Annotated in this window: 216 protein-coding genes, 6 pseudogenes and 3 riboswitches (2 of these 225 running past the window's edge); of the genes and pseudogenes, 96 read left to right on the top strand and 126 right to left on the bottom strand. The window is 63.9% G+C overall.

The genetic code is table 11. From position 1 onward, the window contains the following. Together IVB28_RS19175 and IVB28_RS19180 are read left to right on the top strand one after the other, a co-directional pair. A protein-coding gene (locus IVB28_RS19175) for a TRAP transporter large permease subunit (protein WP_247528161.1) crosses the window boundary here: on the top strand, positions 1-1237 show its 3' portion. 419 nt of this gene lie to the left of the window's left edge; 1237 of the gene's 1656 nt are visible here — the last part of the coding sequence; its start codon lies beyond the left edge, outside the window; its stop codon occupies positions 1235-1237. Between the two features lie 119 nt (positions 1238-1356). Continuing rightward, positions 1357-2646, top strand: a complete 1290-nt coding sequence (locus IVB28_RS19180) for a M20/M25/M40 family metallo-hydrolase (RefSeq protein ID WP_247528162.1) — start codon at positions 1357-1359, stop codon at positions 2644-2646. 36 nt (positions 2647-2682) lie between these two features. Here IVB28_RS19180 and IVB28_RS19185 read toward each other — a convergent pair whose 3' ends face one another. Next, positions 2683-4083, bottom strand: a complete 1401-nt coding sequence (locus IVB28_RS19185; RefSeq protein WP_247528163.1) for an ATP-binding protein — start codon at positions 4081-4083, stop codon at positions 2683-2685. Position 4084: 1 nt separating this feature from the next. Then, positions 4085-4759, bottom strand: coding sequence for a response regulator transcription factor (locus IVB28_RS19190; protein WP_247528164.1), 675 nt, complete (start codon positions 4757-4759; stop codon positions 4085-4087). A gap of 163 nt (positions 4760-4922) precedes the next feature. Between IVB28_RS19190 and IVB28_RS19195 the strand changes: the two genes are divergently transcribed. Further along, entirely contained in the window at positions 4923-5162 is a 240-nt protein-coding gene (locus tag IVB28_RS19195) for a hypothetical protein (protein WP_247528165.1), read from the top strand. An 8-nt stretch (positions 5163-5170) separates the two neighbouring features. Further along, entirely contained in the window at positions 5171-5527 is a 357-nt protein-coding gene (locus IVB28_RS19200) for a hypothetical protein (protein ID WP_247528166.1), read from the top strand. Here IVB28_RS19200 and IVB28_RS19205 read toward each other — a convergent pair. From IVB28_RS19205 to IVB28_RS19225, 5 genes are all read right to left on the bottom strand, one after another. Then, a complete protein-coding gene (locus IVB28_RS19205) occupies positions 5502-5849 on the bottom strand; it encodes a hypothetical protein (protein WP_247528167.1) in 348 nt (115 codons plus the stop codon). The genes IVB28_RS19200 and IVB28_RS19205 overlap by 26 nt on opposite strands. Positions 5850-6191: 342 nt before the next feature. Beyond that, positions 6192-7280: a TRAP transporter substrate-binding protein gene (locus IVB28_RS19210; RefSeq protein WP_247528168.1), complete on the bottom strand. Its 1089-nt coding sequence runs from the start codon at positions 7278-7280 to the stop codon at positions 6192-6194. A 167-nt stretch (positions 7281-7447) separates the two neighbouring features. Further along, positions 7448-8536 (bottom strand): TRAP transporter substrate-binding protein, encoded by a 1089-nt coding sequence (locus tag IVB28_RS19215; protein ID WP_247528170.1) that lies wholly within the window; start codon positions 8534-8536, stop codon positions 7448-7450. A 217-nt stretch (positions 8537-8753) separates the two neighbouring features. Next, on the bottom strand, positions 8754-9896 hold the full coding sequence (locus IVB28_RS19220) for an Mrp/NBP35 family ATP-binding protein (RefSeq protein WP_247528172.1): 1143 nt from the start codon (positions 9894-9896) through the stop codon (positions 8754-8756). A 129-nt stretch (positions 9897-10025) separates the two neighbouring features. Next, a complete protein-coding gene (locus tag IVB28_RS19225; RefSeq protein WP_247528174.1) occupies positions 10026-10463 on the bottom strand; it encodes a VOC family protein in 438 nt (145 codons plus the stop codon). Between the two features lie 200 nt (positions 10464-10663). Here IVB28_RS19225 and IVB28_RS19230 point away from each other — a divergent pair, with 200 nt between their 5' ends. The 5 genes from IVB28_RS19230 to IVB28_RS19250 all read left to right on the top strand — a co-directional run bounded on the left by IVB28_RS19230 (position 10664) and on the right by IVB28_RS19250 (position 15500). Next, positions 10664-11536, top strand: coding sequence for an NAD(P)-dependent oxidoreductase (locus IVB28_RS19230; protein WP_247528175.1), 873 nt, complete (start codon positions 10664-10666; stop codon positions 11534-11536). 121 nt (positions 11537-11657) lie between these two features. Beyond that, positions 11658-12938, top strand: coding sequence for a sodium:proton antiporter NhaD (gene nhaD / locus IVB28_RS19235; RefSeq protein ID WP_247528176.1), 1281 nt, complete (start codon positions 11658-11660; stop codon positions 12936-12938). Positions 12939-13073: 135 nt separating this feature from the next. After that, complete coding sequence (locus IVB28_RS19240) at positions 13074-14669, top strand: HAMP domain-containing sensor histidine kinase (protein WP_247528177.1); 1596 nt, start codon at positions 13074-13076, stop codon at positions 14667-14669. Positions 14670-14713: 44 nt separating this feature from the next. Next, positions 14714-14917 (top strand): DUF1289 domain-containing protein, encoded by a 204-nt coding sequence (locus IVB28_RS19245; RefSeq protein WP_247528178.1) that lies wholly within the window; start codon positions 14714-14716, stop codon positions 14915-14917. Between the two features lie 28 nt (positions 14918-14945). Continuing rightward, complete coding sequence (locus IVB28_RS19250) at positions 14946-15500, top strand: TIGR02281 family clan AA aspartic protease (protein ID WP_247528179.1); 555 nt, start codon at positions 14946-14948, stop codon at positions 15498-15500. A 5-nt stretch (positions 15501-15505) separates the two neighbouring features. Here the strand turns inward: IVB28_RS19250 and dusA are convergent, their stop codons facing one another. After that, on the bottom strand, positions 15506-16498 hold the full coding sequence (gene dusA / locus IVB28_RS19255) for a tRNA dihydrouridine(20/20a) synthase DusA (RefSeq protein ID WP_256466995.1): 993 nt from the start codon (positions 16496-16498) through the stop codon (positions 15506-15508). A gap of 127 nt (positions 16499-16625) precedes the next feature. On the opposite strand from dusA, the gene IVB28_RS19260 reads away from it, so the two are divergent. Beyond that, complete coding sequence (locus IVB28_RS19260; protein WP_247528181.1) at positions 16626-16991, top strand: hypothetical protein; 366 nt, start codon at positions 16626-16628, stop codon at positions 16989-16991. Here IVB28_RS19260 and IVB28_RS19265 read toward each other — a convergent pair. The 4 genes and pseudogenes from IVB28_RS19265 to IVB28_RS19280 form a co-directional block, all read right to left on the bottom strand. After that, positions 16959-18830 carry a feruloyl-CoA synthase gene (locus IVB28_RS19265; RefSeq protein ID WP_247528182.1) on the bottom strand — a complete coding sequence of 624 codons (1872 nt, stop codon included), beginning with the start codon at positions 18828-18830 and terminating at the stop codon, positions 16959-16961. The genes IVB28_RS19260 and IVB28_RS19265 overlap by 33 nt on opposite strands. A gap of 608 nt (positions 18831-19438) precedes the next feature. Further along, positions 19439-19586, bottom strand: a pseudogene (locus IVB28_RS19270) (IS3 family transposase); the annotation flags it as partial. 304 nt (positions 19587-19890) lie between these two features. Further along, positions 19891-20805 (bottom strand): hypothetical protein, encoded by a 915-nt coding sequence (locus tag IVB28_RS19275; protein WP_247528183.1) that lies wholly within the window; start codon positions 20803-20805, stop codon positions 19891-19893. A gap of 13 nt (positions 20806-20818) precedes the next feature. Further along, positions 20819-21106, bottom strand: a complete 288-nt coding sequence (locus tag IVB28_RS19280) for a hypothetical protein (RefSeq protein WP_247528605.1) — start codon at positions 21104-21106, stop codon at positions 20819-20821. 325 nt (positions 21107-21431) lie between these two features. On the opposite strand from IVB28_RS19280, the gene IVB28_RS19285 reads away from it, so the two are divergent. The 15 genes from IVB28_RS19285 to IVB28_RS19355 all read left to right on the top strand — a co-directional run bounded on the left by IVB28_RS19285 (position 21432) and on the right by IVB28_RS19355 (position 37132). Next, complete coding sequence (locus IVB28_RS19285) at positions 21432-22532, top strand: inositol-3-phosphate synthase (RefSeq protein WP_247528184.1); 1101 nt, start codon at positions 21432-21434, stop codon at positions 22530-22532. After that, a complete protein-coding gene (locus IVB28_RS19290; RefSeq protein ID WP_247528185.1) occupies positions 22532-23128 on the top strand; it encodes a histidine phosphatase family protein in 597 nt (198 codons plus the stop codon). Before IVB28_RS19285 ends, IVB28_RS19290 begins: the two co-directional genes overlap by 1 nt. Further along, complete coding sequence (locus IVB28_RS19295) at positions 23125-24228, top strand: glycosyltransferase (RefSeq protein WP_247528186.1); 1104 nt, start codon at positions 23125-23127, stop codon at positions 24226-24228. Before IVB28_RS19290 ends, IVB28_RS19295 begins: the two co-directional genes overlap by 4 nt. 2 nt (positions 24229-24230) lie before the next feature. After that, positions 24231-25037 (top strand): nucleotidyltransferase family protein, encoded by an 807-nt coding sequence (locus IVB28_RS19300; protein ID WP_247528187.1) that lies wholly within the window; start codon positions 24231-24233, stop codon positions 25035-25037. Next, positions 25034-25801: a TIGR04290 family methyltransferase gene (locus IVB28_RS19305; protein WP_247528188.1), complete on the top strand. Its 768-nt coding sequence runs from the start codon at positions 25034-25036 to the stop codon at positions 25799-25801. The genes IVB28_RS19300 and IVB28_RS19305 overlap by 4 nt, the downstream gene beginning before the upstream one ends. After that, positions 25798-26751, top strand: a complete 954-nt coding sequence (locus tag IVB28_RS19310; RefSeq protein ID WP_247528190.1) for a beta-xylosidase — start codon at positions 25798-25800, stop codon at positions 26749-26751. The genes IVB28_RS19305 and IVB28_RS19310 overlap by 4 nt, the downstream gene beginning before the upstream one ends. Continuing rightward, positions 26739-27944 carry a phosphopentomutase gene (locus IVB28_RS19315; protein ID WP_247528192.1) on the top strand — a complete coding sequence of 402 codons (1206 nt, stop codon included), beginning with the start codon at positions 26739-26741 and terminating at the stop codon, positions 27942-27944. Before IVB28_RS19310 ends, IVB28_RS19315 begins: the two co-directional genes overlap by 13 nt. Positions 27945-28155: 211 nt before the next feature. Then, positions 28156-29268 carry an NAD-dependent epimerase/dehydratase family protein gene (locus tag IVB28_RS19320; RefSeq protein ID WP_247528194.1) on the top strand — a complete coding sequence of 371 codons (1113 nt, stop codon included), beginning with the start codon at positions 28156-28158 and terminating at the stop codon, positions 29266-29268. Further along, positions 29268-30329, top strand: a complete 1062-nt coding sequence (locus IVB28_RS19325; RefSeq protein ID WP_247528196.1) for an NAD-dependent epimerase/dehydratase family protein — start codon at positions 29268-29270, stop codon at positions 30327-30329. The genes IVB28_RS19320 and IVB28_RS19325 overlap by 1 nt, the downstream gene beginning before the upstream one ends. Beyond that, positions 30326-31612: a TIGR04295 family B12-binding domain-containing radical SAM protein gene (locus IVB28_RS19330; RefSeq protein WP_247528197.1), complete on the top strand. Its 1287-nt coding sequence runs from the start codon at positions 30326-30328 to the stop codon at positions 31610-31612. The genes IVB28_RS19325 and IVB28_RS19330 overlap by 4 nt, the downstream gene beginning before the upstream one ends. After that, on the top strand, positions 31609-32721 hold the full coding sequence (locus IVB28_RS19335) for a glycosyltransferase family 4 protein (protein ID WP_247528198.1): 1113 nt from the start codon (positions 31609-31611) through the stop codon (positions 32719-32721). The genes IVB28_RS19330 and IVB28_RS19335 overlap by 4 nt, the downstream gene beginning before the upstream one ends. Continuing rightward, a complete protein-coding gene (locus IVB28_RS19340) occupies positions 32718-33848 on the top strand; it encodes a glycosyltransferase (RefSeq protein ID WP_247528200.1) in 1131 nt (376 codons plus the stop codon). Before IVB28_RS19335 ends, IVB28_RS19340 begins: the two co-directional genes overlap by 4 nt. Further along, complete coding sequence (locus IVB28_RS19345; protein WP_247528202.1) at positions 33845-34933, top strand: glycosyltransferase; 1089 nt, start codon at positions 33845-33847, stop codon at positions 34931-34933. The genes IVB28_RS19340 and IVB28_RS19345 overlap by 4 nt, the downstream gene beginning before the upstream one ends. After that, on the top strand, positions 34930-36054 hold the full coding sequence (locus IVB28_RS19350; RefSeq protein WP_247528203.1) for a glycosyltransferase: 1125 nt from the start codon (positions 34930-34932) through the stop codon (positions 36052-36054). Before IVB28_RS19345 ends, IVB28_RS19350 begins: the two co-directional genes overlap by 4 nt. Before the next feature lie 13 nt (positions 36055-36067). Continuing rightward, positions 36068-37132, top strand: a complete 1065-nt coding sequence (locus IVB28_RS19355) for a UDP-glucuronic acid decarboxylase family protein (protein WP_247528204.1) — start codon at positions 36068-36070, stop codon at positions 37130-37132. 66 nt (positions 37133-37198) lie between these two features. Here the strand turns inward: IVB28_RS19355 and IVB28_RS19360 are convergent, their stop codons facing one another. Beyond that, on the bottom strand, positions 37199-37495 hold the full coding sequence (locus tag IVB28_RS19360; RefSeq protein WP_247528205.1) for a SemiSWEET family transporter: 297 nt from the start codon (positions 37493-37495) through the stop codon (positions 37199-37201). Between the two features lie 5 nt (positions 37496-37500). Next, on the bottom strand, positions 37501-39378 hold the full coding sequence (treZ, locus tag IVB28_RS19365) for a malto-oligosyltrehalose trehalohydrolase (RefSeq protein ID WP_247528206.1): 1878 nt from the start codon (positions 39376-39378) through the stop codon (positions 37501-37503). A 176-nt stretch (positions 39379-39554) separates the two neighbouring features. On the opposite strand from treZ, the pseudogene IVB28_RS19370 reads away from it, so the two are divergent. The 3 genes and pseudogenes from IVB28_RS19370 to glgX form a co-directional block, all read left to right on the top strand. After that, positions 39555-39820 (top strand): annotated as a pseudogene (locus tag IVB28_RS19370) (starch synthase); the annotation flags it as partial. A 103-nt stretch (positions 39821-39923) separates the two neighbouring features. After that, positions 39924-40202: a DUF3606 domain-containing protein gene (locus IVB28_RS19375; protein ID WP_247528207.1), complete on the top strand. Its 279-nt coding sequence runs from the start codon at positions 39924-39926 to the stop codon at positions 40200-40202. A 24-nt stretch (positions 40203-40226) separates the two neighbouring features. Continuing rightward, entirely contained in the window at positions 40227-42464 is a 2238-nt protein-coding gene (glgX, locus tag IVB28_RS19380; protein ID WP_247528208.1) for a glycogen debranching protein GlgX, read from the top strand. Between the two features lie 107 nt (positions 42465-42571). On the opposite strand, the gene IVB28_RS19385 is transcribed toward glgX, so the two are convergent. Beyond that, a complete protein-coding gene (locus tag IVB28_RS19385) occupies positions 42572-43768 on the bottom strand; it encodes an NADH-quinone oxidoreductase subunit D (RefSeq protein WP_247528209.1) in 1197 nt (398 codons plus the stop codon). 163 nt (positions 43769-43931) lie between these two features. Here IVB28_RS19385 and IVB28_RS19390 point away from each other — a divergent pair, with 163 nt between their 5' ends. Together IVB28_RS19390 and IVB28_RS19395 are read left to right on the top strand one after the other, a co-directional pair. Continuing rightward, complete coding sequence (locus tag IVB28_RS19390; protein ID WP_247528210.1) at positions 43932-44168, top strand: DUF3551 domain-containing protein; 237 nt, start codon at positions 43932-43934, stop codon at positions 44166-44168. Between the two features lie 36 nt (positions 44169-44204). Further along, positions 44205-45212 carry a patatin-like phospholipase family protein gene (locus IVB28_RS19395; RefSeq protein WP_247528211.1) on the top strand — a complete coding sequence of 336 codons (1008 nt, stop codon included), beginning with the start codon at positions 44205-44207 and terminating at the stop codon, positions 45210-45212. A 7-nt stretch (positions 45213-45219) separates the two neighbouring features. Here the strand turns inward: IVB28_RS19395 and IVB28_RS19400 are convergent, their stop codons facing one another. The 5 genes from IVB28_RS19400 to IVB28_RS19420 form a co-directional block, all read right to left on the bottom strand. Then, on the bottom strand, positions 45220-46080 hold the full coding sequence (locus IVB28_RS19400; protein ID WP_247528212.1) for an SIR2 family protein: 861 nt from the start codon (positions 46078-46080) through the stop codon (positions 45220-45222). After that, positions 46081-46566 (bottom strand): NUDIX hydrolase, encoded by a 486-nt coding sequence (locus IVB28_RS19405; protein WP_247528213.1) that lies wholly within the window; start codon positions 46564-46566, stop codon positions 46081-46083. 80 nt (positions 46567-46646) lie between these two features. After that, a complete protein-coding gene (locus IVB28_RS19410) occupies positions 46647-47432 on the bottom strand; it encodes a succinate dehydrogenase iron-sulfur subunit (RefSeq protein ID WP_247528214.1) in 786 nt (261 codons plus the stop codon). Positions 47433-47448: 16 nt separating this feature from the next. Then, positions 47449-47613, bottom strand: a complete 165-nt coding sequence (locus IVB28_RS19415) for a hypothetical protein (RefSeq protein ID WP_247528215.1) — start codon at positions 47611-47613, stop codon at positions 47449-47451. After that, on the bottom strand, positions 47585-48094 hold the full coding sequence (locus tag IVB28_RS19420; RefSeq protein WP_247528216.1) for a DUF2243 domain-containing protein: 510 nt from the start codon (positions 48092-48094) through the stop codon (positions 47585-47587). Before IVB28_RS19420 ends, IVB28_RS19415 begins: the two co-directional genes overlap by 29 nt. 228 nt (positions 48095-48322) lie before the next feature. Between IVB28_RS19420 and IVB28_RS19425 the strand changes: the two genes are divergently transcribed. Beyond that, the gene (locus IVB28_RS19425) at positions 48323-48802 is read left to right on the top strand and encodes a DUF4142 domain-containing protein (RefSeq protein ID WP_247528217.1); all 480 of its coding nucleotides are present in this window, start codon (positions 48323-48325) and stop codon (positions 48800-48802) included. Between the two features lie 198 nt (positions 48803-49000). Beyond that, on the top strand, positions 49001-49216 hold the full coding sequence (locus tag IVB28_RS19430) for a hypothetical protein (RefSeq protein WP_247528218.1): 216 nt from the start codon (positions 49001-49003) through the stop codon (positions 49214-49216). A gap of 559 nt (positions 49217-49775) precedes the next feature. Here the strand turns inward: IVB28_RS19430 and IVB28_RS19435 are convergent. Together IVB28_RS19435 and IVB28_RS19440 are read right to left on the bottom strand one after the other, a co-directional pair. After that, positions 49776-49976 carry a hypothetical protein gene (locus IVB28_RS19435; RefSeq protein ID WP_247528220.1) on the bottom strand — a complete coding sequence of 67 codons (201 nt, stop codon included), beginning with the start codon at positions 49974-49976 and terminating at the stop codon, positions 49776-49778. Beyond that, complete coding sequence (locus IVB28_RS19440; RefSeq protein ID WP_247528222.1) at positions 49977-50150, bottom strand: hypothetical protein; 174 nt, start codon at positions 50148-50150, stop codon at positions 49977-49979. A 150-nt stretch (positions 50151-50300) separates the two neighbouring features. Here IVB28_RS19440 and IVB28_RS19445 point away from each other — a divergent pair, with 150 nt between their 5' ends. Beyond that, on the top strand, positions 50301-50870 hold the full coding sequence (locus IVB28_RS19445) for a DUF1236 domain-containing protein (protein ID WP_247528224.1): 570 nt from the start codon (positions 50301-50303) through the stop codon (positions 50868-50870). Between the two features lie 56 nt (positions 50871-50926). Beyond that, entirely contained in the window at positions 50927-51115 is a 189-nt protein-coding gene (locus IVB28_RS19450; RefSeq protein WP_247528226.1) for a hypothetical protein, read from the top strand. Between the two features lie 122 nt (positions 51116-51237). On the opposite strand, the gene IVB28_RS19455 is transcribed toward IVB28_RS19450, so the two are convergent. Beyond that, the gene (locus IVB28_RS19455; RefSeq protein WP_247528228.1) at positions 51238-51705 is read right to left on the bottom strand and encodes a metallophosphoesterase family protein; all 468 of its coding nucleotides are present in this window, start codon (positions 51703-51705) and stop codon (positions 51238-51240) included. Here IVB28_RS19455 and IVB28_RS19460 point away from each other — a divergent pair. From IVB28_RS19460 to IVB28_RS19520, 13 genes are all read left to right on the top strand, one after another. Continuing rightward, positions 51674-52198 (top strand): hypothetical protein, encoded by a 525-nt coding sequence (locus tag IVB28_RS19460; RefSeq protein ID WP_247528229.1) that lies wholly within the window; start codon positions 51674-51676, stop codon positions 52196-52198. The genes IVB28_RS19455 and IVB28_RS19460 overlap by 32 nt on opposite strands. Before the next feature lie 112 nt (positions 52199-52310). Then, on the top strand, positions 52311-53285 hold the full coding sequence (coxB, locus tag IVB28_RS19465) for a cytochrome c oxidase subunit II (protein WP_247528230.1): 975 nt from the start codon (positions 52311-52313) through the stop codon (positions 53283-53285). 2 nt (positions 53286-53287) lie between these two features. Beyond that, complete coding sequence (gene ctaD, locus IVB28_RS19470; protein ID WP_247528231.1) at positions 53288-55195, top strand: cytochrome c oxidase subunit I; 1908 nt, start codon at positions 53288-53290, stop codon at positions 55193-55195. Further along, positions 55192-55791, top strand: coding sequence for a cytochrome c oxidase subunit 3 (locus IVB28_RS19475; protein ID WP_247528232.1), 600 nt, complete (start codon positions 55192-55194; stop codon positions 55789-55791). The genes ctaD and IVB28_RS19475 overlap by 4 nt, the downstream gene beginning before the upstream one ends. Continuing rightward, the gene (locus IVB28_RS19480; RefSeq protein ID WP_247528233.1) at positions 55788-56138 is read left to right on the top strand and encodes a hypothetical protein; all 351 of its coding nucleotides are present in this window, start codon (positions 55788-55790) and stop codon (positions 56136-56138) included. The genes IVB28_RS19475 and IVB28_RS19480 overlap by 4 nt, the downstream gene beginning before the upstream one ends. Before the next feature lie 11 nt (positions 56139-56149). Further along, positions 56150-57061 (top strand): cytochrome c oxidase assembly protein, encoded by a 912-nt coding sequence (locus IVB28_RS19485; protein WP_247528234.1) that lies wholly within the window; start codon positions 56150-56152, stop codon positions 57059-57061. Positions 57062-57133: 72 nt separating this feature from the next. Further along, positions 57134-57907, top strand: coding sequence for a heme-binding protein (locus IVB28_RS19490; RefSeq protein WP_247528235.1), 774 nt, complete (start codon positions 57134-57136; stop codon positions 57905-57907). A gap of 103 nt (positions 57908-58010) precedes the next feature. Beyond that, the gene (locus tag IVB28_RS19495) at positions 58011-59846 is read left to right on the top strand and encodes a PQQ-dependent dehydrogenase, methanol/ethanol family (RefSeq protein WP_247528236.1); all 1836 of its coding nucleotides are present in this window, start codon (positions 58011-58013) and stop codon (positions 59844-59846) included. 10 nt (positions 59847-59856) lie between these two features. After that, positions 59857-60669, top strand: a complete 813-nt coding sequence (locus tag IVB28_RS19500; RefSeq protein ID WP_247528606.1) for a substrate-binding domain-containing protein — start codon at positions 59857-59859, stop codon at positions 60667-60669. Beyond that, a complete protein-coding gene (locus tag IVB28_RS19505; protein WP_247528237.1) occupies positions 60669-61304 on the top strand; it encodes a cytochrome c in 636 nt (211 codons plus the stop codon). Before IVB28_RS19500 ends, IVB28_RS19505 begins: the two co-directional genes overlap by 1 nt. A 40-nt stretch (positions 61305-61344) precedes the next feature. Continuing rightward, entirely contained in the window at positions 61345-61692 is a 348-nt protein-coding gene (locus IVB28_RS19510; protein ID WP_247528239.1) for a c-type cytochrome, read from the top strand. 25 nt (positions 61693-61717) lie between these two features. Continuing rightward, positions 61718-64096, top strand: a complete 2379-nt coding sequence (locus IVB28_RS19515; protein WP_247528241.1) for a glucose/quinate/shikimate family membrane-bound PQQ-dependent dehydrogenase — start codon at positions 61718-61720, stop codon at positions 64094-64096. A 575-nt stretch (positions 64097-64671) separates the two neighbouring features. Then, positions 64672-65568: a LysR substrate-binding domain-containing protein gene (locus IVB28_RS19520; protein ID WP_247528243.1), complete on the top strand. Its 897-nt coding sequence runs from the start codon at positions 64672-64674 to the stop codon at positions 65566-65568. A gap of 10 nt (positions 65569-65578) precedes the next feature. Here the strand turns inward: IVB28_RS19520 and IVB28_RS19525 are convergent, their stop codons facing one another. The 10 genes and pseudogenes from IVB28_RS19525 to IVB28_RS19570 all read right to left on the bottom strand — a co-directional run bounded on the left by IVB28_RS19525 (position 65579) and on the right by IVB28_RS19570 (position 76944). Beyond that, a complete protein-coding gene (locus IVB28_RS19525; protein WP_247528244.1) occupies positions 65579-67042 on the bottom strand; it encodes an amidase in 1464 nt (487 codons plus the stop codon). Between the two features lie 16 nt (positions 67043-67058). Further along, a complete protein-coding gene (locus IVB28_RS19530) occupies positions 67059-67856 on the bottom strand; it encodes a xanthine dehydrogenase family protein subunit M (protein WP_247528246.1) in 798 nt (265 codons plus the stop codon). A gap of 10 nt (positions 67857-67866) precedes the next feature. After that, entirely contained in the window at positions 67867-70254 is a 2388-nt protein-coding gene (locus IVB28_RS19535; protein ID WP_247528248.1) for a xanthine dehydrogenase family protein molybdopterin-binding subunit, read from the bottom strand. A 2-nt stretch (positions 70255-70256) separates the two neighbouring features. Then, the gene (locus tag IVB28_RS19540; protein ID WP_247528249.1) at positions 70257-70742 is read right to left on the bottom strand and encodes a (2Fe-2S)-binding protein; all 486 of its coding nucleotides are present in this window, start codon (positions 70740-70742) and stop codon (positions 70257-70259) included. Between the two features lie 28 nt (positions 70743-70770). Continuing rightward, the gene (locus tag IVB28_RS19545) at positions 70771-71877 is read right to left on the bottom strand and encodes an ABC transporter ATP-binding protein (protein ID WP_247528250.1); all 1107 of its coding nucleotides are present in this window, start codon (positions 71875-71877) and stop codon (positions 70771-70773) included. A gap of 8 nt (positions 71878-71885) precedes the next feature. Next, positions 71886-72791: an ABC transporter permease gene (locus tag IVB28_RS19550; protein ID WP_247528251.1), complete on the bottom strand. Its 906-nt coding sequence runs from the start codon at positions 72789-72791 to the stop codon at positions 71886-71888. Beyond that, entirely contained in the window at positions 72788-73672 is an 885-nt protein-coding gene (locus tag IVB28_RS19555) for an ABC transporter permease (RefSeq protein WP_247528252.1), read from the bottom strand. Before IVB28_RS19555 ends, IVB28_RS19550 begins: the two co-directional genes overlap by 4 nt. A gap of 79 nt (positions 73673-73751) precedes the next feature. Further along, positions 73752-75101 (bottom strand): extracellular solute-binding protein, encoded by a 1350-nt coding sequence (locus IVB28_RS19560; RefSeq protein WP_247528253.1) that lies wholly within the window; start codon positions 75099-75101, stop codon positions 73752-73754. A gap of 453 nt (positions 75102-75554) precedes the next feature. Continuing rightward, a pseudogene (locus IVB28_RS19565) lies at positions 75555-75892 on the bottom strand (enolase C-terminal domain-like protein); the annotation flags it as partial. Positions 75893-76161: 269 nt separating this feature from the next. Continuing rightward, on the bottom strand, positions 76162-76944 hold the full coding sequence (locus IVB28_RS19570) for an SDR family NAD(P)-dependent oxidoreductase (protein ID WP_247528254.1): 783 nt from the start codon (positions 76942-76944) through the stop codon (positions 76162-76164). Between the two features lie 162 nt (positions 76945-77106). Here IVB28_RS19570 and IVB28_RS19575 point away from each other — a divergent pair, with 162 nt between their 5' ends. From IVB28_RS19575 to IVB28_RS19605, 7 genes are all read left to right on the top strand, one after another. Next, a complete protein-coding gene (locus tag IVB28_RS19575; RefSeq protein WP_247528255.1) occupies positions 77107-78282 on the top strand; it encodes a zinc-dependent alcohol dehydrogenase in 1176 nt (391 codons plus the stop codon). Between the two features lie 11 nt (positions 78283-78293). After that, complete coding sequence (locus IVB28_RS19580; protein ID WP_247528256.1) at positions 78294-78827, top strand: hypothetical protein; 534 nt, start codon at positions 78294-78296, stop codon at positions 78825-78827. A gap of 17 nt (positions 78828-78844) precedes the next feature. Then, complete coding sequence (locus IVB28_RS19585; protein ID WP_247528257.1) at positions 78845-80443, top strand: alpha-amylase family glycosyl hydrolase; 1599 nt, start codon at positions 78845-78847, stop codon at positions 80441-80443. A 148-nt stretch (positions 80444-80591) separates the two neighbouring features. Further along, complete coding sequence (locus tag IVB28_RS19590) at positions 80592-80780, top strand: CsbD family protein (protein WP_247528259.1); 189 nt, start codon at positions 80592-80594, stop codon at positions 80778-80780. Between the two features lie 32 nt (positions 80781-80812). Further along, positions 80813-81952, top strand: coding sequence for a DUF305 domain-containing protein (locus IVB28_RS19595; protein WP_247528261.1), 1140 nt, complete (start codon positions 80813-80815; stop codon positions 81950-81952). Positions 81953-82131: 179 nt separating this feature from the next. Continuing rightward, on the top strand, positions 82132-82908 hold the full coding sequence (locus tag IVB28_RS19600; RefSeq protein ID WP_247528262.1) for a Crp/Fnr family transcriptional regulator: 777 nt from the start codon (positions 82132-82134) through the stop codon (positions 82906-82908). 126 nt (positions 82909-83034) lie between these two features. Then, the gene (locus tag IVB28_RS19605; RefSeq protein ID WP_247528263.1) at positions 83035-84306 is read left to right on the top strand and encodes a DUF892 family protein; all 1272 of its coding nucleotides are present in this window, start codon (positions 83035-83037) and stop codon (positions 84304-84306) included. Positions 84307-84324: 18 nt separating this feature from the next. Here IVB28_RS19605 and IVB28_RS19610 read toward each other — a convergent pair whose 3' ends face one another. From IVB28_RS19610 to dctA, 3 genes are read right to left on the bottom strand one after another with little or no spacing between them, the layout of a single operon-like run. Beyond that, positions 84325-85164 carry a bifunctional allantoicase/(S)-ureidoglycine aminohydrolase gene (locus IVB28_RS19610; RefSeq protein WP_247528608.1) on the bottom strand — a complete coding sequence of 280 codons (840 nt, stop codon included), beginning with the start codon at positions 85162-85164 and terminating at the stop codon, positions 84325-84327. 18 nt (positions 85165-85182) lie between these two features. Then, positions 85183-85689, bottom strand: a complete 507-nt coding sequence (locus IVB28_RS19615) for an ureidoglycolate lyase (protein WP_247528264.1) — start codon at positions 85687-85689, stop codon at positions 85183-85185. Between the two features lie 24 nt (positions 85690-85713). Continuing rightward, entirely contained in the window at positions 85714-87048 is a 1335-nt protein-coding gene (gene dctA, locus IVB28_RS19620; protein ID WP_247528265.1) for a C4-dicarboxylate transporter DctA, read from the bottom strand. Between the two features lie 204 nt (positions 87049-87252). On the opposite strand from dctA, the gene IVB28_RS19625 reads away from it, so the two are divergent. After that, the gene (locus IVB28_RS19625) at positions 87253-88149 is read left to right on the top strand and encodes a LysR substrate-binding domain-containing protein (protein WP_247528266.1); all 897 of its coding nucleotides are present in this window, start codon (positions 87253-87255) and stop codon (positions 88147-88149) included. 1029 nt (positions 88150-89178) lie between these two features. Here the strand turns inward: IVB28_RS19625 and IVB28_RS19630 are convergent. Further along, positions 89179-91491: a TonB-dependent receptor gene (locus tag IVB28_RS19630; protein WP_247528267.1), complete on the bottom strand. Its 2313-nt coding sequence runs from the start codon at positions 91489-91491 to the stop codon at positions 89179-89181. Beyond that, positions 91472-92551, bottom strand: a complete 1080-nt coding sequence (locus IVB28_RS19635; RefSeq protein WP_247528268.1) for a HoxN/HupN/NixA family nickel/cobalt transporter — start codon at positions 92549-92551, stop codon at positions 91472-91474. The genes IVB28_RS19630 and IVB28_RS19635 overlap by 20 nt, the downstream gene beginning before the upstream one ends. A gap of 603 nt (positions 92552-93154) precedes the next feature. Between IVB28_RS19635 and IVB28_RS19640 the strand changes: the two genes are divergently transcribed. Further along, a complete protein-coding gene (locus IVB28_RS19640; protein ID WP_247528269.1) occupies positions 93155-94291 on the top strand; it encodes a GNAT family N-acetyltransferase in 1137 nt (378 codons plus the stop codon). Between the two features lie 26 nt (positions 94292-94317). Here IVB28_RS19640 and IVB28_RS19645 read toward each other — a convergent pair whose 3' ends face one another. Next, on the bottom strand, positions 94318-95541 hold the full coding sequence (locus tag IVB28_RS19645) for an NAD(P)/FAD-dependent oxidoreductase (protein ID WP_247528270.1): 1224 nt from the start codon (positions 95539-95541) through the stop codon (positions 94318-94320). A 465-nt stretch (positions 95542-96006) separates the two neighbouring features. Between IVB28_RS19645 and IVB28_RS19650 the strand changes: the two genes are divergently transcribed. The 3 genes from IVB28_RS19650 to IVB28_RS19660 all read left to right on the top strand — a co-directional run bounded on the left by IVB28_RS19650 (position 96007) and on the right by IVB28_RS19660 (position 100280). Continuing rightward, positions 96007-97353, top strand: coding sequence for a polysaccharide biosynthesis C-terminal domain-containing protein (locus tag IVB28_RS19650; protein ID WP_247528271.1), 1347 nt, complete (start codon positions 96007-96009; stop codon positions 97351-97353). 186 nt (positions 97354-97539) lie between these two features. Beyond that, on the top strand, positions 97540-98715 hold the full coding sequence (locus tag IVB28_RS19655; protein WP_247528272.1) for a glycosyltransferase family 4 protein: 1176 nt from the start codon (positions 97540-97542) through the stop codon (positions 98713-98715). 29 nt (positions 98716-98744) lie between these two features. Next, a complete protein-coding gene (locus tag IVB28_RS19660; protein WP_247528273.1) occupies positions 98745-100280 on the top strand; it encodes a hypothetical protein in 1536 nt (511 codons plus the stop codon). A 98-nt stretch (positions 100281-100378) separates the two neighbouring features. On the opposite strand, the gene IVB28_RS19665 is transcribed toward IVB28_RS19660, so the two are convergent. The 5 genes from IVB28_RS19665 to IVB28_RS19685 form a co-directional block, all read right to left on the bottom strand. Next, on the bottom strand, positions 100379-101326 hold the full coding sequence (locus IVB28_RS19665) for an ABC transporter substrate-binding protein (protein ID WP_247528274.1): 948 nt from the start codon (positions 101324-101326) through the stop codon (positions 100379-100381). Positions 101327-101414: 88 nt separating this feature from the next. Continuing rightward, the gene (locus IVB28_RS19670; RefSeq protein WP_247528275.1) at positions 101415-102458 is read right to left on the bottom strand and encodes a ribose ABC transporter permease; all 1044 of its coding nucleotides are present in this window, start codon (positions 102456-102458) and stop codon (positions 101415-101417) included. Then, positions 102451-103974, bottom strand: a complete 1524-nt coding sequence (locus IVB28_RS19675; protein WP_247528276.1) for a sugar ABC transporter ATP-binding protein — start codon at positions 103972-103974, stop codon at positions 102451-102453. Before IVB28_RS19675 ends, IVB28_RS19670 begins: the two co-directional genes overlap by 8 nt. A 130-nt stretch (positions 103975-104104) precedes the next feature. After that, on the bottom strand, positions 104105-105550 hold the full coding sequence (xylB, locus tag IVB28_RS19680; RefSeq protein WP_247528277.1) for a xylulokinase: 1446 nt from the start codon (positions 105548-105550) through the stop codon (positions 104105-104107). 16 nt (positions 105551-105566) lie between these two features. Then, positions 105567-106487: a LysR family transcriptional regulator gene (locus IVB28_RS19685; protein WP_247528278.1), complete on the bottom strand. Its 921-nt coding sequence runs from the start codon at positions 106485-106487 to the stop codon at positions 105567-105569. A gap of 107 nt (positions 106488-106594) precedes the next feature. On the opposite strand from IVB28_RS19685, the gene IVB28_RS19690 reads away from it, so the two are divergent. From IVB28_RS19690 to IVB28_RS19740, 11 genes are all read left to right on the top strand, one after another. Beyond that, positions 106595-106918, top strand: a complete 324-nt coding sequence (locus tag IVB28_RS19690; protein ID WP_247528279.1) for a Dabb family protein — start codon at positions 106595-106597, stop codon at positions 106916-106918. Beyond that, a complete protein-coding gene (locus IVB28_RS19695) occupies positions 106915-107994 on the top strand; it encodes a maleylacetate reductase (RefSeq protein WP_247528281.1) in 1080 nt (359 codons plus the stop codon). Before IVB28_RS19690 ends, IVB28_RS19695 begins: the two co-directional genes overlap by 4 nt. Before the next feature lie 4 nt (positions 107995-107998). Next, complete coding sequence (locus IVB28_RS19700; protein ID WP_247528283.1) at positions 107999-109372, top strand: amidohydrolase family protein; 1374 nt, start codon at positions 107999-108001, stop codon at positions 109370-109372. 21 nt (positions 109373-109393) lie between these two features. Continuing rightward, positions 109394-110296, top strand: coding sequence for an NAD(P)-dependent oxidoreductase (locus IVB28_RS19705; protein WP_247528285.1), 903 nt, complete (start codon positions 109394-109396; stop codon positions 110294-110296). A 15-nt stretch (positions 110297-110311) separates the two neighbouring features. Next, positions 110312-111196 carry an intradiol ring-cleavage dioxygenase gene (locus IVB28_RS19710; protein WP_247528288.1) on the top strand — a complete coding sequence of 295 codons (885 nt, stop codon included), beginning with the start codon at positions 110312-110314 and terminating at the stop codon, positions 111194-111196. A 58-nt stretch (positions 111197-111254) separates the two neighbouring features. Further along, a complete protein-coding gene (locus IVB28_RS19715; protein ID WP_247528289.1) occupies positions 111255-112649 on the top strand; it encodes an FAD-linked oxidase C-terminal domain-containing protein in 1395 nt (464 codons plus the stop codon). A 10-nt stretch (positions 112650-112659) separates the two neighbouring features. Further along, positions 112660-114183, top strand: coding sequence for a sugar ABC transporter ATP-binding protein (locus IVB28_RS19720; protein ID WP_247528290.1), 1524 nt, complete (start codon positions 112660-112662; stop codon positions 114181-114183). Further along, complete coding sequence (locus IVB28_RS19725) at positions 114176-115126, top strand: ABC transporter permease (RefSeq protein ID WP_247528291.1); 951 nt, start codon at positions 114176-114178, stop codon at positions 115124-115126. The genes IVB28_RS19720 and IVB28_RS19725 overlap by 8 nt, the downstream gene beginning before the upstream one ends. Beyond that, positions 115123-116100, top strand: coding sequence for an ABC transporter permease (locus tag IVB28_RS19730; RefSeq protein WP_247528292.1), 978 nt, complete (start codon positions 115123-115125; stop codon positions 116098-116100). The genes IVB28_RS19725 and IVB28_RS19730 overlap by 4 nt, the downstream gene beginning before the upstream one ends. 41 nt (positions 116101-116141) lie before the next feature. After that, positions 116142-117116, top strand: coding sequence for a sugar ABC transporter substrate-binding protein (locus tag IVB28_RS19735; protein WP_247528293.1), 975 nt, complete (start codon positions 116142-116144; stop codon positions 117114-117116). Positions 117117-117189: 73 nt separating this feature from the next. Further along, positions 117190-117477 (top strand): YciI family protein, encoded by a 288-nt coding sequence (locus IVB28_RS19740; protein WP_247528294.1) that lies wholly within the window; start codon positions 117190-117192, stop codon positions 117475-117477. Positions 117478-117566: 89 nt separating this feature from the next. On the opposite strand, the gene IVB28_RS19745 is transcribed toward IVB28_RS19740, so the two are convergent. From IVB28_RS19745 to IVB28_RS19775, 7 genes are all read right to left on the bottom strand, one after another. Then, a complete protein-coding gene (locus tag IVB28_RS19745; RefSeq protein ID WP_247528295.1) occupies positions 117567-118559 on the bottom strand; it encodes an oligopeptide/dipeptide ABC transporter ATP-binding protein in 993 nt (330 codons plus the stop codon). Next, the gene (locus IVB28_RS19750) at positions 118556-119545 is read right to left on the bottom strand and encodes an ABC transporter ATP-binding protein (protein ID WP_247528296.1); all 990 of its coding nucleotides are present in this window, start codon (positions 119543-119545) and stop codon (positions 118556-118558) included. Before IVB28_RS19750 ends, IVB28_RS19745 begins: the two co-directional genes overlap by 4 nt. A gap of 20 nt (positions 119546-119565) precedes the next feature. Then, positions 119566-120489, bottom strand: coding sequence for an ABC transporter permease (locus IVB28_RS19755; protein WP_247528297.1), 924 nt, complete (start codon positions 120487-120489; stop codon positions 119566-119568). Then, positions 120486-121427 (bottom strand): ABC transporter permease, encoded by a 942-nt coding sequence (locus tag IVB28_RS19760; RefSeq protein WP_247528298.1) that lies wholly within the window; start codon positions 121425-121427, stop codon positions 120486-120488. The genes IVB28_RS19755 and IVB28_RS19760 overlap by 4 nt, the downstream gene beginning before the upstream one ends. Positions 121428-121444: 17 nt before the next feature. Continuing rightward, entirely contained in the window at positions 121445-123046 is a 1602-nt protein-coding gene (locus tag IVB28_RS19765; RefSeq protein ID WP_247528299.1) for an ABC transporter substrate-binding protein, read from the bottom strand. Positions 123047-123232: 186 nt separating this feature from the next. Continuing rightward, on the bottom strand, positions 123233-124666 hold the full coding sequence (locus IVB28_RS19770; protein WP_247528300.1) for a PepSY domain-containing protein: 1434 nt from the start codon (positions 124664-124666) through the stop codon (positions 123233-123235). A 12-nt stretch (positions 124667-124678) separates the two neighbouring features. Beyond that, complete coding sequence (locus tag IVB28_RS19775) at positions 124679-127036, bottom strand: TonB-dependent receptor (RefSeq protein ID WP_247528301.1); 2358 nt, start codon at positions 127034-127036, stop codon at positions 124679-124681. A 113-nt stretch (positions 127037-127149) separates the two neighbouring features. Beyond that, a riboswitch (cobalamin riboswitch) is annotated at positions 127150-127352 on the bottom strand. Between the two features lie 72 nt (positions 127353-127424). Between IVB28_RS19775 and IVB28_RS19780 the strand changes: the two genes are divergently transcribed. Next, positions 127425-127997 (top strand): histidine phosphatase family protein, encoded by a 573-nt coding sequence (locus tag IVB28_RS19780; protein ID WP_247528302.1) that lies wholly within the window; start codon positions 127425-127427, stop codon positions 127995-127997. Here the strand turns inward: IVB28_RS19780 and cobT are convergent. From cobT to cbiT, 8 genes are all read right to left on the bottom strand, one after another. After that, positions 127990-129042, bottom strand: coding sequence for a nicotinate-nucleotide--dimethylbenzimidazole phosphoribosyltransferase (gene cobT, locus IVB28_RS19785; RefSeq protein WP_247528303.1), 1053 nt, complete (start codon positions 129040-129042; stop codon positions 127990-127992). The genes IVB28_RS19780 and cobT overlap by 8 nt on opposite strands. Positions 129043-129052: 10 nt before the next feature. Then, complete coding sequence (gene cobF, locus IVB28_RS19790; protein ID WP_247528304.1) at positions 129053-129802, bottom strand: precorrin-6A synthase (deacetylating); 750 nt, start codon at positions 129800-129802, stop codon at positions 129053-129055. Positions 129803-129842: 40 nt separating this feature from the next. Next, a complete protein-coding gene (locus IVB28_RS19795; protein ID WP_247528306.1) occupies positions 129843-130520 on the bottom strand; it encodes an energy-coupling factor ABC transporter permease in 678 nt (225 codons plus the stop codon). Between the two features lie 36 nt (positions 130521-130556). After that, positions 130557-130776: riboswitch (cobalamin riboswitch) on the bottom strand. Between the two features lie 45 nt (positions 130777-130821). Beyond that, positions 130822-131553, bottom strand: coding sequence for a uroporphyrinogen-III C-methyltransferase (cobA, locus tag IVB28_RS19800; RefSeq protein ID WP_247528308.1), 732 nt, complete (start codon positions 131551-131553; stop codon positions 130822-130824). Next, positions 131550-132860, bottom strand: a complete 1311-nt coding sequence (locus IVB28_RS19805; RefSeq protein ID WP_247528310.1) for a cobyrinate a,c-diamide synthase — start codon at positions 132858-132860, stop codon at positions 131550-131552. The genes cobA and IVB28_RS19805 overlap by 4 nt, the downstream gene beginning before the upstream one ends. Beyond that, on the bottom strand, positions 132860-133642 hold the full coding sequence (cobM, locus tag IVB28_RS19810) for a precorrin-4 C(11)-methyltransferase (RefSeq protein WP_247528312.1): 783 nt from the start codon (positions 133640-133642) through the stop codon (positions 132860-132862). The genes IVB28_RS19805 and cobM overlap by 1 nt, the downstream gene beginning before the upstream one ends. Then, the gene (locus IVB28_RS19815) at positions 133639-134007 is read right to left on the bottom strand and encodes a cobalamin biosynthesis protein (RefSeq protein ID WP_247528314.1); all 369 of its coding nucleotides are present in this window, start codon (positions 134005-134007) and stop codon (positions 133639-133641) included. The genes cobM and IVB28_RS19815 overlap by 4 nt, the downstream gene beginning before the upstream one ends. Beyond that, positions 134004-135185 carry a precorrin-6Y C5,15-methyltransferase (decarboxylating) subunit CbiT gene (gene cbiT, locus IVB28_RS19820; protein ID WP_247528609.1) on the bottom strand — a complete coding sequence of 394 codons (1182 nt, stop codon included), beginning with the start codon at positions 135183-135185 and terminating at the stop codon, positions 134004-134006. Before cbiT ends, IVB28_RS19815 begins: the two co-directional genes overlap by 4 nt. Before the next feature lie 10 nt (positions 135186-135195). Between cbiT and IVB28_RS19825 the strand changes: the two genes are divergently transcribed. After that, positions 135196-135942: a cobalt-precorrin-6A reductase gene (locus IVB28_RS19825; protein WP_247528316.1), complete on the top strand. Its 747-nt coding sequence runs from the start codon at positions 135196-135198 to the stop codon at positions 135940-135942. Here the strand turns inward: IVB28_RS19825 and cobJ are convergent. The 7 genes from cobJ to IVB28_RS19860 are packed head-to-tail and all read right to left on the bottom strand — an operon-like array spanning position 135918 to position 143825. Then, a complete protein-coding gene (cobJ, locus tag IVB28_RS19830) occupies positions 135918-136652 on the bottom strand; it encodes a precorrin-3B C(17)-methyltransferase (protein ID WP_247528317.1) in 735 nt (244 codons plus the stop codon). The two genes, IVB28_RS19825 and cobJ, sit on opposite strands and share 25 nt — an antisense overlap. Next, a complete protein-coding gene (locus tag IVB28_RS19835) occupies positions 136649-137380 on the bottom strand; it encodes a precorrin-2 C(20)-methyltransferase (protein WP_247528318.1) in 732 nt (243 codons plus the stop codon). The genes cobJ and IVB28_RS19835 overlap by 4 nt, the downstream gene beginning before the upstream one ends. A 2-nt stretch (positions 137381-137382) precedes the next feature. Then, positions 137383-138012: a precorrin-8X methylmutase gene (locus tag IVB28_RS19840; RefSeq protein ID WP_247528319.1), complete on the bottom strand. Its 630-nt coding sequence runs from the start codon at positions 138010-138012 to the stop codon at positions 137383-137385. Continuing rightward, the gene (gene cobG / locus IVB28_RS19845) at positions 138012-139175 is read right to left on the bottom strand and encodes a precorrin-3B synthase (RefSeq protein WP_247528320.1); all 1164 of its coding nucleotides are present in this window, start codon (positions 139173-139175) and stop codon (positions 138012-138014) included. The genes IVB28_RS19840 and cobG overlap by 1 nt, the downstream gene beginning before the upstream one ends. Next, complete coding sequence (gene cobN, locus IVB28_RS19850; protein WP_247528321.1) at positions 139172-142420, bottom strand: cobaltochelatase subunit CobN; 3249 nt, start codon at positions 142418-142420, stop codon at positions 139172-139174. The genes cobG and cobN overlap by 4 nt, the downstream gene beginning before the upstream one ends. After that, the gene (cobW, locus tag IVB28_RS19855) at positions 142420-143454 is read right to left on the bottom strand and encodes a cobalamin biosynthesis protein CobW (protein WP_247528322.1); all 1035 of its coding nucleotides are present in this window, start codon (positions 143452-143454) and stop codon (positions 142420-142422) included. Before cobW ends, cobN begins: the two co-directional genes overlap by 1 nt. Then, complete coding sequence (locus IVB28_RS19860) at positions 143451-143825, bottom strand: DUF1636 domain-containing protein (RefSeq protein ID WP_247528323.1); 375 nt, start codon at positions 143823-143825, stop codon at positions 143451-143453. Before IVB28_RS19860 ends, cobW begins: the two co-directional genes overlap by 4 nt. 91 nt (positions 143826-143916) lie before the next feature. Further along, positions 143917-144136: riboswitch (cobalamin riboswitch) on the bottom strand. Positions 144137-144176: 40 nt separating this feature from the next. Between IVB28_RS19860 and cobO the strand changes: the two genes are divergently transcribed. Both cobO and IVB28_RS19870 read left to right on the top strand, forming a co-directional pair. Next, a complete protein-coding gene (gene cobO, locus IVB28_RS19865) occupies positions 144177-144812 on the top strand; it encodes a cob(I)yrinic acid a,c-diamide adenosyltransferase (RefSeq protein WP_247528325.1) in 636 nt (211 codons plus the stop codon). A gap of 5 nt (positions 144813-144817) precedes the next feature. After that, complete coding sequence (locus IVB28_RS19870; protein ID WP_247528328.1) at positions 144818-146266, top strand: cobyric acid synthase; 1449 nt, start codon at positions 144818-144820, stop codon at positions 146264-146266. Here IVB28_RS19870 and cobD read toward each other — a convergent pair. Together cobD and cbiB are read right to left on the bottom strand one after the other, a co-directional pair. Continuing rightward, positions 146255-147220 carry a threonine-phosphate decarboxylase CobD gene (cobD, locus tag IVB28_RS19875; protein WP_247528611.1) on the bottom strand — a complete coding sequence of 322 codons (966 nt, stop codon included), beginning with the start codon at positions 147218-147220 and terminating at the stop codon, positions 146255-146257. The genes IVB28_RS19870 and cobD overlap by 12 nt on opposite strands. Before the next feature lie 11 nt (positions 147221-147231). Beyond that, positions 147232-148173: an adenosylcobinamide-phosphate synthase CbiB gene (cbiB, locus tag IVB28_RS19880; protein WP_247528330.1), complete on the bottom strand. Its 942-nt coding sequence runs from the start codon at positions 148171-148173 to the stop codon at positions 147232-147234. Between the two features lie 121 nt (positions 148174-148294). Here cbiB and cobU point away from each other — a divergent pair, with 121 nt between their 5' ends. The 4 genes and pseudogenes from cobU to IVB28_RS29510 form a co-directional block, all read left to right on the top strand. Next, positions 148295-148798 carry a bifunctional adenosylcobinamide kinase/adenosylcobinamide-phosphate guanylyltransferase gene (gene cobU / locus IVB28_RS19885; protein ID WP_247528332.1) on the top strand — a complete coding sequence of 168 codons (504 nt, stop codon included), beginning with the start codon at positions 148295-148297 and terminating at the stop codon, positions 148796-148798. Further along, on the top strand, positions 148795-149577 hold the full coding sequence (gene cobS, locus IVB28_RS19890) for an adenosylcobinamide-GDP ribazoletransferase (protein ID WP_247528334.1): 783 nt from the start codon (positions 148795-148797) through the stop codon (positions 149575-149577). The genes cobU and cobS overlap by 4 nt, the downstream gene beginning before the upstream one ends. A 3-nt stretch (positions 149578-149580) precedes the next feature. Continuing rightward, positions 149581-150213 (top strand): 5,6-dimethylbenzimidazole synthase, encoded by a 633-nt coding sequence (bluB, locus tag IVB28_RS19895; protein WP_247528336.1) that lies wholly within the window; start codon positions 149581-149583, stop codon positions 150211-150213. A gap of 51 nt (positions 150214-150264) precedes the next feature. Continuing rightward, positions 150265-150380 (top strand): annotated as a pseudogene (locus tag IVB28_RS29510) (ABC transporter substrate-binding protein); the annotation flags it as partial. A gap of 46 nt (positions 150381-150426) precedes the next feature. Here the strand turns inward: IVB28_RS29510 and IVB28_RS19900 are convergent. From IVB28_RS19900 to IVB28_RS19925, 6 genes are all read right to left on the bottom strand, one after another. Next, positions 150427-151413, bottom strand: coding sequence for a LysR family transcriptional regulator (locus IVB28_RS19900; RefSeq protein ID WP_247528337.1), 987 nt, complete (start codon positions 151411-151413; stop codon positions 150427-150429). A 44-nt stretch (positions 151414-151457) separates the two neighbouring features. Continuing rightward, the gene (locus tag IVB28_RS19905; protein WP_247528338.1) at positions 151458-153131 is read right to left on the bottom strand and encodes a carbon-nitrogen hydrolase family protein; all 1674 of its coding nucleotides are present in this window, start codon (positions 153129-153131) and stop codon (positions 151458-151460) included. Between the two features lie 31 nt (positions 153132-153162). Next, the gene (locus IVB28_RS19910) at positions 153163-153999 is read right to left on the bottom strand and encodes an ABC transporter ATP-binding protein (RefSeq protein WP_247528339.1); all 837 of its coding nucleotides are present in this window, start codon (positions 153997-153999) and stop codon (positions 153163-153165) included. A gap of 12 nt (positions 154000-154011) precedes the next feature. Then, the gene (locus IVB28_RS19915; RefSeq protein WP_247528340.1) at positions 154012-155007 is read right to left on the bottom strand and encodes an ABC transporter substrate-binding protein; all 996 of its coding nucleotides are present in this window, start codon (positions 155005-155007) and stop codon (positions 154012-154014) included. 28 nt (positions 155008-155035) lie between these two features. Further along, positions 155036-155821, bottom strand: a complete 786-nt coding sequence (locus IVB28_RS19920) for an ABC transporter permease subunit (RefSeq protein WP_247528341.1) — start codon at positions 155819-155821, stop codon at positions 155036-155038. A 292-nt stretch (positions 155822-156113) separates the two neighbouring features. Beyond that, positions 156114-157025, bottom strand: a complete 912-nt coding sequence (locus IVB28_RS19925; RefSeq protein WP_247528342.1) for a LysR family transcriptional regulator — start codon at positions 157023-157025, stop codon at positions 156114-156116. Between the two features lie 128 nt (positions 157026-157153). Here IVB28_RS19925 and IVB28_RS19930 point away from each other — a divergent pair, with 128 nt between their 5' ends. Together IVB28_RS19930 and IVB28_RS19935 are read left to right on the top strand one after the other, a co-directional pair. Continuing rightward, complete coding sequence (locus IVB28_RS19930; protein WP_247528343.1) at positions 157154-158092, top strand: ring-cleaving dioxygenase; 939 nt, start codon at positions 157154-157156, stop codon at positions 158090-158092. Continuing rightward, complete coding sequence (locus IVB28_RS19935) at positions 158089-158715, top strand: alpha/beta hydrolase (RefSeq protein ID WP_247528344.1); 627 nt, start codon at positions 158089-158091, stop codon at positions 158713-158715. The genes IVB28_RS19930 and IVB28_RS19935 overlap by 4 nt, the downstream gene beginning before the upstream one ends. Before the next feature lie 40 nt (positions 158716-158755). Here the strand turns inward: IVB28_RS19935 and IVB28_RS19940 are convergent, their stop codons facing one another. The 38 genes and pseudogenes from IVB28_RS19940 to IVB28_RS20125 all read right to left on the bottom strand — a co-directional run bounded on the left by IVB28_RS19940 (position 158756) and on the right by IVB28_RS20125 (position 200555). Beyond that, positions 158756-159730 carry a magnesium transporter CorA family protein gene (locus IVB28_RS19940; RefSeq protein ID WP_247528345.1) on the bottom strand — a complete coding sequence of 325 codons (975 nt, stop codon included), beginning with the start codon at positions 159728-159730 and terminating at the stop codon, positions 158756-158758. A gap of 332 nt (positions 159731-160062) precedes the next feature. After that, on the bottom strand, positions 160063-160548 hold the full coding sequence (locus tag IVB28_RS19945) for a cyclophilin-like fold protein (RefSeq protein ID WP_247528347.1): 486 nt from the start codon (positions 160546-160548) through the stop codon (positions 160063-160065). 58 nt (positions 160549-160606) lie between these two features. Continuing rightward, positions 160607-162816 (bottom strand): annotated as a pseudogene (paoC, locus tag IVB28_RS19950) (aldehyde oxidoreductase molybdenum-binding subunit PaoC). A 267-nt stretch (positions 162817-163083) separates the two neighbouring features. Further along, on the bottom strand, positions 163084-163479 hold the full coding sequence (locus IVB28_RS19955; RefSeq protein WP_247528349.1) for a cupin domain-containing protein: 396 nt from the start codon (positions 163477-163479) through the stop codon (positions 163084-163086). Positions 163480-163542: 63 nt separating this feature from the next. After that, the gene (locus tag IVB28_RS19960; RefSeq protein WP_247528351.1) at positions 163543-164310 is read right to left on the bottom strand and encodes an SDR family oxidoreductase; all 768 of its coding nucleotides are present in this window, start codon (positions 164308-164310) and stop codon (positions 163543-163545) included. A 140-nt stretch (positions 164311-164450) separates the two neighbouring features. After that, positions 164451-166670 carry an aldehyde oxidoreductase molybdenum-binding subunit PaoC gene (paoC, locus tag IVB28_RS19965; protein ID WP_247528353.1) on the bottom strand — a complete coding sequence of 740 codons (2220 nt, stop codon included), beginning with the start codon at positions 166668-166670 and terminating at the stop codon, positions 164451-164453. Further along, complete coding sequence (locus tag IVB28_RS19970) at positions 166667-167620, bottom strand: xanthine dehydrogenase family protein subunit M (protein ID WP_247528354.1); 954 nt, start codon at positions 167618-167620, stop codon at positions 166667-166669. Before IVB28_RS19970 ends, paoC (IVB28_RS19965) begins: the two co-directional genes overlap by 4 nt. Further along, the gene (paoA, locus tag IVB28_RS19975; protein ID WP_247528355.1) at positions 167617-168258 is read right to left on the bottom strand and encodes an aldehyde dehydrogenase iron-sulfur subunit PaoA; all 642 of its coding nucleotides are present in this window, start codon (positions 168256-168258) and stop codon (positions 167617-167619) included. Before paoA ends, IVB28_RS19970 begins: the two co-directional genes overlap by 4 nt. A gap of 379 nt (positions 168259-168637) precedes the next feature. After that, positions 168638-169546, bottom strand: a complete 909-nt coding sequence (locus IVB28_RS19980; protein WP_247528356.1) for a LysR family transcriptional regulator — start codon at positions 169544-169546, stop codon at positions 168638-168640. Between the two features lie 542 nt (positions 169547-170088). Next, a complete protein-coding gene (locus tag IVB28_RS19985; protein ID WP_247528357.1) occupies positions 170089-170877 on the bottom strand; it encodes a hypothetical protein in 789 nt (262 codons plus the stop codon). Beyond that, positions 170772-171197 (bottom strand): serine hydrolase, encoded by a 426-nt coding sequence (locus tag IVB28_RS19990; protein WP_247528358.1) that lies wholly within the window; start codon positions 171195-171197, stop codon positions 170772-170774. The genes IVB28_RS19985 and IVB28_RS19990 overlap by 106 nt, the downstream gene beginning before the upstream one ends. Further along, entirely contained in the window at positions 171178-171501 is a 324-nt protein-coding gene (locus tag IVB28_RS19995; protein ID WP_247528359.1) for a serine hydrolase, read from the bottom strand. Before IVB28_RS19995 ends, IVB28_RS19990 begins: the two co-directional genes overlap by 20 nt. 78 nt (positions 171502-171579) lie before the next feature. Beyond that, positions 171580-173121, bottom strand: a complete 1542-nt coding sequence (locus IVB28_RS20000) for an amidase family protein (RefSeq protein ID WP_247528360.1) — start codon at positions 173119-173121, stop codon at positions 171580-171582. Positions 173122-173417: 296 nt separating this feature from the next. Beyond that, positions 173418-174914, bottom strand: coding sequence for an ABC transporter substrate-binding protein (locus IVB28_RS20005; protein ID WP_247528362.1), 1497 nt, complete (start codon positions 174912-174914; stop codon positions 173418-173420). A 56-nt stretch (positions 174915-174970) separates the two neighbouring features. Continuing rightward, entirely contained in the window at positions 174971-175975 is a 1005-nt protein-coding gene (locus IVB28_RS20010; RefSeq protein WP_247528363.1) for an oligopeptide/dipeptide ABC transporter ATP-binding protein, read from the bottom strand. Beyond that, positions 175972-176985, bottom strand: coding sequence for an ABC transporter ATP-binding protein (locus IVB28_RS20015; protein ID WP_247528365.1), 1014 nt, complete (start codon positions 176983-176985; stop codon positions 175972-175974). Before IVB28_RS20015 ends, IVB28_RS20010 begins: the two co-directional genes overlap by 4 nt. A gap of 2 nt (positions 176986-176987) precedes the next feature. Continuing rightward, the gene (locus IVB28_RS20020) at positions 176988-177872 is read right to left on the bottom strand and encodes an ABC transporter permease (protein WP_247528612.1); all 885 of its coding nucleotides are present in this window, start codon (positions 177870-177872) and stop codon (positions 176988-176990) included. An 8-nt stretch (positions 177873-177880) separates the two neighbouring features. After that, the gene (locus IVB28_RS20025; protein WP_247528366.1) at positions 177881-178831 is read right to left on the bottom strand and encodes an ABC transporter permease; all 951 of its coding nucleotides are present in this window, start codon (positions 178829-178831) and stop codon (positions 177881-177883) included. Between the two features lie 84 nt (positions 178832-178915). Next, the gene (locus IVB28_RS20030) at positions 178916-180337 is read right to left on the bottom strand and encodes an amidase family protein (protein WP_247528613.1); all 1422 of its coding nucleotides are present in this window, start codon (positions 180335-180337) and stop codon (positions 178916-178918) included. 113 nt (positions 180338-180450) lie between these two features. Next, entirely contained in the window at positions 180451-181386 is a 936-nt protein-coding gene (locus tag IVB28_RS20035) for a carbohydrate kinase (protein WP_247528367.1), read from the bottom strand. Positions 181387-181461: 75 nt separating this feature from the next. Next, positions 181462-182235: an SDR family oxidoreductase gene (locus tag IVB28_RS20040; protein ID WP_247528368.1), complete on the bottom strand. Its 774-nt coding sequence runs from the start codon at positions 182233-182235 to the stop codon at positions 181462-181464. Further along, positions 182225-182507, bottom strand: a pseudogene (locus IVB28_RS20045) (hypothetical protein); the annotation flags it as partial. The gene IVB28_RS20040 and the pseudogene IVB28_RS20045, both read right to left, overlap by 11 nt. A 190-nt stretch (positions 182508-182697) precedes the next feature. Beyond that, entirely contained in the window at positions 182698-183888 is a 1191-nt protein-coding gene (gene mmsB, locus IVB28_RS20050) for a multiple monosaccharide ABC transporter permease (RefSeq protein ID WP_247528369.1), read from the bottom strand. Next, positions 183885-185462 (bottom strand): multiple monosaccharide ABC transporter ATP-binding protein, encoded by a 1578-nt coding sequence (gene mmsA, locus IVB28_RS20055; RefSeq protein WP_247528370.1) that lies wholly within the window; start codon positions 185460-185462, stop codon positions 183885-183887. Before mmsA ends, mmsB begins: the two co-directional genes overlap by 4 nt. 147 nt (positions 185463-185609) lie before the next feature. After that, entirely contained in the window at positions 185610-186683 is a 1074-nt protein-coding gene (chvE, locus tag IVB28_RS20060) for a multiple monosaccharide ABC transporter substrate-binding protein (RefSeq protein WP_247528371.1), read from the bottom strand. Positions 186684-186756: 73 nt separating this feature from the next. Continuing rightward, positions 186757-187635 (bottom strand): SMP-30/gluconolactonase/LRE family protein, encoded by an 879-nt coding sequence (locus tag IVB28_RS20065; RefSeq protein WP_247528614.1) that lies wholly within the window; start codon positions 187633-187635, stop codon positions 186757-186759. Further along, positions 187635-188711 carry an aldose epimerase family protein gene (locus tag IVB28_RS20070; RefSeq protein ID WP_247528372.1) on the bottom strand — a complete coding sequence of 359 codons (1077 nt, stop codon included), beginning with the start codon at positions 188709-188711 and terminating at the stop codon, positions 187635-187637. Before IVB28_RS20070 ends, IVB28_RS20065 begins: the two co-directional genes overlap by 1 nt. A gap of 6 nt (positions 188712-188717) precedes the next feature. Next, positions 188718-189644, bottom strand: coding sequence for a Gfo/Idh/MocA family oxidoreductase (locus IVB28_RS20075; protein ID WP_247528373.1), 927 nt, complete (start codon positions 189642-189644; stop codon positions 188718-188720). Continuing rightward, positions 189641-190417: a FadR/GntR family transcriptional regulator gene (locus IVB28_RS20080; RefSeq protein ID WP_247528374.1), complete on the bottom strand. Its 777-nt coding sequence runs from the start codon at positions 190415-190417 to the stop codon at positions 189641-189643. The genes IVB28_RS20075 and IVB28_RS20080 overlap by 4 nt, the downstream gene beginning before the upstream one ends. Next, a complete protein-coding gene (gene yjfF, locus IVB28_RS20085) occupies positions 190414-191394 on the bottom strand; it encodes a galactofuranose ABC transporter, permease protein YjfF (protein WP_247528375.1) in 981 nt (326 codons plus the stop codon). Before yjfF ends, IVB28_RS20080 begins: the two co-directional genes overlap by 4 nt. Beyond that, on the bottom strand, positions 191391-192383 hold the full coding sequence (locus IVB28_RS20090) for an ABC transporter permease (RefSeq protein WP_247528377.1): 993 nt from the start codon (positions 192381-192383) through the stop codon (positions 191391-191393). The genes yjfF and IVB28_RS20090 overlap by 4 nt, the downstream gene beginning before the upstream one ends. Then, complete coding sequence (locus tag IVB28_RS20095; RefSeq protein WP_247528379.1) at positions 192380-193924, bottom strand: sugar ABC transporter ATP-binding protein; 1545 nt, start codon at positions 193922-193924, stop codon at positions 192380-192382. The genes IVB28_RS20090 and IVB28_RS20095 overlap by 4 nt, the downstream gene beginning before the upstream one ends. A 121-nt stretch (positions 193925-194045) precedes the next feature. Continuing rightward, positions 194046-195011, bottom strand: coding sequence for a galactofuranose ABC transporter, galactofuranose-binding protein YtfQ (ytfQ, locus tag IVB28_RS20100; RefSeq protein WP_247528380.1), 966 nt, complete (start codon positions 195009-195011; stop codon positions 194046-194048). Positions 195012-195387: 376 nt separating this feature from the next. Beyond that, positions 195388-196560 carry a fumarylacetoacetate hydrolase family protein gene (locus IVB28_RS20105; RefSeq protein WP_247528381.1) on the bottom strand — a complete coding sequence of 391 codons (1173 nt, stop codon included), beginning with the start codon at positions 196558-196560 and terminating at the stop codon, positions 195388-195390. 134 nt (positions 196561-196694) lie between these two features. Then, positions 196695-197672, bottom strand: coding sequence for a HEAT repeat domain-containing protein (locus IVB28_RS20110; protein WP_247528382.1), 978 nt, complete (start codon positions 197670-197672; stop codon positions 196695-196697). 2 nt (positions 197673-197674) lie between these two features. Further along, positions 197675-197908 carry a ferredoxin family protein gene (locus IVB28_RS20115; protein ID WP_007593252.1) on the bottom strand — a complete coding sequence of 78 codons (234 nt, stop codon included), beginning with the start codon at positions 197906-197908 and terminating at the stop codon, positions 197675-197677. Positions 197909-197935: 27 nt separating this feature from the next. Beyond that, positions 197936-199678 carry a fumarate reductase/succinate dehydrogenase flavoprotein subunit gene (locus IVB28_RS20120; RefSeq protein ID WP_247528383.1) on the bottom strand — a complete coding sequence of 581 codons (1743 nt, stop codon included), beginning with the start codon at positions 199676-199678 and terminating at the stop codon, positions 197936-197938. Between the two features lie 103 nt (positions 199679-199781). Next, positions 199782-200555, bottom strand: a complete 774-nt coding sequence (locus IVB28_RS20125; RefSeq protein WP_247528384.1) for a ferredoxin--NADP reductase — start codon at positions 200553-200555, stop codon at positions 199782-199784. A 214-nt stretch (positions 200556-200769) separates the two neighbouring features. Here IVB28_RS20125 and IVB28_RS20130 point away from each other — a divergent pair, with 214 nt between their 5' ends. From IVB28_RS20130 to IVB28_RS20150, 5 genes are all read left to right on the top strand, one after another. Continuing rightward, positions 200770-201066 carry a gamma-butyrobetaine hydroxylase-like domain-containing protein gene (locus IVB28_RS20130; RefSeq protein WP_247528615.1) on the top strand — a complete coding sequence of 99 codons (297 nt, stop codon included), beginning with the start codon at positions 200770-200772 and terminating at the stop codon, positions 201064-201066. Between the two features lie 125 nt (positions 201067-201191). Beyond that, the gene (locus IVB28_RS20135; RefSeq protein WP_247528385.1) at positions 201192-201968 is read left to right on the top strand and encodes a Crp/Fnr family transcriptional regulator; all 777 of its coding nucleotides are present in this window, start codon (positions 201192-201194) and stop codon (positions 201966-201968) included. A 180-nt stretch (positions 201969-202148) separates the two neighbouring features. Continuing rightward, positions 202149-203570 carry an ABC transporter substrate-binding protein gene (locus IVB28_RS20140; protein ID WP_247528386.1) on the top strand — a complete coding sequence of 474 codons (1422 nt, stop codon included), beginning with the start codon at positions 202149-202151 and terminating at the stop codon, positions 203568-203570. After that, positions 203567-204478, top strand: a complete 912-nt coding sequence (locus tag IVB28_RS20145; protein WP_247528387.1) for an ABC transporter permease — start codon at positions 203567-203569, stop codon at positions 204476-204478. Before IVB28_RS20140 ends, IVB28_RS20145 begins: the two co-directional genes overlap by 4 nt. Next, positions 204475-205347 carry an ABC transporter ATP-binding protein gene (locus IVB28_RS20150; protein ID WP_247528388.1) on the top strand — a complete coding sequence of 291 codons (873 nt, stop codon included), beginning with the start codon at positions 204475-204477 and terminating at the stop codon, positions 205345-205347. Before IVB28_RS20145 ends, IVB28_RS20150 begins: the two co-directional genes overlap by 4 nt. 51 nt (positions 205348-205398) lie before the next feature. Here the strand turns inward: IVB28_RS20150 and IVB28_RS20155 are convergent, their stop codons facing one another. From IVB28_RS20155 to IVB28_RS20185, 7 genes are all read right to left on the bottom strand, one after another. Next, positions 205399-206454 (bottom strand): putative sulfate exporter family transporter, encoded by a 1056-nt coding sequence (locus tag IVB28_RS20155; protein ID WP_247528389.1) that lies wholly within the window; start codon positions 206452-206454, stop codon positions 205399-205401. 120 nt (positions 206455-206574) lie between these two features. Beyond that, positions 206575-206793: a hypothetical protein gene (locus tag IVB28_RS20160; protein ID WP_247528391.1), complete on the bottom strand. Its 219-nt coding sequence runs from the start codon at positions 206791-206793 to the stop codon at positions 206575-206577. 167 nt (positions 206794-206960) lie between these two features. Continuing rightward, positions 206961-207674, bottom strand: coding sequence for an ABC transporter ATP-binding protein (locus tag IVB28_RS20165; protein WP_247528393.1), 714 nt, complete (start codon positions 207672-207674; stop codon positions 206961-206963). Beyond that, positions 207671-208426 carry an ABC transporter ATP-binding protein gene (locus tag IVB28_RS20170; protein ID WP_247528395.1) on the bottom strand — a complete coding sequence of 252 codons (756 nt, stop codon included), beginning with the start codon at positions 208424-208426 and terminating at the stop codon, positions 207671-207673. Before IVB28_RS20170 ends, IVB28_RS20165 begins: the two co-directional genes overlap by 4 nt. Positions 208427-208428: 2 nt before the next feature. Further along, a complete protein-coding gene (locus IVB28_RS20175; RefSeq protein ID WP_247528397.1) occupies positions 208429-209448 on the bottom strand; it encodes a branched-chain amino acid ABC transporter permease in 1020 nt (339 codons plus the stop codon). Next, a complete protein-coding gene (locus IVB28_RS20180; RefSeq protein ID WP_247528399.1) occupies positions 209445-210347 on the bottom strand; it encodes a branched-chain amino acid ABC transporter permease in 903 nt (300 codons plus the stop codon). Before IVB28_RS20180 ends, IVB28_RS20175 begins: the two co-directional genes overlap by 4 nt. Positions 210348-210437: 90 nt before the next feature. After that, on the bottom strand, positions 210438-211697 hold the full coding sequence (locus IVB28_RS20185; protein WP_247528400.1) for an ABC transporter substrate-binding protein: 1260 nt from the start codon (positions 211695-211697) through the stop codon (positions 210438-210440). A 171-nt stretch (positions 211698-211868) separates the two neighbouring features. On the opposite strand from IVB28_RS20185, the gene IVB28_RS20190 reads away from it, so the two are divergent. From IVB28_RS20190 to IVB28_RS20205, 4 genes are read left to right on the top strand one after another with little or no spacing between them, the layout of a single operon-like run. Beyond that, positions 211869-213362: an AMP-binding protein gene (locus IVB28_RS20190; RefSeq protein ID WP_247528401.1), complete on the top strand. Its 1494-nt coding sequence runs from the start codon at positions 211869-211871 to the stop codon at positions 213360-213362. Then, a complete protein-coding gene (locus IVB28_RS20195; RefSeq protein WP_247528402.1) occupies positions 213359-214006 on the top strand; it encodes a TetR/AcrR family transcriptional regulator in 648 nt (215 codons plus the stop codon). The genes IVB28_RS20190 and IVB28_RS20195 overlap by 4 nt, the downstream gene beginning before the upstream one ends. After that, positions 214003-215913 (top strand): NAD(P)/FAD-dependent oxidoreductase, encoded by a 1911-nt coding sequence (locus IVB28_RS20200; protein ID WP_247528404.1) that lies wholly within the window; start codon positions 214003-214005, stop codon positions 215911-215913. The genes IVB28_RS20195 and IVB28_RS20200 overlap by 4 nt, the downstream gene beginning before the upstream one ends. Positions 215914-215930: 17 nt before the next feature. Beyond that, on the top strand, positions 215931-216566 hold the full coding sequence (locus IVB28_RS20205; protein WP_247528406.1) for a DsbA family protein: 636 nt from the start codon (positions 215931-215933) through the stop codon (positions 216564-216566). Between the two features lie 61 nt (positions 216567-216627). On the opposite strand, the gene ald is transcribed toward IVB28_RS20205, so the two are convergent. Continuing rightward, positions 216628-217743: an alanine dehydrogenase gene (gene ald / locus IVB28_RS20210; RefSeq protein ID WP_247528407.1), complete on the bottom strand. Its 1116-nt coding sequence runs from the start codon at positions 217741-217743 to the stop codon at positions 216628-216630. 143 nt (positions 217744-217886) lie between these two features. On the opposite strand from ald, the gene IVB28_RS20215 reads away from it, so the two are divergent. The 4 genes from IVB28_RS20215 to IVB28_RS20230 all read left to right on the top strand — a co-directional run bounded on the left by IVB28_RS20215 (position 217887) and on the right by IVB28_RS20230 (position 222222). Continuing rightward, a complete protein-coding gene (locus IVB28_RS20215; protein WP_247528408.1) occupies positions 217887-218366 on the top strand; it encodes an Lrp/AsnC family transcriptional regulator in 480 nt (159 codons plus the stop codon). Between the two features lie 142 nt (positions 218367-218508). Then, entirely contained in the window at positions 218509-218940 is a 432-nt protein-coding gene (locus IVB28_RS20220) for a (2Fe-2S)-binding protein (protein WP_247528409.1), read from the top strand. 56 nt (positions 218941-218996) lie between these two features. Beyond that, complete coding sequence (locus tag IVB28_RS20225) at positions 218997-220013, top strand: xanthine dehydrogenase family protein subunit M (protein WP_247528410.1); 1017 nt, start codon at positions 218997-218999, stop codon at positions 220011-220013. 7 nt (positions 220014-220020) lie between these two features. Beyond that, positions 220021-222222: a xanthine dehydrogenase family protein molybdopterin-binding subunit gene (locus tag IVB28_RS20230; protein WP_247528411.1), complete on the top strand. Its 2202-nt coding sequence runs from the start codon at positions 220021-220023 to the stop codon at positions 222220-222222. An 88-nt stretch (positions 222223-222310) separates the two neighbouring features. Here IVB28_RS20230 and IVB28_RS20235 read toward each other — a convergent pair whose 3' ends face one another. Both IVB28_RS20235 and IVB28_RS20240 read right to left on the bottom strand, forming a co-directional pair. After that, the gene (locus tag IVB28_RS20235) at positions 222311-222523 is read right to left on the bottom strand and encodes a hypothetical protein (RefSeq protein ID WP_247528412.1); all 213 of its coding nucleotides are present in this window, start codon (positions 222521-222523) and stop codon (positions 222311-222313) included. A 116-nt stretch (positions 222524-222639) separates the two neighbouring features. Continuing rightward, the gene (locus tag IVB28_RS20240; protein ID WP_247528413.1) at positions 222640-223689 is read right to left on the bottom strand and encodes a hydroxyacid dehydrogenase; all 1050 of its coding nucleotides are present in this window, start codon (positions 223687-223689) and stop codon (positions 222640-222642) included. Positions 223690-223936: 247 nt separating this feature from the next. On the opposite strand from IVB28_RS20240, the gene IVB28_RS20245 reads away from it, so the two are divergent. The 3 genes from IVB28_RS20245 (at position 223937) to IVB28_RS20255 (ending at position 225577) form a co-directional block, all read left to right on the top strand. Next, positions 223937-224503: a thiamine pyrophosphate-binding protein gene (locus IVB28_RS20245; RefSeq protein ID WP_247528414.1), complete on the top strand. Its 567-nt coding sequence runs from the start codon at positions 223937-223939 to the stop codon at positions 224501-224503. A gap of 10 nt (positions 224504-224513) precedes the next feature. After that, on the top strand, positions 224514-225122 hold the full coding sequence (locus IVB28_RS20250) for a thiamine pyrophosphate-dependent enzyme (RefSeq protein WP_247528415.1): 609 nt from the start codon (positions 224514-224516) through the stop codon (positions 225120-225122). A gap of 77 nt (positions 225123-225199) precedes the next feature. Beyond that, positions 225200-225577, top strand: a complete 378-nt coding sequence (locus IVB28_RS20255) for a VanZ family protein (protein WP_247528417.1) — start codon at positions 225200-225202, stop codon at positions 225575-225577. A 42-nt stretch (positions 225578-225619) separates the two neighbouring features. On the opposite strand, the gene IVB28_RS20260 is transcribed toward IVB28_RS20255, so the two are convergent. From IVB28_RS20260 to gcl, 4 genes are all read right to left on the bottom strand, one after another. Continuing rightward, entirely contained in the window at positions 225620-226003 is a 384-nt protein-coding gene (locus IVB28_RS20260; RefSeq protein WP_247528418.1) for a DUF1236 domain-containing protein, read from the bottom strand. A gap of 114 nt (positions 226004-226117) precedes the next feature. Further along, positions 226118-227005, bottom strand: coding sequence for a 2-hydroxy-3-oxopropionate reductase (locus IVB28_RS20265; RefSeq protein ID WP_247528419.1), 888 nt, complete (start codon positions 227003-227005; stop codon positions 226118-226120). Between the two features lie 12 nt (positions 227006-227017). Beyond that, complete coding sequence (hyi, locus tag IVB28_RS20270; RefSeq protein WP_247528420.1) at positions 227018-227803, bottom strand: hydroxypyruvate isomerase; 786 nt, start codon at positions 227801-227803, stop codon at positions 227018-227020. A gap of 12 nt (positions 227804-227815) precedes the next feature. Further along, positions 227816-228063, bottom strand: the final stretch of a protein-coding gene (gcl, locus tag IVB28_RS20275) for a glyoxylate carboligase (protein WP_247528421.1). It continues 1537 nt past the right edge of the window; the window shows 248 of its 1785 coding nt (coding positions 1538-1785); its start codon lies off the right edge, out of view; it ends in the stop codon at positions 227816-227818.

The following is a 228063-nucleotide window of genomic DNA, read 5'->3' on the forward strand; positions in this document are numbered from 1 at the left end:
GCGCTATGGCTATGACCGCCGCGTGGCGGCCGGCGTCATCGCCGCGTCCGGCACGCTCGCGCAGATCATTCCGCCTTCGCTCGTCCTGATCGTGATGGCCGACCAGCTCGGCAAGTCGGTCGGCGACATGTATGAGGGCGCCTTCATCCCGGGTCTCGTGCTCGCCGGCCTCTACGCCGGCTACGCCTTCCTCGTCACCTTGATCTTCCCGAAGGCTGCGCCAGGCCTGCCGAAGGAGGCGATCGGCTTCCGCGAGGACGACGGCGACCGCGGCCTCCGCTCGCTCGGTGTGCTCTTCCTCGCGAGCTGCGTCTTCGGCTGGTTCATGATGCGCAACTCCGAGACGCATGGCGCCGATTACGTCGTGCTCAGCATGTTCTATGGCATCGTCTTCGCCTTCGCCGTCGCCGTGGTGAACTGGGGCATCGACAAGCTGACCGGCTTCCGTTTCCTCTCGAAGATGGCGCAGCAAACCACCTTCGTGATGGTGCCGCCGCTGTTCCTGATCTTCCTGGTTCTCGGCACGATCTTCATCGGCATCGCGACCCCGACCGAAGGCGGCGCGATGGGCGCCGCCGGTGCCCTCATCCTCGGTGCTGCGAAGCGGCGGCTGAGCTGGGACCTGATCCGGCAAGCCACCGAATCGACCGCCAAGCTGTCGGCCTTCGTCGTGTTCATTCTGGTCGGCGCCCGCGTGTTCTCCCTCACCTTCTACGGCGTCAACGGGCACGTCTGGGTCGAGCACCTGCTCACCTCCCTGCCGGGCGGGCAGGTCGGCTTCCTGATCTTCGTCAACGTGTTTGTGTTCGTGCTGGCCTTCTTCCTCGACTTCTTCGAGCTGGCATTCATCGTGATCCCGCTGCTCGGACCTGCCGCCGAGCACCTCGGCATCGACCTGATCTGGTTCGGCGTCATTCTCGGCGTCAACATGCAGACCTCGTTCATGCATCCGCCGTTCGGCTTCGCGTTGTTCTATCTCCGGTCGGTCGCGCCGAAGGAGCGATACACCGATCGCCTCACCGGCAAGCGCATGGAACCCGTCACCACGGGCCAAATCTATTGGGGCGCGGTGCCGTTCGTCGTCATCCAGATGATCATGGTTGCGCTGGTGATCACGTTCCCGTCGATGGTGATGCACTACAAGGGCGTCCAGTCGAACATCGACCCCAACACGATCAGGATCGAGGTGCCGCAGATCGAGCTGCCGCCGCTGGATCTCGGGCCGCCGCAGAAGTAGCGGGAGCGACACGCGCCGTCGTGCTCCGCGCAAGCGGTGCACGACGCGTGACGGCGGGCGTGACAAGCACCGGAAACGGAGGCATACCGGGCCATCATCAGTCCCATGGATGGTCTCTCATGCCCCGATCGTACCCTGCTCCATCGCTCGTTGGCCCGTTGATCGCCTCACTGTGGCTGACATGTGCCGCAACGACAGTGCACGCCGACCCGATCGCCGATGTCCATACGCTGGCACAAAAAGAGCAGCAGCCGCTGCTCGATACGCTGCGCGATCTCGTCAACATCGAATCCGGCAGCAAGGACATCGAAGGCCTGAACCAGATCGCTGAGCGCGTTGCCGGTCAGTTGAAGCAGCTCGGCGGCACGGTGGAGATCCTGCAACCCACCGACATCTATCGCCTCGACGACACCCCTGAGAAGGTCGGACCGGCCGTGCACGCCGTGTTCAAGGGCACGGGCAGCAAGAAGATCATGCTGATCGCCCACATGGACACGGTGTACCTGAAGGGCATGCTGAAGGACCAGCCGTTCCGCATCGACGGCGACAAGGACTACGGCCTCGGCATTGCCGACGACAAGCAAGGCGTCGCGCTCATCCTCCATACCGTGGCGTTGCTGCAGAAGCTGAGCTTCCGGGATTACGGCACGCTGACGGTGCTCACGAATGGCGACGAGGAGATCTCCTCCCCCGGCTGGCGTAGCACCATCACCAAATTCGCCTCGGATCAGGACGCGGTATTCTCGTTCGAAGGCGGCGGGACCGACGGCACGCTGCGTCTCGCCACCAGCGGCATCGGCTCGGCCTATCTCACCGTGCAGGGCAAGTCGTCACATGCCGGCTCGAGGCCGGAGGGCGGCGTCAATGCGCTGTACGAGCTCTCGCACCAGGTGCTGCAGTTGAAGGACCTGTCGAAACCCGCGCAAGGCCTCAAGTTGAACTGGACGGTCTCAAAGGCCGGCACGAACCGCAATGTGATCCCCGCCGACGCCACGGCCCAGGCCGATGCGCGTGCACTCAAGGTGTCCGATTTCGACGAGTTGGAGAGGGAGCTGCAGGACAAGATCAAGAATCGCCTGCTGCCCGACTCCAAGGTCGACCTGAAGTTCGAGGTGCGTCGCCCGCCCCTCGAAGCCAACGAGGCCTCGCGCCGCGTGGCGGCCCACGGCAAGACGATCTATCAGGAGCTCGGAATGTCCCTCAAGGTCGACGAGAAAGCGACCGGCGGCGGCACCGACGCCGCGTTTGCCGCGCTCAAGACCGGGGGCGCCGTGGTCGAAGGCATGGGCCTGTCAGCCTTCGGGGCACATTCCAATGATGCCGAATATGTGCAGCTGGGCAGCATCGTGCCGCGGCTTTATCTGGCGACGCGCATGATCATGGACCTGTCCACCGGCAAACTGAAATAGGTCTCGGCCCTCTCCCACACCGGAGAGGCTGCAGCGTCAGTGCCGCGTCGCTCTCTGTTCAGCGTCGTCGGACTTCTCCGCCGGCCGAAACCGCAGCGTGAACTCGGCGCCGCCGCCCGGGAGATTCGCCATCGCGACGGTGGCCGCATGATCATCCGCCACGGCGCGCACGATCGAGAGTCCCAGCCCCGCGCCGTCGCTGCGCCGGCGGTCGGCACGCCAGAAGCGCTGGAAGATCAGCTCGCGCTCGGCTTCCGCGATCCCCGGGCCGCAATCGCGCACGCGAACCGAGCCATCCTCGCCCACCTCGATGTCGACGGTGGTGTCTCTCGCCGTGAACTTGATGGCGTTCTCGGCAAGGTTGAAGATGGCGCGCTGAACCATCTCCGAATTTCCGTGGATCATCACCGGCGCGTCGCTGCCCTTGAGCGCGATGTCCTTGTGCTGCGCAATCGCGAACGGCGCGATCGCGGCGACCACATCGGCGCAGACGGCGCGCAAATCCGCGGTCTCGCCGGGGTCGAGCACCAGGGAGTCGAGCTCGGCGATCTCCAGGAGCTGGGCGACAAGCCGGCTCATGGCCTCGATATCGGCATGCAGCGACTGCCGCGCTGCGCGGTCGTCAAGCGTCTCGATCCGCGTGCGCAGGATCGCGAGCGGCGTGCGCAATTGATGCGCGGCGTCCGCCGTGAACTGCCGTTGCAGCCGAAAGCCGTCTTCGAGGCGGTCGAGCGCCTGGTTGACGGCGGTGACCAGCGGCAGGATCTCGCGGGGGATCTGTTCCGTCGGCAAACGGATATCGGTGCGCGCCGGACCGATATTGCTGGCCTCCTCGGAAGCCTTCCACAGCGGCGCGATCGCGCGGCGGAAAATGATGATGTCGGTGGCAAGCAGCACCAACAAGATAGGGATGGTAATCCACCCCACCCGCCGGAAGAAGTTCGAGACGATGTCGTCGATGATGACGTCGCGGTGCGCGAGGTCCTCGGCGACCTGGATGCGCACCGTCTTGCCGTCGATGTCCCGGGTGACCGCGGCGCCGGAAATGCTCTCCGACGAGCGCGGTGCAGCGGCGGGGGAGCGCGGGTGCGAGGAGAACAGCAGGCGGCCCTCGACATCGCGAATGTCGTACTGATAGCGGCCATAGGCATCCGAATAGAGGCCCTTGAGACTGTCGGGCAGATTGAACGTCAACAGCCCGTCCGGCTGCGCAACGATGCGCTGCGCCAGCACTTCGGCCTGGGCGCGCATGGCATCGCGATGCAGCTGGTCGATTTCGGAATTGAGCAGCCAGAACAGTACCAGCGGCAGGAAGATCGCGACCACCGCCACCGCCAGGATGTGCAGGAACACGATGCGCCAGATCAGCGATTTGAACGTCGGCGACCTGCCATAGGACCCGGCATAGGATCCGACGTTAGATCCGACCCGGGCCACGCTATTTCTCCACATCCATGAGATAGCCGACGCCGCGGACGGTATGGATCATGACCTTGGCGCCGTGTTCAGCGAGCTGCTTGCGCAGCCGCGAGACATAGACCTCGACCGCGTTGGAGGCGACCTCGCCGTCCAGCCCGAAAATGTGGTCCTCGACGTTCTTCTTCGGCACCACCCGCCCTTGCCGGCGCAGCAGGATCTCGAGCACCGAGGTCTCGCGCGCAGAGATGATCCGCGGCTGGTCGTCGACGAATATCTGGCGGCTCTCGGTGTCGTAGACGAGATTGGCCAGAGTGAGCGAACGGCCGAGCAGCTGGCCGGGCCGGCGCAGGATCGCCTCCAGCCGCGCCACCAGTTCCTCCATCGCGAACGGCTTTGCGAGATAGTCGTCGGCGCCGCTGCGCAGGCCGCTGACGCGGTCCCGCAGGCCGCCGCGCGCGGTCAGCACCAGCACGGGAAGCGGTTCCATCTTGAGGCGCAGCTCCCGCAGTACCGACAGACCGTCGCCATCGGGCAGCCCGAGGTCAAGAATCATCGCAGCATAGCTGACGCTGCTCACCGCCTCCCGCGCCTCGGCCGCGCTGCCCACAATGTCGCTTTGGTAGCCGGCCGCCGCCAGCCCGCCCGCGACGAGCCGCGACAGCTCGGCATTATCCTCGACGATCAGAAGGCGCATCGCAGTCCCGCCGGATACTCAGCTCGCCGCACAGTTCGCGCGGCATCTTCGCTCTTTTCAAGCATTCCGGTCGCCTCGGCTAGCGAAAAAGCCCGGGCTGGTCGCCCTGCCCTGTCAGATTCATGTAAGCCGGAGCGGCCTGTCTCCAGTAGGTGGCCGCTGCATGCTTGATCAAACGTCGCCGCGTCCGCCCGTTGCGGATGTCGGATCGCTGCCCCATCATATCGTCATGCATCCATCATCGGTACTCATTGTGTTCGGCGGCCTTCCGGGCACTGGCAAGACGACGATTTCCCGCGAACTGACCATTCGGCTGGCGGCGACATATCTTCGCATCGATTCAATCGAGCAGGCGTTGAAGGACGCCGGCCTTACGGTCGGCGCAGAGGGCTATGCCACATAGCCAACGCGGTGGCGGCCGAAAATCTCAAGCTCGGGCGCATCGTTATCGCCGACTGCGTCAATCCAGTGCCGGCAAGCCGCGCTGCGTGGCGGCAATGTGCCTTGCAGACCTCGGCACGCTTGGTTGAGATCGAATTGGTTTGCAGCGAAGCGGTGCTGCACCGGCAACGCGTGGAGAGCCGCCCCCCCGACATTCATGGCCTCAAACTGCCAAGCTGGAATGATGTCGTGAGCTGGGCGTATGAACCGTGGGATCGAGAGCATCTGGTGCTCGATACGGCGGGTGGTTCGCTCGATGATCTGCTGGAGCGAGCGGAGGCCTATGTTCGCGACAAGATGGCTAGCTGGCAGGATGGCCCCTTCTGAAAGCGTCTCTGAGTTCGGCCAGTTGGTCGCTCGTTGCGCCGAGCTCCGCCTCGGTCCGACTCGCAGGTAAATCCACATACGCGATCGGCTGTTCGAACTGGCGCGCCGTGAAGTCGTACCTCTTGCCATCGATCCGATTGTAAAAATGGTCGCCGGCCGGCAGCGGCGTCTTCAGCAATTCGCCGCCGAACAGTTCATGGATGAGCAACGACGTGACGTTGCATTGTCCTGCCGCCGGATTGCGCTCCGTCCACTGCCTGGCCGTCGACGGCGACCATACCTTTTGCAGCGTTCTCTCAACGTCATCGGGATCGAAGCTCATTGCCGTCTCCAGCTTGGCATCGACGACCTCGATTTCGGATTATTCGATGATTGCTTTCTACTCCTGCTTTGCCCGACGGGTCAAGCTGCACCTGGTTGGCAGGAGCTACGAAACGAAAGCATCCAGCGATCCGCCGGCTTCGGGGGCGAGTTCGCCCGCACACCGCAGCACCGGTCCCGCTTTCGCGAAAGCCGCTTGTACGGTCAGTTTATTTCCTATGACTTATCAAGCCATTGGCTACTGTGCATGGGGTTGTTTTTCGGTTGTTGAGGTCTGGGCCCTCCAAACACGACAATGCCCCGGAGCTTTCGCGCCGGGCATTGCCTGCGAGAGATGACGCGATCAGCTCTGCGAGCGCCGCGCCATGAAGATGTCGTAGCCGACCTCGGCGACCTGGAACCAGGCGTAGCCATCGCTCGTGAACTTGGCGAGGGAGTCGTGCACCTTCTTGAAATTGGCGTTGGTCGCGCCGACTTCGGCGTGCAGCTCCTTGGCAGCCTTGTGGCAGGCATCCATGATCGGGGGCGAGAAGGCATGCAACTTGGTGCCGCCCGCGAGCAGCTTCTTCAGCGCCAGCGGATTGGCAGTGTCGTAGCGCGCCATCATGTAGTTGTTGGCGTAGTGGCCGGCCTGCTCCAGCACGCTCTGGTAATATTTCGGCAGCGCGTTCCACTTGTCGAGGTTGACGAAGGCCAGCAGCATCGGCCCGCCTTCCCACCAACCGGGATAGTAATAGTGCGGCGCGATCTTGTAGAAGCCGAGCTTCTCGTCGTCATAGGGGCCGACCCATTCGGCGGCGTCGATGGTGCCCTTCTCCAGCGCGGGATAGATGTCGCCGCCGGCGAGCTGCTGCGGCACCACGCCGAGCTTCTGGAGCACGCGGCCGGCAAAGCCGCCGACGCGGAATTTCATGCCCTTGAGATCCTCGGGCGTATTGACCTCTTTCCTGAACCAGCCGCCCATCTGGCAACCGGTGTTGCCCGCGAGCAGCGAGACGACGTTGTAGCTCTTGTAGAATTCGTTGAGCACGTCGCGTCCGCCGCCCTGCATGTACCAGGCCTGGTTGATGCGCATGTTGGGACCGAACGGCACGGCCGAGCCGAAGGTGAAGGTCGGATCCTTGCCGAAATAGTAGTAGGAGGCGGTGTGGCCGATTTCGCAGGTGCCGTTCTGCACGGCGTCGAGCACCTGCAGGCCGGGGACGATCTCACCGGCCGCGAAGATCTGGATCTGGAATTTGTTGTCGGTCGCCTCGGCGACCATCTTGCACATCATCTCGGCGCCGCCAAACAGCGTGTCGAGCGACTTCGGCCAGCTCGTCGGCATGCGCCATTTGATTTCCGGCATCGATTGCGCGATCGCGGGCGCAGCGAGCGTGGCGGCGCCGGCCGCGCCAAGTCCTGTGACCTTGATGAAGTCTCTTCTCTTCATGATTTCCTGCCCTGATGGATTGTGATTGTGAGCCTTCTTGTCGAGGCGTGGGGCCAGCATGACGCAAGGTGAGACCGAATGCCATCCCCATCGCACTGCGGCAAACAAAAAGCCCGGCCTCCACAGGAGGCCGGGCTTTCCGGTCTTGCGACTTTAGGCCTAGGCGATCAGCCGCGCGTGCGCGAGCGGATCATGAAGCTGTCGTAGGTATATTCGGCAACCTGCCACCACAGATATTCGTCGGAGCGGTAGGCCTGCATGGCGTCGATCGACTTCTTGAAATCGGCGTTCTTGGCCGAGATCTCGCCCCACAGCTCGTTGGTCGCCTTGAGGCAGGCTTCCAGCACCTCGTTGGTGAAGGGACGAAGCTGGGTGCCGCCGGCAACCAGCCGCTTCAGCGCCGCCGGGTTCTGCATGTCGTAGCGCGCGGCCATCCAGGTGTTGGCGTTGGCCGTCGCGTTGGTGAGGATCGCCTGGTAGCTCTTGGGCAGTGCATTGAACTTTTCCAGGTTGGCAAAGGCGTGGACGGTGGGACCGCCTTCCCAGAAGCCCGGATAATAGTAGTACTTGGCGACCTTGGCGAAGCCGAGCTTCTCGTCATCGTAGGGGCCGACCCACTCGGCCGCATCGATAGTGCCCTTCTCCAGCGCCGGATAGATGTCGCCGCCAGCGAGTTGCTGCGGCACCACGCCGACCTTCTGCAGCACCTGGCCCGCAATGCCGCCGATGCGCATCTTCAGGCCGGAGAGGTCGGCGACGGTCTTGATCTCCTTGCGGAACCAGCCGCCCATCTGGGTGCCGGTGTTGCCGCACGGGAAGCCGACGACGTTCGACTTCTTGAAGAACTCGTTGGCGAGCTCATTGCCGCCGCCCTGATAGAGCCACGAGTTCTGCTGGCGCGCATTGAGGCCGAATGGCACCGAGGCAAAGATCGAGAAGGTCGGGTCCTTGCCGACATAGTAGTAGGACACCGTGTGGCACATCTCGACCGTGCCGCTGGAGGTTGCATCGAGTGCCTGCAGGCCGGGAACGAGCTCGCCGGCGGCGAACACCTGGATCTGGAACTTGTTGTCGGTCATTTCGGCAACGTATTTCGCCACCTGCTCGGCACCGCCATAGATGGTATCGAGCGACTTCGGGAAGCTCGAAGTCAGGCGCCACTTGATCTCAGGCGAGGACTGCGCGATCGCCGGCGAGGCCACTGCGGTCGCCGCCGCGCCTGCTGCCGACACTTTCAGAAAATCACGACGCTTCATCTTCAGGTCTCTCCTTGCTGGGGCGTTTCCCCTTGACTTCTCTTGTGCCGCCGCTGATTCCGGCGACGCGCCGGGGCGCGTCGAACCGATGGGGCTTTGACTGCGGTGGCCTTTAACACGGAAGCCCCGCTTGCGGAACGCGACAATGGCATGACGGGGCTCTACGAAAGTCGCATGTCCCCAAAGGGTGAGGAGGCGTGCGCCGCGGACGGCCGATTCAAGCCGCCTGGATGACGCCCTTGAGCTGGTCCCGGACCTGCCCTGCAATGGCGCGGTAGATCGCCGCATGGGGACCGTCCGGTTCGCTGTCGACAACGGGATTGCCGGCGTCCGAGGTGGCCCGAATCGCCATGTGCAGCGGGATCTCGCCGAGGAACGGGACCTCGAGCTTCTCGGCCTCGTGCCGTGCCCCGCCATGGCCGAAAATGTCCGACTTGGTGCCGCAATGCGGGCACTGGAAGTAGCTCATGTTCTCGACGATGCCGAGCACGGGCACGTTGACCTTCTTGAACATGGCAAGTCCCCGCCGGGCATCGATCAGCGACAGGTCCTGTGGGGTCGAGACGATCACCGCGCCCTTGAGCGGCACGTTCTGCGCCAGCGTGAGCTGGGCATCGCCGGTGCCCGGCGGCATGTCGACCACGAGAACGTCGAGCTTGCCCCATTCGACATCGCGCAGCATCTGCGTCACCGCCGACATCACCATGGGACCGCGCCAGATCATCGCGGTCTCCTCCTCCACCAAAAACCCGATCGACATGATGGCGAGACCGAAGCGCCGAAGCGGAATCATTTTGCGCTCGTCGTTCAGCTCCGGCTTGTCGTGCAGACCCGTCAGGCGCGGCACCGAGGGACCGTAGATGTCGGCATCGAGCAACCCGACCTTGAGGCCGAGGTCGCGCAGGCCCAGCGCCAGATTGAGAGCGGTGGTCGACTTGCCGACGCCGCCCTTGCCGGAGGCGACCGCGATCACGGCGGCAACGCCCGGGATCTCCGACTGGCGTGCCATGGGCGATTGGGCGCCGCCCTGCGGCGGCGGCTTGTGGGCGTGCACCGGCTGCACGCCCGGCGTGCCGCGGCTGGGTTGCGGAGGCGGTGGCGGTGCGGAGCCCGGCTTGCGCTCGGCTGTCAGCGCCACCATGACGGTGGTGACGCTGGGAATGGCGCGGACGGCGGCCTCCGCTTCGGCCCGGATGGATTCCCAGGCCCTGGCCTCGGCGGCGTCGACATTGATCGAGAAGAACACCTTGCCGTCGGACGCGCTGATGGCACTCAGCACATTAGCATTGGTGAGCGCGACCCCGCGGGGCGACTTGATCCTGGCGAGGCTGTCGAGAACTTGTTGCTGCGTCACGCTCAAAGCGCATCTCCTGAACGGAGCCTGATCCGGACCTGGAGGGCCGCGCCAGCGCAAAGCGTGGAGCGGCTTTCCGGCAAGGTCATGCTCGAGACTTTAGGATGCCCCATTAGAGCGGAAACGCCCAAAAGGCTACTGCCTGCCGATATCGTCAGCCATCTCCGCGGGCGCGGCCCCCTGCTCGCTGGCAGCCTCGTAGTTCAGCTCGATCATGACCCCGTTGGGGTCGTAAACGAAGATCTGCCAGAGGTCGCCGCCGGGCACCTGGCGGGAGTCGAATTTCATCCCCTTGGATGCCAGCCGCTGCCTCATGCCGTCAAAGCCGCGGCTGGCGAAAGCGACGTGGTGGACAACGCCGGAATCCGGCTTTTGTGGCTCGGCCGTCGCAGAAATATCGACGAGATGCACCACCGCCTTGCCCTCGCTGTACATCCAGGCGCCGGGGAAGGCGAAGTTCGGCCGCGCGCCTTTTTCAAGGCCCAGCACATCCTCGTAAAAGCGGACGGTCCCGGCCAGATTCCGGGTCCGGATGTTGAAATGATCGAGGACGCCAACGCTCACGCCGCCCATGCTCTCGCTCCCTTTTTTTGAAGTCCTTAGGTGCCGCCATCCTAGCACAGGGGGCCGCCAAACGAAGCCGTTGCCCTCCCGGCTTAACGGTTTATGGTGCGCCTCCGATCCGCCCTCGCAGCGGAACTTCGAGGACGCCGCCTGGCGCGCCCTCGCCCGGATACAACCGTAAAACTCAAGCTACGGACAAGGTACCACAGATGGCTAAAATCGCTTTCCTCGGTCTCGGCGTCATGGGCTTCCCCATGGCCGGACACCTCGTGAAAAAAGGGGGCCATGAGGTCACCGTCTACAACCGCACCGCGGCCAAGGCGAAGGAATGGGCGGACAAGTTCGGCGGCAAGACAGCGGCGACCCCGAAGGCCGCCGCCGAAGGCCAGGATTTCGTGATGTGCTGCGTCGGCAACGACAACGATCTGCGCGCGGTCGCGACCGGCGCCGACGGCGCTTTCGCCGGCATGAGGAAGGGTGCGAGCTTCGTCGATCACACCACCGCCTCCGCCGAGGTCGCACGCGAGCTGGACGCAGCCGCCACCAAGGCCGGCTTCAAATTCGTCGATGCACCGGTCTCCGGCGGCCAGGCCGGCGCCGAGAACGGCGCGCTGACAGTGATGTGCGGCGGCACGCAAGATGCCTATTCCGGCGCCGAGCCCATCATCACAGGCGCCTATGCGCGGATGTGCAAACTGCTCGGGCCCGCCGGAAGCGGCCAACTGACGAAGATGGTCAACCAGATCTGCATCGCCGGTCTGGTGCAGGGTCTCTCCGAAGGTATCCACTTCGCCAAGAAGAGCGGCCTCGACGTCGCCGCGGTGATCGAGACCATCTCCAAGGGCGCGGCGCAGTCCTGGCAGATGGAAAATCGCTACAAGACCATGAACGACGACAAATACGATTTCGGCTTCGCGGTGGAATGGATGCGCAAGGACCTCTCGATCTCGCTGGCTGAAGCCCGCCGCAACGGCGCCACCCTGCCGGTGACCGCACTCGTCGACCAGTTCTACGCCGAGGTCGAGAAGATGGGCGGCAAGCGCTGGGATACGTCGAGCCTGCTTGCACGCCTGCAACGCTGAGGAGCGCGTGACGGTCGCTGCCGGGCAGCTGCGACCGTCACCGGCCTTGACGCTGCGCTGGCGCATCGTCAAGGCCTGACAAGCGCAATAGAGCCGAAGAACGAATTCCGGGGGGACCGATTTGCTGAGCGTGATAGCCGTCGTTTTCATCGTTGCGTATGCAGCCATCGCGCTCGAACACCCGCTCGGCGTCAACAAGAGCGCTTCGGCTCTGCTCGGAGCGGGCCTGCTCTGGACCATCTATGCGATCTCCGTTGGGGACGCTTCGCTCGTCAATCACCAGCTCGACGAATCCGTCGCCTCGACCGCGCAAATCGTCTTCTTCCTGATCGGCGCCATGACGATCGTCGAGGTGATCGACGCCCACAACGGCTTCGAGGTCATCACCTCGGTCATCCGCACCACGAAGCAGACCACGTTGATGTGGATCATCGGCTTCGTGACGTTCTTCCTGAGCGCGATCCTCGACAATCTGACGACCACCATCGTGATGGTCTCGCTGATCCAGAAGCTGATCGGCAACAAGAACGATCGCCTGCTATTCGCCTCCCTCATCGTCATCGCCGCCAATGCGGGCGGTGCCTGGACGGTGATCGGCGACGTCACGACGACGATGCTCTGGATTGGTGGACAGATCACGCCCGTCAGCATCATGAAATCGGTGTTCCTGCCGTCCCTATTCAATCTGCTCATGCCGCTGTTCATCATCGGCTACTCCGTCAGAGGGAAGGACATCGCTCCGCCGCCGCAGCGGGAAGCGCAGGCTCTCAAGGTCGAGGTGTTCGAGCGCAATCTGATGTTCTATCTCGGGCTCGGTACGCTGGTCGCGGTCCCGGTTTTCAAGGCCGTGACGCATCTCGCCCCTTTCATGGGCATCCTGTTCGGGCTGGGCATCCTTTGGCTGGTCGGCGAGATCGTTCACCGCCACAAGGACGAGGATGCGCGTCGGCCCCTCACCCTCGTCCATGCGCTGACCCGCATCGACATGAGCTCCATCGTGTTCTTCGTCGGCATCCTCTTGGCCGTCGCGTGCCTGGAGCACGCCCGGGTCCTTGAGCTGTTGGCGAAATGGCTCGACGCCACCGTCGGCCGCCTCGACATCATCGTCATCCTGCTCGGTCTCTTGAGCGCAATCATCGACAACGTGCCGCTCGTCGCTGCCACAATGGGCATGTACAATCTGGCGCAATATCCGCCCGACAGCTTCATCTGGGAGTTCATCGCCTATTGCGCCGGCACTGGCGGCTCGATCCTGATCATCGGCTCGGCCGCGGGCGTTGCCGCCATGGGACTCGAGAAGATCGAGTTCTTCTGGTACGCCCGCCGCATCGCAGGCCCCGCGCTCGTGGGATATCTGGCGGGAGCGGTGGTATACATCGTGCAGTCCGCGGTGCTGCATTGAATGGCGCAGCCGATCCAAATTAACGCCGGGTTAACGTAATTCTTTAGCTCCTTAAGTCAGCTCTTAACGATTTCTTGCCAGAGATAGACAATGCAGAAGGCCCGCGTCCGGCGTGGGCAGGAATCGTGTTGCTTGATGAGTAACCCCGCTGAAAAGCCCGAGGTTGTGCAGCTTCCGGCCGAGCCGGTGAGCGCTCCATCGGCGAGCAGCCGAAGGGCTGCGGCGCAGCGGGTGCGCGAGGCGCGCGACAAGTTAACATCCACCAGCGGAACCCGGCCGGCATTCGACGCCGAGATGCTGCGCCAATACGTCCAGACGCGGCTATCGGCTTCCTATGTCGTGATGCTGCTGGTGGTCGCGACCGGCGTGCTGTTCGGGCTGTGGATGCAGCCGATCCCGGCCGCAGCCTGGACCGCGGGCATGCTCTGCATCCACAGCGCCATGATCCGCAGTTGCCGCCGGTTCCTGATCGAGCCCAGCTCTCCAACCGCGACGCGGGCATGGCGGACGCGCTTCGTTGTGCTCGACCTGCTCTATGGCCTGTGCTGGATGGCGATCCTGATCCATCCCGTGCTCGACATGGTCACGGAAACGCTGATGATGTTCCTGATGCTGCTGGTGATCGCAGTGTCGAGCATGCTCGCCGCCAATTTGCCGATCGCGGCCCTTGCCGCCACCGCGCCGGTCGCGGTCGCGATGGCGCTGAGCTTCGCGATGACCGGCTCGCTGGACAATTACGTCCTGGCTGCGCTCGCGCTCGGCGCTGAAGGCTACTTCGTGCTGCTGGCGCATCGCCTGCACTCCTCCACCTTCGCTACGCTGGAAGCACGCGCCGAGAAGGACGCGCTGATCGGCGAGCTCGAACAGGCTAAAGCGATCTCGGATGAAGCGCGCCATCGCGCCGAATCCGCCAACGTCGCCAAGTCGCGCTTCCTCGCGCAGATGAGCCACGAGCTGCGCACGCCGCTGAATGCCATCCTCGGTTTCTCCGAGGTGATGAAGAGCGAGATTTTCGGCGCCCATGCGGTGCCGGTCTACAAGGAGTACTCGGCGGACATCCATAATTCCGGCGTGCACCTGCTCAACCTCATCAACGAGATCCTCGACCTGTCGCGGATCGAGGCCGGCCGCTACGAGTTGCACGAGGAAGCGGTGTCACTGGTCGGCATCGTCGCCGACTGCCATCATCTGATGAAGCTGCGTGCCTCGAGCCGCGGCATCACCATCCACGAGGTGTTCGAGCAGGCCATGCCGCGGCTCTGGGCCGACGAGCGCGCGATCCGCCAGGTCGTGCTCAACCTGCTCTCCAACTCGATCAAGTTCACCCCGCAGGGCGGCGAGATCTGGCTCAAGGCCGGGTGGACCGCTTCGGGCGGGCAGTATCTCTCGGTGAAGGATTCCGGTTCCGGCATTCCCGAGGACGAGATCCCGGTCGTGCTCGCCTCGTTCGGCCAGGGCTCCAACTCGATCAAGTCGGCCGAACAGGGCGCCGGTCTCGGCCTGCCAATCGCCAAGAATCTGATCGACCTGCATGGCGGCACGTTCACGCTGAAATCCAAGTTGCGCATCGGCACCGAGGTGATCGTCACCTTCCCGCCGGAGCGCGTCATGAGCGCGCTTGCGCCGCTCTCGGACGATTCTCCACCGCTCCAGCCGGAGAGTTCCGTACTGCCCGACGAGAAGCGCCGGCCGCGCCACAAGCCGATCATGAGCGCAGGCACGGGCTCATAACCAGATGCTTGCAGACATGCCCGACAATCCCCCACTATGTGCGAATGAGCAAAGAAACGCCATGCGTCGCCGTCTGCATGATCGATCCCAGGACCAAACTATGCTTCGGCTGCGGCCGGACCTTGCCCGAGATCGCTCGTTGGCACGCCATGGAAAGTGCGGAACGGCTCGCAGTCATGGCCCTGTTGCCGACACGCATGACGGAAGCTGGATTGGTGCCGATCCCGGTATCTCCGGAACGCACCTGACCGGCCTACGCGCCTCCGGAGGCGCGCAATGATCCGCTTCCTCCTCGTTCTCGTTATGCTTGCCGGCACGGCAGGTGCGGTCGTCGCCTATGGCGATCCCGAGCAGATCGCGCGCGCCAGCCACAAGGTCTCGCACATTTTCCGCGCGCAGACGGCGACGCCCGCCCCCGCCGTGCAGATCCCACGCGGCCAGGGCGGCGAATTTGCGCTGCGTGCGAAGATCAACGGTGTCGCAGCGCCAATGGTGATCGATACCGGCGCGACGTCGGTGGTGCTGACCTGGGAAACCGCGAAAGCAATCGGCCTGCCGCTCGAGATGCTCGAATACGATGTCGATCTCGAAACCGCCGGTGGTCATACCAAGGCAGCCCGCCTCACGCTCGAGCGCCTCTCCGTCGGCCATCTGGTCGAAAAATCGGTGCCGGCCCTCGTCGTCCAGCGCGGACAGATGAAGACCAATCTGCTCGGCATGAGCTTCCTCGACCGCCTGGAAAGCTGGGGCGTCCGCGCCGACAAGCTGATGCTCACGGGCTATCCCGAACTTCAGAGCGGCCACCGCCGCTCGCGCACGGCGATGGACTAGCCGACTTACGCCGCCTCGGCCGCCGCGCGTGCACCGACGCGCGCGATCGCATCGCGCAGCACCTCAAGGCCGGCGCCCGGCTTCACGCCTTGCTCTGCGAGATGGCGACGGAAGGCCCGTGCGCCGGGGACGGCGTGGAATGCACCGACGAAATGCCGCGTGATCGCATGCAGCCGCGTCCCGCGCGCGAGTTGCTGCTCGATGTAGGGCATCATCGCCTCGAGTGCATCCTGCATGGACCCATGCGGGGCCGCCTCGCCGAAGATATCGGAATCGACGGACAGCAGCCGCCACGGCTCCTGATAGGCGGCACGGCCGAGCATCACGCCGTCGACATGTTCGAGATGCGCCTTCGCCTCGTCAATTCCGGGAACGCCGCCATTGATGATCACGGGAACGCCGGGCATTGCGCGCTTGAGGCGATAGACGCGCTCATAGTCGAGCGGCGGGATGTCGCGGTTCTCCTTCGGCGACAAACCGTTGAGCCAAGCCTTGCGGGCATGCACGATCACCGCGTCGCAGCCGGAGGCGACCACCCCGCGCGCAAGCGCATCAAGCGCAATTTCCGGATCCTGGTCGTCAATGCCGATACGGCACTTCACCGTCACGGGAACGGCGACGGCGCGCTTCATTGCTTCGACGCACCTCGCCACCAGCTCCGGCTCCGCCATGAGGCAGGCGCCAAAACGACCATCCTTGACGCGATCGGACGGGCAACCGACGTTGAGATTGATCTCGTCATAGCCGAACGCCTCGCCGATCGCCGCCGCCTGCGCGAGCTCACGCCGGTCCGAGCCACCAAGCTGAAGCGCGACCGGATGCTCCATCGCGTCGAACCCGAGCAGCCGCTCCCGGTCGCCATGAATGATGGCGCCAGTGGTCAGCATCTCGGTATAGAGCAGCGCCCGCCGCGTCAGGTGACGATGGAATACCCGGCAGTGCCGGTCAGTCCAATCCATCATTGGCGCCACGGAAAAGGGATAGTCTTGATGTTTCAATCGTTTACCTATGCTCTTAATGGAATGGAAGAAGAACGTGTGCACTCCAAATTAGCCGAAATTGCACACGTTTGTACCCGTTTTGACCTTGCACACATAGTGCACGCGAAAGCCGAAGTGCACATGCGTGGCGACCTTCACTCAATTGGGATCGGGAAACTGGTGGGTTCAAGTCCGCCGCAAGAACCGTTATGTGGCCGAGACGTTCCGGCGGCGCAAGGACGGCGAGGAATGGGCGCTCGAGATGGAGCGCAACATTGCCTGCAACGGGTCGTCCAAACCACGCGTGGTGCGGGACGTTCGCACATTTGGCGATCTGATTGATCTGCACGACGAAGACATGCGCGAGGTTGGAAAGCTCCCTTGGCGCCTCGGCCAGGCTTGGCGCAGCGCGTCATTGGGAATTGAGCCGGGCCGACGGTGGACCGCTTTATGCGGTCTGTCCGCTAACCGGCAGCTATCACGAGAACGGACATCCGATCCATTTGGCTGAAGCAGCGTCGTTCAATGCCTGAACATCAGCAGCTCGCCGCGTCAGCACCGCCCGTTGATTGATGTAGCCCTTGTCGGTTATTTCACCAAAGTCCACGGACGGCGGTTCGCTCAGCAACAGCGCACGCGTAGCATGGTTTGAGGACCCTCCTCCGCTCTGGGCCTTCAACCTGGAAAGACCAGCCGCAACCGCCTCGCGTACACCTGGATGATTGAGAATATCTTCGCACGTGGCACCATCCGGCAATTGAGCAAGTGCGCGACACGCTGCCAGATTAGGAAAGACAAGGAGCCTGACTTCGTCCTCGCCCTGCCCGCAAACAACGACGTCCTGTGCCACCCCCGCAAAGGCGGCGACTGCGTTGACGCGCAATGTGCCGACGTTCACCCAGGTGCCGGAATTGAGCTTGAAATCTTCTGCCACGCGGCCGTCGAAGTACAGCCCACGGCCTGGACGGCCGGGATCCGCGAGTTTGACGGCATCGCCGATGAGGTAAAAGCCTTCTTCATCGAACGCCTTTGCGGTGAGCTCGGGCGCCTTCCAGTAGCCTGGCGTGATGTTGGGTCCGCGGACGCGGACCTCGAGCTTGTCACCGGAAGGTAGGAGCTTCAGCTCAGTGCCCGGGGTCGGCACGCCGATGTTGCCGGACCGCTCCGCCTGGAAGTGGCAGTCGGTCGCCAGCGGCGACGTTTCCGTGGAGCCCCACGCGGAGACGAGAGGCACGCTTGTTCCGATCGTACTGACCGATAGCTGGCTCAACGCATCCCATAGATGCTGCGGCAGCGCAGCTCCCGCGTAGAAGATAATCTTCACTCCAGCAAAGAACCGGCGCCGCAGCTCCTGATCGCCGCGTAACGCCGTAACGAGCATGTCAAATCCGCGCGGGACGTTGAAGTAGACAGTCGGCACGATGCTGCGCAGGTTGGCCAAGGAGGTGTCGAATAGGCCAGGCATCGGCTTGCCTGCGTCGATGTAAAGTGACCCTCCATTCCGGAGCACCAGATTGAAATTGTGGTTGCCACCAAACGTATGGCTCCAAGGCAGCCAATCCACGATGACGAGCTTGCTGCCGGCATCGTTGACGAAAGGCCAGACCTGCGCCTTTGCTTGCTGACTCGATGTCATCATCCGCTGCGTATTGATGACCGCCTTTGGCGCCCCCGTTGAGCCGGACGTGAACAGAAGCTTGCCGACCGTATCGAGCGATACGGCTCGAAATGCTTCAGCAGCAGCGGCGCTGGAGGGAGCGCTGACGAGATCTTTGAAGGAGATCGCGCTGCCAACATCACGAGAGCCGCTGATCAGCCTGGCATTGTGCAGCGGCTGTATCGCCTGAAGAGCGGCTGCAAACTGCCTGGTGTTTGCAACATAGATGGCGCCAGGCTCAAGCAGCTTGATCATCGCCTTGAGTTTCTCGAAGTCTTTCGACATCAGTGAGTATGCAGGTGAGATGGACGCGACCGGCACCCCCACATGCATCGCGCCCAACGCGAGCAGCGCGTGCTCAATACTGTTGTCCGAAAGAATGGCTAAGGGCGTTTGCGGGGTAAGGCCTTGCGTCAGAAGCCAGCTACCGATCGAACGGACCTGCTCGAGCGCCTGGCCATACGTCACCGTGTTCCAAGCGGTGTCGACTGCCGTCCTTTCCCCGAGGAATATTCCGTCCGGCGCCTTAGAGCCCCAGTGCTCGAGCCAATCCCCCGCGCATCGCGCAAAGGGCTCGAGCGGGCTCAGCGAGCGCAGGACGATCGCGCCATCCGGACGGTATTCGGCCAAGATACTGGGTTCGGCGAAGAGAAGCTCGGACCGGTTCTGGGAGATTACGGAAACAGAGCTCATGGGACCTGCCTCAAGGCTTCACAGCCCACTCCGATGCGACGGAGATCGGCTTGAGCGTACAGAAATCTGTGCGAAAAAACACTTGGCCCCCCGAAGAGGGCCAAGCAGTGGTCGGGAGAAAGTTTAGAAAGCGGCTTTGACGCCCACATTGATCCCATAGAAGTTACCATCGTTGCGGCGAAGGTGGTGTAGGCATTGATCATTCCACTGACATTGCCTCCAAGCTGGGCTGCAAGCCCCGCTAAGACCTTGCCATAGCTCTGGTTGCTAGGACTGACAGGCGTAAGGATGGGCAACAGCAGCGTCGTCGTCTGCGTCGTTGTGATGATCCGGCCGTCACCAAGGAAGTCGTGCTCCGCCGTGAGGTTCACATAGGGCTGTATCTGGCGCCGCCGAATGAGACGGGAAGCCTCACCTGGACGCCGGCACTCCCCGTCAAGCTCTGCAGGTCTTGCCTGCCGACGATTTGAGTCAGCAGGACGTCGCCGGTCTCTATGTAACCTGCGATTGACTCATGAGTGTAGGTCAAAGCGCCGATCGGGCCAACTCTGAAGTGGGCGACGCCGAACAGACAGCCCGCCTTTGCGGCGACCGTGAAAAGCTCGGCACGGCGCGATCGGCAGATCGTAACGACTGTCGGTGGTACGAACCGACGGGTCGCGCCATGATCCGCATCAGCCGTTCGATCCGGCCGCGGCTGGCGCCACGTCCTTGCGTCCGCAGAGCGGCATGCACCCGCGGGCTGCCATAGCGCTGACCACTAGCTCTCTCGCCCAGTGAATGCTGCCGCACAGAAAATCTGCTCTCGGTCAAAGAGCGAATTTCTCAGTCGGTGGGCAACCCAATGCGGCGTGCAGTATCTCCCCTGTCCATCCAACCGTATTGTCCAGGAACTGCCTCGATGCAGCCTGCCGCAATGGCACGGCAAATTCATCCCATCATGACCTGGCCCGGACTCGTGCCGCCCGCACGATTTTGATCCGACTTTTCTGGCAACTCGGGCCAACTGCGAGGATGCCCATCCGCTCCATCAAGCCGCAGACTACGCTCGCTTGATCCTTCAAACAACGCCTCGGAGCTCCGAGGCGCGCTCAAACAAGGCGTTGCGCACGTCGGAAATGACATGGTCCCAGTCGCCCGACACCCTCTGATGAAACAACGTCAGGCTAGGATACCATAAGGAGCGAGATCCCGCTAACGGCCAGCGCCAGTCGCAATCGGCATGCAATAAGACCCATGCATCACACCCAAGGGCTCCGGCAAGATGCGCAACCATCGTGTCGACGCAAACCACGAGGTCGAGCTGCTGCAAGACGTGACCGAGAGCCACAACGTCAGGCGTGCTGATGTCGATCGCGCCGATCTCGGCCAGTTCGGCTGCCCCGGCCCCGAGCTGGAGCGAGCAGAGCGTTACGCCTGGAACGGACAGACGCCGCAACAGCGCGGGTGGAATCGCCCTACGCTTGTCCCAATTTCCGACTTCCCAAATCAGTCCGACGGCAGGGCCTCCGGCTTGCGGGAGCGTCGGCGCGACCACTGGGGGCAGCGCGAGATAAGGTGCCCGCATCTCGATCTGGTCCCGACTCGCCTTAATGGCGTGTGGCACCTCCATAATCTCGATATCCACCTCGAACTGATGATCAGGCGCACGGTCATGGAGAGCAAAGGCGCGATCGACGCCATCCGTTCGCTCCACCAACGGCAGAAGCTCGCCTTGGCACCAGACCGTGACGCTGCGCGCAATATAATGAAGCGGCCGCATGAAGCGAAGGAACTGGATGGTATCGCCCAGCCCATGGTAACAACGGACCAGCACGTTCTTGCCGTTCAGGTCTTCCCCCCGCCAGATCCGCTGGAGGTGGCGCGGTCCCATGTGCTTGGGCGGGTGCGCGATCTCAATCAGATCACGATCATTGATCTCCCAGGCACGAGCGAAATCGCCCGCACGCATCGCGTCGATCCAACTGCTCGACATGCGCGGTTCCGGGCTAGCGCCTTACGAACTTGTGGAAGCGGCTCAGCTCGCCGTCCTTGGTCCGGTCCTGATGAAGGAACGCAATTCCAGCCTCGTCGAACTTCTCGAAGAACTCGTCCCAGCCGATGCGGTCGAGCCCGTCATCCGGCGGATCGAAATCGATACGCAAGATGCCCGCATGACCATCCTCTTCTGTTGCCTTGACCGTCGCCGGCTTGCCGCCCCGCACTTCGGCCCATTTCCGGATGACGTCATGATCGGTTGTCGTTTGACCGCCGCTGTTCTGTGTTGTGGACGCCATCTTGCACCTCTCTTGCTGGCGCGACCGCGCGATGAGCTCGCGATCGCTCGGACCGTCGGCCGACAAACGCGCTCCCCATGAATTTGTTCTTCGGACGCAAAGCGCACTCGTGCGGCCAGCATCATCTTCTTCATCTTCATCTTGAAGGTTCTTCGTTCCCTGCAAAGGGTTCGGATTCTATCACATGTTAAGCTCGTCGTATTTTGTAGGCCCAAATTCCTGGCGGCGCGAGGCTCGCATCTTCCCATCAGGAACCAACATACCTTCCGCACGTTCGCCGACGTACTTACACCGACGCCGCGTGTTTCCGGGAGGGTTTCATTCCATGCATTCTCGTCTTCAAGACAGGCGCCGCGTGCGCGTCGGACTCGTCGGCGTCGGTAACTGCGCGAGCTCCCTCGTCCAGGGCCTCACCTACTATCGGAACGCCAAGTCGAATGAGCCGGTCCCGGGATTGATGAACGCGGATCTCGGCGGTTACCATATCAGCGATATCCAGATCGCGTCCGCCTTCGACGTCAACGCCAGCAAGGTCGGGCGCGACGTCGCCGACGCGATCTTCGCGACGCCCAACAACACACACCGCTTCTCCGACGTCGCGCCGACCGGCGTGATCGTGCAGCGCGGGCCTGTCATGGACGGCATCGGCCATTATCTGACTGAAGACGTACCAATTGCACAAGTGCCGGAGGCCGACGTCTCCGAGGCGCTGGCCACGTCACGCACGGACGTTCTGGTGTCCTATCTGCCGGTGGGTTCACAACGCGCCAGCGAGTGGTATGCGGCGCGTGCCCTCGAAGCCGGCTGCGGTTACGTCAACTGTATCCCCGTCTTCATCGCCTCCGATCCGGTGTGGCGCCGACGCTTCGAGGAGGCCGGCCTGCCGATCATCGGCGACGACATCAAGAGCCAGGTCGGCGCCACAATCCTGCACCGCGTGCTCGCCAACCTCTTCCGCGACCGCGGCGTGCGGCTGGACCGGACCTACCAGCTCAACGTCGGCGGCAACACCGATTTCAAGAACATGCTGGAGCGAGAGCGGCTGGCCTCGAAGAAGATATCGAAGACGCAGGCCGTCACCAGCCAGTTCGATGTCCCAATCGATCCCGACAACATCCATGTCGGACCGAGCGACCATGTGCCTTGGCTCACCGATCGCAAGCTGGCCTTCATCCGCCTGGAAGGTACGACTTTCGGCGGCGTTCCCCTCAGCGCAGAGGTCAAGCTCGAGGTCTGGGACTCCCCGAACTCCGCAGGCGTCGTGATCGATGCCGTGCGCTGCGCCAAGCTGGCCATGGACCGCGGTCAGGGCGGCGCATTGACCGGCCCGTCAAGCTATTTCATGAAGTCGCCGCCGCAGCAGTTCACTGACGAGGAAGCTAGCCGGCGGACGCGCGCGTTCATTGACGACAAGGCTCATGCGTGATGGCGCGGATCATTCATCTCGTCCGTCATGGTCATCATGCTCTGCTCGGCCGGATGTTGTGCGGCCGGATGAAGGGTGTGGAGCTCGACGAACTCGGCAATAACGAGATCGCGCGCTGCGCCGAGACTATCACGCCGTCACCGACGTTGATTCAGTCGAGCCCGCAGCGGCGCTGCATGCAGTCGGCTTGCATCCTAGCCGCCTATTTCCAACTGCCGGTCGAAATCGTACCTGCTTTGGACGAGCTCGATTATGGAGAGTGGACGGGACGGTCCTTCGAGGACCTCGGTGGTGATCCGCGATGGTCGCGCTGGAATAGACGACGTAGCACCAGCCGTCCGCCCGGAGGCGAGAGCATGCGAGCGCTTCAAAAGCGGGTCGTCGGTCATCTGGAGCAATTGCGTAGCGACAGGGATGGCGAGACCGTCATCGCGGTCAGTCACGCCGAGCCGATCCGCGCGGCCCTCCTACACTATTCGCGCAGGCAGCTCGACGACTTTCTCTCCATTGAGATCGATCCTGCAAGCATCAGCACTCTAAGTGCGGATCATCGTGGGGTGCAGGTCAGAGGGATCAACCAGCGGGTGCCGGCGTGAAGATTGTCATTTTTGGACTGACAATCTCCTCCTCTTGGGGCAACGGCCACGCGACGCTGTGGCGCGGCTTGTGCAAGCATCTTGCGCGGTCCGGCCACCATGTCGTCTTCTTCGAGCGGGATGTTCCATATTATGCCGGGGCCCGCGACCTGCATGAACTGCCGGGCGGTGAGCTCCGGCTATTCTCGAGCTGGGAAGATGTCCGTCCGAACGCCAGTGATGCCGTTCGCAATGCCGACGTCGCCATCGTGACGTCCTATTGTCCCGATGGCCTGGCAGCTACCGATTTGATCCTCTCCGCCGGGCGTGCGGTACCCGTGTTCTACGATCTGGACACGCCGGTCACGCTGGCAAAACTCATCGCCGGCGAAACCGTCGCTTATATCGGGCCGCGCGGCCTGCAGGATTTCGCCCTTGTCCTGAGCTTCACCGGCGGACCTCGCATCGCCAGCGAATTCCGCGGCAGACTGGGGGCGCGTGACGTTCGTCCCCTCTACGGCCATGTGGACAGCGATGTTCATCGGCCGGTCCCGCCGCGCCCGCATTATCGCGCGGATCTGTCCTACCTCGGCACGTACTCCGAGGATCGCCAACACACGCTCGAAAAGCTTTTCGTCGCGCCTGCACAGGCACGCCAGGATCTTCGCTTTCTGATCGCCGGTGCGCAATATCCGGACAACTTCCCGTGGTCGCCGAATGTCTATTTCGTGCGGCACTTGCCTCCGCCGGAACACGCCCCGTTCTTTGCATCGTCCCGCCTGACGCTCAATGTCACCCGGCGCGCGATGGCCGAGATGGGCTGGTGTCCCTCGGGCCGCTTGTTCGAGGCAGCCGCCTGCGGCGTACCGCTCCTCAGCGATCATTGGCCGGGAATCGAGGATTTCTTTCAGCCAGGTGAAGAGATCCTCATTGCACGTGACGAGCACGATACGATCGCAGCCCTGAACGCCGACGACGCAGAACTGCGGCACATGGCTGAACGCGCTCGCGAACGCGTCCTGGAACTACACACATCGAGCAAGCGCGCTGACGAACTCATATCTCTGCTCGAGCAGGCTGCAGCACGCGGCGCGCGTCGGCAGCAACCCGAGGAGGCCTGATCATGTGGGGCATCGTTCCGGCCGCGGGCCGCGGCAGCCGCATCCAACCGCTCGCCTTCTCCAAGGAGTTGCTGCCTGTCGGCAGCCGGCACCACGACGGCACGGACCGCCCCTGCGCCGTCTCGGAATATCTTCTGGAACGCCTGATCTTGGGCGGCGCCGACAAGATCTGCTTCGTGATCTCGCCAGGCAAGTCGGACATCCTCGAATATTTCGGCGATCACTATGGCAGCGCCCGGCTCGCCTACGTCGTGCAGCCCGATGCGTCGGGACTGTGCGACGCCGTGTTCAGGGCAAGCACGGTGGTTGGCGAGCACGAGGATGTGATGGTCGGCCTGCCCGACACCGTGTGGTTTCCCAAATCCGCCTTGCAGACCTTGCCGGATGCGGACCTCTCGTTCCTGTTGTTTCCGGTCGAGCACCCTGAATTCTTCGATGCCGTCGTGCTCGACGAAGACCGCGTTGTCGAAATTCAGGTGAAGCAACCGAACGCGGCATCACGCTGGATCTGGGGTGCCTTCAGGATGTCCGCGCGCGGCTTTGGCGAACTCCAGGCGCTCTGGAATGCGCGCGAGCGCCGCGACGAGTATTTCGGAACCTTGGTCAACGCCTATCTCGCAGCAGGTGGCCGCGGCATCGGAGTCAAAGCCGGCGAGTCCTACGTCGATGTCGGTACCATCGGTGGCTACCGCACGGCGATGGCCCTCCTTGCCGACAGTGCGACCGACGGGCGGGCAAGGCTGCGGGCGGCGGGCGCATCGCCGGACGGTGCTCGTCCGGCCACCATGAGCAATGGAGCGATTGCATGACCACAGGCGCCCTCTCCCGCGAGGAAATCCGCCAGCGCGTCGATGCGCTTGGACCCTGGTTTCACAATCTGGACCTGAAAGGCGTGCCTACGGCGCCATCGCATTTCCTCGGCGATTATCCCAACGTGAAATGGCAGCGCTTCTCCGGCATCATTCCGGATCGTCTCGAAGGCAAGAGTGTGCTCGATATCGGCTGCAATGCCGGTTTCTACGCCATGGAAATGAAACGTCGCGGCGCCGAACGTGTATTGGGCCTGGACACGGACGATGAGTATCTGGCACAGGCCCGCTTCGCCGCGGAGGTAAACGGGCTCAAAGTCGAATTCCGCAAGATGTCGGCTTATGATGTCGGGCAACTCCGCGAGAAATTCGATCTCGTGATCTTCATGGGGGTGCTCTACCATTTGCGTCACCCGCTGCTCGCGCTGGACCTCATCCACGAGCACGTGGCGGGTGACCTCCTCTTGTTCCAATCGATGCAACGGGGAGACAGTCGCATCGATACGGTCGAAACCAATTACGATTTCTGGACCACGGATCAGTTCGATTCCGCCGGGTACCCGAAACTGCACTTCATCGAGCACAAATATGCCGATGATCCGACCAATTGGTGGGTGCCAAACCGCGCCTGCGTCGAGGCCATGCTGCGCAGCGCAGGCTTTGCCATCACGGCGCATCCGGAGGAGGAAGTCTATCTGTGCAGGCGGACGACCCGGCCGCAAGCCGACGGCCCCGTCTATCCGGCACGGGGGGACGCCCGATGATCGAAGCTGCCAAGATCTGGAACGAGCCGAACAACAAGTCGCATTGGGACATCCTGATCGATCCGGACTGGGCGATGTTCGCGAACCTGGCAATTGCCGCCGGAAGATCGATCCGCAGCGCGCATCCGACCCTGCCCCGCGTACTCGGCGGCATCTCGCCGATCGATCCCGCCTTCATGCGCAACATGCAGGCGCGCGGCGTGCTCGATCACGTCGACGCGGTTGCCGTGCATGGCTTTCCGCTCGACTGGAATCTGTGGCAGATCGGGGAATGGCCGGCCAAGATCGAGGAGATCAAAGCGGTCACCTCACTGCCCGTCTGGGTCACCGAGGTCGGCGTCTCGTCCTTCGGCGCCGAGGAGGTGCAGGCTTGGGGCCTCAGCCGCACCGCCGAGCTCCTGACTGGCCGCGCAGCGCGTATTCATTGGTACAGCCTCTATGATCTGCCCTCAAGCTGGGAAGCCACCACCCGGCACAAGGAGGCGGAGGGTTCCTCGTACTACCGCCATTTCCACATGGGTCTGCTTCGGGAAGACGGCACACCGAAAGCTTCAGCCGACCTGTTCGGCCAATATGCACCGGCCATGGGCTTGTGCCAGTGGTTCCACTTCGAGGATCATCGACTTGATGATGCCGTGCGCTGGATGCGCCGTCTCGGCGTGACGCATTTGCGGACCGGACTGTCCTGGGCCGACAGCTTTCGTCCCAATGCGCTCGACTGGTTCGACCGCCAGATGGATGCGCTCGCCGAGTTTCAGGTCACGGTGACCTTCTGCTTCACGCCGGAACACCGCGGTCTCGAACCTCACCATACCAGCCCACCGACCGATGCGAACGAGTTCGCGGACTTCTGCGCCCTGATGGTCGAGCGCTACTGCGCCAAGACCGGGGTCGCGTCTTCGGTGGCAAGCTCGCAGCCGGTCACCAAAGAGGCGACATGCGTGCCCTGATCCTGGTGATGGACTCGGTCGGGATCGGCGCCGCGCCCGACGCCAATCGCTACGGCGATGAAGGCGCCGATACGGTTGGACACATCGCCGAGGCCTGTGCAGCGGGCAAGGCGGACAATCCGCAGCGCGGGGGACCGTTGCGGCTTCCCAATCTGGTAGCACTGGGCCTCGGTGCGGCCTGCCGTCTCGCCACGGGTCGCATACCACCTGGGCTGGACGCCCCGGTCGAGCATCCTCACTACGGCTGCGCCAGCGAGATCTCAAAGGGCAAGGACACGCCCTCAGGTCACTGGGAGATTGCCGGCGTGCCGGTCCCCTTCGACTGGGGTTATTTCCCAAAGTCCGTGCCGTGCTTCCCACCCGATCTGGTCGAGCGCCTGTGCGCAGAGGCTGCCCTTCCCGGCATCCTGGGGAACTGCCACGCTTCAGGAACCGCGATCATCGCGGAATTCGGCGAGCGCCACATGCGGAGCGGCGAGCCGATCTGCTACACCTCCGCCGACAGCGTGTTCCAGATCGCCGCCCATGAAGAGACGTTCGGGCTGGACCGTCTTTACGATGTCTGCACGATTGCGCGACGGCTCGTCGATCCCCTCAACATTGGACGGGTCATCGCGCGGCCGTTCGTTGGTATGTCGGCGTGCGATTTCAAGCGAACTGCGCGTCGGCGCGACTTTTCCGTACCGCCACCGGAGCGGACGATCCTCGATCTTGCCGAGGCGGCGGGCCGCGATGTGGTTACGATCGGAAAGATCGACGACATCTTCGCCCATCGCGGCACGGGACGGAACAAGCGCGGAGATGGCAACGAAGCGCTGTTCGACGCCACGCTCGCAGGACTGGCAGGCCTTGCGGATAACGGACTGCTGTTCGCGAACTTCATCGACTTCGACACGCTCTACGGACACCGCCGCGACGTGGCCGGTTATGCAGCGGCGCTGGAAGCATTCGACGCGCGCCTTCCGGATCTGCTGAAATGCCTGCGAAACGAGGATCTCCTGATCATCACCGCCGACCATGGCTGTGACCCGACCTGGAGCGGATCCGATCACACGCGCGAACAGGTTCCTATCCTGGCCCGCGGCGTTGGATCGAGGTCGCCAATCGGACGGCGCACCAGCTTTGCCGACATCGGCGCGACCGTTGCAAGGCACCTTGGTCTCGAAACACCGCTTCACGGCGCAAGCTTCTAGCCTCCAACAATCCGGCGATTCACTTTTGCTATTGATCCAGGTTAGAGATATTTTCGTTTGTACGTTTCGGAGGAACCAACATTCCTTGCACCGCTTCTAACTCCCAGACGTGACTGGCGCGTGCGGTCGCCCGACCAAGCAGAAGCGCGCTTCAACTCTCATCATCGATCGATCCCGAAAGGATCGGTCCCATGACAGCAGGGAGCGATGAATGACGCGGGTGTTGATTACTGGAGGCGCGGGATTCATCGGCTCGCACGCGGCCGACGCGCTGCTTGCGGCGGGTTATGACGTACGGCTTCTCGACAATCTCTGTCCGCAGGTTCACGGCGGCAATCGTCAGCGCCCCGGCTATCTTGCCGACGAGGCAGAGCTCGTCGTCGGCGATGTCACGGATGCTTTTGCGGTCGAGCAGGCCCTGCGCGGCACCGACATGGTTCTGCACCTCGCTTCGGCGGTGGGCGTAGGCCAGAGCATGTACGATATCGAACCTTATGTTCGCACCAACGAACTCGGTACCGCGGTGCTGTTGCAGGCATTATCCAAGCGTCCCGTCGAACGGCTGGTGGTCGCATCGTCCATGAGCATCTATGGCGAGGGTCTCTATCGCGGTGCGGACGCAAGCGTTATCGCCTGCGATGAACGGCCGATCGAGCAGCTGCGGAACGGAGAGTGGGAATTGCGGGACACCGCAGGCAATCCGCTCGATCCCGTGCCCACCCCGGAGACGAAGCAGCCGTCCCTGAGTTCGATTTACGCGCTGAATAAATATGCGCAGGAGCGGATGTGCCTGATCACGGGCAAGGCGTACGGGATTTCCACGGTGGGCCTACGCTTCTTCAACGTGTTCGGCCCGCGTCAGGCTCTCTCCAATCCCTACACCGGAGTGCTCGCCATCTTTGCGGCGCGGCTGCTCAACGGCCGGCCGCCGCTGGTCTTCGAAGACGGCCTGCAGCGACGCGATTTCGTCCATGTCCACGACGTCGCCCGTGCCTGCCGCCTTGCCCTCGAAGCCGACCACACCCAGGACGTCTTCAATGTCGGCTCCGGCAAGAGCCGCACGATCCTGTCCGTCGCAGAGGATCTCGCCGACGTGATGGGCCGCCGCGACATCGCGCCCGAGATCACGCGGAAATACCGGGCCGGCGATATCCGCCACTGCTTCGCCGACATCGGCAAATCGCGCGATCTGCTCGGCTTTGAGCCGCACGTCGCTTTCAAGGACGGTCTTGAAGAACTCGCGGAGTACCTGGCCGACCAGATCGCCGACGATCAGGCGGAACGGGCCACCGGGGAGCTGCTGCAACGAGGATTGGTTGCGTGATGAGTGAGCGAGACAACAGGCCTGTGCTGATTACCGGCGGCTGCGGCTTCATCGGCTGCAACCTCGCCGATCGTCTTGCGGCGCGCGGCGACCGCGTCCTTGTATTGGATAATCTCGCTCGCGCCGGGGTGCGCGAGAACGCCCAATGGCTGAAGTCCCGGCACGGCGAGCGCGTGACGATCACGATCGCCGATATCCGCGAGCCGATTCCGGTGATCGACGCCGTGCGGGAGGCCCGCGCCGTGCTGCACCTTGCAGCCCAAGTGGCCGTCACAGACAGCATGGCCGACCCGGCTGGCGATTTCGAGATCAATGCACGTGGCACGCTGAACGTGCTTGAAGCGGTCCGCCTGCACAATAGCACGGCGCCGGTCATCTTCGCCTCCACCAACAAGGTCTATGGTCGGCTGATCGATGACAACGAGATCACCCTGACCGGCCGCCGCTACACGCCGAACAGTAGCCTGTTGGCCGACGGCATTTCCGAGAATGCGGCGCTTGATTTCTACAGCCCGTACGGCTGCTCGAAGGGCACGGCAGATCAATACGTCCATGACTACGCCAGGGTGTTCGGGCTGCAGACTGTCGTCCTGCGGATGAGCTGCATCTACGGGCCGCGTCAATTCGGGACCGAGGACCAGGGCTGGATCGCGCATTTCCTGCTCAGCGCCATCCGCGGCAATCCCCTGACAATCTACGGTGACGGTCACCAGGTTCGGGACGCGCTCCACGTGGCAGACGCCGCAAACGCTTGGCTTGCGGCGCTCGACCACATCGCGATGGTCCGCGGGCGCGTGTTCAATCTCGGCGGCGGCCCGGCCAACGCGATCAGCCTTTTGGAGTTGATCGACCGCATCACCGACCTGACCGGCCGCAAGCTCGCATATCGCTTTGCAGATTGGCGGCCGGGCGATCAGCCCTGGTACGTCACCGACACGCGGGCGCTGTCCACCGCGATCGGCTGGGCGCCTCAGCTGTCCATCGGCGACGGTTTGCGCTCGCTTCACGGCTGGCTCAACAGTCGCTTCGGTTCACAAGGCAATTGCGAGGCGCTGGCATGACGCGAGTCGCCCTTATCAATCCGAACTGGGATTTTGCCGGCAGCATCTATTTCGGATGCCGGTCCCCTCACCTTCCGCTCGAGCTCGGGATCTCCGAGCATTATCTGAAGGCCGCCGGGCACAAGACGCTGTTGCTCGATGCGCATATGTTCGACCTCTCACCTCGCGATATAGAGGTCGAGTTGCAGGCGTTCGGGCCGGATCAGATCGTCATCACGACTGCCCCGACCTACCTGTTCTGGCGCTGCGCACCCCCGGAGCTGCGCGTGCCGCAGCAACTCGTGCGCGCCGTGCGCAACCTTGCGCCCATCCTGATCGCGGTAGGGCCGCATGGCTCGACCACGCCCCGTGCGGCCTTGAAGAAGCTCGGCGTCGACATCGTCGTGATGGGCGAGGGTGAAGCGTCCGTGCTGCGTCTTGCCAATGGTGAACGCGATTTTCCGGGCCTGTGCTTCGCCGACGGTACTTCGTCGCGGGTCAATGGCGGTCCGCAGGCGGCGAGTTTCACGGATCAGCCCGCGCTCGACTGGCCCGCCGAGATGATCCGGCGCCATCACCACCATCATCATCGTTTCGAGGCCGAGCCGGTCGCTCCCGGGGCCGAGGTCGAGGCCTCGCGCGGCTGTCCTTACAACTGCACGTTCTGCGCCAAGGAGAACTTCCGCAATGCTTATCGCAAGCGGCCGGCGGGCGTCATTCTCGAAGAGATCGATGGCTTGCGAAGTCAAGGCATCGAGTATCTTTACTTCATCGACGAGATCTTCCTTCCCAACGTTGAGTTGCTTCAAGGGCTGACCACTCGCGGCATCAAGTTCGGCGTGCAGACTCGCATCGACCTCTGGAAGCCGGACATGCTCGCCATGCTTGGCCGCGCCGGTTGCGTTTCGATCGAAGCGGGCATCGAGAGCCTGACCGTCGAAGGCCGCGCGGCGCTCGCAAAAAACTGCAAGATGAGCACGGATCAGCTCGCCGATCGCCTGGTCGAGGCTCGGCGCCACGTCCCCTTCGTGCAGGCCAATTTGATCGAGGTGCCCGAAGACGACGACCCGGTCGTACAACGCTGGCGCCGCACAATGCAGAATGCCGGCATCTGGGCGAACGATCCGGTACCTCTGTATCCCTATCCGGGCTCGCCGGATTACCGGAAGCTCTGGGGCGAGCCCGACGACTTCGCCTGGGAGCGCGCGCACCAACACTATCTCACCATGTTCAACCAGTTCAGTGACGTGCAGAACGACCGCCCGGTTCCGCTCGATGCCCTCGAACTCCAGGGGGCTTCATGAGTCGAAGCACACAGATCAGAATTTTGATGACCACGGACACGGTCGGAGGCGTGTGGACCTATTCCTGCGCCCTCGCGTCCAGCCTCGCGGACTCCGGCGCTGACGTTTGTCTGTTGACGCTTGGTCCCCGCGCACGCGCCGATCAGCATGCGATGCTCCGCAATCCCAGGGTGCGTCTGATCGAGACGGACCTCGCGCTCGAATGGCAAGACCCGGAAGGACGGAACATCGCCGACGCGAAGCGCGTCCTTGCCGAGTTCGAATCCAGGTTCGAGCCTGATGTGATCCACCTCAACAGCTTTCGCGAGGCGAGCTTCGCCTGGCGAGCTCCCACAGTCCTGGTCGCGCATTCCTGTGTGAATTCCTGGGCGCTGGCCTGCCGAGATACGACATGGCTCACCGAGCTCCGATGGCGCCGCTACACCGAGCACGTCAAGACGGCGCTCGACGCTGCGACTGCATGGGTGTGTCCAAGTCGCGCTTTCCACGATGATATCGCCTCCATCTACTGTCCTCAATCGCGCGGCACGGTGATCTGGAATGGGATTGCGCCTGGCCAGCCCACGGGTCGAAAGCAGGAACTGATTATGGCGGCCGGACGATTGTGGGACCGCGCCAAGAACATTGAGACCCTCGCTGCGGCCGCGCCCGGATTGAGCTGGCCGGTTGAGGCCGCCGGCCCCACCGATCCACGCCTCTCCACGGATGTCTCCCGGCTTGGGGAGTTGTCGCACGATGCCATGGCCGCGCGGCTTCGGCACGCGGCCGTCTTCGTCAGTCCGGCGCTCTACGAACCATTCGGCCTTTCGGTTCTGGAAGCGGCTGCGGAAGGCTGCGCGCTCGTCCTGTCGGACATCCCGAGCTTCCGCGAGTTGTGGAGCGGAGCCGCCCTGTTCTTCGATCCGACCGACAGCGAGGCGCTTCATCGGGCACTTGCAACCCTTTGCGCCGACGAAGCCCAGCGAGCGCGCCTGCAACGCTCCGCCTATGAGCATTCCCTGACTTATTCGCTCACGCGAATGACGAACGCTTATCTCCGGCTCTATCAAAGTCTTGTCGCATCTCACCACTTCGCCGCCCCGGCCGGCCCGCTGGAGGTGCGCGCATGAAATGCGTTCTATTCTATCACGCATTCACCTCGTGCTGGAATAACGGCAACGCGCATTTCCTGCGCGGCTATGCGCGGGAACTGCTTGCGCTCGGCCACGACGTTGTCGTGTACGAACCGATCGACGGCTGGAGCCGGCTTAATGCGATCCGCGAGGGCGGCAATCATGCGATGGAGGACATCCCCGCGCTCTTCCCCGGCATCAACATCCGCGGCTACGATGCCAGTCTCGATCTTGACGACGCGCTCGACGGCGCGGATCTCGTCATCGTTCACGAATGGAATTCGCCTGCTCTGATCGCTCGAATCGGACGCAAGCGAGCCCACGGCGCCGCATTCACGCTCCTATTCCACGACACTCACCATCGTGCAGTCAGCGCCCCCGAAGAACTCGCGCAATTCGATCTCGACGGATTTGACGGCGTCCTCGCCTTCGGCGAGGTCCTTCGGGAGATCTATCTGAAGCTCGGCTGGGCTAACCGTGCTTTCACCTGGCATGAGGGCGCTGATATCGCTCTGTATCACCCGCTGCCGCAGATCGAGCGTACCGACGACATGGTCTGGATCGGGAATTGGGGCGATGGCGAACGCAGCGCTGAGCTCAATGAATTCCTGATCGGGCCGGCCGCGGAGTTGAAGCTTCGCGCGAGCGTCTTCGGCGTGCGCTATTCGAGTGACGCGCTCGATACGATCCGCCATGCAGGTGTGCGCCATGGTGGCTGGCTGCCGGCACATTGGGCTCCGGTTGCGTTCGCGGGCGCGCGCGCAACAGTCCATGTGCCGCGGGGACCTTATGTGCGCCTCCTTCCGGGAATTCCAACCATCCGCGTGTTCGAAGCATTGGCCTGCGGTATCCCTCTGGTCTCGGCGCCCTGGTCAGATGCCGAATCTCTATTTCCAGAGGGTGCCTATCTGAGCGTCGGCGATGGGGCACAGATGAAGCGCGCGCTCCGTGCCGTTCTCGACGACCGGGAGTTGGCGTCCGCGATGGTCGAGACAGGCCTGAAGACGATCAGAGAACGCCATACCTGCCGTCATCGCGCCGAGCAGCTCGTCAACATCGTGGCGGGCATCCGCAATTCCAGTCGCACGTCAGAGCCACAGCCGTCCATCGGAGCCGTCGCATGAAGATCTGCTTCTTCGGATCCAGCCTCGTGTCGTCGTACTGGAATGGCGCCGCCACCTATTACCGTGGCATGCTGAAGGAGATTGCGGCGCTCGGTCATGACATTACCTTCTTCGAACCTGACGCCTTCGAACGCCAGGCTCACCGGGACATCGCCGATCCGGACTGGGCCCGGGTGGTCGTCTATCCCGCAACCGTGGACGGCTGGCGCGGCTCGCTCGATGTCGCGGCACAATCGGCCGACATGCTGATCAAGGCCAGCGGCGTCGGCGTCTTCGATCAGGAATTGGAGAGCGCGATCGCCGAACTGCCGTCGCGCGCCATGCGGATCTATTGGGACGTCGACGCCCCCGCTACACTCGAAGCGATGGAAAGCGATGCGCAGCATCATCTGCGTCGCGCAATCCCCTCTTATGACATGGTCCTGACCTATGGCGGAGGCGATGGCGTTGTGTCCACCTACCGCCGCATGGGCGCCAAGGACTGCGTTCCCATCTACAACGCACTTGACCCTGCGACTCATTTTCCCGCGGCGCCAGATCGACGCTTTGTCTGTGACCTCAGCCTGCTGGCGAACCGGCTGCCCGATCGCGAGCAGCGCGTGGAGCGTTTCTTTCTCGATGTTGCACGTCAAGTGCCCGACAAGACGTTCGTGCTGGGCGGCTCCGGCTGGGAGAGCAAGGACACGTCAGCCAATCTTCGCAAGGTCGGCCATGTCGGGACCGGCGACCACAACGCTTTCTTCGGCTCAGCGCTTGCCACGTTGAATGTCAACCGTGACAGCATGGCGCGCTACGGTTTCTCACCGCCGACGCGCGTGTTCGAGGCGGTAGGCGCCGGCGCGTGCCTGATCACCGATCAATGGGAAGGAATCGATCATTTTCTCGAACCGGGTCGCGAAGTCCTTGTCGCCGCAAACGGCAATGAGGTCGCAGAGCATCTCGCCGCGCTGAATCCCGATCGTGCACAGGCGATCGCGCGTCGCGCCCGCGCGCGTATCCTCAGCCAGCACACCTATCGGCAACGCGCACGCCAGTTCAATGATCTCTTTGTCGCCAGCAGCTCGCGGATCGAGGCAGCAGAATGAAGCTTTCCATCGTCGTCATCGGTCTTTCGGTCACTTCGTCCTGGGGCAACGGCCACGCTACGACGTACCGCGCCCTGATCGAAGCGCTGGCGCGACGTGGGCACCATGTCACGTTCCTCGAACGTGATGTTCCCTGGTATCGGAACCACCGCGATCTGACCAAGCCAGCGGCCTGGACAGTGGAGCTCTACCAATCCTTGCAAGACATTCCGCTCCGATTCGGCAAGCTGATTCGGGACGCCGATTTGGTAATCATCGGCTCCTACGTCCCCGACGGCATCGCGATCGCTGAATGGGCGACGACCCATGCCCGTGGAATCACCGCGTTCTACGACATCGACACGCCGGTTACGCTGGCGAAACTCGATCACGGAACCGACTATCTCTCCGCCGCGATGATCCCGCGCTTCGACCTCTATCTGTCTTTCGCCGGCGGGCCCGTGCCCGGCATGATCGAGGAGAATTACGGAAGCCCTCTGGCATGCGTCCTTTATTGCAGTGCGGACACCGGCATCTACACGCCCCTTCATGCCGACCCCAAGTGGACGCTGGGATATCTCGGGACCTATAGCGAAGACAGGCAGCCCATTCTTGGCGACCTGCTGCTTGCCCCCGCCCGCGAGCTGCCGTCCGAGCAATTCGTCGTCGCAGGCGCGCAATACCCTGATCATGTCACCTGGCCCGCCAACGTCGCGCGCATCGAACATCTCGCGCCAAAGCAGCATCCGACCTTCTATTCGGAGCAGCGCTTCACCCTGAACGCCACCCGCGCCGACATGAAGGCGCTGGGGTACTCGCCGAGCGTTCGGCTGTTCGAAGCGGCCGCATGTGGCACGCCGATCATCTCGGACCGCTGGCCCGGCCTCGAGACGATCTTCGAGCCTTCGCGGGAAATCCTGCTGGCGTCGGATCCGCGCGAAGTCGTCGAAATCCTGCGCGACATGCCCGACGAGCAGCGGCGCACGATCGCAAACAACGCGCGGCGGCGGGTTCTTGCCGAGCACACCTCGGACCACCGCGCTCGTCAACTGGAGAGCTATTACGCGGAGGCATCCGCACGGCGCCGACGCAAAACCGCAAGGTTTCCCGCCGCACGCCCGATGCAGGTTGCCGAACTCTGAAAGGCCTATCACGATGACGCTTCAGTCCCGCATTCAAGCCTCCCGCCGCTCACCCACCATCATCGTCGCCGGAGGCGCCGGCTTCATCGGATCGCATCTTTGCGATGCGCTTCTGCAACGCGGCAGCACTGTGATCTGCCTGGACAATTTGTTCACGGGATCGATCGACAACATCCGGCCGTTGCTCAATCACCCGAACTTCCGCTTCGTCGAGCACGACGTGCGCGATCCCATCGAGATCGAGGAGGGCATTGACCGCATCTACAGCCTGGCTTGCCCGGCCTCACCCCGGCACTACCAAAAGGATCCGATCGGCACGATGAAGACTTGCGTGATCGGCACCATGAACATTCTCGATCTGGCGCGCAGTAAAGGTGCCCGGGTCCTTCAGGCGTCCACAAGCGAAGTGTATGGCGATCCCGAGATCCACCCGCAGCCCGAATCCTACCTCGGCAACGTCAATCCGATCGGGCCGCGGGCCTGCTACGACGAGGGCAAACGTGCTGCGGAGACGCTGATGTTCGACTATCACCGTACTCACGGCGTCGAGATCAAGGTCGCGCGCATCTTCAATACTTACGGCCCGCGGATGCTCGAGAATGACGGACGGGTTGTGTCCAATTTCATTGTGCAGGCCCTGCGCGGCGAACCCATCACGATCTACGGCGCCGGGACACAGACCAGGAGCTTCTGCTTCGTCGACGACCTCGTTCGCGGGCTCCAGCTCTTGATGGAGAGCTCGCCCTCGATCACGGGGCCTTGCAATCTTGGCAATCCGCACGAGGTCACAATCGAGGCGATTGCGCGCGAGGTGCTGACCTACACGGAATCCAACTCCCCGCTCCGCTTCGAGAGCTTGCCTAAGGACGACCCGAAGCGCCGCAAGCCCGTCATCGACACAGCAGCACGGGCACTGGGCTGGCGGCCCCGCGTGGCGCTGAAGGACGGCCTTCAAGCGACGATCGCCTATTTCGCCCTCCGCATTGCGGGCGAGACGCCGGCGCTCGTTCCGGCCGCCACGCCGCGCAGGACGGCCCGTCAGGCGCCCAGCCGATTGACGATTGCCGATCAGCCATGATGCAGCCAGAACCGGACGCCCAGACCCGACTCGCCGACAAACGCGCCGGATTATCTCTCGAGAACATCAACGCGAGGCCGATCCGGTATGCCCCCCCTTGGCTTCTCTCATGTCGCGGACCTTGAAGGCAATTAACGTAAGCGCAAGCGCCGCTCCGACGACGTTTGCAAGAACGATGACCCAGTCCCGCTTCAACAGTCCATAGGCTATCCAAAGAATGAGCCCGCTCGCGAGGGCGACCAGCATCTTCAAGGAGAGGTCATCGGTCGAGCCGGGCGAGCGCGCTTTGCGCACTTGCGGCAGGTAAGACAGAGATGTCAAACCGGCGGCGAGAACTCCCATGGCCTGAATGGCAGTTTCCACGTCCGTCAGGCCTCCCGATAAAGTCGGACGACGATGTCGTTTGGAAATAGCACGTTCGCTGCGCCTGCTCGTGATCGCCACAGCTCGATTCCGCCGAGAGTTGCTGGCATCGGCAGCTCGCCGTCGGCAAAGCTCGCCACAATCTGCAGGGTCTCGCCCTTAGCCGTCCGCCAGCGGACCTCGAGACCGCCACTCTGAATCGTCGCGCGCTCGGCTGAAACAAATCCCTGCTTGATCAGCGGAATGAGCTGCTCCCGCCGGATTCTCAGCAGCTCGGCCGTCAGCGCCCGAAACTCGAGACTTTCGGATGCGCAGTCGATCCTCGCCCAGTCCAGCTTGGACGCCAGGAATGTTCGTTCGTCGCAAGGATCCGGAATCCGGGCGCGCATCTCCGGCGTCGAGAACGCCTCGAAATGTGCGAACTCCCTGCGCCGGCCCTCGCGCGTCAGATCCGCGGCCTCGCCGGACCAGTCCGCAAAGAACAGAAATGGAGTGTCGGCGGCTGCCTCCTCTCCCATGAAAAGCATCGGGACGTGAGGATTGAGCAGAACGAGCGCAAGAGCCTGCTTGAGCTTTTCGGGACTGATCAGCACCGATAGCCGCTCCCCTAGCGCGCGATTGCCGATCTGATCGTGGTTCTGGGCGAAAAAGATGGTGGCCTCCGGCGGCAGGTGTGCACTGGGCTCTCCGCGTGGAGCATCGTGCAGCGGAAAGACCTCGCCCTGATAGGCAAAGCCCTCGGTCAGGGAACGCGCGAGATGATCGAGCGGCTCGTCCGCGAAGGCGCGGTAATATCCCTCGTTCTCCCCCGTTAGCAGGACGTGGAGCGCATTGTGGAAATCGTCGCCCCACTGCGCGTCGTAGTGCAGGACCCGGCCCTGCGAGCGATCGAGAAGGTGCGCCTGATTGGCCTCGTTCTCCAGCATCAGATGTACGCGCCTGCCTGCCAGTTGGCTGCGCACGGTCTCTGCAAGCTCGATGAGAAAATGACGGTCGGAATCGTCCTTCAAGGCATGCACTGCGTCGAGACGAAGTCCATCGAAGCCGTAGTCCCGCAGCCACATGAGCGCGTTTTCGATCAGGAACTCGCGCACAAACGCGCCATCACGACCTTCGAGGTTGACAGCAGGGCCCCAACCCGTGGCATGGCGCTTGGTGAAGAAGTTCTCGGCATAGCTGTGCAGATAGTTCAGCTGCGGCCCGAAATGGTTATAGACGACGTCGAGGTAGACCATGATGTCGAGGGCATGCGCGGCGCGCAGCAACCGTTTGAGATCCTCCGGCCGCCCGTAGCGCGCATTCGGGGCGTTCAGCAGCACGCCATCGTAACCCCAATTGTGCCGACCCGGGACGTCGTTGAGCGGCATCAGCTCAATGGCGGTGATGCCGAGGTCCCGCAGATAGGGCAACCTTTTCTCGACCCCGGCATAGGTACCCTCCTCGCTGAAGGCACCGACATGCAGCTCGTAGATGACGGCTTCCGGCCACGGGCGGCCCGGGTATAAAATCGGATCCCGCAACAGTGCCGTGTCGATCACCTCACTGGGCTGACCAACATCGTCCGGCTGGAAACGGGAGGCTGGATCGGGAACGGTCAGGTCGCCGTCGATCCGGAACTGGTAGCGCGTCCCGGCACGCGCCGTCGGACTGAGCAACTGATACCAACCGTCATTGTCGCGTGGCATGGAGCGTGGCGGCTGGCCGACTTCGAGCAATTCGACCGAGCGGGCGCTTGGCGCCCAGAGATTGAAGGAGACACCATGGTCGATGATTTGAGGGCCATGGCGCCGCATTTGTTCGGCTATTCCCAGAGTTTGATTCAACCTGCTCGCCTTTCGCCTGCATGCCCGGAGCCTTGAATTCTTCGCGAGGCTCGATTTCACATTCGCCTAGGCATGCTCAGCACGGGAAAGCTGAGCTGCACGCATTCGTTCCTCAAAGATGGCATGGACTGCACGCCCAAGGAGCTGGGTGCAGTTTTGGACCCGAAGCCGAAAATTTCCCTTCACTGGCAGAAACTGGGAACCTTTGTTGCGGCGCAGAATTCACGACCTGCGGCGAGATCACCGCATCCGAGTTCGGTTGCGGTCTTGAATTGCTCCTGCGACAACAAGCCGGCATCCCGAATGGGATCGACGAGAGGTGGGACCCACGGACGTGCTCGGCGCTTCTCCAGCTATTCGGAGCCGGTGACTGGGCGGAACGCGCATTGAACGCCGATGATGTCCGGGATCAATTCGGCCTGGCGGCTTTCCGAGGCCCGCTGTTCGCGTTGGTGGCCGCCTTGTTCATCGCAAGAGCGTCGACCTGGTCGTCGACAGCGCTGAAGCGATTGAGAAATATGCGCGCGTATTCACGCATTCAGCAGGCTGGTTCTGGAACAGATCGACCGGCCGGGCGGTTGCTCCGACAGACAGGAGCAATTCCCATGCAACGCGCGAAACGGCCACCGATCCGCAACAAGCTGGACCTGACCGATCGGGTTCAGGTGCGTCTTGTCAAGAAGCGGCTGCATCTTTCCGGCGCCGCGTTGACCGCGATTGTTGGTCGCATCGGCAACTCCATTGCGGCAATCAACAAGGAAGCCGCGCAGCAAAGGGTCCGCGCGCTGACGCCGGCCGATGCGCCTGCTGCCGCGGTAGTCGCTTCCTCGGCCGCCACGGAGCAAGCTGTTCTTGAGGCAGGGACAATCCCGCCGACGTCCTGACGGACTCAATTCCTGGGGGAAGACATGGATCGGCCAGTCCATTCAGACGAAGCCCTGACGAGGGCGGTATCAAGCCTACGCCGGTCCCGGATCAGTGAGGGCAGACCGTTTCCGCTCGGTGCCACCTGGGACGGGCTCGGTGTGAATTTCGCGCTGTTTTCGGCACACGCCACCAAAGTCGAGCTCTGCCTGTTTGACGATAGCGGCGAGACCGAACTGGAACGGATCGAACTCCCGGAATACACAGACGAAGTCTGGCACGGCTATTTGCCCTCTGCGCGTCCCGGGACCGTCTACGGCTACCGCGTCCATGGCCCCTACGAACCCGATGCCGGGCACCGCTTCAATCCCAACAAGCTCGTGCTTGATCCCTATGCCCGGCAGCTGATCGGCCAGCTGCGCTGGGGCCCCGAGCTGTTCGGCTATGTCCTCGACCATGCTGACAAGGATCTGTCCTATGACGAACGCGACAGCGCGCCTTTGATGCAGAAGTGCGCGGTCATCGATCCCGCCTTCACCTGGGGCGCAGCGCGCAAGCCGGAAGTGCCGTGGGAACGGACCATCGTCTACGAAATGCACGTCAAAGGTTTTACCCAGCTCCATCCGCTCGTCCCTGAAGCAGACCGCGGCACGTTCTCCGGGCTGGCGCACTTCGAAATTCCCGCCTATCTGCGCTCGCTCGGCATCACCAGCGCCGAGCTGTTGCCGATCCACGCCTTCGTCGACGACAGCTACCTGGTCGAGAAAGGCCTGCGCAACTATTGGGGCTACAATTCCATCGCCTTCTTCGCACCTGAGCCGCGCTACCTCAAGACGCCCTTCGCGACCGAATTCAAAGCGATGGTCAACCAGTTTCATGCTCATGGCATCGAGGTCATCCTCGACGTCGTCTATAATCACACCGCGGAAGGAAACGAGCTCGGCCCGACTCTGTCGTTCAAGGGCATCGACAACGCCAGCTACTACCGCCTGCTGCCGGACAAGAAACGCTACTACATCAACGATACCGGCACCGGCAACACGGTGAACCTCTCACATCAGCGCGTGCTGCAGCTGGTTGCCGATTCCCTGCGCTATTGGGCCACCGAGATGCGGGTCGATGGCTTCCGCTTCGACCTCGCAACCATCCTGGCGCGGGAGCCCTACGGCTTCGACGAAGGCGGCGGCTTCCTCGATGCGTGCCGCCAGGATCCCGTCCTCTCCACCGTGAAGCTGATCGCCGAGCCCTGGGACATCGGGCCGGGCGGCTATCAAGTCGGCCAGTTTCCGCCGGGATGGGCAGAGTGGAACGACAAGTTCAGGGACACCGCGCGTGCCTTCTGGAAAGGCGATCCGGGCACGATCGCCGACTTTGCCAAGCGTATTTCCGGGTCGGGTGATCTCTTCAACAAACGCGGCCGCCGGCCCTGGGCCAGCGTCAACTTCGTCACAGCGCATGACGGCTTCAATCTGAACGATCTCGTCTCGTACAACGACAAGCACAACGAGGCGAACGGCGAGGACAATCGCGACGGTCACAGCAACAACCATTCCTGGAACTGCGGCGCAGAGGGGCCGACCGACGACCCCGAGATCACGCTGCTGCGTGAACGCCAAAAGCGAAATCTGCTCGCGACGATGCTGCTCTCGCATGGCACGCCGATGCTGCTCGCCGGGGACGAATTCGGGCATTCGCAAAACGGCAACAACAATGCCTATGCGCAGGACAACGAGACCACCTGGCTCGACTGGATGGGCATCACGGCCAATGGCCGCAGCCTTCGCGAGTTCACGCGCAAGCTGATCGCCACACGCAAAGCCTTCCCCATTCTGTACCGTAGCCGCTTCCTGGTCGGCTCGCACAACGAAGAGCTCGACGTCAAGGACGTGACCTGGCTGTCTCCATCCGGCGAGGAGATGACGACGGAGCAGTGGCAGGACCCCAACGCCAAATGCTTCGGGATGCTGCTCGATGGGCGAGCGCAAGAGACCGGGATCCGGCGCCGCGGCTCGGATGCCACCATGCTTCTGGTCTACAACGCGCACCACGACGTCGTGAACTTCACGTTGCCCGCCGTCGCCGACGGGCTGAGTTGGCTGGGCCTGATCGACACCAACCAGCCGGACGCACGGATGGCCGAGTTCGAGTTCGGCCACGCTTATGCCGTGACCGGGCGATCGCTGCTGGTATTCGGGCTTGCCAACGACAATATCGCCACGCGCCGCTTACGCCAGGGTCTTGGCGCGCTGCTGGATATCGCTGACACACCTCTGCCCGGCTAAAGCATGATCCGGAAAAGTGCGCAGCGGTTTCCGAAAGATGATGCTCAAACAACAAGCTAAAGCGCAATGACGATTCATCCAAATCGCATCGCGCCCGAGGCGGACGCTCAGCGGTCCACCTCGCCGAACACGATATCCAGGGACCCCAGGATTGCGGAGACGTCCGCGAGCAAATGTCCCTTGCAGAGGAAATCCATCGCCTGCAGATGGGCAAATCCGGGAGACCTGATCTTGCACTTGTAGGCCTTGTTGGTCCCGTCCGAGACCAGGAACACGCCGAACTCCCCCTTGGGTGCTTCAACAGCGACGTAGATTTCGCCGGCCGGAACGTGAAAGCCTTCCGTGTACAGCTTGAAATGGTGGATGAGTGCCTCCATCGACCGCTTCATCTCACCACGCCTGGGCGGCGCGACCTTGTTGTCCTGCACGAGCACCGGACCTCTTCCGTCCGGGGACTTCAACTTCTCGATGCACTGTTTCATGATGCGGACGGACTGCCTCATCTCTTCCATGCGAATGAGATAGCGGTCATAGCAGTCGCCGTTCCTGCCGATCGGGATATCAAACTCCATTTCGGCATAGCAGTCGTAAGGCTGCGCCTTCCGCAGGTCCCAGGCCGCTCCCGAACCGCGCACCATCACGCCGGAAAAGCCCCAGGCCCAGGCCTGCTCGAGGGTTACCCTGCCGATATCCACGTTGCGCGCCTTGAAGATCCGGTTGAGCGAGAGCAACCGGTCGAGATCGTCGACGACGCGCAGGAACGGATCGCACCAGGCCTCGATGTCGTCGATCAGCTTCGGCGGAAGGTCCTGATGCACGCCGCCGGGCCGGAAATAGTTCGCGTGCATCCGGCTGCCCGACGCACGCTCGTAGAACACCATGAGCTTCTCGCGCTCTTCGAAGCCCCACAGCGGCGGGGTCAGCGCACCGACGTCCATGGCTTGCGTCGTGACGTTCAGGAGGTGAGACAGGATCCGGCTGATTTCGTGATAGAGCACCCTGATGAGCTGCCCGCGCCGCGGCACTTCAACGCCGATCAGTCTTTCGATCGCAAGACAGAAGGCATGCTCCTGTGTCAGGGGTGCGACGTAGTCGAGCCGATCGAAATATGGAATGGCCTGCAGATAGGTCTTGGCCTCGATCAGCTTCTCCGTGCCTCGATGCAGCAATCCGATATGGGGGTCGACTCGCGCGACGACTTCGCCGTCGAGCTCGAGCACGAGCCGCAGCACGCCATGGGCCGCCGGGTGCTGAGGACCGAAATTGATGGTAAAGTTTCTCAGGCTGGGAGACTGTTCGGGCATTCTGCTTCCGATCGAAACGTCGGAGCGACCAGTCTAGCCGTGATCCACTGCGGGCGGCTTCACACAGGTTAATCGCGCGCTTGAATCCTGGGCTTGGCGAGCCGGAGCCCGTTTGGAACGCAAGTCTCACTGGGCGCGTTCAATGTCGAAATTGGAGATTTCAATGAGACATCGTTTGCTGATAGTTGCCGCCGCCCTGTCGCTCGTGGCGAGCCTTGGCTGGTCGACCTCCGCACTTGCACAGGATCGCTATTGCCTCCAGGGCCGGAGTTGGGGCTATCCGGGCAATTGCCAGTTCGCCAGTTACGCTCAATGCATCGCGACGGCATCGGGCACGCACGCCTCTTGCGGCATCAATCCTCGATATGCCTATGCGCGCCGTCACAGGGGATATCGGTGATGCGCGCAACCTTTAGACTGACAACCGGAACCCGATTTGACTGATCGGACTGAGCCGAGCGGCATCGAGTCCGCAGAGCCCCAGCTCACTGCGGTCGTATTCTCCGGCGGCCTCGGGCTCGGAGCCTATCATGGCGGTGCGTTCGAAGCGCTCGCATCTCTCTCGCCGCAGATCGATTGGGTAACCGGTTCATCCGCCGGTGCGATCACGGCCGCCCTGATCGCGGGAAGCCCGAACGCCGATCGAGTCGCGGCTCTAAATAGCTACTGGCGGGGCGCGGCTGGCCCAGCCGTTCCGCCGAGTGCCGGCCGGCATCTGTTCGCCTGGCTGAGCTCGATCAATACGCGTTTGCTTGGCCACGCCGGCTTCTTCCATCCCCGTCTCCCGCTTCCGACACCTCATTTCGGTGGCCTGTACGATCTCGGCCCGACGCGCGAACGCCTTGGTCAGTTGATCGATTTCGACCGCCTGAACGAGGGCCATCCGCGTATCACGATCTGTGCGACCGACCTCGAAAGCGGCAATGCCGTGCTATTCGACTCCTCGTCGGAACGGATCGAAATGGATCACATCCTGGCCAGCTGCGGGTTCCTCCCTGAGTTCGCGCCAGTGCAGATTGCCGGCCGGTGGCTCGGCGATGGCGGGTTCTCCCTCAACGCGCCATTCGAACCGATCCTGGAATCCTCGCGCCCGCTTCGCCTCTACGTGATCGACCTCTACGCTCGCGACGGCAAGGTGCCCGACGGCATCGAAGCCGCAGCCGAGCGCAAGAACGACCTGACCTTCGGGAACCAGACCTTCCAGCGCCTGGGCCATGCTCTGGAAGCCCGCCAGCTTCGCGCCGAGCTGCAGGACCTTAGTCGCGACGACCTCGTCTATCTCCTGAGCTACCGCCCCGGCCGTGAGGAAGCCGGTCCCGAAAAATCTTTTGATCTTTCGGAGGCGGCCATGGCGCAGCGGTGGCGGGCGGGCATCCTGGACATGCAATATGCAGCGAGCCTCGCTCAGATCCGGAACGGGATCTGCACCGTGCGCAGGCGATAGCGTCATTCTACGCGCTTCGATCGATACGCTGGCGGACGTCGAGGAGAAATCGGGTCAGACCATCGTCGGCGGCCATTCCCTCGGGTGGGGCAATGGTGGTGATGCCCCAGTTCGCCAAGACGGCCTCCTGCACTGGATTGCGCTTGGCGACGAACACGAAGGATTTCGGCCGGTCCCGACGGTGGCCGGATTCATCCCAGATCTGCCAGATCCGATGCAGCAGCAACCGTATGTTGGGATCAGACATGCTGTAGCCGACGAAGAGCAGTGTGCTCCCCAAAGCGTCAGCGCGAAAACGGATATCGAGCGGCGAATTGAAGGCCAACCGGTTCAGAAAGTCGGTCTCGGTCAGAACGAGCGAGGCATCGTCATCGAAGTCGCCGTGGAATTTGATGATGTGCGTGACGCCGACGCCGGCGCCCGCGATCTCCTTTGCATTGCTGATCTTCGCGTAAGGCCTTTTCAGGACATCGAAGGCCGTCTCGAGATTGCGATCGTAATTCGTCGTGTAGATAACCGGAAAATCGAGCTCGACAATGATCCGGTGGAGCTCCGAAGCGGCGATCCTCTCTGGATCGACGCGCCAATTGCGGTCAAGCCAACTGCGTAGCGGGCCAATGCCCCCACGCTTCAGCCGGTAGTACTCCGCAAGCATCTGATAGCCGCCATGCATTCCGTCAAGGACGTCGCGTTCGAGATCGAGATCGTCCAGCAGATGCTCGATCAACGATTGCCAGGAGGGCAATCCGACGGCCATCGAAACGCCCGCGCCGACGAACAGGACCGCGCGGCGCCGTTCTATCGCGGTCGCCAGAATTTCGTGGGGCGGCCGCTCCTCAGATTCGAGCCCTGTCGGTCGTTGGGTCATTTAGCTTGAATGATTGCGCGGGACGCGGGTTCCTGGATCAGAAGCCCGCCTGCCGCTCAGCAGCGAGGACGCACTCTTTTCCGATTGCGCTGCGAAGCGGGCAATCAACCGCCGAAGCTCCGCCTTGTGCACCAGACGCGCTGCCGTTTCGGCCGAGACCCAGATCGCTTCCCGCTCGCCTTTTTCGGGCCACCAGCGCTCCTGGCCATGAACCTTCATGGGGAATACGGCAACGTCCAGGGTTCGCTTGCGGTCGCCCTTCCGCTTGCGATGCTTGAAGCTGCCCATCGCGCGTGTCGCAATGACGCCGACCAGGCCAGCCTCCTCATAAGCCTCGAGCGCAGCCGTGAGATGCGGCTCCTTGTTGCGGATTGGGGATCCCTTCGGGACACTCCATCTGCGCTTGCGCCTGGTCGTGATCAGCAGCACGCGCAGCTCGGAATTGTCCAGACGAAACGGCAGAGCGGCGAACTGCTTCTTTCCCATCAAGTTACTCCTGGTCGGGGATTGATAAGCAGAACCCCGCAGGCATGGTTCCTGTGTCGAGGAATGCGTCCGCGCAGCAGTCAAAACTTCCGCTCGACCATCTTGAGGCGCAGTGCGGAGATGGCTTCTCCGGGGTTCAAACCTTTCGGACAGGCCTTCGCACAATTGAGGATGGTGTGACAACGATAGATCCTGAAGGGATCCTCGAGCATATCGAGGCGCTCGCCGGTCGCCTCATCCCGGCTGTCGTTGATCCAGCGCGCCGCCTGGATCAGGGCCGCGGGCCCTAGGAAGCGCTCGGAATTCCACCAGTAGCTCGGGCACGACGTCGAGCAGCAGGCGCAGAGAATGCATTCGTACAGGCCATCGAGCTTTGCCCGATCGTCGTGGCTTTGCCGCCATTCCTTCTGGGGCGTGGGCGAACTGGTCTGCAGCCACGGTTCGATCAGGGCGAGCTGCGCATAGAAGTTCGAGAGGTCGGGCACCAGATCCTTCACGACCGGCTGATGCGGCAAGGGTAGCACGCGCAGAGGCGCGCCTTCCGGCACGTCCTCGCTCATGGACTTGGTGCAGGCCAGCGTATTCTGACCGGCGATGTTCATCGAACACGACCCGCAAACGCCCTCACGGCAGGATCGCCTGAACGTCAGCGTGGAGTCGATGTTGTTCTTGATCCAGATCAGGCCATCTAGCACCATCGGCCCGCAATCGGCGGTATCGACGAAGTAGATGTCGAGGCGGGGATTGCGGCCATCGTCGGGATTCCAGCGATAGACGTGAAATTCGCGCAGGCTCTCGCCGCCGGGCTTGGGCCAGATTGTCCCTTGTTCGACACGAGAGTTCTTCGGAAGCCTGAACTCGACCATGGTCACCTCCACCCGGTCAGCCGGGCACAAAGCAGCGCAATTGCAGGAGATCGTCCAACGACAGGCCGAACACAGCGATGCGAAACGCCGGCGCGATCGCAAACAAGAGCAGGAAGAGGAAGATTGCGTAGACAAGCATCGGCGGCGTGTCTCTAACGAGCTTGTAAGCTGCCTTCCGCATGCTCTCCCTCCTGTGCTCCCGCCCGCGCCATTGTGGCACCGATGACAGCCATCGTAGCTCCCCACAACAAGAAGCCGATATCCCAGAAGACGCGATGCCCCTCGGGCACCGTCTCGTTCACCTGATGCAGCCGGAGGATCTCGTGATTGATCACGCCTTCGACCAGATTGAAGATTCCCCACCCCAGCAGCATGGTGCCGAGACAATGCCAGCTCGACCAGCGCAACTCGCGCCTGTGTGCCCGCTGCCACACTCCATAAAGCCCCGTGAGCAGGAGAACGTAGGCGGCGCTGTGGAATATGCCGTCCCAAGTCGTGTTGAGCCTGATGTTGTCGATGGAGTTGAGAGGATACCAGCCGCTTAACATATGATGCCACTGCAGCAGCTGATGAAATACGATGCCGTCGAAAAACGCGCCCAACCCAAGCCCGAGAAGAATGCCCGCGGACGTCGGGAAGCTCGATGAATTATTGTCTTGCATGAATGTACTCGCGCGCCGATCGGCACCGTGCCCTCGAAAGCAAGTCCTCTCTGATACGGCCGTTCCAATGATCACGGCCCAGGTTGCGCGCCAATAACATTCGTTAGTCGGGACGGCGGCTAGTGATCGCTGAATTCGGAGCAGTTGAGCGTCGTTGCGTGTCTTGCCGCGCGATAGGAACGTTCGATACGGCGCAGCGTCTTGTGAACTCCACTTGGGAGATTCATCATGCTGAGAAGATCGTTCTTGCTTGCTTTAGGCGGCCTCGGACTGTCAACCTACACCGCGCAATCCAAACCGATCCAGGCGCGGGATTTTCGGACTGCCGACCTCATGGGCGGTGGGTTTGCCATGCAGACGAGCCAGCTCGCTTTGACCCGGACCTCCAACCCCGACCTGATCAATTTTGCAAACGCCGAAATCGCCGAACAGGTCCAGGTCGCAAGTGCGCTCGGCGCAGCGCCCGGATCGGCGCCGCTGCGGCCAGACCATGCAGCCTTGCTACAACGGCTTCAGGCGACACCGTCCGGCCCGTTCGACCGAATGTATGTGCAGGGGCAGATCCGTGGCCATCGCGAGCTGCTGGCGCTCAACAGTTCGTATCTGCGAACCGGCGGCAACCCGCAGGAGCAGCAGGTCGCGCAAATGTCGCTTCCGATCATTCAGCGACATCTCGCGATCCTGAGCAATCTCAGAGAAGTTGGCTAGAGTTCACACGAGACTGGAGTACAACATGGCAGAAGATCGAGACGACCCGCCGTGCGACACGGAAAGGGAAAACGCGGAAATGGAGCGCAACGACTGAAGCGTAAGCGGAAGTGAGATGTCCAGGAGCGGCGGACGCCGGATAACTCACGGTGGCCGCCGCCTTCGACGCCGCAGATCATTGGAGCCGGGAGAAGTACCGTGGCGTACGCTTTGTTCAAGGACGAGGAAAAACTCAGCCGGACGTTTTCAACCAAAGAGGAAGCGTTGAAAAAGGCCGACGATGCCGGGCTCGTCGAAGAGCGCGAGGGTGAACCGGTACTCGAGGACGATTTGAAGATCAAGCCGTGTTCGCCGGACCCGGATCCTCACAGCGACGAGGACCTGGACTGGACGCCGGAAAACCCGGCGGCCTGATCCCGGTCAGCATCCTTTGCAGATACTTTTGATCTTTCGATCGACGTGGGAATCCTGCGAACTCTCGGACCGGATTTCCGCGTCACCCTGCATCGACGGACCGGGCGTCGCCGTCCCGTCGATCCGTCCGCTGTTGGTTCCGCCTGCGGCATTGCCGGGCCGCCCGACCGTGGTCGATCCTTGAGGCCCCCCGGAACCGGTCGATTGAGCCGTTCCCGCTGTGTTCGTTCCGGGGCTGGCTGTGCCCCTCGAGGCGCTGGTCGCGTCAGCAGGATTGCCCGCAGCGGACGGTGCACTGCCCGCCGGATTCGTTGTCGTTGAGGACCCCAAACCCGAGGCAGACCCCAAGCTTGAGGCGCCGCCGACCCCGCCGCTAGCGCTCCCTCCAGCAGCGCTTCCTCCAGCGCTCGATCCACCCGAACCTCCGCCCCCGCCACCGCCTGCTTGCCCCCACGCCGCCCGGACAGGCACCCGGGAGCTGCCCGTCGCCATCCGCAGGATCCGCATCCGCCGCATTCGGATGCGCGCTGTCCGCGCCGCGCGCCTCCTGCCCCATGTTTCAGCTCCTGGTGCGATCATCGTGGGTGTGATGCTGATCGCGCTCACCACCGCCTCCCGAGACGTGTGATTTCCGGCTGTTGGTCGGCGATCCCGGCGTCGGAACTTCGCGCTCGCGTCCGCCCTTCTCGGGATGCTTGCGATCCTGGCGGGAAGAGCCGGGGCCGCCGAATCGTTCTGTGTCAGAGTTCTTGTGTGGCATTCATCGATCCTGCTGGTAGCCCTGGTTCGTCGTGTTCTGCTTGATGTTGCCGTGCCGTCCTTGGGTATCGAAGTTCTCGCGGCCGGGCACTTTCTCCTCCGTCTCGATCCTCGGATCCGAGCCGGGTCCCTTGTCGCTGCGCTGCTCTGGCGGTACGGGGGGCATTTTCGACATTGCTTGCTCCTTCTTCGGTCTTTTTCGGGCCTTGCCGACCTCATGCAGAGCAATGAGATGCGGCCGTGGTCGTTCCTGAGCGAGCATGTCCTTTAGGAACGAACGATTTGCGCTCTGGTTGGCCAGACAGTTCGCTGAAAGGTTTTGTTCATGGTCAAGGATCTGCCGCGCCAAGCGGAGAAGGACGGCACTCGCAAGGTGATGATGACCGGATCCGCGCTAGCCGCGATTCTGTTTGTAGGCTTCGTTGTCTGGTTCGCTGTTCCCCAGATGTTTGGGGCGACAGACTATCTGGGCCGCCCTTCAACAGGAGCAGACAAGGGTGCCCCAGCCACCACCGTCGGCACCGGGGTTCCAACACAGCGAGAAGCCGTCAGCAAATCGGCCAAAGAGGATCCTGCTGGCACGGAAGATGCAACCGGCGCCCGTGCGCGCGATGTCAAGCAGACCACGCAAGCGGTGAACCTCAACGATCAGCAGCGCGAGCAGCTCCGCTCGATCATCTCTTCGGCGCACGGCCCGACCGTGGATCGCCCGAACTTCGAGATGATGATCGGCACGTCCGTGCCGCGCCAGACTGAGCTCGCCGACTTGCCGCCCGAAGTCACGCAGGTGCTGAACGGCTTCTGGGGCGACCAGTACTTGATCGCCGGGAATAACCTCGTGATCGTCGATCAACATTCGCGCCGCGTAGCCGGGATCATTGCCGGCGTGCGCTGATCGCGTGCCGCCGGATCTACAGATCTACAGATCTACAGATCTCAAGAGGAGAACCTATGCCGAAAGCGAAAGACCCCGAAAACGATCCCAGGGAAACACCGGTCGACGATCCGCGGAAGCAGACCGACTTGCCGACCCACAGGCAGACCGACCAGCCATGGCAGGGAAATCCCGAGAAGGAGCAGATCGACCCAAAGCGCCCCCCGATCGATTTGGAGCGATGGCAAAAGTCGAACACCCACTAAAGCGTGATCCGGAAAAGTGCGCAGCGGTCTTCCGAAAAGATCATGCTTAAACAACAAACCTAAAGCGCGATGGCGATTCATCCTGATCGCATCGCGCTTTAGGTCGCTCGCAAGCGGCGTTTTCACCTGTCGAGCTCGTGGATGGTAGGCCGCAGCACGCCGCTCTCATCCAGATCGAGCGTTGCCAGCGTAATCGGCAGCCTGAAGCGCCTCGGTCCGGCACTCCCGGGATTTAAAAACAATATTCCGCCGACTGTCTCCACCTTTACTCGATGCGAATGGCCGGAAATCACTACATCTATTCCGCGTTGGGCAGGGTTGGCCTTCAGCTCCTTGAGGTCGTGCAAGACGTAGAAGCATGCCCCCGCAAGGCGCACCGTTTCGGTGTCGGAGTAGCATTTTGCCCACTTGCCCGTGTCGACATTGCCTTTGATGGCTGTAACGGGCGCGATCCGGCGAAGGTCTTCCACGATACCGGGAGCGCCGATATCGCCGGCGTGGATGATATGCGAGACGCCGGCAAGGCAGCGCTCCACCTCCGGCCTCAGCAGTCCGTGCGTGTCGGAGATCAACCCAATCCTGACTGCCATGTCATATCCAGCTTCAGTGCAGGACATCGAGCGGCACCCGGCCGATTTCTTCGCCGTCCTGATCGGTGACGAGGATCGAGAAGTGACGGCCCTCAAGCTCGGGGCGCTCCTTCAGGAGCCGCCGGGCAATTTCCTCGGCGACATCCAGAGCCTGGATGTCATCCGGCAACTCGGCGCCCCCTTCGTCAGCTACGGTCTTCGAATCCACCAAATCAAAATGATAGCGCGGCACGTCATCCTCGAATCTGTCGCAGAAACGCCCGATCTCGAGCCTTCGTTCCGGGACGGAAGCATCTGGACGTGTGGCACGCTCAGGAACCTCCAGATCACCGGGACATTGCTGTTGGAAATAGTCGGAACTGGATTGACCATGCTCGACGAACTCCGCGTCCTAGCCCAGCCCGGAGCGGCCATCGCGGTCCTCGCCGTCTTGCTGCTCATGGCTGCCGGTGATGCGGCGATCTTCATCGCCGCCAAGGGCTGGCCATTCTGAATTCGGTCCGAACATCAGATAGGAACCTTTGTACGATGGGCCGGTTCCGCCTCTGAAGCGGAGCGGCGAAGCGTCTATGCAAGTTTGGTTGCAAAGGGGTCTGGCGTTGTGCATGGCCTGCCTGCTGGCTGCGTGCGCCGGCCGGCAGTCAGCGCTCGACCCGCAAGGGCTCCAATCCGAGCAGATCCAGCAGACGCTGTTCATCTTTCTCGCGGTCGCGGCGGCCGTCTGGATCGCGGTCGTGATTGTGCTCGCCTTGAGCATGGTGCGGCGAAAGCGTCTGGCCGATCAGCCGCTGGACCTCCATCAAGGCTTTGAAGAGCGCACCGGCCGGGTCATTCTCGGGCTAGGAATTGCCACCACCGTCATCGTGCTCGGCCTCTCCATTGTCAGCTATGCCGGGCAGCGAACTGTCTTTGCCAAGGACGAACACGCCCTCACGCTGAAGATCATCGGGCATCAATGGTGGTGGGAGGTCCGCTACGAGGATGATAGTCCGCATCGAAGCTTCGTAACGGCGAACGAGATCCGCATTCCAACCGGCCGACCGGTGAAGGTCGAGCTCGAAACCGCCGACGTGATCCACAGTTTTTGGGTGCCGAGCTTGACCGGGAAGATGGACCTCATCACCGGGCAAAAGAACGAGCTGCAATTCACGGCGAAGAACGCCGGCGTCTATCGCGGACAATGCGCCGAATTTTGCGGGCTTCAGCACGCACATATGGCATTTGCGGTGATCGCGCTGCCGCCCGACGAGTTCGCTCGCTGGCGCGACCACGAAAACCAGGGTGCGAGCAGCCCCACGGATAAGCTCGGCAAGCAGGGCGAGGCTCTATTCCGAGCGCGCGGGTGCGCCTTGTGCCACAACATCAGCGGCACGCTGGCGGGCGGACAGTTTGGTCCGGATCTCACGCATATCGGCAGCCGGACGACGATTGCGGCGGGAACGCTGCCGAATACACCGGCTACGCTCGGCGCGTGGATCGCCGATCCCCAGCACATCAAGCCCGGCAGTCTCATGCCGAAGATGCCACTGCAGTCCGGCGAACTCATCACGATCATTCACTATCTGGAGCAGCTCAAGTGAGCATGGCCGCCGAACCACGCGAGTTGCGCGACGACGTCCTCAATGGCCTTCAATTGTCCACGCAGTTGGAGCGCGTGTGGCGCACGCCGTCGGGGTTTCTCGGCGCACTCATGTCGGTCGATCACAAGGTCGTAGGACGGCGCTATATCGTTACCGCGTTCGTGTTCCTGCTTCTCGGCGGCATTCTCGCGGTTCTGATGCGCATCCAGCTTGCCGGACCCGAGAAGACGTTTCTCTCGGCAGACAAGTACAACCAAGTCTTCACGATGCACGGCTCGACGATGATGTTCCTGTTCGCCGTTCCGGTCATGGAGGCGTTCGCCGTGTATCTCGTGCCCCTGATGGTCGGCACGCGCAACATCGCCTTTCCGCGCCTGAACGCCTTCAGCTACTGGATGTTTCTGTTCGGCGGATGCTTCCTGTGGATTTCCTTTGCGCTCAATGTGGGTCCGGATGTCGGCTGGTTCGCCTATGTCCCGCTCTCCTCGCTGCAATACACGCCGACGAAACGCCCGGACGTCTGGGCACAGATGATCACGTTCACCGAGGTCGCTGCGCTCGCGGTCTCCGTTGAGATCATCGTCACCGTGTTCAAGCAGCGCGCACCCGGCATGACGCTTGACCGCATCCCCCTGTTTGTATGGGCGATGCTGGTGACGAGCTTCCTGGTGATGTTCGCGATGCCCTCGATCATGGTCGCATCGACGTCGCTGATCCTCGATCGCCTCGTCAACACCCGTTTTTATGACTCCTCCTCGGGCGGACATCCCCTGCTCTGGCAGCACCTGTTCTGGTTCTTCGGCCATCCCGAGGTCTACATCATCTTCATCCCTGGCACCGGTATGGTCTCGGCGATCCTGGCCACCTTCGCGCGCCGGCCGGTGGTAGGCTATCCCGTTGTCATACTCTCGCTGATCGCAACGGGATTCCTGTCGTTTGGCCTGTGGGTCCACCACATGTTCGTCACGGGCCTGCCTCAGCTCGGCGCCGGCCTGTTCACGGCCTCCAGCATGCTCATCGCGGTGCCGAGCGGGCTGCAGATTTTCTGCTGGCTGGCGACACTCTGGGACGGACGGCCGGTCTACCGAACGCCGCTGCTGTTCGTGATCGGCTTCGTCGTCATCTTCGTGCTGGGCGGGCTGTCCGGCGTGATGGTCGCCTCGGTGCCGATCGACACCCAGGTGCACGACACCTATTTCGTTGTTGCCCACTTCCATTATGTCCTGATCGGCGGGGCGGTCTTCCCACTGATTGGCGCCGTCTATTACTGGTTTCCCAAGATCGCCGGCCGCATGCTGAGCGAGCGCCTCGGCCGCTGGAACTTCTGGCTCGCCTTCATTGGCTTCAACGTCGCGTTCTTTCCGATGCACATCCTTGGGCTGATCGGGATGCCGCGCCGGGTCTACACTTACACCGCGGACATGGACTGGGCACACTTGAACCTGTTGTCCAGCGGCGGCGCGCTCATCTTCGCCCTCAGCTTTGCCCTGTTGCTGGTCAATGTGATCTACAGCCTGCGTAAGGGCGAGCTCGCCGGCGACAATCCATGGAATGCCTCGACGCTGGAATGGGCGACGGCCTCGCCGCCGCCGCCACAGAATTTCGACCGCATCCCGGTCGTCAAACACCGCGACCCCCTGTGGGCTGACAACGAAAGCCTGCCCGTCGTCGCCGGCCTGAGCGCCGAGCGGCGCGAAGTGCTGCTGACTTCGCTTGCCGAAGCCGAGCCGCAAATTCGCGAGGCATCGCCCGAGCCGAGCATCTGGCCGTTGCTCACGGCCATCGCGACCACCGTATTCTTCATCGGCTCGATCTTCACCCCCTGGGCGGTGCTCTGGGGCACACCGCCGATGGCCGTTGCCCTGATCGGCTGGTTCTGGCCGACCGGCAGCAAGGAGGACGAAGAGTGAGACAGACTATCGTTCGCAATGTCGCCGAGCTGCCGACTTACGGGTATGGCCCACGCAGCGGGCCCTGGTGGGGCGCCCTTGGCTTCATAGCGCTCGAAGGCATGGGCTTTGCGATCGCTATCGGCGCTTATCTCTATCTCTACGCCGTCAATCCAAATTGGCCGATCGGCGCCTCGCCACCCGATCTCTGGCCCGGCACGGCCGAGGTCGCGGTCTATCTGCTCAGCATCATCCCGAACGAGATGACCAATCGCGCCGCGCACCGGCAGGACCTTGCAAAAGTGCGGGCCGGACTCATCGTGATGGTTATGATCGGCACCGCTTTGCTGGTTCTGCGCGGCTTCGAGTTCGCTCATCTCAACACCAGGTGGGATAATTCCGCGTACGGGTCGATCGTGTGGCTCATTCTGGGACTTCACACGACCCACCTTGCCACCGATCTTGGCGACACAGTCGTTCTGGCAGTGCTGATGTTCACCCGGCATGCAAAACCGCGCAGGTTCAGCGACGTCAGTGACAATGTGTTCTACTGGAACTTCGTCGTGCTTGCCTGGCTGCCACTCTATGTCCTGCTCGATTGGGTACCACGCCTATGACCGAAGCCGAGCATTCCAGACTGCTGTACTGGGCCGGCGTTGCGCTCGGCCCGTTGGCCTGGGGCATCAATCTGCAGGGCGTCTATGTCTTCGCGCACTTCTCCTGCGAGACGACCAAGACGAGCGGCACGATCCTGAGCGTGCTTCTGGTCATCGTCGCGCTGGCGGGCACCGCGATATCGGCTAGAGCGGTTCGGCGCAGCGCCGGGGCCGAATGGGCCGAGGTGCAAGGTGGTGGGCCCAGAACGTTCATGGCCTGGGTCGGCGTCGGCAGCGGGGTGCTGTTCGCGTTGGTGATCGCGAACCAACTCGCAGCATCCCTGATGATCAGCCCATGCCTGCGCTGAGCCTCGCAACGTTGCTGCTAGCGCTGCTCGCGCCGCCGGCCGCCGCGCACGGACTATCCGACGTCGATGCGGGATCACTCTGGAGCTACGATCCCTGGCTCATGGCTCCGCTCTATGCCGTCGGCATCGCCTTTTATGTTGGGACACAGCGGCTCTGGGCTCATGCGGGCGGCGGGCGCGGCGTCAGTTTCCGACAGGTCGCCGCGTTCTGGACCGGCTGGCTGGTTGTCGCGCTTGCCGTGACGTCGCCGCTGCACTGGCTAGGCGAGCGGCTGTTCACTGCGCACATGGTCGAGCACGGGCTGCTCATGATCGTCGCAGCACCCCTGATGGCGTTCGCCCGGATCAATGGCCCTCTGCTGTGGAGCCTGCCAGCCTCATTTCGTCCTGGCGCAGGCAGCATTCTCAAATCGTCGCTCCTGGCTTTGCCGTGGGGCTTCGTCAGCCATCCCATGAGCGCGACCGTCCTCCATGGGGCAGCGCTGTGGGTCTGGCATGCCCCACCCCTCTATGCGTGGGCGCTCGAGAACACCGCGATCCATCGCCTCCAACACATCAGCTTCTTCGTGACCGCGCTGCTATTCTGGTGGGTGTTGCTGCACGGCCGCGGACCAGGCCGCAGCACCCGCGTTCGGGACGGTATCGCGGTCGCGTGCCTCTTCATCACGATCCTGCATTCCGGCGTGCTGGGCGCGCTGCTGACTGTGTCGACGCGGCTCTGGATCCCCGGCCAGGGCGCGCTTGCCGGCGAGTTCGGCCTCTCGCCGCTCGAAGATCAGCAACTCGCCGGCATTTTGATGTGGGTGCCGATGGGCATCCTTTATACGGGTGCTGCATTGTTCTTTGCTCACCGGTGGCTGACAGTGAACGACAGCTATCCCTTGCCGCTCTTACAACATCCCGGGCTGAACGGTCCTGCATAGGAACCGTCGCTTCTCTTCGAACGTTCGCCTCCTGAGACCCACCAAGGAGGCCACATGGGCAAACGCTCCGTCATGGCGGCAACGGCCGTCTTGTCTGCGGCATTCTTGATGCCCATGGGCGTGCACGCGCAGGACCAACCCCGACCAGCAATGTCGTGTCCGGTTGACCACGATCAGCTCGCCGATGTCCTCAAGAAGAGCGTCAAGCCCAGCGGCGGGCCGAGCAACGGCGGCCTCGACAACAATGAATGGGCGGCTGTCGTCAATCGACAGGGGATTGTCTGCGCAGTCGCCTACAGCGGGGACAAGGCCGATGACCAGTGGCCTGGCGGCCGGGCGATCGCGGCCGAGAAGGCCAACACGGCGAATGCGTTCAGTCTGAAGAACAAGGCCATGGCGACCGGTAACCTCTATGCAGGCGCGCAGCCTGGCGGGTTTCTGTTCGGTGCGGCTCTCAGCAACCCGCCATCGCCCGAGGTCCTTTATTCAGGCACACCGGAGGAATTCGGCACGCCGCACGATCCCATGGTGGGCAAGCCCGTCGGCGGCGTGATCGTGTTCGGCGGCGGGCTCGCGCTCTTTGACGGCAACGGCATCGTCGGTGCCCTGGGCGTCAGCGGCGACAGTTCCTGCGCGGACCACAACGTGGCCTGGCGCGTCCGGCATCTGCTCAGTCTGGATCGCGTCCCGGCCGGTGTCAGTCCGAACATGAAGGACGCGATCATCTATGACATCGGACCGGACGGCAAAAGTCCGTCGGGATTTGGCCATCCCAAGTGCAACGGCAAAGAGGACCAGATCGCGGTCGATCTCGGCGCAGGCGTATCGGGAAACGTCGTGAGATAGCGGTCCAGCGGCCTTTTGGAACCAAGCGGAAGCGGAACGTTTGTACGTTCGCACCGGCCTGCAACGCAGCGAGGCCCCATCACTGCCGTGGAGATCCTTACATATGTTAGTGCGTGGTTTCGCGCGGTTGCTGAGCGTCCTATGCGCGATCGGGGCGCTGCCGTCGTCCGCGTCGGCGCAGACCGATCTGGCCAACCGCATGAAGGACCCGGCGCAATGGCCCATGGCCGCGCGCGACTATGCCAACACCCGTTATAGCGAGCTCGATCAGATCAATGCGGCCAATGCATCGCGCCTTCAGCTTGCGTGGACCTTCTCGGTTGGCGCGGATCGCGGCCAGGAGGCGGCGCCGCTTGTGGTGGACGGCACCATGTATGTCGTCGGCCCCTATGCGGGCCCCTACCCCAACCGCGTCTTCGCGCTCGACGCCACGACGGGGGAGCTGAAATGGTCCTACGCGCCAAAGCCTGAGCCTGCAGCCGCAGGCGTTGCCTGTTGCGACGTTGTCAACCGCGGGCTCGCCTTCGACGACGGCAAGGTGTTCCTCAACACGCTCGATAACCACACCGTTGCCATCGACGCCAAGACCGGCAAGGAACTCTGGCACACCAAGCTCGGCGAGATCAACAAGGGCGAGACCATCACGATGGCACCCGTCGTGGTGAAGGGCAAAGTCCTCGTCGGTAACAGCGGCGGCGAACTCGGCGTGCGCGGCTGGGTGACCGCACTGGATGAGAACACCGGCGCGATCGCCTGGCGCGCTTATTCGACCGGACCTGATAAGGACGTGCTGATCGGCCCGGATTTCAAGCCGTTCTATGACAATCTGAAAGGCGAGGATCTCGGTGTGAAGACGTGGCCCGCCGACCGCTGGCAGGTCGGTGGCGGCACGGTCTGGGGCTGGATCTCATACGATCCTGATCTGAACCTGATCTACTACGGCACGGCCAATCCAAGTCCCTGGAATGCGAACCAGCGCAGCGGTGACAATCTCTGGAGCGTATCTATCTTTGCGCGAGATCCAGACACCGGTCAGGCGAAATGGGCCTACCAGTTCAACCCGCACGATCTGTTCGACCATGACGAGATCAACGAGAACGTGCTGGTCGATCTCGAGCTCAACGGCCAGCAGCGCAAGGTTCTGATCCACCCCGGCCGCAATGGCTACATGTACGTCATGGACCGCGCCACCGGCGAAGTGATCTCGGCCGACGCCTACGAATTCGTCAACAGCTACAACGGCGTTGATCTGAAGACGGGCAAGATCATCCCGAACGAGGAGAAGACGCCGCTCGTAGGAAAGACCGTCGAGAATATCTGCCCAGCTGCGCCGGGCGCCAAGGACTGGCAACCGACCGCGTGGTCACCGCGCACAAAACTCCTTTATGTGCCGCATCAGCATCTCTGCATGGATTTCAAGGCCTCGCAGGTCGGTTACATCGCCGGTACGCCCTATATCGGCGCCGACGTCGACATGTATGCCGGGCCCGGCGGCTATCGCGGCGAGTTCATGGCGTGGGACCCGGTCGCGCGCAAGAAAGTCTGGGAGATCCACGAGAACCTTCCGGTCTGGAGTGGTGCGCTGGTGACGGCCGGCGACGTCGCGTTTTACGGCACCATGGATCGCCTGTTCAAGGCGGTGGACGCCAAGGACGGGCATGTGCTCTGGCAATTCCGCGCCGGCTCCGGTTTCATCGGCCAGCCAATTTCCTATCGCGGCTCCGACGGACAGCAATATATCGCGATCCTGTCCGGCGTCGGCGGGTGGCCCGGCGTCGTCGCGAACGCCGAAGTCGATCCGCGCGTGCGCAACGGCGCACTGGGCTTCACCGGCGCGACGCAGGATTTGCCGTTCTACACGGCAGGCGGAAGTGAGCTGCTGGTCTTCAAGCTCGGCGGCGCAAATGGTGGGGATACCAGTCATGCCCCGTCGAAATAGTCGCCGGAACATGGCCCTCGGCCTCCTGATCGCCCTGAACGTGAGCGCAAGCGCCGCATCGGATGGCGAACTCCGCGTCTGCGCTGATCCCAACAATCTGCCGTTCTCAAACAGCGCCGGGGCGGGTTTGGAGAACAGGCTCGCGGCCATGCTGGCCGAGCATTTCGGCCAGCACGTGTCCTACACCTGGTGGGCGCAGCGTCGCGGCTTCATCCGCAACACGCTGAAAGCCGGCGCATGCGACCTCGTGATCGGCGTGCCGGCTGGCTATGATCTCGTGGAGACGACGAAGCCCTATTATCGCTCGACCTATGTGTTCGTCACGCGGCAAGATCAGCATCTCGATCTGTCGTCCTTGCTCGACCCACGCCTGCATCATCTCGCGATCGGCGTGCATCTGATCGGCGATGACGGCAACAATCCACCCCCTGCGCAGGCGCTCGGCGAACAGGGCATCGTCGATAACGTCCGCGGCTACTCGATCTATGGTGATTATCGTCAGGCGGATCCGCCGGCCCGCCTGGTCGAGGCGGTCGCGAACGGCGAGATCGACGTCGCCGCGGCCTGGGGTCCACTGGGCGGGTATTTCGCACAGCACTCACCCGTGCCGTTGACGGTCGCGCCGATCCGGGATTACGAGCGCTTTACATCTCAGCAATTTCAGTTCGCCATCGCCATGGGCGTGCGCAAGGGCGACCACGCGTTGCGCGACCGGCTGAATGCGTTCATCGACGAGCACCGGCCCGAGATCAAGTCGCTGCTGCGAAGTTACGGCGTGCCACTGGTCGAGGCGCCGGTGACAGCATTGGGAGGACACGAGTGATGTCTGCTCCAGCGTGGCGCGCAAGCGCGATATCACTGCTGCTGGCGGCCGCCCCGCACGGTGCCGTCCTTGCCCAGCAGACCCTGCCGCAGTCGCAGGAGGCCCAGATGCCAACGCTGGGGCCGCGCCCTAACTTCGGCGGCAGCGTCGGCAACGGCCGGCCCGGCGTCTTCATGCAGGTCCCGGTCAGCCGCCTGTTCCCGGGTGCGCAGCCCGACCCGCCTCAGATCAAGAATCCCGTGCAAGGCGATCCCAACGCGGAGCAACGCGGGATGACCTACTACGTCAACTTCAACTGTGTCGGCTGCCACGCCCCCAATGGCGGCGGCGGCATGGGACCGGCGCTGAGCAACAACACCTTTATCTATGGCTCGCAACCCGAGAACATCTTCCTCTCGATCTACCAGGGACGGCCGAACGGAATGCCGGCCTGGGGTGGCGTGCTGCCCGACACGGTAATCTGGGACCTCGTTACCTATATCGGCAAGATCAGCAACGAGCCGAGCCATCAATGGGGCCGCACCTTTTCGGCGAACCCGCTCTCGCCCGAGGTCGAGCAAGTCCCCACCGAGCAGGTCTCGACCACCGATCCCTGGTCGGCGACCAAGAAATTCAACTTCGGCCAAAAGCCCTGATCGCCGAGCGGAGCAGCCGATGGCGAGGCACGTAACACGATTGATCACCGTCGCGCTGCTGGCCGTTGCGTCCGCCACCTGCGAGGCCGCGGGCCCAGACAATTTCGAGGGCGATGCGCGTCGAGGCAAGGACCTCGTCAAGCAATACCAATGCGGTGTTTGTCACGATATACCCGGCATCTCCGGAGCAGACGGCAATGTCGGCCCGCCGCTGCATCGGATCGGCACGCGCACCTACATAGCCGGCTACATCTGGAACTCGCCGGACAACATGGCCGACTGGATCGAAGACCCGCAGAAGGCGTTGCCGGGTAACGCCATGCCCAGAATGGGAATCCCGCAAAAGGACGCGCGCGACATTGCGGCTTTTCTCTATACGCTGAAGTAGCATCATGTCTCCGACACATCGCTCAATGACCTGGTTTCGTAACGCACCATTGCTGACCATCACCATCGCGGTGGTCGCCCTGATGGGATTGGTGCTTGCCGGCGGCGGCGCGTGGCTCGCGGTCCTTGGCGGCTCCCTGTATTATCTGGTCGCCGGGGCCATGCTTCTGCTCACGAGTTGGCTGCTCGCTGTCCGCCGCGCCGAAGCGCTCTGGGTCTACGCCGCCCTGCTGCTCGGCACGATCGGTTGGGCCGTATGGGAGGTCGGACTGGACTTCTGGTCTTTGGCACCGCGGGGCGACGTGCTTGCACCGCTCGGCGTATGGTTGCTGCTGCCATTCATCTCGTCCCCTCTGGTGCCTCGCGCGCGTGCCGCGCGATGGGCCCTTGGCTTCACATTGATCACGGCAGCCGTCGTCTTGGGGATCTCACTGACGAGTGACCGCCGCGATGTTGCCGGTACCACACCGGAGCGCGAAACCACGGGCCCCGCTGCCTCCGAACCCGCAAAGGCCGCCGCCGCCGAGAATTGGACCGCCTATGGCGGCAGCGGCTTCGGTACGCGCTATTCGTCGCTGAGCGAGATCACCAGGGACAACGTCAAGGACCTCAAACTCGCGTGGGAATTCCGAACCGGGGACCACAAGGGCCCCGACGATCCCGACGAAATCACCAATCAAGCAACGCCGCTCAAGGTCGGCGACCTGCTCTACACGTGCTCCGCGCACCAGATCGTGTTTGCGCTGGACGCTGCGACCGGAAAGTTGCGCTGGAAATTCGATCCGCAGGTCCAGCACAACAAGTCCTTCCAGCACATGACCTGCCGTGGCGTCTCCTATCACGCGACCAGGTCCGGCGCGGTGACCGCCGATGGCGCCCCGGCGCCGAGCGATTGCGCAGAGCGCATTTTCCTGCCGACGAACGACGGACGGATGTTTGCGCTGGATGCCCAGAGCGGCACGCCCTGCGAGAGCTTTGGCAACCACGGCCAGATCGACCTCAAGGAGGGCAGCGAGATCCAGACGCTCGGCTTCTACGAGGGCACTTCGCCGCCTGTCGCCACTGACAAGGTGCTGATCGTCGGTGGCGCCGTCATCGACAACTATTCCGATCGCGTGCCTTCGGGCGTGATCCGCGGCTTCGACATCTACTCCGGCCGGCTGATCTGGGCATTCGATGCCGGCAATCCCGACCCGAACGAAATGCCAACGACTTCGCATCATTTCACGGCGGGCTCGCCCAATTCGTGGAGCATTTCCGCCGTCGATGAGAGCCTCGGCCTCGTTTACGTCCCGCTCGGCTCGAGCTCCCCTGATATCTGGGGCGGCGGCCGCTCGCCCGAGAAGGAACGTTACGATTCGGCGATGGTGGCGCTCGACATCATGACCGGGAAGCTGCGGTGGTCGTTTCAGAACGTGCACCACGACCTCTGGGACATGGACATGCCCTCGCAGCCCAGCCTGGTCGACCTGCGGGCGGGCGACGGCGTGACGCCCGCGATCTACATTCCCGCAAAGACCGGCGACATATTCGTCCTCGATCGCCGCGACGGGCGTCAACTGGTGCCGGCGCCGGAGAAAGCGGTGCCGCAGGGCCCCGCAACCGGCGACCGGCTGTCTCCCACTCAGCCGTTCTCCGAACTGAGCTTCCGTCCGCCCGGCATGCTGACTGACGCGCAGATGTGGGGCAGCACGATGTTCGATCAGCTCGCCTGCCGCATCAAATTCAAGCGCCTGCGCTATGAGGGGCCGTTCACGCCGCCCTCGGAACAGGGCACGCTGGTATTCCCCGGCGACTTCGGCATGTTCGAATGGGGCGGCATTGCCGTCGATCCTCAGCGCCAAATCGCCATCGCGAACCCACAATCCATCCCTTTCATCTCACGTCTCGTGCCGCGCGGAAAGGACAACCCGGCCGCGCCGAACGCTTCGCATCCGCCCGGCACCGAACTCGGCGTGCAGCCGATGTACGGCGCGCCCTACGGCGTCGATCTCGGCATTTTCCTGTCGCCGCTCGGCATTCCCTGCCTTGCCCCGCCCTGGGGCAATATCGCAGCGATCGACCTCAAGACGCACAAGGTGGTCTGGCAGCATCGCATCGGGACAATCCGCGATCAGGCCCCGCTCCCACTGCCCTTCACGCTCGGCGTACCCATGCTGGGCGGTCCGATCGTGACCGCGGGCGGCATTGTCTTCATCACGGGAACGATGGACGACTACATCCGCGCCTTCGACGTTCGCGACGGGAGGCAGCTGTGGCAGGATCGCCTTCCCGCTGGCGGCCAATCGACGCCGATGACTTACGCGGTGGGCGGCAAGCAATACGTCGTCACGGTCGATGGAGGCCACGGTTCTTTCGGAACGAAGCTTGGCGACTACGTTCGCGCCTACGCGATACCGCAGTAGTGGAACAGGGAAAGCCGCGGCGCTACTCACGCGCGGCGAAGGCTCCTTCACTTAATGAGATGTGGGAGCGGGGCGAACTCTCGACATAGCAAAAACAAAGCTAGCAGCGATGTCGAGAACACCACACCGATCCGATATTGCTTTCGCGTCATCACTCGATCCAAAAGCAAAAAAGCGCCCGCCGGCCATTAAGCCGAGGGCGCCATCGCCGCCAACGACACGCGAAACGCGCGTGCTGTTGGAAACGGTCTGAACTCGTCGCGTTGACGGCTGAGCTGCCCAGCGCTTGGACGATACGGTCGTTGAGGTCGAAAGCCAAGTCAAGCCCGTTATTGCAGCGCTGGTTGCTCCAATTCATATCGCCGTGCAGCAAATCTGTGCAGCAAGAACAGGACTGAGAAGGTCCAGGCTGCAGCTCACACCACGCTTGCGCAGCATCTCAATAGCGACGTCGCGATTGATGACGTCGGCGCGAATGGCTAGCCTTCTCCGATTGAAGCACGACGCGCTGCCTCACCCCTGGCGGCGTGCGCTAGCACGGATTTTGCATAAATTCTGGGCGATATGGACGCCTCATGAACCTCATCAGTCTCGACATCCGCATGCTCCGGTCGCTGATCTCGGTGGTCGAGACAGGCAGCATCACCGAGACCGCGCGACGGCTTGGCCGCACCCAGCCGGCGATCACCCTGCAATTGCAGCGGCTGGAAGAGCTCACCGGCAAGCAGCTGTTCGAGCATGGCGGCCGAAGGCTCACGCTGACCGACGATGGCACCACTGTTCTCACCTATGCCAAATCCATCCTAAGGTTGCATGACGAGCTGATTTCTCAACTGGCGTCGCAAGAAATCGAGGGGCAGGTCGTGCTCGGCACGCCGGATCTCTATGCGGCCTTCATGCTGCCGCAGATCCTCAGCGTGTTCCGAAAATCGTTTCCGCGCGTCCAGGTCGAACTCAATTGCGCCCTCTCCACGCCGCTGGTCGGCCTCGTCAAACGCGGCGACGTCGACATTGCACTCGTCACCCGCATGAACGATTTCACCGGCGGACAGGTGGTGCGGCGTGAGCAACTGGTCTGGATGACGGGCGAGCAGTCCGCCGCGCATCAGGAGCGGCCGATCCCGCTCGCGCTATTGCCGCCGGGCAACATCTATCGCGACTACGCGATCGATACGCTGGAACGCGCGAATTTGCGCTGGCGCATCGCCTGCGTCAGCGAAAGCGTCGGCGGCCTGCAAGCCGCGGCCTTCGCCGGTATGGCCGTCACCGTGCTCGGCCGCAGCGCGCTGGTACCGGCGATGCGCGAGATCGGGCCGAACGAGGGCCTGCCGCCGCTGCCGAAGATCGAGCTGCTGCTTTACAAGTCGAGCGGTGCGACCTCGAAGGCCGCCACCGCCCTGCACGACTACCTCGCGCACTATCTGCGCCTCGACGAAGAACTCAGCGGCCGTGGGCCGATCGAGCTATCGTAGTTTCCGCCCCCTAGCGCAATGCCATCTGCGGCCAGAATTTGGCCCAGGGTTGCGCAGCCTCGAATGTAGCGGCGATGCGGAAGATCGTGGGCTCGTCGAGCCAGGAGGCGACGATTTGAAGGCCGATCGGCATGCCGTCGCGATCGAAGCCGCAGGGCAGCGTCGCCGCCGGAAGGCCGGCGAGATTGATCGGCCAAGTGAAGGGCGACCAGCCCAGATGCGGATCGACCTTGCTGCCGTCGACCGTGTCGAGGCCGATCCGGCCAGCTTCGAACGCCGTCACCGCCACCGTCGGCGTTACCAGCGCATCGACACGCTCGAAAAGCTTCAGAAAGCCGCTGCGAGCCTGGCCGCGGCGATAACCCGCTTCGATATAGTCCGTGCCGCTGACGCGGCGCCCGGCACGGATGACATCAAGATAATCTGCTTCGGAGCTGGCGAGATCGACCGTGCTCTTGGTCTCGACCGCGGCCGCCTGTTCGGTAAAGGCGATCGGTTTCAGCGTGTGCTCCAGGATACCGGGATCGAGACCAGGATCATCCACGGTGACCTGCGCACCGCATGCATCGAGAATGACCAGCGCCTTTCCGAACGCCGCGCGCACCTCGGGGCTGACCGCGGCGTATCCGAGATCGACGCTGGCGCCGATGCGAATGCCGTTCAACGGCTCGGCGTTCGTATTGAATCGCCGTGCCGCCACCGGCAGGCTCGCGGGATCGCGCAGATCGTAGCCCGCGATGACCTCCAGCGTCAGCGCGGCATCGGCGACGGTCCGCGTGATCGGCCCGGTATGCGCGAGCGAGGCCCAGGACGGCGGCGAGAAGCCAGGCGAGCGCGGCACGAGGCCAAAGGTCGGCTTCAGGCCAAACACGCCGCAGAAGGACGAGGGCACACGGATCGATCCGACGCCGTCGGTGCCGATCGCGATCGGGCCGCAGCCGGCAGCAACTGCTGCCGCCGCGCCGCCACTCGACCCACCGCTGGTGCGACCGGGATTCCAGGGATTGCGCGTGGTGCCCGTAATCGGGCTGTCCGCCGTCAGCTTGTAACCGGACTCGCAGGTCGTCGTCTTGCAGGTGACGATCGCCCCCGCCGCCTTCAGCGCCGAGACGACCGCCGCGTCGACATCGGGCACGAATGCCTGGTTCATTGGCGAACCGCCATAGGCCGGCACGCCCGCAACGAAGACGAGATCCTTGATCGTGACGGGCACGCCGGCGAGCGGACCCTTGGCATCGCCGGCCTGCATCTCCTTGGTAAGTCGATCAGCCTCCGCCCTCGCCTGCTCGTACATCGGCGTCACCACCGCGTTGCAGATCTCGTTCGCCGCTTGAAGCGCTGCAATCGTGTCCTCAACAACATCGCGCGGAGTGAATTCCCCGCGCCGGTAGCCGGCCATGATCTCGATTGCAGAAAGCGCGCCGAGGCCAGCCGGCGCCGGCGGGAGGGCCGTTCGGCCGGAAACATCAGTCATCATGAATCCTAAGGAGCTAGCTGAGCGCCGCGCCGACGGCGCGCTTGGCCATGACCGTAACAAGATGCGCACGGTAGTCGGCTTCGGCGTGGATATCGGAGGTGAGACCGTCCGCGTCGATCTTGATCGCGGCGATCGCGGATGCGTCGAAATTGCCCGAGAGCGCCGCCTCCATCGGTGCCACACGGAACACGCCTGAGCCCGCTCCGGTGACCGCCACGCGAACGCCATCGGCGAACTTCGCGACGAACACGCCGACGAGCGCATAGCGCGAAGCCGGCGCCTTGAACTTCGCGTAACCCGCCTTGGTCGGCACCGGGAAGCGGATCGCCGTGATGATCTCGCTGGGTTCGAGCGCGGTTTCGAACAGGCCGAGGAAGAATTTGTCGGCCGCGATCTCGCGCGTGCTGGTGATGATGGTGGCGCCGAGACCGAGCACGCCGGCGGGATAGTCGGCCGCCGGGTCATTGTTCGCGACCGAGCCGCCGATCGTGCCGCGGCTGCGCACGGCGGGATCGCCGATCATCGAGGCCAGCGCGGCGAGCCCGGGGATTTTTGTTTGCAGGAGTTTCGAGGCAGCCACCAGGGCATGCGGCGTCATCGCACCGATGGTGACGGTGTCGCCGCCGTCGGTGATACCACTGAGATCCCCAAGCCTGGTGAGATCGACTAGCGCGACCGGACTGGCCAGCCGCTGCTTCAGCGTCGGGATCAGCGTCATGCCGCCGGCCACGAGCTTGCTGTCCTCGATCGAGGTGAGCAGCTTCGCGGCGTCGGCAATCTGGTCCGGCTGGTGATAGGCAAACGGTTTCATGGTGGTGCTCCTATTCCGCGGCGACCGGCAGCGATGCGTTTTGCAGCAGGCGCCAGATCCGGTTCGGTGTCGCGGGCATGTCGACATGGGTGACGCCGAGATGCGAAAGTGCGTCGACCACCGCATTGATGACGGCGGCCGGCGAACCGATCGTGCCGACCTCGCCGCACCCTTTCACGCCCATCGGCGTGTGCGTGCACAGCGTCGAATGCGTCGCCACCGTCATCATCGGCATGTGGTCGGCGCGCGGCATGCAGTAGTCCATCAGCGAGCCCGACAGCAGCTGGCCGGAACTCTCGTCATAGACCGCGTTCTCGAACAGCGCCTGGCCGACGCCCTGCACGATACCGCCATGCAGCTGGCCCTCGACAATCATCGGGTTGATGACCGTGCCGACGTCGTCCACCGCGGTGTAGTTGACCAGCGTCACCGTGCCGGTTTCCGGATCGACCTCGACCTCGGCGATGTGGCAGCCGCCGGGATAGGTGAAGTTGACGGGATCGTAATAGGCCTGCTCCTCCAGTCCCGGCTCCAGCACTTCGAGCGGATAGTCATGCGGCACATAGGCGGCCCCTGCGATCTCCTCGAATGTCTTGGTGCGGTCGGTGCCCGCGACCGAGAATCTTCCGGCCTCGAACTGGATATCCACTTCGGCCGCTTCGAGCAGATGCGCGGCGATCTTCTTGCCTTTCGCAACCACCTTGTCCGTCGCCCTCGACAACGCTGCACCGCCGACCACGAGCGACCGCGAGCCGTAAGTACCCATGCCGAACTGCACCCGATCGGTGTCGCCGAACACGATATCGACATTCTCGAAGGACACGCCGAGCTTTTCCGAGACGATCTGCGCGAACGTGGTCTCATGACCCTGGCCGTGATTGTGGGTGCCGATCATGACCGTCACCTGACCGGTCGGATGCACGCGCACGGTCGCGCTCTCGTAGAGACCACCGCGTGCACCGAGCCGGCCTGCAAAGCGCGACGGCGCAAGACCGCAGGCCTCGACATAAGTGGAGTAGCCGAGCCCGCGAAACTTGCCCTTGCTGGCGGACGCCGCCTTGCGGATGCCGAAATTCCGGACGTCGGCGGCCACCAGGGCGCCGTCGAGGCACCCCATCGGATCGCCGGAATCGTACTGCACCAGAACCGGCGTTTGATACGGATAGGCCTCCCTCGGGATCATGTTGCGGCGGCGGATCTCGACGCGGTCGATTCCCATCTCGCTAGCTGCGACGTCGACGATGCGCTCCAGCACGAAGGTCGCTTCGGGCCGGCCAGCCCCGCGATAGGCGTCGACCGGCACGGTGTTGGTGAAGACGACCTTCACGTTGCAATAGATCGCCGGCGTGGTGTAGACGCCACCGAGCAGCGGGCCATAGAGATTGGTCGGAATATTCGGCCCGAAGGTCGAGAGATAGCCGCCCATATTGGCCAGCGTGTTGACCCGGAAGGCGAGGAATTTGCCGGTCTCGTCGAGCGCAAGCTCGGCCTCGGTGACGTGATCGCGGCCATGGCGGTCGGAGACGTAGCCCTCCGATCGGCTCGCCACCCATTTGATCGGCCGCATCACCCGCTTGGCGGCCCAGGTGATCACGGCCTCTTCACCGTAGTGGAACTGCTTGACGCCAAAGCCGCCGCCGACATCGGGCGCGACCACCCGCAGCTTGTGTTGCGGGATGTTCAGCACCAGCGCGCCCATCAGAAAGCGCACGACATGCGGGAACTGGCTGGTGGTCCACAGCGTGAAGCGATCGGTACCGGGTTCATATTCCGCGATCGCCGCACGCGGCTCCATCGGATTGCCGATCAGCCGGTTGTTGACCAGGCTGAGCTTTGCCACATGCGCCGCTTTTCGGAACGCGGTCTCGACCGCGGACTTGTCGCCGAGCTCCCAGTCGCAGCAGATGTTATTCGGCACGTCCTTGAACAATTGCGGAGCGCCGGGCCTGATCGCCTCGAGCACACCGACCACGGAAGGCAGCACCTCATAGTCGACGGTCAACAGTTCAGCCGCCGCATTCGCCTGTTCCGGCGTCTCCGCGATGACGAAAGCCACCATGTCTCCGACGAAGCGCACCTTGTCCTGCGCAAGCATCGGAAACGGCGGCTCCTTCATCGGCACGCCCTTGGCGTCCGAGATGCCCCAGCCGCATGGCAACGAGCCCAGCCCATCGTCGGCGACGTCGTCCCCGGTCAGGACGGCGATGACGCCAGGCGCGGCCAGCGCCGCCACCTTGTCGACACCGCGCAGCACCGCGTGGCCATGCGGCGAGCGCACGAACACGCCCGCGGCCAGGCCGGGACGCTTGATATCGGATACGTAATTTCCACGACCGGTGAGGAAACGCTGGTCTTCCTTCCGTTTCGGTGAGGCTCCGATCCCGATCACATTGGCCATGGTCACTCTCCGTTGCCGGCGTTCATGGCGGCGGCGCCTGCCATCACCGAGACGACGATGTTCTGATAGCCGGTGCAGCGGCAGATGTTGCCTTCGAGGCCGTGGCGGACGTCGGCCTCCGTCAGGTTCGGCTTCTCCGCCGCAAGAGCCACGGCCGTCATCAGCATGCCCGGCGTACAGAAGCCGCATTGCAGGCCGTGATGCTCGCGAAACGCCTCCTGCATCGGATGCATCCGGTTCGAGCCAGGAGCGCCTTGCAGTCCTTCGATGGTGAGGAGCGTCGCACCCATGAGCGCAGGCGCCAGCAGCGTGCAGCTTTTCACCGGCAAGCCATTGAGATGGACCACACAGGCACCGCACTGGCTGGTGTCGCACCCAATATGAGTGCCAGTGAGGCTGAGCCGCTCGCGCAGCAACTCGGCCACGAGCGTCGCCGGCTCGACATCGACGGTGGTCGGCCGTCCGTTGAGTATGAAGGATATCTGCACGATCGAACTCCTGCGCGCGACTGCTCTGCTAGGCGAGTGGAAGGGCACTGCCGGTGGCCCAGGTGGCCATCACGACATCCCCGACGGTAAATGGATCTGCGAAGAACGTCTTTTCCGGCACATAGGCGACAAACCCGTCGTCCGGCACGGTGTCGAGCATGACCTTCACGAAATAGCCCTGATACTCAATCGCGAGAACGCGGCTTGGCAGCGACGTGCTGCAGCCGGGTGGCAGCTCCTTCCCCGGCCGCACCAGCGCGACGTCGTCGCGACGTACCGCGATATCGATCTTGTCGCCGACTTTGATCGAGGATCGCGCCTTTAGCGGCACCTCGATGCCGGCAGGTGCCGCTTGCGCCAGTGTAAAGCTCGTGCCGTTGACCTTCTCCACACGCCCCGACAGCACGTTCTGACCGCCCATGAATTCGGCCACATAGCGGTCGTATGGATGCGCGTAGACCTCGCGCGCCGCTCCCGCCTGCTTGATCCTGCCCTGCTCCATCACCACCACGAGATCGGCGAGCGCAATCGCCTCGAGCTGGGTGTGGGTGACGTGGATGAAGGTGATGCCGAGCTCCTGCTGCATCCGCCGCAGCTCTTGACGCATCTGGACACGGAGTTGCTCGTCGAGTGCCGACAACGGCTCGTCGAGCAAAAGCACGCGCGGTTCGGTGATCGCGGCGCGCGCCAGTGCCACCCGCTGCTGCTGACCGCCGGAAAGCTGAGCCGGCAGGCGGCCGGCGAATTGCGTCAGCCGCACCTTCTCGATCATGGCATCGGCTGCGCGCAACCGATCCCGCTTGGGCATGCCGCGCACGCGGAGTGCAAAGGCGATGTTCTCCCGCACCGTCAGATGCGGGAATAGCGCGTAAGACTGAAACATCATCGCCGTGCGCCGCTGCACCGGCGCGAGCCCCACGACGTTCTGGCCGCCAATGACGATCTCCCCCGCGGTCGGATCCTCATGGCCGGCGATCATGCGCAAGATCGTGGTCTTGCCGCAGCCGGACGGGCCGATGAAGCAGCAATAGGCGCCATCGGCGATCCTGAGATTGACGCCGTCGACCACGTTGGTCACACCGTCAAAACTCTTGCAGACGCCCGCCAGTTCGATATCGCCGCGATCGCTCTTCATTCCCCAACTCAGCCCTTTGCGCTGCTACCGCGTTTTTTCTGAATTAGCACGATACTGCCCAGGCTCGCGCCGATGACGATGAAGGAGACGATGGTCGTCATCGTGCCCAGCGCGTAGAGCGATGGCGAGGTGACGTTCAGCGTCATGCTCCAGATCTCGAGCGGCAGCGTGTTGAGCGAACCGGCGGTCTGGAGGCTGCGGGCGAATTCGTCGTAGGACAGTGTGAAGCCGAACAGGGCCACTGCGACCAGGCCGGGCGCGAGCACCGGAATCATCACCAGCCGGATCGACTGCCAGCGGCTGGCGCCGAGGTCATAAGCCGCCTCCTCCCAGACGTGGTCGAAGCGCGACATCACCGCAAACATCACCAGCACGCCGAATGGCAGCGTCCAGGACAGCTGCGCGCCCAGCGCCGAGGTGTACCAGCTTGCATTCAACCCGAGCGCCTGGAACAGCAGACCGGTGCCGAGGCCGAGCACGAGACCCGGCGCGACCAGGCTTCCGATCATCATGTAGAACACGGCGGTGTCGCCGCGAAAGCGTTTGCGGAAGCCGAGCCCGGCGAGGAACGAGACCACCACCGTGATGATGGTGACGATGACGGCGAGCTTGATAGAGCGGTCGAACGAGCCCTTGACGTCGCCGGTCCGCACCTGGGTGAAGAGATCGACGAACCAGTGCAGCGACTGGCCTTTCATCGGGAAGACGAGGCCGCCGCGGATGTCCTGGAACGACAGGATGTAGATGCAGAACATCGGTCCATAAAGCGCGAGCACATAGAGCCCAAACAGCGTCGCCAGCACGTAGAACGTCCAGGGCCGCTGCCCGCGGCTCGGCGCGATCGCCTTGGTCGCCGCGGGCGCGACCGTCTCCGACATGTCGGCTTTTGGCATGTCGGCGAGAACAACGCTCATCGCGCGATCTCCTGCCTGATGTCGACGGTACGCAGGATCAGCGAGACGACCGCGACCAGCACCAGCGTCAGCAGCACGGCACTCGCGGCCGCGGTCGGATACTGCAGCACGCCCACATCCTCGTAGAACGCGCTGACCACCGAGGCCGAGCCGCCGCCGGACATCACCTTGACCACGAAGAAGTCGCCCATCACGATCGAGACCACGAAGATGGTGCCGAGCGCGATGCCGCTCTTGGACATCGGCACCACGATCAGGCGCAAGATGTCGAAGCGGCTGGCGCCGGTGTCGATCGCCGCCTCGATCAACTTCTTGTCGATCCGGGCCATGGAATTGAAGATCGGCACGATCATGAAGATCGTCAGCTGGTGGACATAGGCGATGACCACCGCGAGGTCGGAAAACAGCAGCACTTCGAGCGGCTGCCCGATCGCGCCCGTTCCCAGCAGCGCCTGATTAATCAAACCTTCCTTGCCGAGCAGCGGTATCCAGGAGATCATCCTGATGATGTTCGAGGTCCAGAACGGGACGGTGCACAGCAAAAACAGGCCGATCGCGAGCAGCTGGCTACGGACGTGAAACACCAGGAAATAGGCGACGAAGAAGCCGATGAACAGCGTGAAGGTCCAGGTCAGGACCGTGAATTTGATCGTCGCCAGATATAGCTTCAGGGTCAGCGCCGAATGCAGCACTTCGACATAGCTCGCCAGCGTGAAGCCCGGCGTCAGCCCGCCGAATCCGTCGGTGGCGAAGAAGCTGGCGACCAGCACCACCAGGATCGGCGCCACGAAGAACGGCACGAGCACTATGACCAGCGGCGACACATAAAGCCAGCCGGCGAGATTGGCGCGTGGCGGAGTTTGAGCTGAACTTGGCTGCATAGCGGCAAACGCCTCGAACTCGATCTTTTCGCACCGGCGCGTCACCGCGCCGGAGCTACGCTACGTGGGGAAGCAGGTTTCACGCCACCTTGAAGTCGTTCCAGCGCTTGTTCATGTAGGCAGCCTCGTCCATCAGCGTGTTCCAGCAGGAGATGTTCTTGACGCGATCGAGGAAGGAGCCGCCGTCCCGCTTGGTGCCGGTCTTCTCCATCGGCACACCGTAGGGATCGTTGACCACCTCCGGCGCGGGCTGGCCCTCGTACCAGAACGCCCATTCGGCAGGGGTGAGGAATTTCTTCGCGGTCGACGGCACCGGGCTGTAATAGCCGTAGCGCGCGACGAAGCCGCCCTGCCAGCCAGAGAGATACCAGTTGAGGTATTCATAGGCGGCGTCCAGCTTCTTGCCGGAGAGATGCTTCATCAGGCCCATGCCGTTGCACCAGCCGCGATAGCCCTCCTTGCCGTTCTTGACGTTCACCGGGGCGTAGACGCAGGGGATTTCCTTGACGCGCACCGCGGCAACCGCCGGCGACCACATTGACTGGATGACGACCTCGCCCGCCGCCATCAGCTGCACCGACTGGTCGAAGGTGGTCCAGGTCGCGCGGAACTGGCCCTGCTTCTTCAACTCGATCAGCTTGTTGCAGGTGAAGTCGATCTCCTCCTTGGTCATGTTGCCCTTGTTGCCGTACTTGATCAGTCCGGCGCTTTCGAAGCAGAGCGCAGCGTCCATGATGCCGATCGCGGGCACGTCGAGAATCGCGGCCTTGCCCTTGAACTTGGGGTCGATCAGATCCTTCCACTCGGTCACCTCATGGCCGACGAGGTCAGGCCGGTAGCCGATGGAGTCGGCGTTGTAGACCTGCGGCAGGAACGTCGCCCATTCGGTGACGCCGTCGTTCAGGTCGGTCGAGTCGGCCTTGGCGATATACATGGCTTCGTAGGGCGAGATGCCCTGGCGCGGGATCTTGTGGCCGTCGATCTCGCCCTTGGTGAAGATCGGCAGGATGTTGTCGAACTCCTTGATCTTCTTGACTTCGATGCCCTGGGTCACGGAGCGCTTGGCGGCCAGCTTGGCCTGCCAGCCCTCGAGATCGGCGATATCGACCGTATTGGGCTGGCTTATGAAGCGGTTGATGGCAGCCGAAGTGTCGAGGTTTTGCATAGTCACCTTGAAGCCCAGATCTTTGGCCGCCTGATCACCAATCGCCTTCACCACGGAATAGGAGACGCCGACATGGCGCAGTTCAATGTCCTTGATCTCCTGCGCCCAGATGGTCGGAAATCCGCGGATCGCGTCCGACCCCGCGGCCGCGCCCGCAACCGCTGCCGCACCCTTCAACAGCGTGCGCCGGCTCAGTTTTTTTGCCGATTTGTCGCTCGTCCCCGCCGGACTGGCAGTGGATTTCCCCTCGTCCCTGTCAAGCATGGCAACCCCCGTTGGCTACAATGAACGCTCGCTCCGATCGCCATTGATCGATCGCGAAATATGATCAGTTGCCCGTGAGGCTATTGACGGGATTTATCAAAGTAAAATTGGAAGTAAAAATTCGCGACATAAGCGCGACTAATGGTTCGGCGCTCTGCATTTGATCTCGGCAGCCAGCCTAGGAAGGCAGCAACGGCCGGGCTTTTACCGCCCTGCCCGCGCCTGCGCGAGGATCGCACTGAGCTGCCTGTTCAGCGTCTTGCGACCGTCAGCATCTTCGGACGCCGACCGGCTTCCCACAATGCTAGATGCTGCGACAGCGCTCGATACGAAAGATCAGGCGGCGCCGAGCCCCGGCTTGTGGTCCAGTTCGACCGTACCGTCCCTGACATTGATGATCGGGCCGCAAAGCAGGTCCCCGCAACTGGTTGTCGTTGGCATCGGCTTTCCAGCCAGCCAGCGCAGATCGAATTCGGCAAGCCGCGGCAGCATTTCCATGGCCTGCGACTGACCAACCCTGATTGGCATCGCTGGCAAGCATGCCTGCGCCGACAATGCCGCGCAGCGCGCCAGATTGGCAAGATCGGTCTCGCTGCCAAAGCCGACCTTTAGCTTCAGCGCGCGATGGCCGCGCCGCCAGCACCTCGTTCACGAGCCGGCGCGATGCTCCGCGCCTGGCGCCGGAAAGCTGGACCAGGCCTCACCCATCAGTCGACGCCATCTTCATCGACGGCGCGAACCATGACGGCAGGACGGTCGAGCATGTTGCCAAAGGACGTCACCACTGGCATCGCCAGCGGATAGCGATAGCAGAGCGCCTCGATACATCGGATGCTGAACCGTCGGTCATGTCGTGGATCCTGCGATCGGAAGGAACGCAGAGCGACTATCTCAGCAAGTGCGCGCGAAGCCACCTTCCTGCTTGATATCAACGAACGCGGGAACGCGCGCCTTCTGCGGTGCGCTCCTGGGCGCAGCGAGATTGCTGGCACGACCTTCATCCAATCGTGCCAAGTGCGGCGTACGAGCGATTCGCTCCTGGCGACGCCTGTCTCCGGCGCTACGGCTTTGCCGTGCCTGGTTCGGCCATCTTGCGATGCTGCTTTGCCAGCATCTCGTTCGGCGTGACGTTCGCGACTGTGGTCTGGATCTTGTTCTTCAGCCCGGTGACGATATCGGAGTCGCCGCGCAGCATCGCATCGAAGCCCGCCTTGGCGACATCGTAGGCGCCGTCCTTCTTCTCGGTGCCGACTTTGGTGTCCATCATCTCGGCGCGGCGAAAGAACTCGGTGTCGGTGGCGCCGGGCATCAGGCAGGTGACCGTGACGCCGCTGTCGCGCAGCTCCTCGCGCAGCGCGAACGAGAATGAATCGAGGAACGCCTTCGAAGCGTTGTAGACGGCCTGAAAGCTGCCCGGCGTGAAGCCGGCGATCGAGCCTGTGATCAGGATGCGCCCGGATTTACGCCGGAGCATCTCGTTGCCGACGCGATGGATCAAATAGAGCGTGCCGGTGATGTTGGTGTCGACGACGCGCCTGATCCTGGCAAAATCCTGATCCAGGAAGGCCTTGCCCAGCCCGATGCCGGCGTTGGCAAGCAGCGCGTCGATCGGCCGGTCGCCGACTGCGCCGCAGAGCCTGTCGACGCCTTCGGTCGTAGCAAGATCAGCCACGACCGGCTCTACGCTGCCGCCGAGCCTGCGGAGATCCACGGCCACTCTCTCGATCTCTGGCTCGTCAGCCGCGATGACGAGATTGAAACCTGCCTGGGCGCAGCACCTTGCGAGTTCCAGGCCGATACCGGTGGAGGCGCCGGTGACTAGGGCGAGTTGATTGGCGGGCATGGGGGTGTCCTCGCTTGACTGTCGATCACGATCAATCGCGGCCCCGGGCTCTCGTTCCAAGTTTGCACGCGCCGGTGCGGTGCGAAGATTTGGGCGCGACGATAGCAACCATCGTTCATTCCTGGACTTGAATGCCAACTGGTTTGGCCCGGAGGACGCAAGATGAAGGCGCTGGTTTGGCACGGCAAAGAGGATATCAGGTGCGACACCGTCACCGATCCGGAGATCCAGGACCCGCGGGACGCCATCATCAAAGTCACGAGCTGCGCCATCTGCGGATCCGACCTGCACCTGTTCCACAATTTCATCCCGGGCATGATGCCCGGCGACATCATGGGTCATGAGACAATGGGCGAAGTGGTCGAGGTCGGCTCCGGTATCGATGGCAAGTTGAAGAAGGGCGACCGCATCGTCGTACCCTTCACGATTATTTGCGGCGAATGCGACCAGTGCAAGCGCGGCAATTTCTCCGTCTGCGAAACGACGAACCGCAAGCGGCATCTCGCAGACAAGGTGTTCGGGCACACGACCGCCGGCCTGTTCGGCTACACCCATCTGACCGGCGGCTATCCCGGCGGACAGGCCGAATATCTGCGCGTGCCCTATGCTGATGCCACCCACATCAAGGTGCCCGCCGGCATCCCCGACGAGCAGCTCCTGTTCCTCAGCGACATCTTTCCGACCGGCTGGCAGGCCGCCGTGCAATGCGACATCGAGCCGACCGACACGGTCGCGATCTGGGGCTGCGGCCCCGTGGGACAGATGGCGATCCGCAGCGCCATCCTGCTCGGCGCCAATCAGGTGATTGCGATTGACTGCCTGCCCGAGCGGCTCAGCATGGCGGAAGCCGGCGGCGCCACCACGATCAATTTCGAAACCGAGAGCGTCCTCGAACGGCTCAAGGAGCTGACCGACGGCAAGGGGCCCGAAAAATGCATCGATTGCGTCGGCATGGAATCCCACGTGATGGCGTCCCTGCCCGATACGCTGCTCGACCGTGCCAAGCAGATGGTGATGGCGGAGAGCGACAGACCACATGTGCTGCGCGAGATGATCTATGTCTGCCGCCCCGGCGGCGTGATCTCCGTCGCCGGTGTCTATAGCGGCCTCTCCGACATGCTGCCCATGGGCGCCTTCATGAACAAGGGCCTGACGATGCGAACCGGCCAGACGCACGTCAACCGCTGGACCGACGACCTGCTCCGCCGCATCGAAGAGGGCGAGATCGACCCGTCCTTCGTCATTACCCACACCGTCCCGCTCGAACAGGGACCGGAGATGTACCAGGTGTTCCGCGACAAGCGGGACTCCTGCGTCAAGGTCGTACTGAGACCCTGAAGGAGCAAGTCATGTTTCATTTCTCCAACTTCGTGCGCACCGAGGGCGACCCGAAGATCGTCGAGGGCGGCCCGAGCCTGAAGCGGCCGGCGGATCAACTCGCCCGCGCGCTCGGCTGGTTCAGCATCGGCCTCGGCCTTGTCGAGTTTCTCGCGCCGCGGCGCGTGACGGAAACGCTGGGCATGGAGGGCCATGAGACCATGGTCCGCGCCTTCGGCGTCCGCGAGATCCTGGCCGGGATCATGTCGCTGTCCGTCGATAAGAACGCTGGTCTGTGGGCCCGCGTGGGCGGCGACGGCCTCGACGCCGCCGCGCTGCTCTCGGGGCTGACGCCGGACAATCCTAAGAAAGGCAATATCGCCTTGGCCCTGTTGATGGTCGGCGGCATCGCCATGCTCGACTACCGCGCCGCGCAGGACACCAAGCCACGGCGCCCGCCACGCGATGCACGGCGCAAGCTCTACCCCAACCGCAGCGGCTTTCCCAAGGGCATCGAGAACGCCCGGACCGCGGCAAAGCAGATCGCAGCACACCCCAAGGCATAGCGAGGTGAAGCAAGGCAATGAGCGGGTTCAGTGACGAAGCAGCGTGGTGGCAATCCGCCGTCATCTACGAGATCGCACTGATCTCCTTCCAGGACTCGAACGGCGACGGCAAGGGCGACCTCACCGGCCTGATGTCTCGCATCGATTATTTGAAATGGCTCGGCGTTGACGCCGTGTGGTTGACGCCGATCTACAAGAGTCCCTTCCGTGACCTCGGCTACGACATCTCGGACTATTGCTCAATCGATCCCACCTTCGGCAGCCTCGACGAGTTCGACCATGTCCTCAAGGCCCTGCATGCGGCGGATATCCGTCTGATCCTCGATCTCGTTCCCAATCACACCGCGAACGATCACGCATGGTTCATCGAGAGCTCCAGTTCGCGCAACAGCGCCAAGGCCGATTGGTACATCTGGGCTGATCCTGCCGAGAATGGCGGCCCGCCCAACAATTGGCGGAGCCGCTTCGGCGGCACCGGCTGGGAATGGTGCGAGGCACGGCGGCAATACTACTATCATTCCTTCCTGGTGGAGCAGCCCGACCTCAACTGGCGCAATCCTCAGGTGCGGGCCGCGATTGCAGATGTCATGCGCTTCTGGCTCGATCGCGGCGTCGACGGTTTCCGCGTCGATGCCAGCGCTGTCCTGATCAAGGACCAGCTCCTGCGCGACAATCCACCGAACCCGCAGGCCAAGGACAAGCCGCCGCCGCAGCGCCAGACGCCTGTCTTCACCGACGACCGGCCGGAGACGATGGATTGCATCGAGTTCATCCGGGAGGTGATCGACAGCTATCCGGGGCGGGTACTGTGCGGTGAAGTCCAGGGCAAGATCGACCGCATCGGGCACTTTTACGGAAACGACCGGCCACGCCTGCATCTGCCGCTCAATTTCGCCCTGCTCGATTCGCAATGGGACGCTCTGTCGCTGCAGGCGACGATCGACGCCTATCTCAACGCGATCCCTGAACATGCCTGGCCGGTCTGGGTGGTCGGCGGCCACGACAAGCAGCGGATCGCGAGCAAGATCGGCAAGGCGCAAATGCGCGTGCTGGCGATGCTGCTGATGACACTGCCAGGAACGCCGTTCTTTTTCATGGGCGACGAGATCGGCCGCAAGCGCGTTCCCATTCCATCCGACCGCGTCCACGATCCTTTCGAAAAGCTCGTGCCGGGGTTTGGCCTTTGCCGTGATCCCGAACGCGCGCCGATGCGGTGGGACGGTAGCGCCGGCGGAGGATTTACCAACGGTGATCCATGGCTGCCGCTGGAGCCCGGCGGGACGCCCAATGTGGCCGAGCAACAGCGCAGCGAACGCTCAGTGCTCGCGCTGTTCCGCGCATTGATCATGCTGCGGCACGAACATGCGTGCTTGTCTCAGGGTGGCTATGAGCCGCTGCGATCCCACAACGACGTTCTCGCCTACAGGCGGACCAAGGGCGGGGCCCAAATTCTGGTCGCGCTCAATGTCGCCACCGAGCCGCGGAAATGGCACTGGCTCGGTCGCGGTCGCCTGCTGATGTCGACACATCTCGACCGGCGGTCGGAAACTTTGCCGGAGGCATCGATCCTGCTGCGGGGCAATGAAGGCGTGATCATTGCGCTTGAGGCTCGGTGACGGCTGCAGGAACTATCCGCGGGTCAGAGAGTCTCACCAACGCCTCCGGTGTCCCCCTGCCGCCGGAGGCGGACTGGACGAAACCACAGGCCCAGGCGCCAAGCCCCCTTCAGGCGCCTGGGTCGCGGCATGAGCGCGGAGACAGGTCATGGGCAAGACGAAGGATCTTCAACAGCAGATCGCCGGCAAGGCCAGGCAGGCCATCGGCGAGATCATCGGCGACCAGGATCTCCACGATGACGGCAAGGCCCAGGCGCAGCGTGGCCGCCAGGAACAGGACGAGCAGGACAAGCCGAGCGAGCTCAATCCGCTGAAGAAGCTCAAGCAGCTCACGTGACGGCGGGGTCGCTACCGGCGCATTCCCCTGCAGTGGGCCGTACTCACGAAGGCCCGTCGTACGTCACCGGTGGACGGCGACGATCGCGCTGGATCGCGGCGGCTGAGCTCGGCCTGATCAGCAGCACTTTCTCGACCATCGTCAGCCAGCTCTCCGCCGCCCGGATCGGCCGCGATGCGATCGTCGACTGGATGACGGTCGCCGCCATCCCTGCGCGGGATTGGGCCATCAGCGCGGAGCCGTCGTGGCACGCGATCCTCGTGGGGATCGCCTTCCACCAATGGGCAGATTTCTCCTGGGCGCTGTTGTTCTTCGGCGTGCTCGGGCGGTGGACCGCCGACTTGCGGCCGCAGACGATCCTGCTGCTCGCGCTGCCCTGGGCCGTGTTCTCTTCAAGCCTGGAATGGTTCGTGCTCGTGCCGCTGTTTCCGTTCTGGCAGCCGCTGTTCACACTGCAACAGCCCTACTGGATCGGATTGCTCGTCCACGGCTCCTCGGCCGTGATGTATCCCCTGTTCGCCCGGCTACGCTGGAGGCGTGGCCACGCGCCGCAACACGACGTTCGCTTCACCAATGCCTGGACTACAGGCGCGCTCGGCGTGGTCGCGCTGCTTGGAATAAGCGCGTTGATTGGCGGCCATGGCTACGAGCTGCCGTGGATCGGCCGTGTCAGGGATGCGGACCAGACCTATATCCGCCACATGACCGCACACCATGCCCAAGGCATCGAGCTGGCGCGGATTGCGGTCGGGCGCGCGCAGGACCCGCATCTGCGGAAGCTCGCGATGCTGATGGTCGCGAGCCAGTCCGGCGAGAACCGGATTTTCGAGAACTGGTGGCTGAGCTGGTTCGACACCGAGATGCCCGATTGCAGCACGGAAGAGCGTGTCGCCATGCCCGGCTTCTTGACCGCCGCCGAGATGCGAGAGGTCAAGACTGCGCCGCCCGACCATTTCGATACGGTGTTCGTGGCGATGATGAGCAAGCATCACAGGGGCGCGGTCAGGATGGCAGACCAGATGTGGCACAGCGACGGAGATCCGCGCCTGCGCATCATGGCCCACGCCATTCGTCACGAGCAGCAGGGCGAAATCGCGCTGATGCAGGGCACGTACGGCATTGCCGCCGTCACAACGGCGTTCCAAAACATGCTCGGCGACAAAGTCAATTGAGTGACGGAATTCGCCCGAAACTCGCATCTGCTCGCTGGGCTGGAGCCCTGAGCCTTGCACGGTGCCGAGTCAGGCTTCCGCGGTGCATTGACGATGAATCCACCAACCTATCACAGGTTAATGCCCGCTCCCCTCCCGATCGGCCAAGGTATGAAGCGGGGCGGGCTATCGGACATCACATGCAGGCAGGATTTGCTTTCTCCAAGCTCGTCGATCGACTGACCAGCCTTGCCGGATTGGCAACCGACGATCTCGATCTCCTCACGGACATGCCGAGCAGCATTGTCCATATCGGTCCCCGTCAGGCCGTCCTGCGGCACGGCGACGAAGCAACCAGATGTTGCCTGCTGCTGCAGGGATATCTGTCCTGGCAGAGCCCGGAAAGTCCGGACGGCCAGATTACCGCGATCTGCGTACCCGGTGACATCGCGGATCTGCACACGCTCTACCGTCCGCGCATTGACGGCAATCTGATGGCGCTCGGCCCCGCCATCGTCGCACTCGTGCCACACCGCTTCTTTCACGAATTGGCGGCGCGCTCGCCGGCGATGTCGCGCGCGCTGCTGTTGATGCTGCTGGCTGACCACGCCATCCAGCGAAACTGGACCATCAACCTCGGCAGCCGGGACGCGCTGACGCGCGTGGCGCATCTGCTCTGCGAGATCACCGTGCGTCTGCAAGTCGTGGGGCTCGCCAGGGATTTTCGATTGTCCTCGCCCTTCACCCAGTCCGACCTCGCGGCCGCTTGCAGCATCTCCCCAGTTCACGCCAATCGCACCATCCAGGAGCTGCGCCGCAGCAACCTCCTGCAATGGCGGGGCAAGACCATCGAGATCACGGACTGGAGAGGTCTGGTCCGGCTTGCCGACTTCAATCCGGCCTATCTGAGCATCCGGTCCCAAGAGGATGCGCGGCCGCTCCCGAGACCGGTCACTGCAGCTGTCGCGGTCGCCTAGCCGCTTTCAAGGCGCACCTGCAGTGCAGTGCGGACGTCCACGCGGATCTCCGCAATTGGAACAATCAGGAGCGCAGCCTATTGGAGACACATCTTCTCCTGTCTCCTCCGAACACCGAGAGCTCCCATGTATCATCACGTCAAAAAGTTGATGTTCACCGTACGCGTCGATGAGCCGGACCCCCGTTTTGGCAACATGCTGCTGGAACAATTCGGAGGCGCGAATGGCGAACTCGCGGCCGCGATGCAATATTCGATACAGGGCCTGAACTGCGAGGATCCCGACCGCAAGGACCTTCTGATGGACATCGGCACCGAGGAGCTCAGCCATCTGGAAGTCGTCGGCACGCTTGCGCGGATGCACCTCAAGCCGTCGAAGTTCGATCGTCAGGCCGCCGAGGCCGATCCCCTGATCGCGATCGCGGGCGGTGGCGGCGTCAATCTCTTCAACTCCCAGGGCAATCCCTGGACCGCGGACTATCTGAAGATCACGGGCGAGCTTGACGTTGATCTGCGCAGCAATATCGCGGCGGAGGCGCGGGCGAAGATCGTATACGAGCGGCTCATCAATTTCTGCGACGACGCCGGCACCAAGGACGCACTGCAATTCCTGATGACCCGCGAGATCACGCACATGAAGGCGTTCGGGCTGGCACTCGAGAGCATGGGCAAGCCATCGCTCAGCATCGGCCGTATCGCGCCGACTCCAGGCCTGGTCGACCAGTTCTTCAACGATTCCACCGGCAGCGGCGATCACGGCGAGATCGATACACGAGGGCCCTGGAACGAGGGTGGCGACTGGGTCTTCACGGAATCGCCGGCGATCCAGGCCGGCGAGCCCGGCCCCGCTTCCGCCATCGTCACGGAGAGTTCGCCGCCGGTCGACGAGGCCGGCCTCGGCGATCTCCTCATCAATGAGCTCCGCGACATCCTGCACGCGGAAAAGCAGCTGACCAAGGCGCTGCCCAAAATGGCGGAAGCTGCCCGCTTCGATCAATTGCGCGAGCTGTTCGAACAGCATCTGGCGGAGACCGAGGCCCAGGTCGAGCGGATCAACGAGTGTTTCGAGATGCTCGGCAAGTCCGCACGGGCCAAGCCCTGCAAGGGAATGATGGGCCTCGTCGAGGAAGGTCAGGAGGTCATGGCGGAAGGCGAGGACAAGGAGGACGCAGCCGCCGACCTCGCTTTGATCGGAGCAGCGCAACGGGTCGAGCACTACGAGATCGCCGCCTACACGACGGCGCGCAATCTCGCCCAGCAGCTTCGCCACAGTGCCGTCGTCGCCCTGTTGTCGAAGTCGCTCGCCGAAGAGGAAAACTCGGATCAGCTCCTCAATCAGATTGCCCGATCGCTGATGTCGGTCGCGAAGATGCCGGCCGCAGTCGAGCAGACGGAATAGGCTCTCACAGCGCTCGGGCTAAATCAGCGGAGGTCCCTGCCGCAAATTCATGTGCCGGTTGACGTCTTTGTAAAGGAGATAGCGAAACCGGCCGGGGCCTCCCGCGTAACACGCCTGCGGGCAGAAGGCGCGGAGCCACATGTAGTCTCCGGCCTCGACCTCCACCCAGTCGCGATTGAGGCGGTAAACCGCCTTGCCTTCGAGGACGTACAACCCGTGTTCCATGACGTGCGTCTCGGCGAAGGGAATCGTCGCACCCGGCTCGAACGTCACGATGTTGAGGTGCATGTCGTGGCGCATGTCGGCCGGATCGATGAAGCGTGTGGTGGCCCATCTTCCTTCCGTGCCCGGCATCCCCAGGCGGTCGATCGCATCTTCGTTGGTCACAAATGCTTCGGGCACTGCCAAGCCGGGCACGCGCTGGTACAGTTTGCGGATCCAGTGAACCTGCGCAGGGCCCTCGCCGCGGTTGCGCAGGGTCCAGGCGCAGCCGGGGGGCACATAGGCGAAGCTGCCGGGCCTCAGCTCATGTTCTCCATTCGGTAAATTGAGAATTAACTTGCCGCCCACGACGAACAACGCGCCCTGGGCATCCTTCTCCGGCTCGGGCTTTTCGCTTCCGCCAGCCGGCGCGATCTCCATGAGATAATGGGAGAATGTCTCGGCGAAGCCGGACAGCGGTCGCGCCAGGACCCAGACGCGCGTGTTGTCCCAGTGCGGCAAATGGCTGACGACGATATCGCGTTGCACGCCGTTGGGGATGACGGCGTATGCGTTCGTGAAGACCGCCCGGCCGCTCAGAAGGTCGGTCTGCGGCGGAAGGCCGCCCTGCGGGATGTGATAGTTTTGCGACGACATCATCAAGCCTCGTAAAAATTACCGGTGCGATGCGATCGACCCGAGGTCGAGCTGCGTCTCCCGGCTCAGCCAATATTCTTCGAGATTGTCGCCGCCCCCCTTCCGGTCGACAACGAGGAACGGGCTTGCATCCTCGAAAACCAACAAGGGATGGTGCCAGCAGTTGCGGGCATAGTTCACCCCCTGGCGGCCATTTGCCACGAACGCCCGATAGCTCGGGACCACGAGCGGGTCCGCGCAAACGACAACCAGCCAGCTCGCTCCGTTCAAGGGCATGAACATCTGGCTTCCGAGCGGATGGCGCTCCATCAGGCGGATGGCAATCGGCTCAGGCCGTGCTGAGGCGACAAACCAGCTGATGTTGATCTGTCCGCCTTCTGCGGCGACATCGATCTTGGCGAGCCCATTATAGCGCTCGGCATATCCCTGGTTGATCGACAGGGGCGTCACCCCTTCCGTTTCGACGACGTCTCCGAACGGAGCGAACGCCCGCTTCGTCAAAGGCTCGATCGAGAGTGTCACCATCTCCTACCTCAAATGCCTCCGCGTTCAAAGGGTCTGCAAACCCGCGACGGGAGCCTCCGCACCGACCGGACCGGTCCGCAGATCCTCTCCCGAGGGATCGATCTCGCCGTTCAGGATACGGCGCGCCTTGGCGTGATCGAGGTCTCCCTCCCAGGAGGCGACGACAACCGCCGCAACGCAGTTGCCAACATAGTTGCCGAGTGCGCGGGCAATGCCGATGAACCAGTCCACCGACAAGATGAGCACCAGTCCGATCGCCGGGATGGCCGGAATGGCCGCCAGTGTCGCGGCGAGAACGACGATGGCCGAACCGGGCACACCATGAGCACCTTTGGAGGTCAGCAACGCCACGCCGAGAATAGCCAGGAGATCGCCCGTGGCAAGCGGCGTATTCGTCGCCTGCGCAATGAAGACGGCCGCCAAAGTCAGGTAGATGGAGAACGCATCCAGATTGAACGAGTACCCGGTCGGGATCACCAGACCGACGGTCGATCGCTTGATCCCGAGCAGCTCGAGCTTTCGCATGGTCTGCGGAAGCACGCTATCGCCCGCGGCCGTCCCGAGAACGATCAACAGCTCTTCGCGCAGATAGGCCAGCAACTTGAACAGGCTGAAGCCGGAGAGCCGCATGATCGTGCCGAGCACGACCACCACGAACAGAACCACCGCCAGATAGAACAGGGCAACGAGGCCCCCGAGCTGCTTGAGCGAACCGATGCCGTATTTCCCGACGGTGAAGGCGATCGCACCGAAGACGCCGATCGGCGCCAGCCGGACGACGAAATTCATCATCTTGAAGATGATCTCGTTGACCCGCTCGACGAAATCGACGACTGGCCTCGCGCGCTCGCCGCACAGTGACACGGCACAACCAAACATGATCGAGACGATCAGGACCTGCAGCACATCACCGGAGCTGAAAGCTCCGACGAGCGTCGTAGGAATGAGCTTCATCAGGAATTCGGAGACGCCTCCGCCGGAGACCTGAGCCGCCGTCTGGCTGAACCCGGAGAGCACCTTTGCGTCCAACGTCCTCGGGTCGATGTTCATCCCGGCGCCTGGCTGGAAATAGTAGGCGAGTGCAATGCCGAACACCAAAGCGATGGTGGTGACGATCTCGAAATAGACGAGCGAACGAATGCCGACCCTTCCGACCTTTGCAAGGTCGCCGGCCGCTGCAATTCCGTGCACGACGACGCAGAACACGATCACGGGCACCAGCATCTTGATGAGCTTGATGAAGCTGTCACCCAGCGGCTTCATCTGCAATGCGGTGTCCGGATAGGCAACGCCGAGCGCAATGCCTACGGCGAGCGCAACGACGACCTGGAAGAAGAGTGACTTGAATATTCTGGGCATGGCTTTCCTCGGTCGCTGTGCTTCCATCTGGCTTGGTCGGCCGGAGCCTTCGCCATTCTTGTCGTTGGCGCGAGGTCGCCGCGCACGGAGCCTTTGGTCAGGGCAGGACGTTGCAAGGACGCTGCAAGGCTCCATCGCTCATTCGTTGACCAGGTGCGACATCAAGTCCAATATATAGAACGACACGATTGATAGGTTTTCACTATGGATCTGCGCCAGCTCCGGTATTTCATTGCGGTTGCCGAAGAGCGCAGCTTCACGATCGCCGCCCGGCGGCTGAACCTCTCGCAGCCGCCGCTCAGTCAGCACGTCCAGGCCCTCGAGGCAGAGCTCGGGACCCAACTGCTCTACAGGACCAGCCGCAGGGTCGAGTTGACCCAGGCGGGTGAAGCCATGCTGGCGCGAGGGCGCGCAATCCTGCAACAGGTCAAGGCCGCGGAAGACGAGGTTCGCTCGATTGGGAGCGGCCTGATCGGAACACTGGACGTTGGAGCGACCGGCTCCATTCTGCGCGGGCGTCTTGCTGAGCTGCTCGCGGCCTACCGGGGGGTCGCTCCACGGGTCAAGATGACGGTACATGAGCAGGCGCCGGCGCTGCAGATCGCGGCGCTTCTCGGCCGCACGACCAACATCTGTCTCATCCGCGGTATTCCCGCCGAGCGCGACCTGACCAGCAAGCTTGCGTGGCGGGAAGAGGTCGTTCTCGCAATGCCGCACAGCCATCGGCTGGCGCGCCGCAGACGCATCGCCCTCGGTGACCTCGCATCCGAGGATCACGTCATCCTCGATCCCAATAGCTCCGACTTCGCACGATATTTGCAGACGTGCTGCGTCAATGCCGGCTTCCTGCCAAAGGTGTCCCAACAGGTCGTCGACGCCCAATCGATCCCAAGCTTGATTGCCGCCGGTTTTGGTGTGGCGCTCGTGCCGCAGTCGATTGCGCGCTTCACAACAGCCGACATCGTATTCCGTCCGGTCAGGCCCTCACCGCCCACGGCCGACGTGTTTTTGGTGTTCAGGGCGGATGAGACGTCGATGGTGGTGCACAATTTCGTCAAGCTGGCTCTCCAATACCTGAATCAGCGGAAGGGGCTGGGATAGGGTTCGCAGCGCGCGCTGTCTCCACCCTGTCATGCCGAGGAGCTCGCGACAAAATCGCGTAGCAATTTTGCGCTGATGCGACGAAGCAATCCAGACTCTCTCCGGGGAAACGATTCTGGATTGCTTCGCTAGGCTCGCAATGACGGCGTATGAGGCGGGCGCTCGCTCTCCAGGTATCACTGTCATTCCCCGCGAAGGCGGGGGGTCCAGTACGCCGCGGCCGCTCGGTTGAATCACTGCCGTCTCGGCGTACTGGATCGCCCGGTCCAGCCGGGCGACAACACCGAGTGTGTGGTTGCGGGCATACCTTCGCATTCTCGCGGCGCGTTGCGCCCGAGCTTTGCTTGATCACTCCACCCTCTCACAGCCAAGAGGGCGAAGGCCGGGTGCCAGGTCGCACCCGCGGTCTCTGCTGCGCGACACGCACGCGCAGAAAAACCGCACAGCAGCATACAGGTGTCGCCGATCACTCGGCCTTCCCTGCGCGATGGTCGGACGGCTTATGCCGTGCTCTCCCGGGAGCCGAACTTTCCTTCTGGCCTCCCTCACCCCGCGAATTGGATGATGCAGTCTGCCCGGTTGGGCTCGCTCGCATCTCCGCGAAAGGCTTGACCGTAGCAACGACGGCCAGGACCACACGGTTTTGCCGTACGCACGGTTCGCCATCTCGCCGCAGTTTTCCCAGCCCTGTCGACAAAGCCGGAAATTTGCAGGCGAGACGAACCTGACAGCGCCGCTCGTCCGCACGCGGGTTTCGGGCTCACAGGGACTACCCGCCCTGCCCGCCCGCCCCCTCTCGTGCCGACGCTGCCGCGTCCACCGCAGACCCGGCTCGCGATCAAGACGACCTCGAGATCGCCCCTCTTGGATGAGCCGGAATGAGCGACACATTGACAGCGGGCGACACAGCCACGGTGGCGTAGCCCGGATGGAGCGCCAGCGCATCCAGGACAGTGCGAGATGCCGGGCGAGCGGCCCGGATGACGCTTTCGCTCCATCCGGGCTACTGGCCGCACCAGCTTGGCAAACCTAGAACACCCCGGCGACAGTCAACCGGAACGTCAGCGGCTCCACGGGGTGCAGCACGTAGTCCATCACACCGTTCTGACAGACTGCCGTTGGCGCGGTGCCCGACGTGCAGAGATTGTAGAGCGTGTCGGTCTTGAGCAGCGACCCATAGGCATAGGTGATTTGGTTCGCCTTGGTGTTAAAGAGGTTGAGCACGTCGAGTTGAAGGCGCCAGCCATTGTCGATGCGATAGCCAACGCGGCCGTTGAAGATGCTGATCGCGGAAGAGCGGAACGCGTTGTCCTCCGTCAACGGGCTCGACGCCAGATAGCGCCAGCGCAAGGTTCCGAACCAGCCGGTCGTCTCGCCAAGCGTGGCGCCGACCGATGTCACCATCGCCGGCGCGTTCGGAATGTAGTTGCCGGGCGCGTTGCCGACCTGTGCCTCGGGATAGCCGGCGAGCGAGCCGTAGACCTCGGCCTGCTCGCTGTCATAGCCGCGGAAGCGCGCATGGGTCACTGCGAGATCGGCGTCGATGTCGATCCAGGACCTCGGCCGGTAGTGGTTGGTCCATTCAAAGCCGTAGCGGCGGCTGGCACGGGTAGCCGACGTGTCGCCAGCATCGCCGGCGAACAGGATCTCGGAATCCTGATCCAGCATGAAGACGCTGAGCGAGGTGTCGAGGCCGGGAACGATCCTGCTGCGAACGCCGACCTCCGCGCCCCTGGTGCGCACCAGCAGCGGCGATGGCCTCAGCCGGGTCGCGGGATCGCCGGGGTCCTCTGTCGTGGTCGCGCCGCGGGCGTCGTTGGAATGCATGCCGTAGCCGGCGCCGAGGAAGAACTCGGTCTGGTTGAATGGACCAAGCACCAACCTGAATCTCGGGCTGCCGAGCGCGGCGTCAGCGCGGCCGGAATTGTTGGCATTGAACCGCGACATGACGTCAGCTGCATAATAATCGCCGCGCCATCCCACCGTCGTCCTGAACCAGTCCGTCCAGCGCACCGTGTTTTCGGCATAGACAGCGACGCTGCCCTCGCCAGCCTTGTCGCTGCGGATGTTGGAAAGAAAGCCGCGCCGGAATGTGTTGGTGAGCGCGAGGTCGATGGCATCATAGCGCGACTGCAGGCCGAAGGTGGTCTGCACCGGCAAGCCGGCCAACGAACCGTTCAGCGTGCGCGAGATGTTGGCGCCGGCCATCAGGCGATCGTCGTGCTGGTGGAACTGGTCGCCGAGCACGGGATCGCTGAGGTAATAGGTAAAATTGTTGAAGAGGTCGAGCTGGCTCTTCACGACATAGGCGTTGGCTTTCCAAGAGCCAAGATCGTCACTCTGCGCGATGCGGCCCGAGAGCGCAAAGCGCTTGGTGTTGCCGCCGTCGCTTGGATCTTCCGAGCCGAACCGGCTGAGAAGGCCGTCAGTGATCGCTCGCTGCGGCACCTGGTCGGTTGAATTCCATTTGTTCGAATAGGCCATGCCGGTGACGGACACGCCGTCGGTTGCGGTGCCCTGGCTGTAGCGCACCAGGCCATTGAGCTTTCGCACATTGTCAGGATTGTCCCACGGTCCGTTGTAGGTGCCGATCTCGCCGGCCACCAGCAACGCGCCGTCACCGAGCTTCGCGGAATCCATGCCGAGCAGGCGGCGATAGCCGAAGCTGCCCGCGCTCACTTGCGCTATTCCCCTGGTGCGGTCGATCAGGCCGATATGGATGCTGCCGACCGAGGCGAAATCGCCTTCGTCAGCGAAGTACGGGCCCTTGCGCACATCCACCGCGGCGATGGCTTCGGGGATCAGCCAGTTGAGATCCGCGTAGCCCTGGCCGTGCGCATGGGTGCGCATGTTGACGGGGACGCCGTCGACGGTGATGGCAAGGTTGGTGCCATGGTCGAGATTATAGCCGCGCAAGAAATACTGATTGGCTTTACCCTCGCCGGAATGCTGCGTCACGATCAGACCCGGCACGGCTTCGAGCGCTTCGCCCGGCCGGGTGAATGGGCGTACATTGAGGTTGTCGCCGGAGATGGTGATCTCGCTGGCCATGCCGGGCTGGCCCTTTGCACCGGAGGCGGCGCTGCGCACATCCGGGCCTTGCGCCGCCGCTGGGTACACTGGGATGCGGTGGCTCGCCGGCGGCGGCCTGCCGGAACGGCGCGATGCGACGGGCTTCTTGCGCACCACTGTCTCGCCGCCACCGACCTGGATCGGCGGCAGCTCGCGTGAGGTGGCGCTGCTCTGGGCCAACGCGCGGCCCTCGTCCGCGACCAGCAGCAGGGCCGACAGTGCCGTCAGCGCGCCGCCGCCACGCCGGGTCTCATGCCGCTTCGGTCGCATCGGCGCATTCCAGCGCTTTCGTCGCGGCCCGGGTCCGTCGGCCATCGAAGATGCGACGGTAGAGCACGGCCGAGACGAGCCACGCGATTGCGAACAGCGCGATCACGGCGAAGCCTACATCGGTGAGCGACTCGTTGAGACCGTCGACCAGCGTCCACACGCCCCCGGACAGGGCGAGCCGGTCAGCAGCCAACCCGAGCGCCTCGATGCCGCCGATCAACAGCGCGACTGCCACGGAGGCGCCGGTGATTGTGAGATTGTACCAGAGCTTTCGCAGGGGATCGACGAACGCCCATCGATAGGCGCTGACCATCAACGCGGAATCGGCGGTATCGACGAGGGCCATGCCGGAGGCGAACAGCGACGGGAAAACCAGGATATCTGCAAGCGACGCGCCGCGCGCGGCTTCGGTCGCGGAGATGCTGAGCAGGCCGATTTCGGTCGCCGTGTCGAAGCCGAGTCCAAACAGGAAGCCGAGCGGGTACATGTGCCATGGTTTTGTGACCAGGCGGAAAAACGGACCAAACAGTCGCGCGAAGACGCCGCGCTTGGCGAGCAGCGTCTCGAGGCCCGCGGCGTCGTGAATACCCTGCGCCCGCGCAGCGCGGAACGTCCGCCACAGGCCGGCGAAGATGACGAGGTTGATGCCCGCGATCACGAGCAGGAACAGTGCCGACACCGATGTGCCGATGAAGCCGCCGATCTCCTTGAGCAGGCTGTCGCCGCCAAGGCTCACCACGCCGAGCGCAAGCAATATGGTCGCGACGATGACGACGGTGGAATGGCCGAGCGCAAAATAGAGACCGACGCTGTGCGGCGCGCCGCCCGTCTGCATCAACTTGCGCACGACGTTGTCGATGGCGGCGATGTGGTCGGCATCAACGGCGTGGCGCAGACCGAACACCCAGGCCAGCAGCGCCGTCGCAAGCACCGTCGGCCGGTCGCCGAACAGCGCGAAGGCCCAGGTCCATGCCGCGATGTTGGCGGCGATGAGCCCCCCGAACAGCACCAGCGTTCCGGATTCGATCGCCCCTAACGTCCGCCTCACCGCTTGCTCCATCCACCCGATCCCGCAGTATGATGTTTATCAAGAACCCTCATACCGGCCAAGAGCCGCACCATTTTCGACCGTGCTGCCGAAGGTGCCGCGATATGAGAGTCACCTCATTGATTCAATGAAAGATTTCTGATCGGGCGCCAGAACGAGATGCTTACCTGGCCGGCAGCGACCGCGAATTACATGTCCCCGGTCATCGACAGCAGATATGTGCGTAGTCGCCGTAGCGCCTCGCAATATCCCGGTGACCGCCGAGCGCGCAACCGAGCCGTAGTCTGCGGTCAAGCGGGTCAAAATTCACCGTTGTTGCCTTCGTTGATCGGGATCCACGAATGTTGAAGGAGTCCACGATACCGCCCGTTAGGGTGAGAACTTCGCACGGACGGATCGAGGATAAGGGCATCCGCACCCGCCCCGCCTGCCGATCCCCCCTGGAAAATCTGCGGGACGAGCGGCTGCGGATTAAGAATTTAGTAACGCTACGAATGTCGTTGAACGCATTAATGCAAATCGCACGCCGCCGGTGTCTAGCCCGTAACGACCCTGCTATAAAGCTCAGCTACGGCTCGATCGATTTTCGCCAACTGTCGGTTTCCCTGATTGCGCATGAACAAGCTTAGCAACACCTTCGACATCGTCATCGAGCAGGCGTTCGACTTTCTGTCACCGGAATACGCCGAGCTGTTTGATCGCTCGGCCGCCACCGCGTTCCAGCATCCGATCTGGCTGCACTGCGTCTACGCCAGGCTCGCTCCGGAATCGGGGGCAACACCTCTGGTGGTCGTGGTCCGCCACCGCGCGACGCGAGCCCTTGCGATGGTGCTGCCCCTGCTCCGTATCCGGCGCGGTCCGATCCGAACCGTCGAGTTTGCCGACCTGCGCGTCTCCGACTATCTGGCGCCGGTCTGTAGCCCGGAATTGTTTTCGCAACTGCTCGACGACGCGGCAGCGTGCGCGGAGATTCGGCGCCTCGTTCATCCGTTCGATCTGCTCCGAATGACCAAGCTGCCCGACGGGCGGCTTCCGATCGAAAATCTCCTGGCTGCATCCCGCCGCGTAGCGATGGACACCAATGCCTACGCGACGGTTCTGGTCGCGCCGTTCGAGCAATGGCGGGCCAGTGCGATCGATCGCTCCTATCAGAAGGAGCTCGCAAAGAAATCTCGTCAGCTCCAGAAGAAAGGCGCGCTGAGCTTCTCATGCTGCAACGACAGCGCCTCCGTGCTCGAGGCGCTGGAGGTGATGAAGAAGTTTCGCGGCCCGCGCTTTCAGGCGCAAGGCGACGGAGATCTGTTGCAGCGACCCGAATATCTCGGCTTCTATTCCGACGTCGCCCTTCGTGGGCTCGGCGCCTTTGTGCGCCTCTACGCCATGAAAATGGACGGCGAAGTCATCGCCGCCGTGCTCGGGCTGTCCCATCGGGACAGCTTCCTCATCATCATGAGCGCCTTCGACATTGCCGGGTACAAGAGCCAGTCCCTCGGCGCGCTGATGTTCGAGCAAGTGGCACGGGATTGTATCGAGCGCGGAGATCAGATGCTCGATTTCACCATTGGTGACGAGCCATACAAGAAATTGTTCGGCGGGCAGCCTTCGCCGATGTGGGCGGTTACGAAAACCGGCAGCACTGTAGGCACTGTCGCCCTGTTCGCGCTGAATCAGGCACCCTGGCTCAAACTGGCGGCCAAGCGGCTATCGGATTTGAGGCTGCTGCCCGCCCGCACCCCGACGCCCACGCGTTGACGACGGCAGGCGAAGGGACGCGGAGCTCAGGCGCGCAACGCGCCGCGAACACGGCCAAGCCAGCCCGGATGCATTTGATCGACACGATGTGCCAGGCTGCGCCGCAGGAAGTGTAACCGCCGCCGGACATCCCAGCCGATATCGTTACGGGACGTCAGGGCCTGACGGAAGCGCGCCATCTTCAGGGACTGCTGGTCCGCAGCGATCTTGTCGCGATCGGAATAGAACTGCGCAATCTTCTCCTGGTCCATGCCGGGGCTGGTGAGCCATCGCGGCACATATTCGGTGCACAGACGATCGACGTCCACCAGCAGGCGCGCGACGCCAGTGCCGGCGGCGGGGCAATTGGTCTGGAATGCATCCCCGATGAGCACGACGCCTGGCTGGAGATGCCCCTCGACCACGGTCAGGTCCATCACCCAGTTCTGGACCCGGTCGGTGACGCGGAAGTCGCCGAGATAGGGCCGCAATCCCGGCAGCAGACGCAAGACTGTCGCTTCCGGTTCGCGGCGCAGCTCGCGCATGATCGGGTCGGTCGGGTCGCGGAACATGAAGAGATTGGCCCGCATGCCGGCGCGGACGGGAAACAGGCTGAGATAGTCGATGCCGTCCGCCGTACGCTCGCCATAGCAGGTCAGCGCCTCGAAATCGAATGGCGCGCCATCCTGACGGGCAATCGTGAATCCGAACGAAACCGAATGCCGCTCGGCCAGCACGCGCCGCCTGATACCGAGCTTGTAACCGAGCACGCCCGCCATGCCCGTGGCCAGAACGACAAGGCGGGCGGTCACGCGGCGCCCGGAGGCCAGTTCGATATGCTGGAGGTCGTCACTGCAGCTGATCGCGGTGACCTCGTCGGCGATCAGGCTGGATGGATCGGGCAATTGGCTGCGCGCCATCGCGACGAGATCGGCATAGGGAAATCCGTAGGCCTGTCCGATGCTGACATCGACCACCTTGCCTTCGCGGATGTTGAGCACCTGATCATACCGACACGCGACATTCTCGAGCGCGTCGAGAAAGCCCAGCTTGCGGAGCATCGCCAGCTGGTGGCCACCGATCTTTTCGACTCGGAATTCGTCCGGATAGACCGCCCGCTTGTCGATCAGCGCGATGCGATGCCCTGCGCGCGCCAGCACGGCCGCAGCCAGCGATCCCGCAAGGCCGCCGCCGACGATCGCGATGTCCGCAGCGGTTCTCGAGGTGCCAGCTGCGGCGATCGGCTCTGTCACAGTTCTGTCCGCCGTCATGATCCAGGCTCCCACGGTCAACCAAGGTCGTACGTGCAATTCTCCGGCCTGATGTCGCATCGCAGGGCCAAACGCGATCATTTCTCGATATCGAGGTTAATGGGGCGGAGAGCCGGTCGTCCTGATGATGGCCGGCACGCCTCTTGCTCGGGATGTCGGTAAATTCCCGGTTGCGGCAGCGTGGCGGCCGACCGCAGCGAGCCAACCCCGATGAAACGGCTGATCTCGTCTTTCCCGGCCGTTGATGCGGCGCCATGCCGTCAGTCGGCCAAAGCTTGAGCTTGTTCGATTTGAGACAATGAGGACGACGATGTTCCACAGTGAACCAACCGGGATGACCGCGAAGTCGTCGCCGCCCGCGACATCCCGCATGCTGCCCATTAACACTCGCGTTTTTTCGGCATGCTAGATTGTCGCCAGTCTCTGAACATGTCTCTTCAGGGGAGAGCAGCTCCTTAAACATCCATGATCGGATCCATCCTCCAGTTCCTGCGGCGTGACGTCACGCGCGGTGTTGTCGGGACCATCCTCCTCAAGGTTGGTAGCGGCGCGCTTGCGTTTGCGTTGTTCTCGCTGGCGGCACGAACCATGTCGCCCGATGGCTTCGGCATCTTTGCGACCTGGCTTTCGGTTGCCCAGATCGCCGCCGTCGTGGGGCTGGTCGGCCAGGAATCGTTGCTGGTGCGATTCCTGAACGAGTACCAGGTCGGTGACAGGCCGGACCTCACCAAAGGTGTCCTCCTCTCGAGCTTCAAGATTGCCTCGGTCGCGATGCTGATTGTGATCGCCGGGATCGCCACCGTCGCGAACATGAGAGGCGACTGGTGGCTGATCATCGTTGCGGTGTCGGCCTACACGGCGGTGAATGCCGGGGTGATGCTCGGCAGCCAGGTGGCGCGCTCGCTGGTCAGCATTCTCATGGGCGAAGGAAATCGCGAGTTCTTCTGGCGGGTCATCGTCGTCCTGTTTCTGCTCGCCATGCTGCTCGGCCATCGGCAACTCGATCCCGCCGAGTTGATCGCAGTTATGACGATCGCCATGTCGGTCGGTCTGGCCGCGCAGATCATTTCGATCGCCCGCGTGCTGCCGGATCTGCGCGGCACGGCGGCGCGCTCCGAAACCTCGCGCTGGCGGTCGAGCGCCCTGCACTTCTGGCTCGCATCCATCCTCGAAGCCGCAAACCAGTATTTCGACGTCATTCTGGTCTACTGGATGATGGATCCGGCGACCGCCGGAATCTACTTTGCCGCCTCGCGCCTGGCCAACATGTTCGCCATGGTGTCCGCGGCGTTGTACACGTTCGGCGCCCGCCGGCTTCCCTCGCTGTATTTCAGCAAGAACCATCGGGAGTTCGAACGAACCTTGCGGCTGATGGCGGAAGTGACCGCGCTTTGCGTGGCCGCCGGGCTCGCCACGATCTGGATCGGCGGCCCCTATCTTCTCAACCTGTTCGGGCCCCACTTCACCGAGCAGCATTCGGTCTTGATCGTGCTTGCGATCGGAACGGCCATCCAGGCCGCAGGCGGCCCGGCGGCTGCGATCCTGCAGCTGACCGGCCATGAACGGATCTATGTTCCCGTGGTTGCCACCAACGTCGCACTGCGGCTCCTTGGATTTCTCATCCTCATTCCCTGGCTCGGCGTGCTTGGCGCGGCGGTTTCGGCCACGGTGTCGCTGGCGCTCGCGACCATTGCCCTGAACGTCCTCTGCCGCAGGCGGACAGGGGTGGATCCCTCAATTCTCGTGCTTTTGCGCTTCACCGCCATGAAACGCGGCAATTATGCGGTCCGCGGCGCCGATTCCGGTGACTAGACGTCAATCGCGGGTCGTTCGGCGCTGCGCACCATGCGGGAACCAGCGAAATGAGTGCGCGAACGAATTCCACAGCGAGCCTCGCATTAACTCCGTTTGGCGCTAGTCGGTGTCCGCGCGATGTCCGCATGGTAGGTACGCAGTTAAGAAGGTGAAGATTTCGTTTCTCTAAGCGGGTCGGGTCGGGTGCTCCACTATCAGCCGGACAAGGAATTGGGCGAGACGACTGTGACAGCACTCGCACGGTCAAACGGCAGCGGACGAAAGCTGCACGTGCTTCTCGCGCAAACCCAGGCCGAGAACGCCGGTGCGCAGGAGATCTCCAGGCTGCTCGGCGCGGGCCTGACCGCTCGCGGCTATCGGGTCACCAATCTGTTCTTCTTCCGTAAATCGAAATGTTTCGATGAGCCGCCCGATACGCTCTACTGCGCCGCGAGCCGGCCGGGCAATCCGGCGGCGCTGCTGCGGATGCTGTGGACGCTCGGCCGTCATATCAGCACGATCAAGCCCGACGCCGTCCTGACATTCCAGCATTTCGGCAACATCATTGGCGGCGGCGTGACGCGCCTCGTCAGCCGCGCACCTGTCGTCGCCAACCAGGTTTCATCCGCATTGGCGATGAGTTGGCCGGTCCGCACCGCCGACATCGTCATGGGCAGCCTCGGCTTCTTCGACCGCATCACGCTCAATTCGCATGATATGGAGCGTGAATATTCGCGCTACCCTGCGGCCTACCGGTCACGCATGGTCCATGTCCCGCATGGCTTCGACGACAAGGCCCTCACCTTGTCGAAGGAGACGGCACGACAAAAATTCAATCTGCCGCCGGATCGTGTCCTGCTCGGCTGCGCAGCAAGGCTGCATCCGCACAAGCGGCTCGACGCGGCGATACGTCTGCTGCCGGATCAACCATCCTGGCATCTTGCGCTCGCCGGCCAGGGTGCCGACGAGGCCCGGCTGAGGCTGCTGGCGAATGAATTGAAGGTGTCGGACAGGCTGCATCTGCTCGGGGAAATCCCTCCCAGCCGAATGGCGGATTTTCTCGCCTGTCTGGACGTGTTTGTATTCCCGACACAGGCTGAAACCTTCGGTCTGGCCGCAGTCGAAGCTGCAAACGCCGGTGTTCCCTCCGTCGTGACTGATCTGCCCGTCTTGCGCGAGGTGTTGTCCTACGAAGGACGGCCGACTGCGCTTTTCGTCGACGCCTCCGATCATACGAAGCTCGCGGCAGCCGTCTCCAGGCTTCTGACGGACCAGCATTTGAGCAATGAACTGCGACAAAACGCCAAAGGCCTGCGGTTGCGCTATTCGGTAGATGCCATGGTGGAGGAATACGTTCGAATTCTCAGCCAGGTCACTTGACCTGATACGTTGGAATAGATTGGCTCGACATGATCATCGAGTTTCGCTGTGAACGTGAGCACGCGCGGCGCTGGATGAGCCGCGAAACGCTATCGATAGACGGCCGCGACGTGCCGGTTCAAATCGCGTGGGCGGCCACGGCCGAGCCCCGCCCCGCAGGTCTCGACGCGCTGTTCGAGCTCGAACGCATGGTGTTGCACAAGGGCAAGCACAGCGGCGCCAACCGGTTGAACATCGCTCCGGAACGGACGCAGGTTCGTAACCAGGCGGCCGACGTGATCGTCGACTTCACCGGCGGCGCGCGCGATCCGAACAGCTCCGCACCGCTGTATCTCCGTCCGCTGTTCAATGGAGTTGCTGGCGAAAACGCCGCTCTCGCCGCCATTCTCGCCGGCGACCTGCCGGTGATCGACCTCGTCAACGAGGTCGACGGTTCAGTCCTCGATCGCGGCCATCCATCCGGAGAGATTGCCGCCGGCCTCAGCGGCGGACTTGAAACCGTTATGGCGCGAACCCTGACCATGGTGGCGGCGATCCTGTCGGGACGACAGCGCATCGTGCCGCAACTGGCGCGGCCGGCTGGGGATGGCCCGCGCCGTGGCCCCGTTGGCTACGTCGCGCGCGGCCTTGCCGTCTCGATCGCCAAGGAGATCTATCGCCTCTGCTGCTATGCTCCCCATTGGCATGTCGGATGGCGCTTCAATAAGGGCGCGGGCGTCTGGCAAACCGGCGATCTGTCCGGACCGGACTGGAACATTCTTCCTGATCCCGGACATCGCTTTTACGCCGATCCCTTTCCGATCACGTGGCAGGGGCGAACATTCGTCTTCTTCGAGGACCTCGACCACCGTGTCGGGAAAGGCATCATCTCGGCGATCGAGTTCAATGACAGTGGACCGGTCGGCGAGGTCGTGCCGGTGCTGGAGAAGCCCTGGCACCTCTCCTATCCGTTTCTGATCGAAGACGATGGCGCGTTGTGGATGATCCCGGAAAGCTCGACCCACGGCGACGTCGCCCTCTACAAATGCATCCGGTTCCCGGACAAATGGGAGCGACACGCGACGCTTCTCTCTGGCCTCGAGCTGGCCGACGTCACCATCACACAGCACAACGGCCTGCATTATCTGTTCGGAGCCTGGCGCGACGGAACCGGTGGCTATTCGGATTCGCTGGCGATCTATTATGCCGACCGCCTGCTGGGCCCCTGGTTGCCCCATTCCAGCAATCCGGTCCTGATTGACCGCGCAAGCACGCGGCCGGCCGGGAATTTCGTCACGCTGAATGACAAATTGTGGCGCCCGATCCAGAACTGCACGGACGGTTACGGCGCGGCCCTCGCGCTGGCGGAAGTGGTCGAACTGTCGCCGACCGCCTTCAAGCAGATCGTGCGCCATTCTGTGAGGCCCGGACCGCTATGGCCCGGCAGGAAGCTCCATACCCTGAACCGCTACGGCCAGCTCGAAGTGATCGACGGATCGCGCGTCCAACCCAAGATCCGCGCCTTGGGGAGCAAATTTCCGTCGGCGATGCCGTCCGCTCGAACCAGCCCCCATACCGCCTGCTAGCCCGGCTGGTGCACCCTCCCGAGACCGTCGCCGCGCTGGACACTGCCAGCGCAGCGACAATGACACCGTCCATCATCTTGATGTGGCAGGTGCGGCGCTTACTGGGAGCGATCCGAGGTCCAGCCCTTGTACTGGGCGACGTTGTCCCTGGTCACGAGCTTGGATGGCAGCAGCTCGACGGTCGAGGCCGGCTTCTGGCCATTGAGAATGCCGACACCGACCTGCACGGCCCGCCGCGCCATGAAGAACGGGTCCTGCGAAGCCGAGGCCTGGATCTGCGGCGATTGCGGATCTTTCAGCGCGGCTTCGATATCGGGCGCGCCGTCGACCGCCGTGATGACGATGCCGCTGCGGTTCTGCTGGCGCGCCGCAAGGTCGGTGCCGATCGCCTGCGGATCGTTGATGGCGAAGATGGCGTCGATCTTGGGGAAGCGGGTCAGATAGCCCTGCGCAATAGTGAGGCCACCTTCCCGCGAGCCTTTGCCGTCCTGGTCGTTGGACAACACCTTGATGCCGGGGTTCTTCGAAAACACGTTCTTGCAGCCGACGACACGATCGATCACGGCGGAGACTTGCGGCCCGTTCTCGATGATAACGTCGCCCTTGCCGCCCAGTTTGTCGACGATGTACTGGCAGGAGATCTCGCCGGCCTGGACGTTGTTCGTGGTCACGGTGGCATCGGCGCCTTCGGCCGCGGTATCGACCGCAACGACGAAGATGCCCGCGCCTTGCGCCTTCTTGATTGCCGGCCCGATCGCCTTGGGGTCGCCGGGATTGAGCAGGATCAGGTCGACACCGGCAGCGATGAAATTGTCGATCTGGGTCACCTGCTTGCCGAGATCGTATTCGAAGCCGACCGTCGTGATCTTCACATTGGGATTGGCCTTCTTCGCCTCGAACTCGGCGCCCTTCGACAGTGCGACGAAGAACGGGTTGCCCATCGACCCCAGCGAGACGCCGATCGACTTGAGCTCCTTGGCGAAGGACGGCGCGGTGCTTGAGGCTAGCGCCATCGCGGCGCCGGCGAGCATGAACATCTTCAACATGGACTTCCTCCCTGGTCTGTCTTCGTCCCCGGCACGGCAGACCAGTTGCCGCAGCGGAACTTCGCATTTTCAAGTTCCGGCAGAACCTTCACGTTCTGGCGGAGCCTTGCAGCCGGTAGCGATCGAGCGCGACGGCACCGATGATCACCAGGCCCTTGATCACGTATTGCCAGATGTCGGAGACACCGACGAGGATCAGCCCGTTCGACAGCACGGCGATGATCAGGGCGCCGACGAGCGTGCCCCAGATCGAGCCGATGCCGCCGACGAAGGAGGTCCCGCCCAGGATCACGGCGGTGATCGCGTCGAGCTCATAGGACTGCCCGAGCTGCAGGCCGTTGGCCGCATAGAGCCGCGCCGCCTGCATCGCGCCGCCGAGCCCGGCGAAAAGCCCGGAGATGCCGTAGACGAAGATCAGCACGGCCCAGACCTTGATGCCGGCGAGCCGCGCCGCGCTCTCATTGCCGCCGACCGCATAGATGTGCACGCCGAGCACGGTCCGGCGCAGCACCAGCCACGAGACCAGGATGACGAGCAAGGCGATCACTGACAGCCACGGGATCGACGCGACGCCGGGAATGAACGTCAGCGAGCCATTGCCGATGAAGGCATAAGGCATCGACGGATTGAAGACGGTGGTGTCGGCCCCGAGCAGCCGCGCGAGGCCCCGCACGGCGGTGAGAGAGCCGAGCGTGACGATGAAAGGCGGCAACCGGAGCAGCGCAATCAGCGCGCCGTTGACGATACCGAAGCCAAGGCCGGTGAGCAGCGCTGCCGGCAGCCACAGCATGCCAAGCTCCGGCAGCTTGGAGAGCGTCAGCCCGGCCATCGCGGAGGCCGCCAGGATCGAGCCGACCGAGAGGTCGATGCCGCCAGTGAGGATGACGAAGGTCATGCCTGCGGCGAGCACGGTGTTCACCGCCGCCTGCTGCAGCACGATTCCGAGATTTTGTCCGGTGAAGAAGCGTCCCTCGGACAGGAAATGGAAGCCGATGCAGAGAATCAGCAGCACCGGCAGCATCCCGAGCGCGCTGATCAGCATCCTGACCCGCTGGCGCTTTGTCTCGGCGGCAGCGCCATTGGTCGTCGTGCTCGGAGCGGGCTGGGCCTGCGAAGCACCATTGTCAGGCATCGAGATGCTCCATCCCCGTGGCAAGCGCCATGATGTCTTCTTGTGTCAGCGGCGAATTGGGGCCGCGTGTCATCTCGCCGGCGATGCGGCCGGCACGCATGACGACAACGCGGTCGCAGATGCCGATGATCTCAGGCAGATCGGACGAGATGACGAGGATGGCGGTGCCGGCCTTGGCCAGATTGTCGATGATCGAATAGATCTCCGACTTGGCGCCGACATCGACGCCACGCGTCGGCTCGTCGAGGATCAGCACCTTTGGTGCGATCGCGAGAAGCCGCGACAGCAGCAGCTTCTGCTGATTGCCGCCGGACAGGCCACCCGCGGGTACGCCGACATTGGCGGCGCGGATGCTGAGCCCGGCGAAGGCTCGGTCGGCGCGCTCGTGCGCCTTGTCGCGATCCAGGAACCAGCCGAGCTTCGCATCGCGCCCGAGCACCGTGAGGTTGATGTTATCAAGACATGACATGTCCAGGAACAAGCCGAGCGCCTTGCGGTCCTCGGTCAGATAGGCGATCCCGGCCTCGAGCGCGTCGCCCGGCGTGCGGATCTCGAGTTTCCGTCCCTCCAGCTCGAGCCGGCCGGAGATTTTGGGCGAGGCGCCGATGATGAGATGCGCAAGCTCGGTGCGGCCGGCGCCGATCAGACCGGCGAGACCAACCACCTCGCCCGCATGCACGGTGAGCGAGCAGCCCCTGACGCGGTGGCCATCGGCCATGTCGATCGCTGCGAGCACGGGATGTCCCCGCCCCGCCTTGGGATCGTGGTCCTTCTTGTAGAACGACGAGACGTCGCGCCCGACCATCAGCCGCACGATCGTGTCGGCGCGGATCTCCGGCTTGTCGAGCGAGCCGACCAGCCGGCCGTCGCGCAGCACGGTGACGCGGTCGCCGAGCGCATAGACCTCGTCCATACGATGCGAGATGTAGATGATGGCAAGCCCCTCGGCGCGAAGCTGGCGGATCAGCGCGAACAGCCGCGCGCTCTCGCCCGCCGACAACGCGGCGGTCGGCTCGTCCATGATCAGGATTTTTGACCGCGCATGCAGGGCACGCGCGATTTCGACCAGTTGGCGCTGGCCCATCGAGAGATGCGCCACCAGCGTCGATGGCAGGAAGTCCGCGCCCAGCCGTTTCAGGATGGGGCCGACGCCCTCGCGCATGACACCGCGCGCCAGCATTCCTGAACGCGAGATCTCGCGTCCCAGATAAATATTCTCGGCAACGCTGAGATTGGGGGCGAGCGACAGCTCCTGATAGATGATGGAGATGCCTGCGTTGCGGCCGCCGAGTGGACCTTCGATCCGCACCAAGCTTCCGTCGATGCGGATCTCGCCGCCCGGATCAGGCCTGTAGGCGCCGGACAGGATCTTCATCAGCGTCGACTTGCCGGCGCCGTTCTCGCCCATCAAGGCATGGACTTCGCCGTCATAGACGGTGAGATCGACAGCGCGCAGTGCCTTGATGCCGAAGAAGGATTTGGAGACCCCGCGCATCTCGAGGATCGGATTGTTCATCGTGCCTCCCGGCGCACAATGCGTTTCCCACCCGCGTCTCGATCTTTCTGTCAGCGCGGTTCACGCATTAAACAAAAGGCCGCAGGCCAGAGCAATACCGAACACAGGAGAATGCAACATCGAGACGATGTTAGTGGCGCGGCCGATACAGTTCGCGCCAGGCGGGAAGCCGCTCGGCATAGGCACCGGTCAGCCCGGTGTCAGGTTCGAATGTCTCGATGCGCTGCGGAGTTGTGCAGACGACATCGATTGCCTCACCGGTGACAGCAAGCCGCCCCAATCTCGCCGCACCGAACGCCGCGCCGGTCTCACCTCCGGCAAAGCGATGGATCGGCACATCCAGCACATTCGCCAGCACCGAGAGCCAAAACCGGGACCGCGACCCGCCGCCAATGACATCGGCTTCCGCGATCGCAATGCCGGCACAAGCGAGCGCATCGCGGCAATCGGCCAGCGCGAAAGCAACGCCTTCGAGCACCGCCCGCACGATCGTGTCGCGATCGGTGCCATGGCTCAAACCATCGAGCATGCCGCGCACGGCGGGATCGTCGTGCGGTGTCCGCTCCCCCGCGAGATAAGGCAGGAAGCTCACCGGCGACGGCGCTTGTGGGCGCGGCCCGAGCGGCGCCAGCAACTCGGCTTCGGTGACGCCGAACAGGCGCGCGGCCCAGGCGAGGCAGGAGGCGGCCGAGAGGATCGCGCCAGCCTGAATCCACATGCCGGGAATGGCGTGGCAGAATGTATGCACCGCCCGGTCCGGGTTGGCGGCAATTGTGCCGCTCGGCGCCAGCAAGGCACCCGAAGTTCCCAGAGATATGAAGGCGGCTCCGGGCCGGATCGCGCCGATGCCGACGGCACCTGCCGGATTGTCGCCGGCGCCGCCCGCAATGACCGGCTGCCCGGTCATGCCCCAGCGGCGCGCCAGCTCGCTCCGCAGTGTCGTTGCGGGCGCGCATCCCTCGACCAGACGCGGCATCTGATCGCGCGACAGGCCAGTCGCGGCGAGTGCTGCGTCCGACCAGTCCCGGCGGGCGGCGTCGAGCCACAGCGAACCCGATGCATCCGAGACGTCCTCGATGGCCTCGCCTGATAGCACCAGACGCAGATAGGCTTTCGGCAACAGCACGAGCTTCGTCGCTGCAAAGATGTCAGGCTCATGCGTCGCGATCCAGAGCAGTTTTGGCGCGGTGAAGCCAGGCATCGCCTTGTTGCCCGTCGTGGCCCTCAATGCGGGCCAGCGCTGCTCCAGGACACGGCACTCGGCGGCGGCGCGGCCATCATTCCAGAGGATGCAGGGCCGCAACGGTCTCAAGTTGGCGTCGAGCAACGTGGCGCCGTGCATCTGTCCGGAGAGTCCGATGCCTTTGACAGCCGCCAGCTCGCCGGCACGCGTTGCTTTCAGGGCATCCAGCGTGGCGAACGTGGCATCGATCCACTGCGCGGGATCCTGCTCGGAATAGCCGGCTTGCGGCGAGGCGGTCGCGAGCGGCCGGCTTTCGCTTGCAATCACGCGCTGGGCATCGTCGACGAGAACGGTCTTGACTGCGGAGGTCCCGAGATCGATGCCGAGATACATGGCTGCTTCCCGCTCATTACGCCGCGTCGATCCAGATCCCCGGCAGCGAATGCTCGCGAATATAGCCGACCAGGAAGTCGGAAAAGACCCTGATCTTGGCGGGCAGCCTGACGCGGTTTTGATAGGCGATGTTCATGGTGAGCAGCGGCAGTTCCCAGCCCATCAGGACGGGCACCAGCCGGCCGGCTGCGATATCGGCTTGAACGATATAAAGCGGCTGGATCAGGATGCCGAGCCCTGCGCGCGCTGCGCCACAGATGATCTGGCCGTCATTGCTGTCGAGCGTCGGCGCAATCCGGACCGTCTGCGTCGTGCTGCCCTGGCTCAGACGCAACGAATAGGGATCGTTGGCGAGATTGTAGATCAGCATGTTGTGCCGGGCGAGATCGGCGGGATGCTCCGGGCGGGCGTGCTTCTCCAGGTAAGAGGGAGCCGCCGCGAGAACACGATGCATCTGGCCGATGCGGCGGACGATGATGTTGGAATCCGGCTCGTGCTCCCGTGTGCGGATTGCGACGTCGATGCCGGCTTCGATGAAGTCCAGATAGCGGTTGGCGCTGATGATCTGCACGCTGAGATCTGGATAGAGCGCGCGGAAGGCGGGCAGCATCGGCGCGAGATAGATCATCGCAAAGGACAGCGAGCTCGTCACGCGCAGCATGCCCTTCGGCGACAGCGCGCGGTCGGAGACCGCATCCTCGGCCTCGGCGAGTTCATTCAAAAGCGTGCTGCAACGCTGCAGCAGCTCCTGCCCGGCTTCGGTCAGCCATTGCCGGCGTGTGTTGCGCTCGATCAGCCGGACCGCAAGCCGCTCCTCCAGCGCGCTGAGGTGACGGCTCGCGGCCGCGTTCGACATCCGCAGGATTTCGGCAGCTTTGGACAGACTGCCGAGTTCGGCGGTTTTGGAGAAGACCTCGAGTTGGAGCAGCCGGTCCATTTTTGCTAAAAGAGGAAAAGAGACTTACAAATTTTGGCCTTTATTTCCGATTTCTGCAAGGCAAAATAAGCCCAACAAACGAGAATGGCAGGCGAGGAAATCAAGAAATGTCGGGCCCGATCAGGCACATCGTGATGTGGCGGCTGCGCGGCGAGACCCAGGAGGAGCGCGCCGCCGCCCGGGCCAAGGTCAAGACCCTATTCGAGGGCCTCAAGGGGCGGATCGACGGCCTTACCCATATCGAAGTCGGCCTCGACGTCAGCGCGGTCGATTACGCGTGCGACGTGGTCCTATTCTCCGAATTTACCGACCAGGCGGCGCTCAGCGCCTATGCCAACCATCCGGAACATCTGCGCGTACGCGAAGCCCTGGGTGACTTGCGGATCGGACGCTTCCAGGTCGATTATCCCATCAAAGAGACCGGCGCATGATCGGTTCGTTCACCTTTGAAAACCTGCCCTGCCGCGTCGTGTTCGGCAGCGGAACGCTTGCGTCGGCCAAAGCCGAGGTGGAACGGCTCGGCGGCACGCGCGCGCTGGTGCTGACCACGCCGCAGCAGGAAGCACAAGGCAAGAGCCTGGGGGCGGCGCTCGGCGCGCTCTATGCCGGACTGTTCTCTGAAGCCACCATGCATACGCCGGTCGACGTCACGGAGCGGGCGCTCGCAGCGATGAAGGCGTGGGATGCCGATTGCGTCGTCTCGCTCGGTGGCGGATCGACCACGGGCCTCGGCAAAGCGCTGGCGCTGCGCACCGGAATCAACCAGCTCTGCATTCCCACCACCTATGCCGGCTCGGAGATGACGCCGATCGTCGGCCAGACCGAGAACGGCCTCAAGACCACGGTGCGCGATGCGGCGATCCTGCCGGAGACCGTGATCTACGATGTCGATCTGACCCTGACGCTGCCGGCGAGTCTGGCCGCAACATCCGGCATCAACGCGATCGCGCATGCCGTGGAGGCGCTCTATGCGCGCGATGCCAATCCCGTCACTTCGCTGATGGCGGAAGAAGGCATCCGTGCGCTGGCACGCGCCCTGCCCGCGATCGCCGCCAAGGCCGACGACCGCGAGGCCCGCACCGAGGCGCTCTATGGCGCGTGGCTGTGCGGCGTCTGCCTCGGCACCGTCGGCATGGCGCTGCATCACAAGCTCTGCCACACGCTCGGCGGCACTTTCGACCTGCCGCATGCCGAGACACACACCATCGTGCTGCCGCACGCGCTTGCCTACAACGCACTGGCCGTGCCGGATGCCATGGCGCGCATCTCGCGCGCGATCGGCGCGGCCGATGCGTCGCATGGGCTTTTCGAACTTGCAAAACGGCTGGGCGCGAAGACCGCGCTACGCGACGTCGGCATGCCCGAGAACGGAATCGAGAAGGCGGCCGACCTCGCTGTCACCAACGCCTATTGGAATCCGCGGCCGCTAGACCGAAATGCCATCCGTGACCTGATCGCGCGCGCCTGGGCCGGCGAACCGCCGGGCGCGGTCGAACCAGCGGCTTGAAGCGATGCGGCGCAAGCTGATCAAATCCGCTGTCGTCATCAGCATGGATGACGCGATCGGCGATTTCAGCACCGGCGACGTGCTGGTCGAAGGCAATCGCATCGCCGACGTTCGGCCGTCGATCGAGCTCGGCAGCGGCGCGGCTGAAACCGAGATCGTCGACGGCAAGGGCCGCATTGTCATTCCCGGCCTCATCAACGCGCACATGCACACTTGGCAGACCGGTTTGCGTGGCTATGCCGCGAACTGGACGCTGCTGGAATATTTTCGCCGCATGCATGCCGGCCTTGCCACCGTGTTCCGGCCCGAGGACATCCATATCGCCACCCTCGTCGGCGCCCTGAACCAGATCAATTGCGGCACGACCACGCTGGTCGACTGGTGCCACAACAATCCGACACCTGATCATACCGACGCTGCCGTGCGCGGCCTGATCGCGAGCGGCATCCGCGCCGCCTTCTTTCACGGCTCCCCGAAGCCCGAGCCGAAGCCGGGCGAGCCGCATTTCTCCGAAGTGCCGCATCCGCGGCGCGAGGTCGAGCGGCTGCTCGCAGGCCCCCTCGCCGATCGCGGCGGCCTCGTCACGTTGGGGCTCGCCATTCTCGGCCCGCATTATTCGACGCTCGACGTCGCCATGCATGACTTCCGCATGGCGCGGGAGCTCAAGCTGATCGCATCGATGCATCAGGGCGGCGGCCCGGCCAAGACACCAGGCGGCTGGGAGAAGCTGATCGAGGCCGGCGATGTCGGCGCCGGCATCAACATCGTCCATGGCAACGACCTGCCTGATAATCTCCTCGACCGGATGATTGATCTCGGCGTGTCCTTCTCGGTGACGCCGGAGAACGAGATGATCCAGGGCCACGGCTTCCCAATTACTGGTCGGCTGCTCAAACGCGGCGTTCGCCCGACGATCGGCATCGACCTCGAATCCATCCTGGCCGGCGATCTTTTCTCCGCCGCCCGCATCGCGCTATCGATGCAGCGCTCGCTCGACAATGCGGAGTCGCGCAAAGTGAGTGGCGCCATTCCGGTAACCACCACGATCCCCGTCCGCGAGGCCCTGCGCTGGATCACCACGGAAGGCGCCCGCATGCTCGGCCGCGAGCACCAGATCGGATCGCTGACACCGGGCAAGCTCGCCGACCTCGTCGTCATCAACGCCTCCGATCTGAACCTCGTCCCGGTGCACGATCCCGTCGCAACCGTCTTGATGCAGACGAGCCTTGCCAATATCGAGGCCGTGATGATTGGCGGCGCCTGGAAGAAGCGGAAAGGCCGGCTGCTGGTCGAAGGGCTGGAGACGAAGAAGGAGCTGCTGGCGCAATCCGGCCGGCGGCTGGTGCAGGACATCGAACGACAGGGACGCGCCGCCTGAAGGCGCCAACGGACAACAACAATGACAGATGCTTCGAAAAACATCGCTTTCATCGGGATCGGCAAGATGGGCTTGCCGATGTCGGTGCTGATCGCCAAGGCCGGCTACGCCGTTACAGCATTCGATCAGAGCACGGCGCGGATCAGCGAGGCACGCTCGCAAGGCATTTCGGTCGCCGCGTCGCCGGCCGAGGCCGTGAGCGGCAAGGCCGCTGTCGTCACGTCCCTGCCCGATGACGCCGCCCTGCGCGGCGCCTTGCTGGGTCCGACCGGCTTCATCGCAGCGACGGCGCCCGGTGCCGTCTTGATCGAGACCAGCACCGTAAGCGTCGAGGCCTCCAACGAAGTTGCGGCCGCGGCACAGGCCCGCGGCATTGCCTATCTGCGTGCCCCGGTCTCCGGCAATGCCAGCATCGTTCATACCGGCGCGCTGACCTGCTTCGTCTCGGGCCCGAAGGACGCCTTCGAAAGCGCAAAGCCGCTGTTCGCCGCCTTCACCCGCGCCCAGACCTATCTCGGGCCGGCCGAGGAAGCCCGTTACGCAAAACTCTCGGTCAATCTGATGATCGCCGTCTCGGCGGCAATGATGGCCGAGAGCCTGGCGCTGGCGCGCAAGGGCGGCATTGCCTGGCCGGACATCCTGAAGGTGCTCGACGACAGCGCGGTGGCTTCGCCCATGGTGAAGTACAAGACGGCGCCGCTGCGCAACCGGGATTTCGAATCCACTTTCTCCTGCAAGCAGATGGCCAAGGATCTCGACCTTATCCTCGGCGCTGGGCATGCCGTCGGCGTGCCGCTGCAACTCGCAGCCCAGGTGCGCGAGATCTATGGCTCGCTGGTCGCACAAGGCGACGGCGACACCGATTTCATCGCGACGGTCAAACATCTCGAACGGCTGTCCGGGCTTGGCGAGCCCAAACTCTGATCGGCGGAGACACCGATGCGCAATTTCAACGAGAACACCATCACCGAGGCGGTGCTGGAGCGGATTGCAGGCGCGACCGATCCGCGGATCAAGCAGGTAAGCGAAGCGCTGGTGCGCCACCTGCACGCCTTCGTCCGCGAGGTGCGGCCGACCCAGAAGGAATGGGAATCCGGCATCGACTTCCTCACCCGCACGGGGCACATGTGCGACGACAAGCGCCAGGAATTCATCCTGCTGTCGGATACGCTCGGCGTTTCCATGCTGGTCGACGCAATCAACCATCCGGTGCCGGCAGGCGCGACCGAGACCACGGTGCTCGGGCCGTTCTTCGTCCAGGCCGCGCCGGAGAAGGACAACGGCGCCGACATCTCCGGCCCGATGGAGGGCGATCCAATGCTGGTCACCGGCTCGGTCTCGACCGTGGACGGCAAGCCACTGGCTGGCGCGGTCGTGGACGTCTGGCATTCCGACGATGACGGTTATTACGACGTGCAGCAGCTCGATGACATCGGCAATCTTGCGATGCGCGCGCGCTTTCACACTGACGCGAGCGGCCGTTTCCATTTCTGGTCGATCAAGCCGGCCGCCTACCCCGTCCCGCACGACGGCCCGGTCGGCCAGATGCTGGAGGCGCAGGGCCGCCATCGCTGGCGGCCCGCCCATGTGCATTTCATGATCTCGGCGCCCGGTTTCGAGCAGCTCGTGACGCATGTATTCGTCGCGGGCGACCAGTATCTCGACAGCGACGTGGTGTTCGGCGTCAAGGACAGCCTGATCCGGGAATTTGTGCGCTGCCCGCCCGGCCGTGCGCCGGATGGTCGCATGGTGGAGCAGGAGTATTTCCACCTCAACTACGATTTCGGCCTGAAGCAGCTCGCGAGCAGCGCAAGAGCCGCTTAGACTTACGCGGCGACGGACCAACAAGAGTCCGGCAACGGAAAGCAGACGGGAGCTGAGGATGGGACCGCGGGTCAGCACGGCAGCATTGGCCGATCGCCTTACAGGCTTAATCGGTCCGCGCGCGAGCGTTGCGCGCGGCGTGCTCGACCAGCATGGGCAGAGCGAGTCGCATTATCGCAATCTGCCGCCCGACATCGTCGTCTTCCCCGAGACGACACAGGAAGTCGCCGAGATCGTCAAGCTGTGCGCCGGCGCGAATATGCCCATCGTGCCGTTCGGCGCCGGCACCTCGCTCGAAGGCAATGCCGCGTCTGTCGCGGGCGGCGTCTGCCTCGACTTCGCCCGCATGAACAAGGTGCTGGCGCTGCACGACAGCGACATGGACGCCGTGGTGCAGCCCGGCATTACGCGCAAGCAGCTCAATGCGGAGCTGCGCAACACAGGGCTGTTCTTCCCGATCGACCCCGGCGCCGATGCCTCGATTGGCGGCATGACTTCGACGCGCGCCTCCGGCACCATGGCCGTGCGCTACGGCACCATGAAGGACAACGTCATGGCGCTCGAGGTGGTGCTGGCCGACGGCCGCATCATCCGCACCGCCAGACGCGCGCGCAAGTCGGCGGCCGGCTACGATCTGACACGCATGTTCGTCGGCGCCGAGGGCACGCTCGGGGTCATCACCGAGATCACGCTGAAGGTGCATCCCGTGCCGCAGGCGATCTCGGCCGCAGTCTGCAGCTTCGACACGCTGCACGACGCCGTGGACACCGCGATCTCCGTGATCCAGTCCGCCATTCCCGTGGCACGCATCGAGCTGCTCGACGATGTCATGATGCGTGGCATCAACGCCTACGCCAAGCTCGACTATCGCGAGGCCCCGACCCTGTTCTTCGAATTCCATGGCTCCGAGACCTCTGTCGCCGAGCAGGCCGAGGCCGCGCAGACGATCGCCGCCGACCATGGCGGTCACGGCTTTGCCTGGGCCAAGGCAGCGGAAGACCGCAGCCGGCTGTGGCACGCCCGCGACAACACGCTCTATGCCGGCCTCGGCCTGCGGCCCGGCGCACGGGCCGTGATCACCGACGTCTGTGTGCCGATCTCGCGCCTCGCGGAATGCCTGACCGAGACGCGGCACGATGCGGACGAGCACGGCTTTACCGCGCCGATCGTCGGCCATGTCGGCGACGGCAATTTTCACATGCTGATCCTGATTGATCCCGCTAAGCCCGAGGAGACCGAAGGCGCCAAGGCGCTGCAGGCCCGCATGGTCGCCCGCGCCATCGCCATGGACGGGACCTGCACCAGCGAGCACGGCATCGGGCTCGGCAAGATCGACTATCTCACCGACGAACTCGGCGAGGCAGTCGATGTGATGCGGTCGATCAAGACTGCGCTCGATCCGAGTGGCTTGATGAACCCTGGAAAGATCTTCGCGGGCGGAGCCACGGCATGAGTGAAAAGGCATGAGCGGCGCGCTTCCGATCGAGGTCACCTCGCCGACGCCGCTGCTGGAGCTGCGCGGCATCAGCAAGGAGTTTCCCGGCGTCAAGGCGCTGGACGATGTGTCCTTTGCCGTCTACCCCGGCGAAGTCCACATGCTGCTGGGCGAGAACGGCGCCGGCAAGTCGACCCTGATGAAGGTGCTGTGCGGCGCTTACAGCGCTGACGCGGGCGAGTTCTACCATGAGGGCAAGAGGGTCGCGATCTCCTCGACCGCAGATGCGCAGAAGCTCGGCATTGCCGTGATCTTCCAGGAATTCTCGCTCGTTCCCTATCTCGACATCACCCAGAACATCTTTCTCGGCCGCGAGCCCCGGGGGCGCATCCCCGGCACCATCGACCGCCGCAAGATCCTGGCCGATGCGAAGCGCGTGCTCGGCACGATCGGCTTCGACATCGATCATTCCACCATCGTCGACAAGCTCGGCGTCGCGCAGCAGCAGATGGTCGAGATCGCAAAAGCGATCAGCCAGAACGCGCGCATCCTTGTCATGGACGAGCCGACCGCCGCGTTGTCCGACCGCGAGACCGAGCTGCTGTTCGAACTGATCGCACGACTGAAGGCCGACGGCGTGTCGATCGTCTACATCTCTCACCGCATGGCCGAGGTGTTCGCGCTCGGCGATCGCATCACCGTGCTGCGCGACGGCCGCCGCATCGACGGCGTCCGTCCCGCCGACGTCACGCCGGACCAGCTCGTCCGCATGATGGTCGGCCGCAACATCGACATGACCTATCCGCGCCATTTCGCCGACAAGCCCGGCGAGCTGCTGCTGGAGGTCAAGGGCCTGAGTTCCTCGACCGGCATCTCCGACATCAACATCGAGGTGCGCCGGGGCGAGATCGTCGGCCTGTGCGGCCTGGTCGGCTCCGGCCGCAGCGAGGTCGCGCGCGCGATCTTCGGCGCCGATCCCGTGACATCGGGCGAGATCATCTTCGACGGCAAGACCATTTCGGGCGAGCCTGACCTCGCCGCCCGTCGCGGCATCGCGCTGATCCCGGAAAGCCGCAAGAGCGAGGGCCTCGCGCTGCTGCGCTCGGTGAGCGACAATCTCGTGGTGTCGGCTCTGCGAAAGCTTTTCCCGAGCGGCCTGTTCGACCAGCGCGCTGCGCAACGCACTTCTGACGGCCTGATCCGGCAGCTCAGGATCGCAACACCGAGCGTACGCCAGACCGTCGGCCTGCTTTCCGGCGGCAACCAGCAGAAGGTCGTGATCGGCAAATGGCTGGCGGCCGGCTCAAAGCTGTTCATCTTCGACGAGCCGACCAGGGGCATCGACATCGGTGCCAAGTCCGAGATTTTTGCCCTGATCGACCGTCTCGTCGCGGAAGGCGCCGCGGCGCTGATGATCTCGTCCGAGCAGATCGAGATCTGCCATGTCTGCGACCGCGCCTATGTGATGCGCGAGGGGCGCATCGCCGGGCACCTGACACGCCACGAACTGACCGAGGAGAACATCGTGCGACTGGGGATGCACCATGCGTGAGGCCGCGGCCGTCTCGACGCCCAACCCGCTGCAACGCATTCCCGGCGTTGCGATGGTGCTGGTGCTCCTGATCGCGCTGTTCAGCGTGATCGCGCCCGGCTTCCTGTCGGCCGCCAACCTCTCCAATGTGCTGGTGCAGTCGACCATCCTGACCATGCTCGCCTTGCCGATGACGCTGATCATCATGACCGAGGGATTGGACCTGTCGATGGGCGCAGTGCTGACGCTGACCTCACTCTGCGTCGCCGTCGTGTCGCTCGCGACCAAATCGATGCTGCTGGGTCTGGGTGCCGGCCTGCTGGTCGGCACGGCGTTCGGCGTCGCCAACGGGTGGCTGGTCGCCATCGTGGGCATCCCGCCCTTCGTCGCGACGCTCGGCACGCTCGGCATGGCGCAGGGCCTGTCGCTGATCGTCAGCGACGGCCAGAGCGTGGTGGGTATTCCCCACAGCGTGCGCGACATCTACTCTGCGACGCTTCTCGGTGTGCCCGTGCCGATCGTGATGGCGCTGGTGACGTATGCGGCATTCCACGGGCTGCTTTATCACACCCGTTTCGGCACCTACATCTTCGCGCTCGGTGGCAATCGCGAGGCGCTGCGCTATGCCGGCCTCTCTCCAAACAAGCTGCTGATCGCCGTCTATGCGATCGGCGGCGCCATGGCCGGCATCGCCGGCCTGCTGATGACCGCGCGGATGAATTCCGGTCACCCCACCGCCGGCCTCGGGCTTGAGTTCGACGCGATCGCGGCCGTCGCCGTCGGCGGCACCTCGTTCGAGCGCGGCAATGGCTGGCTGCTCGGCACCCTGCTCGGTGTCCTCTCGGTCGGCGTCCTGCGCAACGGGCTGAACCTGATCTCGCTGCCGTCCTCGGTGCAGGTCGCAAGCGTCGGCGTGCTCGTCATCGTCGCCCTGTTCCTCGACGGCCTCCGGAGCCGCGCATGACCGACATCACCAAGGACGCCATCGCGCCGCCCCGCTCCTTCCTGTCGCAGGACGCGATCCAGGTGTTCTATCGCCTGCTGGCGGCGTTTCTGATTTGCGCGGCGCTCGCCGTGCTCAGCGATTCCTTCCTGAGCCTTGGCAACATCCTCAACGTGCTGCGGCAGGCGAGCCTGACCTTCTTCATCGCTTCCGGTCTGACGCTGGTGGTGCTGACCGCCGGCCTCGATCTCTCCGTCGGCGCGAATGTCGCGCTGTCCGCCTGCATCGCCGGCACCGTGATCCACAAGACCGGCTCGCCAGCGCTCGGCATCCTCACCGGGCTTGCCTGCGGCGGCATCGTTGGCCTCCTCAACGGCATCATGGTCACGGCGCTCCGCATCCCCTCCTTCATCGCCACCTACGGCATGCTCTGGGTGCTGAACGGCCTAGCCTATTGGTACATGGCGGGCGAGACCCTGCACGGCTTCCCCGCCGGCTTCCGCCAGATCGGCAGCGGCTATCTGTTCGGCCTGCCGATCCCGGTTTATCTGCTGCTGGTGTTCCTCGGGATTGGAACATTCTTCGCGCAACGAACGATCTGGGGTCAGGAGATCTATGCCATCGGCGCCAATCCGGTCGCCGCGCGCCTCTCCGGCATTCCGGTCGCGCGGCGCCTGCTGCTGGTCTATGCCGTCTCGGGAACGATGGCGGGACTTGCCTCGATCATCTTCCTGTCGCGGCTCAATTCGGCGGAGGCCGACATCGGCGAGAGCCTGACGCTGCCGGCGATCGCGGCCGTGCTGATCGGCGGCACCTCGCTGTTCGGCGGGGTCGGCACCGTGTTCGGCACGTTCATCGGCGCGCTGATCCTGACGCTGGTGCTGAACGGCATGAACCTGCTGTCGGTCAGCGCCAACTGGCAGCCGCTCGTCACCGGCGTCATCGTCATTCTCGCGGTCTGGCTCGACATGAAGACCCGTCGCCGCGCGCAATGAGCACTTAGAGTTCCGACAAGCAAACGAGGGATGGAGGCAACATGAAACAGAAACTGGGCTATCTGGCGCTGCCGCTGCTGATCGCGGCTGGGTTCACCACTGGCGCACATGCTGACGGCGAGACCATCGCCGTCTTCACCAAGAACCAGACCAACCCGTTCTTCCAGACGGTGCGGGTCGGGGCCGACAGCATGGCCAAAACCCTGAACGCGAAGACGCTGCAATATATCCCGACCAAGCCGGATTCGATTCCCGAGCAGCTCAGCCAGATCGAGGACGTCGTGGTGAAGAAGCCGAGCGCGATCGTGTTCACGCCGGTCGATTACAAGGCGATGGTGCCTGGTGTCGAGAAGATCAATGAGGCCAGGATCCCGGTCGTCAACATCACCGACCGCTCCGCGGGCGGCAAGTTCCTGTCCTTCGTCGGCGCCGACGATTACAGCCTTGGCCTGGAGACCGCGCGCTTCCTGCTCAAGACGCTCGGCGGCAAGGGCAACATCGTCATAATCGAGGGCGTCAAGGGCTCGCTGACCAATGTCGACCGCGTCCGCGGCTTCAACGACGCGCTCAAGGAAGCGCCTGGCGCCAAGCTGCTCGCCTCGCAGCCCGGCAACTATCAGCGGCTGCAGGCGCTCCAGGTGATGGAGAATTTGATGCAGTCCAATTCGCAGATCGACGGCGTGCTCGCCGCCAACGATGCCATGGCGGTCGGCGCGATCGAGGCGCTCGACGGCGCCAACCGCAAGGCGCAGGTGATCGGCATCAACGGCACCAAGGAGGCGATCGACGCGATCAAATCCGGCAAGCTGCTGGCCAGCGGCGACTACAACGGGTTTGCCCAAGGCTGCCTCGGCACCATGATGGCGATCCGCGCCTTGCGCAATCAGCCTGTTATCAACGAGATCGTGCTGAAGCCGACCGTGATCACCAAGGACAATTACCAGCCGTTCGACGTGCCGCTGGAGCAGCGGACCTGCCCGACGTTCGAGGATGCCGGCAAGCTCAGCGCCAAGTAAGCTGACCGCCACGACAAGCCCGGACGGCCACGCCTGCGGCCGTCCCGAGACTGAGCCAAGAAACGGAGACATCATGCTGTTCGCCATTCACGCCGTCGATCGCGCCGGCGCGCTGCCGAGCCGGCTGGCCAATTACGATGCCCACAAGGCGTTCCTGAGCGACACCTCGCCCTTCGGCGTCCAGATCGTGATGTCGGGGCCGCTCGTCTCCGACGATGGTCAAACCATGATCGGCAGCCTGTTCCTGATCGAGGCGCCCGGTCGCAATGACGTCGAGGCCTTCAATCGCGCCGATCCCTTTGCCGCGGCGGGCATCTGGGAAAAGGTGACGATCACGGGCTTCCTGCGCCGGCAGGGTTGAGGCCGGCCACATCAAAGCGCGAAAACAACCCCATGCACAGTAGGATGGGGTTGTTTTCATTCACGAATTTCCAACGCGAATCTCACCCTTCAGCTGCTCGCCGCGGGCGCCACCTCTTCAAGATGACAGGCCACCCACTGCTCGGCTCCAGCGGCGCGAAGCACCGGCTCCTCGACCCGGCAGCGATCGAACACGAGCGGACAGCGGGTATGGAAGCGGCAACCGCGCGGCGGATTGATCGGGCTCGGCACGTCGCCCTTGAGGATGATGGGATTGCGCCGGGCGCCGGGCTCGGGCAGCGGCACCGCCGACAGCAACGCCCTGGTGTAGGGATGCCTTGGCGCGGCAAAGATCTCGCGGCGCGGGGCAACCTCGACGATCTTGCCGAGATACATCACGGCGACGCGGTGGGTCATGTGCTCGACGATCGCGAGATCGTGGCTGATGAACAACAGCGCAAGTCCGAACTCGCGCTGGAGATCCTGCAGCAAATTGACGATCTGCGCCTTGACCGAAACATCCAGCGCCGAAACCGCTTCGTCGCAGACGATTAGTTCGGGCTCGGCCGCGAGCGCGCGTGCAATGCCGATGCGCTGCCGTTGGCCGCCGGAGAATTCGTGCGGCCGGCGGTTCAGCGCCTCGCGCGGCAGGCGCACGGTATCCATCAGTGACGTGACGCGGACCTCGAGGTCTTCCGCCGATTTGGCGAGGCCGAAATTGCGGATCGGCTCGGCCACGATGTCGCGCACGCGCATGCGCGGATTGAGGCTCGAGAACGGATCCTGGAACACCACCTGCACGCGGCGGCGCATCTGCCGCATCGCGCTCGGCGCGGCGTCGTCGATGCGCTGGCCGTCGAGGATCACCTGCCCCGCGGTGATGTCGAACAGCCGCAATATGGCGCGGCCGACCGTCGACTTGCCGCAACCGGATTCGCCGACCAGCGACAGCGTCTCGCCGCGCGCGATCTCGAAAGAGACGCCGTCTACCGCATAGACCCATTCGGATCTGCGGCTGAACAGGCCCTTTTTGACCGGGAAGTGCTTTTTGAGGTCGTTGACCTGCAGCAGCGGAGGACTCATGCCGCGACGGCTCCCTTGGCCGCATAGTGGCAGGCGGCGAGGTGACGAGGCCCCTTTTCTTCGAGCCCCGGCGCATATTGCCGGCACAGATCGGTCGCGAGCGCACAGCGGCCCGCGAAGACGCAGCCGCTGATGGGGTTGCGCAGGTCAGGCACCTGCCCGGGAATCTCGGCAAGCCGTCGTGCCGCGCCTGTTAGCGAGGAGCCGAGCCGTGGTACCGCGCCGAGCAGGCCTTGTGTGTAGGGATGACGCGGCGAACGGAACAGCTCGGCCACAGGCGCCTCCTCGACCTTGCGGCCGGCATACATCACCATGACCCGTTCTGCGATCTCGGCGACGACGCCGAGATCGTGGGTGATGAGAATGATGGCCGCGCCAACCCGGCTCTTCAGATCCAGCATCAGCTTGAGGATCTGCGCCTGGATCGTCACGTCGAGCGCGGTGGTCGGCTCATCCGCAATCAGAAGCTTCGGATTGCAGGCGAGCGCGATCGCGATCATGACGCGCTGACGCATGCCGCCGGAGAGCTGGTGAGGATATTCGCGCACGCGGCGCTTCGGCTCGGGAATGCCGACCAGCGTCAGCATCTCCACCGCGTGCGCTTCGGCGGCCTGCTTGTCGAGGCCCTGATGGATCATCAGGGTCTCGCGGATCTGGCGGCCGACGGTGAGCACCGGGTTCAGGCTCGTCATCGGCTCCTGGAAGATCATCGAGATGTCGTTGCCGCGGATGGCGCGCATCTCGCGATCGGAGAGCTGCAAAAGGTCCCTGCCCGCAAAGCGGATGCTGCCGGCGATCCTGCCCGGCGGCTCCGGGATCAGCCGCATCAGCGACATCGAAGTCACCGATTTGCCGCAACCGGACTCGCCGACGATGGCGAGCGTTTCGCCCTCGTTGACATGGAAGGACACGCCGTCGACCGCGCGGTTGATGCCGCCAGGGGTGCGGAAGTGGGTCTGGAGGTTTTCGACTTCGAGCAGCGCCATCGCGGATCAGCCTCGCGCCATCAGAGGCTCTTGGCCATGCGCGGATCGAGCGCATCGCGAAGGCCGTCGCCGAGCAGGTTCACGGCAAGAACCGTGACGGAGAGGAACGCCGCCGGAAAGAACACGATGTAGGGCTTCACCTGCCACAGCGCGCGGCCCTCGGCCATGATGTTGCCCCAGGATGGGATGGTCGGCGGCGTGCCGGCCCCGATGAAGGACAGGATCGCCTCCGTGATCATGGCGCTGGCGCAGATATAAGTCGCCTGCACCAGCATCGGCGCCACGGTGTTGGGCAGGATGTGGCGCAGGATGATCATCGGCGTGCGCGTGCCGCAGGCCACGGCCGCGTCCACATAGGGCTGCTCGCGCAGCGACAGCACCACGCTGCGGACGAGGCGCGAGACGCGCGGGATCTCGGCAACGGTGATGGCGAGGATGACGTTGCCGACGCTGCCGCGCGTCAAGGCCATCAGCGCGATCGCGAGCAGGATCGGCGGGATCGACATCAAGCCGTCCATGAAGCGCATCAGGATGCCGTCGGCCCAGCGGATGAAGCCGGAGACCATGCCGATGGCAAGGCCGGCCGCGGATGCGAAGATCGCCACTGACAGGCCGACCGTGAGCGAGACGCGGGCGCCATAGAGCACGCGCGAATAGATGTCGCGGCCGAGCACGTCGGTACCAAACCAGAAAATTGCCGACGGCGCGCGGGTGCGCTTGGCCGGCGCCAGCGCGGTCGGATCGACCGTTCCAAGATACGGCGCGAAGATCGCGATCAGGACCAGCGTGAGCAGCAGCGCGCCGCCGATCGCAACGGTGGGATGACCGCGCAAGAATCCGATGAAGCCGCGCCGGATCGCGACCGGCCGCAAGATTTCGGGCAGTTGCGGCGCGAGGACCAGGCCGGCCGGGAGCGCTTGCGGATTGACGGTCGTGTCGGTCAATAGCGGATCCTCGGGTCAACGAGCGTGTAGATGACGTCGATCATCAGATTGACGAGGACGTAGACGAAGCTGAACAGCAGCACGATGCCCTGGATCACGGGATAATCGCGGCGCAGGATCGCATCGATCGTGAGCCGGCCGAGGCCGGGGATCGCGAACACGCTTTCGGTCACCACCGCGCCGCCGATCAGGAGCGCGATGCCGATGCCGATCACGGTCACGATCGGCACGGCCGCGTTCTTCAGCGCGTGAATGAACAGGATGCCGCCCTGCCCGAGGCCCTTGGCCTTGGCCGTGCGGATATAGTCCTGCTGCAACACTTCCAGCATTGAGGCGCGGGTGATGCGCGCGACCAGCGCGATATAGACGCAGCCGAGCGCGATTGACGGCAGGATCAAATTCTCCAGCCACGGCCAGAAGCCTTGCGTGAGCGGCGTATAACCCTGCACCGGGAGCCATTCCAGCTCGAGCGCGAAGATATAGGCGAGCATGTAGCCGACCACGAAGACGGGCAGCGAGAAGCCGAACACGGCAAAGCCCATGATGATGCGGTCGATCAGGCTGCCGGCCTTCCACGCCGCCACGACGCCGAGCGGCACCGCCACCACGATCGTAAGCAGCAGCGTGACGATCATCAGCGACAGCGTCGGCCCTAAGCGCTGTCCAATCATCGCCGAGACCGGCAGATTGGTGAAGATCGAGGTGCCGAGATCGCCGTGCAGGATGCGCCAGACCCAGCTGCCGAACTGGACCAGGAACGGACGGTCGAGACCGAGGCTCTGGCGGATGCGCTCCACATCCTCCGGGCTCGCCTGGTCGCCCGCGATCACCACGGCCGGATCACCCGGCGCGATGTAGAGCAGGCTGAACACGAACAGCGCGACGATCGCCATCACCGGCAAGGTCGCGACGATGCGGCGGAGGATGTAAGAGAGCATCTGGCCTCAGCGCACGATCATGCCGACTTCGACACGCCCCAGAAGAACGGCAGCGGCCCCTTGGTAATGCCGGAGACGTTCTTGCGCCATGCTGTGTAGGTCAGGAAGAAGCCGGTCGGCGCGTAGACGACATCCTCGATCGCCGCCTTGTTGACCCGCCCGATCGCCGCTTTCTCCTCGTCGACACTCTTGGCGTCGAACCAGCCCGTGATCTCCTTCTCGGTGTTCGGGCTGCTCGGCCAGCCGAACCAGGCCTTGTCGCCATTGGCGCGGATGGCGGTGTAGGCGGCCGGCGTGATGCAATCGGCGCCGGCATGCCAGCTATGGAACATGTTCCAGCCGCCCTGGCCCGGCGGCGTCTTTGCGGCGCGACGGGAGCCCACCGTGCCCCAATCGGTGGCGACGAAGTCGACATTCATGCCGAGCCTCTTCAGGAGGTCCGCGGTGACGTCGCCTTGCGCCTTCGTGATCGGCTGATCCTGCGCAACCAGGCACGTCACCGGCTGGCCGGAATAGCCGCTCTCGGCTAACAGCTTCTTGGCGGCGTCGAAGTCGCGCTTGCCCTTCAGGATCTCGCCGCCCATTTCGTTGTAAACAGGTGTGTCGGGCGTGAAGAAGCCGGGCAAAGACTTCCACAATGCGTCGTCGTCGCCGACGATGGCGCGCATATAGTCTTCCTGGCTGAGCGCCATCAGCACCGCGCGCCGCGCCCGCACGTCGTTGAACGGCGCGAACAAATGGTTCATGCGGAACGAGCCGATATTGCCGAGGGGATCGCCGATATCGACGCTGATGTTCTTGTTCTTCTTCAGCACGGGCACGAGATCGGCGATCGGGTTCTCCCACCAGTCGACCTCGCCGTTCTGCAATGCTGCCGCCGCGGTCGCGGGGTCCGGCATCACGATCCACTCGACGCGATCGACCATGATCTGCTTGCCGCCGGCCAGCCAGGATGCCTTCTCCTGCCGCGGCACGTAGTCGGTGAACTTCTCGAACACCGACTTGGCGCCGGGGACCCATTCGCTCTTGGCGAACTTCATCGGGCCCGAGCCGACATATTCGGTGATCTGCTTGAACGGATCGGTCTTGGCGATGCGCTCGGGCATGATGAAGGAGCACGGCGCGTTGTTCTTGGCCAGCGCATAGAGCATTTTCGGGAAGGGCTGCTTCAAAACCCATTTGAAGGTGCGGTCGTCGACAGCGGTCAATTCCTGCTGGATCGCAATGATCATCAGCCCCATCGGATCGCGTGCCGCCCAGCGCGACAGGCTGGCAACGATGTCCTTGGCCAGCACCGGCTCGCCGTCGTGGAACTTGAGGCCCGGGCGCAGCTTGAACGTCCAGATCTTGCCGTCGTCAGAGGTCTCCTCGGACTCGATCATCTGCCGCTGCGGCTGCAGTTGCGCGTCGATGCCGTAGAGCGTGTCCCAGACCAGCGCGGCGGCATTGCGCACGACATATTGAGTGCCCCAGATCGGATCGAAATTGGCGAGGTTGGCTTGCGGCACGAAGCGGAGCGTGCGGGCTGATGCCCCTTGCGCGATGGCGGGAGCCGAGAGGCCGGTCAATGCCAGACCGCCCGCGCCCGCCAGTCCCTTCAATACGGTCCTGCGATCCATGAAGTCCTCCCAGTAATGCCAGTGATGCCGGCCATCATTGGCCAAGGGCACGTGAAACCAGAGCCCATTGGCTTGCAAATGGTATGCCACTAACCAGGCCTTCGCCAGTGGGATCTCACCTCCATTTGGACCCGCCCAGCCCCTCAAAGAGCCGCCGCAACACCACGTTGAGATCGTGCGCCGCAGTCAGACTGTCAGAGACACCCGCAAGCGCCGCCACCCGATGACGACGCCGGTCATGGAGAATACGAATCCTAGCGCACATAGCCCGACGATTACGACATCGCGCAAAGACGGATGCGCCATGAGGATCGGAAGATCGAGCGTATGCAGCGCGCCGTACGCCCAGCGATAGGCACGACGCGAAGAGTCCAGCCTTTGCAGCAAATTGCCATCGGCGCCGTCGATATCGAACCAGAGCTCGCCGCAGCGTGAGCGGTAGACCGGCGCACCAGGGACGGCAGATCGAACTGGATAGTCGTCGCTCTCGGCAACAACGGACGGTGCGGCGCAGCCCGCGGCGAGGCGCGTCGTCAATTCCTGAACGTCGCGCGCGCTCAAAAATCCCGTGTATCCCTCATTCGCCGTCTCTGCGGCCGTGACCAGAGCCTGGCTGCCGAGAGCGACCCGGTCGCGCCGGTAGACATTGCCGTTGAAGGCGAACCATTCGATCTCGCGGGCAGACGCCGATATCGGTTGCCGTTCGAGCGACGAGGCAGCCACCCAATCCGGCGCGGCGTTCATCACGCCGGCCTCTGCCGGGGCCAGTTGCCCGCGCGAGAACAGCCGTCCGTGATCCATGGAGAGCCAGCCGCTGAAAATCCAGCTCAGCACGAAGGCCGCGGCGCCAAGGCCAACGAGATGATGCAGCGCGTGCCAGCCGCGATAAGGTGAGGACATCCGGTGTCCGCGCAGCTTGACCTGCAGGATTCCGAGCAACGCGCCCAGCATCGCTGCCATCAAGGCCAGCAGTGACAGTGTCCAGACCACGCGATCCCACAGCGCCCAATTGCTTCTCAGCACGGTCGGATAGATCCAGTGCAGCACGCTGCCGACGAGATTCCAGCCGCGCTCGCTTCGCGTCGTATCCAGCACGATCTCGCCGGTGAGCGACGAGACATAGACCTCCGTCCCGGCAGCGTCGTCGAAGGCTACGCGAAACAAGGGCCGATGGCGGTCGAATCCGTTCGGTACGCTCCACTGATCGTAATCCGCCTGCGCGAGGATCGTTGCGCGTGCGGCGTCGAGCCTGCGGCTGCGGGCGTGATCCTGCGAGATGGCGCGCGCGGCATCGGAAGACGTCACCCGCGCCTCCTGTCCATCGAAGGCGCGGACCGCACGCCGATGCGATGGCCCCGACACGACGTAGACCGGCCCGTCACTTCGCTGGATCAGCCGAACGCGCGTTGCATCCTTGATCCCGCTGGCGGCTACCGCGTCATGCACCGCCATTCGAACCTGAACGCGATCGACCGGCGCGAGGCCGGAAAAGCGCTCCGCTTCCGTCAGCGACGGGAACGGAACGAAGTGCATCACGATGCCGGTCGCGAACCACATCGCGAACAGCAGGCAGAACGCGATCCCGAGCCAGCGGTGCAGCAGGATGATCGCGCCCATCATGCGCTCAAGGCCTCACCATTTGAACGCCGCCGAGAGCTCATAGGTGCGCGGCGCGCCCAACAGGATCTGGTCGGGATAGAACGGATCGCCCCAGATCGCGTAGCGCTTGTCGGTGATATTGCGGACCCGGAAGGTCAGGCGCGCCCGCTCGACGGCATTGAACACGGTCTTGGGGATGTCGACGAAGGCATAGACGTCGGCCACAGTATAGGCCTTCATCGTCACGACGTTGGCGTCGGTGTTGTAGCGGTCGCCGACATGGCGGCCGGTGATGCCGAGCTCCACCGGCCACGGCGTGAAGAAGCGCCAGGAGGCCCCCGCGTTGGCGACGATGCGCGGCACGTTCGGCGGCGCGTTGCCGGAGAACGAGCCACCGATGAAATTGTAATCGGCATAGCGCGCATCGACATAGGCGATGTTGCCCCACAGCCGCAACGGATCGATCGGACGCACCGACGCCGCAAGCTCGACGCCCCTCGATTCCTGCCGCCCGGCAATGTTGAGCGCCTGCCCGCCGGCCGCGGCATAGACGTTCTTGCGCAGGATGTCATAGGCCGAGAACGACCACTCTGCCCGGTTGTCCCAAAACAGGTGCTTGACGCCGGTCTCGTAGGTGCGCGCGGTTGTCAGGTCGAGCGGCTGGGTCGGCCCCAGCAGGAAGATGTTGTTGGCGGAAATGTCGGCGCCGGTGGCGTATTGGCTGAAGAAGGTCAGGCCCGGCACGGCTTCCCAGGTGTAGCCGATGCGACCCGTCACTGGCGCCCAGTCTTTGGTGAACGGGAAGCCCGCGTTCACAATCCCGGCGGCGTCGGTCGAATTGCGGTCGAGCCCGATGTGCTCGACGCGCAGGCCGCCGACCAGCGCGAAGTTCCGCGTCAGCTTCAGCCGGTCCTCGAACGACAGCGCCTCGTTGTCGATGCGCGCTGTCTGCTGCTTGGTGGTGAGCAGGCCGTAAAAGCCGCGGTTGGGATCGACGAGATCAACGGAATCCCCCGGAAAGTTTGCCGCGCCGGGCCTGACAAAATCGAGATAGCTCGACGAGAGCGTCGTAACCAGGCGGTTGTCGAAACCGGCGATATCGGTGTCCCAGACCAGGTCGGTGATGTTGGCGACCAGGCGCTGGCTATGCGCGACATAGAAGCGCTCGCGATCGACCAAGTTCGTGGTGGAATTGAACGCCTCGATCTCGTTGTTGAACCATTTGCGCTCCGCGCCGTAGCCATAGGCCTGGCTTTTCAGCGTCAGGTCGGGGGCGAGTTTCAGCTCGAAGCCGCCGCGCAGCCACACCTCTTGCGCGACGTTGCGATTGTCGAGGACGTTGTAATTGGTGTTAAAGGTGCGGTTGTCGATGGTGACTGCACCAAGATTGGTTTTGTTGTAATTCGAGACATAATTGCCCGAGACGATCCCAGTCGTTGCATGCGAGCCGCTGAAGGCGACCGGCACCAGCGGGGCGCCCCAATAGGCCTTCGATCGGTCTTCCCGATATTCGACCGCGCCCCAGATCTTGAGACTGTCGGAGATGCGGTAGTTGAGCTGGCCGGAGGTGCCGAACGTCTTGACATTGGTGTCGTCGGCAAAGCCGTTGAGCGTCGAACGGCTGACGTCGAAGCGATAGTCTAGTCCCTGCACATTGGTGCTCCCGCCTGAGCCGTAATGCGCGCGGAACGAGTTCAGGGAGTCCCAGGAGAAATCAGCTTCGTTCCTGATAGCTCCGGTGTGCGGCTGCTTGGTGACAAAATTGATCGCGCCGCCGGCGGCGCCCTCGCCCGAGATCAGCGAGGCCGGGCCTTTGAGGAATTCCACCGCCTCCAGATTGGCGGTGTCGGTGATCCGCGAGGTCATGTTCTGCGGACCGATCTTGATGCCGTTGTTGAGAGTGTTGATCTGGCTGTTGGTGAAGCCGCGCATGGAGAAAGCCGCGGGCTCGGCCGGATTGTCGCCGGCGCTGACGCCGACGGCGCCCTGCGCCACCTCGGATACGGTGCGATAGCCCTGCTCGCGCATGGTCTCGGCCGAGATCACCTCGACGGTCGCGGGCGTTTCGCGCACCGTCAACCCGAGCCGCGAGGCGCTTTCGGCGACGGCATTGGAGTTGAGCGGCGTTGGTGCGGTTGCAGCCGGCAGGGCGGGCTTGGGGGCCGCGACTGCGCTCGCCGGCCTGCGCGCGGCTGCGCGGCGCGGGCTTTGCGCGTCCCGGCCACCTGGCCTCGCCTGCTTGCGGGATTCGGCCGGCGACACCTCGACGGGCGGCAGGGGTTCGCGGGCCTGCTGCGCAAGGGCGGCGGGCACATCCAAAGCGGCAAAGGACGTCAGCACGGCAGAGGCGAGCAGGAATTTTCGCGATCGTACGATGCGGATAGAAGACACGGCTTGGACCTCGGTATGACGTCAGTGGCACGTCACAGCGAACGAGGTCTCACCTTTTGGCCCTTGAGCCGTCCGATGAAGCCGAATGTCTGTACTCCCCGACCGACATCTCGCGTGTGACCACGGCTGACGGCAGGTCTCCTGGCTCGCGGGTCAGTACCTTGCATCGCCTTCCCGGGACCGAGATACCCAGTGGCTCGTGACGCAAGATTCGCCGCTTACAGTTGCGGGGGCAGCCGCGGCATTGGGGACAACCTCCCCGCACCGCATTCCCTTTTCATCCCCTCTCGGGGAAACCGTCGCGAGCATCTAGGATTACGATCCAGACAGAGTCAATGTACCAGTTGCGGTGTTATCGCCACGACGACCAATTTCCCTGGAGATAAGCATGGAAGGCGAGACCTTCCTCTGGCTGATACGGCACGCCCCCGTCGCGGGCGTGAAGGGGACGATCCACGCCGCCGATGCGCCGGCCGATCTCGGCGATCGCGCGCAGCTGGATGCGCTGCGGCGGCGTCTGCCTGGGAATGCCGCGTGCTTTGCCAGCCGGTCGCGACGCACGGTCGAGACGGCGCGCGCGCTGGGGCTCGAACCGGAGTTGATCGGTGATTTCGGGGAGCAGGATTTCGGCGACTGGACCGGCCATCGGCACGACGAGCTCACTGCCACCGGCGGGGAGACCTATGCGCAGTTCTGGAGCGATCCGGCCAATGCGCGGCCGCCGGGCGGCGAAAGTTTTGCGGATCAGGTCGCGCGCGTCCGGCTGGGCCTGTCGCGGATCGGAGCCGGATCGGCCACGCTGGTCGTGCATTCCGGCACCATCCGCGCCGCGCTCTGCATCGCGCTGGACCTCACGCCACAAGCAGCCTTGCGCTTCGTGATCGATCCGCTGTCGCTGACCCGGATCGATCGCCTCGCGAGCGGCTGGCGCGTCGTGTCCGTCAACCAGCGGATCAGCTAGGCCTGTCCGGCACGTTGGCCTGCGCGAACGTTGCCATGCCGTTGTGAAGAGCACAGGCCGACCGAACCAAGGGCAGCGCGATGGCGGCGCCCGATCCCTCGCCGAGCCTGAGATCGAGGCTGATCAGCGGCTGCACGTTGAGCGCGCGGAGCACCAGACGATGTCCCTGCTCCGCCGATTGATGCGAGGCTAGCAGGTACGGCTGGCATGACGGGTTCAGCCGCACTGCTGCGAGCGCTGCCACCGACACGATGAAACCATCGATCAAGACAGGGATGCGGGCTTGCGCGGCCGCGATGATCGCGCCTGAGATTGCCGCAATCTCGAGACCGCCGACAGTGCACAGGATTTTGTCGGGCGAAGCCCCTGCAACGCCGTGCAGCGCAATCGCCGCATCGATCACCCGCGCCTTGTGCGCGCGGCCGGCCACATCGACCCCGGTGCCGTTGCCCGCAATCTCCCCGGCGCTGCTGCCAAGCAGGCTCGCCGCAACCGCCGCCGAGGCCGTGGTGTTGCCGATCCCCATCTCGCCGAAGATCAGCAGATCGGGCTGATTGGCCGCCGCACGCGCGACCGCGCGCTGGCCGGCCTCGAAGGCAAACGCCAGCTCGGCAGGGGTGAGCGCAGCCTCCACGCTGAAATCGCGGGTGCCGCTGCGCGGCTTGTCAGTGATGAGATCTGCCATTTCCTCCTGCGCCAGCGTGCCGGCGTCGACCACCTCCAGGCTGGAGCCGAGCTCACGCGCCAGCACCGAGATGGCCGCGCCGCCGGAGGCAAAATTCGCCATCATCGCGATGGTCACCGCTTGCGGATAGGCCGAGACGCCTTGCGCGACGATGCCGTGATCGCCGGCGAAGACGATGATCGGCACGCGCGCGGCGCGGGGCTGCTCCGTCGCCTGCAAGCCTGCAAGCTCGATCGCCAGCTGCTCGAGCCGGCCGAGCGCACCGGCCGGTTTTGTCAGTTGCGCCTGACGTGCGATCGCCGCCTCGCGGTGCATCGCGGAGATCTCGGGGCACTGTTGATAGACCCATTCGGGGAGCATGCTGCCTCGCTTAACGCGCGCGCTTGAGGATGTAGCTGTCCATGATCCAGCCGTGCCGCGCGCGCGCGTCCTGCCGCGCCGCGACGATGCGCGTGCCGATCTCGGCCAGCGCGCCGGACATGATGATCTGATCGGGCATGCCGAGATAGGCGCCCCAATAGATGTGCATCCCGGCCGGATCGAGCGACTGGAACGCCGTGTCGCCGTCGAGCATCACGACGACAGTATCGACGCCTGCCGGCCAGCCGCCTTCGCGCAGGCGCCGCCCCGTCGTGACCAGAAAGGCCTCTCCGATGTCGTTGAGCGGCAGAGCATGTGCCGCGCACAGCGCCTGGATTGAGGTGATGCCGGGCACCACTTCGATCTTCGGCGAGGGATTGAGCCGGCGCGCAATGCGCAGCGAGGAATCATACAGCGAGGGATCGCCCCAGATCAGCAGCGCGACCTTGCCCTCGCCTGCAAGATGTCTTGCGATCGCTTGCTGCCAGGTCGTGGCCACCGCGTCGTGCCAATCGTCCACGCCCTTGCGGTAATCCGTTTCACCGGCGTCGCGCACGGGAAGATCGAACTCGGCGATCTCGGTCTTGTCGCTGGTGAGCACGTCCGCGCAGATCGTCCGCCTGAGATCGGCAAGATCGGACTTCACCGTCCCCTTGCGCGGGATCAGGACGAGGTCGGCCGCGTTGATCGCTTCAATCGCGGCGCGCGTGAGCTGGTCGGGATCGCCGCAGCCGATGCCTATCAGGGAGAGCGTGAGCATCGCGAGCGCGAAGAGCGGCGTACCGCCCTTCGCTGATCCCTCAGGCCGCGTTGTGCAGGCGCGGGGTGACGAGGCCGGGCGCGGTGACGCCGCGCAGCGATTTCGCCAGTGCCAGCACGGCGAGATCGGCGAGCGGCTCGATCACGATGACCAGCGCATAGGAGGCCGCGAACGTCGCAATGCTGGCGAGGTTGCTCATGGCAAAACCGGAGCCATAGAGCGCCCAGAAAGCCACCCAGGCGATCACGCCGGCCTGATAGGTCGTCGAAAGCGCCAGCGCCTGACGATACTTCAAATCGACATAGGCGGTGTTGCAGGCAATGATCCGCGTGGCGATGGCCTGGATCGCGAACAGCGGCACCAGCAGCGTCGTGACGTTCATGCCGTATTGCGGCAGGTCGACGGGCTCGAACAACATGCCCTGAAGCAGCAGGCCGAACGCGAGGCCGAAGGCCGCGGGCGCCGCGCCGAACAGCAGGAACAAGGTCGAGCCGAGGATGAAATGCACTTCGGACACGCCGACCGGGAAGTGCGGCAGGATCTCGAAGAAGACGAAGACAAGGACCGTCGTGGCCAATGTTCGCGCTGCGAACGAGATGAGGCCCTGCTCGCGCACGGTCTGGGCCGCGAGCTTCAAGGCAACGCCGCCTGCGGCGAGGCCGGTTGCGTAACTCAACACGAGCTTGGCTTCGGACACCAGTCCGGGTTCGATGTGCATGGCTCAATTCCTTCCTGCCGTCACACCCGACGGCCTTGACCTCAATACGTGCAGGGCCGGTCTCCTGGCTCGCGGTTCACTGGGATCTCCGGCCTTCCCGAACCTTTCGGCCCAGTGGCTGATCGGAGCCCCTCACCGCTTACAGTCGCGGGGGCGGCCGGGGCTTTGGGCGCCGCAACTTGGTCCGCCCGTCCCCATTCCCGATTATGCTCCGGCGCTTTGCGCCGCGTTGAGCACCATGCCTGTCCTGTGTGCCCCTTTCGGCGAGCCGGCGTCAAGGGGAGAAGGGCGACCGCGGCCGTCACGACGGATAATCCCCCGCCAGCGCGCCGAACAGGATCACCGCGGCGGTCGAGGCGCCGCCGCCGCGGGCAAGCTGCTCGGCAAGCTCGGCAATGGTGGTGCGGACCAGCCGCTCGTCGGGGCGGCCGAGGGATTCGGCGAACAGCGCCGGCGTATCCGCGGCGAGACCGTGTGCGACCAATTTTGCGGCAAGCGCCGGAAAGGTACGCCGGCCCATATAGACCACGGTCGTCGCTTCGGGGTCGGCCAGCGCCGCCCAGTTCAGATTGGGCGGCAGCTCGCCGGTGACATCAGCCCCGGTCACGAACTGCACCCGGCGCGAGGTATGACGACGGGTCAGGGGGATCCCGGCCTGCGCGGCGGCCACACAGGCCGAGGTGACGCCGGGGATGATCTCATAGCCGATGCCGGCCTCACGCAGCGTCTCCAGCTCCTCCTCGAGCCGGCCGAACATACCGGCATCGCCCGACTTGAGCCGCACCACGCGCAAACCTGTTGCGGCATAGTCGACCAGGAGACGGTTGACATGGTGCTGCTTGGTCGAGGGCCGCCCTGCGCGTTTGCCGACCGCGACGAGATTGGCACCGGGCCGTGCGAGATCGAGGATCGCGCCGGAGGCAAGATCGTCATAGAGCACGACATCGGCCTCGCGCAGCCGCGCGGCGCCCTTGAGCGTGAGCAATTCAGGGTCGCCCGGGCCGGCGGAGACGAAGGAGACAAAACCGCTCACCGGTCCTCCGCGATCAGATGGAAGAACGTGCCGGTGGCACGTCCGCGCTGCGAGCCGGTCTCGGCAATGATTGCGCCGGTTGCATCATGCACGACCGCCAGCGGCCTATCAGGCTGCGCAATGATCGTCGAATAGTGGAACTCATGGCCGCGCAGTCGCGCGCCGGCCTGATGACCCGGCATCGGCGCTGCGAGCTCGGCCAGACGGTAGCCTAGATGCATGCGGCGTTTGGCAAAGCTCGTTTCGAGGCCAAGCAGGCCTGTCATCTCATGGCGGATACCATCCGCGTCGGTCAGAGCGGTTCCCAGCACCATATAGCCCCCGCATTCGCCATGCACCGGCCGCGTTTCCGCGAAGGCGCGCAGGCCGCTGCGAAAACGGGCGCTGGATGCGATCCTCCCGGCATGAAGCTCGGGATAGCCGCCGGGCAGCCAGCAGACGTCGGCGCTCGCGTCAGGCGCCTCATCCGCCAGCGGCGAGAACGGCACTATCTCGGCACCCGCTGCGCGCCAGGCCTCCAGCATATGCGGATAGACGAAAGAGAATGCGGCATCGCGCGCAAGCGCCACGCGTTGTCCGGGCGGCGCCACGTTCAGACCGTTCGCGGCAAGTTGCGGCGACCAGCTTGCAGCCGAGCGCAGCACCGCGTCGAGATCGACGTGCTCGGCAACGAAGCGCGCGGCCTCGTCGATCAGCTTGCCGATCTCAGCCTGCTCTTCGGCCTGCACCAGGCCGAGATGCCGCTTCGGCATGCTGATCTCGGCATGACGCGGTAGCGCGCCGAACACGGCAATGCCGGCCTCGACGAGAGCGCGCCGCACGAGGGCTTCATGGCGCGGGCTGGCGACGCGATTGAGCACGACACCCGCAAGGCGCACGCCGGGACGGTAATCGCGAAGGCCTGCGGCGATCGCGGCCGCCGTCTGTGCCTGTCCGGAGGGATCGATCACCAGCAGCACCGGCCAGTCCAGCATCTCTGCGATATCGGCGGTCGCCCCGGTGCCGGAGACGCCGCGCGCGGCGACGCCGTCGAACAGGCCCATCGAGCCCTCGGCGAGCACGACATCGGCATCCGCACCGCGGCTGACGAGATGCGAGATGGTCCCGCGGTCCATCGCCCAGCTATCGAGGTTGACGGAGGCCCGCCCGGTCGCGGCAGCGTGAAAGGCCGGATCGATATAGTCGGGCCCGCTCTTGAAGCACTGCACGTTCAGTCCGCGGTTGCGCCATGCGCGGGCGAGCGCCAGCGTCAGCGTGGTCTTGCCGACGCCGGAGGCCGGTGCGGAGATGACGAGGCTCGCTGCCATCACGTCGCCTCCGGAAAGCGCGGTTCAGTGCCAACCGGCCGATAGCGACGATCGTAGTCGGCCGCATAGAGGCGGCTCTCGTCGAACTCCGCAGCGCCAAGCGTCCTGCCGACCAGGATCAGCGCGGTGCGCTCCATTTCCGTGCCCACGGCTGCATCGAGCGAGCCGAGCGTGGTGCGGACGATGCGCTGGTCGGGCCAGCTCGCACGCCAGACGATCGCGACCGGGCAGTCCGCGCCATAATGCGACGTGAGCTCGGCGATGACGTCACCGAGCAGATGGATCGACAGATGGATCGCGAGCACCGCGCCGGTGGCGGCGAACGCAGCCAGCTTCTCACCTTCAGGCATCGCGCTGGCGCGGCCGGGCGTGCGCGTCAGCACCACGGTCTGGGCAAGACCCGGCAGCGTGAGTTCGGTTTCCAGCGCGGCCGCGGCGGCGGAGAAGGACGGCACACCTGGGGTGACCGAATAGGCAATGCCAAGCGCGCGCAGGCGGCGGAGCTGCTCGCCCATCGCCGACCAGATCGAGAGATCGCCGGAATGCAGCCGCGCGACATCCTTGCCCTCCGCATGGGCGGCGGCAATCTCTGCGACGATCTCGTCGAGTGACAACGGCGCAGTGTTGACGATGCGCGCGCCCGGCGGGCAATGCGCCAGCACGCCTTCAGGCACCAGTGAACCAGCATAGAGGCAGACCGGACAGGCCGCGATCAGATCGCGGCCGCGCAAGGTCAGCAAATCAGGCGCGCCCGGTCCTGCGCCGATGAAATGCACCGTCATGTACCGTCTCCTTCCGCGATCGCCGCGGTCGCGGTGCGATCCTGCGAAACCACGCGGGTCGCAATCAGCCGCGCGCGAGGGCCAGCGCCGGCAAGCGCCGCGGCTTCGGCGATCGAACCCGTTCCGAATTTTTCAGCAACGAGCCTCGACTGCGTCGGCGTGTCGATGCCCGCCAGCAGATCGGCGGGAAACGCCGTGATCGGAACGCTGCATTCCCGTGCAAGCTGCTTCAGCGCCTCAGCATCGGCCTTGTCGCTGACGGTCGCCAGCGCAGCAAGACCTTCGGCACCGCCGGCCGCCTGCAGTGCTTCGCGCAACGAGGCCAGCGTGACATTTTTCCTGAATCCGAGGCCGGCGACTTTCATCGAACCACGCTCCACTGCACCACCGGCCGCGCCGCCTCCCAGGAACGATAGCGACCGAGCGGAGCCGCATGCGCGACCTCGACCCGCATCAGTTCGCCGCCGTGGCGCTGATGCAGCTCACCGAGCAGCGCTTCCGTCTCCAGCGTCACGGAATGCGCAACCAGCCGTCCGCCGGGCGAAAGCCGTGACCAGATCGCATCGAACATTGCGCTGTCGAAGCCGCCGCCGATGAAAACCGCGTCCGGTGCATCCAGCTGAGCGAGCGTTTCGGGCGCTTTCCCTGTGACAACGGTGATCCGGTGCGCCAGCCCGAACGCAGCGGCATTTTTGCGGATGTTCTCGACGCGATCCTCGCGTGCCTCGATGGCGATCGCCGTCCCGCCGCACAGCGCCCACTCGACCGAGATCGACCCCGATCCGGCGCCGATATCCCACAGCCGTTCGCCGGGACGCGGCGCCAGCGCCGAAAGTGCGAGCGCGCGCACCGGTCGCTTGGTGATCTGGCCATCGTGGACGAACAAATCATCTGGTAGCCCCGAGCTGCGGGGAATGGCCTGTGTTCCCCTCGCCCATAAAGCCACCGCGACCAGATTTGCGGCGATATTCTCGGCAAACAGGTCGACCCGATGCTGGTGAGTGTATTCCCGTGGCCCGCCAAGCGCCTCGAGCGTCCACATGAGTGACGCGCCCCATCCGCGCTCGGTCAGCCATTTTGCGAGAGCGCCGACCGCCGCTGCGTCGCGCACCAGGCAGATGATGCGCGCATCTCGCACGAGATGCGGCACCAGTCGCTCGAAAGGTGCTGCATGGAGACCGATGCACGTGGTGGCCTCCAGTCGCCAGCCCAAGCGCGCGGCTGCGAGGGAGAAGGTCGACGGCACCGGATGTGCAATCCACTCGTCGCTAGCGAGCTTTTCAGCGAGGCTCGCGCCGGCGCCATGCCAGAACGGATCGCCGGAGGCGAGCGCCACGGTCGGCCGACCGCGGCAGCTCAGCACGACATCCGCGTCGAAAGGCAACGGCCACGGACGGCCGCGGCTGCCGACATTCGCGAGCGCAAGATGCCGCTCACCGCCGAACACGGTTTCGGCGTCGTCGAGCGCCTTTCGGCTTGCCTCCGATAGCCCGGCAAGGCCATCTTCGCCGATACCAACGATGGTCAGCCAGGGATCAGCCAAGGAATCAGCCATGACACGCGCGCTCATTCTGGGCGGAACGAGCGATGCGAGCCTGCTCGCAGAGGCGGTCGCACGCGCAGGCATTGACGCCCTCTATTCCTATGGCGGCCGTACCTGCGCGCCCGCCGACCAGCCGTTGCCGACCCGCATCGGCGGTTTTGGCGGCGTGAGCGGACTTGCCGACACCATCCGCCGGGAAGCCATCACGCATGTGATCGACGCGACGCATCCCTTCGCTGCCGAGATGAGCCGCAATGCGGTCGCGGCCTGCGCGGCGACCGATACGCCGCTGATCGCGCTGGAGCGCGCGCCCTGGGCCCGGGCGCCCGGCGACAATTGGATCGAGGTCGCAGATGTCAGCGCCGCCGTCGTCGCACTGTCCGAGGCGCCGGCGAAAATATTCCTCGCCATCGGCCGCCAACACATCGCGCCGTTTGCCGCGAGGCCGCAGCACATCTACACGCTCAGATTCGTCGATCCGCCCGAAGCGCCCCTGCTCTTTGCAGCCGACATGATTGTATCGCGTGGACCCTTCACACTTGACGGCGAGCTGGAGATGATGCGTGCGCGCGGCATCGCATGGATTGTCGCCCGCAATTCCGGCGGCGCCGGTGCGCGCGCCAAGATCGACGCGGCCCGCATGCTCGGCCTGCCCGTGATCATGATCTCCCGGCCGGAACTGCCAGAGCGCCAGCGGGTCGAGAGCGTCACTGAAGTGATGCAGTGGCTCAGTCATTCTACCCGCCTCGGCGTATAGACCCAGCGGCCGACGCGGCGTGTCTGCGAGTTGCCGACGATCACCAGAGTGCGCATGTCGGCCATTTCTGGCCGGGCCTCGTTCAGCGTGACGGTCTCGATTTTCTCGTCGGCTGCGCTGATCGCGCGCGCGAAGATCACGAGGCGCTCGCCGCAGCCGGCCTCGCGAAGCACCGCGAGCGCGCGGCCAAATCCTTCGGGCCGGCTTGCCGAACGCGGATTGTACATCGCGATCGAAAAATCGGCTTCTGCGGCAAGGCGCAACCGCTTCTCGATCACCGGCCAAGGCTTGAGATTGTCGGAGAGATTGATCGCGCAGAAGTCATGGCCGAGCGGCGCCCCCGCGCGGGCGGCCGCCGCCAGCATCGCGGTGATGCCCGGCAGCACGCGGATCGGCAGCGCCTGATATTGCGGCGCCTGTTCGAGCGCCTCGAACACGGCGGAGGCCATCGCGAACACGCCGGGATCGCCGGAGGACACCACGACGACCTGCCCGCCTTCGGACGCAAGCCGCAAAGCCTCGCGGGCACGCTGCAGCTCCTCACGGTTGTCGGAGGGATGCAGCTTAAGTCCCGGCCGCTCCGGCACGCGCGCGACATAGGGCGCGTAGCCCAGAATGTCGGTTGCGTTGGCCAGCGCGGCTGTGACCTCGGGCGTCACCAGCGCATCGCTGCCCGGCCCGAGGCCAGCGATCGTCAAGGCCCCCGTCATTCGGCGGCGTCCATGTGCCGGCCCTTGCCGTGGACCAGCACGATCGCGAAATAAGGACAGTCCGCGCCGTCGATCTCGGCGAGCCGCACCACGCGCTCGCCCGGCATGGTGCCGCGCTCGACCAGCCAGGCGTCCTGCAGCCGGCCGGCGGAGCTGAGCGCCCGGCGCACCTTTGCGAGATTGCGGCCGGTCTTCATGACGACGAGCGCATCGGAATCGCGCATGCGCCGCTCGAGTTCGTCTTCGGGAAGCGTTCCCATCAGGACAGTGGTGACATCGTCGCCGAGCGCGATCGGCTGTCCCACGCCATTCCAGCAACCGACCATGCCGGGAATGCCCGCGACCACCTCGATCTCGACACGGCCTTGCAGGCGCGTGTGCAGGTGCATGAAGGAGCCATAGAAGTAGGGATCGCCCTCGCAGAGCACGACCACCTCGACCGCGCGCGCAAGCCGCGCCAGCCGCTCGGCCCATTCGTCGTAGAAGCCGGCGAGCAGTTGCACGTATTCAGCGCTGTCGAAGGCGATCTCGGTCGTAACAGGATATTCCATGGGGTATTCGGTGACATCAGGCGCCAGCATGCCTTCGACGATACGCCGCGCCTGGCCCGGCCGGCCCTTCTTGCGGAAATAGGCGACATGCCCCGCGCCGCGCACCGTCCGGTCCGCGCGCACGCTCATCAGATCAGGATCGCCGGGGCCAAGACCGCAGCAGATGATGCGTCCCATCGCTATTCGCTCCGGCTCGCCAATGCATTCACGGCGGCGACCGTGATCGCGGAGCCGCCGAGGCGGCCTTCGACCGTCAGCGCCGGCACAGGCGGATCGGCCATCAGCGCAGCCTTGGATTCGGCCGCGCCGACGAAGCCGACGGGGCAGCCGATGATGGCCGCGGGCCGCGGACAGTCGGGGTCTTCCAGCATGTTGAGCAGATGAAACAGCGCGGTCGGCGCGTTGCCGATCGCAACGATCGCGCCGTCGAGATGCGGCCGCCACAGCTCCAGCGCGGAGGCCGAGCGGGTGTTGCGCATCGATTGGGCCAACGCCGGCACGGCTTCGTCGCCCAGCGTGCAGATCACGGCATTGGCCGCGGGCAGCCTTGCACGCGTGATTCCCTCCGAGACCATGCGCGCGTCGCACAGGATCGGTGCGCCCTTCTGCAAGGCCGCGCGCGCGGCAATCGCCATGCCGGGCGTGAAGTGGATGTGCGCTTCCAGGCCGACCATGCCGGCGGCATGGATCATCCGTACCGCGACCTGTTCCTCGTCTGGCGTGAAGCGAGCAAGATCCGCTTCGGCCCGGATCGTCGCGAAGGATTGCCGGTAGATCGCCGCGCCGTCGGTTTCATAGATGTGCGGCATCAGTGCCCTCCCACCAGGATAGAGGGATCGCTGACGATATCGGCGCCGCTGAGCCCGCGCAGAACCGGCTCATCGCGCGTCGAGCCGCCGCGGATGAGATCGAAGCCGGCGCGTGTCGCAACCAGCGTGACTGCGGCCGTGCCGGAATGCGCGCAGCCCTTGCCGCAACCGGAAACATGAAGGCGCGCATCGGCGGCGATGCGCGGCGCGAGCGCTGCGGCCAGTGCGCGCGTATCGGCATGAGCTTCGCGGCAGCGCGGCGCGCCGCTGCAGGCGATGACGCGCAGCGCGGGGTCGAAAGGTTCGGTAATGAGGCCCGCCGCGCTCGGCATCTCGCGCTTACCCTCGCTCAGCACCATCCGCCAGGGCGTCATGCGCAGCGCATCTCCGCAACCGGCGAATTGATGCAGTGTCGTGTGCAGCATCTGCCCGAATGCGACGCCGACCATCGCACCTTGCGGATATTGCCCGGGCCGCGACACCGCCGTCACGGGCGCGGGCTCGGTCTCGCCGCGCAGCGATGGAGGCAATGCCGCGCCGGACGCGATGTGGGCGGCCATGCGTCCTCGCCCGCCCCTCGCGCCGCCGGAGACCAGGAACCAGCTTGCGAGCGCCAGCGCCGTGCTGACGGCCTCGCCGCGCGCGACCGAGCGGCCGAGCCTTGCCCCGTCGGCGCGCACCAGGAGACGGCCCGACCGATCGCGCTCGATGCGTATGTCCGCGGAATCGCCGGCGAGCACCCGCGATCTTCCGTCATCGATAGCGAAGCCGAACTTGGTGGGAAGCGCGAGCGCGCTGTCGGCGAGCGCCTCCTCCAGCTCGGCGGCGAGCGACTGTGTCTGGTCGGCTCCGCTCCAGAACGGCATCACCAGAATATTGCGACGGGCTTCGATATCGGCGTCGGCATCGAGCAGCGCCAGTTGCGCAAGGCCGTCCAGCAGCGGCCGATGGCTTTGCTCGCTGACGCCTCGGATCTGGAGATTGGCGCGGCTCGTCACATCGATCAAGCCATTGCCGTGTTGCCCCGCGAGCTCGGCAAGCCCGGTGATTTGCGCCGTTTCAAGGCGGCCACCGAACGGACGCACCCGCACCACCAGCCCGTCGCCCGATTCCATCGGCCGCAGCGCGCCGGGGCACCAGCCCTTGACCGCGGACGCGCTCATGATGCCTCCCGCAACGCCGCCGCGATCGAATTGCGGCGCGTTTGCCAGAGCGCGGCATCATGCAGGCGCGCAAAACAAGTTTCCATCGCAGCGAGCGCGCGCGGATTTTCACGCGCCATGAAGGTGCGGACGTCATCATTGCCGAGCGTCGCATCGTAGTAGAGATCGAACAGATGTGGCGGCACGGCGCCAGCCAGATGAGCGAAAGCGGCCATGTGCTCCAGCGTCGCGGTGATCTCGGCGGCCCCGCGAAAACCGTGGCGCATCATGCCGGCGATCCAGGCCGGATTGGCGGCGCGCGCGCGGACGACCCGCGAGATTTCCTCGGTCAGCGTGCGGGCGTGCGGCTGTTCGGGACGCGTCGTGTCGAGGTGATAGAGCGCCGGTCCTGTCGCGCCGAGATGGGCTGCAGCCGCCGCAACGCCGGCTTCATGCGCGGCATAATCGGCGGCGAGCAGAATATCCGTTTCCGGCAAGTCCTGGATGTGGACGAAGGCATCGGCCGAGGCGAGACGTGCCTCGATGCCGGCGCGATCGTGCTGCATCTCGCCGTCGGCCGAGAACGCCCAGGACGATGCCGACAGCCAGGCCTCGCCGGCGGCATCGCGCGTCTCCGCCGTGAACGCATCGGGAATGGCCGACAGGCCAACGCCATATTGTCCAGGGCGCGGCGCGAACACGCGTGGGGCGCGGTGGCGATAGGGATTCTCGTCGGCCTCGTCGTCCCGGCTTGCGAGCGCTTCGGCGGCTGCCTCGAACAATTCGGCCAGACCCGAAAAGACATCGCGGAACAGGCCGGAGACGCGCAGCGTGACGTCGATGCGGGGGCGGCCGAGCTCGGCCGGCGCGATGATGTCGTAACCGATGACGCGGCCGGAGGCGTGATCCCAGCGCGGCGCAAGGCCGGCCAGATGCAGCGCCATGGCGAACTCCTCGCCGGCGGTGCGCATCGTCGCCGAGCCCCAGAGATCGACGATGAGGCCTTTCGGCCAGTCACCGTGATCCTGCAAATGGCGGCGCAGCAGCTCTTCGGCGAGCTTGATGCCCTGCGCATGCGCCGACGGCGTCGGCACCGCGCGGGGATCGACGGCAAAGAGATTGCGCCCGGTCGGTAGCACGTCGTGGCGGCCGCGATAGGGCGAGCCCGACGGGCCCGGCGCGACGCGCGTCCCGGCAAGTGCGGAACGCAGCGCATCGCGCTCCGCTTCGGCGCAAGCGCCGCGGCCGAACACGTGCAGGCCATCGCCGAACTGGCTTTCCTTGAGATCGCAGACAAAGCGATCGATCCGCGGAATCGCTTCGGCCGGCGCGGCCGAAGCATCCAGACCGAGATCGTCTTCGAGGCCCGCCGCGCGGGCCTCGTCACGGATCGCAGCGATCAGCCGCTGACGGCGGGCGGGATCGAGACCGTCGGCGGTCGAATATTCGTCGAGCAGACGTTCGAGTCGGCGCAGGCCCTCCGGCACTGCAGATTTTTCCAGCGGTGGCGGCAAATGGCCAATCGTCACGGCGCCGATGCGCCGCTTGGCCTGCGCCGCCTCGCCGGGATCGTTGACGATGAAGGGATAGATGATCGGCAGGTCGCCGATCAGCGCTTCCGGCCAGCATGCTTGCGACAGCGCCACGGATTTGCCGGGCAGCCATTCCAGCGTACCATGCGCCCCCATATGCACGACGGCATCGCAGCCCTGTGCCCGGAGCCAAAGATAGAACGCGACATAGGCATGACGCGGCGTGCGGACGAGATCGTGATAGTCGGCATCGCGCGTGGCCGCATCGCCGCGCTCGGGCTGGACCGCGATGATCGAGCGGCCGCATTGTATCGCGGCGAAGTGGAACTCCCCGTCGCGACAGCTCGGATCGTCATCCGGCGCGCCCCAGGCTCGTGCGAGATCATGCTGCAGGGATTGCGGCAGACGCGAAAGCGCCGCGCGATAATCGGCAATGCGCCAGGTCAGAGTCTGCTTCAGCAGCGCTTCACCGAGCGCATGGACCGGCGCAACATCGAAACCGACCTCCGCAAGATCGGATAACAGCGCCTCGACCGAGGCCAGCGCATCGAGGCCAACAGCGTGCGCGATCTGGTGCGGACGCCCCGGATAGTTCGAAAGCACGAGTGCCAGCCGCTTGACACCGGCCGGTGTCTCCGCAAGGCGCCGCCAGGCCGCGACCCGTGCCGCGACCGCCTTCACGCGCTCCTCGTCGGGCCTGTGCGCCAGATGCGAGAATTGCAGATCGGGATCACGTTCCCCAGCGGATTTGAAGCTCACCACGCCCGCGAACAGCCGGCCGTCGACCTCGGGCAGCACCACGTGCATCGCGAGATCACCGGGCGACAGGCCCCGGAGCGACTCCGCCCAGTCCTCGCGCCGCGCCGTCGAGAGTGCAACCTGGAACACCGGGCACGATGCGGCATCGAACACAGCCGGGCCGTCGGCGCTGAGGGCCGAGAACGCCGTCGCGTTGACGATCGCGGCCGGAGGATTTTGCGCAAGATGCGCGCGCAGCCAGTCGGCAACGCCCGGAGCCTTTAGCGAGGTGACGAACACGCCGCAGGCATCAAAGCCCCGCTCGCGCAGCGCCGCGATCAGGGCATCGACCGGGCCGGTATCTGCGGCGGTGAGATAGGAGCGATAGAACGTCACCAACGCGCGCGGCTTCCCCTCGCCGCCCAAGGGCGCCGCAATGACCCCGCGCGCCGGATCGTAAAATCCCATCTCGGGCACGCTCATCTCGCCGACGACTGGCCCGGCATAGAGCCCTGAGGCAAGCGCGAGTTGCGCAATCGCAGCTTGCGCGGCAACCGGGCCGCCGGTGTCGCAGAGCACCTTGAGCCGGCGCAGCGTCGAGACCGGCAAGGTCGAATAGGCATCGAGCCTGACGTCGTCGCGGCCATCGGCCGGCAGCACGGCAAGGACGATGCCGCGGTCCTTCGCCAATTGATGCAAGGCCGCCAGCCCATACGCCCAATAGGACTCGCCGCCGATCAGGCGCACCAGGATGCCGCGCGCCTGGGACAGCGTGCGCTCGATATAGGTATCGACCGACAGCGGGTGACGCAGCTCCGCAAGATTCGCGAGCCGCAGCGACGGCAGGCCGCCCTGGCCGCGCCGCCAGCCGGCCGCGAACGCGGCGAGATCGGAATCAGAATACGAGAGCACCACGAGATCGGCCGGGTCCTGGCCGATGTCTCTTGGCGTCGCGGTCTCTTCGAGACCACGGCTCTCGCGGAAGACGACGTGCATCAGACACCAAGTCCTGCTTTGATGGCGGCCTCGTCGATATCGCCGTGCTCGCCGATCACCACGAGCTTGGAATGCCTGACACCCGCGCCCCAGGGCTTGTCGAACTGGTGGCGCACGCGCTCGCCGACCGCTTGCAGCAACAGGCGCATCGGCTTGCCCGCAACCGCGATATAGCCCTTGGCCCGCAGCACGTTCTGCTCGCGCGCCAGACGCTGGACCGAGGCGACCAGCGCATCAATGTCAGCCACTTCAGGCAGATCGATCACGACGGAGGCGAAATCGTCGTGCTCGTGATCCTCCTCGCCGTCGTGATGGGAGGGGCGCGCGGCGAGATCGTTTTCGGCGGCAGCACCGAGACCGAGGATCAGGCGCGCATCGATCACCCCGTCGGTGACGGCCAGCATCGGCACGCGGCGCGGCATCTCGGCGGTGATCGCCGCCTTGGCGGCTTCAATGCCGGCGGCGCCCGCAAGATCAGCCTTGGTCAGCAGCACGATGTCAGCGCAGGCGATCTGGTCCTCGAACACTTCCGACAGCGGCGTCTCGTGATCGAGATTCTCGTCCGCCGCGCGCTGCGCTTCCACCGCAGCGGGGTCAGGCGCGAAGCGGCCGGCCGCGACGGCCTCGGCATCGGCCAGCGCGATCACGCCATCAACCGTGATGCGCGAGCGGATCTCAGGCCAGTCGAACGCCTTCAGCAGCGGCTTCGGCAGCGCGAGGCCCGAGGTCTCGATCAGGATATGATCGGGCCGCACCGGGCGCGCCAGCAGTTTTTCCATGGTTGGAATGAAGTCGTCGGCAACGGTGCAGCAGATGCAGCCGTTGGCGAGCTCGATGATGTTCTCCTCCGGGCAATTCGCATCGGCGCAGGACTTCAGGATCTCGCCGTCGACGCCCTCACTGCCGAACTCGTTGACGAGCACGGCGAGCTTCTTGCCGTTAGCATTGGCGAGCAGATGCTTGATCAGCGTGGTCTTGCCGGAGCCGAGAAAACCCGTGACCACCGTAACAGGGACTTTTGCGAGTGAGTTCATTCGGCGGCCTCCGGCACGACGGCAACAGGGGGAATGCGGGCAAGCGATTGCTTACGGAAGATTTCGGGACGGCTGCGCCAGGGCACGATTCCGTCGGGCGCCGCCGCATAGGCCGCCGCGCCCGCGACCACGTCCTGCGCGTTGGCATCCGAGAGGCGGCCATAGACGTAGGACCAGCGGCCGGGCGCGCTCAGCGCCACGGAACAGCCTTGGCTGCAGGCGGACAGGCATTCGACGGGAACCACGTTGACGCCGTCAGGCACGCCGGCATCGAGGATCGCGCCATGCAGGCGCTTTCCGGGTGTCGCTTCGCCCTCGCCAGGCGTCTCGCCGGCGCGGCAGGTGATGCAGACGTGAAGTGTGACGGTCATCGCCTCTTCCAGATAACAACGGGAAGCGATGAGGCACACGGACCGTTCTTGCGAAGGCCCGTTTCCCCGTCGCGGAACACCCCGTCCGCCGGTCAAAATCGTCCGCGTTGGCAGGTCTCCCGGCTTGCGGAGCAGGGTTTCCCCTTCGATCCCCGCCTTCCCGATTCCCCAGGGAATCAGTGGCTTCGGGCATCTCTCCGGTCACGGTCGCGGGGGCGGCTGCATTTTGGATCCAAATCTTGCCGATTCGGAGCCTATCGCATTCCCTCTTCGCCTGTCATAGGACAGGAACCAACGCCGGGCCACCATTTGCCGGTGGCCGCCACTTGTCAAGCCGAAGGACCGGGACCGATGACGACTGAACCGGATACCCAAACAGCCGAGGAAACCGATGCCCGGCATGCCGCGAAAATGGCGAAGAAGAAAGCCGCCCGCGACAAGATCATGGCGACCAAGAGCGGCGAAAAGGGCCTGATCATCGTCCACACCGGCGCTGGCAAGGGCAAATCGTCCTCGGCGTTCGGCATGATCGTCCGCTGCGTGGCCCACGGCTTCCCCTGCGCGGTCGTGCAGTTCATCAAGGGTGCCTGGGACACCGGCGAGCGGCGCCTGCTCACCGGCCATTTCGGCGATCTCTGCCAGTTCCATGCGATGGGCGAAGGCTTCACTTGGGAGACGCAGGACCGCGCCCGCGATATCGCCGCCGCGCGCGCCGGCTGGGACAAGGCCAAGGAGCTCATCCTCGATGAGAGCTTGCGCATGGTCGTGCTCGACGAGATCAACATCGCGCTACGCTACGACTATCTCGACATCGCCGAGGTCGTCGAATTCCTGACCACGCAGAAGCCTGCGATGACGCATGTCGTGCTCACCGGGCGCAACGCCAAGGACGAGCTGATCGAGATCGCCGACCTCGTCACGGAGATGACGCTGGTCAAGCATCCCTTCCGTTCCGGCATCAAGGCGCAGGCCGGCGTCGAGTTCTGAATTCGATGGCACGCGCGCTGATGATCCAGGGGGCCGGCTCGGACGTGGGCAAATCGCTCATCGTCGCTGGCCTTGCGCGTGCCTTCACGCGCCGCGGCCTGCGTGTGCTCCCGTTCAAGCCGCAGAACATGTCGAACAACGCCGCCGTCACCGTCGATGGCGGCGAGATCGGGCGCGCCCAGGCGCTGCAAGCACTCGCCGCCGGCGTCGAGCCGCACACCGACATGAACCCGGTGCTGCTGAAGCCCGAGACCGATGTGGGGGCGCAGGTCATCGTCCACGGCAAGCGCATCGCGACCGCCCGCGCACGCGACTACGCGGCGATGAAGCCGTCGCTGATGGGTGCGGTGCTGGAGAGTTTCGAGCGGCTGAAGGCGCGCGCCGATCTGGTGCTGGTCGAGGGCGCCGGCAGCCCGGCCGAGGTGAATTTGCGCAAGGCCGACATCGCCAATATGGGCTTTGCGCGCAAGGCCGACGTGCCGGTCGTGCTGGTCGGCGACATCGACCGCGGCGGCGTCATTGCCCAGCTCGTCGGCATCAAGACGGTGATCGACCCCGACGACGCCGCGATGATCCGGGGTTTTGTCATCAACAAGTTCCGCGGCGATCCCACGCTGTTCGAGGACGGCTATCGGCTGATCGAAGAGAAGACCACCTGGCGCGGCTTTGGCGTGCTGCCCTGGTTCGCGCGCGCCGGCGAGTTGCCGGCCGAAGACGCGCTGGGCCTGAGCGACGCGCGAAAACCCGGCCAATGCAAGATCGCCTGTCTCGCGCTGTCGCGGATCGCCAATTTCGACGATCTCGATCCGCTCAAACTCGAGGCGGGCGTCGATCTCATGATGGTGCGGCCGGGGGAAGCCATTCCCGGCGACATCCGCCTCGTCATCATCCCCGGCTCGAAATCGACCCGTGGTGACCTCGCCTTCCTGCGCGCGCAGGGCTGGGACATCGATCTGCTCGCGCATCACCGCAGGGGCGGCCACGTGCTCGGCCTCTGCGGCGGCTATCAGATGCTCGGGCACAGCGTTGCGGATCCCGAAGGAATCGAAGGCCCTGCGGGCGACACGCCCGGCCTCGGACTGCTGGACGTCGAGACGGTGATGAGCCCGCAAAAGACGCTGACACGCGTCTCCGCCATGCACGCCGCGACGGACCGGCCGATCGAAGCCTACGAGATCCACATCGGCCGCACCGACGGGCCCGATCGCGCGCGGCCATTTGCGAAACTGAACGGCAAGCCGGAAGGCGCGATCTCGCGCGACGGCCGCGTCCAGGGCAGCTATCTGCACGGCCTGTTCACATCCGACGATTTCCGCCAGACGTTTTTGGCCAAGCTCGACATTCCCGCAGGCAACGAGCCCTATCACGCCAGGATCGAGAGCACGCTCGATGTGCTCGCCGAGCACGTCGAAAAGCATCTCGACGTCGAAGGCCTGCTTGCGCTAGCGCGCTAGGACTTCGCCAAGGCGCGTCCATTCGGCCTCGCTGCCGGGAAGCCCGAGGCGCAGCCATGTCGGCCTTTGTGTGAAGACCCGCGACCAGATCTGGCCATGGGCGAGCTTCTCCTGCGCAGCACGTGCGTCAGGCGTCTCGTACAGACGAAACAGCGACGCACCGCCGGCAAGACGCCATCCCAGCGTTTGCACCATCTCGTCCAGGCGGACACAGTCGCGTGCAAGCCGCGCTGAAGTGGTTTCGGCCCAGGCATCGTCGCGCAAGGCACGGCAGCCGATTGTGATTGCTGCGCCCGAAACAGGCCATGGACCCGACAGCGCCGCAAGCCTGTCGATGTCGGCAGCATTGCCAATTGCGAACCCGAGCCGCAGGCCGGCAAGGCCATAGAATTTTCCGAAGGAGCGTAAGATCACCAGCCCCGGCCGCCCTGCTTCAGACGCGAGCGACAATTGCGGAACGGCGTCCGCAAAGCTCTCGTCGATCACGAGTCGGCCGACGCGCGGCAGCAGCGCGACCAAATCCTTTGGCGAATGGCACCGGCCATCGGGATTGTTGGGATTGACGACGATGGCGAGATCCGCGTCCGCCAGCGCGTCGATCTCCCCGACCTCCTGGACATCCCAGCCTGCAGCCGACAATACGCCAGCATACTCGTTATAGGTCGGCGCGAGAATGCGCGCGCGGCCGGGAGCTGCAAGTTGCGGCAGCAATTGGATAGCGGCCTGCGCGCCGCCAAGTGCGACGATCGGCGCGCTCGTGCGGTACGCGTGCCGCGCGGCCTGATGCAAGGCATCGATCTCGGCACGCGACGGCAACGCGCTCCACGCGCGCAAGCTCACTTCGCCCACGGGATATGGCAGCCGGTTGATTCCGGTCGACAGATCGATCCAGTCTTCCGCGCGTCCACCGAAACGCTGCTGGGCCTGATCCAGATTTCCACCGTGCTCGCGCATGACCTGTTGTTTCACGCGCAGGCCAGGATCGCAAGAAGGCCTGCGAGCAGCAGCATGGCGCGGCGGTAGACCGTCAGTGCCTCGCCGATGTCCGCGCCACGCGGATCGCGCGCGCCCTCGTTCAGCCAGGGCTCGCTCGTGATGCAGCCGTGATAGATGCGGGGGCCGCTGAGCCGCACACCGAGTGCGCCGGCCATGGCCGCTTCCGGCCAGCCGGCATTGGGCGAGCGATGACGGCGCGCATCGCGCGTCATGCACGACAGCGCCTCGGACCGCCGCGGCGCCAGCAGCACGAACAGGAATCCGGTCAGGCGCGCCGGAATGAAATTGGCGGCATCGTCGATGCGCGCCGCGGCCCAGCCGAAGGCTTCATGCCGTTCGCTGCGATGGCCGATCATGGAGTCCAGCGTGTTGATCGCCTTGTAACCGAGAATCCCCGGCAGACCGAACAGCGCGCCCCAGAACACCGGCGCCACGATGCCGTCGGATGCATTCTCCGCAAGGCTCTCGATCGCCGCACGCGCGATGCCGGCTTCATCGAGCGCCGCGGGATCGCGGCCGACGATACGCGAGACCGCCTCGCGCGCGGCCGCGATATCGCCAACCAGCAGTGGATTTGCGACCGCAGCCACATGATCATGCAGCGAGCGCAGCGCGACCAGCGGCCAGGCCAGGGCGCCCACGATCACGATCTGGATCCAACCCGAGGCCAGCAGGACCTGAAGCGCCCAGCCGATCACAACGGCGAGCGCGATCACCAGGAGTGCTCCGGCGATGCCGGCAGCGCGGCGAAGTGCCGGCGGATCGGACGTGCGATTCCAGCCGCGATCCATGGCGCCGATCAGCCGCCCCAGCCATGTCACGGGATGGCCGATCCGCGCGAACAGCCACGACGGCCAGCCCGAGAGGGCATCCACCGCCATCGCCACCACCATCGCGCCCGCAAAGCCCACACCTGCCTCCTGTCCCGCCCCTGTTGCGCAAAGCGAGGCGCGAGCGCAAGCCCCCGGTCGCCTGATTTCGGCTTTGTCTTTGGTCGCGTTTGGTGATTAGTCAGGCTCCCAGGAGACTTTGATGGCCGTCATCTTGATCACGGGCGGAGCGCGATCGGGCAAGAGCAAACGTGCGGAAATGCGCACGCGCGCCTTTCCCGGCCAGCCCGTCTATGTCGCGACGGCTGAGGCGCTCGACGCTGAGATGGAGGCGCGGATCGCGAGGCATCGCGCGCGGCGCGCAACCGACTGGATCGAGCGCGAGGTGCCGCTCGATCTCGTCGACGTGCTGGTCGCAACCGATGGCGGCGGCCCAAGGCTGGTGGACTGTCTGACGCTGTGGCTCTCCAACCTGATGCACAAAGAGCGTGATTGGGAATCCGAGGTGAGCGAGCTCGCCGGCAGCCTGCCCGGTCTGAAAAGCCCCGTCGTTTTCGTCACCAACGAAGTCGGCCTCAGCATCGTGCCCGACAACGCCCTGGCCCGCAGCTTTCGAGACGCTGCCGGGATCATGAACCAGATGATCGCGGCGGCTGCCGACGAGGTCGAGTTCGTCGTTGCCGGCCTGCCGATGAAGCTGAAATGACAGCACGTACCGAGCTTCTCGAGGACATCATTGCCGATCTCCGGATAGCGGCGTCGTTCGTCACGATCCTTCCTGTGGCATCATCGAAGCCAGTGGCTGACGGCGCGATCGCGCGCGCGACCTGGGCCCTGCCCGTCGCGGGGCTGCTGGTCGGCCTCGCCGGCGCGTTGGCCTACAACATCGCCAGCCGGTTCGGACTGCCCCCGAGCCTTGCTGCCCTGCTCGCTTTGGCTACGACCGCCCTCATCACCGGCGCGCTTCATGAAGACGGCCTTGCCGACACCGCCGATGGGCTCGGCGGCGGGCGAACGCGCGAGCGCAAGCTCGAGATCATGCGCGACAGCCGCATTGGCACCTATGGCGTCTGCGCGCTGATCCTGTCGTTCGGAGTGCGCTGGAGTGCGCTCGCCGCGATCGCCAATCCATGGGCCGTCGCGCTTGCGCTTTGCGCTGCGCACGTTGCGGCCCGCGCGGGTGTGCCGGCTTTCATGTCACTCGTGCCTCCGGCGCGGCCCGACGGACTTTCGGCCAGCGCGGGCGCCCCACCCGGCCGCAGCGTCGCCATTGCGCTCGCGCTTGGAACGCTCGCCCTCGCGCTCGCGTTAGGGCCGGGCAAGGCGCTGGTCGGCCTGATCCTGCTGTCGCTCGCGGGCCTGATGCTGGCGCGGCTTGCCATCCGTCAGATCGGCGGACAGACCGGCGACATCCTCGGCGCGTTCGAGCAGCTCGGTGAGATCCTCATCCTGCTGGTTGCCGCAGCCTTCCAGGTGGGACGCTAGGTCATGGTCGAGTTCGACGACGCCTTCCGCCGGCATTTGCGCGAGCTGTTCGTGTGGCGGCGCGACGTGCGCCGCTTTCGAGCTGACCCGCTGCCGGCCGGCGCGATCGACCGCCTGATCGAGACCGCTTGCCTGTCACCCTCGGTCGGCCTGAGCCAGCCCTGGCGCTTCGTCGTCGTCGACGATGCCGCTCGCCGCCGCGCCGTCACCGGCGATTTCAGGGCCTGCAACGCCGATGCGCTGAATGCCTATGCCGGCGAGCGCGCGGCGCGCTATGCCGCGCTGAAACTCTCGGGCCTGGAGCAAGCTCCCGGCCACCTCGCCGTGTTCGCCGACAAGGCCAGCGACATCGGCCACGGCCTCGGCCGCGCCACCATGCCGGAGACAACAGAATATTCCGTGGTCGCCGCGATCACCGCGATGTGGCTCGCCGCGCGCGCCGAGAGCATCGGCATCGGCTGGGTGTCGATCCTCAATCCGGATCGTATCCACGCCATTCTCGATGTACCCAATACCTGGAAGTTCATCGCCTATCTCTGCATCGGCTATCCCGAAACCGAATGCGACCAGCCCGAACTGGAGCAGGCGAAATGGGAGCATCGGCGCGGCGCGGATGCGTTCACGCTGCAGCGTTGATTGAAGCCTTTCCTCAGTGATCGGCGCACCTCAAGCTCGTCGTGCCCGGGCTTGCTCGACCTCAAGCCGGACGTGATCCTGACGGATCGACGATCGAAACCGCAGCCGTCCTCGCCGCCACCAGGACCATCTCGATCGTTTTCGCCACGGCCAACGATCCCGTCGGCAAGCCATCATAGAGACCATCGGCCCCGAGTTCGTCGTGGCGTATCGTCAGTCCGCAAAATTGCCCTTTGCGCGATGTGTCGCGGACATGAGGTAATCGACATCGGCAGCAACGCGTTTCTCGAGGAATCCCATCACCGCCTTGATGCGGGCGATGTGCAGCAGGTCCTCGTGGACGGATAGCCAGATGTCACGAACGGAAAAATAGTTGGGCAGGATCGGCCGCAGATCCTTGTTGTGGGCCGCGACGTAGGATGGCAGCATGGCAATTCCGACCCCATTCGACGCGGCCATGTACTGGGACACCAGGCTGGTGCTGCGGAACACGACATGAGCCGGCCGCAGGATGTCGGACAGCCAGCGGTTCTCTTTGATGTGAATATGCTCGTCGATGAAATCGATAAAGTCGTGGCTGTCGAGATCCTTCAAGTCAGTCGGCGCCTGGGCACGCTGCAGATACGAATTCGAGGCGTAGAGAAAGATCCGGAATTCGCCGATCTTCTTGACCGAAAGCCGCCTTCCCTTTGGTCTGAAGAAGCTGATGAAGATGTCGGCCTCGCGGCGCGTCATGTCGAGGAGGCGCGTATCGGTGATCAATTCGACCTGGATCGAAGGCCACGCCTTGCTGAATGCGGCCATGCAGGTCGTCAGGTACATGCTGCCGATGCCTTCCATGGCAGCGATTCGCACCGCGCCGGCGGCGTCCGCCTTCTCGGAACCGACGACAGTCTCGATGATGGCGTTGGCGTTGTTCTCCATGCCTTCCGCAAACTGGAGCAGCCGCAGACCCGCCTCGGTCAGGGCGAAGCCTGACTTGCTGCGCTTGAAAAGCGTGGTGTTGAGGCTGCGCTCGAGCTCCCTCACCCGCCGGCTGACCGTGGTGTGGTCGACCTTCAGCTTTTGGCCGGCGCGCACCAGATTGCGGGTGCGCGCGACCTCCAGGAAGAAGATGACGTCGTCCCAATTGTAACGCAGCGTTCGCGCAGCCTTTGCCATCTCGGCCGTCCTGATATGCCCGTTCGCGAGCTTCGGCATCTAACACTCGCTACTTTCGGGCATATCAGCAGGCGCGGCAATCGTCAGGCAGCAATGATCGGGGTGTAGGTCTCGACCAGTCGATTGGCGAACATGTCGACCTTCGGGATCATCAGCTTCTGCCGGCAGACCGCGAGATCGATGTGCTTGGGCATGACGGCGCCGAGCTTGAGGACGCGCGGCGCCACCACGTTGATGTCCCAGAGTGGAAAACCGGTCGGCGGAATCACGAGGCTGCCGCCCGGATAGGGCGAGTCGACCCGGTTCGCCAGCACCACCGCCACGCGATTGTCCTCGGCCCTCGGAATGGCCAGCAACTCCCGTTCGAAAGGCTCGCGCAGCGAGGCCGGCCACAGGATGATGTCGGCCGCCGCGATGCCGAGGCAACGCGAGACCTCGGGGAACACGGCGTCATAGCCGGACATGATGCCGATACGACCGAAGGGCGTCTCGAACACCGGATAGTCGTCACCCGCCTTCGCCCATTTCCGCTCCTCGGCGGTCAGATGGGTCTTCCGGTACTTCCCGACCTCCTTCCCGTCCGGCCCGATCAGGAAGGTCGTGACATACAGCCCGGCTGCGGCCCGCTCCACCGTGGGCAGTGCAATCAGGCATTGGTAGCGCGACGCGATCGCGGCCGTCTTGGCCAGCAGAGACATCGTCCGGTCGCCCAGCGCCGCGGCCTCAGCCGCGTTCGGAATGGCCGACGGGCAGAACGCATATTCCGGCAGGGTGAGGACCTTGATGCCGAGCTTGGCGGCATGATCGACCATGTCGAACACGTCCTCGGCCGGGCTGTCCTTGGTGACGTGCATTTGCACGGCCGCAACCTTGGCGACGGATTTTGCCGGAATCAGCGGCTGCTCGGCGATCCGGTAAACCGGCGTCTTCTCGTACGGCATCGCCATCAGCCCGTAAGTCTCGGGACGGCGGTCGGCGATCTTGTCATTCGCCGCGTAGATCGACTTGTCGTGCGCGGCGTCGAGATAGACATCGGCGATGGCCATGCCGTGCGTATCGTACGGCACCTTCGACAGCACCCGTCCCTTGGGATCGACGATCATGCTGCCGCCGGGATAGTAGATCGAGCGCTCATAGCCGGCCTTGGTCGCAGCCACGAGCCACAGACCGTTCTCGTAGCTGCGGGCCGGACCCCACATGTCCGCTTGGTCCATGGCGAAGAAGTTCGCCATGTCGACGATCACCTCCGCGCCCTGCATCGCCATCGAGCGGAAGATCTCGGGGATCCGGCCGTCGAAGCAGATCAGCAGGCCGATTTTTCCGAGATCGGTATCCACCACAGGGCAGCCGCGCTCGCCGAACGCGAACCAGTTCTGGTCGTGCGTGGCGAGGAACTGCTTGTGATAATGACAGACGGTTTCGCCGTTTCGGCCGAACATGATGCCGGTGTTGAATATCTTCTCCTTGTCCGGATCCCACTCGGTGACGCCGCTGGCGATGTAGATGCCGTGCTTCCTGGCGAGCGCGGACAGCGCCGTCACGAACGGGCCGTCCTTCATGGTCTCGGCGAGTTCACGGCAGTGCTCGGCGGAGTCGAAGAGGTAGCCGGTGTCCATGCATTCGGGGAACACCACCAGTTCGGCCCCTTGCCTCACGGCATCCTCGACATATTGCGTGGCCAGCGCGATGTTGTGGTCGAAATCCCCCAGACGCGCGAGCGTCTGGACGGCGGCAGCGCGAAAACGGCGCTTCGTCATGTTGGTCTCCATCTTTCGAAGGTTGATTGAATTAGTCTCGCTTGACTTCGCGCCAGAAGCGGTCGAGGCAATGGCGCTTCAGGCTGATGAACCCCTCGCCTGTCGTGACGTCGAGGTCGCGCGGCCAGGGCAAATCCACCGGCACGATCTCCGCGACCCGCGTTGGCCGGCGCGTCAGCAGCACGACCTGGTCGGCGAGCTGGATCGCCTCTTCGAGATCGTGCGACACGAGCAGCATCGTGGTCTTCAGTTTCATGAAGATGTGCTGAAGCCGTTCGCGCATGAACAGCGTCATCTCGTAGTCCAGCGCGGAGAAGGGCTCGTCGAGGAACAGCACTTCGGGTTCGGTCACGAGCGCGCGCAGGATCGAAACCGTCTGCTGTTGGCCTCCGGACAGCGTGTAGGGATACGCATTGAGGTCGAACGGCACGTCGAAATCCGCGAGCAGCTTTTCGACGCGCCGACGACGCTCCTTGCGATCCACCCCGATCACCTTCAGCGGATAGTGGATGTTGTCGATCGCGCGCATCCAGGGAAACAGTGCTTCCCTGTAATTCTGAAAGACATACGATATCCGGGTGTCCCGGATGGTCTGGCCGTCGTAGAGCACCTCACCCGCATCCATCGGCATCAGGCCGGAGATCATGTTGATGAAAGTGCTCTTGCCGCAACCGTTCGGGCCGAACACCGAGATGAACTTCCCCATCGGCAGGTCGATCGAGAAGTCGTCGTAGATCGTCGTGCCCTGAAAGCTCTTGCTCAGTCCACGCACGGTGACGTAGGCCTGCCGCGGTTTGCGCGACGGGACAGGTGACGGGCTTTCAGCTTCTGGCCGGTCTACGCTGCGGATCGCGGTCACGTTTCCCATCGGAATATCCACTCAGTTTGCGAGATCGGACCTGGCGAGGACCTTGTCCTTGACGTTGATAGGACCGGCCACCACGCCCTCCTTGATGAAGATGTCGACCAGCGCCTGGTACGACTTCATGTCGGTGTCGTTGAGGTCCTTGAAGCCGCGCAGATAAGGCTGCGCCAGCAGCTCCAGCTGATCTTCCTTGATCGGCGTGTACCTGGTGAGGATTGGCTTGTACTTCTTGAAGTCGGCGTTCACGAGGTCGGTCGCCTCATCGATGACGGCAACGACCTTCCGCGCAACCTCGGGCCGCTCTTTCAGGAACTTCGTCGTCATCAGCGAAGCTCCGGAATAGAAGGGATCGGCAATCACGTGCGCGACCGGATTTGTCATGGCGCGAGCCGCCTTGCCCGAGGCGACGGCGATCGATCCGACCGGCTCGAGCGACAGCGTGGCATCGACCGTGCCGCCGACCACGGCTGGCACCTGCATGGCGACCGCGAGATCGACCAGCTTGACGTCGGTATCGGGATCGAGGCCCACCGAACGGACCATGTGCCGGGAGATGGTGCGCCACTGGATGCCAGGGACATGACCGAGCGACTTGCCCTTCAGATCGGCAAAGCTCTTGATCGGGCTGTCCGGCTTGACGATCAAACCATCATTGATGCGGTCGACGGCGATGCCGCCGCCCTGCAGGCCAAACACCTTCAGCTTGCCGGGAAATTTGGCTTCCGCAATCATCGCGATGCCGGCCGCCGCGCCGGGAGGGCCGAAATCGGCGCGCTCGGCGATCAGAGCATCGATGATCTGGTTCGGCGCCTCCATCTTGGTGGAGACGATTTCGATGCAGGCTTTTTCGAACAGCTTCTCTTCGAGAGCGACGTAGTAGGCCGTCGTTTGCATGATCGGCAGCCAGACCGCCGTCACCTTCTCGTTCTTGTCGCAGGCGGCATGGGCGCCGCTTGCGCCAAGCAGGAATGTGGATGTCGCGAATGCCGCAAGGAATCTCTTCGTCTGCATGATGGCCTCTTCGTTTCGGATTGGCGGACTATTTGCCGGACCAGTGAATGAACGAGCGTTCGATCATCAGGAGCATGAGGTTGAGCCCGTATCCCATCGCGCCCGCGATCAGGATTGAGCCGTACATGTCGGTAAGCGAGTACGAGATCTGCGCGTCGATGATGCGGTGGCCGATGCCGTCGGTGGCGCCAATGAACATCTCGGCGACGATGATCACGACCAGCGCAAGCGACACCGCGGTACGCAGACCGACGAAGGTCTGCGGCAAGGTTTCGTAGAAGATGACGTCCTTGAAGATGCGCAGCGACGAGGCGCCCATCGAGCGTGCGGCAAGGATGCGGGTCTGGCGCGCATTCATCACGCCATAGGCGACGTTGAAGATGATGACGAGCCAGGCGGCGAAAGCGGCGACTGCAATCTTGGCGGTGTCGCCGAGGCCGAACAGCAGCAGAAACAGCGGGAACAGTGCGGTCGCCGGAGTGGAGCGGAAGAAGTCGACCAGGAATTCGAGCGAGCGATAGATCGCTGCCCTGGCGCCGAGCACGATCCCGATGGGAACGCCGGCGACCACGGCGATCAAGGTCGAATAGCCGACGCGCGCGATGGTGTGGACGAAATCGCCGGTCATCTTACCGGCTGCGATGCTGGCAGCCGTATCGCGCAACGTATCGATCGGCGACGGCAGCAGATCCTTGTTGACCAATTGTCCCTTGAAGGCGATCCACCACAAGGCGAACAGCAGCAACGGCCCCATCGCCAGTTCGATGGCGCGCTTCACCTTCGGGCTCGAGATCGCCTCGGTGATCTGTTGCATCGGCATCCTCATGGTCTCCGCGGTTCGCTGCGCATTTCCGCCGTGATCACGCGAAGTGTTGGCCTCAGCGGCTCGAAAGAAAATGGCGAGATGTGCAATCGATCGTGCAAGAATGCATATTGAAAGCAAGTATGCGGGTGATTGATTTGCAGGCTTGCAGAGCACAACGATTAGGCAAACGGCGTTTTTTCGCCCACGCGAACGCCGCCGAAGCTGCCGACGGCAGTCGGCTACCGTGGACGGATCTGTCGCCCCGGCGTTGCCCGGCCTCACGTCCTGCGTCGCTGAGGCCTCAGCGCGCCGCCGCTCCGGCGGCGTCCTCCCGCCCGAACCGCTCCACCAGAAAATCGATGAACAGCCGCACCTTTACTGACAGATGCCGCGTTGGCGGATAGACCGCGTAGAGCGCGAGCGGCGGCGCGGAATAGTCTTGCAGCACGGACCGCAGCTCGCCCTTCCTTAAAGCGTCGGCAGCGATGAACTCGGGCAGCAGCGCCAGCCCCCTGCCCTTGATCGCGACGTCGCGCAGCACCTCGGCATTGTTGACGCAGAGCGACCAGGCCGGCTGGATCCAGTGATCGCCATCAGTGCCGGTCAGCTTCCACTGATTGCCGGTCAGCAGGAAGCCGTAAGTGAGCGAGGCGTGCTCGCGCAGATCCTGCGGATGTTTTGGCGTGCCGTGACGCGACAGATAATCCGGCGAAGCGCAGATCATGCGCGCCACCGGCATGATTTTTCGCGCGATCAAGCTTGAGGATTCCAATTCCGCGATCCGCAACGTCACGTCAAAGCCGTCCTGGACGGGATCAAGCAGGTCGTCGCTGAGCACGATCTGGAGCTGAAGCTCGCCATAGCGCGCCATGAAATCGGCGAGCACAGGGCCGAGCCGCAACGTACCGAACGACATCGGCGCGTTGACGCGCAGTAGCCCCCGCGGCGCCGCCTGGGCCTGCGTCACCGCCTGGTCGGCAGCTTCGACCTCCGAGAGGATGACGAGCGCGCGTTCGAAATAGCGCTGGCCGTTCTCGGTCGGGCTGGCATGCCGCGTGGTCCGGTTCAACAGCTGGGCTCCAAGGCTCTCCTCGAGGTCGCCGATGTACTTGCTGATCGCCGAGCGCGACAGCCTGAGCTGCCGGCCGGCCTCGGCAAAGCTGCCGCTTTCGACCACCTTCACGAAGGCCCGCAGACTGCCGAGCTTATCCAAAGGCCCGCCCTGCCGATTGTTTCCAAATCGTAGACATAGCCGTCATATTTGCATGGATTGTCTCCAATCCAAAGCGGAACGATATTTCCGGCCAGAGCAAGACGCTCCCCGAGTTTTGGAGGACCACAATGTCTGGACTGCACCATGTGACCGCGATTGCCGGTGATCCCATCCGCAATTTCGGCTTCTATACGAGGGATCTCGGCCTGCGCTTCGTCAAGAAGACGGTCAATTTCGACGATCCCGGCACCTATCACTTCTACTACGGCGATGAGACCGGCCGCCCCGGCACCATCCTGACCTTCTTCCCTTGGGCTGGCGTTTCGGCCGGGCGCCGCGGCGTCGGCGAGACCCACCAGACCGCCTTCCGCGTGCCGCAGCGCTCGCTCGGCTACTGGACCCAGCGCTTCACCGAAAAGGGCATCGCCTACGAGACGCTGGAGAAGCGCTTTGGCGAGTCGGTGCTGCCGTTCACCGATCCTGACGGCATGGCGCTCGCGCTGGTCGGCATATCAGGCGCGGAGAACGAGCCCGGCTGGAGCAATGGCGACGTGCCGGCCGAGCATGCGATCCGCGGCTTCCATGGCGTGACCTTGCTGCTCGACAGCGCGGCAAAGACGGCCGCCGTTCTCACCGACGTGTTCGGCTTCAAGGAGACCGGACGCGAAGGCTCGGTGATCCGCTTCAAGGCGCCTGATAATGCCGAAGGCAGCGTCGTCGACATCTACGAGGCCAAGGGCTTTCTGCGCGGCCATCAGGGCGGCGGCTCGGTGCACCATATCGCCTTCCGCGCGGCTGACGACGCCGAGCAGGGCCGGATGGCGCAGAAGCTCGTCAGCAATCACGGCCTGCACCCGACCGAGCAGCGGGACCGCAACTACTTCCGTTCGATCTACTTCCGCGAGCCCGGCGGCGTGCTGTTCGAGATCGCGACCGACATCCCCGGCTTCGCCGTCGACGAGCCCGTCGCGACGCTGGGACGTGAGCTGAAGCTGCCGAGCTTCCTCGAAACGCAGCGAAAGCAGATCGAGGGTGTGTTGCCGAATTTGGAAGAGACCGCGTCATGACCGAGAGTTCATTCGTCCATCGCTTCGAGCCAGCGACCCGCGCGGGCTCCCCTCCGCTCCTGCTGCTGCACGGCACCGGCGGCGACGAGAACGACCTGCTCGGGCTCGGCAAGATGATCTCGCCCGGCTCCGCCCTGCTCTCGCCGCGCGGCCGCGTGCTCGAGCACGGCATGCCGCGCTTCTTCCGCCGGCTGGCCGAAGGGGTGTTCGACGAGCAGGATTTGCGCCGCCGCGCACGCGAGCTCGCCGACTTCATCGCGGATGCGCGAGAACAACATGGCATCGCCGCACCGATCGCGGTCGGCTTCTCCAACGGCGCCAACATCGCGGCCGCGCTGCTATTACTGAAGCCGGATGTGCTTGCCGGCGCGATCCTGCTGCGCGCCATGGTGCCGCTGTCGGATCCGCCAACCGCCGATCTTGCGGGCAAGCCGGTCCTGCTGTTGTCCGGGCAAGCCGACCCGATCGTGCCGGCCGGCAATTCGGCACGGCTCGCGGCATTGCTGTCGCAGGCTGGCGCGAAAGTGAGCCACAGGGTCCTGCCGGCAGGCCACCAACTCTCGCAAGCCGACGTCACGCTCGCCCGCGACTGGATCGGCAACGTCGACGCCAAGGCAGCATGACCCGCGAGCCGCGCATCGTTTCAAACGGTGCGCCGCCGCTTCACTCGAACCAGCCGCGCCGCTTGAACCAGATCAGCGGCAACACGCCGCTGGCGATGATCGCAAGCCACGCCAGCGGATAACCAAACGTCCAGTCCAGCTCGGGCATGTGCTTGAAATTCATGCCCCAGATGCCGACCAGGATGGTCGGCGGCACGCCGACGACGGACACGATCGTCAAAATCTTGAACAGCTCGTTCTGCTGGATGTTGATGAAGCCGAGCACGGCGTCGAGCAGCAGCTGGATCTTGTCGGACAGTCGCGTCTCGTAGTCGCTGAGCGAAACCACGTCCTTCGACACGGCCTCCAGGCGCTTCTTCGACGCAGCCGTGATCCACTCACTGCCGACATCGCCGGCAAACGAGGCGATGCGACCGGCCCCGAGCAGGACATCGCGCGCCTTGGCCAGACGATCGGCCAGTTCGCCGATGTTCTCCAGCGCCTCGCGCATCCTCCGGCTGGAGCGCACCGGCCGTTGCGTGCGAACGAGGCCACCCCTGAAGACGCCGCGGGAGAGCCTGTCGACCTTCGCGCCGAGATGCTCCAGGACGTCGGCGCCACGGTCGATGATCGCTTCGAGCAGGCTGGTGAACACGCACATGCCGTTCTCCAGACTGTCGTCGGAGCCGATGCGCTTGCCGATGTCGTCGAAGATCGGCAGCTCCGCAAAGCGCACCGTGACCAGCACGTGCGGGCCGATGACGAATCCGACCGGCGTGATCTCGGCCTCGTTGTCCCCGTCAAGCCGGACCGCCGGCGCGCTGAGATAGAGCGTGCCGCGGTCGAGGATGAGGCGGCTCGACGCCTCGATCTCGCTGAGAGACTCTTCCGAGGGGATGCGGATGCCGAGCAGTCGTTCGACGAACTGCTTCTCCTCATCGGTCGCGTTCAGGAGATCGGCCCAGATGATCTCCGAGGGCATTTCCGCGCCGATACTCTGCCAGTCCTCGGACGGCCACCTGTAAAGCTTGAGCAAGAACCGAACTCCGTGGCCGCACCGTCATGCCGGAGTGCATCCGGACGTCATCCGGCGGGCTAACGCATCAGGGTTCCAAACGTTCAATATCCCCTGGGCGCGGTTGCCCCGACGAGAGCGACTCTGGCGACGCTTCGCTGCTGCCGAAGGGGAGCTTGTCTGCACTGGTCAAACGAAGAATTCGACCTCGGCAAATCTAGTCGGCCATGCCTAACCAAGCGGGAAATCCGCGACGCCGGACGCTACTTCGGAAAATGGCCAGGAGCCAGCATCGGCTCACCGGAGGAGCCGCTAGCTGGTCATTCGCGCTCCACGGCGAGCCATAGGGCTGTTCATTGCGCGCGCTCAATATGCACAGTGACGGGGCCGGGTCGATCAAAGATCGAAGCGTTACCGACCGCTTGTCCAAGGATGATGATGCCGGGCTCCGGAACTTGGCCGTCACGGTAATAGATAACGAAATGATCCGAATTCCAGAGCCCGAGCGTCCCCTTCGAGAAATGCGTTTGCCGCGCGACTTCCTTCAAAGGCGAAGGCAGATTGCCAGTTTTTTCCTGACGCAAGTGATCACGCATTTGGATGATCACCGGCAACATGCGGAGGAGCGATCTGGCCGCGTCGTTGTCGGCCAATTCGGCAGTCATCTCGCCCCATTCAGAGGAAATTTGGATGCGTTCCTGTGCCATGAGTGTTCCTGTCAGTCCGAGGACGAGGATGATCGCCGCCAATATTTTTACGGGCATGTGGGTGTTCTTGCGATCATCGACCGCTTCTCCGCTCGGTTCGCGTTTCTCTGGCAGGCCAGAGGGTGCGTTCATGAATGCCGGCACAACACAACGTCCCATTTAACCGAGGGGAATGCCGTTGCACTCCCATTCACGTTACATCTGGCAATGCGGCAAGGAACTTGTCCAAGGTGATCGGATACTCGCGGACCCGGACGCCGGTTGCGTTATAGACCGCATTGGCCACCACGGCCGCGACACCCGTCAGGCCTAGTTCGCCGAGCCCCTTCGCCTGCAGCGGAGACATCGTCGGATCCAATTCGTCGATAAAGATCACATCCAGGTGTGGAACATCCGCATGGACCGGCACCTCGTACCCAGCGAGATCATGATTCACAAAGAAGCCGAGACGGGTGTCGACGACCATCTCCTCCATCAGTGCGGCACCTATTCCCATGGTCATGCCGCCGATCACCTGGCTGCGGGCCGTCTTGGGATTGAGAATGCGGCCTGCCGCGCAAACCGCAAGCATGCGCCTGACCCGGATCTCGCCGGTGAAAGAATCGACAGCCACCTCGGCGAAATGTGCACCGAAAGTCTGCTGTGCAAACCGCTTCGCCAGGTCTCCGTATTCCATGAAGTCCTCGACGAGGATGTCGCCTGACTGCGCGGCCGTCCCGAGCGGCACCGCGCGGTTGCCGGACCGCACCTCCCCGTCTGCGAACACGAGATCCACCGAGTTGAAGCCGAGCTTTTGCGCGACGGCTTCGCGCAACTTGGCGCACGCCGCGTAGACTCCCGCGGTGACCGAAGGCGCGCCCTGCTGACCGCCCGATCCGGGCGTCTCTGGAAACGCGGAATCGCCGAGCTTGGCGATGACCTTGTCGATCGACACGCCCATCATTTCGGCGGCTGTCTGCGCGACGATCGTGTAGCTGCCGGTGCCGATATCGGTCATGTCCGTTTCCACTGTCACAACGCCGGCGCTGTTGAGCCGCACACGCGCGCCCGACTTGCTGATCGGTGCCCCTCGGATGGCCGCCGCCATTCCCATGCCGACCAGCCAATGGCCATCGCGCACCTTTCCGGGCGTAGCGTTTCGATTACTCCAGCTGAATTTAGCCGCTCCGGTCTCCAGGCACTCAACAAAGCGACGCGAGGAGAATGGTCGTTCAGGCTTCTCGGGGTCCACTTGGGTGTCGTTGAGGATCCGGAGGCGGACCGGATCCATTCCCAGCTTCTCCGCCAGTTCGTCCATCGCGATCTCGAGCGCCATCATACCCGGTGCTTCGCCCGGTGCTCGCATCGCGTTCCTTCAGCCAGATCGAGTACGGCTAAACGTACGCGCGTCATTCGGTTAGCGCCGGCGTAGAGCGCCCGAGTCGACAACGTGGTCGGTTCAGTCCGACCATCTGGCAGATTGCCCGAGAGGCTTTCGTGGCCGATTGCGATGATCTTGCCGTCCGAGGTTGCGCCAATTCGAACACGCTGGATGGTCGCTGGACGATGGATCAGGTTGTTGAACATCAACGACCGCTGGAGTGCCAGCTTGACGGGCCTGCGGGCTGCGCGCGCTCCCAGCGCCGCCATGACAAGGTCGGACTGAGCCGTGCCCTTCCCGCCAAATCCGCCGCCGATATATGGTGATATGAGCCTGACGTTTTCTTTTGAAATGCCCAACGTCTTGGCCAGATCGCGTGTGCCCCAGTTCATCTGCTGGATCGATGTCCAGCAGGTCAGCTTGTCGCCCTCCCATATCGCCATTGTCGCGTGCGGCTCCATCATGGCGTGCGCCTGGTCGGGCGTCGTGTAGGTCTCGTCGAGCTTGACCGCGGATGCAGCGAAAGCACCAGCGAAGTCCCCGACTGCTGTTTCGGTGGGGCCACCATATGGTCCCTGCTTGGCAACCGGCGCTGTCCGCTTCTGAGCGTCGAGATCGAACGAACCGTCGCTCTTGAGATAGTCTATACGGACGAGAGAGGCGGCCGACCGTGCTTGCTCGAAGGTATCGGCGACCACCAAGGCCGCGACTTGATGGTAGTGATCGACTTCGGGGCCGGCCAGAAAGCGCTGAGTATAGAACTCGCCCTTCGCGAGCGGTCCTGCGTTCTCATGGGTCACGACGGCGATGACACCCGGGGCAACCTTTGCACCGGAGGTGTCGATGGACTTGATTTTCCCCTTGGAAATTGCCGCACCAACGACATAGCCGTAGGCGGCGTCGCGTCCAACGCCATCATGCTCATAGGCGTAGGTGGCTGTGCCCGTCGTCTTGAGCCGTCCCTCGACCCGATCATGCGGTTTGCCGACGACCCTGAGCCGGTCGATCGGATTCGGCGCTGCGAGTGCATCGAACTTCATGGCTCATCCTTTCGCATACACAGCCGTAGGCCTTCGCCTCGCGTCGCTGGAACGAGGGTTCGCGAAGGAGGACTCCTTTCGGCGAAGCAGGATGCGGCTTGTCCTGGGCGAACTCCCGCCCGGTGACTGGGCGGACGAGCCATGCGTGCGGCGCAATCATCTTGTCCGCTCGAAAGCATTCGGGGCCCCTGGGGGCAACTGCAGCTGGGAAGTGTCCGACAATTGCCATGAGACGGATAACCCATGGTCACCGAAAGCTCTTTGATCTCATTTTCGGTATTGCTCTTCGGAGACCTTCTCCAGCCATGTCACCGGCGTTCCATTCAAGGCCTCCTGGATTGCGATGTGGCTCATTGCCGTGCTCGCGGTGGCTCCATGCCAGTGTTTCTCGTCGGGTTCGAACCAAACAACGTCTCCCGGTCGAATCTCTTCGACAGGGTCGCCCTCCCGCTGCACCCAGCCCAGACCCGACGAGACGATCAGGGTTTGGCCAAGCGGATGGGTATGCCAGGCCGTGCGCGCACCAGGTTCGAACGTCACCAGAGCGCCCGCGGCGCGGGCCGGCTCCGGCGGGCTGAAGAGCGGGTCGATCCGGACGGTGCCGGTAAACCATTCCGCCGGCCCTTTGCCGGATGGCCGAGAGCCGCTGCGTTGGATGTTCATGGCCTTTTCCTTCCGATGCCACGCCGATAACTGATAAGTGGGTCTCAGACCCGATCCACGGTCCTACGCTGTCTGACCGCCGTCGACGACCATTGCGTGCCCCACGACAAATGCCGCCGCGTCTGAGCACAGCCAAACGACGGCAGCCGCGATTTCCTCGGGTTTTCCCATCCGTCCGACAGGTTCCTGTGCGATCACGCGTTCCCTTCCCTCTGGTGTGCCGCCGCTGAAGCGTTCCATCACTGGCGTTTCGATGATGCCGGGGCATACGACGTTCACACGAATGTTGGACTTGGCGTAGTCGAGTGCTGCCGCTTTGGAGAGACCGACGACACCGAATTTCGCCGCACAGTACCCTGCCTGCCCTGCGATGCCCTTGACGCCAGCCCCGGAGGAAATGTTCACGATCGCGCCGCCTCCCTGCTTCATCATCAAGGGGATCTCGGATCTCATGCACAGGAAAACGCCGCGTAGATCGACTTCGATCAATCGATCCCACCGCTCCACCGTGAGATCGGCCAATGGCATGACAGCCTGTTCGATGCCGGCATTGTTGAGTGCGTAGTCCAGGCGCCCGAATACTTCGATCGTCCTCTCCAGCGCGGCCCTGACATCTTCCTCACGGGAGACGTCGCACCTGATGGCAAGTGCCCGTCCACCGGATTGCTCGACGAGCCGAGCGGTTTCATGATTATTCGTTTCCGAGGTATCTGCGATCACGACACTGGCGCCCTCGCGCGCGAAGGCCAGCGCTGCCGCCCTGCCGATGCCCGCACCTGCTCCCGTCACAAAGGCTACCTTCCCGCCAAAATTATCCCTCACGTGAGGCATGTCGGCTCCCAATAATCGTGCTGTGGTCGATACGATTCAACGTCGCAGCAGCGTTTGCTGGCGGGACGCTCAGCCATTGGCGCTGTAGCTTCAACCATCTTGATCCAGCGGCAGCATCGTCGAAGATCGGCAGCACCCGATCACGATACGGCCGGCAGGCTGTTGAGGTGTTTATCCAGGGTGACCGGGTAATCTCGCACGCGAACGCCGGTCGCATTGTAGACTGCATTGGCGACGGCGGCGGCTACGCCGCAAATTCCGAGTTCGGCCACGCCCTTTGCCTTCATCGGCGAGACCTTGTCGTCCGCCTCATCCAGGAAAATCACCTCCTGATGCGGTATGTCAGCGTGAACCGGCACTTCATAGCCGGCGAGGTCGTGATTGACGAAGAATCCCCGGCGCTTGTCGACGGCGAGTTCCTCCATCAACGCGGCACCTACGCCCATGGTCATCGCTCCAATCACCTGGCTCCGGGCAGTCAATGGATTCAGGATCCGGCCTGCGGCGCAGACCGCGAGCATTCGACGAACGCGAATTTCGCCGGTGAATCCGTCGACAGCCGCCTCGACGAAATGGGCGCCGAAGGTCGACTGCTGGTAGCTCTTGTCGAGACCTCCCCATTCAATCTTGTCCTCGGCGACGAGTTCGCCGTCGCGGACGGCGTCGATCAGTTTGGCGGAGCGGTTGCCGCCGAGCACCTGGCCGTGCGTGAAGGTCGCGTCCGCCGAGTTGAATCCGAGGCGTTGCGCGACCGCTTCCCGCAGCTTTACGCATGCGGCGTACACGCCCGACGTCGAACTGTTGGCGCCGAACTGACCTCCCGATCCGGAGGAGATGGGGAACGCGGAATCGCCGAGCCGCACCAGTACGTTTTCAATGTCCACGCCCATCATCTCGGCAGCGGTCTGCGCGATGATCGTGTAGCTGCCGGTCCCGATGTCAGTCATGTCTGTTTCCACCGTGACACGACCGTCTTGTCCCAGACGAACACGAGCGCCCGAAGGAATGTTCATGTTGTTCCGAAACGCGACCGCCATGCCCATGCCGACCAGCCAGTTGCCGTCCCGCACCGCCCCAGGGGACGAGTTCCGGCGCTGCCAGCCGAACCGCTCGGCGCCTTCGCGCAGACAACCCACCAGGTTGCGTTCGGAGAACGGACGCTCCGGCTTCTCGGGGTCCACCTGCGTATCGTTGCGCACGCGGAGCTCCACGGGATCCATGCCAAGCTTCTCGGCCAGTTCGTCCATTGCGATCTCGAGCGCCATCAACCCCGGCGCTTCGCCAGGGGCTCGCATCGCATTTCCTTCGGGCAGGTCCAGGACTGCAAGCCGCATCGAGGTGAGACGATTGGCGCCGGCGTAGAGTAGCCGCGTCTGATTGGTCGCCGTCTCCGGCTGGCCGTCGGGAAGATTGCCTGAGCCGCTTTCGTGGGCAATGGCGAGAATGTTTCCGTCCGCGGTGGCTCCGATCCGAATGCGTTGCCGGGTCGCGGGACGATGTGTCGTGCTGTTGGGGACGAACGGCCGCGGCAGCGCGACTTTGACGGGACGACCAGCCGCTTTTGCTCCCAAGGCGGCCATCACCGCATCGGAGCGCAGGAACAGCTTGCAGCCGAACCCGCCGCCCACATAGGGCGACACGAAGCGGACGTTCTCCTTGGGGATGCCGAGCGTGATTGCGAGATCCGTCCTGCCCCAGTCTATCATCTGGTTCGACGTCCAGATTGTCAGCTCCTCGCCGTTCCACGCTGCAAGCGAAGCGTGAGGCTCCATCATCGAATGGCTCTGGTCGGGCGTCGTGTAGAGCTCGTCGAGCTTCACCGGCGCTTGAGCGAAGGCCTGCTCGAAATCGCCGGTGCGACTTTCAGGAGGTCCCTGCTTCTCGGGACTGTTCGGGTCCTTCGCAAGGGGCGCAGTCTTCAGCGCCTCGTCGAGATCGAACCTTCCTTCCGCCTGTGCGTATTCGACGCGCACCAAGGCGGCTGCCGCCGTCGCCTGCTCGAAGGTCGTGGCCACCACCACCGCGACCGCCTGGTGGTAGTGGTCGATGTCGGGGCCGCCGAGCAGCTTCGCCGTGTTGTGTTTGCCTTTGCCGAGCTTGCCAGCGTTCTCAGCGGTCACGACGGCGATGACCCCGGGCGCGCGCTCCGCCACCGTCAAGTCGATCCTCGCGATGCGGCCCTTGCCGATTGCGGAGCCCACGATAACCCCGTAAGCAGGATTGGTCACAACGTCGTGATGCTCATATGCGTACGCCGCTCTCCCCGTCGTCTTCAAGGGACCATCGATCCGGGGGTGCGCACGTCCCACTACCCGCATGCGATCGATCGGGTTGGCCTCGGCGGCTGTATCGAACTTCATTTCTGCCTCGCTTCGTGCATGACGGCGGCGACCGTCCGCTCGACCAGCGTCACCTTGAAAGCGTTCTCGTTGGTGGGCTTCGCATCGGCAAGCAGCCGGGCGGAGAACGGCTTCGCGCCTCCGCGCAGCTCGGCTTCCGCTTTTTCGATACGCCAAGGTTTGGGCGCCACGCCGCCCACCGCTAAACGCCCCGTACCGTCGCGCTGCAGTACCGCCGCGACAGAAACGAGGGCGAAAGCGTAAGACGCACGATCACGGACCTTCTTGTAGATATGTGTTCCGCGGAGCGGGGGCGGCAGCGTCACCGCGGTGATCAGCTCGCCGGAGGAAAGTGTTGTTTCGAGGTCCGGTCTATCGCCGGGTAGCCGGTGGAAATCGGCAATGGGTATCTTTCGCGTCCGTCCGGCGGCGTCGATGGTCTCCACTTCGGCGTCGAGCGCTCGCATGGCGACCGCCATATCGGAGGGATTCGTGGCGATGCACGCCTCGCTCACGCCGATCACGCCCAGTTGGCGGCTGTAGCCCGCGATCGCCGCGCAGCCCGACCCGGGGGTTCTCTTGTTGCAGGGTTGGTTGGTGTCGTAAAAATAGGGACAGCGCGTGCGCTGGAGCAGATTGCCCGCCGTCGTCGCCTTGTTGCGGAGCTGACCGGAGGCGCCGGCGAGAAGTGCGCGGCTGAGCACGCCGTAGTCTCGCCTGACCCGCATGTCGGCGGCGAGAGCGGTGTTTCTCACCAAGGCGCCGATGCGAAGCCCGCCGTCTTCGGTCTTCTCGATCTTGTCGAACTTCAGCCCGTTGACGTCGATGAGGTGCTGCGGCGTCTCGATCTCGAGCTTCATCAGGTCGAGGAGATTGGTGCCGCCCGCGATGAACTTCGCGCCCGGCGTCTCCTGTGCTTTGGCGGCGGCTTCCTGAGCCAAGCTAGCGCGTTCGTAGGTGAATGATCTCATGTCTTGCTCCCGGCGGCCTCTGCGATTGCCTCGGCGATGTTGGAGTAGGCGCCGCAGCGGCAGATATTGCCGCTCATGCGTTCGCGCATCTCGACGTTCGTAAGCTCGGGCGGAGACGTCAGGTCGGCGCTGACATGGCTCGGAATGCCCGCCTTGATCTCATCGAGCACTGCGACAGCAGAGCAGATCTGCCCCGGCGTGCAATAGCCACACTGATAGCCGTCGTGTTTGATGAACGCTGCCTGCATCGGGTGCAGTTGCTCAGGCGTACCGAGCCCTTCGATCGTGGTGATCCTATCGTCCTGGTGCATGACCGCGAGGGTGAGGCAGGAGTTGATGCGAACTCCATTGACGATCACGGTACATGCTCCACACTGACCATGGTCGCAGCCCTTCTTCGAGCCGGTGAGATGAATGTGCTCGCGAAGCGCGTCGAGCAGTGTGGTGCGCGTGTCCAATTGAAGGCTGTATGGCTTGCCGTTGACTTCGAACGAGACTTCGAAACCTTGCCGAACCGCGTCAGAGCTTGCCGGTTGAGCTTGCCCTTGACCGCTTGGGAGGACGCCAATCATGGCGGTAGCAGTTCCGCCGACCAGGACGCCTCGTCTCGACACTTCCGATTCGACCGGGTTTGCCATGCCATCTCCAGATCTCGCTGCGTGTTTTCGTATGACGCGAGCCAATCCCCGTCCCGTTTGATAGTTCGTGCGCTCCGGCTTGATGCCACGATGAATGTTTCTCATGCACGCTGGGCGTCGGCGCGAGGGGCCTACGAGGCCGAAACTCTCGGAGTCCAATATTCCGGGCCAAGCACGCCATGGGAGGTGCGCGAGGACGGCGGGTACACAAGGTATAGTAGCGCTGATATCGAAGGTGCCTTGGTAGCCCTTCAGGTCATGGAACGGGCCGCCAGCGGTGCAGCCGAAGGTGATTGCCCAGTTGGATAACCGCAACCGCGAGGCCTCCAGCGGACTGATGCTTCATTGAGCCAAATTCGTCGATCCGGAACGAGCCGGTTCAAAGGCCGAGCGGCCGCAGTTCCCGGACGTGGTCGATGAAGAGCCGGAGCGCCGCTGGGACTTGGCGACGGCTCGAGTAGTATGCGTGAAATCCGGGACCAAGCGGCGCCCAATCCTCCAGAACCGTGCGCATAGTGCCATCGCGGAGATATTCGCGAACCATTGGGTCTGCGACGTACATTAGTCCGGCACCGTCCTTTACGGCGGCCAGTCCGATCTGCCCCTGATCAACGGTCAATCCGCCCTGAACGTTCACCTCGAATTTCTCGTCACCGCGCTCGAACTCCCAGCGATAGATGCTGTCGTCTCCAATTCGGATCCTCACGCAGCGATGATCCTGCAGATCATCGGGATGGAGCGGTGCTCCGTACCGTTCGAAATAGGATGGAGCCCCCACGACGAGCCAGCGGATATCGGCGGAGAGGCGCTGGGCAATCATGTCCTTTGGGACGGTGCCGCCGTACCTGATGCCAGCGTCAAAGCCGCTTTCGACCACGTCAATCATCCGATTGTTCACAGAGAACTCGATTTCGACTTCGGGATACCGGTCGAGAAACGTGGCCATGACTGGCCCGATGAGGAATTGGGCCGCCTCGGTTGGTACGCTGAGCCGCACTCGGCCCCTGGGCGTTTCGCGGAATTGGTTGAGCACATCGAGGGCACTATTGATTTCATCGAATGGCCGAACGAGCGCAGACTGGAGAGCCTCGCCTGCGGCGGTGAGCGTCACGCTGCGGCTCGTCCGGTTCAAGAGGCGGAGCCCGAGACGCTCTTCGAGGCCACGCAACGCGTGGCTCAGAGCCGAGGCGCTGATCTCAAGCTCGAGCGCAGCCCGTCGAAAATTGCGATGTTTCGCGATCTCCAGGAAATACGAGAGGTCGGCAAAGTTCGATCGATGCGACTGCATCTTCAGCGGCTCCTTGGTTCAGCCGGCACGCTGTCGGCTTCCGGCGAAGCGTGGCGTCCCCTAGAGAGGCATACATGGGTGGCGCTGCTGCGCTTAGCGGCCCGTAGCCGAACAGAGCATCAGGATGCAGGGCATGTCCACTAACATCCAGAGCGCTTCCGACGAACGCGCGGCCTGACCGAAGCCGCAAGGTAGCGGAATCGTGCCCGGGCGGACGGCAACCTCTGCAACGAACCAATCGCGTCGTTTCCTATGGACGCCACGAGTTGCTTCTAAACCACCGCCAATCCCGGCGGCGGCTTGTTCATGTAGGAGGCCTGTTCGTAGACATACGCCAGACGCAGCAACTTATGTCGCTAATGGCCCGGCCTGCGAAGGTGATGCGGAGCGGGTAGTCAGGCATATCCTTGTCGTCGGCTCCCGAGATGAAGCCCGGCCGGCACCGACGCTGGGATAGCCTGCCGTCGCGGCGACCCGCAGCCCGCGCGCTGCCGGGGAATAGCACCGGGTCGGGCTTGTCGAGCAATGGCGCGGAGCTTGTTTCAACCGTCGGGCTCGCCATCGACCGCGACCTCCCGGCCGGCCCTGGTCTTTCCGTGCAGCACAACCTTGTTGTCGCCGCTGAACGAGAGCGAGAACTTCTGCTGCTCACCCAACCCGACATACTGCATGTCGATTGCGAACGTATCGGCGCTAACCCAAGCGCCTTTGACGGCGCGCAATCCAAAGGACGTCAGTTCGCTCTTGCGATAAAGACCGTCGAGGCCGATCGGTCCACGCAGTCGGATCACGGGATTGGCGGGATTGTGCGTATCGATGTCCACCGCATAGCCCGGCTTATCCGTGAATGACAGCGAAATGGATCTTACATCGAGCGCGTTGTCGGCGGGAAACCGGTAGGTCTTGCCCGAAATCGGCGACGCGATCTGGGGCACCGGAGCGACCTGTGTCGGCTTCTCTGTCGAGACGTCGGCGACCGCATCGGCAAGCAGGCGCGCAGCGTCCGAGTTGTGCGGCAGCGTTGCCTCAGATTTGACTGCGCCGGCAATACCCTCGGCGATCTTGCGAAATGAACAGAAATCCCTCGCTGTCATCGCCGCTACGATGTCGAGATCGGGGAAGACCATGATCACCTGGCAGTGATATCCCACCGCCATGAAGACATGCCGGTCGGGTAGCGCCCAGAATTGGTTGTGGTATTTCAGGCCTGCGTCAGCCCTCGCCTTCATGCTGATGGTGGCGTGATTGACGGTGTCGACCCATTCCGTCGGAAGGAGTTGTTGGCCGGCCCACGCGCCCTGCCGCAGATAGAGATAGCCGATCTTCGCCATGGCGGGCCGAGCAGCTTGGCATTCGCATAAGTGGCCGTGGCCGCCCCGGTGAGCTTGGTGACAACGGCGGAAAGTAGATGTGAATTGCCACTGTTGTAATAGAATAGTTCTCCCGGCGCATGCGATGACATCGGCCGATCGAGGATGAACTTGACCCAGTCCGGGCTGCGCCGCATGGCAATAATGGACTGCTCCCGGCCGCCTTCGAACCCCTCGTCCCATTGGAGCCCCGAGGTCATGTCGAGCAGATGCTGCACTGTAATCGACTTCTTGCGCTCATCGACATTGGCGACCTCGCGGTCAGCGAGAAGGTCGAGCACCTGGGTGCTCGAAACTGTCGAGTACGCCATCCTTGCGCAGTATCGCGACGAGGCTGCTAACGATCGACTTGGTGGCAGAGTTGAGGTTGTGCGGAATGTCACCGGTGTACGGTGCGTAGTAGGCGTCCAGCACGATGCGCCCGTGTCGCGCAATCAAGAGGCTGTCGAAACTCTTGGTCTCGCCATAGGCAATGATTTTAACGAGCTCAGCGGAATCCATGCCTTCCTGTTCGGGCGTGGATACTTGCCAGTCCGGTATCGGCCAGACCGGCGCCTCGGCGGCGCGCAACTCTGTTGGGCCCAAGCAGAGCTCTATCAGCAGCAGGGCCAGACCGCCTACGAGATCGGCAAGAGCAGGAGCGTGTATTGAAATCCAAAGCGCTCACACCCCCGGCGGCGGCTTGCGCATGTTGGAGGCCTGCTCGTAAGCGTAGGCCAGACGCAGCAGCTTGTGCTCGCTCCAGGGGCGGCCTGCGAAGGTGACGCCGAGCGGATAGTCGGGCGTGTCCTTGCCTTCGTTTGTTCCCGAAACCAACCCGCCGGGCACCATGACGCTGGGATAGCCTGCCCTGGCGGCGATCGCGGCGCCGTATGCGCCGGGGAACACGGCATCGAGTTCGTGCTGGTTCGTATAGGCGTCCATGCCGCGGGTCCTGGCACTGAGCAGATCCATCGCATGTGCCGACTTGTACTCGCGTTCGCGTAAGTCGCCTCTGGTAAGCTCGGCGGCGAGAAACAGGTCCTGCCCGAAGCGCAGCGCCTTATCTGCATTGGCATCGTTGAAGGCCACGATATCGGTGATGGTCTTGATGGCGGTGTTGGTCGCCCATTCCCTGAGGTAGAGGTTTAGATCTCGCTTCAACTCGTAGAGGAAAACGATCCGCTGCGTGACTGGATTGCCCTTGCCGGCGCTCAGCGGATTGCGGTTGAGCACAGTCATGATCGTACCTGGTCCACTCATCCAGCCGGCCGTCGGCATGCTGGCGCGCACGATCACGGCGCCGAGGTCCTCCAGCACCTTGATCGCCTCCGCCATCACCTCTGCGCCTTTGGCTGGCAGCTTGCCGTAGAAGGGATCGTTCAAGGGGTCGGCGGGATCGCTCGGCACGCCGATACGCGCGCCCCTCATGCCTTCGATGGCGAGGCCGTCGGCGTAATCGGCGGGCCGCCGCTGCTTTTGCGTCCCCGGATCGAGCGGGTCCGTGGCCGCCAGCACGTTGAGCAGCATCGCCGCATCGCGCACGTTGCGCGTCATCGGTCCTGCGGTGTCCAGGCTATGGGCGACCGGCACGATGCCAGCACGGCTGATCAGCCCGACGGTCGGCTTCACGGTGACGAGGCCGTTCAGGCTCGCAGGGTGCAGCAGCGAGCCCGACGTCTCGGTGCCGATCGAGGCCGCGCACAGACCGGCTGCCACCGCCACCGCCGAGCCCGAGCTCGATCCCCCCGGAGACACCACCGGAATGCCGTGATCGTCCATCAGCGCCGGCGCGTAGGGGTTCTTCACCTGACCGCCCAGCGACGAATAGCCCGAAGGCATGTCGATCGCGAGCATGTTGGAAAATTCGGTCAGGTTCGCCTTTCCGAGGATCACCGCGCCGGCGTTCCGCAACAGCTTGACGAGTGTGGCGTCGTCCCGGGCGCGCGCGCCTTCCAGCGCCAGCGAGCCCGCCGTTGTTGGCTGCTTGTCGCCGGTGGCGATGTTGTCCTTTACCAGGATCGGGATGCCGGCCAGCGGCTGCTTGGCTGATGGTTTCATACGGTCGAGCTTGCCCGCGATCGCGAGTGCGTCGGGATTGAGGGCGCGTACCGCGTTGAGCTTGGGCCCATCCAGGTCGTAAGCCTCAATGCGCGTCAGATAGCCTCTGACCAGCGCTGTGGCAGTGACATGGCCACTGGTGAACGCATGAGCGATGTCGCTCATCGAGCATGCTCGAGCCTCAAGGAGATCGGCGCCGCTGCGATGCGGGCATCGCGGCGGGATGGCTTCTGCACGATTGCCTCGCCCTGGTGGCGCGTCCCTGATCATGAGACGGCGATGAGGGGCATCGTGCCAGTGTTTTGCCCGACGGGTCAACGTCGCGGCGCACCGCGGCGACCGCTCAACCTGCATCGCGCAAGCCATTGAAATGACTACACCCCGCTACTGTGCATGGGGTTGTTTTTTCATTTCTTGTTGGAGCGGCCCTCTCCTGCAGGCGGAAAGGGCACCGGTCGCCCCTACTCCCAATACCACGTCGAGAAATCGTTCTCGTATTGCGGCACATCCTTCCAGACGCCCTTCAGCTTCTTGTTGGTGATTGTGATCAGCTGCGGCTGGTACAGGTAGGCCGAGACGGCGTCGGTCGCGAGCATGCGCTGGGCATCGCCGAGCAGCTTTGCGCGGGCGGCCTCGTCCGGCGTCGACACGATCTGCTTGTAGAGTGCGTTGAACGCCTCGTTGTTGTAGCCGAGATAGTAGTCCGCCTCGGTGATCTTGACGAGGTCGAACGGCTCGACATGGCTGACGATGGTGAGATCGAAATTGTGCGGCCCGTTGCCGGCGAACACCTGCGACAGCCATTGCGCCCATTCGGCGTTCTCGATTTTGGCAACGATGCCGACCTTGGCGAGCTGGGCTGCGGCGATCTCGCCGCCCTGCCGCGCATAGGACGGCGGCGGCAGCTTGAGCGACAGTTCGAGCGGCGTGGTGACGCCGGCTTCGGTAAGCAGCTTCTTGGCCTTCTCGGGATCGTAGGGATTGATGCCGGTGGTGTCGACATAGCCGAGCGCGCCCGGCACGTAGAAACTGCCGATTGGCGTGCCGAAACCGTCGACGGCGCCGTCGATCATCGCCTTGCGGTCGATCGCGGCGAGGATGGCGCGGCGGACGCGGACGTCGTCGAGCGGCTTCTTGCGGTGGTTGAGCGCGACGATGGTCTTGGCCCTGGAGCCGCCGACCAGCACCGCGAAGCGCGGGTCGGCCTTGAACTGCGCCAAGGCGCGCGCCGCTGCGACACGTGGGAATGCATCGACGTCCCCCGACAACAGCGCCGCCACCTGCGCCGCCGGCTCGGAGATGAAGCGGATCGTCACCTTCGACAGCTTGACCGCGGAAGCGTTGCGGTAGTCGGCCCATTTAGTCAACGTGATCGAAGAGCCCTTCGCCCACGCCCCGAGCTGATAGGGGCCAGTGCCGACCGGCTGCGTGATATTGGTGGCAGCGCTCTTCGGCTCGACGATCGAGCCGCCCGCCTGCCCCAGCAGGAACGGCAGGTTCGGCTCGCCATATTTCAAGGTGATGACGACCGTGTCGGCATCCGGCGCATCGACCTTCTCGAAAGCCTGGTACAGGCTCTTGTCCTTGTTGGTGCTGGTCGGCGCCGCGTTACGCTCGAACGAGAACTTCACCGCGGCGGAATCGAACGGCTCGCCATTGTGGAATTTGACGCCCTTGCGCAGCTTGAACGTATAGGTCTTCAGGTCAGGCGATGCGGTCCAGCTCTCCGCCAGCAGCGGCGAGACGGAGCCGTCCTCGTTGATCTTGGTCAGGGTCTCGTAGATGTTGTAGAGCGTGACCTCGGCGATCGCGGCAGCGGCCGCATTGGTCGGATCGAGCCCCGGCGGCTCCAGCGCCATCGCCATGACGACGCTGTCCTTCTTGCTCTGCGCCAGCACGGGCAAAGGCGCCGCGATGAGCGCGGCGGCAAAGGCGACGATCGATAGTTTCCTGAACATGCGCAACTCCCCGGCCATCTCTGTTCTTTAAGCCTACGCCAATCCTGCGCCGGACACTAACCTTCCATGGCCGCCTGCGGCAACGCCATCACGGTCTCGGCCCTGTGGCAGGCGGCAAGGTGTCCCTCGCCCATCTTGCGTAACTCAGGCGGAACCTCGCGGCAATGCTGGTCGGCAAGCGGACAGCGCGCGACATAGGCGCATCCGGTCGCCACCGCCGCTTGCGAGCCGATGGCCTGGGCCCCGCGCCGCCGTCGGCCGCCGCCGGCGCGCGCCCGCGGCACCGCCTCCAGCAGCGCCCGCGTGTAGGGATGGGCGCAATGCTCGAACAGATCTTCGGGCCGGCCCTGCTCGACGATGCGGCCAAGATACATCACCGCGACCTCGTCACAGAGATAGTCGACGACGGCGAGGTCATGGCTGATCAGGATAAAGCTTAGGCCGAATTGCTCCTGAAGGTCCTGCATCAGGTTCAGCACCTGCGCCTGCACGGAGACGTCGAGCGCGGAGACCGGCTCGTCGGCGACGATCAGCTTGGGCTGGGTGATCAGCGCGCGCGCAATGGCGATGCGCTGGCGCTGGCCGCCGGAGAATTCGTGCGGATATTTCGCCATGTCCGCATCGCGCAAGCCGACCTGGCGCAGCGCCGCTGCGACGCGTTCGCGGAACGTGGCCCGATCGGCCCCCTCCAGCACCGTCAGCGGCTCGGCTACGATGCGGGCGATGGTCTGGCGCGGATCGAGCGAACCGTAAGGGTCCTGGAACACCATCTGGAAATCGCGGCGGGCGCGACGCAGTTCGTCGGCGGAGATGCGATTGAGATCGCGGCCGAGCAGCGCGACCCGGCCCGACGTCGGCCGCTCCAGCGCCATCACCAGCCGCGCGAAGGTCGACTTGCCCGAACCGGATTCCCCGACCACGCCGAGGCTCTTGCCGGCGGCAACCTGCACGCTGACGCCATTGAGCGCACGCACCTGCCCCGGTGGGCGAAACAGGCTCTCCCGCGGCAGGGCGTAGCGTTGTTCGAGATCCTTCACGTCCAGAAGAGGCGCGGTGCTCATGCGCTCAGCGCTCCGACACGTTCTGCCATCGAGACATCGGTCCTGATGCAACGTACGAGGTGCCCGGGTCCAACGTCGGCCATCGGTGGTAGCGCGGCGCGGCACTGATCGATCACGAGCGGACATCGGTCGGAGAAGGTGCAGCCGGACGGCAGATCGGCGAGCTCCGGCACGGTGCCCGAGATCGTCTTCAGCCGCGTCCCCTTGCGCGCGCCGAGCTTCGGCCGGGCGCGGAACAGGCCCTGGGTGTAGGGATGGCCCATGCGGCGGAAGACTTCGTCGGTCGGCCCACTCTCGACGACGGTGCCGCCATACATCACCATCATGCGCTGAACGTTCTCGGCGATGACGCCGAGATCGTGCGAGATCAGGATCATCGACATGCCGCGCTCCTCGACGAGATCGGCGATGAGGTCGAGGATCTGGCCCTGAATGGTGACGTCGAGCGCGGTGGTCGGCTCGTCCGCAATCAAGAGGTCTGGCTCGCAGGCGAGCGCCATGGCGATGGTGATGCGCTGGCGCTGGCCGCCGGAGAATTGGTGCGGATAGGCATCGATGCGGCGTGCCGGATCGGGCAGTCCGACGCGATCGAGCAAGGCAATCGCCTCTTTGCGCGCTTGGGCCCCCGAATGCCTCTTGTGACGCCGCAGCGGCTCGGCAACCTGATGCCCGATCGTGTGCATCGGATTGAGTGCGGTCATCGGCTCCTGGAAGATCATGCTGATGCGGTTGCCGCGCAGGCGGCAATAATCCGCGTCCGGCAATCGCGCGATCTCGTTGCCGTCAAGCTTGATGCTGCCCGAGATCACGGCGCTATCAGGCAGCAGTCCCATCAGGGACATTGCGGTGACCGACTTACCGCAGCCGGACTCACCGACCAGCCCCAGCGTCTCGCCGCGCTTCAGGGCGAAGCTGACGCCGCGCACGGCTTGTGCCCGCCCGCGGCTGGTATTGAGGCGCACGCCGAGATTGGCGACTTCGATCAGCGGCATGTCGGAGCGCTCGCCCATCGTCATCGCTCCCGCGCCAGTCGTGGATCGAGCAGGTCGCGCAAGCCGTCGCCGAGAAGATTGAGACCGAGCACCGCGATGGCGATCGCAGCGCCCGGGTAGACCGCGAGCATGGGCGACTGGAACAGCAGCGTCTGCGCATCGTTCAGCATCCGCCCCCAGGACGGCTGCGGCGGCTGCGTGCCGAGGCCGAGATAGGACAGAGCGGCTTCGGCAAGTATCGAGAGCGCGAACTGGATGGTGACCTGCACGATCAGGATCGACAGAATGTTGGGCAGGACGTGCTCGATGGTGATGCGGAAGCCCCCCTTGCCTGCGGCGCGCGCGGCCAGCACGAATTCGCGCGCCCAGATCGCGTTGGCCGAACCGCGCGTCAGCCGGGTCAGCGTCGGAATCTGGAAGATGCCGATCGCGACGATCGAGGTCACCATGCCCGGTCCCGCGACCGCGGCGAGCATGATCGCGGAGAGCACCGCCGGAAAGGCGAAGGTGAAGTCGGAGAAGCGCATGATGATCTCTTCGGTCCAGCCGCGCCGGGCCGACGCGATCAAGCCGAGCGTGACGCCAAAGGTGAGACCGATGCTGACGGCGATGATACCGACCATGATGGTGGAGCGAGCGCCGGCGAGCAGCAGCGAGACGATATCGCGGCCGAAGGAATCGGTGCCGAGCCAGTGCGCTGCCGAGGGCGGCCGGAGTTTTGCAGCGATGTCGATCTCGTAGGGCGACCACGGCGTCCACAGCAGCGAGAGCAGCGCGGAGGCGAGCACCAGCAGGCTGAGAACACCTCCGAGGACGAAACTGCGCTGCCGCAGTGCCCTGCGCCAGAAGCCCGAGGGGGGCCGCGCCGGAGCGGCGATCGTTGGCAATCCAACTGCGGCGGCCAGCGGATCACTCACAGGTCGTGAACCTTGATGCGGGGATCGATGAAGGCATAGAGCACGTCGACCACGAAATTGACGATGACCACCATGGTGGCGAGCAGCATCACGCAATTGCGCACCACGATCAGGTCGCGGTTGGCGATCGACTGGAAGATCAGGCGGCCAAGGCCCGGCAGGTAGAACACGTTCTCGATCACGATGGTACCGGCGAGCAGATTGGCGAATTGCAGTCCCATCACCGTCATGACGGGAATCATGGCGTTACGCAGCACATGGCGCCACAGCACCTCGCGCCTGCCGAGCCCCTTCGCACGTGCGGTGCGGACGAAATCCTCGCGCAGCACGTCCAGCACGGCCGAACGGGTGACGCGCGCGAGGATCGCGGCCTGCACCACCGCGAGCGAGATTGCCGGCAGCAGCAGCGACTTGACCCCCAACCAGATGCCGTCCTCCCAGCCCGCAAAGCCGCCCGCCGAGAGCCATTGCAGCCGCACGGAGAACAAGAGGACCAGCAGGATCGCGAACCAGAAATTCGGCAGCGCGATGCCGACCTGCGTCAGCGACATCACGCCGACGTCGCCAAGCTTGTTGTGGTTGGCGGCGGTGTAGATGCCGGCCGACAGCGCCAGCGTCACCGTGATCGTCATGGCCATGATGGCGAGCGGAAACGTCAGCACGAGCCGCTCGGCGATTAGGCTGGCGACTGGCGTGCCGTAGACATAGGAATTGCCGAGATCGCCGGAGAGAAGTCCCTTGATCCAGTGCAGATAACGAACCGCCAGCGGCTGGTCGAGCCCGAGCTTGACGGTGAGCGCGCGGACCGCGTCCGGGGAGGCATCGGCCCCCATCAGCATTTGCGCGGCGTTGCCGGGAAGAGCATCGAGCACCAGAAAAATGATCAGCGAGGCGCCGACCAGCGTCGCCAGCAAGGTCAGGACACGTCGGAGGACAAAGACGCTCATGCGCGCTCGGCTTCGGGGCTTAACCGCAGCACGATCAACATGTCCGGACGCCGGAGGCAAGTGCTTTGCCGCATGCCCATCTCGTCAAGCCGGCCAGCGGGACAGAAGGTCGGCGGAAGCCTCAAACAGGGCGCTGACGCGCAGCAATTCCGCATCGCCGCGGAAACGGCCGACGAGTTGGAGCCCGATCGGCAGGCCGTCGCGGCCGAAACCCGAGGGCAGGCTGACCGCGGGATGGCCGGTCATGTTGAACGGCATGGTCCAGGGGAACCAGTTCGGCCGGACGCTGTCGAAATGCCGACCATCGATCTCGATGCTGCCGAACAAATCTTGGCTGATCGGCAGCGCGGTGCGCGTCAAAGTCGGCATCGCCAGGAAGTGCCCGCGCGCAAGCAGCGATTGCACGCGGCGGAACAGCGCGGTGCGCGCGAACATCGCCTCCTGATAGTCGACGCCGCTGACCTCGGTGGCGAGCGCGAGCTGCTTGAGGAAAGCCTCGCTCAGCTCATCCTTGTGCTCGGCCGCAAGCTTGGCAAAGCGCGTGCGCCAGACGGTGTGGTTGATGGCGCGCCAGATCGGCTCGATATCGAAACCTTCGCCGGAGAATTCCTCGAGTTCGGCACCGAGGTCCGCCAGCCGGTCGAGGCTCGCCTTGAAACTGGCGGCGACTTCGGCGGAGACCGGACGGCCCGGCGGCGTCAGGCAGTAAAGGATCCGCTGCCCGCGCAGATCGCCGCCCGTGGCAGCCGTGCTGACGAAATCAGGCACGGGAACACCGATGGACCAGGGATCGCTCGGATCCTCGCCTGACATCGCCTGCATCATCAGCGCGGTGTCGGCGACGGTGCGGGTGGTCGGCGTGACATAGGTCTGGTTGCCGAACACATCCAGCGCCTGGCTGTGCGGGATCACGCCGTTGCTCTGCTTCAAGCCCACCACGCCGTTGCAGGCGGCGGGAATCCGGGTCGAGCCGCCGCCGTCGGTGGCGACCGCGAGCGGCGCGATGCCACTGGCAACCGCAACAGCCGCGCCGCCGCTGGAGCCGCCGGAGGACCGGCACGCGTCCCACGCATTGCGGGTACGGCCGAACAGAGGTGAATCCGTCAGGCACTTGCTGCCGAATTCCGGCGTCGTGGTCTTGCCGATCAGGATCGCGCCTTCGCTGCGCAGCCGCGCAACGGCGACGGCATCCTCTGTCGGCATGTTGTCCTTGTAGGGAACGGCGCCGAAGGTGGTCTTGACGCCCTTGGTGTTGACGATGTCCTTGACGGTGACGGGAATACCGTGGAGCAAGCCGAGCGCCTCGCCCGCCATCACCTTACGCTCCGCCGCACGCGCCTGCGCCATCGCCTCGTCGCCGCACAACGTGATGAAGCAGTTCAGTTCGGGCTGCAGGGCGTCGGCGCGCGCAAGCACGGCAGCGACGATCTCGACAGGCGAAATCGTCCTTGCAGCGATGAGCCTGCGCAGTTCGGTTGCGGGGAGGAGGCAGGGATCGCCGTTCATCATCACATCACGCTCCGAGGCGTCCCCCGTTCGCTCAGCCATTGACAGCGAGAATGACAGTTTTGTTATCTCGCCGTCCAATGCCATTTTGGTCGTGAACCCCGCTGTGAGCGCTACAGGGGCCAAGTAATCTCGCGGCTCCAGGGCGGGTCGGCGCCCGGGCGGGTGCAGGTCAGGCCGGCGCAATTGGCGGCAAAGGACAGTGCGCGGCGGAGTTCGTCGGCACCGATGTCCTTCAATCGCGACCGGGCGAGCCTCCCCTGCCTGTGCAGGGCGAACAGCAGCGCCGCCTGAAAGCTGTCGCCGGCGCCGATAGTGTCGGCGACCTCGACCTGCGGTGCGGTGATCTCGATCTGCCCTGCCCCCGCGTGCCACGCGATCGCACCGTTGCTGCCGCGGGTGATGACGACGAGGCTCGCACTCTGCCCCAGCAACGCGCTCGCTCGCTGCGCGTAACGCTCGTCGCCGAACAGATAAGCGAAGTCCACGTCCGACATCTTGATGAGATCGGCCCTGCCGGCGAACTCGGCCATGCGCGCCAGGTAGGCCTGCTTGTGCTTGACCAGATTGGGCCGGCAGTTCGGATCGAAGGAGATCGTCGAGGATGCGCGCGCATCCGCGATCAGCGCTTTGGTCTCGGCGGCTCCCCGGTCGTTGACAAGTGTGGTTGAGCCGACATGAACGGCCGCGACTGTATCGAAGGGAATGGACCCGCGCCGATAGGCCCAGTCTCGCGTCGCGGTCCCGGCATCGTAGAAGGCATAGTGCGATTCGCCCGCAACGATGCGGACAAAGGCGAGCGTGGTCTGAAGGTCCCTGCGGGTGGCGAGGCTGAGGTCGACGTTGGAGGCTGCGGCGTGATCGGCGATCATGCGCCCGAACAGGTCGGTCGAGATGCCGCCGACGAAGCCGCTCGGCGCGCCGAGCCGCGCCATGCCGATCGCGACGTTCAGGCACGAGCCGCCGACCGCGGGCATCACCGCCTCGCGCCCGTCGGCGTTTCGCGTCGGGACGAAATCGATCAACGCATCGCCGCAGGACAGAAGCATCCGTTCAACCTCCCGCGACGTCATCCATCGCCGCGTGAGCGTGGCGATCGACCTCGCGTCAGTTTTGACGCAAGCCTACCAGCAAGTGTAGCCGCCATCTACCAACACGATGCTGCCGGTCATCAGGCTTGCGGCTTCCGAGCTCAGGAACAGCACGACGGAGGCGATCTCCTCGACCTGCCCCATCCGCGCCATCGGAGTTCCACTGATCCAGGCGTCATACATTTTGGCGTTGCTCTTCACGAAAGCGTTGAGCGGCGTCTCGATATAGGTCGGTGCCACCGCATTGACGCGGATGCCGCGCGCGCCCCATTCGGCCGCCAGCGATTTGGTCAGATGATGCACGCCCGCCTTGGAGACGTTGTAGAAGCACTGCTCCTGCGGCTTGTTGACGATGAATCCGGACATCGAGCCGACATTGACGATGGCGCCGCTCTTGGCCTTCAGCATATGCTTGCCGAATTCGCGGCAACACCAGAAGGTGCCGTTGAGATTGACGTCGATGACGTTCAGCCAGTGCTCGTCGGTGACGGTCTCCGCTGGCGTCTCACTGCGCGCAATGCCGGCATTGTTGACGAGAATGTCCACCTTGCCGTGGCGGGCGACGAGATCATTTGCGACCTCAGCCACGCGCTTGGTATCGGTGACGTCCATGATCGCGGTCTCGATGTCAAAGCCCTTCGCCTTCAGGCTGGCTTTGGCGCTGTCGGCGACCTTGCTGTCACGGTCGCCGATGATGACGCTGGCGCCGGCTTCAGCCAGCGCTTCCGCGCAGCCAAGGCCAATGCCCTGCCCGCCGCCGGTGATGAACGCGGTCTTGCCGTTCAGCTTGAATTTTTCAAGGTACATGATGGTCTTTCCGTTCCTTGCCGTTTCTTGTCGGCTGCGAAAGCGCGTCACCAGCATCGTCGAAGTGATGAATGCGCGCGGGATCAGGCAGCAGGGGAGATGCGATCGCGGTATGCGGGCTCAACCCGCCGGCATAGCGCGTCAGCACGCCGAGAGGGCTCGCATCAACATACAGGAAGGTGTCACTGCCGAGATGTTCGGCAACCCGGATCATTGCCCGCCAGCCCCCGGCGCCGTCGCGTTCGAAACTTCAGATGCTCCGGTACGACGCCGCTCCATCCGGCCATTCGATCATATGCCCATCACGTGAGCAATGGGGCTCGCCATCAGTGCGCGACCTGCCGGTAGACCGCCGGCAGTGCCGCGGGCAGCCGCTTGATGTTGCCACCTCTACACGATCGCGGAAACATGGTGGGCTCGGCGCGTTGCGCCTTTGCCCACCCTGCGTGACCGTCGTCGCGGCTACCGCCGCTGATTATAGACGTCGATGCACACCGCCCCCAGCAGCACCAGGCCCTTGATGACCTGCTGATAGTCAATGCCGATGCCGAGGATGGACATGCCGTTGTTCATCACGCCCATGATCATGGCGCCGACCACGGCGCCACCGACGCGCCCTACTCCGCCATAAGCCGAGGCACCGCCGATGAAGCAGGCAGCGATGACGTCGAGCTCGAAGCCGAGGCCTGCCTTCGGGGTCGCAGTGTTGAGGCGCGCGGCGAAGACGAGGCCCGCCAGCGCGGCGAGCACGCCCATGTTGACGAAGGTTAGGAAGGTTAGCCGCTCCGTCTTGATGCCCGACAATTTTGCCGCTTTCGCATTGCCGCCCACCGCATAGACCTGCCGACCAATCACGGTGCGCCGGGTGACGAAGCCGTACAGCGCGATCAAGACCGTCATGATGACCAGCACGTTCGGCAGGCCGCGATGCGAGGCGATCAGATAGGTGAAATAGAGCACGGCGCAGGCGAGCAGAACGCTCTTTCCCAGGAAAAACGCATAAGGCTCGACCTCGATGCCATGCGATTGCTCGCGCGACCGCCCCTTGGCACTGGCATAGACGAGGCCGAGCGCGAGCACGGCACCGATCAGCATGGAGGTCGGATGCAGCGTGCCGGCCTCGGGCAGAAGTTCCGGAATGAAGCCGGACGACAGCTTCTGGAACGTCGCGGGGAACGGGCCGAGTGACTGGCCCTGCAGCACCGCGAGCGCGAGCCCCTTGAACACCAGCATGCCCGCCAGCGTCACGATGAAGGACGGAATGCCGAAAAAGGCCACCCAATAGCCCTGCGCCGCGCCGATGGCCGCCCCCAGCAACAGGCAGGCGATGAAGGCGAGCGTGTAGTCGACCTTGTAGGTCACCATCAGCACGGCGGCCACCGCGCCGACGAAGCCGGCAACCGATCCGACCGAGAGGTCGATGTGGCCAGTGACGATCACCAGCAGCATGCCGAGCGCCATGATGACGATGTAGCTGTTCTGGAGCACCAGGTTGGTCAGGTTGAGCGGCTGCAGCAGCGTGCCGCCGGTCATGACCTGGAAGAACAGCATGATCGCGATCAACGACATCAGCATGCCGTAGTTGCGCAAATTGTTCTTGATGAAGCTGCCGTGCCGACGCTCCTCGGGCAGCGATACCGTCTTGTCGGTCATGGCTGCATTCCTCCCATCTCGGCGGCCGCGGGCGCGGCGTTCCCAATGTTTCGTTCGTTGCGCATGATGGCGCGCATGATCTTTTCCTGTGTCGCATCCGAGCCCTTGAACTCGCCGACAAAGGCGCCGTCGTTCATGACGCAGATGCGGTCGCAGATGCCGAGCAGTTCGGGCATCTCCGAGGAGATCACCACGACGCCCCGGCCGGCTTCCGCCAGCTCGTTGATGATGCAGTAGATCTCGTATTTGGCACCGACGTCGATACCCCGCGTCGGCTCGTCCAGGATCAGGACCTTGGGGTCGGTCATCAGCCATTTCGACAGCACCACCTTCTGCTGGTTGCCGCCGGAGAGCTGGCCGGTCTCCTGGTAGACGTCGGAGCAGCGGATGCGCATGCGGGTGCGATAGTCGCTGGCGATCTTCAGCTCGGCCATGTCGTCGATCACCCGGCCCGGTGCGACCTGGTCGAGGCTCGCCAGCGTAATGTTCTTGCGGACGTCGTCGGCCAGGATCAAGCCGAGCTGCTTGCGATCCTCGGTGACATAGGCAAGGCCGGCGTCGATCGCGGCCGCGACACTCGGCAGCACCATCTGCCTGCCTTCGAGCCGAAGAGAGCCGCTGATCGCAGTGCCCCAGGAGCGACCGAACAGGCTCATCGCGAATTCGGTGCGGCCGGCACCCATCAGGCCGGCAATACCGACGACCTCGCCACGCCTGACGCTGAAATCGACGTTCTTGATCACCTGCCGCTCGGGATGAATCGGATGGTAGATCGACCAGTTCTCGACGGTGAGCACGGGCTCACCGATCTTGGCGTTGCGCTCTGGGAAGCGGTGGGCGAGATCGCGATTGACCATGCTGCGGATGATGCGGTCTTCCTGGATCGGCTCGCTGCGGCAGTCGATGCTGTCGACGGTGCGACCGTCGCGCAGCACCGTGATGTGATCGGCGACCTTGGCGACCTCGTTGAGCTTGTGCGAGATCAGGATCGAGCCGATGCCCTGCTCGCGAAACGCCATCAGGCGTTCAAGCAGCGCGGCGCTGTCGGCCTCGTTGAGGCTCGCGGTCGGCTCGTCCAGGATCAGCATCCGCACCCGCTTGGACAGCGCCTTCGTAATCTCGACCAGCTGCTGCTTGCCGACGCCGAGATCGGTGATCAGGGTGTCAGGGGATTCCTTCAGACCGACCTGCGTCAGCAGCTCACGCGTGCGCCGGTAGACCTCGTCGCGGTCGATGACGCCGAGCTTCGATGGCGGATGCGACAGGAAGATGTTTTCCGCGATCGACATCAGCGGGATCAGCGCCAGTTCCTGGTGGATGATGATGATGCCGAGCGCCTCGGAATCGTTGATGTCGCGGAAGCGGCGCTCCTCGCCATCAAAGATAATGGTGCCCTCATAGCTGCCGGCCGGGTAGACGCCGCTGAGCACCTTCATCAGCGTCGACTTGCCAGCACCGTTCTCGCCGACGAGAGCATGGATCTGTCCGGCGTCAACCGAGAAGTTGACGTCGCGCAGCGCCTGCACACCGGCAAAGCTCTTGCTGACGTTGCGCATCTCCAGCATTGCGGTCATGGCGTGATGTCCCTCAATCCCTCGTCCCTCCACCGTCATTCCGGGGCGATGCGAAGCATCGAACCCGGATCTCGAGGTTCTCGGGTGCGCAATTGCGCACCAGAGTTCGATGCTGCGCATCGCCCCCGGAACGACGGAGCACTCAACTTACTGGAACTGCGACTTCTTGTAGTAGCCGCTGTCGACCAGAACCTTCTCCCAATTGTCCTTGTAGACCACGACAGGCTTGAGCAGGTAGGACGGCACGGTCTTGACGCCGTTCTCGTAGGTCTTGCTGTCGTTGACTGTGACCTGCTTGCCCGCGAGCGCAGCGTCGACCATGTCGGCGGTCACCTTGGCGAGGTCGCGGGTGTCCTTGAAGATGGTCGAATATTGGTCGCCGCGCAGCATCGCCTTGATCGAGGGCACCTCAGCATCCTGACCCGAAATGATCGGCATCGGCTGACCGGCGCTGCCGTAACCGACGCCCTTCAGTGAGGAAATGATGCCGATCGAGATGCCGTCATAGGGCGACAGCACGGCATTGATCTTCTTGTTGCCATAGTAGGCGCTGAGCAAATTGTCCATGCGGGCCTGGGCGGTGGCGCCGTCCCAGCGCAGCGTCGCGACCTTGTCCATGCCCATCTGGCCCGAGGCGACGACGAGCTTGCCGCTGTCGATGTAGGGCTTCAGAACGCTCATCGCGCCGTTATAGAAGAAGTAGGCATTGTTGTCGTCGGGCGAGCCGCCGAACAGCTCGATGTTGAACGGGCCTTTGCCGTCCTTCAGGCCGAGGCCTTGTTCGATCGATTGCGCCTGGAGCACACCGACCTGGAAATTGTCGAAAGTCGCGTAGTAGTCGACGTTCGGCGTGCCGCGGATCAGGCGATCGTAGGCGATCACGGTGATGCCTTTGGCCTTGGCCTGCTTGAGCACGTCGGACAGCGTGGTGCCGTCGATCGCGGCGATCACCAGCGCTTTCGCCCCCTTGGTCACCATGTTCTCGATCTGCGAGAGCTGGTTCGGGATGTCGTCTTCGGCATATTGCAGGTCAGTGTTGTAGCCGCGCTCCTTCAACACTTTGACCATGTTGTTGCCGTCGTCGATCCATCGCGCCGACGATTTGGTCGGCATCGCAATGCCGACGGTCGCCTTGTCCTGGGCGGAGGCGGTGAGGCCCGTGGCCATGGACGCGGCGCCGGCCAGCGCCAGTGCGAGGAATGTCGTCTTCAGTTTCAGCATGTTTTACTCCCTTGGGTGTCAAACCATTTCTTTGTTTTCATCGAGAACGTCGTGGTGGGCTGCCTCTAGTCTCCTATGCGAGCTTGACGTCTGGCTCCGCGCGACCGCGCGCGGATGCCTCCAATAGAAAAGTGCAACCGGCTTGCGGATCGGCGGCGCGCGCGGCTGCGTCCATGTCCTGCCAGGCCGACGTGACGAGGAGGCGCGACAGATCGGGGCCGACGAAAGCGGGACAGCTCGCCTGTGTCGCCGGCACCCTCAGTGAGTGCAGCCGCTCGCCTTGCGGAGAGTAGACATCGATACGGCTCGCGCCCCAGCAGGCGTTCCAGATCCTTCCGTCGGCATCGCACACTGAACCGTCGAGGCCGCCGATTCCGGTGTGACGCAACAGCACCTCCGGCTCGCCGCGCGGCAGGCCAGTCGCCGGATTGAGCGGCACGGAGTAGAGCACCGCATGCGGCGTATCGGTGAAGTAGCCGGTGGCCCCATCCGGCGAGAAGCAGATCGAATTCGGGATGCTGATGCCGGGAAACAGGGTCGAGATCTTGCCGCGATGGAGTGCGTAGATCGCCCCGGCCTTCGGCTCGGCCCTCTTGCCCATGGTCCCGAGCCAGAACGTGCCGGACTGGTGCACGCGGCAATCGTTGGAGCGGGTCATGGGATTGTCAGCTTCGAGGGGAAGCAACAACGTCATGGCCCCGTCTGCAAGCTGGCGGACGTAGAGGCCGTCCTCGGCGACGATCAACTGCCGTTCGGCATCGATACGCCCGAGCGCGCTCGCCATTCGGCCGAGCGCATGGACGCGGATGCTGCCACTGCCGAGTTGCGCCTCGAACAGCCGTCCCTCGCGGATGTCGAACCACCAGGCGGTATCGGTGGTGACGTCATAGGTCGGGCCCTCGCCGAGATGGCAGGGATCGCTAGAGAGAACCGAGGTCGGCACCTGTTCCATCATGGCGTCCTCACTCCGAAGCGATAGACCGTGTGATGGCGGTAGACTTCGCCGGGCTCAAGGCGCGGGCTCGGAAAATCCGGCCGGTTCGGCGCATCAGGCCAGATGTGCGGCTCCAGGCACATGGCGTCCGACTGCCGGATGAGCTTGCCGCCCTTCCCCGAAATCGTGCCGTCCAGATAGTTGCCGGAATAGACCTGAAGGCCGGGCTGGTCGGTGAACAGCTCCATGGTCCGCCCCGAGCGCGGTGCCTCCAGCCGCGCGGCGAGCGCCAGCTTGCCGTCACGGCCGAGGCAGTAGGTGTGGTCGTAGCCCCTGCCGTTCTGCAATTGCTGGTCGCTCTCGCGAATGCGCTCGCCCACGGGCCGCGCGCTGCGGAAGTCGAATGGCGTCCCGGCAACGCTAAGCGGCGGTTCCGGCAATGGAATGGCGGTGGGATCGATGGCGAGGAAATGCTCGGCGGCCACCGTCAGCTTGTGGTCGAGAATGGGCACGCCTGACGCCGCGCCCTCGAGATTGAAGAAGCTGTGGTTGGTCAGGTTGACGATGGTCGGCCGGTCGGTCCGCGCCTCCATGCTCAGCGACAGTTCGGTCGGCCCAGTGATGCGATAGGTCAGACGGATATCGAGCCGGCCGGGATAGTTCTCTTCCCCGTGCGGGCTCGTGTAAGTGAGCGTCACCGCGGGCCTGGCGCCATCGTCGATCGCCGCAATGTCCCAGAGCTTGCGATCAAACCCCTCAAGGCCACCATGCAGCGCATTCGGACCGTTGTTGACGGCAAGCTGCACCGTCTCGCCATCGAGCGAAAATTGTCCCTTGGCGATGCGGTTGGCGTAGCGGCCGACGGTGGCACCGAGAAACTTTCGTTCCGCGAGATAGCCGGCAAACGCGTCATGGCCGAGGACGACGTCGTCGTGGCCGCCATTGGCATCCGGCGCGATCAGCGCTTGCAGCACCGCACCATGAGCGATGACGCGTGCCTCGAACCCGCCCTCACCGCACAGCACGATGCGCTCGACATTGCGGCCGTCCGGCAGGGTTCCGAAGACATCTTTCTCGATTTTTGGGCCAACCATGTCTGTCTAATCCACAAACGGTTCGACGACGGTGCGCCGGCCGAGCAGGAAGGCGTCGGCGACGAGACGAAGCGGCGTCAGGTCGACGTCGCTAGCGCCCGTCGCCGTGAGCTCGACGAAGCGCCGGTACAGTCCGCGATATTCCTCATCGGGCGCCTCGGCAAGCACCTTGCCTTCGATGGCCATGCGCGCGCCGCCGCCCGACAAGATCATCCGGCCCTGATCGGTTTCGACGAGGATATCCCAGCTCTGCGGCCCGGTCTGGCGAAAGTCGAATTCGGCGGTCACAGGCAGGCCGTCGATGTCGGCCATTGTCAGGTTTGCAGCGATCGGCGCCTGGCGATTGGCGGGAAAGGCCAGTTCGGCCGCGGTGACGAACACCGGATACGGCAGGATCCTGGTCAGGATCGACAGCGCATTGATGCCGGGATCGAACACGCCAAGACCGCCCGGCTCCCAGATCCAGCCCTGCCCTGGATGCCAGACGCGAACATCTTCCTTCCAGTCGATATGCACCGACTTGATGCGTCGCCCGGTAAGCCATTGTCGCGCGGGTTCGACCGCCGGCGCGTGCCGCGAATGCCAGGTCGCAAACAGCGTTCGCTTTGCCTCCGTCGCCATCGCGATCAGCGGATCGAGCTCGGCAACGCTGGCGCCCGGCGGCTTCTCCAGCATGACATGCTTGCCGGCCTTGAGCGCCGCGGCGGCCTGCGCGCGCCTGACCTGCGGCGGCGTGCAGAGCGAGACCGCATCGATATCAGGCCCCTTCTCCAGCAACTCCTCGAGGGTGGCGAAATGTGGCAGTCCCGGCAGCGAGGCGTTGCGGCTGGCAACCGCGGTCAGTGTCGCGCCGGGCACCGCGGCGATCGCGCCAACATGCTGGTCGCGCGCGATCTTGCCGAAGCCGACGATGGCGATGCGAAGTTCCGTCATGATCCCTCTCCAGATTCCGCGGCTGGCAACGCCTCCGCCGGCGCGGTTTCGATCACGGCGCCCTCGTGGCGATGCATGCCGTTGTGAATGACGAAGACCATTGCCTCCGAGGCTGCTTCGGCATCGCCCGCTGCGATCGCATCGACGATCCTCTGGTGCCAGAGCAGCACGGCGTCGCGGTCCCCCGGCTCGACCGGTGCACTGAGCAGGAACGAGGCGCGCAGAGCCGCCTCGATGACGTGGCCGATCGAGCGCATGAACAGATTGCCGGAGGCGCGCGCCACGGCAACGTGAAGCGCGAGGTCGGCATCGGCAAAGCCGACGGAGTCGGAAGCTTCAAGCCGCATACTGTTCATGCAGCGGTGAAGCTCGGCGAGATCATCCTCCGACCGCTGGGCGGCCGCCAGCATCGCCGCGCGCGGCTCGACCGCAAGACGGATCTCGGCGAGATCGTTGAGGAAACGCTTGTCGATGCCGGCATCCAGGTGCCAAGCCAGCACGTCGGCATCGAACATGTTCCAGGCTGCGCGTTCGCGCACGACAGTTCCGACACGCGCCTTGGTGGTGAGCAGGCCCTTGGCCACAAGGGTCTTCACGCTCTCCCGCAGCACCGGCCGCGACACGCCGAACATCGCGATCATCTCGGCGTCGCCCGGCAACCGCGTCCCCTCCGCGTAGCGGCCGGCGATGATGTCGACGCCGATCGAGCGGGCGACCTCCGCATGATTGGAGTGAGCCCGCCGCGTCGGGATAACCACGATACGCGAGGTCATGTCGCGGCTCCCAAGCTCTTCGTCCTCGGCCGCCGCGCGAGCGCGACCAATCCCTGCTGCAAGGCGATGAAGGCGAACAGCAGGATTCCGGTCGCGATCTTGGTCCACCAGCTCGACAACGTACCGTCGAAATTGATGTAGGTCTGGATCAGGCCCTGGATCAGGACGCCCAGGAAGGTGCCGATCACCGAGCCCTGGCCGCCCGTGAGCAGCGTGCCGCCGATCACGACGGCCGCGATGGTGTCGAGTTCGACGCCGACGGCGGAGAGCGAATAGCCCGCGCTGGTGTAGAAGGAGAAGACGATGCCGGCAATGCCCGCAAGCAGGCTCGACAGCATGTAGATCTTCACCGTCATCTTGCCGACAGCAACGCCCATCAGGCTCGCGGTCGCCCGGCTGCCGCCGAGCGCATAGACATTGGCGCCGAACCTCGTGAGCTGCAGCAGCAAGGCTCCGCCGATGACGATCACGAGCATGATAATCGCTATCGCGGTCAAACGCCCGCCGCCGGGCATCCGAACGGCGAAGTCGGAGACCGTCGAATAGATCGGTGCCGTGATCGGCACCGATTCCGTGGACAGCAGGAAGCTCGCGCCGCGCGCCAGGAACATGCCGGCGAGCGTCACGATGAACGGTGGCAGATCGAACACATGGATCACCGTCCCCATCGCCGCGCCAAAGGCCGCCGAGAGCGCGAGGATGGCAACGAAGGCGACCAGCGGCGGCATGCCCCAGCGCTCGATCGCGAGCGCGACGAAGACGGTGGTAAATCCGATCACCGAACCGACCGACAGATCGATACCGCCGGAGATGATGACGAAGGTCATACCGGTGGCGACGATGCCGAGGAAGGCGCTGTCGGTGAGAAGATTGCCGACCACGCGGGTCGAGGCGATGTTGGGGAATTGCACCGCGCAGAGCACAAAGCCCGCAATGAGCACGACGGCTGTGATCAGGACGGGCGGCAGGCCTTTCATGCTTTGGTCCTCCGCAGCCGCGCGGCGATGCCGGCAAAACCGGTCAGCTTCGGCGATTGCAACAGCAGCACCGCGAGCACCACCACCGCCTTGACCAGCAAGTTGAATTCCGGCGGATAGCCGGACAGCAGAATTCCAGTGTTCATAGTCTGGATGATCAGTGCGCCAAGCACGGCGAGCACGAGGCTGAAGCGGCCGCCGAACAGCGAGGTACCGCCGATCACCACCGCCAGGATCGCATCGAGCTCGAGCCAGAGGCCGGCATTGTTGGCGTCCGCCCCCATAATGTCCGCCGCCGCGATCACCCCGGCGAGCGCGGCGCAGACGCCGCACCAGACATAGACCGAAAGGATCATCGCACGCGTGCCGATGCCGGCAAGCTCGCTCGCCCGCGCATTGCCGCCGGTCGCCTCGATCAAAAGACCGAGCGCCGAACCGCGCACCACTGCGGCGGTCAGGATCAGCATGCCCAGGGCAATCGCGACCGGCACCGGAAGGCCAAGCACCGCGCCATTGCCGAGCCAGACCAGATCCGGCGAACTGAAGGTCACGATCCGTCCTTCGGTGATGAGCTGGGCGATGCCGCGCCCTGCCACCATCAGGATCAGCGTCGCCACGATCGGCTGCATTCCGAGGACAGCAACGAGAAATCCGTTCCACAATCCGCAGACAAGGCCCGCTCCAAGCGCGGCAGCGAGCACCACGGGCAAACCGTGGCTGTCGGCAAGGCTCGCAGCGATCGCGCCGGAGATCGCCATGATCGCGCCGACCGACAGGTCGATGCCGCGCGTTGCGATCACCAGCACCATGCCGAGGGAAAGCAACGCCACTGGCGTGCCGCGATTGAGCACGTCGATGAGGCTGCCGAAGAGACGGCCGTCCTGAAGGCGCAGGTCAAAGAATTGCGGCGACACCACGCGGTCAACCGCGAGAATGACGATCAACGCCAGGAGCTGGGCCAGGCCGCGGCGCGGCAGCAGCGCCGTCATGGGTGGACCTCGTGCGCTGCAGCGGCGCCGTCGGCGGCAATGGCCGCCAAGATATTGCCGACCTCGATCGCCTCGCCCGCGAGTTCCTCGACATGAGCACGGTCGCGCAGCACCACCACGCGGTCCGAATAGGTCACGATCTCGTCGAGCTCGGAGGAGATCACGAGCAGCGACAAGCCGTCGTCGCAGAGCTCGCGGATCAGGCGGATGATCTCGGCATGCGCGCCAACGTCGATGCCGCGGGTCGGCTCGTCCAGCACCAGGAGCCGCGGCGAGGTCGCTAGCCAGCGCGCCAGCAGCACCTTCTGCTGATTGCCTCCGGACAACAGGCCAACGGGACGTTCGGGATCGGTCGGGCGGATGTCGAGCATCTTGACGTAGCGGCGCGCGATCTCGTCCTGCTCGCGGCGCGACAGCGGACGATGCAGCCCGCGCTTGGCCTGGAGCGCGAGCACGATGTTCTCACGCACAGTGAGCTCGGCGACGATCCCCTCGGTCTTGCGCTCCTCCGGGCAATAGCCAAAGCCGTGGCGAACGCCGTCGCGGGGCGATTGCAGCCGCACCGGCGCGCCCTCCACCCTCGCCTGCCCGCTATCGGCGCGCTCAGCGCCAAACACCAGCCGCGCCGTCTCGGTGCGGCCCGAGCCGAGCAGACCGGCGAGACCAACGACCTCGCCATGACGCAGCTCCAGATTGAACGGCGCGACATAGCCGGACTTGCCATAATTTTCGAAGCTGGCGCAGATATCGCGCACCTTGTGCTCGCCTGCCGAAGCGCGCGCGCCGGTGGTCTCTGCCAGCTCGCGGCCGAGCATCATCCGGATCAGGTCGAGCCGCGGCAGCGAGGCGGTCTCGCGCTCGCCGACCAGGCGGCCATTGCGCAGCACCGTGATGCGGTCGGATATCTCGTAGACCTGATCGAGGAAGTGGCTGACGAAGACGATGCCGATGCCGCGCTTTGCAAGCTGGCGCATGATGCCGAACAGGATCTCGACCTCGTGGCGGTCGAGGCTCGCAGTCGGCTCGTCCAGGATCAGCACGCGGGCCGAGAGATCGACCGCGCGCGCGATCGCGGTGACGTGCTGGACGGCCACGGAATAGCTGCCGAGCGGTGCGGCGACATCGATATCCAGGCCAAAATCCGCCAGCAGCGCTTTGGCGCGGCGGCGCATTTCACCTTGGCGCACGATGCCGAAGCGCATCGGCTGGCGGTCGAGGAACAGGTTTTGCGCCACCGAAAGATTCGGCAGCAGATTGACTTCCTGGTAGACGGTGGCGAAGCCCGCTGCCACCGCCGCCTTGGCCGAGCGCGGCGCGATCTCTTCACCGCCGATCCTGACGATGCCGGCGTCGCGCGGAAATACGCCGGTGACGCCCTTGATCAGGGTAGACTTGCCGGCGCCGTTCTCACCGAGCAGCGCGTGGATCTCGCCGGCGCGGAGCGTGAAGTCGACCTCCTGCAACGCGCGCACAGCGCCAAAACTCTTGCTGATCCCGCGCACCTCCAGCAGCGGGGCAGCGGGATCAAGGCTGTTCTGCATGGCAAAGTCACTCCCACGGGTGCCCACCGATGATGCGGGCATCCAGCCTATGCGTTCGCGCGGCGTTTTCGAAGGGGTTTGCCGGACCAACCGAAGACGGCGGCCCGGCAATGCGCCCGCCTCAGTAACCGAGGCCCTTCTTGCTGTCGTATTCCTTCTGCGGATCGTCGGCGGCGGTGAGCAGCCTGGATTCGGTCTGGATCCATTTCGGCGGAACGGTGCCCTTCTCCTTGAACGCCGCGACGGCATCGAAGGCCGGACCCGCCATGTTCGGCGTCAGCTCGACCGTGGCGTTGGCTTCACCGGCAACCATCGCCTTGAAGATATCCGGGACTGCGTCGATCGAGACAGTGAGGATGTCCTTGCCGGGCTTGAGACCGGCTTCCTTCATGGCCTGAATGGCCCCGACCATCATGTCGTCATTGTGGGCATAGACCGCACAGATGTTCTTGCCACCGCCTTCGGCCTTGATGAAGCTCTCCATCACCTCCTTGCCCTTGGCGCGGGTGAAGTCGCCGGTCTGGCTGCGCACCACCTTCAGGTTGGCGTGCTTGGCAATCGCCGTGTCAAAACCCTTCTTGCGGTTTGCGGCCACGCTGGCGCCGACCGTGCCTTGCAGCTCGACGATGTTGCAGGCCTTCGTCCCGACGGTCTTGGCCAGCCAGTCGCCCGCGACCGCACCTTCGTGCACGCTGTCGGAGGTGACGGCGGTGAGATAGAGTTCCTTGCCGGAGGGATCGATGTCGCGATCGAGCAGCACGACCGGGATCTTGGCCTCCTTGGCCTCCTTCAGCACCGAGTCCCAGCCGGTCGACACGACCGGCGCGAGGAAGATTGCATCGACGTTCTGCGCGATGAAGGAGCGGATCGCCTTGATCTGGTTCTCCTGCTTCTGCTGCGCGTCGGCGATCTTGAGATTGACCTTTCGCTTGGTGGCCTCCTGCTTGGAGACCGAGGTCTCGGCCGCGCGCCAGCCGGATTCCGATCCGATCTGCGAGAAGCCGATGGTGAGCTCGGCGGCATTGGCCGGCGGCGCGAGCAACAACGCGGCCGTAGCACTGGCCGCAAAAAGGGCTTTGAGGGTCATCAGGCGTGTCTCCCAAGATGTTATCCGGGGCGCCATTCGGTAGCATGGCACCCGCAGGCCGACATTCGAGGCGGCGGAAAGCACTATCCCACGGAAATTTGGTTCCGACTAGTCATATTATTTGACTATTAGGTGTAGCGACGACCGTCGACGGGAGGACCCCCGTATGACACGCCAGGCGCGATTTTGTTCCGTTGATGCAACGAGAAGGTGAAGGAATGATGCGGCTTGGCCAGCGCCACATCGTCATGGCCGGGCTTGTCCCGCCGAAGCGGCTTCGGCCGCGCAGGCGGGACAAGGCCCGGGCATGACGACCTTTTACGAACGTCGATTCTCCAATCGCGCTGCTCGGGGGCAACGTGAGGGAAAGCCGGCGCTAAATCACCCTCCGCTGCGCCAGGTTCTTCATCAGCGCACCAATTCCGAAGGTCCAGGGCTCGCACTCGTCACTGGTGCGCATGCGGTTGACGAGCTTGCCGAGCTGAGGCGCGGCGATCGTGACGATGTCGTCGCGCTTGTGGGTGAACCCCTGCCCCGGCGCGTCACGATCCTTGACCGGCGCGAACATCGTGCCGAGGAACAGCACGAAGCCATCAGGATATTGATGCACCTTGCCGATGGTTTGTTCGACCAGATCCGTCGGATCGCGGCTGATCTTGCTGATCGAGGAATGGCCGTCGAGGACGAAACCGTCCGCGCCCTTCACGTTCAGGCTGATGTCCAGCTTGCGCGCATCGTCGAGCGTAAAGCTGTCGTCGAACAGGCGCAGCAGCGGGCCGATCGCGCAGGAGGCATTGTTGTCCTTGGCCTTCGACAGCAGCAACGCCGAACGACCCTCGAAGTCGCGCAAATTGACGTCGTTGCCGAGCGCGCCACCGACGATCTTGCCGCGGCTGGAGACGAACAGCACCAGCTCCGGCTCAGGGTTGTTCCAGGTCGATTTCGGATGCAGGCCGGCATCCATGCCGGTGCCGACCGAAGATAACGTCGGCGCCTTGGTGAAGACCTCCGCGTCCGGGCCGATGCCGACTTCGAGATACTGGCTCCAGGCGTTCTGGTCGATCAGCACTTGCTTCAGATGCATCGCCTGGTCCGAACCGGGCTTGAGCTTCGACAGATCGTCGCCGATCAGCCGCGTCACCTCTTTCCGAATCGCCTCGGCCGAGGCTGGATTGCCTTTTGCCCGCTCCTCGATCACGCGCTCCAGCATGGAGATGGCGAAGGTGACGCCGGCGGCCTTCACCGTCTGGAGATCGACGGGCGCCAGCAGCCACGGCTTATTCGAGTCGCGCCCATCGGGCGCAGTGTTGGCGACGATCGCTTCGAGATCGCCGATGCGCTCGCCCTTGGTCGCCGCAAGCGCCTTGGCCGGATTGTCCTCTTCGCAGAGCGCGCTGATGGTTGGAAATCTTGCGGTAACGTCGAACACGCCGTCGTCACGCACGGCGACCACTGCGGGACCGTTCACCTGCGGCAACCAGACGCGGCCGGCCAGCGTTCCCCGCGTTCCGTCCTCGGGGAGAAGATCCTTCACCGTCAATGTGGTCATGGCTGGCGTCCTCGCTGCTTTTCGGACCGGCCACGTTCAACGATGGCCGATCACATTGGCGAAGACCAATAAACGTATGGCTCTCCGGATGTCCAGAGCAGCGGCGAAGGCCGCTATGCCCCCTGCCCGTGCCTCTATGCGCCTGCGCGTGCTTTACGCGCTGCGATCTGCTGCAGTGCCCAGCGGGCATTCTTGCGCACGTCGGGATCGCCGTCGTCGGCAATGACCGCCAGGAACGCCTCGCCGTCGGGATGCGCGATCTCGCCGAGCGCCGCGGCCGCCTCTTTCCGCAAATTGGCTTGGTCATGGTTGATGCAATGGCCGATCGGGCGCACGGCGCGCTCGATCTTCATCTTGCCAAGGCTGCGGATTGCCTTCAGCCGCACCTGCCAGAACTCGTCGGCTAGGCAGGCGACGAGTTGGTCGGCGGCGAGCGAACCGTTAACGTTGAGGCCGAGCGTTTCCGCCGCCATCTCGCGCACCATCCAGTCGCTGTCCTTCAGCGCACGCGTGATCGTTTCGGCCGCCGGCTTCATCTGCGAGAACGCCAGCGCGCTCACGGCGGCACGGCGCACATGCGCGTCCGGGTCGTTGATCAGCGCGGTCAGAGCAGGGATAGATTCCTCCAGCTTGAGGAATCCGATCACGCCGATCGCCTGCACGCGCACGGCGGCATCGGAATCCTGCAGCGCTTCCAGCGCCGGCTTCAACGTGTCCTTACGGCGCAGCTCCTTCAGCGCACGCAGCGCGCCAATGCGGACAAAGGCGTGGGTGTGCTTCACCAGCAGCAGAATCACGTCCGCGCAAGCGGGATCCTTGAACTCGGCCATGCTGTCGGCGGCGGCCGTCGCCACGATCCTTTCCGGATCGACCAGCAGCTTCACAAGCGCTCTTGCCGCCTCGGGCCCGTCGAACTCGCCCAGCGCCATCGCGACCTGCTGGCGCACGCCGGCGTCCGGATCGGAGACCATGCTGGCGAGATGCGCAACTGCCGCGGGATCGCCGGAATGGCCGAGTGCGATGATGGCGACGCGACGTTCCGCGGGATCGGCAGCTTGAAGCCGCTCGTCGGCGTCTTCGAGATCGTCGTAGGATTCGAACGGGCTCGACATGATCACCTCAACAGATAGGGAATGTTGACGGTGACCGCGCCGGTCGGACAATCCGCTTCGCAGGGCATACAGTACCAGCACTCGTCATAGGCCATGTAGGCCTTGTTGGTCATGTCGCTGATACGGAGCACGTCGAGCGGGCAGACGTCGACGCAAACAGTGCAGCCCTTGTCCGCGATGCATTTGGCATCGTCGACGACCACCGGGACCGATGTCTGATAGGAAGCGAGGGGCATCGTTATCTCCTGTTGTTTCGCGATGGGTCAGGCGGTGGCGCGGATGCGCTGCTTGTCGTAGAGGTCCTTCTCGTCGTCCGCGATCGGAACGACATAAGGCTCGACGGCGCGCTTCTCGCTAGTCATCTTGCCGTTCTGCTTGCTCAGCAAGGTGTGGCAGAACCAGTTCTCGTTGTCCTTCTCCGGGAAGTCCGTGCGCCAGTGATAAAGGCCCCAGCGGCTCTCCTCGCGATAGAGCGAGGCGTGCGCAGCCATGTCGGCGCAGTCCATGATCGACTGCACTTCGAGCGCGCGGAGCAATTCGTGCGCGTTGCGCGCGATCATGCGCTCCTGCATGTCCTCCCGCGCCTCGGCCAGGCGGCGCATGCCGAGCTCGTATTTTCGCGTGACTTTCGGCGGCTGGAGATAGTCGTTGACGAGGCGGCGGGTCTTGTACTCGACCTGGTTCGGAGGAATGCCGTCCTCGCGCTTCGTCGGCGCCAACACGCGGTCGCGCTCCATCGCGACATCGGCTGCGTCGAATTCCGCAAAGTCATGGCTGTCAGCGAACTCCATGGCGTCGATGCCGGCCACGGCGCCGTTGGTGAAGGCGCCGAGCATGTAGTTGTGCGGAACGCTCGCCATGTCGCCGGCGGCGTAGAGGCCGGACACGGTGGTGCGCGCATTGTCGTCGACGAACACGCCGGAGGCGCTGTGGCCGGAGCAGAAGCCGATCTCAGAGATGTGCATCTCGATCGACTCTTTCCGGTAATCGACTCCACGACCTTGCTGGAACAGGCCGCGGGTTGGTCGCTCCACCTTGTGCAGCGTCGTTTCGATTTCCTCGATGGTGTTCGGATGGAGATGCTTGAGCTGGAGGAACACCGGCCCCTTGCCGGACAGGAGCTCATTATAGAATTCCAGCATCATCTGGCCCGACCAGTAGTCGCATTCGATGAAGCGGGAGCCCTCGTTGTTCGCGGTAAACGCGCCGAAGGGACCGGCGACATAGGCGCAAGCCGGGCCGTTATAGTCCTTGATCAGCGGATTGATCTGGTAGCATTCAAGGTTCGCAAGCGCGGCGCCGGCGTGATAGGCCATCGCATAGCCGTCGCCGGAATTGGCAGCATTCTCGTAGGTGCCGAACATGTAGCCGGAGGTCGGCAGGCCCAGGCGGCCGGCGGCGCCCATGCACAGGATCACGGCCTTGGCCCTGATCACAAGGATCTCCGCGGTGCGGGTGTTGACACTGATCGCACCGGCGATACGGCCGTCACTGGACTTGAGCAGCCGCGTCGCCATGTAGCGATTGGAGATCAGAATGCGGGCGCGGCGCAGCTGGCGATAGAGCGCCTTCTTCACGGTCTCGCCGTTCGGCATCGGCAGCACGTAGCTTCCGATGTGGTGCACCTTCTTGACGGCGTAGTCGCCGTTCTCGTTCTTCAGGAAGCGGATGCCGAAACTGTCGAGCTCCTCGACGATCTTGTAGCAGTTCTGCGCGTATTTATAGACGGCCTTCTGGTCGACGATGCCGTCATTCGCGATGGTGATTTCCTTGGTGTATTGCTCCGGCGTGGCATAGCCGGGAATGACGGCGTTGTTGAGCCCGTCCATGCCCATCGAGATCGCGCCGGAGCGCTTGACGTTGGCCTTTTCGAGCAGGACGACGTTGGCCTTTGGGTTCTTCAGCTTCGCCTTCAGCGCCGCCATCGGGCCGGCCGTGCCGCCGCCGATCACCAGCACGTCGCAGGAAACCTCCGAAAGTCCGTCGACGATCTGATCTAGTGCCATCGCTTGCTCCTGGTTCGCCGGCAGGTCCGGCGCCTTTGCATCAGATTTATTCAGGTGGGTTTCCGGCGATAGCAATTAGTTGTCGCCGGGACCCGATTTGGCCTCAGCGCTCGACAAAAGCCTTCTCGATGACGAAATGACCGGGCTGGCTGTGGTTGCCCTCGACAAAGCCGCGCGCGGAGACCATCGCGGGCAGTTCCTCCAGCATCGCCGGGCTGCCGCACAGCATGATGCGATCGGTCTCGATATCGAGGCCGGATAGGCCGATGTCGTCGAACATCTGGTTGGAAGCGATCAGATCGGTGATGCGGCCGCGATTCCTGAAAGGTTCGCGGGTCACAGTCGGGTAGTAGACGAGCTTGTCGCGGATCAGGGGGCCGAAGAACTCGTGATCGCGCAGGTCTGCGACGACGTGCTCGCCATAGGCGAGCTCGGAAACCTGGCGACAGCCATGGGCGAGCACGATAGTCTCGTAATTCGCGTAGACGTCAGGATCCTTGATCAGGCTGGCGAAGGGCGCAAGTCCCGTTCCGGTCGAGAGCAGCAGCAGGCGCTTGCCGGGAATGAGATTACCGGTGATGAGCGTACCCGTCGCCTTGCGGCCGACCAGGATGATGTCGCCTTCCCTGATCTTCTGCAGGCGCGAGGTCAGTGGGCCGTCCTGCACCTTGATCGAGAAGAATTCGAGCGCCTCCTCGTGATTGGCGCTGGCCATACTGTAAGCCCGCATCAACGGCTTGCCTTCGACCTCGAGCCCGATCATCGCGAACTGGCCGTTCTGGAAACGAAAGCCGGGATCACGCGTCGCAGTGAAGCTGAACAGGGATTCGGTCCAGTGCCTGACCGACAGAACCGTCTCCTTCTGAAATCCGCTCATGGTCTCTCCTTGCCATTGATTGCGCTCAAGGTTTCGGAGAGAGGAGTGTCCGGCAATTCGGAAGTGAGATTTCCGGTCGATTAGTTTCACATTTCACGGGCGGTGAGAGAAGCGAAGGCAGACGGCCGCCCTCTCATGCATCCGCGCCGGCAATTAGTTGCTATTCATGCCGTCCCGCGCCGACGTAGAAAAGAGCCAGAGGTTCGTCATGACCATGACCCTGGTGGCACCGACCGTGGCCGACTATGAAGCAAGCGCCGATCTCGCCGCGCTCCTCATCCGCACGACACTGGACGATGCACTGAGCGTCCCCGCCGAAACACTCCGCTTGTCCTGCAAATGCGCCCATTGCACCCGCGCCCGTTTCGACGGCCGCTTCCCGGAAGCGTTTCCGGGGATCGCAATCACCGAGATCGGCGATCTCGGCTATGGACTGAACATCGCGTTTTCGGACGGGCACAACCGGGGAATCTACCCCAAGCCGTATCTGCTGAGCTTGGCAGGGCATTGACCATTACCGGTGTCGTCATTCCGGCGCGCCCGAAGGGCGAGCCCGGAATGACGCCGGAGGTTGGCACTTCCCATCTGGCACGGACATTGCTCCTCTTTAGAACGATTTGAACGTTCCGGAGGTAGATGATGTTGCAGGCCGCCAATGTGGTTCGCGGGGCTATTCCCCCGGCAGTCCGGCCTCCCGGCAGCTCCTCGCTGCTGCTGACCGAGAACCAGCAATGGATTGGCGGACCGCCGCCGTTGATGGACAAGCTCTCGCCGCGGGAGCGGGAGCTGGTGCTGAAGCAGGGCCGCCGCAAGGTGCTCAACCGCGGCCAGACGCTGTTCAGCCAGGGCAGCAAACATGACGGTATCTGGCTGATCGAGAGTGGCCGTATCCGGGTATTCTACACCTCTCCGCTCGGGCGCGAGATCACGCTGGCCTATTGGCATGTCGGCAATTTCGTCGGCGGGCCTGAAGTGTTCGAAGGCACAGTGCATCAATGGTCCGGCGTCGCATCCAGCAATTGCAGCGTGGTGCACCTGCCCGGAAAGGAACTGCGCACCCTTGCCGTAGAGATCCCGAACCTCGCGATCGGTCTCATCGAAGGCCTCACCTTCAAGGGCAAGTGCTATTCGGCGTTGGCGCAAATGCTGGGGACGCGCTCGATCACGCAGCGCCTTGCGCACCTCTTGCTACATCTCGTCGAACTCTATGGCGTCGAGGACGCGGACGGCTGCGTGATCGCCGCTGCCTTCACCCATGCCGACATTGCCCACATGGTCGGGGCCACACGACAATGGGTCACGATCAGCCTGAAGCGCATGCAGGAGAAGGGAATCGTTCTGACCAAACGCTCGCAGATCGTCGTCTGCCGGACGGACGTGCTGGAGGAGATGCGTGGACACACATCTGATTAGCAGAATGTGCGATCAAGCCGATGCACAGGCAAGCGGCTTTATAGTGCAGGACTGCCCAAGGAGTATGCAATCAACTTTTCCCGGCAACTAATCGACTGCGGCGGCCATTCCGGATTTGCCCTGTCCGGGCCCTCACCCAATCATGGCAACCACAGCACATCCAACCGAATGAGGATGAGAATGGTCCGCCATCTTCCCAAGCTCTCGCTCGCGATGTCCGTGACGTCGACGGCGCTTCTGATCGCGCAGCCGGCCTCCGCGGAAACCGTGACGCTCGGCATCGGGACGCAGGACACCACGACCAACACGGTGACTGCCGGTGTCGTCATCCGCCAGTTGCATCTCCTCGAGAAATATCTGCCGAAGGACGGCAAATACGCCAACATCAAGTTCGAGCTGGAGTGGCAGAATTTCACCTCAGGTCCGCCCGTCACCAACGCGATGATGGCGAACAAGCTGCAGATCGGCATGATGGGCGACTATCCGCTGATCGTGAACGGCTTCACCTTCGAGAGCAATCCGGAGAGCAAAAGCCGGCTCATCGGCGTCGCCGCCTACAGCCTATCCGGCTCCGGCAATGGCCTCGTCGTTCACAAGGATTCGCCCTACTACGACCTCGCCGATCTCAAGGGCAAGCTCGTCAGCGTGCCGTTCGGCTCCGCCGCGCACGGCATGGTGTTGAAAGCGATGCAGGACCGCGGCTACACCTCCGATTTCTTCCAGCTCGTCAGCCAGAGCCCCGAGGTTGGCTCGACCAACCTCCAGGAGAAGAAGATCGACGCGCATGCGGACTTCGTTCCCTTCGCCGAGCTTCTGCCCTTTCGCGGCTTCGCGCGAAAGATCTTTGACGGCGTCGAGACCAATCTGCCGACCTTTCACGGCATCGTGGTCCGCACCGATTTTGCCGAGAAGTATCCGGAAGTCGTCGTCGCCTATTTCAAGGCGGTGATCGCCGCCAACCAATGGCTGCGCGACGATCCGAAACTCGCCGCCGAGAAAATCCAGGAGTGGACCGGCATCAACAAGGAAGTGGTCTACATCTTCCTCGGGCCCAGCGGCAACATGACCACGGATCCCACGATCAAGCCCGCTCTGATCGATGCCGCCACCGCCGATGTCAAGGTGTTGCAGAACCTCGGTCGTATGAAGGAATTCGATCCGAAGAAATGGGTCGACGACAGTTACATCCGCAAGGCCTATGCCGAGATGAAGCTCGACTACGACGCACAGCTTGCGAGCACCAGGAACTACGAGATCTCAGGCGAAGATTCCTTCTGCAAGAAGCCGATCGCCGATCCGCGCAAGGCCGGCGAGGTTTGGGTGGATGATGCCGGCATCATGCCCTTCTCGTCCGCCGCCTGCACCCTCGGTGCGTACGCCGACTACAAGGCCAAGGGCAAGAAGATCAACGTCGCCTATGTCTTCGACACCACGCGCGGCATCAAGCTGTTCGCCGACCAGGCCTTCTTCGCCGTCGGTAATAGCGACGTCGCCCCGTTCCTGCTCAAGAAGGACGCCGAAGCCTACGCCGCCAAAGTCAGCGGCAAGGTGCTCGGCTTCGAGGACGCGGTGAAGGCCGCCGTCGGCGGAGGCAAGACGTGAGCAGTCCCGCCCTCGTCCGACACCCCGAGGACGGCATGCCGGCACCAGCCATTGCAGAGCCGGGCCCTGCGCCCGCCGTCATCACCCCGCCCACGACGCCGCCTTCCTTCGGCGCACACGCGCTGCGCTGGTACCGGCTCAATCGGGCAGGCCTGCGCGCGATCGCGATCGGCGTAATTTCGCTGCTCGCCTTCCTGCTGGTCTGGCACCTGCTGACGACCTTTCGCGTCGTGTTCTTCGTGCGCTTCACCAACGTGCCCTCGCCGCTCGCAGTCTATGCCAGCTTCACAAAGGCGATCCATGATCCCAAATTCTTGCTGCACGTCCTTTTGAGCTGCCGACGCATCTTCTTCGGCTTCTCGCTCGCGGCGATCGTCGCCGTGCCGCTCGGCCTCATCATGGGCCGCTTCAAGCTGATCCATGAGATCATCTTCCCAGTGGCGGAGGTGCTGCGGCCGATCCCGGCGATCGCCTGGGTACCGATGGCGATCATGCTGTGGCCGACCAACGAGCAGAGCATCGTCTACATCACTTTCCTCGGCTCGTTCTTTCCGATCCTGGTCAACACACTGCACGGCATGTCGCTGGTCGATCCGGTACTGGTGCGCGCCGCGCAATGTCTCGGAGCGCGGGAACGCTCGATCTTCCGCGAGGTGTATTTTCCGGCATCGCTGCCGCACATCTTCACCGGCCTCACCGTCGGCATGGGCGTTGCCTGGGTGTCGCTGATCGCCGCCGAGATGATCTCCGGTCAGTACGGCATCGGCTATTTCACCTGGGAAGCCTATTCGCTGGTCCAGTATGCCGACATCGCGCTCGGCATGATCGCGATCGGCGTGCTCGGGCTCGGGTCAAGCATGTTGATCCGGGGGGCCGGACAATTGGTGATGCCGTGGAGAACAAGATGAGTGAGATCGTTGTCAGGGCACCGCAGGGCCATATCGAGGTCAAAAACTTCTCCCTCAGCTACGACAGCATCGAGGGGCCGGTCGAAGCCGTCACCGAGACGCAGATTCACGTGAAGCCCGGCGAGTTCGTCTCTATCGTCGGGCCCTCCGGCTGCGGAAAATCGACTCTGCTCAATGCGGTCGCCGGCTTCCTCAAGCCGACCACGGGCATCGTCACTGTCGACGGCGAGAAGGTGAACGGCCCCAGCGCCGAGCGCGGCATGGTGTTTCAGCAATATTCGCTGTTTCCCTGGAAGACCGTGCGGGAAAACGTCGAATTCGGCCTGAAGATGCGCGGCATGCCGCGCTCGCAGCGCGAACGGGCGGCACGCACCCTGCTCGGGCTCGCGGGTCTCGAAGCGTTCGAGAAGCATTATCCGGAAAAGCTCTCGGGCGGCATGAAGCAACGGGTCGGCATCGTCCGCGCGCTGGCGACGGGACCGAAAGTGTTGCTGCTTGACGAGCCGTTCGGTGCGCTGGACGCGCAGACACGCGTCATCATGCAGCAGATCCTCACCAACATGTGGCAGCGGCTGAAGATCTCGGTGCTGTTCGTTACCCACGATATCGACGAGGCGATCTTCCTCTCCGACCGCGTCTACTGCATGACCGCGCGCCCCGGGTCAATCAAGGCGGAGATTCCGATCCCGCTGGAGCGGCCGCGGCAGCAGTCGATGATGATGTCGTCGGAGTTTTTGGCGCTGCGCCGCGGACTGATGTCGTTGATTCGCGAGGAAAGCCTCAAGGCGATGGGCGGCGAGATCACCGATCTCGGCATGCAGGGACTGAACATCGAGCTGCACGGCGCTTCGCTGGCGGATGTGATTTAGCTCGTCGACACTCGCGAGCAGCCTTCCTTCTCGCTGTGGGAGAAGAAGAGCTCACTTAAACCACTGCACCAGGGCGATGCTGATGCCGAGCAGCAGCATCAGCGACAGCGTGACGGCGGCCGTCACCCTACCCCCGACATTGGCGAGCACGCGCACGTCGACGCCGAGGCCGAGCGCGGCCATCGAGACCACGGTGAGGAAGCCGGTGATCTTCGTCACCGGCCCGACCACCGTGCCCGGCACGATCTCCAGAGACCGCAGGGTCGCGAGCGCGAGGAAGCCGAGGATGAACCACGGGACCAGGCGGAAGAAGCCAACATTGGTCTTCTTGGCGTCGCTTTGCCAGCGCGAGGCGGCGAGCGACAGGCCGACGACGACGGGCCCGAGCATCAAGACGCGCATCAGCTTCACCAGCGTGCCGATCTGGGTCGAGACCAGCCCAGCCGGGACCGTCGCGGCCAACACCTGCGGCACCGCATAGACGGTGAGGCCTGCAAGGATGCCATATTGCGTGGCGGACAGTTGCAACAGCGGAATCAGGAGCGGCAGGCCGAGCACCATCATCACGCCGAGGATGGCCGTGAAGGAGATCGAGGATGCAATCTCGTCGTTGTTGGCGCCGATGATCGGCGCCACGGCAGCGATCGCGGAATTGCCGCAGATCGAGTTGCCGCAAGCGATCAGGATCGACAATCGCGTCGACAGGCCCAGCAGACGGCTAAGGCCGAATGAAACGCAGAGCGTGACCACGACGACGGCGGCGATCGATGCCAGCAGCGCGATCCCCGAGGCTGCGATGGCGGCGAAGCTGATCGAGGCTCCCAGCAGCATGACGGCGACTTCGAGGAGCTGCTTGGCGCTGAAGGCGATCCCGGCTTGCCAGCGTGGCGCCGGTTTCCAGAAGCTGCGGAGCACCATGCCGAGCAGGATCGCCATCACCAGCGCCTCGACATAGGGATGCTCGAAAACGCCCAATTCGGCCCGCTCCAGCAGGGCCGAGACACCGGCGACGGCGATACAAAGGAGAATTCCGGGAATCAGCGCGACGGCGCGGCTGATGGCAGTCGGCTTGGAATCGGCCGGGCTGGATGCTTGATTCTGCGACACAAATCTCTCCCCGAGGAGAAGGATTTATACGCAGCGACGTCCGATTGGGGAATAAGTTTTCGGCATATCAGGGCCGACGGAGGTCTTCTCCTCAGCCCGGAATAGCCGCTCAAGCGATCTCTAGAAGATCAGGTTCTTGGCGAGCACGGCCACCCGGCTGAAGCCGTCATAGATGCCCGGCTCGAAGAAGGCCGCACGGGCGAGCACGATGCCCGCGACCAGTGACCAGAACAGCGTGGTCCCGGCTCGCAGCAGGAGCTTCGAGCTGCGCGATTTCGGCTGGGCGTCCGTTGCGGACACCAGCTGCTCGCCGAAGGGCTCAAATCCAGTGCGTTCCATGACCGTAGCCAATCCATCAAATCCAAATCGGAATGTCGTCGTTTCCCACCCAAACGGCAATGGAAGCGATTGGCGTTTTTGTCCTCCGGAGGGGAAACTCCTTCTGGCGGGTACCCCCGGGACAATGGTTTTCTTCTTCCGGCCTGTTTAGACCGCCGGCGCCCGGGCTACAGGGCCAGATACCGCCGCCGGATCGCCTCGTTGGCCTTCAGCTCGTCTATACCGGCGGCGTAGACAATCTGGCCCTTGTCGATAACCGTGGCGTGGCTCGCAAGGCCCATGCAGAAATGCATGTTCTGCTCGGCGATCAGCACGGTCGATCCGAGCTTACGGAGCTGCCGTAACAGCTCGCCGATCCGCTGCACGATGATCGGCGCGAGTCCCTCGCTCGGCTCGTCCAGCAGCAGCAACGCCGGATTGCCCATCAGCGTGCGCGCGATCGCAAGCATCTGCTGCTCGCCGCCGGAGAGGCGCCCGGCGATGCGGTGGCGCAGCGGCTCAAGAAGCGGGAAGACGTCGTAGATGCGCTTGATCGGCCATTCGTCCTGGCCCTCCGGCCCCTTCTTGCGACCGATGACGAGATTGTCCTCGACCGTATGCTCCGGAAAGATCTGGCGGTCCTCCGGTACGAAACCGAGGCCGGCTCGGGCGATGGTGTGCGGCTTCTGGCCGGAGATCACCTCGCCCCGCAAGCTCACTCTGCCGCGCCTCGGCGGCGCCAATCCCATGATGGCCTTGATGGTCGTGGACTTGCCGGCGCCGTTACGTCCGAGCAGCGCCATGGTCTCGCCTTGACGCACCGAGAGGCCGACGCCGAACAGGATCTGGCTGGTGCCGTAGTAGACGTCGAGATCCGCGACCTCGATGATGGGAGCGCTCATGCGGAAGCTCCCGCATGTTCGGTGCCGAGATAAGCCTCGATCACGGCGCCGTCGTTGCGAATCTCGTCGGGCGTGCCTGTCGCAAGAATGCGACCGTAGCAGAGCACGACGATTTTTGGCGCGATCTTGAACACGATGTCCATGTCGTGCTCGATGAAGACGACGGTGATCTTCTGGGTTTCCCAGAGCTCGCGCACCTTGTCGATCATGCGCCAGCGCTCTTCCGGGCCCATGCCGGCGGTCGGCTCGTCCAGCAGCAGCACCTTTGGTTCGAGCACCAGAGCCAAAGCGATATCGAGCAACTTCTGATCACCGTGCGACAGCGTCGCTGCAGTACGATCGCGTTTGCCGGCGAGGCCCAGCAGCTCCATGACGTGCTCGGCACGGTCGCGTGTCTCCGGCAATGGAAAGCGCTTGTGCAGCACCGCGGACGTGCGCTGGTCCGCGCTGACGGCAGCCAGCATGGTCTCCTGCACCGTCAGCGATTTGAAGATGCTGGCGACCTGAAAGGCGCGGCCGATGCCGTGGCGGACGATCTCCGGCGGCGTGCGGCCGGCGAGATCGACACCGTCGAGCAGCACCTCTCCGGAATCCGGTTTGAGCGCGCCGGTGATCAAGTTGAAGAAGGTGCTCTTGCCCGCGCCGTTCGGGCCGATCACCGCGGTGAGCGAGCCGTCGGGGAAATCGAGCGAGACGTCGTTGGTCGCGTTCACGCCGCCAAAGGATTTTGCGAGGTTGCGGATCTCCAGCATCGCTAGCGCCCCTCGCCTGCATTTCGCCGCCGCGAGACCCATTCTGCGGCGAAATCGAGCAGGCCTTTGCGCAGGCCCAGCGCGAAGAACAGGATGACCACACCGAGCACGATGCCGTGATACTCGGTGAGCCGCGTCACGGTGTCATTGAGCAGCAAGAGCAGCACGGTGCCGACCATCGGGCCGAGGAAGGTCGAGACGCCGCCGAGCATGTTGATGAAAATGCCTTCGCCCGAGATGGTCCAGTAGGCAAATTCAGGATAAGCGCCCGAGACGAACAGCGCCATCACCATGCCGCCCATCGACGCGAACAGTGCCGCCAGCACGAACACGGTGAGCTTGGCGCGCCAGACGTCGATGCCGAGAAAGCTCGCGCGCGCGGCGTTGTCGCGGATCATACGCAGCGTGTAGCCGAACGGCGATTGCGCGATCTGGCGCATTGCGAGCAGACCGAGAATCAGAAGCGCGCAGCTCGTGACATAGAGATGGACGTGGTTGGAGAGATCGATGCCGAGGAACGCCGGCCTGGGAATGCCGCCACGCAGGCCCTGATCGCCCCCGGTGAAAGAGGCCCATGAGAGGATCGTCGAATGGATCAGCATCTGGAAGGCGAGTGTGACGAAGGCGAAATAGATCTCCTTCAGCCGCACGCAGATCGCGCCGATGGTCGCGGCGATGAGTGCCGTGATCGCCAACGTCGCGGCGAACGCGACCGGAATCGACACGGCGAGCTTCTGCATGATCAGGCCAAAACTGTAGGCACCCAGGCCGAAGAACATGCCGTGCCCGAACGAGGTCAGGCCGGTGTAGCCGACCAGCAGATTGAGCGAGGTCGCAAACAGGCCGTAAGCCGAACAGCGGATGACGAAATCGAGCAGCGCCTTGCTGCCCGTGAACAGCGGAAGACTCGCCAGCACCGCGAAGGCGACCAGCGCGAACAAGATGTCGCGATAACGCTGAAACGCCGCGCCGCTTTGCGCCGGCGCCAGCGCTTCGGCGTGTCCAGCCTCCAGCTCGGTCATGCCGCCTCCTTGCCGAACAAGCCCGTGGGCTTGGAGACCAACACGATCACCATGAAGAGGTACATCAGGCCCTCCGTGAACAGGGGAAAGCCGAGCGAGCCGAACGACCTGATGAGACCAAGCAGGAGCGCGCCGATCAGCGCGCCCAGGATCGAGCCCATGCCGCCGATTACGGTCACGATGAAGGACTCGATCAGCACCGAAAATCCCATGCCCGGTGTCAGCGAGCGCACGGGTGCTGCGAGCGCGCCGGCGAGGCCCGCCAGCATGCCGCCGAGCGCGAACACGCCGCCATAGATCAGGCCGGTATTGATGCCGAGCGCGGAGACCATGCCGGGATTATGGGCGGCGGCGCGGATCACCTTGCCGATGCGACTGCGCGACAATCCGATGCCGAGCACGATCGCCGCGACCAGCGCGACGCCGATCAGCAGCAGATAATAAGGCGGCACCACGCCGCCGGCGATGAACAACGGCATCACCTGGAACGCCGCCGGCATGCCCATCGACCTGAATTCGGGCCCCCAGATGATGCGCACGACATCGTCGAATATCAACACGAACGCGTAGCAGACCAGGAGCTGCATCAGCACGTCGGCGCCGTAGACGCGGCTCATGAAGACGCGTTCGAAGATCAGGCCGAGAATGGCCGTGCCGGCCGCGCCCGCCAGCATCGCCAACGCGAAGCTTCCCGTGAGCTGATAGGCCGTCATCGCGAAATAGGCGCCGAACATGTAGAAGGCGCCGTGGCTGAAATTGACCACCTTGAGCACGCCAAAAATCAGCGTCAGCCCAACCGCAACCAGGAACAGAAGCATGCCGATGATGAGGCCGCTGGTAGTCTGCGTCACCAGACAGGCGGAGCTGGAGAGGCAGCCGGCAAGCGCGTCGAGATCCACGGGAGCACTTTCATTGCAGCGCGCCCGACATGGCGCGAGGAGCCAAGCGAAAGCGGCGGAGACGGTCACCCATCTCCGCCGCAGCTCAGATCAGGTAAAGCCCTTGCTCTTCTTCCACTCGGCCTCGAGCTCGAAGATGGTCTTCCAGTCGCCGGCCTTGATCTCGGGAACATACGGCTCCTGCGGGATCGTGGTGCCCCAGCCGATGGCGTAGCCGACGAGCGTCTGGTCATCGCCGCGCATCGTCACGGTGCCGTCAGCGCCGAACGGGCACTTGATGGTGAGGCCCTTCAAGACCTCCGCGATCTTCTTGCCGTCCGCCGAGTTCGCCTTCTTGGCGGCTTCTGCCAGGAACATCACCGCGGTCGCGTTCTGCCACGACCAGTTGGTGGGGTATTCGTTGTACTTGGCCTTGTAGGCATCGCCCCAGGCGGCGTTCTCCGGCGTGGTCGGGAAAGTCTTGATGTAGCGGTTGCCGGAGTGAATGCCCTTCGGCAGGTTCTTCACCACCGTGAGCGCGGTGTAGTCGGCCATATTGACCGCGAACACCTCCATCTGGCCGAACATCGCGTAAATGTTGGCCTGGTCGATGTAGGAGGTGAGATCCCCGCCCCACAGGCAGGAATAGAGCGCCTGGGCCTTGGCCTGCAGGATCTTGGTCACGACTTCGGTGTAGTCGGGCTGAAACAGCTTTGGCCAGGACTCGCTGATGATTTCGACGTCGGGCGCAAACCGCTTCAGGTATAGCGTGAACTCGCCGGTGGTATCGCGGCCGTAGGCATAGTCGGGCGAACAGGTTGCCCATTTCTTCAGGCTCTTGGCCCTGGCGATCGCGGCGGCGTAGCTGCCGCCGACGATGGAATCGTGAATGCCCTGGCGCACGCAGCGGAACGCGTTGGGGATGTGCTGCTTCGGGTCGGCCGTGAGCGAGGACGCTTCCGAGCAGGTGTGGATGCAGAGCACGCCGAGATCGCGCGCGACCTCATGCACCGCGAACGATCCGGACGACGCCTCGCCGTCGAGCAGCAGCTCGCAGCCGTCGGTGTTGACAAGCTCGCGTGCGACACGCGCGGCTTCCTGCGGCTGGCCCTTGGAGTCGCGGATCACCATCTCGATCTGTCGGCCGGCGAGACCGCCGGCGGCGTTGGCCTTCTCGACTTCCAGCATCACCGCATTGCGCGAAGACGTGCCGAGTTGCGCGACGCGGCCCGACAGAATCGTCGGCATGCCGATCTTGATCGTCTTGGCTTGCGCACGCGCCACCCACGGCGCGGCGAACGTCATCGCACCGGCGCCCATCAGCGCCAGTGTTGAACGGCGGCTGATGCCCGGCGTGCGGGTTATCGTCATTTTCCCCTCCCTCTTTCGGGTCGGCGTGTCCTGATCCCAGCCGGAGATCGTCCGTCTCCGTGTCCCCAAGGATTTCAGAGCAAAGGGGGTGACGTCAAGCTGAAGATGAATTACGAGTCAGAATTCATTGAAGGAGTAATCGAGGCCGGTATTCGGCCCAATGTCCGCAAAATGATCAATCTTTCGAGCTTCATCGCCTTTCATGCCCGGCGCACGCCGGACCGGCCCGCGCTGAAATATCGCGGCGAGGAGATTTCCTACGCGGCGTTCGATGCGCGGCTCCGGACGGTGGCAGGCTGGCTCGCCGCGCGGGGCGTCGGCGCCGGCGACGTCGTCGCCGTGCTGATGAAGAACAGCGCGGCATTCCTCGAACTCGTCTTCGCGACGAGCCATCTCGGCGCGGTATTCCTGCCGATCAACTTCCGCCTCTCCCGCGACGAGGTCGGCTACATCGCCGGGAATGCCGGCGCGCGGCTTCTGATCGTCGACGAGGAATTGGCCGCGAATGCAGCGAGAGCAAGCATTGTCGTGCTCGACGCGACTGCGCAGCAGAGCGTCACCCACGTCGCGGGCGAGACGCCGCCTGCGCCGATGCATGTCCGCGCACCAGCCGACCTGATGCGGCTGATGTACACCTCGGGCACGACCGACCGCCCCAAGGGCGTGATGCTCACTTACGATAATTTCTACTGGAAGTCCGCGGATCAAACAATCGCGCTCGGGCTCAGTGCCGAGACGCGGCTGCTCGCGGTCGGTCCGCTCTATCACGTCGGCGCGCTCGACCTGCCCGGCATCGCCGTGCTCTGGCATGGAGGCTTCATCCGCATCGAGCGCAATTTCGAGCCGGAGACGGCGCTCAGCGCCATCGCAGAAGACAAGCTCAACGCCGGTTGGTTCGCGCCTGTGATGACCACCGCGATGCTGACCTGCCCGACGCGCGACCGTTACGACGTCTCCAGCCTGCGATGGGCGATCGGGGGCGGAGAGAAGACGCCGGAGATGCGCATCCGCGCCTTCTCCGAGTATTTCCGAAACGCGCGCTATATCGATGCCTATGGCCTTACCGAAACCGTCGGCGGCGACACCTTCATGGAGGCCGGCCGCGAGATCGAGAAGATCGGCTCGACAGGGCGCGCCATCGCCCATGTCGAGATCGAGATCCGCGACGAGGCCGGCAAGACGCTGCCCCCCAGGGTCGACGGCGAGATCTGCCTGCGCGGACCGAAGATCACGCGCGGTTACTGGAATGACCCGCAGAATACGGCATCGGCCTTCTTCGGCGACTGGTTCCGCAGCGGCGACGTCGGCTACCTCGATGAGGACGGCTTTCTTTACCTGACCGACCGCAAGAAGGACATGATCATCTCCGGTGGCGAGAACATCGCTTCCTCCGAGGTCGAGCGCGTCATCTATGAATTGCCCGAGGTGCGCGAAGTCGCGGTGATTGGTCTCCGCGACGCCCTCTGGGGCGAGCGGCCGGTCGCCGTCGTCGTCTTGGCGGAAGGCGCCACGCTGGAGCTCCCTGCTCTCACCGAGCACTGCCGGGCGCGTCTTGCAAGCTTCAAGGTGCCGAGGGAGCTGATCCTCCGCGACAGCCTCCCGCGCAACCCGTCTGGAAAGATTCTCAAGCGCGTGCTGCGCGCTGAACTGGAGACCGTGGCATGAATCAAGGCCCAGCCGCCGCGAAGGTCACAAAGCTCAACCGCATCGAGCGCAACGCCTGGACCAAGCAGAAGATCTTCGAGGCCGCCACCAAAGTCGTCGGCAAGCATGGCTATGCCGAGGCCTCCGTCGCCCGCATCACGGAACAGGCCGGCGTCGGGCAAGGCACCTTCTACAATCATTTCGAGAACCGCCAGGAGCTGCTCGATCAGCTGCTGCCGAAGATCGGCCTCGACATGGTCGAGTTCATCCGCGCCCGCACCGGCACCGCGCACGCGGCGCGGCAGGAGATCGAACGCTTCGCCGCCTTCTTCGAATTCATCGGCGAGGTGCCGGAATTCTTGCGCATCCTCAACGAAGCCGAGTTCTTCGCACCCGTCGGCTATCAGAAGCATCTCGACAACATCTCGGTCGCCTACGTCCGCATCCTCCGTCGTGCGCGCCTTGCCGGCGCCATCGAGGATTTTACCGACGACGAGTTCGAGGCCATCGTCCACATGCTGATGGGCGCGCGCGGCTATCTCAGCCGTCGCTACTCCTACTCGGCCGCCGGCGTCACCGCCGTGCCCGAGCACGTCATCTCCGCCTATCGCAAGCTGATGACGCGCGGCCTCTTCAATCCGTCGGGGGAACAGGACACGCCATGAACGTCGAATCTCCGCACACGCCGCTCGACCTTGCCTCGACCATTGCAGAAGGCGACATCCGCTGTCTCCTGATGGTACTGGTGCATATGACCGGCGACGAGAAATGGCTCGCGCCGCCCTACCTGCCCAAGCGCGACATCCGCCTCATTCCGGATCCCGAGGCCGGTGTGCCCCGGGACATCCAGGACGAGATCCGCGCCGCGGTGGTCAAGCTCTTCGCCAATGGTACGCCGAAGCCTGTCATCGCCGACCCCGGCGAAGAGATGCTGCTGAAGATGATGCGCGCCTGCCTCGGCGAGAACGTCGCGCCGGAATATGCCCCGCTGATGCGCGAGGAGATGGGCTTTGAGGCGCGTCAGGCGCGTTGGACCAAGCGTCCGTCCGACGAAAAGCTCGCGGACCAGCATGTGCTGATCGTCGGCGCGGGCGTCTGCGCAATCGCGCTTGGCGTCGCGCTCGGCCATCTCGGCATCCCCTACACCATTGTCGAGAAGAACGCCGAGCTTGGCGGCACCTGGTGGATCAACCGCTATCCCGGCTGCGGCGTCGATACGCCGAACCACTCCTATTCGTATTCGTTCGGCTCGGGCAACGCATGGACCCGCTACTTCTGCCAGCGCGAAGAGCTGCTCGGCTATCTCCAGAAGGTTGCCGAGGAATATGGCATTCGCAAGCATCTCCGCCTCAACACCGAGCTGACCTCGTCGCGCTGGGACGAAGGCAAGCGGCGCTGGATCTCGACGCTGAAGACGAAGGACGGCGAGGAGACGTTCGAATCTACCACGCTGGTCTCGGCCATCGGCCAGCTCAACGATCCCTCCCGCGCCCGCTTCAAGGGCGAGGAGGCCTTCAGGGGAACGATCCTGCATTCGGCGCTGTGGTCGGACGACATCAAGCTTGACGGCAAGCACGTCGCCGTGATCGGCACCGGCGCGACCGCGATGCAGCTGGTGCCGTCGATCGCCGGCCGCGTGGCTTCGGTCACTGTCTATCAGCGCAGCGCCCAATGGGCGCGCCCGGTGAAGGGTTATGCCGATCCGATCAGCGAGGGCGCTCGCTGGCTGCTGGCGCATCTGCCGTTCTATGTGCAGTGGTACCGCTTCAACATGTTCTGGCGCTATGGCGACGGCCTCCTGCCTTTCCTGCGCAAGGACCCCGCCTGGCCGCACCCCGAGCGCGCGGTCAACAAGGGCAATGACCGGCACCGCCAGGAGCTGACCGATTTCATCCTGTCAGAGCTGAAGGACCGGCCCGATCTGATCGAGAAATGCGTGCCGTCCTATCCGCCTTACGGCAAGCGCATCCTGCTCGACAACAACTGGTTCAAAACCCTCAGGCGCGACAATGTGGAGCTGGTCACCGCCACGATCGATCATTTTGATGAAAGTGGCATCGTCACCGCTGACGGCAAGCACCGTCCCGCCGACATCATCGTGGTCGCGACCGGTTTCAGGGTGACGGAGATGGCGGCCCGCCTCAATATCAGCGGCCGCGACGGCAAGGATTTGCGCCAGGCCTGGGCCAACGACAATCCGACCGCGCATCTTGGTCTCACCGTGCCAGGCTTTCCGAACTTCTTCTGCATGCTCGGCCCGAACTCCGGCCCGGCCCATGGCGGCAGCGTCATTTTCCAGTCGGAATGCCAGAGCCGCTACATCTCGGCGTGTCTTGCCGACATGATCGAGCAGGATGTCGCGGCCATCGACGTCCGCCAGGACGTGCTCGACGACTACGTCCGCAGGGTGGACGCCGAACACGAGGCGATGATCTGGACCCATCCCGGCATGAGCACTTACTACCGCAACTCGAGCGGCCGCGTGTTTTCGGCAATGCCTTGGCGCTTCGTCGACTACTGGCGGATGACGCACGATCCGGATCTGCGGCAGTACAGGCTGACGAAGGCGTAGACTGAAGGGAATACCCGATGCCCAAGCCGATCGTGCGCATCTACACCGATTATAAGAGTCCTTACGCGTTCGTGGCCAACAAGCGCCTGTTCGAACTCGAGCAGACGCACGGCGTACGCCTCGAATGGCTGCCCTACACGCTGCGCGTCGCCGAATTCATGGGCACGGTCGAGGAGCGCACGCCGCATTTCTGGCGCAAGGTGCGTTACGCCTATATGGACGCGCGGCGCTATGCCAATGCGCAGGGGCTCGTCATGAAGGGGCCGCGGCGGATCTACGATGCCTTCTATTCGAGCGTTGGAATGCTTTTCGCACAACGGCACGGCCTCTTCCGCCCCTACCACGACATGGTCTTCCGCAAATTCTGGAGCCATGAGCTCGAGATCGATGATCTCGCCGCCATCACTGACGTCATCACATCGTGTGGCGGATCAGGCAGCGACTTCGAAGCTTTTGTGCAGGGCCCTGGGCGCGCCGAGCACGACCGCATCATCGACGAAGCCGAAGCGCTCGGCGTCTTCGGCGTGCCCACCATGGTGTTCAACGGCGAGCTGTTCTGGGGCGGGGACCGCATCGACATGCTGATCGAACGCATCGAGAAGCCCGAGACGATCGAGGCCGCACTCGGCAGTCGCCATCGCAAGCCGGCGTAGCTCTATATATCTTGAGCATGATCTTGTCGGATAACCGCTGCGCACTTTTCCGGATCATGCTCTACGCAGCCAGCCCGCTCTCCACCGGCGCGAACTCCAATCCCAGGCTCTCCGCCACTGCCTTGTTGGTGATGCGGCCGCGATGCACGTTCAGGCCGCTGCGCAAATGCTGGTTCTCCACCACCGCTGCAAACCCCCTATTGGCCAGCATCAGGCCGAACGGCAGCGTCGCATTGTTCAGGGCCTGGCTCGACGTCACCGGCACCGCGCCCGGCATATTGGCGACGCAATAGTGCACAACGCCGTCGACCTCGTAGGTCGGTTCAGTGTGCGTGGTCGGATGCGAGGTCTCAAAGCAGCCACCCTGGTCGATCGCGACGTCCACCAGCACGGCGCCGGGCCGCATCGATGTCAGCATCGCGCGCGTGACCAGCTTGGGCGCGCTCGCGCCCGGCACCAGCACCGCGCCGATCACGACGTCGGCACCGAACACTTCCTCTTCGACCGCCTCGATCGTCGAGAAGCGGGTGCGCACCCGTCCGGCAAAGAGATCGTCGAGCTGGCGCAGGCGAGGAAGCGAGCGATCGATCACCGTCACTTCCGCGCCGAGCCCTGCGGCCATGCGTGCCGCCTGCGTGCCCACTACGCCGCCGCCAAGTACGACGACCCGCGCCGGCTGCACGCCCGGCACGCCGCCGAGCAGCAGCCCGCGGCCACCGGCCGACCGCCTGAGCGCGGCGCCGGCGGCCTCGATGGCAAGGCGGCCGGCGACTTCGCTCATCGGCGCGAGCAGCGGGAGGTGACCGTTCGCGTCGGTGACGGTTTCATAGGCGATTGCGGTGCAGCCGGAGGCGAGCAGACCCTTGGCCTGCTCCGGATCCGGCGCAAGATGAAGATAGGTAAATAGAATCTGGCCTTCTCGGAGCTGGGCCCATTCGCTTTTCTGCGGCTCCTTCACCTTCACGATCATGTCGGACCTGGAAAAGATGTCGCGGGCGCTCTCGGCAATGGTGGCCCCTGCCCGCCGATACACCTCATCGGCCGCGCCGATGCCACTGCCGGCGCCGGTCTCGACCGCTACCTGGTGCCCGGCCGTGACATATTCACGGACGGCGCCCGGGGTAAGCCCGACGCGATATTCCTGCACCTTGATCTCCTTGGGCACACCGACGCGCATCTTGAGCTCCTTGACCGACGCATTGATTCCACCCCTCATCGTAGCGACGGGGCCGGTTTGGTTTCATGCAAATATCAGCTAGTTTCGGCAGGCCCGCGCCGGTTTCCGGCGCTGAAGTGCCCTTTCACGCTGGAAACGAAACCTTGGCCCTCGACCGGAAAGACCTCGCGATCCTCGCGGAACTCACGACCAATGCGCGCGCCAGCCACACCGAGCTTGCCAGCAAGGTTGGGCTATCGAGCACGGCGCTGGCGCGGCGGCAGAAGGCACTGGAGGACGACGGCTATATCCAGGCCTATCAGGCCGCGCTCGATCTCTCACAGTTCGGCCTCACCACCACTGTGCTGGTCCGCATCGCGCTGGAAAGCCAGAGCGACGAAGCGCTGAAGGCCTTCGAGGCGGAGGTGGTGAAATGCCCTTCCGTCGTGCGTTGCTTCCTGATGTCGGGAACCGACGACTACATCCTCATCGTGCTTGCGCGCGACATCCAGGATTTCGAGCGTATCCACCGCACCGAACTGTCCCGCCTGCCGCGCGTCGCGCGCGTGCAATCAAGCTTCGCCCTGCGCGAAATTGTCAACCGCGCGGTGCCGACCGTGGTGTTCGGCGAGGCGAAGCGGTGACCGTTGCGCCGCGAGCGCCCTGATTTTAGGCACGGAACCAAGCGGTCGCTTCCCCGTTGGACGCCATGGCCAGCGGAGGCGACGTGCCCCCGCGTCAGCACGGCTGACGTCTCGGCTCGGTCGCCTTTGCAGGGAGCAGGACATGGGCGATGTCACGCATGAACTTCCAGACCGCATTCCGACACGCCTCGTCATCAATGGTGTCAGCCACACCCTCGATCTTCTGCCCTGGACAACGCTGCTGGACGCGTTGCGCGATCATCTTGCGCTAACGGGTACGAAGAAGGGCTGCGATCACGGCCAGTGCGGTGCTTGCACCGTGCTGATCGACGGTCGGCGCGTCAATTCGTGCCTGACGCTCGCCGTCATGAAGGATAGCGCCGAGATCACCACCATTGAAGGCTTAGCAAAGGATGGCGCGCTGCATCCCCTGCAGCAGGCCTTCATCGATCACGATGCATTCCAATGCGGCTATTGCACGCCAGGACAGATCTGCTCGGCGGCGGGCCTCCTGGCCGAGGGCCGCGCCAGGGATGCCGACCAGATCAGAGAGCTGATGAGCGGAAATCTCTGACGCTGCGGCGCCTATCCCAACATCGTGGCTGCGATCGAGCAGGCAATGAGCCGGACATGAACAACTTCCGTTACTCCCGCGCGAGCGATATCGCCGATGCTATTCGGCTGCTGGCCCCCGACCCAGGCGCGAAGCTGATAGCAGGCGGCACCAACCTGATCGACCTGATGAAGGAGAACGTCGAACGCCCCTCCCGGCTGATCGACATCTCCCGCCTGCCGCTTCGAGAGATCGTGGAGACGCCCGACGGGGGCCTGCGCATCGGCGCCTTGGTGCCGAACTCGGACCTCGCCTACCATCCGCTGATCGAGCAGCGCTATCCCCTGCTCGCCAGCGCCATCCTGGCCGGCGCCTCCGCCCAACTGCGCAACATGGCTTCGGTCGGCGGCAATCTCATGCAACGAACGCGCTGCCCCTACTTCTATGACACGGCCACACCTTGCAACAAGCGGAGTCTTGGCAGCGGCTGCTCGGCGATCGACGGCCTCAACCGCAACCACGCGATCCTCGGCACCAGCAACTCCTGCATCGCGACCAACCCATCCGACATGAGCGTGGCACTGGCCGCGCTCGGCGCGCTGGTGCACATCGCCGGCCCTAACGGTGAGCGCACCATCGCGCTGACCGATTTCCATCGGCTTCCAGACGACAAACCTCATCTCGATACAAATCTCGGCAGCGGCGAGATCATCATCGCGGTCGAACTGCCGCCGCACAGCTTTGCCAGGAACTACAGCTATCTCAAGATCCGCGACCGGATGTCCTACGCTTTCGCTCTGGTCTCGGTTGCCGCCGCGCTCGAATTGGAGGGCAACGCAATCAGCGGGGCACGCGTGGCGCTCGGCGGCGTGGCTCACAAGCCGTGGCGCAGCCTCGAGGCCGAAGCGGCATTGCGCGGCCAGGCGGCAACGCCGGATCATTTCGGGCACGCCGCCGACCTGCTGTTGCAGGGGGCAAGCGCTCGTTCTCACAATGGCTTCAAGATCGAGCTCGCGCGCCGAGCCGTCGTGCGTACGTTGATGCAGGCCACAAACGCCACGCCGCAATCACAAGCTCACAAGAAGATCGCATGAGGCCCCGATGAACGGCTATGTCGGAACACCAACGTCGCGCGTCGACGGACGGGCCAAGGTCACTGGAGCCGCGAAGTACGCCGGCGAGTTCACCGCCGATCGCCTCGTCCATGGTTTCGTGGTGGAGGCCACCATACCGCGGGGGCGTATCGCGCAGCTCGACACCAGCGAGGCGCTGAAGGTGGCCGGCGTGCTGGACGTGCTCACGCACGCCAATCGTCCTTCGCTCGCCGACAAGGACGATGCCTGGAAGGACGAGGTGGCCCCGGAGGGTTCGCCGTTCCGGCCGCTCTATGACGACACGATCAAGTTCAACGGGCAGCCGATCGCTCTTGTCGTTGCCGAGGAGTGGGCGACCGCGAAATTCGCTGCAACGCTGGTGCGGATCGATTACGAGCAGGCTGAGTTCGCGACCGACCTCGAAGCCGAGCGCGGCGGTGCCAGCGAAATGGACAAACCGCACAAGCCGCGCGGCGACGCCGCAGGAGCGCTAGCGGCCGCAGCCCTGCGGCACGAAGCGGACTACCTCATCCCGACCGAGCACCACAACCCGATGGAGCTCTATGCGACGACGACGGTCTGGGAAGGCGATGGCAAGCTCACGGTCTATGACAAGACGCAAGGCGTCCAGAACGTGCAAAAGTTTCTCTGCGGCGTGTTCGACAAAAAGCCCGAGGACATCCGCGTGCTTTCGCCCTATGTCGGCGGCGCCTTCGGTTCCGGTTTGCGGCCGCAATACCAGGTGGTGCTGGCGACGTTGGCCGCACTCGCACTGAAGCGCTCCGTCCGCGTCGTGCTGACGCGGCAGCAGATGTATGGCCTCGGCTATCGGCCGATGACCATCGAGCGCGTGGCGCTTGGCGCAAAATCCGACGGCACACTCGACGCGGTTACCCACGAAGCCATCGCCGTCACCTCGCGCTACGAGGATTTTGCACGCAACGATACCGGCTGGGCCGAACAGCTCTATAGCAGCCCGAACAGCAGTTTCTCACACAAGCTGGTCCACCTTGATGTGTCCACGCCCAGCGACATGCGCGCGCCGGGCGCGGCGTCGGGCGTTTGCGCCCTCGAATGCGCGATGGACGAGCTCGCCGTGGCCCTCAACCTCGACCCGATCGAGCTCCGGCTGAAGTGCTACTCGGACCGCGATCAGAGCGAAAACCTGCCATACACCAGCAAGCAGTTGCGCCAATGCTACGCCCGTGGCGCGGAAGCCTTCGGCTGGGGCCGGCGTGATCCCGCGCCGCGCTCCATGCGCGACGGCAAGGAGCTGGTTGGCTGGGGCATGGCCACTGGTGTGTGGGAAGCGCTCCAGATGCCGGTTGCCGTGCGTATCGTCCTGACGTCGAACGGACATGCCGAAGTGTCCTGCGCCGCCTCCGACATCGGCACCGGGACCTACACCATCGTGGCGCAGGTGGCTGCCGACGCGCTCGGCCTTCCGATCGAAAACATCAGCGTCCGGCTCGCCGATTCGACTCTGCCGCAAGCCCCCGTCGAGGGCGGCTCCTGGATGGCGGCGTCCAGCGCGCACGCCGTGTTAGGCGCGGCCGAAGACATTCGTCAGGAGCTCGCGCGTCACGCCCAGGCAATGCCATCTTCGCCACTTGCCGGCGTCGATGCGCAGGACATCATTCTCGCCGAGGGCACCATCGCCAAGGCGGGCGAGCGGGGCCGCGCCATCTCCATCGCCGACGCGATGCGCTATGGCAAGCTGGAGCGGATCGAAAAACAGAAGCTCAACGAGTTCCCGGAGGACAAGTCGCACGCGCGCAACACGCATTCTGCCGTCTTCGCGGAGGTCAAGGTGGATGAGGAACTCGGCGTCATCCGCGTCACGCGCGTGGTGAGCGCAGTTGCGGCCGGACGCATCCTCAATACCAAGACGGGCCGCAGCCAGATCATGGGCGGCGTGGTCTGGGGGATCGGAATGGCCTTGCACGAGGAGACGGTGATGGACCACCGCTTCGGCCGGATCATGAACGCGAACATCGCGGAGTACCACATTCCCGTGAATGCCGATGTTCACGACATCGACGTGATCTTCGTCGACGAGCCGGACACCCACATCAACAAACTGGGCGTCAAGGGATTGGGCGAGATCGGTATCGTCGGCGTCCCGGCGGCGATTGCGAACGCCGTCTATCATGCCACCGGCAAGCGCATCCGGCGCTTTCCGATCACGCTGGACAAGCTGCTCGGCTGACGTGCCCGGTCGACTTCCGGTCACCGGTGCTCGATCAGATCGTCAGGCACCGATCCATGGACGTCCCGGCGGCTCGCGGCCGCCTGCCTCACGACGGAAAGTCAGCCGGTCTGACCTGGATGCGGTCGGCATGCAGCGACCAGTGATGCAACGCCTGGTCCTTGCAAAACCTCGCCTTGGCCCTCTCTCTGGCCTCGTCCTCATCGGAGGCATCGATCTCGAGCGTGCCCTGGCACACCTCGATCTGCCGGCCGTACTGGCCGAGCACGTCCTTCATGAATCTGACGACAAAAGTTGACATGGGACCTCCTGCCTGCCCCGGCGGCACTCTAATCCCATTTAGGCGGGATGCGGGAGGGAGATTTTGACGCGGATCAAGGCCCACGACGGTTTCCGTCGCTGCGCCAGGACAGAGCCCTACCCCGGCATCACCCCGAACGCCTGCTTGAAACGCGTCGTATAAGCCGGCCAGACCTCGGGATTGATGATGCGCGGCGGGCGCTTGCCGTCGAGCGTGTCCAGCACCTGCTCGGCTGCAATGCGGCCCATGTTCTGGCGCGCTTCGATCGTCACGCCTGCGGTGTGCGGGCTCGCCAGCACGTTGTCGAACTGGAGCAGCGGATGCTCCGGTGGCGGCGGCTCCTTGGACCAGACGTCGAGGCCGGCACCGGCGATGCGCTTGTCGCGCAGGGCCTGGAGCAGCGCATCCTCGTCATGGATGAAGCCCCGCGCCGTAGTGATGAAGTATGCATGCGGCTGCATCAGCCCGAATTCGCGCACGCTGATCATGTTGCGGCTGCCTTTGTTGAGCGGGCAGGAGATCGAGACGAAATCGGCGCGGCGCAACAACTCGTCGAGTTCGACCTTCTCCCCGCCCCGCTCGGCCATCACCTCGGCGGTGAGATACGGATCATAAGCCAGCACTTTCATGCCAAGCAGGCCCTTGCACAGCGCGGCGATACGGCGGCCGACATTGCCGAGGCCGATGATGCCGACGGTCTTGTGCTCGACCTCGTTGCCGACGAGATCGTTGCGGTTGACGTCGTGCTCACGGCGCAGGCGACGATCCGATTGGATGATGCGCTTGGACAGCGTCAACATCATCGCCAGCGCGTGCTCGGCAACCGAATGGGCGTTGCCGCCGGACTGGTTCACGACCACGACGCCGGCTGCGGTGCAGGCCTCGACGTCGACCGGGTCGAAGCCGGCGCCGTTGCTGGAGACGAGCAGCAGGTTCGGTGCGCGCTGCAGGAAGGCGGCATCGACGTGGAAATGCGGGGCGAGTTCGTCCCGGGCGGCGCCGACCTGGTAGACATGGGCAGCACCGAGGAGCGGCGCATAGAAATCTTCGGGGCTCCCGTTCTCGATGCGATCGAGCCGGACGTCGGGCCGCGCCTTGAGGATGTCGATATAGATCGGATTGGCCAAATAATTGGAGTAGACGACACGCTTGCTGTTGACCGACATCAGGACCCTTCCGGCTCTCCAGGGAGCAGCAAGGCCAGCGCCGCGCGCGCCCCCTTCCGTGCTTCCTTCCATTTTTCCATTTTTTCGTCGTACACATATGACATGGCGGTGCCAGCCACGGCAGGTCCTCTGGCGCAGATCACGGTGCCGACCGCGACATGTTGACAATCCCGTCCGCTCCGTCAAGTTCGGCCGATTGCCGCGACGCTCAAGACCAAGAAGCATGTGCGGCGCGAGGGAGAACGCAATGGCGATTGCGGAACAGCAGAGTTCGCTCCAGGCGGCACACGGGTCCGGTGACAGGAGCTGGCACGGCATCGTCCTGCAGACCCTGAAACGGAACGAGATCAGCCTCGTGCCTTACGTGCCCGATCGCGTGCTGACCCCGCTGATCAAGAACCTGCACGCCGACCCCTTCTTCACCACCTTCGCCACCGCCCGCGAAGAGGAGGCAGTCGGCATCGTTTCGGGTGCCTGGATGGGCGGTCGGCGCGGCGCGGTGCTGATGCAGACCTCCGGCTTTGCCACGCTCGCCAACGTCCTCGCCTCGCTGGCGGTGCCCTATCAGATCCCGCTGATCATGTTCGTCTCCGAGCGCGGCACGCTCGGTGAGTTCAACTACGGGCAGTCGCTGGTCTGCCGCACCATGCGGCCGGTGCTGGATTCGCTGGCGCTCGAGCACCACACCATCACCCGGCTCGACGAACTCGAATTCATCGCCGACCGCTCGATCAAGCAGGCCGTTACGACGCAGGCGCCGGTCGCGCTGATCCTCAATCCGCTGCTCACCGGCGGCAAGACCTTCGACAAGTGAGGTCGGCCAAATGAATACTGCCATTAACACGCGCAACATCAAGGTGATGAACCGCTTCGATGTCACCTCGCGCCTGGTCGCGAAGCTGGAAAACGGGGAAGCCGTGATCGGCGGCATCGGCAATACCAATTTCGACCTCTGGGCGGCCGGCCACCGTCCGCAGAATTTCTACATGCTGGGCAGCATGGGGCTCGCCTTCCCGATTGCGCTCGGCGTCGCGCTCGCTCAGCCCGACCGCCGCGTCTTCGCACTCGAAGGCGATGGCTCGCTGTTGATGCAACTCGGCGCGCTCTCGACGATTGCGAGCCTGAAGCCGACGAATCTCATCATGGTCGTGATGGACAACGGCATCTACCAGATTACCGGCGCGCAGCCGACGCCTGCGGCAAGCGTCGCAGACATCGTTGCCATTGCCATCGGCTCCGGCCTTTCCAACAGCGCCTGGGCTGCGGACGAGGAGGATTTCGAACGCCTGGTCGAAGCGGCAATGTCCACCGCCGAGCCGAGCCTGATCGCGGTCCGCATCGACGACAAACCCGGCGTCGGCGCCACAAGGCGTGATCCCGTGCAGATCCGGGAGCGCTTCATGCACGGGCTCGGCGTGCGCGAGCCACTCTAACGTTTCATCATTAACTACACGGCGATCTGATGGGGGGACTGTACCGGCCCGCTGCAAATCTGTGCTAAGCGAACCCGATGTCCATTTTGGTTCGTTCCATTGCCTGGCTGCTCGCGGTCGCCGTGACTTTCGCCACCCTCGGTCCCCCCGGCCTGCGCCCGCATTCCGACCTCGGCCAGGACGGCGAACATGCGCTTGCGTTCATCCTGGTGGGACTGGCCTTCGGCCTCGCCTATCCGCGCCGGCGCCTCCTGAGTGCAGCGGCCGCGGTCGGCCTGATCGGCGTGCTCGAGCTGATGCAGTTTTGGGCACCTGGACGCCACGCCCGGCTGCAGGATTTTCTGGTCGATGCGCTCACCGCCTGCATCGGCTTTGCGCTGGCGGCCGCGACCGATTGGCTGCTCACGCGGTTTCGCACAAGCTCTGCCGTGACAAGCGAAGGCCCCGCGGAGTAACTCCGCAGGGCCTGTCTGCTCAGCTCATAGAATTGGCGCCGATCAGTCGATGATCTTGACGACGCGGCGGGTGCGCGGCTCGACGATCACGCGGCGGTCGTTCACGACCGCGTAGCGATACTCAGTGTAGTTCGGCACCGGTCGCAGCACGACGGTCGGCGGCAGCGGCTCGCCGACTACAACGCGATCCTCCACGACGACCGACTCACTTCGCGGGAGCCCGCCGAGAATCGCATTTGGAATTTCGAGACCGGCGCCGACAGCCGCACCGACGGTGCCGCCGACCATCGCGCCGACCGGACCGCCGATGTCGCCCCCCGCGCGTGCGCCGTTCCTGGCGCCTTCTTCGGTCGTCGACTGGGCAAAGGCTGCACTGGACGCCAGCAACGACGCGGCAGCCAACGTAATCGCAAGACGGGTTTTCATGTGCTCATGTCTCCAGTGATTGTTGTGCGCCTTCAACCCACGGGAGCGGACCATTGTTCCGGTTCCCGCATGACGAAAAGCCATGCCAATCTGGGAAGTGTTACTGCGTAACACTCACGCCGCCGCGATTTCGTGCCCCGCCATCAGTTCGAGCGCGCGCACCATCGCCGAGTGATCCCAGCCCTTGCCGCCATGCGCGGTGCAGGACGAGAACAATTGCTGCGCCACGGCCGTGCTCGGCAACGACAGGCCGAGCGCGCGCGCGCCTTCGAGCGCGAGGTTCAGATCCTTCTGGTGCAGCTCGATCCGGAATCCGGGATCGAAATTGCGCTTTACCATGCGCTCGCCGTGGACTTCGAGAACCCGCGACGATGCAAAGCCGCCCATCAGCGCCTGCCGTACCAGCGCCGGATCGGCCCCGGCCTTCGAAGCAAACAACAACGCCTCGCTCACCGCCTCGATCGTCAGCGCGACAATGATCTGGTTGGCGACCTTCGTCGTCTGCCCGTCACCATTGGCACCGACGCGGGTGACATTCTTGCCCATTTTGTCGAAGGCCGGCTTCATGGTGTTGTAGGCTCGCTCCGGGCCGCCGACCATGATGGTGAGGCTGGCCGCCTTGGCACCGACCTCTCCGCCCGACACCGGCGCGTCGAGATAGTCAGCACCCAGCGCCTCGATCTTCTTCGCGAACTCCTTCGTCGCCAGCGGCGAGATCGAGCTCATGTCGACGACGATCTTGCCCTTGGAAATGCCACTCGCGACCCCGTCCTTGCCAAACAGCACGGCCTCCACATGCGGGGTATCAGGCACCATGATGATGACGGCGTCCGCCTCCTCCGCGACCTGCTTGCCGGACCTGCAGGGAATGCCACCGGCCGCGATCAGCTCCGGCGCAACGGGCGCGACGTCGTGCAGCAGGACACGATGGCCTGCGCCAAGGAGATGGCCAGCCATCGGCCGTCCCATGGTGCCAAGTCCGATGAACCCGATGTCGATCATGTCCAAATTCCTCTAGGTCTCGAAAGTCTGCGCGGCGTGCCAGGACAGGCCTTCCAGCGTGGTGGTGCGCGGCTTGTATTCGCAGCCGATCCAGCCGCGATAGCCGATCGCGTCGAGATGGCGGAACAGGAAGGGATAGTTGATCTCGCCCGTGCCCGGCTCATGGCGGCCGGGATTGTCGGCGAGCTGGATATGGGCAATCTGGGGCAGATATTCCTGCATGGTACGGGCGAGGTCACCCTCCATGATCTGCATGTGGTAGATGTCGTATTGGACGAACAGGTTGTTCGACCGCACGTCCGAGATCAGCTGCACCGCCTGCTCGGTGCCGTTGAGGAAGAAGCCGGGAATGTCGAGCGTGTTGATCGGCTCGACCAGCAGCTTGATGTTCTCCCGCGCCAGCGTCGAAGCCGCAAAGCGCAGATTCCCGACCAGCGTCTCCTGAAGCTCGCGCGGATCGGCATCGGCAGGCGCGATGCCGACGAGGCAGTTGAGCTGTTCGCAATCCAGCGCTTTGGCATAGTCGATGGCGCGGAACACGCCGTCGCGGAATTCGGCGGTGCGATCGGGCAGAATCGCAATGCCACGCTCGCCCGTCGCCCAATTGCCCGCCGGCAGATTGTGCAGCACCTGTGTCAGCCCGTGGCCCTCGAGCTGCTCGCGCAGCTGTGCCTTGTCGAAATCATACGGGAAGAGATATTCGACCCCGGCAAAACCCGCGGCCTTCGCCGCTGCGAAGCGGTCGAGGAAGGGCATCTCGTTGAAGAGCATGGTGAGGTTGGCGGCAAACTTCGGCATGATTCCGTTCCCCTATTCCGCCGGCTGCAACACGCGTGTGGCTGCGACCTCGTCGAGCGGAAGGTCCAGCACCTCCTCGAACTCAACGATGTTGTCGATCTCCGTGCCCATCGCGATGTTGGTGACGCGTTCGAGGATGAACTCGACCACCACGGGCACGCGGTGCTGGGCCATCAATTCGCGCGCGGTGGCGAACGCCGCCTGCGTGTCCTTGGGATCGGTGACGCGGATCGCCTTGCAGCCGAGGCCTTCGGCGACCG

Source organism: Bradyrhizobium sp. 199 (assembly GCF_023073355.1).
Taxonomy (GTDB): Bacteria; Pseudomonadota; Alphaproteobacteria; order Rhizobiales; family Xanthobacteraceae; genus Bradyrhizobium.

Coding starts and splice junctions, on each gene's coding strand:
- IVB28_RS20190 (WP_247528401.1), top strand. CDS start 211,869: ATGATCAATCTTTCGAGCTTCATCGCCTTTCATGCCCGGCGCACGCCG.
- IVB28_RS20065 (WP_247528614.1), bottom strand. CDS start 187,635: ATGGAACAGGTGCCGACCTCGGTTCTCTCTAGCGATCCCTGCCATCTC.
- IVB28_RS20080 (WP_247528374.1), bottom strand. CDS start 190,417: ATGACCTCGCGTATCGTGGTTATCCCGACGCGGCGGGCTCACTCCAAT.
- IVB28_RS19765 (WP_247528299.1), bottom strand. CDS start 123,046: ATGGATCGCAGGACCGTATTGAAGGGACTGGCGGGCGCGGGCGGTCTG.
- IVB28_RS19750 (WP_247528296.1), bottom strand. CDS start 119,545: ATGGCGCTGCTCGAAGTCGAAAACCTCCAGACCCACTTCCGCACCCCT.
- IVB28_RS20025 (WP_247528366.1), bottom strand. CDS start 178,831: ATGAGCGTCTTTGTCCTCCGACGTGTCCTGACCTTGCTGGCGACGCTG.
- IVB28_RS19545 (WP_247528250.1), bottom strand. CDS start 71,877: ATGAAGAGCGATCGCGGCGATATCGAACTGGCGGGCGTCTGCAAGAGT.
- IVB28_RS19955 (WP_247528349.1), bottom strand. CDS start 163,479: ATGAACATCCAACGCAGCGGCTCTCGGCCATCCGGCAAAGGGCCGGCG.
- IVB28_RS20250 (WP_247528415.1), top strand. CDS start 224,514: ATGAATACTGCCATTAACACGCGCAACATCAAGGTGATGAACCGCTTC.
- IVB28_RS19580 (WP_247528256.1), top strand. CDS start 78,294: ATGTTTCATTTCTCCAACTTCGTGCGCACCGAGGGCGACCCGAAGATC.
- glgX (WP_247528208.1), top strand. CDS start 40,227: ATGGATCGGCCAGTCCATTCAGACGAAGCCCTGACGAGGGCGGTATCA.
- ctaD (WP_247528231.1), top strand. CDS start 53,288: ATGGCCGCCGAACCACGCGAGTTGCGCGACGACGTCCTCAATGGCCTT.
- yjfF (WP_247528375.1), bottom strand. CDS start 191,394: ATGAAAGGCCTGCCGCCCGTCCTGATCACAGCCGTCGTGCTCATTGCG.
- hyi (WP_247528420.1), bottom strand. CDS start 227,803: ATGCCGAAGTTTGCCGCCAACCTCACCATGCTCTTCAACGAGATGCCC.
- IVB28_RS20260 (WP_247528418.1), bottom strand. CDS start 226,003: ATGAAAACCCGTCTTGCGATTACGTTGGCTGCCGCGTCGTTGCTGGCG.
- IVB28_RS20185 (WP_247528400.1), bottom strand. CDS start 211,697: ATGACGATAACCCGCACGCCGGGCATCAGCCGCCGTTCAACACTGGCG.
- IVB28_RS19935 (WP_247528344.1), top strand. CDS start 158,089: ATGACCGAGAGTTCATTCGTCCATCGCTTCGAGCCAGCGACCCGCGCG.
- ald (WP_247528407.1), bottom strand. CDS start 217,743: ATGCGCGTCGGTGTGCCCAAGGAGATCAAGGTGCAGGAATATCGCGTC.
- IVB28_RS19825 (WP_247528316.1), top strand. CDS start 135,196: ATGACACGCGCGCTCATTCTGGGCGGAACGAGCGATGCGAGCCTGCTC.
- IVB28_RS19405 (WP_247528213.1), bottom strand. CDS start 46,566: ATGGGAAAGAAGCAGTTCGCCGCTCTGCCGTTTCGTCTGGACAATTCC.
- IVB28_RS19480 (WP_247528233.1), top strand. CDS start 55,788: ATGACCGAAGCCGAGCATTCCAGACTGCTGTACTGGGCCGGCGTTGCG.
- IVB28_RS19710 (WP_247528288.1), top strand. CDS start 110,312: ATGCGCAATTTCAACGAGAACACCATCACCGAGGCGGTGCTGGAGCGG.
- IVB28_RS19505 (WP_247528237.1), top strand. CDS start 60,669: ATGTCTGCTCCAGCGTGGCGCGCAAGCGCGATATCACTGCTGCTGGCG.
- IVB28_RS19400 (WP_247528212.1), bottom strand. CDS start 46,080: ATGACCCAACGACCGACAGGGCTCGAATCTGAGGAGCGGCCGCCCCAC.
- IVB28_RS19515 (WP_247528241.1), top strand. CDS start 61,718: ATGACCTGGTTTCGTAACGCACCATTGCTGACCATCACCATCGCGGTG.
- IVB28_RS19445 (WP_247528224.1), top strand. CDS start 50,301: ATGGTCAAGGATCTGCCGCGCCAAGCGGAGAAGGACGGCACTCGCAAG.
- IVB28_RS19900 (WP_247528337.1), bottom strand. CDS start 151,413: ATGCCGAAGCTCGCGAACGGGCATATCAGGACGGCCGAGATGGCAAAG.
- IVB28_RS19285 (WP_247528184.1), top strand. CDS start 21,432: ATGCATTCTCGTCTTCAAGACAGGCGCCGCGTGCGCGTCGGACTCGTC.
- IVB28_RS19685 (WP_247528278.1), bottom strand. CDS start 106,487: ATGGACCGGCTGCTCCAACTCGAGGTCTTCTCCAAAACCGCCGAACTC.
- IVB28_RS19760 (WP_247528298.1), bottom strand. CDS start 121,427: ATGCTCTCTTACATCCTCCGCCGCATCGTCGCGACCTTGCCGGTGATG.
- IVB28_RS19410 (WP_247528214.1), bottom strand. CDS start 47,432: ATGGTCGAGTTCAGGCTTCCGAAGAACTCTCGTGTCGAACAAGGGACA.
- IVB28_RS20235 (WP_247528412.1), bottom strand. CDS start 222,523: ATGTCAACTTTTGTCGTCAGATTCATGAAGGACGTGCTCGGCCAGTAC.
- IVB28_RS19310 (WP_247528190.1), top strand. CDS start 25,798: ATGATCGAAGCTGCCAAGATCTGGAACGAGCCGAACAACAAGTCGCAT.
- cobN (WP_247528321.1), bottom strand. CDS start 142,420: ATGCACGTCGTCTTCCGCGAGAGCCGTGGTCTCGAAGAGACCGCGACG.
- IVB28_RS19240 (WP_247528177.1), top strand. CDS start 13,074: ATGAGTAACCCCGCTGAAAAGCCCGAGGTTGTGCAGCTTCCGGCCGAG.
- IVB28_RS19535 (WP_247528248.1), bottom strand. CDS start 70,254: ATGGCCAATGTGATCGGGATCGGAGCCTCACCGAAACGGAAGGAAGAC.
- IVB28_RS19245 (WP_247528178.1), top strand. CDS start 14,714: ATGAGCAAAGAAACGCCATGCGTCGCCGTCTGCATGATCGATCCCAGG.
- xylB (WP_247528277.1), bottom strand. CDS start 105,550: ATGTATCTCGGCATCGATCTCGGGACCTCCGCAGTCAAGACCGTTCTC.
- IVB28_RS20070 (WP_247528372.1), bottom strand. CDS start 188,711: ATGGTTGGCCCAAAAATCGAGAAAGATGTCTTCGGAACCCTGCCGGAC.
- IVB28_RS20015 (WP_247528365.1), bottom strand. CDS start 176,985: ATGGGCGAGCGCTCCGACATGCCGCTGATCGAAGTCGCCAATCTCGGC.
- IVB28_RS19385 (WP_247528209.1), bottom strand. CDS start 43,768: ATGCCCGAACAGTCTCCCAGCCTGAGAAACTTTACCATCAATTTCGGT.
- IVB28_RS19905 (WP_247528338.1), bottom strand. CDS start 153,131: ATGACGAAGCGCCGTTTTCGCGCTGCCGCCGTCCAGACGCTCGCGCGT.
- ytfQ (WP_247528380.1), bottom strand. CDS start 195,011: ATGACCCTCAAAGCCCTTTTTGCGGCCAGTGCTACGGCCGCGTTGTTG.
- IVB28_RS19550 (WP_247528251.1), bottom strand. CDS start 72,791: ATGAGCGTTGTTCTCGCCGACATGCCAAAAGCCGACATGTCGGAGACG.
- cobF (WP_247528304.1), bottom strand. CDS start 129,802: ATGCTCACGCTCTCCCTGATAGGCATCGGCTGCGGCGATCCCGACCAG.
- IVB28_RS19670 (WP_247528275.1), bottom strand. CDS start 102,458: ATGCCTGACAATGGTGCTTCGCAGGCCCAGCCCGCTCCGAGCACGACG.
- paoC (WP_247528353.1), bottom strand. CDS start 166,670: ATGAAGTTCGATACAGCCGCCGAGGCCAACCCGATCGATCGCATGCGG.
- IVB28_RS19715 (WP_247528289.1), top strand. CDS start 111,255: ATGGGACCGCGGGTCAGCACGGCAGCATTGGCCGATCGCCTTACAGGC.
- IVB28_RS19420 (WP_247528216.1), bottom strand. CDS start 48,094: ATGCAAGACAATAATTCATCGAGCTTCCCGACGTCCGCGGGCATTCTT.
- IVB28_RS20195 (WP_247528402.1), top strand. CDS start 213,359: ATGAATCAAGGCCCAGCCGCCGCGAAGGTCACAAAGCTCAACCGCATC.
- IVB28_RS19520 (WP_247528243.1), top strand. CDS start 64,672: ATGAACCTCATCAGTCTCGACATCCGCATGCTCCGGTCGCTGATCTCG.
- paoA (WP_247528355.1), bottom strand. CDS start 168,258: ATGGCAAACCCGGTCGAATCGGAAGTGTCGAGACGAGGCGTCCTGGTC.
- IVB28_RS20175 (WP_247528397.1), bottom strand. CDS start 209,448: ATGACCGAGCTGGAGGCTGGACACGCCGAAGCGCTGGCGCCGGCGCAA.
- IVB28_RS19225 (WP_247528174.1), bottom strand. CDS start 10,463: ATGGGCGGCGTGAGCGTTGGCGTCCTCGATCATTTCAACATCCGGACC.
- IVB28_RS19415 (WP_247528215.1), bottom strand. CDS start 47,613: ATGCGGAAGGCAGCTTACAAGCTCGTTAGAGACACGCCGCCGATGCTT.
- IVB28_RS19635 (WP_247528268.1), bottom strand. CDS start 92,551: ATGGAGCAAGCGGTGAGGCGGACGTTAGGGGCGATCGAATCCGGAACG.
- chvE (WP_247528371.1), bottom strand. CDS start 186,683: ATGCTGAAACTGAAGACGACATTCCTCGCACTGGCGCTGGCCGGCGCC.
- IVB28_RS19610 (WP_247528608.1), bottom strand. CDS start 85,164: ATGTCGTCGCAAAACTATCACATCCCGCAGGGCGGCCTTCCGCCGCAG.
- IVB28_RS19945 (WP_247528347.1), bottom strand. CDS start 160,548: ATGAACGCACCCTCTGGCCTGCCAGAGAAACGCGAACCGAGCGGAGAA.
- IVB28_RS19355 (WP_247528204.1), top strand. CDS start 36,068: ATGACGCTTCAGTCCCGCATTCAAGCCTCCCGCCGCTCACCCACCATC.
- IVB28_RS19230 (WP_247528175.1), top strand. CDS start 10,664: ATGGCTAAAATCGCTTTCCTCGGTCTCGGCGTCATGGGCTTCCCCATG.
- IVB28_RS19335 (WP_247528198.1), top strand. CDS start 31,609: ATGAGTCGAAGCACACAGATCAGAATTTTGATGACCACGGACACGGTC.
- IVB28_RS19435 (WP_247528220.1), bottom strand. CDS start 49,976: ATGCCACACAAGAACTCTGACACAGAACGATTCGGCGGCCCCGGCTCT.
- IVB28_RS19910 (WP_247528339.1), bottom strand. CDS start 153,999: ATGGGAAACGTGACCGCGATCCGCAGCGTAGACCGGCCAGAAGCTGAA.
- IVB28_RS19970 (WP_247528354.1), bottom strand. CDS start 167,620: ATGAGATCATTCACCTACGAACGCGCTAGCTTGGCTCAGGAAGCCGCC.
- IVB28_RS19665 (WP_247528274.1), bottom strand. CDS start 101,326: ATGTTGAAGATGTTCATGCTCGCCGGCGCCGCGATGGCGCTAGCCTCA.
- IVB28_RS19795 (WP_247528306.1), bottom strand. CDS start 130,520: ATGCACATCGAACCCGGACTGGTGTCCGAAGCCAAGCTCGTGTTGAGT.
- IVB28_RS20040 (WP_247528368.1), bottom strand. CDS start 182,235: ATGTACCTTGAAAAATTCAAGCTGAACGGCAAGACCGCGTTCATCACC.
- IVB28_RS19745 (WP_247528295.1), bottom strand. CDS start 118,559: ATGAGTCCTCCGCTGCTGCAGGTCAACGACCTCAAAAAGCACTTCCCG.
- IVB28_RS19645 (WP_247528270.1), bottom strand. CDS start 95,541: ATGACGGCGGACAGAACTGTGACAGAGCCGATCGCCGCAGCTGGCACC.
- IVB28_RS19700 (WP_247528283.1), top strand. CDS start 107,999: ATGCGGCGCAAGCTGATCAAATCCGCTGTCGTCATCAGCATGGATGAC.
- IVB28_RS20165 (WP_247528393.1), bottom strand. CDS start 207,674: ATGAGCGCTCCCATCATCGAGGTCGCGGATCTCGACGTCTACTACGGC.
- IVB28_RS19525 (WP_247528244.1), bottom strand. CDS start 67,042: ATGACTGATGTTTCCGGCCGAACGGCCCTCCCGCCGGCGCCGGCTGGC.
- IVB28_RS19840 (WP_247528319.1), bottom strand. CDS start 138,012: ATGCCGCACATCTATGAAACCGACGGCGCGGCGATCTACCGGCAATCC.
- cobT (WP_247528303.1), bottom strand. CDS start 129,042: ATGCTCCCCGAATGGGTCTATCAACAGTGCCCCGAGATCTCCGCGATG.
- IVB28_RS20110 (WP_247528382.1), bottom strand. CDS start 197,672: ATGTCGAGCCCGTTCGAATCCTACGACGATCTCGAAGACGCCGACGAG.
- IVB28_RS19805 (WP_247528310.1), bottom strand. CDS start 132,860: ATGGCAGCGAGCCTCGTCATCTCCGCACCGGCCTCCGGCGTCGGCAAG.
- IVB28_RS19215 (WP_247528170.1), bottom strand. CDS start 8,536: ATGAAGCGTCGTGATTTTCTGAAAGTGTCGGCAGCAGGCGCGGCGGCG.
- IVB28_RS20170 (WP_247528395.1), bottom strand. CDS start 208,426: ATGCTGGAGATCCGCAACCTCGCAAAATCCTTTGGCGGCGTGAACGCG.
- IVB28_RS20115 (WP_007593252.1), bottom strand. CDS start 197,908: ATGCCCCTCGCTTCCTATCAGACATCGGTCCCGGTGGTCGTCGACGAT.
- IVB28_RS19195 (WP_247528165.1), top strand. CDS start 4,923: ATGCTTGATCAAACGTCGCCGCGTCCGCCCGTTGCGGATGTCGGATCG.
- IVB28_RS20010 (WP_247528363.1), bottom strand. CDS start 175,975: ATGAGCACCGCGCCTCTTCTGGACGTGAAGGATCTCGAACAACGCTAC.
- mmsA (WP_247528370.1), bottom strand. CDS start 185,462: ATGACCGCAATGCTGGAGATGCGCAACGTCAGCAAGAGCTTTGCCGGT.
- IVB28_RS19560 (WP_247528253.1), bottom strand. CDS start 75,101: ATGCTTGACAGGGACGAGGGGAAATCCACTGCCAGTCCGGCGGGGACG.
- IVB28_RS19740 (WP_247528294.1), top strand. CDS start 117,190: ATGCTGTTCGCCATTCACGCCGTCGATCGCGCCGGCGCGCTGCCGAGC.
- IVB28_RS19450 (WP_247528226.1), top strand. CDS start 50,927: ATGCCGAAAGCGAAAGACCCCGAAAACGATCCCAGGGAAACACCGGTC.
- IVB28_RS20160 (WP_247528391.1), bottom strand. CDS start 206,793: ATGGAACGCACTGGATTTGAGCCCTTCGGCGAGCAGCTGGTGTCCGCA.
- IVB28_RS19490 (WP_247528235.1), top strand. CDS start 57,134: ATGGCGGCAACGGCCGTCTTGTCTGCGGCATTCTTGATGCCCATGGGC.
- IVB28_RS20225 (WP_247528410.1), top strand. CDS start 218,997: ATGAACAACTTCCGTTACTCCCGCGCGAGCGATATCGCCGATGCTATT.
- IVB28_RS20140 (WP_247528386.1), top strand. CDS start 202,149: ATGGTCCGCCATCTTCCCAAGCTCTCGCTCGCGATGTCCGTGACGTCG.
- IVB28_RS19350 (WP_247528203.1), top strand. CDS start 34,930: ATGAAGCTTTCCATCGTCGTCATCGGTCTTTCGGTCACTTCGTCCTGG.
- IVB28_RS20090 (WP_247528377.1), bottom strand. CDS start 192,383: ATGACGGCGCTGCTGCCGCGCCGCGGCCTGGCCCAGCTCCTGGCGTTG.
- IVB28_RS19315 (WP_247528192.1), top strand. CDS start 26,739: ATGCGTGCCCTGATCCTGGTGATGGACTCGGTCGGGATCGGCGCCGCG.
- IVB28_RS19425 (WP_247528217.1), top strand. CDS start 48,323: ATGCTGAGAAGATCGTTCTTGCTTGCTTTAGGCGGCCTCGGACTGTCA.
- coxB (WP_247528230.1), top strand. CDS start 52,311: ATGGCCTGCCTGCTGGCTGCGTGCGCCGGCCGGCAGTCAGCGCTCGAC.
- IVB28_RS19305 (WP_247528188.1), top strand. CDS start 25,034: ATGACCACAGGCGCCCTCTCCCGCGAGGAAATCCGCCAGCGCGTCGAT.
- IVB28_RS20005 (WP_247528362.1), bottom strand. CDS start 174,914: ATGTTCAGGAAACTATCGATCGTCGCCTTTGCCGCCGCGCTCATCGCG.
- IVB28_RS20240 (WP_247528413.1), bottom strand. CDS start 223,689: ATGTCGGTCAACAGCAAGCGTGTCGTCTACTCCAATTATTTGGCCAAT.
- IVB28_RS19615 (WP_247528264.1), bottom strand. CDS start 85,689: ATGGTGACACTCTCGATCGAGCCTTTGACGAAGCGGGCGTTCGCTCCG.
- cobG (WP_247528320.1), bottom strand. CDS start 139,175: ATGAGCGCGTCCGCGGTCAAGGGCTGGTGCCCCGGCGCGCTGCGGCCG.
- IVB28_RS19605 (WP_247528263.1), top strand. CDS start 83,035: ATGTATCATCACGTCAAAAAGTTGATGTTCACCGTACGCGTCGATGAG.
- IVB28_RS19960 (WP_247528351.1), bottom strand. CDS start 164,310: ATGCCTCACGTGAGGGATAATTTTGGCGGGAAGGTAGCCTTTGTGACG.
- IVB28_RS19390 (WP_247528210.1), top strand. CDS start 43,932: ATGAGACATCGTTTGCTGATAGTTGCCGCCGCCCTGTCGCTCGTGGCG.
- IVB28_RS19985 (WP_247528357.1), bottom strand. CDS start 170,877: ATGGCGAAGATCGGCTATCTCTATCTGCGGCAGGGCGCGTGGGCCGGC.
- IVB28_RS19930 (WP_247528343.1), top strand. CDS start 157,154: ATGTCTGGACTGCACCATGTGACCGCGATTGCCGGTGATCCCATCCGC.
- IVB28_RS19325 (WP_247528196.1), top strand. CDS start 29,268: ATGAGTGAGCGAGACAACAGGCCTGTGCTGATTACCGGCGGCTGCGGC.
- IVB28_RS20125 (WP_247528384.1), bottom strand. CDS start 200,555: ATGAGCGGATTTCAGAAGGAGACGGTTCTGTCGGTCAGGCACTGGACC.
- IVB28_RS20105 (WP_247528381.1), bottom strand. CDS start 196,560: ATGACCACATTGACGGTGAAGGATCTTCTCCCCGAGGACGGAACGCGG.
- IVB28_RS20205 (WP_247528406.1), top strand. CDS start 215,931: ATGCCCAAGCCGATCGTGCGCATCTACACCGATTATAAGAGTCCTTAC.
- IVB28_RS19625 (WP_247528266.1), top strand. CDS start 87,253: ATGGATCTGCGCCAGCTCCGGTATTTCATTGCGGTTGCCGAAGAGCGC.
- IVB28_RS19705 (WP_247528285.1), top strand. CDS start 109,394: ATGACAGATGCTTCGAAAAACATCGCTTTCATCGGGATCGGCAAGATG.
- IVB28_RS19630 (WP_247528267.1), bottom strand. CDS start 91,491: ATGCGACCGAAGCGGCATGAGACCCGGCGTGGCGGCGGCGCGCTGACG.
- IVB28_RS19345 (WP_247528202.1), top strand. CDS start 33,845: ATGAAGATCTGCTTCTTCGGATCCAGCCTCGTGTCGTCGTACTGGAAT.
- IVB28_RS19500 (WP_247528606.1), top strand. CDS start 59,857: ATGGCCCTCGGCCTCCTGATCGCCCTGAACGTGAGCGCAAGCGCCGCA.
- IVB28_RS19640 (WP_247528269.1), top strand. CDS start 93,155: ATGAACAAGCTTAGCAACACCTTCGACATCGTCATCGAGCAGGCGTTC.
- IVB28_RS20265 (WP_247528419.1), bottom strand. CDS start 227,005: ATGATCGACATCGGGTTCATCGGACTTGGCACCATGGGACGGCCGATG.
- dctA (WP_247528265.1), bottom strand. CDS start 87,048: ATGCCCAGAATATTCAAGTCACTCTTCTTCCAGGTCGTCGTTGCGCTC.
- IVB28_RS19530 (WP_247528246.1), bottom strand. CDS start 67,856: ATGAAACCGTTTGCCTATCACCAGCCGGACCAGATTGCCGACGCCGCG.
- IVB28_RS20130 (WP_247528615.1), top strand. CDS start 200,770: ATGACCCTGGTGGCACCGACCGTGGCCGACTATGAAGCAAGCGCCGAT.
- IVB28_RS19585 (WP_247528257.1), top strand. CDS start 78,845: ATGAGCGGGTTCAGTGACGAAGCAGCGTGGTGGCAATCCGCCGTCATC.
- IVB28_RS19725 (WP_247528291.1), top strand. CDS start 114,176: ATGCGTGAGGCCGCGGCCGTCTCGACGCCCAACCCGCTGCAACGCATT.
- mmsB (WP_247528369.1), bottom strand. CDS start 183,888: ATGACCGACAAGACGGTATCGCTGCCCGAGGAGCGTCGGCACGGCAGC.
- IVB28_RS19340 (WP_247528200.1), top strand. CDS start 32,718: ATGAAATGCGTTCTATTCTATCACGCATTCACCTCGTGCTGGAATAAC.
- IVB28_RS19320 (WP_247528194.1), top strand. CDS start 28,156: ATGACGCGGGTGTTGATTACTGGAGGCGCGGGATTCATCGGCTCGCAC.
- IVB28_RS19860 (WP_247528323.1), bottom strand. CDS start 143,825: ATGACCGTCACACTTCACGTCTGCATCACCTGCCGCGCCGGCGAGACG.
- IVB28_RS19780 (WP_247528302.1), top strand. CDS start 127,425: ATGGAAGGCGAGACCTTCCTCTGGCTGATACGGCACGCCCCCGTCGCG.
- IVB28_RS20035 (WP_247528367.1), bottom strand. CDS start 181,386: ATGCTTCTGTCCTGCGGCGATGCGTTGATCGATTTCGTCCCGACGCGA.
- IVB28_RS20230 (WP_247528411.1), top strand. CDS start 220,021: ATGAACGGCTATGTCGGAACACCAACGTCGCGCGTCGACGGACGGGCC.
- cobJ (WP_247528317.1), bottom strand. CDS start 136,652: ATGACGGGGGCCTTGACGATCGCTGGCCTCGGGCCGGGCAGCGATGCG.
- IVB28_RS19590 (WP_247528259.1), top strand. CDS start 80,592: ATGGGCAAGACGAAGGATCTTCAACAGCAGATCGCCGGCAAGGCCAGG.
- IVB28_RS19915 (WP_247528340.1), bottom strand. CDS start 155,007: ATGCAGACGAAGAGATTCCTTGCGGCATTCGCGACATCCACATTCCTG.
- IVB28_RS20075 (WP_247528373.1), bottom strand. CDS start 189,644: ATGACGGAACTTCGCATCGCCATCGTCGGCTTCGGCAAGATCGCGCGC.
- IVB28_RS19835 (WP_247528318.1), bottom strand. CDS start 137,380: ATGGGACGCATCATCTGCTGCGGTCTTGGCCCCGGCGATCCTGATCTG.
- IVB28_RS19675 (WP_247528276.1), bottom strand. CDS start 103,974: ATGAACAATCCGATCCTCGAGATGCGCGGGGTCTCCAAATCCTTCTTC.
- IVB28_RS19920 (WP_247528341.1), bottom strand. CDS start 155,821: ATGCAACAGATCACCGAGGCGATCTCGAGCCCGAAGGTGAAGCGCGCC.
- IVB28_RS19690 (WP_247528279.1), top strand. CDS start 106,595: ATGTCGGGCCCGATCAGGCACATCGTGATGTGGCGGCTGCGCGGCGAG.
- IVB28_RS20095 (WP_247528379.1), bottom strand. CDS start 193,924: ATGCAGAACAGCCTTGATCCCGCTGCCCCGCTGCTGGAGGTGCGCGGG.
- IVB28_RS19555 (WP_247528252.1), bottom strand. CDS start 73,672: ATGCAGCCAAGTTCAGCTCAAACTCCGCCACGCGCCAATCTCGCCGGC.
- IVB28_RS20255 (WP_247528417.1), top strand. CDS start 225,200: ATGTCCATTTTGGTTCGTTCCATTGCCTGGCTGCTCGCGGTCGCCGTG.
- IVB28_RS19570 (WP_247528254.1), bottom strand. CDS start 76,944: ATGCCCGCCAATCAACTCGCCCTAGTCACCGGCGCCTCCACCGGTATC.
- IVB28_RS19180 (WP_247528162.1), top strand. CDS start 1,357: ATGCCCCGATCGTACCCTGCTCCATCGCTCGTTGGCCCGTTGATCGCC.
- IVB28_RS19980 (WP_247528356.1), bottom strand. CDS start 169,546: ATGCAGTCGCATCGATCGAACTTTGCCGACCTCTCGTATTTCCTGGAG.
- IVB28_RS19455 (WP_247528228.1), bottom strand. CDS start 51,705: ATGGCAGTCAGGATTGGGTTGATCTCCGACACGCACGGACTGCTGAGG.
- IVB28_RS19495 (WP_247528236.1), top strand. CDS start 58,011: ATGTTAGTGCGTGGTTTCGCGCGGTTGCTGAGCGTCCTATGCGCGATC.
- IVB28_RS19250 (WP_247528179.1), top strand. CDS start 14,946: ATGATCCGCTTCCTCCTCGTTCTCGTTATGCTTGCCGGCACGGCAGGT.
- IVB28_RS19870 (WP_247528328.1), top strand. CDS start 144,818: ATGGCACGCGCGCTGATGATCCAGGGGGCCGGCTCGGACGTGGGCAAA.
- IVB28_RS19440 (WP_247528222.1), bottom strand. CDS start 50,150: ATGTCGAAAATGCCCCCCGTACCGCCAGAGCAGCGCAGCGACAAGGGA.
- IVB28_RS19290 (WP_247528185.1), top strand. CDS start 22,532: ATGGCGCGGATCATTCATCTCGTCCGTCATGGTCATCATGCTCTGCTC.
- cobO (WP_247528325.1), top strand. CDS start 144,177: ATGACGACTGAACCGGATACCCAAACAGCCGAGGAAACCGATGCCCGG.
- IVB28_RS20150 (WP_247528388.1), top strand. CDS start 204,475: ATGAGTGAGATCGTTGTCAGGGCACCGCAGGGCCATATCGAGGTCAAA.
- bluB (WP_247528336.1), top strand. CDS start 149,581: ATGGTCGAGTTCGACGACGCCTTCCGCCGGCATTTGCGCGAGCTGTTC.
- IVB28_RS19280 (WP_247528605.1), bottom strand. CDS start 21,106: ATGGCGTCCACAACACAGAACAGCGGCGGTCAAACGACAACCGATCAT.
- IVB28_RS19375 (WP_247528207.1), top strand. CDS start 39,924: ATGCAACGCGCGAAACGGCCACCGATCCGCAACAAGCTGGACCTGACC.
- IVB28_RS19770 (WP_247528300.1), bottom strand. CDS start 124,666: ATGATGGGCGCGATCATCCTGCTGCACCGCTGGCTCGGGATCGCGTTC.
- IVB28_RS19190 (WP_247528164.1), bottom strand. CDS start 4,759: ATGCGCCTTCTGATCGTCGAGGATAATGCCGAGCTGTCGCGGCTCGTC.
- IVB28_RS20245 (WP_247528414.1), top strand. CDS start 223,937: ATGGCGATTGCGGAACAGCAGAGTTCGCTCCAGGCGGCACACGGGTCC.
- IVB28_RS19730 (WP_247528292.1), top strand. CDS start 115,123: ATGACCGACATCACCAAGGACGCCATCGCGCCGCCCCGCTCCTTCCTG.
- IVB28_RS19600 (WP_247528262.1), top strand. CDS start 82,132: ATGCAGGCAGGATTTGCTTTCTCCAAGCTCGTCGATCGACTGACCAGC.
- cobD (WP_247528611.1), bottom strand. CDS start 147,220: ATGCGCGAGCACGGTGGAAATCTGGATCAGGCCCAGCAGCGTTTCGGT.
- cobU (WP_247528332.1), top strand. CDS start 148,295: ATGGCCGTCATCTTGATCACGGGCGGAGCGCGATCGGGCAAGAGCAAA.
- cobM (WP_247528312.1), bottom strand. CDS start 133,642: ATGACGGTGCATTTCATCGGCGCAGGACCGGGCGCGCCTGATTTGCTG.
- IVB28_RS20120 (WP_247528383.1), bottom strand. CDS start 199,678: ATGGCACTAGATCAGATCGTCGACGGACTTTCGGAGGTTTCCTGCGAC.
- IVB28_RS19735 (WP_247528293.1), top strand. CDS start 116,142: ATGAAACAGAAACTGGGCTATCTGGCGCTGCCGCTGCTGATCGCGGCT.
- IVB28_RS19205 (WP_247528167.1), bottom strand. CDS start 5,849: ATGAGCTTCGATCCCGATGACGTTGAGAGAACGCTGCAAAAGGTATGG.
- IVB28_RS19660 (WP_247528273.1), top strand. CDS start 98,745: ATGATCATCGAGTTTCGCTGTGAACGTGAGCACGCGCGGCGCTGGATG.
- IVB28_RS19265 (WP_247528182.1), bottom strand. CDS start 18,830: ATGAGCTCTGTTTCCGTAATCTCCCAGAACCGGTCCGAGCTTCTCTTC.
- IVB28_RS20200 (WP_247528404.1), top strand. CDS start 214,003: ATGAACGTCGAATCTCCGCACACGCCGCTCGACCTTGCCTCGACCATT.
- IVB28_RS20220 (WP_247528409.1), top strand. CDS start 218,509: ATGGGCGATGTCACGCATGAACTTCCAGACCGCATTCCGACACGCCTC.
- cobS (WP_247528334.1), top strand. CDS start 148,795: ATGACAGCACGTACCGAGCTTCTCGAGGACATCATTGCCGATCTCCGG.
- cobW (WP_247528322.1), bottom strand. CDS start 143,454: ATGAACTCACTCGCAAAAGTCCCTGTTACGGTGGTCACGGGTTTTCTC.
- IVB28_RS19575 (WP_247528255.1), top strand. CDS start 77,107: ATGAAGGCGCTGGTTTGGCACGGCAAAGAGGATATCAGGTGCGACACC.
- IVB28_RS19300 (WP_247528187.1), top strand. CDS start 24,231: ATGTGGGGCATCGTTCCGGCCGCGGGCCGCGGCAGCCGCATCCAACCG.
- IVB28_RS19815 (WP_247528314.1), bottom strand. CDS start 134,007: ATGAAAGTCGCCGGCCTCGGATTCAGGAAAAATGTCACGCTGGCCTCG.
- IVB28_RS19210 (WP_247528168.1), bottom strand. CDS start 7,280: ATGAAGAGAAGAGACTTCATCAAGGTCACAGGACTTGGCGCGGCCGGC.
- IVB28_RS19650 (WP_247528271.1), top strand. CDS start 96,007: ATGATCGGATCCATCCTCCAGTTCCTGCGGCGTGACGTCACGCGCGGT.
- IVB28_RS19275 (WP_247528183.1), bottom strand. CDS start 20,805: ATGTCGAGCAGTTGGATCGACGCGATGCGTGCGGGCGATTTCGCTCGT.
- IVB28_RS19695 (WP_247528281.1), top strand. CDS start 106,915: ATGATCGGTTCGTTCACCTTTGAAAACCTGCCCTGCCGCGTCGTGTTC.
- IVB28_RS19720 (WP_247528290.1), top strand. CDS start 112,660: ATGAGCGGCGCGCTTCCGATCGAGGTCACCTCGCCGACGCCGCTGCTG.
- IVB28_RS20000 (WP_247528360.1), bottom strand. CDS start 173,121: ATGAGCGACATCGCTCATGCGTTCACCAGTGGCCATGTCACTGCCACA.
- IVB28_RS20135 (WP_247528385.1), top strand. CDS start 201,192: ATGATGTTGCAGGCCGCCAATGTGGTTCGCGGGGCTATTCCCCCGGCA.
- IVB28_RS20030 (WP_247528613.1), bottom strand. CDS start 180,337: ATGAACGGCGATCCCTGCCTCCTCCCCGCAACCGAACTGCGCAGGCTC.
- IVB28_RS19330 (WP_247528197.1), top strand. CDS start 30,326: ATGACGCGAGTCGCCCTTATCAATCCGAACTGGGATTTTGCCGGCAGC.